Raw genomic sequence first — 230,686 nt, 5'->3', positions numbered from 1 at the left:
TACGGTTAAATGTAATGAGTACTGAAACTCGGTTGTACTTAATTACGAAAAAAAACAGGAAGCACTTCGTTAATAGCGGCGTTCGCGCCGCTATTTCTGATAATGTAGATGTTAGCTTAAACGCCCCTTTATACGTAATAAACATTATATTTTACTTATTGTTTTATTTAATCTTTTTAAAGGGATGCGGAATAAAAAACGGCTCCTTTCGGAGCCGTTTAATGAGTGACTTAGAGGCTTATTTCTTTTTCGCTTTCGCGTTTGGCAGATCGGTGATGCTGCCTTCAAAGATTTCTGCCGCCAGACCAACAGATTCATGCAGCGTTGGGTGAGCATGGATAGTCAATGCGATATCTTCCGCATCGCAGCCCATCTCAATCGCCAGGCCGATTTCGCCCAGCAGCTCGCCGCCGTTAGTCCCGACAACGGCGCCACCAATCACACGGTGCGTTTCTTTGTCGAAAATCAGCTTGGTCATGCCGTCTGCACAGTCAGAAGCGATAGCACGACCTGAAGCAGCCCACGGGAAAGTGGACGTTTCATAGCTAATGCCTTTCTCTTTCGCTTCTTTCTCGGTCAGACCCACCCAGGCAACTTCTGGCTCGGTGTAAGCAATTGATGGAATCACTTTTGGATCAAAGTAGTGCTTCAGACCAGAAATCACTTCAGCGGCAACGTGACCTTCGTGCACGCCTTTGTGCGCCAGCATTGGCTGACCGACGATATCGCCGATAGCGTAGATGTGCGGCACATTGGTACGCATTTGCTTGTCAACGCGGATGAAGCCACGATCGTCCACTTCCACGCCCGCTTTACCCGCATCAAGTCCTTTACCGTTTGGCACACGACCAATCGCAACCAGCACCGCATCATAACGCTGCGCTTCGCCCGGAGCTTTTTTGCCTTCCATAGAAACGTAGATGCCGTCATCTTTCGCTTCAACAGCGGTGACTTTAGTTTCCAGCATCAGGTTGAATTTCTTGCTGATGCGTTTGGTAAAGACTTTCACTACGTCTTTATCGGCAGCCGGGATCACCTGGTCGAACATTTCAACCACATCGATCTCTGAACCCAGCGCTTTATAAACGGTCGCCATTTCCAGACCGATAATACCGCCGCCCATAACCAGCAGACGTTTCGGCACTTCTTTCAGCTCCAGCGCGTCTGTGGAATCCCATACGCGGGGATCTTCATGAGGAATAAATGGCAGTTCAATTGGACGTGAACCCGCAGCGATAATGGCGTTGTCGAAGTTAATGGTGGTTGATCCACCTTCGCCTTCAACCACCAGCGTGTTGGCACCCGTGAATTTGCCGAGGCCAGTAACCACTTTCACTTTACGGCCTTTCGCCATACCCGCGAGGCCACCAGTCAACTGGTTGATAACCTTCTCTTTCCAGGAACGAATTTTGTTGATGTCAGTTTGCGGCTGGCCAAACACGATACCGTGCTCTTCCAGAGCTTTGGCTTCGTCGATCACTTTGGCGACGTGCAGCAGCGCTTTTGACGGGATACAGCCTACGTTCAGACAAACACCACCGAGGGTGCTGTAACGCTCAACGATTACGGTTTCCAGACCTAAATCAGCGCAACGGAAGGCTGCAGAGTAACCTGCAGGACCTGCCCCAAGTACCACGACTTGAGTTTTAATCTCTGTACTCATCATGACCTCTTATTTGATATCCGGCGGGTCAGACGTTCTTATGATGCCCTTGTTCCACCGGGACTTTCACCGCAAGAGTTTACAGAATTGTTAACAAACTGCCAACCGCGGTGCTACGAATGTTACAAGAAGGCCGGCATTTGCCGGCCTTGTTTGTACTTACATCACCAGACGACGAATATCTGCTAACAGGTTGCCAACGATGGTAATGAAACGTGCACCATCAGCACCGTCAATGACACGGTGATCGAAGGAAAGAGAGATTGGCATCATCAGACGCGGCGCAAACTCTTTACCGTTCCATACCGGCTCCATGGCAGACTTGGAGACACCAAGGATAGCCACTTCTGGCGCGTTAACGATCGGCGCGAAGTGAGTCGTACCCAAACCGCCAAGGCTGGAGATCGTAAAGCATCCGCCCTGCATGTCGCCCGCAGTCAGCTTGCCATCGCGCGCTTTCTTCGAGATCGCCATCAACTCACGAGACAGCTCGGTGATGCCTTTCTTGTTCACGTCTTTAAATACCGGAACAACCAGGCCATTTGGTGTATCCACTGCCACACCGATGTTGATGTATTTCTTCAACGTCAGCTTCTGCGCATCTTCGGACAGCGAGCTGTTGAAGCGTGGCATCTGCTCAAGAGCAGCGGCAACCGCTTTCATGATGAACACTACTGGCGTGAATTTCACATCCAGTTTACGTTTCTCAGCTTCAGCGTTCTGCTGCTTACGGAAGGCTTCCAGCTCGGTGATATCTGTTTTATCGAAATGCGTAACGTGAGGGATCATCACCCAGTTACGGCTCAGGTTCGCACCAGAAATTTTCTGAATACGACCCAGTTCGACTTCTTCGATTTCGCCAAACTTGCTGAAGTCGACTTTCGGCCATGGCAACATGCCCGGCAAACCGCCACCGCTGGCTGCAGTCGGTGCTGCTTCCGCACGTTTAACCGCATCTTTCACGTAAGACTGTACGTCTTCTTTCAGGATGCGACCTTTACGGCCGGTGCCTTTCACTTTCGCCAGGTTAACACCGAACTCGCGGGCCAGACGACGGATAACCGGCGTGGCATGTACGTAAGCATCATTCTCTGCAAACTCGCCTTTGGCTTCGGCTTTCGCCGGTGCCGCAGCGGGTTTAGCGTCAGTTTTGGCAGGTGCCGCAGTCTCTTGCTTCGCTGCTGGAGCTGGAGCCGCAGCCGGTGCTGCACCTTCAACTTCGAACTCCATGATCAGTGAACCGGTGCTGACTTTATCGCCCGTCGACACTTTCAGCGCTTTCACGGTGCCGGCGAACGGTGCAGGCACTTCCATCGAAGCCTTATCGCCTTCAACCACAATCAGTGATTGCTCAGCTTCGACTTTGTCGCCGACTTTCACCAGAACTTCGGTCACTTCGACTTCATCGCCGCCGATATCCGGCACGTTGACGTCTTTGGCGCCCGCAGCGGCGGCAGGAGCCGTTGCTGCTGCTTCTTTCACTTCTGGCTTCGCTTCGGCCGCAGGTGCTGCGCCTTCTGCTTCAAACACCATAATGTGAGAACCGGTATTCACTTTGTCACCGGTAGAGATTTTGATCTCTTTCACGGTGCCAGCGAACGGAGCCGGCACTTCCATCGAGGCTTTGTCGCCTTCAACCACAATCAGTGATTGTTCAGCTTCCACTTTGTCACCGACTTTCACCAAAATCTCTGTGACTTCGACTTCATCGCCGCCGATATCCGGGACGTTGACGTCTTTGCTCGAGGTAGCAGTAGCAGCGGCTGGCGCTGGCGCCGCCTCTGATTTTTTCTCTTCCGCTGGCGCTGGCGCAGCTTCTGCTGCACCTTCTGCGTCAAACATCATGATCAAAGAGCCCGTTTCGACTTTATCGCCGGTAGAAATTTTAATCTCTTTAACCACGCCGGCCTGCGGTGAAGGCACTTCCATCGAAGCTTTGTCGCCTTCCACGGTGATCAGCGACTGCTCGGCTTCCACCTTGTCGCCAACTTTGACCAGAATTTCGGTGACTTCAACTTCATCAGACCCGATGTCCGGTACCTTAATTTCGATAGCCATTACTCTTTTACCTCTTAAGCCAGACGCGGGTTAACTTTATCGGCATCGATATTGAACTTGGTAATCGCTTCCGCTACCACTTTCTTATCGATTTCGCCACGTTTAGCCAGCTCGCCCAGTGCCGCAACCACCACATAAGAAGCATCAACTTCGAAGTGATGACGCAGATTTTCACGGCTATCCGAACGACCAAAGCCGTCGGTACCCAACACGCGATAATCGCTAGCAGGGACATAGCTGCGAACCTGCTCGGCAAACAGTTTCATGTAGTCGGTTGACGCCACCGCTGGCGCATCACTCATTACCTGAGCGATGTAAGGAACGCGTGCTTCTTCGGTCGGATGCAGCATGTTCCAGCGCTCACAATCCTGGCCATCACGCGCCAGTTCGGTGAACGAGGTGACGCTGAATACGTCAGAACCGATGCCGTAATCTTTCGCCAGGATCTGCGCAGCTTCACGCACATGACGCAGGATTGAACCTGAACCCAACAGCTGGACTTTACCTTTGCTGCCTTCCACGGTTTCCAGCTTGTAGATACCTTTACGGATACCTTCTTCAACGCCTTGCGGCATCGCTGGCATGCGGTAGTTTTCGTTCAGCGTGGTGATGTAGTAATAAATATTTTCCTGCGCTTCGCCATACATACGTTTCAGGCCATCTTGCATGATGACAGCCACTTCGTAGGCATAAGACGGATCGTAAGAAATACAGTTCGGGATAGTCAGCGACTGAATATGGCTGTGACCATCTTCATGCTGCAGACCTTCGCCGTTCAGCGTGGTACGACCGGAAGTACCGCCGACCAGGAAGCCGCGCGCCTGTTGGTCGCCCGCCAGCCACATCAAATCACCAATACGTTGGAAACCGAACATCGAGTAATAGATGTAGAACGGAATCATTGGCAAGTTGTTGGTGCTGTAAGAGGTCGCCGCCGCCAGCCAGGATGAACCTGCACCCAGCTCGTTGATCCCTTCCTGCAGAATTTGACCTTTCTCGTCTTCTTTATAGTAAGCAACCTGCTCACGGTCCTGCGGGGTATATTGCTGACCGTTCGGGCTGTAAATACCAATCTGACGGAACAGACCTTCCATACCAAAGGTACGCGCTTCGTCAGCAAGGATAGGAACCAGACGATCTTTGATCGACTTGTTCTTCAGCATCACGTTCAGGGCACGCACGAAGGCGATGGTGGTAGAGATCTCTTTGTTCTGCTCTTCCAGCAGCGCACCGAACTCTTCCAACGCAGGCATTTCCAGTTTTTCAGTAAACTGTGGCTGACGTGAAGGCAGATAACCGCCTAACTTCTCGCGCTGAGCGTGCAGATAGGTGTGCTCTTCAGAACCTTCTTCGAAGGTGACGTAAGGCAGCTCTTCAATTTTTTCATCGGCAACAGGCACGTTGAAGCGATCGCGGATATAGCGAACGCCGTCCATGTTCATTTTCTTCACCTGGTGAGCAATGTTCTTGCCTTCCGCGGTGTCGCCCATACCATAACCTTTGATGGTGTGCGCCAGAATCAGAACCGGTTTGCCTTTGGTGTCTTGCGCTTTTTTCAGTGCTGCATAGACTTTCTTCGGATCGTGGCCGCCACGGTTCAATGCCCAGATTTCATCATCGGACAGATCTTTAACCAGCTCAGCTGTTTCCGGATATTTACCAAAGAAATGCTCACGCACGTAAGCGCCGTCACGTGATTTGAAGGTCTGATAATCGCCATCAACGGTTTCGTTCATCAGTTGGATCAGTTTGCCGCTGGTATCTTTACGCAGCAACTCATCCCAACGACCGCCCCAGATCACTTTGATCACTTCCCAGCCTGCGCCAGCGAAGATGCCTTCCAGCTCATTGATGATCTTGCCGTTACCAGTGACCGGACCATCCAGACGCTGCAGGTTACAGTTGATGATGAAGACCAGGTTATCCAGTTTTTCACGGGTGGCGATAGTGATCGCACCTTTGGATTCTGGCTCATCCATCTCACCATCACCCAGGAAGGCGTAAACGGTTTGTGCTGAGGTATCTTTCAGGCCACGGTGTTCCAGATATTTCAGGAATTTAGCCTGATAAATTGCCGTCAATGGACCAAGGCCCATGGAAACGGTCGGGAACTGCCAGAATTCTGGCATCAGTTTCGGGTGCGGATATGATGACAAACCTTTGCCATCCACTTCCTGACGGAAGTTATTCATTTGCTCTTCGGTCAGACGACCTTCGAGGAACGCACGCGCATAGATGCCTGGAGAAATGTGACCCTGGAAATAAACCAGATCGCCGCCATCTTTGTCACTGCGCGCGCGGAAGAAGTGGTTAAAGCACACTTCATAAATGGTTGCAGAAGACTGGAAGGAAGAGAGGTGGCCGCCCAGCTCCAGATCTTTCTTCGATGCACGCAGCACCGACATGACAGCGTTCCAGCGGATTGCGGAACGGATACGACGTTCAAGAGAGGTATTCCCCGGATAATCCGGTTCATCTTCAACGGCAATAGAGTTGATGTAGTTGCTGATTGCAGAGGAACCTGCAGCAACTTTCACGCCGCCTTTGCGGGCTGCACCCAGTACCTGATCAATCAGATACTGCGCACGTTCTACACCTTCTTCACGGATGACCGATTCGATCGCCTGTAGCCAGTCACGAGTTTCGATCGGATCCACGTCATTGTGTAAACGTTCTGACATGGGTGTGTTCCTTATCTGTGTCTAATACGTTGAATAATCGGGAGCCTGTAAAGCTTAAGGGAGACAGGCTCGTCGCACATGTCCGCACGATCTGTGTCGCACGTTATTCCTTACGTTGCTGTAAACGACGTAGGGAGCGTTCTCGACGGCTCTGCTCCCGACTTCTGTCCAGCAAGATTTCCTCTATGAACGCCAGGTGACGATGTGAAGCTTCGCGTGCTTGTTCTGGCTCACGAGCCACAATCGCCTCAAATATACTGGCGCGGTGACCACTCACTTTCGCCAGCATTTCTCGGCGCGAGTAGAGTAATTCGAAATTCTGGCGGACGTTTTTCTCCAGCATCGGCCCCATCGAGCGTAGCAAATGCAATAGCACAACGTTATGGGCCGCTTCTGTGACAGCAATTTGATACTGCATTACTGCGTCCGCTTCGGCGTCTAAATCGCCGCTATCTTGCGCCTGCTGAATCTGAACATGGCAGTCACGAATACGCTGCACATCATCTTCTGTACCACGCAATGCCGCGTAATAGGCGGCGATACCTTCAAGCGCGTGACGCGTTTCCAGCAGGTCAAACTGTGATTCCGGATGGTCGGCGAGAAGCTCAACGAGCGGATCGCTCATGCTTTGCCAGAGATGTTCTTGTACGAACGTTCCGCCGCCTTGACGGCGTAGCAACAATCCTTTGGCTTCTAAGCGCTGGATTGCCTCGCGGAGTGACGGACGTGAGACATCGAATTGTTTGGCGAGTTCGCGCTCTGGGAGCAGCTTCTCTCCCGGACGAAGCGTCCCTTCCATAATCAACGATTCGAGCTGTTGCTCGATTGCGTCGGAGAGCTTGGGTTGGCGAATCTTACTGTAAGCCATCTTCCCTTCTTATTATGCCAATCGTCCGGAGTAAATTGGTAATACCAATTGCAAAATGGTGGCCGTAAAGTAACAAAGTATTCACCTTGTGTCTATATGGCTTCCGTCACATATCAATCCAGTGCTGCCATGGCCTGACGCTAAGTTACCGTTAAAAAAATGAAAAATTAGTGTCACGCCAAATGTTAAATATTTTCACTTTTACCAAACCTTACACGCGGTTAGTGAATTAAGACACGACTTACCATAAGGCAAACTTATTCGTGTTTAGTGTTATTTCGTGGCAGAAATTCTGCTGCATTTTTTATGCAAGAAACGGCGGATTTTAGGCCAACTCCCCGCACGAAAAGCGAAAGCAGGTGCAAAGCGATGCGCTTATCACTATTCTTGTCGCCATGGTAGCAGTGAGCAGCATATCCCGCGCCTGATACTGTAAAAAAATCAATACGTTAATGTAACCACTTCATTACAGCGAACTTGCGCTGCGAGCGAAGAATTCAACATCACGAGGTTTGTATGGAACAACAGCACGGCGAAGCGCTGCAGCGCGGTCTTAAGAACCGCCATATTCAGCTGATCGCGCTGGGTGGTGCGGTGGGGACCGGTCTATTTCTGGGCAGTGCATCGGTCATAAAATCTGCCGGACCGGCCGTTATTCTGGGTTATGCCATCGCTGGCTTTATCGCTTTTCTCATCATGCGTCAGTTGGGCGAAATGGTGGTTGAAGAGCCGGTTGCTGGTAGCTTTAGCCACTTTGCCTATAAATACTGGGGCAACTTTGCAGGTTTCGCTTCGGGCTGGAACTATTGGGTTCTGTATGTCTTAGTGGCCATGGCGGAACTCACTGCGGTAGGCAAATACATTCAGTTCTGGTGGCCAGACTTCCCCACCTGGGCTTCGGCAGCCATCTTCTTCGTGATGATCAACGCCATCAACCTGACCAATGTAAAAGTGTTTGGTGAGATGGAATTCTGGTTCGCCATTATTAAAGTGGTTGCCGTTATTGGTATGATCCTGTTTGGCGGCTGGCTGCTGTTCAGCGGTCACGGCGGCCCGCAAGCCACGGTAAGAAACCTGTGGGAACAAGGCGGATTCTTCCCGAACGGTTTTGGCGGCTTGGTGATGGTGATGGCCATTATCATGTTCTCGTTTGGTGGCCTGGAACTGGTTGGGATCACGGCGGCAGAAGCTGACAATCCAGAAACCAGTATTCCGAAAGCGACTAACCAAGTGCTGTGGCGCATCCTGATCTTCTATATCGGTTCTCTGACCGTATTGCTGTCACTGATGCCGTGGACACGCGTCACCGCTGAAACCAGTCCGTTCGTCTTTATCTTCCACGAATTAGGTGATGCCATGGTGGCTAACGCCCTAAACGTGGTGATCCTGACAGCGGCGTTATCGGTTTATAACAGCTGTGTTTACTGCAACAGCCGTATGCTGTTTGGTCTGGCGCAACAAGGCAATGCGCCAAAAGCACTGCTTAAAGTTGATCGCCGCGGCGTGCCGGTTATGACAATTCTGGTTTCAGCCGTTGCTACCGCGCTGTGTGTGTTGATCAACTACCTGATGCCAGGCGAAGCGTTCGGTCTGCTGATGTCGCTGGTGGTTTCCGCGCTGGTGATCAACTGGGCGATGATCAGCCTTGCTCACCTGAAATTCCGCAGGAAGAAAGATCAGCAAGGCGTGACAACGCGCTTCAAAGCGCTGTTCTACCCAATCGGTAACTGGATTTGCCTGGTGTTTCTGGCCGGTATTTTGGTGCTCATGGCTATCACGCCGGGCATGGCCATTTCTGTCTGGCTGATCCCCGTCTGGTTGGTGATTTTGGGCATTGGTTACATGATTAAAAAGCACACGCAGAAAGCTTAATCTGCTGCCCGCCGACGTTTGTTAAACCTCGGCGGGTTTTCTTTCAAACTTCTGATCTCAGTCACACTTCTCTCTCCACACCTGTTTTGTCCATCTTAGTGACGAATTGTTGCCAGCCATGATATTGATTTAACGATGATAATTCCTGCTCACACCGGATGCGCAGGAGAAGACCATGAAAGGTGCAGCCCTCTCATTTCGAGAAAAGCTTGGATACGGCATGGGCGATGCCGGATGTAACATGATTGGCGGTGCCATCATGCTATTCCTCAACTATTTCTATACCGATGTTTTTGGCCTGGCCCCCGCGCTGGTGGGCACGTTATTGCTTTCAGTTCGCGTACTGGATGCGGTGACCGATCCGATTATGGGTGCCATTGCTGACCGCACTCAAAGCCGTTGGGGACGTTTCCGTCCATGGCTACTCTGGATTTCCGTACCTTATGTGTTGTTCAGCGTCATGATGTTTACTACGCCGGACTGGCGCTACGAATACAAGGTGATCTGGGCTTTCGTCACCTACTTCCTGATGTCGCTAACCTACACCGCGATAAATATCCCTTACTGCTCACTGGGTGGCGTCATTACTAACGATCCCAGCGAACGCGTTTCCTGTCAGTCTTACCGCTTCGTGATGGTGGGAATTGCGACACTGATTTTGTCGCTCTCTTTGCTCCCTATGGCGGAATGGTTTGGTGGAGAGGACAAAGCGCGCGGTTATCAAATGGCGATGGGCGTACTCGCTCTGATTGGGCTGGGCATGTTTCTGTTCTGTTTTGCGAACGTGCGTGAACGCATCCACCCCGCCGTTCCGAGCCATGACGATTTGAAAAAGGATATGCGCGACGTCTGGAAAAACGATCAGTGGGTGCGCATTTTGCTGCTCACGTTCTGCAATGTTTGCCCTGGCTTCATTCGCATGGCCGCAACCATGTATTACGTGACGTGGGTGATGGGACAAAGCACGCATTTCGCTACGATTTTCATCAGTCTGGGTGTGATTGGCATGATGTTGGGCAGCACGCTGGCAAAAGTACTGACCGATCGCTGGTGCAAACTCAAAGTCTTTTTCTGGACCAATATCGCGCTGGCACTGTTTTCCTGCGGCTTTTATTGGATCGATCCGCACGCCACTGTCATGGTGGTGGTCGCCTACTTCCTGCTGAATATCCTGCATCAGATTCCTTCGCCGTTGCACTGGTCATTAATGGCTGACGTTGATGATTACGGTGAATGGAAAACCGGCAAGCGTATTACCGGGATGAGTTTTTCCGGCAATCTGTTCTTTTTGAAAGTAGGCCTGGCGGTCGCAGGCGCGATGGTGGGTTTTCTGTTGTCATTTTATGGCTACGATGCCGGCGCTAAACAGCAATCTCCGCAAGCCGTCAACGGCATCATATTGCTGTTCACTGTGATTCCCGGCGTAGGCTACTTGATTACTGCGGGTGTGGTTCGCCTGATGAAGGTAGACCGCAAAATGATGCAAACCATTCAGGCCGATCTGGCTCTGCGTCGAGAAAACTTCCGTGATTTACAACCGCTTCATCAACGCGACGGCGTCGCCACTCAAACTGGAGAAGTAAAATGAGCACTATCTTGCCGAATCCTTTTATCGAGCAGCGCGCTGATCCTTTCATTTTGCTTCATCAGCAGCACTATTATTTCATCGCGTCGGTGCCGGAATATGATCGTTTAGAGATTCGACGGGCCTCGTCGCTGCAAGGGTTACGTGATGCTGAAGCTGTTGTGGTGTGGCGCAAACCGGAAAGCGGCCCATGCAGCGAACTGATCTGGGCACCTGAACTGCATAATATTAATGGACAATGGGTAATCTATTTCGCCGCAGCCCCAACGCGTGACATCAAAGATGGGCTGTTTCAGCATCGTATGTATGCGCTGGTCTGCGACGACGCCGATCCTCTCAGCGGTCAATGGCAACCGTGCCGTCGCGTTTTCACCCACATTGACAGCTTTTCATTAGATGCCACGCACTTCGTTCATCAGGGAAAAAACTGGTATCTCTGGGCACAAAAAGATCCGACGATTCCCGGTAACTCCAACCTCTATCTCGCTGAATTGCTCAATCCCTGGACGCTGAAAGGCACGCCAGTGATGCTAAGCCGCCCTGAATATGAGTGGGAATGTGCCGGGTTTAGCGTAAACGAAGGACCTGCGGTGATTACCCATGGCCAGCGACTTTTTGTCAGTTATTCTGCTAGCGCAACGGACGAAAATTACTGTATGGGTCTGTTATCGATAGCATTAGATGCACCGCTGTTACAGCCTGAAGCGTGGCACAAATCTGCACGTCCAGTATTTGGTTCAAGCTGGGATAACCATCAATATGGTCCGGGGCATAACTGCTTCACGCAAGATGAGGAAGGCCGGGATGTGCTGGTGTATCACGCACGTAACTACACCGAAATTGAGGGCGACCCGCTGTGGGACCCAAACCGCCACACGCGGCTGAAATACATTGAGTGGCGAGAAGACGGCACACCAGACTTTGGTGTACCGCCTGCCGATTACACTAACGTGCCGTAAATTGTTAGCAACGCCACAACGACAACTAACACCAGCGAAATACGCTTGGCTAACGCCACCGCAACACGTGGCGTTTCAACTTTATCTGTATGCGGATCACGCTCCAGCGAGAACTGCGCCAGGCTGGTTAATACCTGATATTGCGAACGGTGACGATCGGTCAGCGAAGCAAACCAGGCCGGCAAGGCTTTTTCGCCGTGTCCTAGCAGGGCATAAGCGACACCCGCCAGTCGGACCGGGATCCAGTCCACAAGATGCAAAATGCCATCAACACCTGATTGCGCTCGCGCCATCGGTGTTTGATGTTTTGCCAACCAACTTTGCCAGGCACGTAAAAAAGCGTATCCCACCAGCAAAACCGGCCCCCACGCGCCACCTGCCACAAACCAGAACAGCGGAGCGAGGTAGAAACGGAAGTTAATCCAGATCAGCGCATTTTGCAGTTCCCGCAGAAACTCGCGCTCGCTGCATTCAACCGGCACCCCGTGAATAAGTGTTAATTCTGCAGCCATTGCCTGATGCGCAGCGGCATCGTCGTGGCTAGCCGCTTTTAAATAGTTGTGATAATGCAATCGCACCGAGCCTGCGCCAATACACAACAAACCGATCATAATCCAGAACAGCAGTTGCGCCACGCCAAACAGTAGCCCTTTTAGGCTCCACACCACCAGTGCTGTTATCGCCATCGCTAAAACCATCATGAGCAGCGTACGCATCATTGAAAAGTGCTGCCGACGACGAAACAGAGGCTCAAGTCGATGATCGAACTGCCAATGCTCGCCCAGTTTGAACAGGCGCTCCCAGCCTAAAACTAATAACAAGGTAAACAACGTCATACAGACTCCAGGAAAGTCAGAATTTTTATTGCGTTAACAGCTGCTTATAGTATTCCCAGTCAAAAGCAGGACCGGGATCAGTTTTACGTTCTGGCGCGATATCACTGTGCCCGGTAATCCGCGATGGCGTCAGCGGATACGTTTGCATCAGCAACTGCGTTACCTGCTGTAATGATTGATATTGTGCTTCGGTATAAGGCTCAACATCGGTGCCTTCAAGCTCAATACCGATCGAATAATCATTGCAGTTATCGCGCCCTCTAAACTGCGAAACGCCTGCATGCCAGGCGCGCTTATCAAAAGAGACATATTGAACAATTTCGCCATCGCGGCGAATCAAGCAATGTGCCGCAACGCGGAGGTGCGCAATATCGGCAAAATAAGGATGCGCATCCGCAGGCAAGGTGCCGGTAAACAGGCGATCAATCCACGGACCGCCAAATTCGCCCGGCGGTAAGCTGATGTTATGAATCACCAACAATGAAGGCGCTTCCTCTGCAGGACGATCGTTGCAGTGTGGCGAGGGCACCCGACGCGCATGGCTCAGCCAACCTTGTTCAATTTTCATGCCGATTTCCTTATACAAACCTGGCTGAGAATAACATGTATTTTAAGGGATTCTTGCGTCTTAATGCGTCGATTCTGAGGCCAGGACAATATGCAAGTTAAGGATACTAAACAAAACCCTTCTCCTTGCTGGCATGAATATGCCTTTCAGGCTATTGTGAACGCCACATTCATTGACCCTTTTGGAGCAAAACGCTTATGTCTACGCGTCGTTATGATCCAGACAGCCGCCGTCAGGCGCTGATTGAGCGCATCGAAAATGATATCCCCGAAGCCGTTGCACGTGCTTTGCAGGAAGATCTTGGCGGCGATATCGATAGCGAGCGTGATATTACTGCTCAGCTTTTGCCAGCAGATACTCAAGCCCATGCACAAGTAATCACACGGGAAGCCGGTGTTTTCTGTGGTAAACGCTGGGTGGAAGAGGTGTTTAACCAACTGGGTTCACACGTCTCCCTGACCTGGCATATAGAAGATGGTCAGGCGGTGGTGCCTGATCAGCTGCTGTTCGAAATTGAAGGTTCTGCTCGCTTGTTACTGACTGCTGAGCGTACCGCGCTGAATTTCGTCCAAACGCTTTCAGGCGTGGCGAGTGAAGTCAGCCGTTACGTGAAGTTGCTGGAAGGCAGCCAAACACAGCTGCTGGATACACGAAAAACGTTGCCCGGCCTGCGTACTGCGCTGAAATATGCGGTGCTTTGCGGCGGCGGTAATAATCATCGATTGGGTCTGTCGGATGCCTTTTTAATCAAAGAAAATCATATTATTGCCAGCGGCTCAATTCGTCAGGCGGTAGAGAAAGCCTTCTGGCTGCACCCTGATGTGCCGGTAGAAGTCGAAGTTGAATCTATAGACGAATTGAACCAGGCGCTGGACGCCGCAGCCGATATCATCATGCTGGATAATTTCAGCCTTGATGAAATGCGTGAAGCCGTCAAAATTACGCATGGCCGTTCGCTGCTTGAGGTATCGGGCAACGTTACCGAAACCACGCTGCCACAAATCGCCCAAACCGGCGTGGATTATGTTTCTGTCGGCGCATTGACTAAACACGTGCGTGCGCTCGACCTCTCTATGCGTTTTCAACAAAAATAGACCGCGAAGCCGGACGCCTGTTCCGGCTCATTTTGCGGGCTCGCTTCCACCGCTCTGCTCTTTTACCTGCAACATCACTGATTGCCTGCGTAATAACATCCATCCGCTAAAGACACCGCTGTCGCTGACCCTGCGATATTTTTTAGGCTGTCTCCTTCTTATTCAGGAGACATGCAATGAATGCTCAACGTGGTTTTACCTTGGTCGAATTGATGATTGTGGTGGGCATTGTTGCCATCCTCAGCGCCATCGGCCTCCCCGCTTATCAAAACTATCTGCAACGTGCAGCGCTTACCGACATGTTGCAAACCATGGTGCCCTATAAAACGGCGGTAGAACTTTGTGCCATCGAACGTGGAGGGCCAACGCAATGCCAGGCAGGGCAGCGCGGCATTCCTGCTGCCAAAGGCTCGCGCTATGTCTCTTCTTTGAGCGTAACCAATGGCATCATTACGCTGTCAGGCCAGGAAAGCCTGAACGGCTTGAGCGTAGAGATGCTACCGATTTGGGACAGCAATGAAGGAGGCCTTAACTGGCAGCGTAGCTGTACCAGCAGTAATACCAGCCTGCGTGACAATTGCCTGGCGCAATTCCGCTTCGCGGATAAAGGAGCTGGCGATGAAAAAGTCTAAGAATGCAATCACTTCTCTGTGCCAGCGCCATCAGGCGATTGTGTTACACCACGATGCGACACAGCTACGTGTAGCGGTTACCGAATCGGTTCCTTCAGGCTTGGCTGAAGCACTGCATTTTGCCAGCCAGTGTCAGATTGAGATTGAGTGCTGGCCGCAGGCGCGGATGGATCAGTTTCAGCATGCCGAGCAGCCGTTAGTTGCCCGTGAAGCTACGCCAACCGAATCAGCCATTGAAGCCACGCAGCAGATTTTGCGTCAGGCGCTGCAGCGACGCGCTTCAGATATTCATATTGAACCTTTGCAGCATGGTTTAAGGATCAGGTTACGCATTGATGGCGTCCTTCATCCGCTCTCCTCATTGCCAGATACTCAACCTGCAGCGCTGTTAGCGAGGTTGAAAATTTTGGGTGGATTAGATATCGCTGAGCGTCGCTTACCGCAAGATGGGCAATTCAGCATGGAGATCGAAGGCAAACCGGCTTCTTTTCGCTTGTCCACGTTACCCATCAACCGTGGCGAAAAAGCGGTCGTGCGCCTGCTTCAAAGTGAAAATGCCGCTTTGTCGCTGGATAAACTGGGCTTGCCAGCCGCCCAGTTACGCCTTATCACGAGCGCATTAGCACAGCCACAAGGTTTGATTTTGGTTACTGGCCCCACCGGCAGCGGTAAAACTTTTACGCTGTATAGCGGGCTGAGCGCCCTTAATAAGCCAGAGAAAAATGTGTGCAGCGTTGAAGATCCCATTGAGATCCCGCTGCCTGGGATTAATCAGACGCAGATTAACCCCAAGTGTGGCCTTGATTTTAACCGCGTATTGCGTGCCCTGCTGCGTCAGGATCCCGATGTCATTATGGTGGGTGAAATACGTGATGCAGAAACGGCAGAAATCGCCGTTAAGGCGGCACAAACCGGACATTTGGTGTTATCGACGCTTCACACTAATTCCACCGCAGAAACATTGACGCGATTGCGCCAAATGGGGATTCCTGGCTACCTGCTGGGCTCTGCGCTGCGCCTGATTGTTGCGCAGCGCTTAGTCAGGCGCTTATGTCCACACTGCCGCCAGCCTGCGCAGGCAGTCGCGCATTATCCCTCGGAACTTTGGCCTGGCACGCTACAAACCTGGCGAGCACCCGGCTGCGATCACTGTTTTTCCGGCTATTTTGGTCGACTGGCGCTGTTTGAACTGCTGCCTGTTACGGCCAAGCTTCAGAACGCTATTGCCGCTGAAATGCCGCTTGATAGCCTGCTGGCATTGGCAAAACAGCAAGGAATGCGATCGCTGCTAGCGGCAGGACTCGAAGCCGTTAGCCGGGGCGATACCTCGTTAGAGGAAATGCAACGCGTGATAGGACTCGACGATGGCTAATCTGTGTCTGTACAGTTGGCAAGCCGTCGACAGTAAAGGCGAACTGCAAAGTGGCAAAAGCCTGGCGCTTAATAGTGATCGACTGCTTGTGGATCTGACTGAAAACGATCTGCTGCCAATCAACTGGAAGCGAGATAAAGTCTGGTGCCAGCGCGACTGGAAATGGCAGCAGAAAATAGATCTGATTCGTCAACTTGCGACGCTACTAAAAGCAGGATTGCCCCTTTCAGAAGGATTAATACTGCTTGCTGAAGGGCATCCGCATAAAGGCTGGCAAGCCTTGCTTGTAGCGCTTCAGCAACGTGTGTTATCGGGTGAACCTTTTTCGCAGGCATTACGTGACTGGCCGCAGATTTTCCCGCCACTTTTTCCTGCATTGATGGAGGTGGGAGAATTAACCGGCCAGCTGGATATATGTTGCGCGCAATTGGCACACCAGCAGGCTCGGCAGCAACATCTCTGGAGTAAAGTGATCAAGGCGCTACGTTATCCGCTGTTTATTTTAATGGTGGCTATCGCGGTTTCGTGTGGGATGCTGCTTTTCGTGCTGCCTGAATTTGTCTCCGTTTACGCATCCTTTGATGCTCCCCTTCCCGCATTTACCGCAGCAGTCATGCAACTTTCCACCGGCTTGCAGTCATGGGGCTTACCGCTGACATTCCTGTTCATGTTCATTTTGCTGGGTTGGCGAGAGTTACGGCGTCGTTCAAGCGTCTGGCAGCGTTACGAACAGCGTATGCTTTTACGCATTCCAATATTGGCAGGATTGTGGCGTGGCAGCCAACTGACTCAGGTGTACACGATTTTGCAGCTAACCCAACAAGCCGGGCTGACATTGCTGCAAGGGTTGGAGGCTGTGCAGGTTACGCTCTCCTCATTGCTCTGGCGCGAAGCCATTGAGAGGCTGCAACAGCATATTTCGCAAGGAAAGCCACTGCATCAGGCACTCGATAATCATCCCTTGTTTACCGCACTGTGTGGCCAATTGGTGCGTGTTGGCGAAGAGGCTGGTGCATTAGATGTCATGCTGGCGCGTCTGGCTGAATGGCATGAAGATCAAACATTGAGCCGCGCAGATAGCCTCGCAGCCTCACTGGAACCAATGATGATGGTCATTATTGGGGGAATTGTCGGCACGCTGGTCATTGCCATGTACTTACCGGTTTTTGGTCTGGGCGATGCTATGCATTAGGGCGCGCTGGAGAACGCGCCCCGTTACATCAACGATTAAATACGCGATTTTCTTGCTCAGCAACACGAATGAAGGTGGTGCGTTTAGTCAGCTCTTTCAACCGTTCGGCACCGACATAGGTGCAGGCTGAACGTAAACCACCCAGAATATCGCGTGCGGTTTCTTCAACTGGCCCGCGCAGCGGTAATTTCACGGTTTTACCTTCAGCGGCACGGTAACCCGCTACACCGCCAACATGACGTTTCATAGCAGATTCAGAACTCATGCCATAAAACAGCATGAATTTTTCACCGTTCTCTTCTATAACGCTGCCTTCACATTCATCATGCGCAGCAAGCATGCCGCCTAACATGACGAAGTCTGCTCCGCCGCCAAACGCTTTAGCAACGTCGCCCGGCACAGCGCAACCCCCATCACTAACAATTTGTCCACTCAAGCCGTGCGCGGCGTCAGCACATTCAATCACTGCAGAAAGCTGCGGGTAGCCCACGCCAGTTTTCATACGAGTGGTACAAACAGAACCGGGGCCAATACCGACTTTAACGATATCAGCACCAGAAAGTATCAACTCTTCAACCATTTCACCTGTTACCACGTTCCCGGCACAAATCGTTTTGCCCGGAAAGGTTTCACGCGCACGTTTCAAGAATTCGACAAAGTGTTCCGAATAACCGTTCGCGACATCAATACAGATGAATTGCAGATCATCTGAAAGTGCCATGATCGCAACAAGCTTGTTGAGGTCGGCATCAGAGGTGCCGGTTGAAACCATGATGTGATTCAAAATTGAGACTGGCACACGTTGAACGAAGGCACGCCAATCATCAACGCTATAGTGTTTATGAACGGCGGTAAGAATATTGAAACTGGCCAGTGCCTCTGCCATCAGGAAAGTCCCTACGGTATCCATGTTGGCTGCGATAATTGGTACACCGCTCCAGCTCAAGCCTGAATGCTTGAAGGTGAAGTTGCGTTCCAGTTCAACCTGAGAACGACTCTTCAACGTAGAACGTTTGGGACGAATCAATACATCTTTAAAGCCCAGTTTCAAATCTTCTTCGATACGCATAAATAATGTCCTGGTTAGTGGCAACGAACCGCAGTTCGCGAAGCAAGCACGGCTCCAGTGAAATGATGATACGCGCTAATCATCCTGCTGCAAGACTGCGAATTTCACTTTATTTAAGCTACAATCCGATAAATTTAGCTGAAAAACATGAAAGTGATCTGCCGCGCATTTTTGCGTTTTAGAGAAAGAACTTAACGATGATTCAGCGTCTACCAGCGTGATTGAGAGAACCTTATGCCTTATACCGTAGCGCTGACCGGTGGTATCGGTAGCGGAAAAAGCACCATTGCTAATGGCTTTGCGGCGCTGGGCGTAACAATTATTGATGCCGATGTGATCGCCCGTGAGGTGGTTGAGCCAGGCTCACCTGCTTTGCAGGCCATAGTTGAACGCCATGGCAAATCGCTGCTAACTGAGCAAGGCACTCTTTTTCGCGCACATTTACGCGAAATCATTTTTCAGTCACCAGAAGAGAAGCATTGGCTTAACAGTCTCTTACACCCATTGATCAATGCCCGAACGCAGCAGCTTAAGGCTCAAGCCCGCTCGCCTTACGTTTTATGGGTGGTGCCGCTACTGGTAGAAAATCAGTTGCAGCATCAAGCTAACCGCATTTTAGTCGTTGATGTTGATGAAGCGACGCAGCTCCAACGCACCCAACTGCGCGATAATATTTCCTTAGAGCAGGCAAAAAATATTCTTGCAGCACAGGCCACGCGCCAACAGCGCCTCGCCTGTGCTGACGACATCATTGATAATAGCGGCGCACCGGAAGATGCGCTGCCGCAAGTTGCCGAACTCCATCAACGCTATCTGGCGTTAGCGGCAACGCAACAGGATTAACATCATGAGTACAGTCGTTCTTTTTGAACACCCACTGAATGAAAAAATGCGCACCTGGCTACGCGTTGAATTCCTTATTAATCAACTATTAGAAAGCGTGCCGCTCAGCAATACCACCAGCGCGCTAAATTTCTTTCGCCTGATTGGCGAACTGCTGGATATATTTGAACGCGGTGATATGCGTACAGAACTGTTGAAAGAGCTGGAGCGGCAGCAACTGAAATTACGGGCATGGGCTGATGTACCGGGCGTCGATATGACGCTGGTAGACTCATTACGCGATACGCTGAAAATGCAATCAACTCAGCTTATGCATGCGCCACGCATGGGGCAACAGCTGCGTGAAAATCGTCTGATTGGACTGGTTCGCCAGCGCCTGAGTATTCCTGGCGGTTGTTGCAGCTTCGACCTGCCCAGCTTACATATCTGGTTGCATCAGCCGCAGGAAATACGCAATTCCCAGGTTGATGACTGGCTTGAAACGCTGGTGCCATTGCGTAGCAGCCTGGCGATGATCCTTGATTTGATTCGCCAGTCAGGTGCATTTCGCCATCAAACCAGCCTAAATGGTTTTTATCAGGATAATGCCGAAGGCGCAGATTTACTGCGTCTACAGCTGCTGCTGGAAGATTCGCTTTATCCGCAAGTTTCCGGCCATAAAAGCCGTTATGCCATCCGTTTTATGCCATTTGATGCCGAACGAGGTGAAGTGCCCGCTCGACTCGATTTTCAACTGGCCTGTTGTTAGAGGTGAACATGCAAGAAGAAATTATGACCGTGGGATGCCCACAATGTGGCAAAGATGTTATTTGGGACGAGCTGAGCCCGTGGCGGCCCTTTTGCAGCAAGCGCTGCCAGCTCATTGATCTAGGGGAATGGGCCGCAGAAGAGAAACGCATTCCCAGTAACGGCGATTTGAACGACAGTGATAACTGGAGCGAAGAAGAGCATTAACGTTAAGTGGGGCATAATGCCCCACTTTTAGAATTCACCCGCAATCAGGCGTGCGATCAACTGATGATTGGCCGCTGGAAACTCATCAGCCACCAGCGCATGCTGTTCAACCCAGCGTTGCGGTTGCCCTTCTCGTCCCCACGGCTCACCTTTCCAGCCTTCCACTAAGAAAAAGTGTAGCGTGACGCGAAGATCTTCATAGGTATGATCCGCTTCACCAATAGCTTGAGCTTCAGTCACTTCAATACCGGTTTCTTCTAGTAACTCACGGATCAATCCTTGTTCAGCACTCTCCCCAGCCTCAATTTTGCCACCGGGGAATTCCCACTTGTTGGCCATATATGAGGTCGCTGCACGCTGGGCCAGGAAAATTTGTTTGTCGGCGTTGCGAATAATACCTACCGCGACCTGCAGGTGTTTCATGAATGATATCCCAGAGTTTTAGCTGAATGAGCCGTGATTTTAAAACATGGCTTAAAGGAAGTTAAACGCTTTAGGCACTGTAATGAAATCAAACAAGACAGGTCGCAATGACGTTGCTCCAGATGTTTAGCAATACTCGCACTTACCTATTGTTTCACTAGACTGCGCAACGGTTAATCCCATGCTTACATACATTGCCCACAACACCGCCAGAGAGATACATTCCGCCCGGCAGGTGATTTTTCATGACATTCTGACCCTCGACAGTGTCCATAATCAGCTGACATGGCATCCCGGCAACATTGTCATCCCGTTAAACGATGCCCAAAAACGTTTCTTTAACTGCCTGCTTATGAAAGTCACTTCTAAACAACAAATCATCTCAATTGTCTGGAATGAGCGCGCTTACGGTATTAGCGATAATAATTATCACCAATTATTGTTTCAAAGCCGCGCCCTGCTAAAACGCCACAAATTACCGGATGGCCTGCTGGTCACTATCCCTTATCATGGCGTCAGGCTTAATGAAGACCTGCTGTTATCCAGCGCCAAGGCATACAGTTAGTTGCAGAAATAGGGATAAAAAAAAGGAGCCATTGGCTCCTTTTTCTTTTAGTGCTTATTAGGCCAGACGCCCATGACACTGTTTGTATTTTTTGCCCGAGCCGCATGGACAGGGATCGTTACGTCCAACTTTGCGTTCACCGCTCTCTTGCGCCAGCTCTTCTTTCGCTAAGATTTCATCGTCAACATGGCTAAGCTGCTGCTGCTGTGCCAAACGTTCAGCTTCTTCACGACGCTGCTGCTCCATCGCTTCAACTTCTTCTGGCATGCGAACTTGTACTTTGCTCAGCGTACTAATCACTTCATATTTCAGTGATTCCAGCATTGCTGCGAACATAGCAAAGGATTCGCGTTTATATTCTTGCTTAGGATCTTTCTGCGCGTAACCACGTAGATGAATACCTTGACGCAGATAATCCATGGCTGCCAGATGCTCTTTCCACAGTGAATCCAGCGTCTGTAACATTACTCCTTTTTCGAAGCTACGCATTGTCTCAGCGCCAACCACTTCTTCTTTCGCAGCGTAGTTTTCCATAGCATGCGTCATGATACGTTCGCGCAGCGTTTCTTCATGCAGATCGGGTTCTTTATCTAACCATTCAGCGATAGGAAGTTCCAGATCGAAATCAGTGCGTAAACGCTCTTCCAGACCAGGGACATCCCACATTTCTTCCAGCGACTGCGGTGGAATGTAGGTGTCGATGGTGGTTTTATACACATCCTGACGAATGCTGTTGATGGTTTCACTCACATCAGAAACATCAAGCAGTTCATTACGTTGGCTGTAAATTGCGCGGCGCTGATCGTTAGCAACATCATCATATTCCAACAGTTGCTTACGAATATCGAAGTTGCGGCTTTCTACCTTGCGCTGTGCATTAGCAATCGCTTTTGTTACCCATGGATGTTCAATCGCTTCGCCAGGCTTCATGCCTAATTTACGCATCATGTTTGACACGCGATCCGAGGCAAAAATACGCATCAGCGCATCTTCCATCGACAGATAGAAGCGTGATGAACCCGCATCACCCTGACGACCCGCACGCCCACGCAGCTGGTTGTCGATACGGCGAGATTCGTGACGCTCTGTACCTACGATGTGCAAACCGCCTGAGGTCAGCACTGCATCGTGGCGAATCTGCCATGCGGCTTTAATCTCTTCGATCTGCGCTTCTGTTGGATCCTGAAGCTCAGCGACTTCAGCATGCCAGCTACCACCCAGCATAATGTCTGTACCACGACCCGCCATGTTAGTGGCGATCGTTACCGCGCCTGGCTGGCCCGCTTGCGCCACGATTTCTGCTTCGCGGGCGTGGAATTTGGCGTTCAACACGTTGTGTTTAATGCCTGCGCGCGTCAGTTCATTAGAAACAACTTCAGATTTTTCAATGGAGATGGTACCCACCAATACAGGCTGTCCGTTTGCGGTACGCTCACGGATATCCTCAATGATTGCATCAATCTTCTCTTTCTCAGTCATGTAGACCAGATCAGCCAGATCTTTACGCACCATTGGGCGGTTGGTTGGTACGACAATGGTATCCAGTTTGTATATTGAGCTAAATTCGAATGCTTCGGTATCTGCTGTACCGGTCATACCAGCCAGTTTTTCATAGATACGGAAGTAGTTCTGGAAAGTGATTGAGGCCAGCGTCTGGTTCTCGTTCTGAATATCAACACCTTCTTTCGCTTCGATAGCCTGATGCAGGCCGTCGGACCAGCGGCGTCCCTGCATGGTACGCCCGGTGTGCTCATCGACGATAACTACTTCGCCATCTTTCACAATGTAATCTACATCACGGGTAAACAGCGCGTGGGCACGAAGCGCAGCGGTAACGTGGTGCATCAGCATGATATTGGTTGGCGAATACAGAGACTCGCCCTCATCCATGATGCCTTGGCTAACCAAAAGCTCTTCCACTTTGACTAAACCACGTTCAGACATGTGCGCCTGTCGCGCCTTTTCATCCACCCAGAAATCACCTTCGCCCTGGAAGTTTTCAGTGTCTTCTTTATCCTGACGAACCAGGTGCGGAATGATTTTATTAACTTTGGTGTAGAGCTCAGAGCTGTCTTCGGCAGGGCCAGAAATAATTAACGGCGTACGCGCTTCATCGATCAAGATGGAGTCCACTTCATCTACCAGCGCATAATTCAGTTTACGCTGTACGCGCTCTTCCGGGCTGAACGCCATGTTATCGCGCAGATAATCGAAGCCATATTCGTTGTTGGTGCCGTAAGTAATGTCAGCCGCATACGCTTCGCGTTTAGCATGAGCCGGCAAGCCTGACATGTTAATACCGACGGACAAGCCAAGGAATTCGAACAGCGGACGGTTATTTTCGGCATCACGCTGCGCCAGATAGTCATTCACCGTGACCACGTGAACGCCTTTACCGGTTAACGCATTCAGATAAGCTGGCAAGGTTGCCGTCAACGTTTTACCTTCACCGGTACGCATTTCCGCGATACAGCGGTCATTCAACACCATGCCGCCAATCAGCTGGACATCAAAGTGACGCATACCGAATACGCGCTTACTCGCTTCACGTACTGTGGCAAAGGCTTCAGGAATTAAGCTTTCCAGCGTTTCGCCTTTTGCCAGACGCTCACGGAATAATACAGTTTTAGCTTTCAATTCATCATCAGAGAGCTTTTCAAAATCTGGCTCCATCTTGTTGATGACATCAACAGCCTTACGCATACGGCGTAAAGTACGATCATTGCTGCTACCAAAAACCTTGGTCAACATTTTGATTAACATAATAAATATTTTCTCAATTCAGCCGTGTAATCACGGGCTGCGAAATCTAAAAGTGTGAAACAACCAAAAAGATTAGCAGAACAATGAGGAAGGTCCGGCGCGAATGCCGTTTACTTTAGCGTGCCACTCAACATACGTATGAGGCTGGGCAGCAGAGTGCGGTTTAGAACGGTCTATCTGCGGCGCGGTATGCAGCGCAGTTTGTGAAGTCAGTAACGCGTGAAGCGAATCCAGTAACGCCAGCTTTTGCGCTGCCAGCGGTAGCGCACCCTGCTCTTCAGCCTGCGTCTGCGGCGTCAACGTAAACGAGAGATGGCGTATCACGGTGCGGATAGCATGTTGATGCCAATAATCCACAGTGAAGTTTGGGCGTCTCGCCGCTTCTTGTAGGCGAATAAGATGATCGAATCGGGCAGCGTTGCCGATAAACAAACTGCTGGCAGGTGATTCTGATGATGCGTTGAGTTCTGAACTTTGTGCACACGCTGGCAAGCCAAGACTGGCCGCCACCATCCCCAACAGGAGATGAGGCCAGAAATAGCGTCTGCCTAATTGTCGCCAGCGTAAAAGAAGTTCGATCACAACCTTTCCATTGCACAAGAGTCGATTTGCGCATCAATTTTTTGATCACCAACCGCGTAATGCAGTGGCGTTAAGCCGATAAAAGCGCCTGAGATAGTATCACTAATGTGGGACGTCCACACCTGGGATTAAAGTCGCTCTGGGAGAAAACACGCTTGATTGTTCAGCAATTCAGCAACTAAGAGATTTACTTGCGAGCGGCATCGCACTTCAGGAGAGAACAGCGAGACAATAAAAAACGGCTGACGCCGCTGACCGGAGAGGGTGTCAGCATTGCCAGCCGCTTTAGATGTTCTGAGGTAATTAAGCCAGAACCAAATTGGGTGCTTTGAATGCCAGCGGCAGTTCAGCTTCGTCTTCGAAAGTTGCCCATTCCCAGGCTTCTTGCTTAGCTAAAACGGCTTGCAGCAACTTGTTATTCAATGCATGGCCTGATTTGAACGCGGTAAATGCGCCAATGATGTTGTGGCCGCACATAAACAAATCACCAATCGCATCAAGCATTTTGTGACGAACGAATTCATCTTCAAAGCGCAGACCGTCTTCATTCAAGACGCGGAAATCATCCAGACCTATCGCACAATCTAAACTACCGCCCAGGCACAGGCCTTTAGACTGCAGATATTCGATCTCACGCATAAAGCCAAATGTACGCGCGCGACTGATTTGGCGAACAAACGCTTCAGCAGAAAAGTTCATCTGATAACGCTGAGAGCTGGAGTCGATTGCCGGATGTTTAAAGTCGATGGTGAAGTCCAGCGAGAAGCCATTAAACGGCTTAATCTCGGCCCATTTGTCACCATCTTCAACACGCACGGTTTGCTTAACGCGCACGAATTTTTTCGCGCTGTTCAGCTGTTCGATACCTGCATCCATCAGCAAATAGATGAACGGTGCTGCGCTGCCGTCCATGATCGGGATTTCTGGCGCATCGACTTCAACAATAATGTTATCGATACCCAATCCCGCCAAGGCGGCGTTTAAATGTTCAACCGTCGAAATACGTACGCCTTCATCATTCACCAGGCATGTACTCAGCATGGTGTCGCGCACGTATTTTGCATCAGCCGGGAAATCAACCGGTGGATTCAAGTCAGTGCGACGATAGATGACCCCGGTATTAGCCGACGCAGGGCGCAATGTCAGTGTGACTTTCTTGCCGGTATGCAAACCGACACCAGTCGCCTGAACAATACGTTTTAATGTCCTTTGTTTGATCATCGTATTATCTCGCAATATTACCTTTCCAACCGCCAGTATACTTTACCAGCGGGCGGACACTTTAGCACAAAGAGCGGAGATTCCCAATTATAGGGATATTCTTAATCAGCCTGCTTACGTAAAAACGCAGGAATATCAAGGTAGTCAGGCTCTTTATTAGATTGCGCAGTCTGGTCATTAACCACTTTCGCAGCCGGTTTTTGCTCTTGCGGCAGCGGCGACATGCCGTGCTGCTGATAGCGATGATCCATAACCGGTTGGCTGGCAGGCTTATTCGTTACCAGCGTGATTTCAGGACGTTTGTCCATGCCGATACCGGTTGCTACCACGGTGACGCGCAGTTCGTCATTCATTTCTGGATCTAATGACGTACCAATCACGACGGTTGCGTTGTCAGAGGCGAAGGCGCGGATGGTGTTACCCACGGTTTCGAACTCATCCAGACGCAGGTCAAAGCCAGCGGTAATGTTAACCAGGACGCCACGAGCGCCAGAAAGGTCGATATCTTCCAGCAGAGGACTGGAAATCGCCATTTCAGCGGCTTCTTCAGCACGATCTTCGCCACACGCTACACCTGAGCCCATCATGGCATAACCCATTTCAGACATGACGGTGCGTACGTCAGCAAAGTCGACGTTCATCAGACCCGGACGTGTAATCAGTTCTGCAATACCCTGAACCGCGCCTTTTAACACATCGTTTGCTGCGCCAAAAGCATCCAGCAATGAAATGCCGCGACCTAATACTTTCAACAACTTGTCGTTAGGAATAGTAATCAGTGAGTCGACATGTTTTGAAAGCTCAGCAATACCCTGCTCGGCAAATGCCATGCGCTTTTTGCCTTCAAAATTGAAGGGTTTAGTCACCACAGCAACCGTCAGGATACCTAAATCTTTGGCCACTTCAGCCACAACTGGCGCAGCACCGGTACCGGTGCCGCCGCCCATACCGGCAGCGATAAACACCATGTCTGCCCCTTCCAGCGCAGCACGCAATGCTTCGCGATCTTCCTCTGCGGAGTTGCGGCCCACTTCCGGGTTCGCGCCCGCGCCCAGACCTTTGGTAATGTTATTACCGATCTGGATGGTCTGGCCGACTGCTGTTTTACGCAACGCTTGCGCGTCGGTGTTAACAGCGAAGAATTCTACACCTTCGATACGCTCGCGTACCATGTGTTCTACGGCGTTGCCGCCGCCACCGCCGACGCCGATGACTTTAATCACCGCGTCGTTGGTTAATTCCATAGGTTCAAACATGATTTCTCTCCGTTATGTGCCTGTCGCCTGGAGATCACTAAAAAAACCAGCATGATCTCCTTTATCAAAAATTAAAACTCTTTTTTCAACCAACTATTGATGCGCTTGAACCAATTTCCCACCGATGCACGTTTTTCTGTCTCTGCATCGCCATTCATGTGCGACTCTTTGCCGTAATGCAGCAGTCCCACTGCGGTTGAGTAATATGATTCCTGCGCATAGTCAGTCAAACCAGTGATATTCAGTGGCTGACCAATACGTACCTGCGTATGGAATACGCGTTGCGCACAGGCCGCCAGTCCTTCAATTTGCGCGGCACCACCTGTTAACACAATACCGGCTGCCAGATGATGTTTCACGCCCTGCTGACGTAATTGTTCCTGTAATTGCAGAATCTCGTCATTGACCAGATTCAAAAGCTCGGTGTAGCGCGGTTCAATCACCTCGGCCAGCGTTTGGCGCTGCAGACTGCGAGGAGGACGACCACCCACACTGGGTACTTCAACATTCTCATCTTTACCTACGATAGAACCCAGCGCACAACCATGCCGGACTTTAATCGCCTCAGCGTCAGTTGGCGGAGTACCAAAGGCATAGGCGATATCGCTGGTCACTACATTCCCTGCATAAGGGATGACTTTGGTATGACGCAACGCGCCACCGGTGTACACCGCGATATCCATTGTACCGCCACCGATATCGACAACACAGACCCCTAGCTCACGTTCGTCTTCAGTTAATACTGCAAAACTGGATGCCAATCCGGCAAAAATCAATTGGTCAACTTTCAGGCCACAACGTTCAACGGCTTTGACAATATTTTTTGCCATGTCGTTATGGCAGGTAATCAGGTGTACTTTTGCCTGCATACGTACACCAGAAAGTCCAACCGGATTTTTAATGCCTTCCTGATAATCGATAGCATATTCCTGAGGAATAACGTGCAGGATGCGATGCTCGTCGCGTACGCGAACCGATTTAGCGGTATGCACCACATTTTCTACATCATCCTGAGTCACTTCCTCTTCGGAAATCGGAACCATCCCGATTTCGTTCTGGCAGCTGATATGTTTGCCCGATAATGCAAGATAGACGGAGGAGATCTGGCAATCTGCCATCAACTCAGCCTGATCAATGGCGCGCTGAACGCATTTCACCACTGATTCAAGGTCGTTTACGCCACCTTTATCCATGCCGCGGGACGGGCAACTGCCGACCCCAATAATATTGACCATACCATCGGGCAGAATTTCTCCAACCAGGGCGGCAACCTTTGCGGTGCCAATTTCGAGTCCAACTACCAGTTTTCTGTCCGTTGCCTTGATCATTGTTGTTTAGCCTGTGCCTGGTTCTGTTGCTGATTACTGTCCTGTGGCTCCATCACTACCGGCGTCCATCCCACAGAAGCGCCAGAGTCGTATCGCAGATCGACATAGCTGATACGTTTGCTTTCATTCTGACCTTGCTGCAGTAGCACCGGGTAGAGCTCAATAAAGCGGTTCAGACGTTTCATGGTGTCGCTGCGTCCCAGTTCAATGCGCACATCATCACTGGTAACCAATTGCCACGAACGCCGCGCCGTCATCGACGCTACCTTCAGGGTAAACTTCCGGGCTTTCAGCACATCGTCCATGCTGTGGTAGCCCGCCAGCACCTCTTTTTCGCTGCCTTCTGGCCCGTACAACATCGGCATTGTTTCTTTTCCGATGTGATTCGCCGGTACGCTGAAGGAGACGCCATCCGCGTCTACCATATGTAAATCATTCCAGCGTGCTACCGGCGTGTACTCAGTCAAATGAATCTTCAGTTCATCTGGCCACTGTTTACGCACGCTTACCTGCTTAATCCACGGTAGTCGCTCGATTTGCTGCTGCAAGATGTCCACATCCTGCGACATAAACGTGCCGGGCGCGCCAAGTGATAAAATTGCCTGGCGAATATCATCGTGGGTGGTGTAATGCGTTTGACCGGTCACCACCAGCTTCGACAGCGGCAAGCGTGATGAATCATTCATCCACTTCAGTACCACTAGCCCGCCAGAAACCATAATGCCCACAACGATTAGCAAAAATATGATGCCAAAAAGTCGGGCTCCGTTACTGCGTCCAGAGCGTACACGCTCTTGCGGTTCACGTTCACGGTTACGTGCATTCATCGCCGCCTGTGACATATCAGTCGGCCAACTCCACAATACGAGCAACCAGCTGCGAGAAGGTCATTCCTGCCTGCTTCGCTGCCATTGGCACGAGACTGTGGCTTGTCATACCTGGTGAGGTGTTAATTTCCAATAGATGGAAACGACCTTCACCATCAGCCATTACATCCACGCGTCCCCAGCCGCTACAGCCCAAAGCACGCCAGGCCGCTAACACTAATTGCTGCAGTTCTGCTTCACGATCAGCACTTAAACCACTCGGGCAGAAGTATTCAGTATCGTCAGAAATGTATTTAGCTTCATAGTCATAGAACTCGCTGGCAGCTTTTATTTGTATCGAAGGCAAAACGTGCTCGCCCACAATACCTACGGTGTATTCACCGCCGCTCAAAAAAGCCTCAACTAATACATCATTGTCATGTCGAAACGCTTCTTCTAACGCTGCTGGCAGCGCGCTTAATTCGTTTACGCGACTGATGCCGACGCTCGATCCTTCGCAGCTTGGTTTAACAAATACCGGCAAGCCCAACGCCGCGATCGCCGCATGGGTATCTGCGTCAAGACCTGCATCCATTTGCTGACGGGTCAGCCAGACGAAGCGGCCAGAAGGTAAACCTCGGCCCTGCCACAGCAGCTTGGTGCGCAATTTGTCCATGGTGATAGCGGATGCCATCACGCCGCTGCCGGTGTAAGGCAGGCCAATAAATTCCAGCACGGCTTGCAGCGTGCCGTCTTCACCACCACGACCATGTAGCGCAATAAACGCTTTGGCGAAGCCCTGATCTTTCAGGTTTAATACCGACACATCACGCGTATCAACAGCGTGCGCATCAATGCCCGCTTCACGTAGCCCGGCTAAAACGGCATTGCCTGACATCAGCGAGACTTCACGCTCTGCTGAAGTCCCCCCCATTAATACAGCAACTTTCTCAGCCATGACGGTCCTCCGCTTTGCGTTCCGGTTGCAGTTTGCAGTCCGCTAATTTACGTGCGACTTTGCCCACATTACCTGCGCCTTGTACCAAGATCAGATCGTTACCTGAAAGCAACGGTGCCAGCATTTCCGGCAGTACATCGTGATCTGGCACTAAAATCGGATCGACTTTGCCACGACCGCGAATGGTCCGACACAGCGCGCGGCTGTCAGCACCGGGAATCGGCGTTTCGCCTGCTGCATAAACGTCCAGCATGAGCAAAACATCCACTTGTGACAATACGTTAGCGAAATCGTCGAACAAGTCGCGAGTACGCGTGTAACGATGTGGCTGAAAAATCATGACCAGTTTTTTATCTGGCCAGCCTGCACGCGCAGCCTTGATCGTGGCATCAACTTCAGTGGGATGATGACCATAATCGTCCACCAGCATGGCGCTGCCCGCGTGACCGTTGACCGGCTCAGTGGAGTACTCGCCTAATAAATCAAAGCGACGACCGGTACCCTGAAAACTTTCCAGCGCAGCCAGAATAGCGTTGTCTTCAACGCCCTCTTCACTTGCAACCGCCACAGCTGCGGCTGCGTTGAGCGCATTATGACGACCCGGTGCATTCAACGTGATTTGCAAGCGCGGCTTGTCCTGGCGTACTAAGGTGAAATGCCCTTGTGCTCCACGTTGTTCATAATTCTCAATACGAAAATCAGCATCATCACTGAACCCGTAGGTCGTAATTTGACGTCCTACACGGGGTAACAGGTCGCGAATAACGACGTCATCAATACACATCACTGCACGACCGTAAAACGGCAGGTTATGCAGAAAATTAATAAAAGTTTGTTTCAAGTTCTCGAAGTCGCCCTGATAGGTATCCATATGATCGGCTTCGATATTGGTCACAATGGCAACCATGGGTTGCAGATGTAAAAACGACGCATCGCTTTCATCTGCTTCTGCAATCAAGTAACGGCTGCTACCCAAACGCGCATGCGTTCCGGCTGCTTTAACTAATCCGCCATTGACGAAAGTAGGATCCAATCCGCCTTCGGCATAAATGCTTGATACCATTGCTGTGGTTGTGGTTTTGCCGTGCGTACCCGCTACAGCAATGCCATGACGAAAACGCATCAGTTCAGCCAGCATTTCAGCACGGCGAATCACGGGGATGCGCTGTTCACGGGCAGCAATCAGCTCTGGATTATCCTGAGATACCGCGCTGGAGACCACGACGACGCTGGCATCAGTCACGTTTTCCGGGCGATGATTAAAATAGATGGTTGCACCCAGCGCAGCCAGATTCTGCGTAACCGGGTTCGGCGCCAGATCAGAACCGCTGATATGGTAGCCTTCATTTGCTAACACTTCGGCAATACCGCCCATGCCAGCACCGCCGATGCCGACAAAATGGATGTGCCGGACGCGACGCATCTCGGGCACTATAGAACGCAGTTTTGCCAATTGTTGTGTATTCATCGCTCTCAATTACCTGCTATTTCAGTTTGTGCTCAGCATGAGCACAGGTCAGCCGAGCTGACCGGATTCATTACTTTGCGGCGCGAGCCACTTCACGCGCGACCCGATCGGTCGCATCGGGAATCGCCACCTGACGCGCTTTTTCAGCCATCGTCAGCAATGTTTGGCGATCCCAGTGGCGCAGCGTGTCCGCTACAGCATCCGCAGTAAATTGCGGCTGCTCAAAAATTTTCGCCGCGCCCGCTTTTTCTAGCGGTAACGCGTTCCAGTATTGCTGGCGATCTTTATGCTGAAACGGCACAAAGATGGCGGGCAATCCTGCCGCTGCTATTTCGCTAACGGTTAAAGCACCAGAACGACAGACCACCACATCAGCCCACGCATAGGCGGCAGCCATATCATCAATAAACTCGGTGACCTTGTGCTGCGTTTGCCCCACTTTTACGTAGGCTTGTTGTACGTCAGGCAAACCACCTTTACCGGTTTGATGCCAAATTGTAATCTGCTCGCCCAGTTCGGCAGCCACTTCTGGCATTGTCTGGTTCAAAATACGTGCGCCCTGACTGCCACCAATCACTAAAACGCGAATCGGGCCGTTACGATTGGCTAAACGTGCAATCGGTAAAGGCAAAGCCAATACATCGGTGCGCACCGGATTCCCCACCACGTCCGCTTTAGGGAATGCACCCGGAAAAGCCTGCATCACTTTGGTGGCGATTTTTGCCAACCATTTATTGGTCAATCCAGCGATGCCATTTTGCTCATGCAATACCACCGGGATTCCGCAACTCCACGCCGCTAAACCGCCAGGCCCAGAGACGTAACCGCCCATCCCGAGTACTACATCCGGCTGCCAGGCTTTAATAATGGCCCGCGCCTGGCGCCATGCATTGAAAATACGCATTGGTGCCAGCAACTGAGCTTTAATGCCCTTACCACGCAATCCGCTAATCTGGATAAAATCAATTTCGATGCCATGCTTCGGCACTAAATCGGCTTCCATGCGATCCGCGGTACCTAACCAACGCACCTGCCAACCCTGCTCCATCAGATGATGGGCGACAGCCAGACCGGGGAATACATGCCCGCCAGTCCCGCCTGCCATCACCATCAATCGTTTACCACTCATCGACCACCTCGGGTAAACGCCTGCGCTTTCGCCAGACGCGTTTCATAATCTATGCGCAACAAGAAGACGATGGCCGTTGACATGATGATCAAACTGGAGCCGCCGTAACTGATCAGCGGTAAGGTCAAGCCTTTGGTAGGCAACATGCCCGCTGCAGCACCGACATTTACCAAAGCCTGAAAGCTAAACCACACGCCAATTGAACAGGCTAAAAAGCCGGAAAAGCGTTGATCAAGCTCCAGAGCGCGGCGTCCGATCGACATTGCGCGAAAAGCGACGAAGAATACCATTAACAATGCTAAAACCACACCGATGTAGCCGAGTTCTTCACCGATAATCGAGAAAATAAAGTCGGTATGGGCTTCGGGCAAATACTCCAGTTTTTGCACTGAATTTCCCAAGCCTTGCCCCCAGAACTCACCGCGACCAAATGCCATCAGCGACTGGGTTAACTGGTATCCGCTACCGAACGGATCTTCCCACGGATCCCAGAAAGAGGTCACACGCCGCATACGGTAAGGTTCGGCAATGACCAACAGCACCACGGCGAAAATGCCGGAACCGATAATCGCCAGGAACTGCCACAGTTTGGCTCCCGCCAGAAACAGCATTGCCAGCGTCGTTACAAACAATACAACCACCGTTCCGAGGTCAGGCTGCGCCAAAAGCAAGACGGCCAAAATCACCATCACACCCATCGGCTTACAGAAACCCCAAAAGTTGTTACGTACTTCTTCAACTTTTCGCACCAGATAGCTGGCGAGGTAGCAGAACAGCGTCAACTTAGATAACTCAGCTGGCTGAATACGCAGCGGGCCTAGAGCAATCCAGCGCGATGCACCGTTTACCGAGCTACCGACGACTAATACGATCAGCAGCATCGCTACTGATGTCATTAACATGATGTTGCTGTAGCGCTGCCAAAAATCCATCGGCACGCGCAACGTCACCAAGGCGATACCCAAAGCCAATAAGATGTAAAACGCGTCGCGCTTCGCGAAGTAAAACGGGTCTTCATTGAGGCGCTGGCCCACCGGCATTGATGCCGATGTCACCATGACAAAGCCGATAACCGCCAAACCAAAAGTCAGCCACAGCAAGGTACGGTCATACAACACCAGCGAAGTGTCGTCGCTTTCGCGCGATCCCATCACCCAATCTTTCAAGCGGCTTGAGAAGTAACTGGCCAAACCTGCGCCTGGAATATTCATCAGCTCAGCTCCTTCGCCAGTTGTGCAAACGCATCACCGCGTTGCTCAAAATTGCGAAACTGATCGAGGCTGGCGCATGCTGGCGATAGCAGTACCATGTCACCAGGCTGAACCTGCGCAGCAATTTGCGTCATCGCCTGCTGCATGGTTTCAGTGCGTACCGACACGTCAGGGCGCAACGCGGCTAACGCATCGCCATCGCGACCAAAGCAGAACAGCCGTAAATTGTCGCCTTGTAGATAACGTGCCAGCGGCGTGAAATCTGCCGACTTGCCATCACCGCCCAGCAACAGCCACAAGCGCCCGGTCACTATCAACCCTTTTAACGCCGCTTCGGTGCTACCAACGTTGGTGGCTTTAGAATCGTTAATCCAGCGTACGCCGTTATGTTCATGCACCAGCTGGAAGCGATGCGCTAACCCGCTATAAGCGGTCAGAGCCGCCAGGCTGGTGGCGCGTGGTAGACCTACGGCATCCGCCAGCGCCAGTGCAGCCAGCGCGTTGGTGTAGTTATGCTGACCCACCAGTTTCATTTCATCGGTATTCAGTACTTTTTCGCCTTTCACCCGCAACCAGATGCTGCCCTGCTGCTTGTTCAGGTGATAATCCCCAATATCGATACCAAAACTGACGCAGCGTGTATCTGCACCGCGCACCGGCATGGTTAATCCATCATCTGCATTCACCACACATACCTGCGCATTCTCATAGATACGCAGCTTGGCGGCGCGGTATTGCTGCATGCCCAACGGATAACGATCCATATGATCTTCCGTCACGTTGAGAATGGTTGCGGCTGCCGCTTTCAGGCTGTGCGTGGTTTCCAGCTGGAAGCTGGAGAGTTCCAGCACATAAAGTTGTGCAGGTGATTTCAACAAACTCAGCGCAGGCAAACCGATATTGCCGCCAACGCCAACCTGCCAACCGGCGGCTTTCGCCATTTCACCGACCAGCGTAGTGACGGTACTTTTGCCGTTAGAACCGGTGATCGCCACAATAGGTGCCTGCGCTTCTCGGCAGAACAGTTCAATGTCACCCACGATTTCGATACCCGCATCAGCAGCTTCGCTTAAAGCAGGATGCGCCAATGCAATACCGGGGCTGGCAACAATCAGATCGGCCGCGAGCAGCCAATCGATATTGATGCCGCCGACATAGCGCTCGACCTGTGCTGGAACCTGGTTGAGGCCGGGCGGCGATATACGGGTATCCATCACGCGTGGTGTAACACCCTGTGTTAAAAAGAAATCAACACAAGAAAGCCCGGTCAGGCCTAACCCGATAATGACGACTTTCCTGCCCCGATAGTCAGCCATAATTAACGTACCTTCAGCGTGGCCAGGCCAATCAGCACCAGCATCAGCGAAATAATCCAGAAGCGCACGATAACGCGCGGCTCCGGCCACCCTTTCAATTCATAGTGATGATGGATCGGCGCCATGCGAAAAATACGCTGGCCGCGCAGCTTGAACGATCCCACCTGCAGAATTACCGACAGCGTTTCAACCACAAACACGCCGCCCATGATCACCAGCAAGAACTCCTGACGCAGCAGCACCGCAATCGTGCCCAGCGCACCGCCCAAAGCCAGTGAACCGACATCGCCCATAAAGACCTGTGCCGGATAAGTGTTGAACCATAAAAAGCCCAACCCAGCGCCGACAATCGCCGTGCAGACAATCACCAGTTCGCCTGCGTGGCGAAGATAAGGAATATGCAAATACTCAGCAAACTTCACGTTACCGGTCGCCCAAGCTACCAACGCGAAACCGGCAGCAACAAAGACGGTTGGCATAATCGCCAGGCCATCCAGACCATCGGTTAAATTCACTGCATTGCCGGTTCCGACAATCACGAAATACGCCAGCAGGATATAAAACAAGCCCAACTGCGGCATGATGTCTTTGAAGAACGGCACCACCAGTTGCGTCGCTGGCGTATCTTTACCCGCCAAAAACAGGGCGAAGGCGACGCCCAGTGAGATCACCGACATCCAAAAATACTTCCAGCGAGCAATCAGACCTTTAGTATCTTTGCGTACCACTTTGCGGTAATCATCAACAAAGCCGATGACGCCGAACCCTACCAGCACCACCAATACGCACCAGACATAAGGATTGGATGGATACGCCCACATCAACACTGAAATAGTGATGGACGTAAGAATCATGATCCCGCCCATCGTGGGCGTGCCGCGCTTGCTGAAATGCGACTCAGGACCATCGTTGCGAACGACCTGACCAATCTGCAATTTTTGTAGCCAGGCAATCAGACGCGGCCCCATATAAAGAGAGATAAACAAGGCGGTCAGCAGGCTGACAATGGCGCGAAACGTCAAGTACGAAAAGACGTTAAAGCCGGAATAAAATGCGACCAAATGCTCGGCCAGCCAAACTAACATGTTCCTTTCTCCTGTAAGCTCTGTACTACCTGCTCCATGGCGGCACTACGCGAACCTTTAATCAAGACCGTAATTTCTGTGTGTTCGGACAACAGCGAGCATAAACGTTCAGTCAACGCGGCTTTATCGCTGAAATGTTCGCCAACTTCGCTGCTTTCACTAATGAGGTGACTGATTTTTCCGGTGCTTAATACGCGGTCAATTCCTGCAGCTTTAGCCGCATGTCCGACTTCACGGTGGCACTGTTCTGCTTCGTGACCCAGTTCCGCCATATCACCCACCACCATCACGCGATAACCCGGCATTTCACCCAGTACCTGCGCAGCAGCAGTCATTGAGCCGACGTTCGCGTTGTAGCTGTCATCCAGCAATAACTTGCTTGGTGATAAGCGGATCGGGAACAGGCGCCCAGGAACAGACTGAAGTGTTTTAAGGCCGAGCTGAATTGCGCTTAGCGGCGCGTCTACTGAAAGAGTCAGCGCAGCGGCTGCCAGCGCGTTAGCAATATTGTGGCGGCCAGGCAGCGGCAGCGTGATGGCGATATTGCCACGCGGCGTATGCATAGTGAAGTGCGTGCCATCTTGTCCTACAGTGATATCGCTGGCAGAGAAATCACACTCTTTGGCTTGAGGCGAAAAACGCCAAACCGTTTTACCGTGCAGGTGTTGTTGCCAGTGCGGCCAGTCGTTGCTGTCGGCGTTGAGAATGGCGGTACCGTGGGCAGGTAAGCCTAAGAAAATTTCACCTTTGGCTTTAGCGACCCCATCCAAAGATCCAAACCCTTCGAGATGCGCAGCGGCAAGGTTATTGACCAAAGCCGTTTCAGGGCGAACCAGCTCGGTAGTGTAAGCAATCTCACCCTGATGGTTAGCACCTAATTCAATCACCGCATATTGATGTTCAGCGGTCAGGCGCAGCAGCGTCATCGGCACGCCGAAATCATTATTCAGATTGCCTGCGGTATAAAGTGTTTCACCACACTGACGCAAAATAGCCGCGGTCATCTCTTTGACTGAGGTTTTACCGGAAGAGCCGGTTAACGCGACAACGCGCGCTTTCGCCTGTTGACGCACCCACGCGGCTAACTTGCCAAACGCCAAACGTGTGTCATCAACCACCACTTGCGGTACAGCGACGGGTAAATGTTTGCTCACCAATAAAGCCAGCGCGCCGCTAGCAATTGCCTCACCGACAAAGTCATGCGCATCAAAGCGTTCGCCGACGATGGCAATAAACAGACAGCCTGCCGTGACTTTGCGGGTATCGGTGGTCACCTCATTCAGCGTTAAATCGCTGCCATACAGCGTACCACCCGAGATCTCTGCCAAAGTGCTTAAGGAAACCGGGATCATGCCGCGCCTCCTAATAAAGCCGCAACAGTCGCGCGATCAGAGTAATCAAGGCGGCGATTGCCAACGATTTGATAATCTTCATGCCCTTTACCCGCCACCAACACGATGTCGTCTGGCTGAGCCTGCATGATGGCATTGGTCACGGCTTGTGCACGACCTGCAACCACGCGTGCACGCGTTGGATCCAGCAGGCCGGCTAAAATATCCTTCACAATGGCTTGTGGATCTTCGCTACGAGGATTGTCATCAGTGATCACCACGACATCCGCATATTGCTCAGCAATCGCGCCCATCAGTGGGCGTTTGCCTTTGTCGCGATCGCCACCACAGCCAAACAGGCACCAAAGCTGACCTTGGCAGTGCAGACGCGCCGCTTCAAGCGCTTTTTCCAGCGCGTCTGGCGTGTGGGCATAATCGACGACGACAGTCGGCTTGCCTGCGGCGCTAAAGACTTCCATACGACCATTTACCGGCTGCAGTTGCGGCGCAACGCGCACTAACTCATCCAGTGAATAATCGAGCGCCAACAGTGTCGCCAGCGCCAGCAATAGGTTGCTGACGTTGAAGGCACCCATCAGGCGGCTATTGATTTCACCTTCGCCCCAACTCGAGCTGAAGCGGATATGCGCACCATCATCGTGATAGGTCACATTGTCCGCCTTCAACCAACGGCCATAGCAGCCTGTCTGCAGATTATTTTCCATAGTGACCGCTACGGCATCAGGAAGGTTGGCCAACCAACGGCGCCCTACCTCATCATCAGCGTTCAGAATCGCTTCGCCTACCTGATGCTCAGAGAACAAGAGCCATTTCGCAGATTCGTAGCTCTGCATATCGCCATGATAATCGAGGTGGTCACGGCTGAGATTGGTGAATACCGCAGCGGCAAAAGGCAAAGCCGCCACGCGGTGCTGCACCAAGCCGTGTGAGGAAATTTCCATCGCCGTCAGGGTGGCACCCTTCGCGGTAAGATCATGCAGGATATGTTGTACATCGACTGCAGATCCGGTGGTATTTTCAGTGGGCACGAGTTGACCGAAAAGGCCGTTGCCGACCGTGCCCATTACCGCGCTGGTTTCACCTAAGAGTTTCGCCCACTGCGCTAAAAGCTGCGTGGTAGTGGTTTTACCGTTGGTGCCAGTAACACCAACCAGCTGCTGTTTTTCACCGGGCTGTTGATAGAAGCGCCCGGCTAAAGCAGATAAACGCTGATGCAGTTGCGCCAGATAAACCACCGGTACGCCGTGCATTTCACGAATTTCGCCGTCAATGGCCTCGCCTTCTGCTTCAGCAATCACAGCCGAAACGCCTTGAGCAATAGCCTGCGGAATAAAACGCCGTCCATCGGCGTGGTGGCCTGCAACAGCCACAAACAGATCGCCCGATGCCGCAATGCGGCTATCCAGCGTCATGTCACGAAGCTGACGTGCCGGCGCGTCTGGCACCCATGGGCCAAGTAAGTCGCGCAGGTTACGATCTGTCACTTGATTCCTCACTTCTGTTAGTCACTAACTCGTTCTTGTCATTGACCGGCAACGCATCCGGCTCGATGTTCATGGTGCGTAAAACGCCGCCCATGATGGCACCAAACACCGGCGCAGAAACCGCACCGCCATAATATTTGCCGGCCTGGGGATCGTTGATCACCACCACCAGCGCAAAACGAGGGTGACTGGCAGGCGCAACGCCTGCAGTGTAAGCAATGTATTTATTGACGTAGCGCCCATCCGGTCCGACTTTTTTTGCCGTACCCGTTTTGATCGCGATGCGGTATCCCTTGATGGCGGCTTTAACACCACCTCCACCCGGCAGCGCGACGCTTTCCATCATATGCACCACGGTTTTCACCAGTGACTCATCGAAAACGCGTTCACCGGCAACCGGTGGATCAACCTTGGTGATCGACAGCGGGCGATTAATGCCGTAGCTGCCAATCGTTGCATAGACTCGCGCTAACTGTAACGGCGTTACCATTAGCCCGTAGCCGAAAGAGAAGGTGGCCCTCTCTATGTCAGACCACCGTTGTTTTTGAGGGTATAAGCCACTACTTTCCCCGACCAGCCCCAAATTGGTCGGTTTACCCAGTCCAAAGCGTGCGTAAGTATCTACGAGCGCTGAGGAGGGCATCGCTAACGCCAAACGTGAAACACCGACGTTACTCGACTTCTGCAAAACCCCTGTCAGGGTCAATTCGTTATAACGCGCCACATCTTTGATCTCATGACCATTTACACGATAAGGCACGGTATTCAATACGCTGTTTTCTTTGACCACGTTGCGTTGCAGCGCCGTCATCACCACCATCGGTTTCACCGTGGAGCCTGGCTCAAAAATGTCTGTGATAGCGCGGTTACGCATCATCTCTTTGGGCGTATTGCTGAGATTATTCGGGTTGTAAGCTGGGCTGTTTGCCATCGCTAACACTTCACCGGTGCTGACATCAACCAGCACGGCGGTTCCAGACTCCGCTTTGTTGAAGGCAACCGCGTTATTCAATTCACGGTAAACCAGCGCCTGTAAGCGCTCATCAATGCTTAGTGTCAGGTTATGTGCGGCACGGCTGTCTACTGAAGAGATATCTTCAATTACACGGCCAAAGCGATCTTTACGTACCGTACGTTCGCCTGGCGCACCGGTAAGCCATTTATCAAAGCTCTTCTCGACCCCTTCAATGCCTTGACCATCAATGTTGGTGAAGCCGATTAGATGGGATGTCACCTGCCCTGCCGGGTAATAACGACGAGACTCTTCGCGGAGATGAATACCGGGAAGCTTAAGTTTTTTAACGTATTCACCAATAGCTGGATTGACCTGGCGCGCCAGATAGACAAAACGTCCTTTTGGATTGGCGTTGACGCGAGCGGCGAGCTGATCAAGAGGAATGGAGAGTGCATCAGACAGCGCTTTCCAGCGGCTGTCTAATGTCACGCCACCGCCATCGTGCAGCTCTTTAGGATCGGCCCAAATAGCATTGACCGGTACACTAACCGCCAATGGGCGCCCTGCGCGATCGCTGATCATGCCACGTGCCGTTGGCACCGCCTGCACGCGCAGCGAGCGCAAATCGCCCTCTTTAACCAGTTTGTCTGGGTTAATAACCTGTAACCAGGCGACACGGGAGAGAAGGCCGCCTAATGCCAGCAAAATACAGCCGCACAGCAACGCAAAACGCCAGCTTACAAAGCTGGCTTTATCTTCCGGTTTCTTCAACTTCAGCGTTCTGCCTGCGCCGCTCATTCGCTGTTTGAGGTCCTTATTTCTGCACCACAATATTTTCTTGTGAAGGATCAACATGCTGCAGCTGCAGCTTCTCGGTCGCGATCCGCTCTACCCTGCTGTGATCGCCCAAGGCGTTTTCTTCCAAAATCAGGTTGCGCCATTCAATATCAAGCGCATCACGTTCCAGTACTAATTGTTCACGCTGTGCCGTTAACAAACGCGTTTTATGCGTTGTGGTGACAACGAATACCGCTGAAACCATCACGGCGATTAACAGCAATACCGGAACTTTGCCCTTACGCAGCAGATCGCCGCCAATGACGCCGGGCAGGCTGTGGCGCTCATTGCCGATCATGCTTACGTTCTCTCCGCAATACGCAACACCGAACTGCGCGCGCGTGGGTTTTCTGATACTTCACGATCGCCCGGCACCAACTTGCCGTGCAGTTTCAGTTCTCGTCCACCTAACTCTCTTAACTGGTACTCAGTCATCGGGATTCCAGGTGGAACTTGCGGACCACGACTTTGATCGCGCATAAAACGTTTAACCAAGCGATCTTCTAACGAGTGAAAACTGATAACGGATAAGCGACCTTCAGTTGCCAGCACCTCAACGGCCCCTTTCAGCGCGATGTCGATCTCTTCCAGTTCACTGTTAATCCAGATACGAATCGCCTGGAAACTGCGTGTCGCAGGATGTTTAAACTTGTCTTTTATCGGCGTTGCCGCTGCGATAACGTCAGCCAATTCTTTTGTACGCGTCATTGGCTGTTCACGATTGCGCTCGACAATGGCACGTGCAATGCGCTTAGCAAAACGTTCTTCACCGTAAGTTTTCAGCACAAAAGCGATATCAGCTTCATCAGCATGGAGCAGCCAATCCGCGGCAGAATGTCCTCGCGTGGGATCCATACGCATATCGAGCGGCCCATCACGCATGAAAGAGAAGCCACGCTCGGCGTCATCTAACTGCGGAGAAGAGACGCCAAGATCCAGCAAAATGCCGTCGATCTTGCCAACCAGATCACGCTCGTTGACATATTCTGCCAGCGCAGAAAAAGGGCCATGAATAATTGTAAAACGTGGATCATCAATCTCAGCGGCCGCGGCAATAGCTTGCGGGTCACGATCGATGGCGATGAGCTTCCCGTTCGCACCAAGTTGCGAAAGAATTAAGCGTGAATGACCGCCACGACCAAAAGTGCCGTCGATGTAGATCCCGTCTTCCTTGATGTTGAGGCCGTTAACAGCCTCATCCAACAGCACGGTGGTATGTTTAAAATTTTCCTGCATAGCTATAGCGACAAGTCCTGCAATCGATCAGATAAAGGTTCCTGAGCCGACTGTTCTGCGTCAATATCATCCTTAACTTGTTGATACCAGGTCTGTTCATCCCACAGCTCAAACTTATTGAACTGTCCAACCAGCATCACTTCTTTTGATAATTTGGCATGCTGACGAAGCGTGTTCGCCAGCAGCAAGCGGCCTGCATTGTCCATCTGACACTCACTGGCATGCCCCAACAGCAAGCGCTGCACGCGGCGCTCAAGCGGGTTCATACTGGATAAGCGAGCAAGCTTCTTTTCAATGATTTCCCATTCAGGCAAGGTATAAAGCAACAGGCAGGGCTGATGAAGATCGATGGTGCAAACCATTTGACCTTGAGACTCACTGTTCAACAAATCGCGATAGCGCATTGGTACGGCCAGTCGTCCTTTGCTGTCAAGATTGACTAACGTTGCTCCACGGAACATGCCAGCCTTTCCCCTCAGTTACCCATTTCCGCCACTTTATCCCACTTTTTACCACGAAACGAGTTTAAGGACCCGATGAAATCCTTGTCAAGCCGGAGCGGTAAGTGAATATCACTATTTCATGCTGACTAAAATTGAATTACAGAGCATCAACTCTGCTAAAAAAATCAAAATGGAAATTAACTTGATGAATAACTGAATAAAATTGAAGCACGTAAAAAAAGCGGTGGAAAATAGAACAATTATTGAGACGGCATATTTATCGTGGATTCTGAGACAGCGGCGGCATTTTAGGGGATTTCCTAAAGGATGAGTTAGCGCATCAGGCGGGGCGTGGCTTGGCTGAATGATGAAGATCTAAACAAATAAAGAAATACCTCTCCAATAATGTGTTAGTTAACGTGTGCAGAATTTACTCTTTTTTACGCCTTGGCGATTTTTTAAGCTGAATTAATTACCACGGTAATTATTGGGGGCAGCATAATTGCCGCCCCGCGTTTATTTTGATTTGCGGCTTAATTGTCCGCGTCGGAATAAATTACGGCGAATACGCGTAAGTCCTGGTTTGGGCTTTCTTGGCTCATCCAGTGAGGCAAGAACCAGTTCAAGTACTCGCTCCGCAACATCACGATGTCGCTGACCTACCGCTAAAACCGGACACTCTAAAAAGTCCAGTAATTCGTGGTCGCCAAAAGTCGCAATAGCCAGCTCAGTTGGTAAACGTCCGTCACGTTTCAGCACCACATCCATCACACCTTGCAGTAAACCAAATGAGGTGGTGAAAAGTGCTTCTGGCATCGCATGGTCTTCGAGATATTTTTCAAACATTGCTGCGGCAGCGGTACGTTCAAAGCTGTTGCAATAAAGGTAATCGATGGGTCGATCATCCTCTTTCCATGCATCACGGAAACCCGTTTCTCGCAGAAAACTCACTGAAAGCTCTGGCAAAGCGCCCAGGAACAGCACGTTTTTTACTTCAAGCTGACGCAATTCAGCCGCCAGCATAAAGGCATCGTCCTGATCTGCACCCACCACGCTGGTAAAATGCTCACGATCAAGCGCACGGTCCAATGCAATAATCGGCAGCGAATCGTGGATCCAGCGTTGATAAAAAGGATGCTCGGGTGGCAAAGAGGTTGAAACGATGATGGCATCAACCTGGCGTTGCAGCAGATGCTCAATGCAGCGCATTTCATTATCGGGCTGATCTTCCGAACAGGCGATCAACAGCTGATATCCACGCTGACGTGCTTGCCGTTCAAGATAATTAGCGATACGCGTATAACTGGTGTTTTCCAAATCAGGAATAACTAAACCAATCGAACGCGTGCGCCCCGCACGTAGCCCTGCGGCCACCGCATTGGGGTGATAATTATGTTCACGCACCACCGCCATGACTTTCTCGACGGTTTTGTCGCTGACACGATACTGCCGCGCTTTGCCATTAATGACGTAACTGGCCGTGGTGCGCGACACGCCTGCCAGGCGCGCAATTTCATCCAGTTTCACGATAACCCCACAATCAAGCACGCTTCTGCAGCGTAAATAGCCGCAGTTACGCTAAGGACAACTCATTTATCACATCTAACAGCAGAAAAGTGTGTGGGGCAACCGCTTTTATGACGGTAGGCGGCATAGCGCATAAAAAATAAAAAAACCCGGCATTTCGCCGGGTTAGCACACAGTTGTTTGATTCCGCTACGTTATTACCGCATGATGCGATCGCCACGTGAGACACCAACGATGCCCGAACGTGCAACTTCAACAATTTCCGCTACATCACGCACGGTATTCAAAAAAGCATCCAGCTTGTCGCTGGTGCCTGCAAGCTGAACCGTGTAAAGCGTTGGCGTCACATCGATAATCTGACCACGGAAGATTTCGGCATTACGTTTAACTTCTTCGCGTCCATATCCGCTGGCTTGGATCTTCACCAACATGATTTCACGTTCAACGTAGGCACCCTGCCCCAATTCGGTTACGCGCAATACATCAACCAGTTTGTGCAGTTGCTTCTCGATCTGCTCCAATACTTTTTGATCGCCAACCGTTTGGATCGTCATACGCGAGAGTGTCGGATCATCGGTTGGCGCAACGGTAAGGCTTTCAATGTTGTAGCCGCGTTGTGAAAACAAGCCGACAACGCGAGACAATGCGCCGGATTCGTTTTCCAGCAAAACTGATAAAATGCGACGCATAATTAAGTCCTCTCCGTTTTGCTCAACCACATCTCGTCCATACTGCCACCGCGAATATGCATCGGGTAAACGTGCTCGCTGCCATCAACCGTAACATCAACAAATACCAGACGACCTTTCGCTAGCGTATCCAGCGCCAAGGCTAATTTCTCTTCCAGCTCGGCAGGGTGTTGAATCGCAATTCCAACGTGTCCATATGCTTCTGCCAGACGAACAAAATCAGGCAGCGATTCCATATAGGATTGTGAATGGCGCCCTGAATAGATCATGTCCTGCCACTGCTTCACCATGCCGAGAACGCGGTTGTTTAGGTTTAGCACCAGCACCGGCAAGTCATATTGCAGTGCAGTTGAAAGCTCCTGAATGTTCATCTGGATGCTGCCATCACCGGTTACGCAAATCACCGTCTCATCTGGCAGCGCCATTTTCACACCCAGCGCTGCTGGCAGTCCAAAGCCCATCGTTCCCAGTCCGCCGGAGTTAATCCAGCGACGCGGCTTATCAAACTGATAATAAAGCGCGGCGAACATCTGATGCTGGCCGACATCAGAGGTGACGTAAGCATCACCCTGAGTCAGGCGATAAATAGTTTCAATGACCGCCTGCGGTTTGATCTTGTCGCTGGTGCGATCAAATTCAAGACACTTGCGGCTACGCCAGCCATCAATCGTTTGCCACCAATCGCGTAGACTATCGAGCTGCTGCTTGCTTTCGTTTTGCGCCAGCAGTTCCAGCATCTGCTGCAGAACCTGTTTAGCATCGCCGACAATAGGAATGTCTGCGGCAACGGTTTTAGAAATCGAGGTAGGATCGATATCAATGTGCATCACCGTGGCATTAGGACAATATTTTGCCAAGTTATTGGTGGTGCGATCGTCAAAACGTACGCCAATACCAAAAATCAAATCGGCATTGTGCATCGTCATGTTCGCTTCGTAAGTCCCGTGCATGCCTAACATGCCAAGGCATTGGCGATGCGTACCAGGGAAAGCGCCTAATCCCATTAATGAGTTTGTGACCGGGATATTCAGGCTTTCAGCCAACTGAAGCACTTCAGCTTCACATGCAGAGGTAATCGCGCCGCCACCGACATACATTACAGGCTTATGCGCTGCTAACAGCGTTTGCAAAGCGCGCTTGATCTGGCCTTTATGTCCTTGAACGGTTGGATTGTATGAGCGCATGCTCACCGAATCCGGCCACATATAAGGCAACTTGTGGGCAGGATTTAGAATATCTTTCGGCAAATCAATGACGACCGGACCGGGACGGCCACTTGCTGCCAGCCAAAAGGCTTTTTTCAAAACGCCAGGAATTTCTTCGGTGCTTTTCACTAAGAAGCTGTGTTTCACCACCGGGCGGGAAATCCCCACCATGTCGCACTCCTGGAAAGCATCGTAACCAATCAGTGAAGACGGTACTTGCCCCGATAGAATAACGAGCGGAATGGAATCCATGTATGCCGTAGCAATACCGGTAATTGCGTTGGTTGCACCGGGACCCGAAGTCACCAGCACCACACCCACTTCGCCAGTGGCGCGCGCAAGACCATCAGCCATATGCACTGCGCCCTGTTCATGGCGAACTAATATGTGATCAATACCACCCACCGTTTGCAGAGCGTCATAGATATCAAGCACCGCTCCGCCCGGATAACCGAATACCTGCTTTACGCCCTGATCGATTAACGAACGGACGACCATTTCGGCTCCTGACAACATCTCCATTTTCTGCCTCCAGGCTAAAGGAACTGAATTCACTGACGAATGCTTTCCAGCATGTCACTTGCATCCTGCTCCCTGTTCGCCAATTAAGATCAAAACCTTATGTTTATGCGTAGACAGCGGAAATCATTTCCGCTGTCCAGATACAGAGAAATCTGCTGATTTAATTCTTTTGATAGTAGGTCGATTACCATAACCGTAGAAAACCTGGCAGGCAAACTTCAAACTTGAGTTAGGCAATCGATTAGGCTTTAAAGGCTCTGCTCGATAAGATTTGGCTACGATGATTAAACTAATTACGTGAGCTAACAGCAGACGAAAATGCTAGTCATGATATTAATTGCAGCGTGATCTAAGAAATAGCAAAAAGTTATTGGAGGAAGCGTTAGCCCACAATTTCCTGAGACAATTCATTTCTGGCGTTATTAACCTTAAAACAGTGCATTCACATGAGATTCTGCTGCATCAAACGCTCACCAACCGTAATCATTACGGCAAAATAATAAAAATTTAACATTATAATTCAATGGGATATAATAATTTATTTTATTGAATCCTTATGTTTTCATCCTCAGGTGATATCTCTGCTTTTATGCTGCTGCGCATAACTCTGCAACGACGTAAAACCACAGAATATTTTTCTTAGCGACCTAATAAAATAACCCTTCACCTATGGTTGACATCCCTTAGGGATTCCAGTACCAATATGTGCAGCAAAAAAATTTACGAGGTTTGAATCCATGTTTCGTTCTACTCGCCTACTAGGTCTACTACTAAACGCAGCCAATTTGCGCGGTAGACTTGTGGGCGGAATCAAACACTGATTCAAACCTGCTGAAAGTTAAAAACCCGCGCCGATGCGCGGGTTTTTTTATGCTCGTTGCAAAGCGAAGTTAATGCATAAGGATGAATACGATGAGCCAACAAGTCATTATTTTCGATACCACTCTGCGCGACGGTGAGCAGGCATTACAGGCCAGCCTGAGTGTGAAAGAAAAACTGCAGATTGCTTTAGCGCTGGAGCGCATGGGCGTCGATGTAATGGAAGTCGGTTTCCCGGTTTCCTCACCCGGTGATTTTGAATCGGTACAAACCATTGCGCGCACTATTAAAAACAGCCGCGTCTGTGGTCTGGCGCGTTGTGTAGAGAAAGATATCGACGCCGCATACGAAGCACTGCGCGTTGCCGAAGCGTTTCGCATTCACACTTTTATCGCCACCTCGCCGATGCACATCGCTACTAAGCTGCGCAGCACCTTGCCAGAAGTGATTGAGCGTGCCGTTCACATGGTGAAACGCGCCCGTAATTACACCAATGATGTTGAATTTTCTTGTGAAGATGGCGGTCGTACGCCGATTGATGATCTGTGCCGCATGGTTGAAGCCGCGATTAACGCAGGCGCGACAACCATTAACATTCCCGACACCGTGGGTTATACCTTGCCGGGTGAATACGCAGACATCATCAGTCAGTTGGTCAACCGCGTACCTAACATCGATAAAGCCATTCTGTCCGTTCATACCCACGACGACTTAGGTATGGCTACCGGCAACGCGATTGCTGCGGTTCAGGCGGGTGCGCGCCAGGTCGAAGGCACAATGAATGGTCTGGGTGAACGTGCAGGTAACTGTGCGCTGGAAGAAGTGATCATGGCGATTAAAACCCGTCAGCAAATCATGAACGTCCATACCAATATTCAGCATCAGGAAATTTACCGCACCAGCCAAATGGTCAGCCAGATCTGCAACATGCCGATTCCCGCTAACAAAGCGGTGGTCGGTTCTAACGCCTTTGCTCACTCTTCCGGCATCCATCAGGATGGCGTGCTGAAAAATCGTGAAAACTACGAAATATTAACGCCAGAATCGATCGGCCTGCACAAAATCCAGCTGAATCTGACGTCACGCTCAGGCCGTGCCGCGGTAAAACATCGCATGGAAGAGATGGGCTACAAAGAGAGCGATTACAACCTGGACAAACTGTATGACGCTTTCCTGAAACTGGCCGACAAAAAAGGTCAGGTATTCGATTATGACCTGGAAGCGCTGGCGTTCATTAACAAGCAAAACGAAGAGCCGGAATATTTCCAGCTGAACGATTTTAATGTGCAGTCGGGTTCAAGCATCAACGCAACCGCATCGGTGAATCTGGGTTGTGGTGAAGAAACAAAATCTGAAGCGGCAACCGGTAACGGCCCGGTCGATGCGGTCTATCAAGCGATCAATCGCATCACCCAGTTTGATGCCGAGCTGGTGAACTACAAGCTGACGGCGAAAGGCCACGGCGAAAACGCCTTGGGTCAGGTTGATATTGTGGTGAGCTACAACGGCCGTAAATTTCATGGTGTCGGCCTGGCGACGGATATCGTCGAGTCTTCCGCCAAAGCGATGGTCAACGCCCTGAACAATATCTGGCGTGCCAAACAGGTTGAAAAAGAATTGCAGCGCAAATTTAAAGATCAGAAGGAAACGGTGTAACTATGTCTACGTCTTCACATATCGCAGTTTTACCGGGCGACGGTATTGGTCCAGAAGTCATGGCGCAGGCCATCAAAGTGTTAGATGCGATTCGTCAACGCTTCGATATGCGTATCACCACCAGCGAATATGATGTTGGCGGCATCGCGATTGATCGTCACGGTGAACCTCTTCCACCGGCAACAGTAGCCGGTTGTGAACAAGCCGATGCAATTCTGTTTGGTTCGGTAGGCGGCCCAAAATGGGAGCATTTGCCTCCCGCTTCCCAACCTGAACGTGGCGCGCTGTTGCCGCTGCGTAAGCACTTTAAACTGTTTAGCAATTTGCGCCCTGCTGCGCTCTACAGCGGCCTGGAAGCATTTTGTCCGCTGCGTAGCGACATCGCTGCAAAGGGCTTCGATATTCTTTGCGTGCGTGAGTTAACTGGCGGCATCTACTTCGGTCAGCCAAAAGGCCGCGAAGGCAGCGGCCCACATGAGCGTGCGTTTGATACCGAGGTCTATCACCGTTTCGAGATTGAACGTATTGCGCGCATTGCTTTTGAATCTGCTCGTAAACGCCGTAATAAAGTTACGTCAGTGGATAAAGCCAACGTGCTGCAAACCTCCGTAATGTGGCGCGAAATCGTTAACGAGATCGCTAAAGAATATCCTGACGTGCAGTTGAGCCACATCTATATCGACAACGCCACCATGCAGTTGATCAAAGATCCTTCACAGTTTGATGTGCTGCTGTGTTCTAACCTGTTTGGTGACATTCTTTCTGACGAATGCGCCATGATCACCGGTTCAATGGGCATGCTGCCTTCCGCCAGCCTGAATGAAGAAGGGTTTGGTCTTTACGAACCGGCAGGCGGTTCTGCGCCTGACATCGCGGGGCAAAATATCGCTAACCCCGTTGCGCAGATCCTCTCCTTATCTCTGCTGCTGCGCTACAGCCTGAATGCTGATGACGCTGCAGACAGCATTGAGCGCGCGATCAGTCGTGCGCTGGAAGAAGGTTATCGTACCAAAGATTTAGCCGGTGATGGCCCAGCAGTCAGCACAGATGAGATGGGCAGTATCATTGCCCGCTTTATCGCCGAGGAAAAATAAAATAATGAAAACCTTATACCAGAAGTTATTTGATGCACATGTCGTTAATGAAACGCCAAATGAAACCCCATTGCTCTATATCGATCGTCATCTGATCCATGAAGTGACATCACCGCAGGCCTTTGATGGCCTGCGTGCTCACGGTCGTAAAGTCCGTCAGCCGTCTAAAACCTTCGCGACCATGGATCATAACGTCTCCACGCAGACCAAAGACATCAATGCGTCGGGCGAGATGGCACGTATCCAGATGCAAGAATTGATGAAGAACTGTGCCGAGTTTGGCGTGCAGTTGTATGACCTGAATCACCCGTTTCAAGGCATTGTGCACGTAATTGGTCCAGAGCAAGGTATGACTTTGCCCGGCATGACTATTGTTTGCGGTGATTCACATACTGCAACGCACGGCGCTTTTGGTTCGCTGGCATTTGGTATCGGTACTTCAGAAGTTGAGCATGTGTTTGCCACGCAAACCCTGAAACAGGGCCGTGCCAAAACCATGAAAATCGAAGTGCTGGGTGAAGCGGCTACCGGCATCACTGCCAAAGATATTGTGCTGGCGATCATCGGTAAAACCGGTAGCGCAGGCGGCACCGGCCATGTAGTCGAATTCTGTGGCCCAGCCATTGAAGCGCTGAGCATGGAAGGTCGTATGACGCTATGCAACATGGCCATTGAGATGGGTGCCAAAGCGGGTTTAGTGGCACCGGATGACACCACCTTTACTTACCTGAAAGGTCGTCAGTTTTCACCCGACGGTGAGAAATGGGAACAAGCCGTCGAGTATTGGCGCACCCTGAAGTCAGATGAAGGCGCAAAATTTGATGCGGTTGTTACCCTGCATGCCGAAGAGATCGCGCCTCAGGTAACTTGGGGAACGAATCCAGGCCAGGTCATTGCCGTTGATCAAGCGATCCCGAATCCAGCCTCTTTTGCCGATCCCGTTGAACGCGCCTCCGCAGAGAAAGCGCTGGCGTATATGGATCTGCAGCCAGGCATCAAGCTGACTGACGTTAGCATCGACAAAGTCTTTATCGGTTCTTGTACTAACTCACGTATTGAAGATTTACGCGCTGCTGCTGCGATTGCTAAAGGCCGCAAAGTCGCGCCAGGCGTAATGGCGATGGTGGTGCCAGGCTCGGGTCCGGTAAAAGCGCAGGCGGAAGCGGAAGGTCTGGATAAGATTTTCCTCGAAGCGGGTTTTGAATGGCGCTTGCCGGGTTGCTCAATGTGCCTGGCCATGAACAACGATCGCCTGAATCCGGGTGAGCGTTGCGCCTCTACCAGCAACCGTAACTTTGAAGGACGTCAAGGACGTGGCGGCCGTACGCATCTGGTTAGCCCGGCCATGGCAGCTGCGGCTGCGGTAACTGGTCATTTTGCTGACATCCGTGAACTGACGACAGGAGCATAAGTCATGGCGAATAAATTTACCCAACACACCGGGATTGTTGCGCCGCTGGATGCGGCAAACGTCGATACCGACGCGATCATCCCTAAGCAGTTTTTGCAAAAAGTTACGCGTACCGGTTTTGGTCAGCACCTGTTTCACGATTGGCGCTTTGAAGATGATGCCGGCACCGTACCGACTGCCAGCTTTGTGTTGAACAAGCCCGAATTCAAAGGCACCAGTATTTTACTGGCGCGTGAAAACTTTGGCTGTGGATCGTCACGTGAGCACGCACCTTGGGCGCTAACAGATTTCGGTTTTCACGTGGTGATTGCACCCAGTTTTGCCGATATCTTTTACGGCAATAGCTTCAACAATCAGCTGCTGCCGGTAAAGCTCAGCGATGAAGAAGTCGATGAGATGTTTAAACTGGTCGCTGCACAGCCAGGCATCCGTTTCACCGTTGATCTTGAAGCGCAAACCGTGACCGCAGGCGATAAAACGTATCCGTTTGAGCTCGACAGTTTCCGTCGTCACTGCATGATCAATGGTCTCGACAGCATTGGCCTGACGCTTCAGCATGAAGCCTCGATCTCTGATTATGAGCAGAAGCAGCCCGCTTTCCTGCGTTAATCATTAAGGGCGACGATTTAGTCGCCCTTTTCTTATACGTTGCGTACCCGCGCCGACATGGCAAAAGAGGCAATAGCCAGCCCTAACGCCAGCCAATATATTGAGATATGTCCAAAGCGTTCGCTCAAGGTTCCCTGAATCAATCCCGCCAAAATCATGCCGGTGGAAATAGAATTAGTGAACATAGTGGTGGCTGCGCCCGGTCGTCCTGGCATTAAATCCTGAAACCACAGCATGCCTATTCCGGCAATGATGCCGATAAATACTGCATTAAACAGCTGCAAAATCAGCAACGCTTGGCGCGAACTGAACAATACCAGTCCGAGATAGAACAGAATACCTGCCGCTACCGCGATCAGCATCAGGTTGCGTTTACCGACGCGTTTAGCGCAATAGCCAGCCAGTAACATCACTGGAATCTCCAGTGCTGCCGCCATTCCCATCAATAACCCCGCCAGCTTTTCCGGTAAGCCCAGCGTGCTGCTGATATAGAGCGGCATATCGATAATGTACATGGTATTGCAGGTCCACATTGTCACGGAGGCGATAAACAGCAGCCTGACATCGCGGTTGCGCCAACCGCTGATCGGCATGCCGCCGCTGTGCATCAGCGAATCAGCGCGTGGCACCGAAGGCAAGGTAAACCAAATAAGGAGGATGCAGATAAAGAACAGCGCTGCCGCCACCATGAACAGCGTGACAAAGCCATAGTTGAGCGCCAGTGCAAACGACAGCGGCGGCCCAATCACCCAAGCCAGCGATATCTGCGCACGCATTACCGAACTGAACATCGCTGCTTCGCGCGCGGAATGGTCAATATATTCTCGCGCCAGCGCAAAAATCTGTGGCATGGAGACGCTGGCCAGCGCTGACAGCAGCACGCCCAGCGTAATCAATGTGAAATAATGACGCGTAAAGGCAAACAAAATGGCATTACACAGCGCCATCAGACAACAAAACAGAATGATGTGACGGCGATCACCGACGCTGTCTGAGCGCTTGGCCACCAGCATGCTCACCACAATCCCGGCCACGGCATTAATGGTAAAAAACAGCCCAACCCAAAACGGCCGCGCCTGCACTTCACGCGTCAAAAACAAGCTGAGCGTGGGTGCTTGTAATGCACCGGCTACGCCAATCATGAACGATGCCACCATAAACGCGAGATAAACCGGATTGATGCGACGCTGCGACTTCATGCCGAAATCCCTAACAGAATGAAAAAACCGAGGAAAAAAACAAGGGTAGACGATACAGCGCAACACGAAAAAAGCCAGCAGATAAAATCCTGCTGGCGGTGTAATTGCACCCTACTCAGAAAGGATCCCGCATCGCTGCGCGATCATGGTTGAGCGCCATTCATTGCTGAATGCCTCCCGCTCTTCCAATGAGGTTCAGTTTGCCTCTAATATGAGGCAGGAAAAACAGAGCGCTTTTTACAGGGAGTTCCTCTTTTATGTCCTCATCACGCCTTAAGCAGCAATTCATTCGCCTGTGGCAAAGTTGCCAGGGCCAGACGCAAGAAACCACGCTGAGTGAACTGGCGGATTTACTGCATTGCTCTCGCCGTCATATGCGTAATTTACTTAACGCTATGCAAGATGCTGGATGGCTAACCTGGCAAGCTGAAGCCGGGCGCGGTAAGCGTTCACAGCTGACTTTTTGTTATACCGGACTCGCGCTACAGCAGCAGAGGGCAGAAGATTTGCTGGAGCAGGATCGTATCGATCAACTGGTGCAACTGGTCGGCGATAAAAATCAGGTGCGACAGATGATCAGCGCGCATCTGGGCCGCAGTTTCCGCCAGGGCAAACATATTCTTCGCGTGCTTTATTACCGCCCGTTACTCAACCTGCTGCCTGGATCGCCGCTGCGCCGCTCAGAGACGCATTTGGCACGACAAATCTTTAGTGGGCTGACGCGAATAAATGAGGAAAACGGGGAAATCGAGGCGGATATTGCGCACCACTGGCAACAAACATCGCCGCTGCACTGGCGCTTTTTTTTACGCCCGGCTATCCGCTTTCACCACGGTCGCGAATTAGAAATGGCTGATGTCATCGGCAGTCTCGAACGCCTGCGTGATCAGCCGCTGTTTTCACATTTCCAACTCATCACCTCGCCCGCCCCCTGGACGCTGGATATCACGCTAAGCCAGCCCGACGACTGGTTACCTTGGTTACTTGGCAGCGTGAGCGCCATGATTCTGCCGCGTGAATGGCCCGAGCAGCGTGATTTCGCTCGCCAGCCCAAGGGGACTGGCCCTTACAGCGTGGTGCGCAATCAGCAAAGCCAGCTGAAAATCGAAGCGTTTGATGACTACTTTGGCTTTCGCGCCCTGATCGATGACGTCTCAATTTGGGTATTGCCTGAGATCAGCGACGAACTGGTTTATTCAGGCGTACGTTTGCAGGGCGACACCGTTGATGAAAAGCAGGAAGAGAGTCGGCTCGAAGAGGGATGTTATTATTTGCTATTTGATCAGCGCTCAGAAAAAGGCCGCAACGAGGCGATTCGCCGCTGGGTCAGCTATTTATTTAATCCTATTGCCCTGCTCAATCATGCGAGCGCTGGCTATCAGCGCTACTGGTTTCCCGCTTACGGTTTGCTGCCGCGCTGGCACCATCGCCGTGACTTAACGCCCGTTGAGAAACCCGCTGGGCTGAAAAGCCTGACGCTCACCTGGTATAGCCAACACGTTGAGCACGAAGGCATCGCTAATGCGCTACGCCCTTTATTAGCGCAACATGGCGTAACGCTTGAAACGCGTGAAGTCAGCTATGAAAGCTGGCATCAGGGCGAGGCTGAAAGCGATATCTGGCTGGGCAGCGTCAATTTCACCCTGCCGCTGGAATATTCACTGTTTGCTCAGCTCTATGAGGTGCCGTTGCTGCATCATTGCCTGCCCATTGACTGGCACATCGATGCCGCACGCTGGCGTGAAAAAGCGCTGCCGCTTGCCGAATGGAGCAAGCGTTTGGTCGAGGAAGGCGGGTTGCATCCGCTGTTTCATCACTGGCTGTTGCTGGAAGGAGAACGCAGTATGCGTGGCGTGCGCATGAATACGCTGGGCTGGTTTGATTTTAAATCCGCCTGGTTCGCGCCGCCGGAGCTGTGATCCTTTCGCCCCGGCGACGAAATGACTAGAATGACTCGTTCTCAACGGGGTGCCGCTTGCGATTGTCGCAATGAGCTGAGATATACCCGTCGAACCTGATTCGGTTAATACCGACGTAGGGATTTGAGAGGCCAACGTGCTCAGATCCTTTGCGACTCATATAACAATTCTCCTTAAGGAGCGCAAAGTGTTAAAAAAATGTCTGTCTCTGCTGCTGCTGCTGTCAGCGCCCGTCTTTGCTGCCAAACCGACCTTAACCGTTTATACCTACGATTCATTCTCAGCCGATTGGGGCCCTGGCCCAGCGGTGAAAAAAGCCTTTGAAGCGCAGTGCAATTGCGAACTGAAATTCGTCGCGCTGGAAGATGGCGTGTCGCTGCTGAATCGCGTGCGCATGGAAGGCAAGAACAGCAAAGCCGACGTGGTATTAGGGCTGGATAACAATTTGGTGCAGGCGGCACAAAAAACGGGTCTGTTTGCGCCCAGCGACGTTGACACCAGCAGGCTACAGTTACCCGATGGCTGGCAAGATAAAACCTTTGTGCCCTTCGATTACGGCTACTTCGCCTTTGTCTATGACAAAAATAAACTCAAAAATCCGCCTAAAAGCCTGAAAGAACTGGTTGATAGTCCAGAGAAGTGGCGCGTCATTTATGAAGACCCGCGTACCAGCACGCCGGGTTTAGGCTTGCTGCTGTGGATGCAAAAAGTGTATGGCGATCAGGCACCGCAGGCCTGGCAGAAGCTGGCGCAGAAAACCGTTACTGTCACCAAAGGTTGGAGCGAAGCTTACGGTCTGTTCCTGAAAGGTGAAGGTGATCTGGTGTTGAGTTACACCACCTCGCCTGCTTACCACATCATCGAAGAGAAAAAAGAGAATTACGCCGCTGCGTCGTTTGCCGAAGGCCATTATTTGCAGGTTGAAGTTGCGGCTCAGCTTGCCAGCAGCAAACAACCCAAACTGGCTCAACAGTTCATGCAGTTCATGGTGTCGCCTGCCTTCCAGAACGCGATTCCAACCGGTAACTGGATGTATCCCGTAATCAAAACTGATTTGCCGGCAGGATTTTCATCGTTGAGCGTGCCAAATACTGCGCTGCAATTCTCATCGCAAGATGTCGCCGATCACCGCTCAGAATGGATTAATGCATGGCAACGCGCCGTCAGCCGTTAATTCCGCTCTGGCTGATTCCCGGTTCGCTCGCCACGCTGCTGCTGTGCAGTGTGGCGCTGCTGGCGTTTTCCTCGCTGTGGATCGCTGCGCCTGATACGGATTGGCGCAGCGTATTGCAGGACGACTATCTCCATCACGTTATCGGCTTCTCCTTTGGTCAGGCGCTGCTTTCTGCGCTGTTGTCGCTCCTGCCTGCGATTGCGCTCGCACGCGCACTTTACCGGCGGCGCTTTCCTGGACGCCAATTATTGCTGCGGCTGTGCGCCATGACGCTGGTTCTGCCGGTTTTGGTCGCGGTATTTGGCTTGCTTACGGTCTATGGTCGCGTCGGCTGGTTGGCGCAGTTGTGCCAGTTTTTCAATATCGATTACGCTTTTTCACCGTACGGCCTGCAAGGTATTCTGCTGGCACATGTGTTTTTCAATTTGCCGCTGGCAACGCGTTTGATGTTGCAGGCGTTAGAAAGCATTCCGGCCGAGCAGCGACAACTGGCCGCGCAGCTTAATTTGCGCGGCTGGCACCATTTTCGCCTGCTGGAATGGCCGTGGCTGCGCCGTCAGTTGCTGCCGACCGGCGCGCTGATATTTATGCTCTGCTTTGCCAGCTTTGCTACCGTGTTGTCGCTGGGCGGCGGGCCGCAAGCCACCACCATTGAACTCGCCATTTTTCAGGCGCTGAGTTATGACTACGATCCGGGGCGCGCAGCATTGCTGGCACTGATACAGCTCACCTGCTGCCTGACTTTAGTTTTGCTCAGCCAGCGTTTTAGCAAGGCCATTCCCGCTGGCATCAGTCAACTGCGCGGCTGGCGCGATCCGCAAGATTCCCTGCTTGCTCGCGTGAGTGATTTTGCCTTGATTGTGTTGGCGCTGCTGCTGCTGTTACCGCCGCTGCTGGCAGTCATCGTGGATGGATTGCATGGCGGCCTGCGCGGGGCGTTGGCACAACCGGCGCTGTGGCAGGCCACATTCACTTCGCTGCGTATCGCGCTGGGTGCTGGCCTGCTTTGCGTGCTGCTGACTATGATGCTGCTGTGGAGCAGCCGCGAATTACGTATGCGCCAACGCAACGTGGCTGCACAGATCATAGATACCAGCGGCATGTTGATTTTGGCAATGCCCGGTATCGTGCTGGCGACCGGCTTTTTCCTGCTGTTCAACGCCACCATTGGCTTGCCCACTTCCGCTGACGGTTTAGTGATATTCACTAACGCACTGATTTCCATTCCCTACGCCCTGAAAGTGTTGGAAAACCCCATGCGCGATATCGCTGAGCGCTACGCAAACCTGTGCAATTCGTTGGGTATCCAGGGCTGGAATCGACTACGTCTGATTGAAATGCGCGCCCTGAAGCGACCTTTAGCTCAGGCACTGGCCTTTGCCTGCGTGTTATCGATCGGAGATTTTGGCGTGGTTGCGCTGTTTGGTAGCGCAGATTTCCGCACCTTACCGTTCTACCTGTATCAACAAATTGGTTCTTATCGTGGCGCAGACGGAGCAGTTACCGCCCTGCTGCTGCTGTTACTTTGCCTGTTGCTGTTTACTCTGATGGAAAAATTACCGGGCCACCATGCTGACTCTGAATAACCTCACTTACCTGTATCACCACTTGCCGATGCGTTTCAGCCTGACTGCGCAACGTGGCGAACGTCTGGCGATTCTTGGCCCCAGCGGCGCAGGTAAAAGTACGTTGCTGAGCCTGATTGCCGGATTTTTACCGGTCAGTCAGGGAATGCTGGAGATTGATGGCAAAGATCACACGCGCAGCGTGCCCGCAAAGCGTCCGGTTTCGATGCTGTTTCAGGAGAACAACCTGTTTCCACACCTCAACGTACAGCAGAACATGGCGCTGGGGCTGAATCCAGGCTTGAAGCTAAATGCCACCCAACAACAACAACTGGCGGCTATTGCAACACAGGTTGGGTTAAGCGATCTGCTTACGCGCTTGCCGGGCCAGCTTTCCGGTGGGCAACGTCAGCGTGTTGCGCTGGCACGTTGCTTACTGCGCGATCGCCCGGTTCTGCTGCTGGATGAGCCCTTTTCAGCCCTCGATCCCGCCTTGCGCGGAGAGATGCTGCAACTGGTGAGTTCAGTGTGTGAGACACGCAACATTACCTTACTTATGGTGTCGCACAGCCTGGAAGATGCGCAGCAAATTGCGCCGCGCAGCGTGGTCATTGTGGATGGTCGGGTTTACTGGGATGGCGCAACGCAGCAGTTGCTGTCGGGAGAAACACGGGAAGCCGATGTGCTCGGCATCCCGCGCCGTTAATTAAAGAAAACTTGCCCTAACAAGTGCAGGAAAATGGGCATCATGGGGTGGAACTGAATCGCCACCAATGCGCCTACCGCGATAACAAATCCAAGCGGTGCTAACCAACGCAAGCGTTGTGGCGGCAGATACGCTGTTGCCCAATCCTGACTTTTACCGCTGCGCCACCAGCGCCAGCAGAGCCAAAATCCCAGCCACGCGACAATCGCCACTAACAGCAGCAGCCACTTAAAGTTACCGCCCTGCGCCGCTTTCGGCACGTCAATGGCCACGCCTGCTAAAATACCTGGCAGCAAGTACAGCGGCGGCCACAAAATACAGCCAATGAGATTGGGCGGCAGGAACTTGCGCACCGGCAACTCCAGCATGCCTGCGGCAAGCGGAATCAGCGGACGCGTTGGCCCAACAAAGCGCCCCACCAGAATGGTGAACATACTGTGCTGATGCAGCGCATGCTCGGTTTTATCCAGCAATCCTTTGTATTTTTGAATATATTTCCAGCGATGCAGCGGCCCCTGAAATTTCCAGCCAATGCCATAGGAAACCCAATCACCAATCAAGCATCCAGCAAAACCCGCCGCCCAGGCAGGATAGAGACCAATTTGTCCGCTACCCACCAACGCGCCGAGGCTGGCCATCAAAACCGTACCCGGCAGTAATAATCCCACAAACGCCAGTGATTCAAGAAACGTCACCATTGCAACGGCAAACAGCGCCCATTCCAGCGACTGTGTAAAAAGGTGTTGAACCCAGGCTTCCATAACCTTCCTTAAAAAAAGCACAAGGCTGGATTGTCCTGAGCCTGCATCAAAGCGTCAAGGCAAGAATTGTACGCTGATATTGACAAAAGCCAGCCGCGAGAACTGTATAAATATCCATGTTATACTCTGCTCACTGCCCATCCCGAATCCGGCTTTCTGGAGAGAGTGTGAATATGCCACGCGCAGGTTTCCTGCTCACCCGACACTGGCGCGACAGCGCACAAGGCACCGAAATCATTTTCTGGCTGGCAACCGATGACGGTCCACAGCGCGTTGTACTGCCGGTGCAAGAGTCGGTCGCCTTTATCCCTTGCGATTATCAGGCGCAGGTTGAAGCGCTGTTAAAGGATGAACGACACGTACGCATTCAGCCGCTGGAATTGAAAGACTTCCGCCGTCGCCCAGTGTTTGGCCTCTATTGTCGGCAGAATCGCCAGTTACAGTGGATTGAGAAAAAGCTGCGGGAAAACGGCATTCCAATTTACGAAGCGGATATTCGCCCGCCAGAGCGCTTTCTGATGGAGCGCTTTATCACCGCGCCCGTCTGGTTCAGCGGTGATCAGCAAGGTGAAAGCGTCGTGAACACGCGCCTGAAGCCGCACCCCGATTATCGTCCTCCGCTGAAATGGGTCTCGCTGGATATTGAAACCACTCAGCATGGTGAACTTTACTGCATTGGACTCGAAGGCTGCGGACAGCGTCAGGTTTACATGCTTGGGCCGCCCAACGGCGATGCCAGCCAACTCGACTTTGAGCTGATCTATCTGAAAAGCCGCCCACAACTGCTGGAAGCGCTTAATCATTGGTTTGCACAACATGACCCCGATGTAATTATTGGTTGGAACGTGGTGCAATTTGACCTGCGTATGCTGCAAAAACATGCCGATCGTTACGGCATTCCGCTGCGCCTTGGGCGTCAACAAGCCCTGCTGGAATGGCGCGAACATGGCTTTAAGCCTGGCGTTTTTTTCGCTCAGGCAACTGGCCGCCTGATTATTGATGGCATCGACGCGCTGAAATCCGCCTTCTGGGACTTTCCTTCATTTAGCCTGGAATCTGTCTCACAACAGCTATTGGGCGAAGGGAAAGCGATCAACAATCCCTGGCAGCGCATGGAAGAGATTAACTGGCGTTTTGCCAACGATAAACCGGCGCTGGCGCGTTACAACCTGAAAGATTGTGAACTGGTGACACGCATCTTCCACAAAACAGAGATCATGCCGTTTCTGCTGGAACGAGCGGCGGTAAACGGTTTGGCGGTGGATCGTCACGGCGGATCGGTGGCAGCATTTGGTCATCTTTATATTCCGCGCATGCACCGTGCGGGCTTTGTCGCGCCAAACTTAGGCGACGTAGCCCCCGAAGCCAGCCCTGGCGGCTACGTGATGGATTCGCGTCCCGGCTTGTATGACTCAGTATTGGTGCTCGACTATAAAAGCCTTTATCCCTCGATTATTCGCACCTTCCTGATCGATCCGGTCGGGTTGGTGGAAGGATTAGCGCATCCAAACGATACCGATTCGGTTGCTGGTTTCCGCGAAGCACGTTTTTCACGCCAGACGCACTGTTTACCGGCAATCGTTGAGCAGATCTGGCAAGGACGCGAAGCGGCTAAAAAACAGGGCAACAAGCCGCTGTCGCAGGCGCTGAAAATCATCATGAATGCGTTCTACGGCGTACTCGGCACCAGCGCCTGCCGCTTCTTTGATCCTCGTCTGGCCTCATCGATTACGCTACGCGGGCACGCCATCATGCAGCAAACGCGTGAATTGATTGAGGCTGAAGGTTACGACGTTATTTACGGCGATACCGATTCCACCTTCGTCTGGTTGAAGACAGCGCACAGCGAAGAGCAGGCGGCCGCGATTGGCCGACAGCTGACAGAAAAGGTTAATATCTGGTGGCGCGAGCATCTGCAAAGCGAATATGGGCTTAACAGCGCATTAGAGCTGGAGTACGAGAGTCATTTTTGCCGCTTTTTGATGCCCACCATTCGCGGTGCCGAGCAAGGCAGTAAAAAACGCTACGCGGGATTGATCCGCGAAGGCGCTAGCGAGCGCATGGTATTTAAAGGTCTGGAATCAGTGCGCACCGACTGGACGCCGCTGGCGCAGCAGTTTCAGCAAGCGTTATACAGCCGCATCTTTCGTCGCGAACCCTGGCAGGATTATATTCGTGAAACAGTGGCGCAACTGCTGGCGGGTGAGCTGGACGCTCAGCTGATTTACAAAAAACGCCTGCGTCGTCCGTTAAAAGAGTATGAACGTAACGTGCCGCCGCATGTACGCGCTGCGCGCATCGCTGATGAAGAGAATCGCAAGCTGGGACGACCTTTACAGTACCAAAATGGCGGGCGCATTCGCTACGTGATTGCCACTGCAGGCCCGGAGCCGCTGGAGGCGCGGATTACGCCACTCGACTACGATCATTATGTTAGCAAGCAGTTACAACCGGTGGCTGATGGCATTTTACCTTTCGTCGACGGCGACTTTGCTACACTTATAAACGGTCAGTTGGGACTTTTTTGACAGGTGACGAATGCCCTGCCATCCAGTACCATAGCGCCCTTCCCAAAACTCACCGCTCTGACACGTTCACCAGACCTTATCGTTTGGATGACATGCTATTGCCCTGGAGTTGGGAACACCTTCAAAAACGTTAAAAAATTCGAGCTAAAAAATATATGGTTTTTACATTAGGTCAGCGCTGGATCAGTGATACGGAAAGTGAACTGGGTTTGGGAACGATCGTCGCGATCGATACGCGCATGATTACGCTGCTTTTCCCGGCCACAGGCGAAAACCGCCTCTACGCCCGCAACGATTCGCCGGTTACTCGCGTCATCTTTAATCCGGGCGATACCATCACCAGCCATGAAGGCTGGCAGATGCGAGTGGATGAAGTCCGCAACGAAAATGACCTGATGACCTATATCGGCATGCGCCTCGATACTGAAGAGGCCGACGTGATGCTGCGTGAAGTGTTTCTCGACAGCAAGCTGGTGTTCAGTAAACCCCAGGATCGCCTGTTCGCCGGACAACTCGATCGCATGGATCGCTTTGCCCTGCGCTTCCGCGCCCGTAAATACCACAGCGAGCAATATCGCCTGCCGACCAGCGGACTGCGCGGTATGCGTACTAACCTGATTCCGCATCAGCTGCACATTGCTCACGATGTCGGTCGTCGTCATGCACCGCGCGTGCTGCTGGCTGATGAAGTTGGCTTGGGTAAAACCATTGAAGCCGGGATGATCATTCAGCAGCAACTGCTGGCTGGTCGCGCTGAACGCGTGTTGATTGTGGTACCGGAAACCCTGCAACACCAATGGCTGGTTGAGATGCTGCGCCGCTTTAACCTGCGTTTTGCGCTGTTTGATGATGATCGCTACACCGAAGCGCAGCATGACAGCGATAATGCTTTTGAAACCGAGCAGCTCATTATCTGCTCACTCGACTTTGTTCGCCGCAATAAACAGCGTCTTGAGCTGCTGTCTGAGGCTGAGTGGGATCTACTGGTAGTGGACGAAGCGCACCATCTGGCGTGGTCCGAAGGTGAGCCAAGCCGTGAATATCAGGTGATTGAGCAGTTAGCCGAAAAAACGCCGGGCGTGTTGCTGTTAACCGCGACGCCAGAGCAGTTGGGAATGGAAAGCCACTTTGCGCGCCTTCGCCTGCTCGATCCGGATCGCTTCCATGACTTCGCTCTGTTTGTTGAAGAGCAACAGCATTTCCGCCCGGTGGCCGATGCGGTTTCCTCATTGCTGGCAGATCAGTCCATTTCTCAAGAGCAGATGAACAGCATCAGCGATCTGGTCGGCGAGCAGGATATCGAACCGCTGCTGCAGGTGGCTAACAGCGACCGCGACGGCAAACAAGATGCACGCAAAGAACTGATTTCAATGTTGATGGATCGCCACGGCACCAGCCGCGTGCTGTTCCGTAACACGCGTAATGGCGTAAAAGGCTTCCCGAAACGCGAACTGCATCAAATTCGCCTGCCGCTGCCTGCGCAGTATCAAACAGCGATCAAAGTTTCCAGCATCATGGGAACCCGTAAAAGTGCCGAAGAGCGCGCCCGTGACCTGCTTTATCCTGAACAGATTTATCAGGAGTTTGAAGGCGACAGCGGTACCTGGTGGAACTTCGACCCCCGCGTAGAATGGCTGATGGGTTATCTCACCAGCAACCGCAAAGAAAAAGTGCTGGTGATTTGTGCTAAAGCCGCCACCGCGCTGCAACTGGAGCAGGTTCTGCGTGAACGCGAAGGCATCCGCGCTGCGGTATTCCACGAAGGTTTGTCAATCATTGAACGTGACCGCGCAGCGGCCTGGTTCGCCTCTGAAGAGAATGGTGCGCAGGTGCTGCTGTGTTCGGAAATCGGTTCTGAAGGCCGTAACTTCCAGTTCGCCAACCGTTTAGTGATGTTCGATCTGCCCTCAAATCCCGATTTGCTGGAGCAGCGTATTGGTCGTCTGGATCGTATTGGTCAGATGCATGACATCCAGATTCTGGTGCCGTGGCTGGAAAAAACCGCGCAGGCGGTGTTATTGCGCTGGTATCACGAAGGGCTGGATGCGTTTGAGCACACTTGCCCCACCGGTCGTACCATTTACGATAGCGTGCATTCGCAGCTGGTTAACTACCTTGCGGCACCAGAGAACAACGAAGGGTTCGACGAATTTATCGTTGAATGCCGCAAGCAGCATGACGCCTTGAAATCACAGCTGGAACAGGGTCGCGACCGCTTGCTGGAGCTGAATTCCAACGGTGGTGAATCTGCGCAGGCGCTGGCGAATGCGATTGCTGAACAGGACAACGACACCGATCTGGTGAGCTTTGCGCTTAACCTGTTTGATATCGTCGGTATTAATCAGGAAGATCGCAGCGACAACCTGATCGTGCTGACACCATCCGATCACATGCTGGTGCCCGATTTCCCAGGCTTGCCAGAAGATGGCTGCACCATCACCTTTAACCGCGACCAGGCGTTGTCCCGCGAAGATACGCAGTTCATTACCTGGGAACATCCACTGATCCGCAACGGCCTTGATTTGATTCTTTCCGGTGATACCGGCAGCAGCGCCATCTCTTTACTGAAGAACAAAGCGCTGCCGGTCGGCACTTTGCTGGTTGAGATGATTTATGTGGTCGAAGCGCAGGCGCCCAAAAACCTCCAGCTGACTCGCTTCCTGCCGCCAACGCCACTCCGTTTGCTGCTGGATCGCAACGGCACCAACCTGGCGGGCAAAGTTGAGTTTGAAAGCTTTAACCGTCAGCTAAATGCCGTTAATCGTCATACCGGCAGCAAGCTGGTGAACGCGGTACAGCAGGATGTACACGAAATTCTGACGCAGGCCGAAGAGAAAGTAGTGAGTGAAGCGCGCGCGGTAATTGATGCTGCCCGTCGTGAAGCTGACGAAAAACTGGGCTCAGAGTTGTCACGTCTTGAAGCACTAAAAGCGGTTAACCCCAATATTCGTGAAGATGAGATTGAGGCGCTGGAAAGCAATCGTCAGCAAGTGCTGGAGCATCTTGATCAGGCCAACTGGCGCCTGGATGCGCTGCGCTTAATTGTCGTTACCCACCAATAAAATTCAGGGGCCGCGCGGCCCCTTTTTTTGGAAAATAGCATGGAACCTTACAATCCACCGCTTGAGCCGTGGCTGCACATCCTTTATCAGGATGATCACATTATGGTGGTGAATAAACCCAGCGGCCTGCTTTCCGTGCCCGGTCGGCTGGAAGAGCACAAAGACAGCGTAATGACGCGCATTCAGCGTGACTTCCCGCAGGCAGAATCGGTACATCGTCTCGACATGGCCACCAGCGGCGTGATTGTGGTGGCCTTGACCAAAGCGGCTGAACGCGAATTGAAGCGTCAGTTTCGCGAACGCGAGCCGTCGAAAACCTATGTAGCTTGCGTGTGGGGACATCCAACGGAAGAGAAAGGTTTAGTGGATTTGCCGCTGATTTGCGACTGGCCTAATCGTCCGAAGCAGAAGGTCTGTTTTGAAACCGGCAAATCTGCGCAAACCGAATATCAGGTGGTGGAGTATTTCGCTAACAACAGCGCGCGCGTTTCGCTGAAGCCGATTACCGGACGTTCGCACCAGCTGCGTGTACATATGCTGGCGCTGGGACATCCGATTCTGGGGGATAACTTCTATGCGCACCCGGAAGCCAAAGCGATGGCACCAAGACTGCTGCTGCATGCAGAATCACTGACCATTACGCATCCAAAATTTGGTAACGCAATGACGTTTCGCCAGCCGGCGGATTTTTAACCTTTTGCGCGCTGTGTTGGCCTCTGCGCGCTGTGTTGGCCTCTGCGCGCTGTGTTGGCCTCTGCGCTGTCCCCCATCCCAACCTTCCCCCGCAAGCGGGGGAAGGAAATGCTGCCACATGCAGCTGTAATACTCACATAAAGCAGCATCTTCCTCCCCCACGTGTGGGGGAGGATTGAGGTGGGGGACAAATTACCTCGCACTTAAGAGAATTAAGGCGAGAAAACAACGACTATTTAAAACCCTTTTCCTTACGAATCAAATCATAAGCCGCCTGGATTTCCTGCGCTTTCTGCTTCGCCATCTCCATCATTTCTGGCGGTAAACCTTTCGCCACCAGTTTGTCAGGATGGTGTTCACTCATTAACTTGCGATAGGCACGCTTGATGATGGTGATATCATCACTGCTCTTAACGCCTAACACACTGCACGCATCTTCCAGAGTCGGGCCGCGCTGCTGCTGAAAACCGCCGTATGAAGAGCCTTGCCCACCACCAAATTGCTGACCGCCTTCCATCATACGAAGGAACTGATCAAACTGAGTGCGGGAAATACCCAGCTCTTCCGCAATGACATACAGCACCTGGCGCTCGTTGGGATGCAACGAACCATCAGCAAACGCCGCCTGAATTTGTATTTCCAGAAACATCCGAATCAGATCGAAGCGGCCAAAACAGGCGCTGCGGAATTCACGCAGCTTACTGCGCAGCGGATAGTCGCCCTGCTTGCCCTCGCGAAAGGCGCGTTGCGCTGCGGTACGCGATTCGCCATGAAGCTGCATGCGCTCCATTAATAAAGAAGCAATCTGAATATCGGCTTCGGTCACGCGCCCTTTTGACTTGGTTAAATGGCCCATTACCTGAAAAGTGGTACTGAAGAACAGCGTTTGACGCGTTTGATTATTTGAGAAGTAAGCCTTGCCCTGAGCACCGCGAACTTTGTCTATCATGTGGCCAATGATCAATCCGATCACAATGCCCCAAAAGCCTGCACCGGAAATCAATCCTAATAGCAGACCCACAACTTTTCCCCAGTAGCGCATAAACTCCTCAATTCGCCATGCTTGCGGCTGAAAATTGCATTATCATACCTGTCATTTATCTCAGCGCCTAACGGCAACGCGGGCAGACACGGATTAACACTGGCGCAACGCCGGGCAGTAAGTTAGTCTCTGACCGGATTGTCGGCATGATGCCAGTTTTCATGGAATTCTCGATACCGCGTATGAAAAAACGTATACCTACCCTGCTGGCCACCTTGATTGGTGCAGCCCTTACCAGTCAGCATGCCCTCGCCGACGATTTGATGTCGCAGTGTATGTTAGGCGTGCCGAGCTATAACCGTCCTTTGGTGACAGGCACCACCAATGAGCTGCCTGTGACCATCAAGTCGGATTCTGCCAAGGGTAATTATCCTGACGACGCGGTATTCACTGGCAATGTGAACATTGAACAAGGCAATGGCCGACTGCAATCGGATGAAGTGCAACTTCATCAACGCCAGCAAGATGGACAAACCACACCGGTGCGTACCGTCGATGCCTTGGGTAATGTGCACTACGACGATAATCAGGTCATCCTGAAAGGTCCGAAAGCTTGGTCGAATCTGAACAGCAAAGACACCAATGTCTGGAATGGCGACTACCAAATGGTGGGACGTCAGGGCCGCGGCACCGCCGATCAAATGAAACTGCGCGGTAATAACCGTTACACCATTTTAGAAAATGGCAGCTTTACCTCTTGCTTGCCTGGCTCAAACAGCTGGAGCGTGGTCGGTTCTGAAGTGATTCAGGACCGTGAAGAAGAAGTGGCTGAGATTTGGAATGCCCGCTTTAAGCTGGGTTCCGTGCCGGTTTTCTACAGCCCTTATTTGCAATTGCCGATTGGCGATCGTCGCCGCTCCGGCTTCCTGATCCCTAACGCAAAATATGGCAGCAGCAACGGCTTTGAATTTATTCTGCCTTATTACTGGAACATCGCGCCGCAAGCGGATGCCACCATCACGCCGCACTATATGAGCAAGCGCGGCCTGCAATTGCAGAACGAATTCCGTTATTTGACGCAGGCGGGCGCAGGCTTGGTTGAGTTTGATTATCTGGCTTCAGACGATCAATACAATAACGACAAAGCGGTACGCGGCATCGCGCAAAATGACAGTTCAGACCGCTGGCTGTTCTACTGGCGTCATTCTGGTGTTTACGATCAGCATTGGCGCTTCAATGCCAACTACACCAAAGTCAGCGATCAGTACTACTTCAACGATCTCGACTCGACGTACTACAGCTCAACCGACGGTTACGCCACGCAAAAATTCAGTGCGGGTTATGCGGATACCAACTGGGATGCGACGCTGTCGACCAAAGACTTCCAGGTCTTCGGTAACACCAACAGCAACAACGTTTACCGCGCAATGCCGCAGTTGGACCTCAATTTCTATCAAAATGATATGGGTCCGTTTGATGGACGTATTTATGCGCAAGCGGTGAAGTTTACCAACGTCAGCGATCGCTATCCCGAAGCTACGCGCCTGCATATTGAGCCGACGCTGGATCTGCCGCTGTCTAATGGTTGGGCAAGTCTTGATACTGAAGCGAAATTCCTTGCGACGCACTATCAGCAGAAAGATGTCGATTACTACAACAACTCGATTGATACCACTCGCGTCAATCAGTTGAAAGAATCCGTCAACCGCACCATGCCACAATTGAAAGTCGATGGTCGTCTGGTGTTTGACCGCGATATGAATTGGGCGGAAGGCTATACCCAAACGCTGGAACCGCGCGTTCAGTACCTTTATATCCCTTACCGCGACCAAAGCGATATCTATCCGTACGACTCCACGCTGCTACAAACCGACTATACCGGTTTGTTCCGCGACCGCACTTACAGCGGCCTGGATCGCATCGCTTCAGCCAATGAAGTAGCAACCGGTGTGACGACGCGTATTTATGATAACGATCTGGTTGAACGTTTTAACGCTTCCGTAGGTCAAATCTACTCGTTTACCCCTTCACGCACTGGCGTTAATCAAACCAGTGAAGAAGATGACACCGGCAGCCTGATTTGGGCAGGTGATACATACTGGAAGGTTAGCGATCGTTGGGGCGTTCGCGGCGGGGTGCAATATGATACTCGCCTGGATAACGTCTCTCAGGGGAATGCGGTGCTGGAATATCGCCGTGATGCCGATCGTATGGTGCAGCTGAGCTACCGCTACAGCAGCCCGGAATACGTCGCAAGCGCGTTGAACAATGCCAACCTGATTACCAACCCGATCTACAAAAACGGGATTTCTCAGGTCGGTGCAACCGGCAGTTGGCCGATTGCTGATGCATGGTCTGTGGTAGGTGCTTATTACTACGACACGCGCAACAGTAAACCGGCATCACAGCTGGTTGGCCTGCAATACAGCTCATGCTGTTATGCTATTCGCCTGGGTTACGAGCGCAAAATCAACGGTTGGGAAAACAACGACAGCAAGTACGACAACCAAATCTCATTCAACATAGAGCTGCGTGGTTTGAGTTCCAACTATGGCTTAGGAACCAACCAAATGTTGCGTCAGGGCATCATCCCTTACCAGCGCGCTTTTTGATGTTGTGATGTTTGACAGGCAATCCCGCAGTGCGGAAACAACAATGGATAAAGTATGAAGAACTGGAGAATGCTGATTCTTGGTGTGGCGATAACTGCCAACACCGCGTTCGCAGCACCACAAGTGGTTGATAAAGTTGCAGCCGTGGTCAATAACGGCGTAGTTCTTGAGAGTGACGTGGATAGCATGATGAGCACGGTCAAATCTCAGGCGCAGCAGGCGAGTCAGCAATTGCCAGACGATAAAACGTTGCGCCATCAGATTCTTGAGCGTCAGATCATGGACAACATTCTGCTGCAAATGGGTGAAAAAGCTGGCCTGCAGATCACCGATCAGCAGTTGGATCAGGCGATTCAAAATATTGCCAGTCAGAACAAGATGAGTGTCGATCAGCTGCGTAGCCGCCTGGCTTATGATGGTATGAACTACAACACTTACCGTGCGCAAATCCGCAAAGAGATGCTGATCACCGAAGTGCGTAACAATGAAGTGCGCCGTCGCGTAACGATTTTGCCTCAGGAAGTGGACACGCTGTCGACGCAAATCGCCTCGCAAAACACCCAAGGCACCGAGCTGAACGTCAGCCATATTTTGCTGCCATTATCAGAAAACCCGACGCAGCAGCAGGTTGATGATCAAGAAACGCTGGCGAAACAGCTGGTGGGCGAGCTGAAAAGCGGTGCTGACTTCGGCAAAATGGCAGTAACCTACTCCGCAGATTCACAGGCGCTGAAAGGCGGCAACATGGGTTGGGGTAAAATCGAAGAGTTACCGACCCTGTTTGCGCAGGCGCTGGCTACCGCCAAGAAAGGCGATATCGTGGGTCCGATTCGTTCCGGTGTGGGCTTCCATATCCTGAAAGTGAATGACCTGCGTGGCGAGAGCAAAAATATCTCTGTGACGGAAGTGCATGCACGCCACATCCTGCTGAAACCGTCTCCGATCCTCACAGAGGATCAAGCACGCGCCAAGCTGCAACAGATTGCTTCCGATATCAGCAGTGGTAAAACCACTTTTGCTGCTGCAGCGAAACAGTTCTCTGACGATCCGGGTTCTGCGAACCAGGGCGGCGACTTGGGCTGGAGTTCGCCAGAAGCGTTCGATCCTGCGTTCCGCGATGCGTTGCTGCGCCTGCAAAAAGGCCAGACCAGCCAACCGGTTCACTCCTCGTTCGGATGGCACTTGATTCAGTTGCTGGACACGCGACAGGTTGATAAAACCGATGCGGCCCAGAAAGAGCGTGCTTACCGTCTGCTGTTCAACCGTAAATTTGCTGAAGAAGCACAAACCTGGATGCAGGAACAACGCGCCGGTGCTTACGTGAAGATTTTGGACAACAATGCTCAGTAATTTCCGTGTAGCGATCACCCCCGGCGAACCCGCCGGGATTGGTCCTGACCTCACCATTCAACTGGCCCAGCAAAACTGGCCGGTTGAATTGGTGGTGTGCGCCTCGCCCGATTTACTGCGTCAGCGTGCCGCCCAGCTTGGGCTGCCGCTGACCTTGCGTGATTACCAGCCTGGCGTTGCGGCACAACCGCAGCAGGCCGGCACGCTAACCGTGCTACCGATTGAAACGCCACAGCCGGTTAAACCCGGCGAGTTATGTGTTGCCAATAGCGAATATGTACTGGCTACGCTGGCGCGCGCTTGCGATGGGTGTCTGAAGGGTGAGTTTGCCGCGTTGATCACTGGCCCGGTGCACAAAGGCGTGATTAACGACGCTGGTATTGCTTTTACCGGTCACACCGAATTCTTCGCCGATCGCGCGGGGAGTCATCGCGTTGTAATGATGTTAGCGACGGAAGAGTTACGCGTTGCCTTAGCCACCACGCATTTGCCGCTAAAAGATGTCTCAGCTGCCATTACCCGTGACAGCCTGCACGAAGTCATCACCATTTTGCATCACGATTTGCAGCAAAAATTTGCGATTGCCCAGCCGCATATTTTCGTCTGTGGCCTTAACCCGCATGCGGGCGAAGGAGGCCATATGGGACGGGAAGAGATCGATACGATCATTCCTGCTCTCAACGAATTACGCCAGCGGGGCATGCAGCTTACCGGTCCTCTGCCCGCAGATACCTTGTTCCAGCCAAAATATCTGCAAAATGCGGATGCGGTGCTGGCGATGTATCACGATCAAGGTCTACCGGTGCTAAAATTTCAGGGGTTTGGTCGTGCGGTGAATATCACTCTCGGTTTGCCCTTTATCCGGACTTCAGTCGATCACGGCACCGCGCTAGAGTTAGCCGGGCTGGGACAGGCAGAACCGGGCAGCTTCATCACGGCGCTTAACCTCGCCATCACTATGATCAAGAGCAGTAATGAATAATCGCGTCCATCAGGGGCACTTCGCCCGTAAACGTTTCGGGCAGAACTTCCTGAACGATCAGTACATTATCGAGAGCATTGTCTCCGCTATTCATCCGCAGCGCGATCAGGCGCTGGTGGAAATCGGCCCCGGCTTGGGTGCATTAACCGAGCCAGTAGGCGAACGTCTCGATAGCTTGACGGTTGTGGAGTTGGATCGCGATCTGGCTGCACGTCTGCAGACTCATCCCTTTCTTGGGCCGAAGCTGACCATTTTTCAGCAAGATGCCATGAAATTCGACTTTGCCGCGCTGGCAGAAGAAAGAGGTCAGCCGCTGCGCGTGTTTGGCAACTTGCCGTACAATATTTCGACTCCGCTGATGTTTCACCTTTTCAGCTATACTGGTTCGATTAAAGACATGCACTTCATGTTGCAAAAAGAAGTGGTGAACCGTTTAGTCGCGGGTCCGGGCAGTAAAGCGTATGGTCGCCTGAGCGTTATGGCGCAATATTATTGCCAGATCATTCCAGTACTTGAAGTGCCGCCAGAATCGTTTACGCCGGCGCCTAAAGTGGATTCTGCCGTCGTGCGTTTAGTTCCGTATACTGAGCCGCAGCATCCGGTTAGTGACGTGCGTTTACTGAGCCGCATTACTACCGAAGCGTTTGGTAAGCGCCGTAAGACGCTGCGTAATAGCCTCAATCATATGGTGGCGGCGGGTGCACTAGAAGAACTCTCTATCGACCCGACATTGCGTGCTGAAAACGTTTCGGTCGCGCAGTATTGCCAGTTAGCAAACTGGCTGGCGAAACATCAGGATGAAGCGCAGGAGTAGTCATGAGTGAAACGGCCCGCGTGCATGTCCATGTGCAAAGCCTGTATGTAGAATCGCAATCTTCCCCGGATGATGAGCGTTACGTCTTTGCTTACACGGTTACCATCCGCAATATGGGCCGTTCTTCCGTACAATTGCTGGGTCGTTATTGGTTAATCACCAATGGTAATGGTCGTGAAACCGAAGTTCAGGGTGAAGGCGTGATTGGCGAACAGCCACACATTGCACCGGGCGGTGAATATCAATACACCAGCGGCGCGGTGCTGGAAACGTCGATGGGCACCATGCAGGGCCATTACGTGATGGTCGACGAACAGGGCGATGCGTTTCACGTTGACATCCCGGTATTCCGCCTCGCGATTCAAACTCACATTCATTGATATGCTTTCACTTCGCCCGGTTCTACCGGGCGAATGATTTTATTTCGGATAAAACTCTATGAGCACTTACCTGATTGGCGACGTCCACGGTTGTTACGACGAGTTACGTGCACTGCTGAAGCAGGTCGATTTCAATCCTGAGCAAGATACCTTGTGGTTGACCGGTGATTTAGTTGCGCGCGGCCCTGGCTCACTCGATGTCCTCCGTTACGTCAAGTCGCTGGGTGATTGCGTACGGTTAGTGTTGGGTAATCACGATCTCCATCTGTTGGCGGTCTATGCGGGAATCAGCCGCAATAAGCCTAAAGATCGCCTCACTCCCCTGCTTGAAGCTGACGACGCTGATACCTTGATCAACTGGTTGCGCCGCCAGCCAATGCTGCAAGTTGATGAAGAAAAAAAGTTGGTCATGGGCCATGCAGGCATCACGCCGCAATGGGACATCGAAACCGCAAAGAAATGCGCGCGTGAAGTGGAAGCGGTGCTCGCCAGCGACAGTTATCCGCTGTTTCTGGACGCGATGTATGGCGACATGCCTAACAACTGGAGCGAAGAGCTTACTGGACTGGCGAGACTACGTTTTAGCACCAATGCACTAACCCGTATGCGCTACTGTTTTCCGAATGGTCAGCTGGATATGATCTGCAAAGATTCGCCAGAATCTGCCCTACCGCCGCTGAAGCCGTGGTTTAACATTCAAGGCCCGGTTGCCCGTGATTACACCATTGTGTTCGGCCATTGGGCATCGCTGGAAGGTAAAGGCACACCCGAAGGGGTTATTGGATTAGATACAGGCTGCTGCTGGGGTGGCAATCTCACTCTGCTGCACTGGGAAGAACAGCGTTATTACGTTCAAGCCTCGAATCGAAAGGATGCGCTACCTGAAACGGCCTCTTCACAACAGTCAGCAAGCTAACTTTCTGCCGTTAAAACGGGCATAAAAAAACGCCTTGTCTTCACCGCCAAGGCGTTTTTTTTCAAGAGAAATTAACGACGACGATCGAGAATCTCAAAGCAGTAGCTGTGTGAGTTCTGCTCGTCAGCATCATGGAATTCGCTGAACGTAGATTGCCATTCGTCCGGCTCGTAATCCGGGAACTGCGTGTCACCTTCAACTTCAGCGTCGATATGGGTCAGGTAAAGACGATCGGCACGGTTCAGCATCTGCTCGTATACACGACCGCCACCAATCACCATGATCTCTTCTGCATCACCGGCAGCCTGAACCGCTTCCTCCAGAGATGTTACCCACGTCACGCCTTCTGCGTCACCCGGCTTGCTGCTCACAACGATATTCAAACGTCCCGGTAACGGTCGGCCAATAGACTCAAACGTCAGGCGACCCATAATAACCGGCTTTTTCAAGGTATTACGCTTAAACCAAGCCAAATCCGCAGGCAGGTCCCACGGCATGGCGTTTTCCATACCGATAATGCGATCAGCTGCTAATGCCGCGATAAGACTAATCATGTTAAAAGACTCACTGGAAAAAATTGGCGCCATCATACGTAAAGGCGAAACTTTCGTCGATAGCGATAAGGGTCTATTTGCGTAAAGCTTTTTTGCCGCCGCATTTTTGTTACTGGACAGAATTTTAAACCGTGTTTTTGCGTTCTTTTGAATCAAGCCGCCAGTTAAGATCCGTTAGCGAGTACAAGGAGAAGGTTACAGCTTCTGGCCGTGACGTCGGAGAGAGAGCTGCATAGAATACACTTGGATTTACCTTACCAGGTCGCACCTACTGATCACGCAAAATAAGGAAATATGCTGTGAATGAATATCTCTCTGCGTTAAATCAGTATGGCGTAATACAGGGTCGCTGCCGCCGCAAAACTTACTGGCTGTTTGTGTTAGTGAACATTCTCGTTTCAGTGGTTTTAACCGTGCTTGATACAGTTTTAGGCTTCAATATTTGGCTTGATGAAGGGTTACTCTCAACGCTCTACTCTTTGGCGATATTGATTCCTTCCATCACGGTTTCAATTCGCCGCCTTCACGATCTTGACCGATCCGGCTGGTGGTTGCTGCTAATACTTTTACCTTTCATCGGTACGCTGTTACTGCTGATTTACTTCTGCTTCAAAGGTAGCGAAGGGCCAAATCGCTTTGGCGACGATCCGTTGCGCGCGCCCTCTCATTCTTAAAAAAAACGGCTCCCAAAGGAGCCGTTACGTTTTGATTTTTTTCGCTTAGAAATCGTAGCGTAAACGTACCAGGTTCATATCACCCAGATTGTCCGTGCTTGAGGTAAATACGTGTTCGTAGTCAACACGGAAGCCGTAGTCGAGGAACAGCGTTACGCCCAGGCCATTATCGATACGCTGATAGTCACGACCATTCACGTACTCGAGACGATCGCCCATCACGTAAGGCTGCACAGCTTTCAGGCCATATTGCTTAACCGGGATCTTGTAACCGGCAAAGTATTCGATGCCCCACGCATCATCAGCAAAATAGTTGTTCACATTACTTTGCTTGGTCGGGATGAAGTTTTCGTACCAGCCGCCGCCGGCAGAGAATGTCCAGTTACCTGGCGTCCAGCTCAACGCGGTACCGAAGATATTCTGGTCGTAATCTTTGCTGTCGCCCGTCTCTGCGTTACGCATCGTTGCATGCGTGTAGTTCCACGCGGTGCCCCAAGTCAGATCGTCAGTGATGTGGTAATCAACACCCAACGAACCGCCGCCTTTACGCTTGTAGCGCAGGCTGTTACCCGGTAAATACTCGTTATCATTAAACAGATAAGAAGCATAAACATCGAGTGCGCCGAAGGTATTTTTATACTTCAACTGCTTGCGGGAACGGTAAGAGCCGTCATAGTCGCCGCTAATGCCGTTGCCTGGCGCCTGAGCGAGCATATCGTAATCCCAGATGTCAGTTTTAGCGCCAACCACATCGTAATAAACGCTGTTTTGCTGACCAAAGGTCAACTGGCCCCACGTTTTGCTTTTCAGGCCGGTATAGAGCTGGCGGCGAGTGGTGTTGTTTGCACCGTCAGCGTAGTGATCGTCCCAGTCAAACAGCTTAGGAATGTTCACACCCAGCTCGTAATAACTGACCCAGCTCACATCATCGAACAGGTAATAATCTGCACCAAAACGGAAGCGCGTACCGCCGTCGAAGCCGTCGCGTTTGTAAGATGAGTCGTTAACGCCAGTCTGGTGATTGACCTGAGCACGGATGCTGCCGCCCACGGCAAAATTCAGGCGGCTCAGCGGATCGCCTGCCTGTACATCTTGTTTCAGAATCGTGATTTCTGCCTGGCTGGCAAACGGTAAAAAGGTCATCAGTGCAGCCACTGCACTCAGTGAAAATTTATGCATTTTCATTTTTTATTAATATCTCTGTTAACGCTCCAATAATGAGCGAACGAAATATTACATTGTGAATTATTTAGACAGCTAGCTTTTGCTTTATAGATTTGTGCGGAGTAGGATAATTCGCATTATTCGCTAAAAATTAAGTCAAATCAGATACTTTTATAATCAAAGCTTAGAACATATTTTTCTTTATTGTTATATTTCAAACAACAAATACGCTGTCTGCATTCGAATAATTTAAAATAAATCGAAATATTTAAGTAAAAAAAACGGCCCCCGAAGGAGCCGTTTTTTACACGTGATGCTTATTTAATTTGCGCGTGCATTTCCTGCACGGAAATCACTTGCTCAGTCGGATCGGCATTCAACGACATTGCGGTAGCAAAACCACCGTTCAGCGTAGTGTCGTAATGCACTTTGTACTGCAGTGCACTGCGGCGGATTAACTTGGAATCTTCAATCGCCTGGCGACCTTCCGTGGTATTCACGATGTAGGTGTATTCGCCATTCTTTAAACGATCCTGAATGTGCGGACGACCTTCATGCACCTTGTTTACCAGACGTGGATTGATACCCGCTTCACCCAACACCACGGCAGTGCCGTGAGTTGCATCCAGTTCAAAACCAAACTTCTGCAGCTTCGCGGCCAGGTCGACGATACGTTTTTTATCACCTTCACGCACCGACAGTAGTGCACGACCGGTTTTCTTCATGTTGCTCTGCGCACCCAGCATCGCTTTAGAGAAAGCTTCAGCAAAAGTACGGCCCACACCCATGACTTCACCGGTTGAGCGCATTTCTGGACCGAGAATCGGGTCAACGCCCTGAAACTTGTTGAACGGCAACACCACTTCTTTCACTGAATAGTACGGTGGAATCACTTCTTTGGTGACGCCCTGCTCAGCCAGCGTTTTGCCTGCCATCACGCGTGCAGCCACTTTCGCCAGCGGTACGCCGGTCGCTTTTGACACGAACGGTACAGTACGTGCGGCACGTGGGTTCACTTCAATCAGATAGACTTCGTTGTCTTTCACGGCAAACTGGACGTTCATCAAACCACGTACTTTCAGTTCAAAGGCCAGCTTTTCGACCTGCTGACGCATCACGTTTTGAATCTCTTGATTCAGCGTATAGGCTGGCAGTGAGCACGCGGAGTCACCAGAGTGAACGCCCGCCTGCTCGATGTGCTCCATGATGCCGCCAATGAACACGCGTTCGCCGTCGCAAATCGCATCAACGTCAACTTCTACCGCATCATCAAGGAAGCGATCCAGCAATACAGGCGCGTCGTTAGAGACCGATACCGCCGTCTGGAAATAACGCTTCAGGTCAGCTTCGTCATAGACGATTTCCATTGCGCGACCACCCAAAACATAGGATGGACGGACGACCAGCGGATAACCGATGCCAGCTGCTTTCTCGACAGCCTGCTCCAGCGTTGCCACGGTGGCGTTAGCCGGTTGTTTCAGGTTCAAACGTTCTACTGCTTGCTGGAAACGTTCGCGGTCTTCTGCGCGGTCAATGGCGTCTGGACTGGTACCAATTACCGGTACGCCAGCCGCTTCCAGCGCACGCGCCAGTTTCAGTGGAGTTTGACCACCATATTGCACGATTACGCCTTTCGGCTTCTCGATGCGAACAATTTCCAGCACGTCTTCCAGCGTGACCGGCTCGAAGTACAAGCGGTCTGAGGTGTCATAATCCGTTGATACGGTTTCAGGGTTACAGTTCACCATGATGGTTTCGTAACCATCTTCACGCAGCGCTAAAGAGGCGTGGACGCAGCAGTAGTCGAACTCAATACCTTGACCGATACGGTTTGGACCACCGCCCAGCACCATGATTTTCTCACGATCCTGATTTGGATTGGCTTCGCACTCTTCCTCGTAAGTTGAGTACATATAAGCGGTATCAGTTGAGAATTCTGCGGCGCAGGTATCAACGCGCTTGTAAACCGGATGTAAGTTGAACTGCTCACGCAGTTTACGGATTTCGCTTTCTGCCACGCCCGCTAACGTCGCCAGACGTGCATCGGCAAAGCCTTTACGCTTCAGAGCACGCAGGAACGTTTCATCAAGACTGTTTACCCCTTCGCGTGCAACCTGCTCTTCCAGACGGACTAACTCTTCAATCTGCACCAGGAACCAGCGGTCAACATTGGTCAGGTTGAAAACGCCATCCACTGACATACCTGCACGGAATGCATCAGCGATGTACCAGATACGATCTGAACCGGCGTCTTTTAATTCACGACGGATGCGGGTTAACGCTTCTGTATCATCAAGGCTGACTTTTGGATCGAAACCGTTAACACCGACTTCCAAACCACGCAGCGCTTTCTGCATTGATTCCTGGAAAGTACGGCCAATTGCCATCACTTCACCGACCGATTTCATCTGCGTGGTCAGGCGATCGTTAGCACCGGCAAATTTCTCAAAATTGAAGCGAGGAATTTTGGTCACAACGTAGTCGATAGAAGGTTCGAATGACGCAGGTGTTAAGCCACCGGTGATGTCATTCATCAGTTCATCAAGGGTGTAACCGACAGCCAGTTTGGCGGCAACTTTCGCAATCGGGAAGCCGGTAGCTTTCGATGCCAGCGCCGATGAACGTGACACGCGCGGGTTCATTTCGATGATGATTAAACGGCCATTCTTCGGGTTTACCGAGAACTGTACATTCGAGCCACCGGTTTCTACGCCAATCTCACGCAGTACCGCCATCGAGGCGTTACGCATGATTTGATATTCTTTATCGGTCAGCGTCTGGGCAGGTGCGACGGTGATGGAGTCACCGGTGTGAATGCCCATTGCGTCGAAGTTTTCGATGGAGCAGACGATGATGCAGTTGTCGTTTTTATCACGCACCACTTCCATCTCATACTCTTTCCAACCAATCAGCGATTCATCAATCAACAGCTCATTGGTGGGTGAAAGATCGAGACCGCGTTCGCAAATTTCTTCGAACTCTTCACGATTGTAAGCGATACCGCCACCGGTGCCGCCCATGGTAAAGGAAGGACGAATAATGCAAGGGAAACCGACATCGGCAGCCACTGCCAACGCTTCTTCCATGTTGTGAGCGATGCCGGAACGCGCGGTTTCCAGTCCAATACTCTTCATCGCCACGTCAAAACGACGGCGGTCTTCAGCTTTATCGATGGCGTCGGCAGTCGCACCAATCATGGTGACACCGAACTCTTCCAGTACGCCATGACGCTCCAGTTCAAGCGCGCAATTCAGCGCTGTCTGACCACCCATGGTGGGCAGCACGGCATCCGGGCGCTCTTTTTCAATGATTTTGCGTACCACTTCCCAATGAATCGGCTCAATGTAAGTCGCATCAGCCATTTCCGGGTCAGTCATGATGGTAGCCGGGTTGGAGTTCACCAGAATGACGCGGTAACCCTCTTCGCGCAGCGCTTTACACGCCTGCGCACCGGAATAGTCAAATTCGCAGGCCTGGCCAATCACAATAGGACCGGCGCCAAGAATCAGGATGGATTTTATGTCTGTACGTTTTGGCATGATTAGCTCCTGATTACTTCGCTTTAGAACGGAATGCGTCAATCAATTCAATAAAGTGGTCAAACAGTGGTGCTGCATCACCCGGACCCGGGCTGGCTTCTGGGTGCCCCTGGAAGCTGAACGCAGGCTTGTCGGTGCGATGGATGCCCTGCACGGTTTTATCAAACAGCGAGATGTGCGTAACACGTAAGTTGGCAGGCAGGTCAGCTTCATCAACAGCAAAACCGTGGTTCTGCGCAGTGATCATCACGGTATTATTATCGAAATCTTTAACAGGATGGTTGCCGCCATGGTGACCAAGCTTCATCTTCACCGTTTTAGCACCGCTCGCCAGCGCCAACAGTTGATGGCCAAGACAGATACCGAAAACTGGAATTTCCGTTTGCAGGAAGGACTGAATCGCCTTGATGGCATAGTCACAAGGTTCTGGATCGCCAGGACCGTTCGAGAGGAAGACGCCATCTGGATTCAGTTTCAATACGTCTTCTGCTGAAGTCTGCGCAGGCACCACTGTCAGACGGCAGCCGCGATCTACGAGCATGCGCAAAATGTTGCGCTTTACACCGTAATCATAGGCAACAACGTGATAAGGCAGCTCTTCTGCTTTTGTTTGTTCTGGCAGGCCGCCTTCTAACGCCCAGCTTCCCTGTTGCCAGGCGTAGCTTTCGGTGGTCGAGACTTCTTTCGCCAAATCCATGCCTTTCAAACCCGGGAACGCCTGCGCCTTTTGTAATGCGAGTGCTGCATCCGGGTTATCGCCCGCGATGATACAGCCGTTCTGCGCACCTTTTTCACGCAGCAAACGAGTCAGTTTGCGGGTATCGATATCGGCAATTCCAACAATGTTATTGCGCTGCAGATAAGCGGATAGGCTTTCTTCACTACGGAAGTTGCTGGTAATCAGCGGCAGATCGCGAATAACAAGGCCTTGAGCGTGGATTTGACTGGATTCTTCATCGGCGGCATTAACACCAACATTGCCGATATGGGGATAAGTGAGGGTAACGATTTGGCGGGAATAGGAAGGATCAGTGAGGATTTCTTGATAACCAGTCATTGACGTGTTGAAAACGACTTCCCCCACTGCCGACCCCGTTGCCCCGATGGCCCGACCGTGGAATTGGGTTCCGTCTTCCAGAACCAAGAGCGCTGACTTAATCAAAACATCCTCCAGGGAATAAACAGTCACAATATCTGCATATTAATTCATAATAGCTGCCTGAATCAATGCAAAAACCGCCTGAATTATCGATTTTTGGCAAATTGCGCGCATTCTAATGATCGCCCTGAAGCTTGTCTACCCTATGAACGTATTTTTTTGCCCTTTTCAGGCTTCTGGATGTTAAAACGGGGATAAGCAGTAAAAAGAGGGGAAAACTCGGATAATTAAACGATTGCCAGAGCATGAAAATTACAAAACGGAGCCGCCATACTATTATTTTTGACCATTTGGTCAAAATTGGCATTTTTAGCGGTTTTTCCTAAGTCAAAATCCAAAAAAAAAGCATTTCGAAGTGATTATTAAACCAAGCTCTTATTTTTTATAAAATAAAGGGCAGCAAAAAAGCTGCCCTACTTCAATCAATAAGTTACCGATTGAAACAACCACATCACGATGGTTCACAACACTCACAACATCGACAAATCCAGCACATCACGCATGTCATAAAGGCCACATTTATTGCCCTTCAACCAAAATGCCGCTTTAACAGCGCCATTTGCAAAGGTCATACGGCTTGAAGCCTTGTGCGTTATCTCTACACGCTCGCCAATATCCGCAAACATTGCCGTATGCTCACCGACAATATCGCCTGCCCGCACCGTGGCGAAACCAATGGTTTGCGGTTTGCGTTCGCCGGTATGGCCTTCACGCGCATACACGGCATGTTCATCCAGATTCCAGCTCATCGCATCAGCAATGGCTTCGCCCATCGCTAACGCTGTTCCAGAAGGCGCATCAACTTTGTGACGATGGTGCGCTTCCACAATTTCGATATCCGCATAATCGCCCATGACCTTCGCTGCTTTTTCAAGCAGCTTCAACACCAGGTTGACGCCAACGCTGAAATTGGCTGCGAACACGATCCCAATCTCTTCTGCGGCAGTGCGGATTGCCGCTTTGCCCGCTTCGTCGAAACCGGTAGTACCAATCACCATCGCCTTTTTATGCTCACGACAAATTGCCATATAAGCCAGCGTTGCTTCTGGGCGGGTAAAGTCGATCAGTACGTCAAAATCATCGATGACACTAAGAAGATCGTCGGTGATAAGCACCCCTGTTTTACCTACGCCAGCTAATTCTCCAGCGTCGCTGCCAATCAAAGATGACCCCGAGCGGGCCAATGCAGCACCCAGTTCAACGTCTTCCGCCTGCTGAGTTGCCTGAATCAGGTTACGCCCCATACGACCCGGCGCGCCGACGATGGCAATGCGGATATTTTTCATATTTATTCATTCCTAAGACAAAACTATGCATGCAAAGCGTAATCAGGTTAACGATGAGTTAACAACCACGCCACTATTAATCCAGGATAATAAGAATTTTATGCCAGCCGTGATCGATTATCAGTAAAAGCAATCTCATTGAGTGGAACCGCCGTTTTTTCAATCGGATAAAAACAAAAAAGGCCGAACTCAGTCGGCCTTTTTATCTTTTTCAGCATTATCGCTTTACTGAACGTTTCTTACATCAACACGCAGCTCTTTTGGCACTTCAAACACGATATTCTCTTCACGGCCAATCAACTCGATCGCCGCTTCCCCGCCCAGCTCACGCAGGCGCTGAATAACTTGCTGTACCAGAATATCGGGTGCCGATGCACCCGCCGTCACGCCAATGCAGTCAACGCCTTTCACCCACTCTTCCTGAATATCATCAGCGGAGTCGATCAGTTTCGCTAACTTTCCTGCGCGTTGCGCCAGTTCTGCGAGACGATTCGAGTTAGAGGAGTTTTTCGATCCCACCACCAACACCACAGCAGCATCGCGAGCCAACGTACGCACCGCTTCCTGACGATTAGTGGTGGCGTAGCAGATATCATCTTTACGTGGGCCGATGATCGCGGGGAAGCGTTGGCGCAGCGCATCAATGATGTCAGACGTATCATCCACTGACAGCGTGGTTTGCGTCATAAAGCTCAAATTGCTTTCATCTTTGACTGACAATTTGAACACGTCTTCTGGCGACTCGACCAGATACATGCCGCCATTGGGATTACTGTATTGGCCCATGGTGCCTTCAACTTCAGGATGGCCTGCATGTCCAATCAGAATCGCTTCTACGCCTTTACGGCTGGCACGTGCCACTTCCATATGCACTTTGGTAACCAATGGACAGGTCGCGTCAAACAGCATGGTCAGGTTACGTGCTTTCGCTTCAGCGCGAACAGCTTGTGAAACGCCGTGCGCTGAAAAAATCAGAATTGCGTTATCAGGCACTTCACTGATTTCTTCAATGAAGATCGCGCCGCGCTCGCGCAAGCTATTAACCACGTAGCGGTTATGTACCACTTCGTGGCGTACATAGATTGGCGCCCCGTACATTTCTAATGCACGCTCAACAATACTGATTGCCCGATCAACCCCAGCGCAGAAGCCGCGCGGATTAGCCAACAGAATTTGCATCGTTCGCCTCCAGTACCGGATCAATCTCCAGCACTTCTACATCAAACTGAACGCGATGGCCTGCCAGCGGATGGTTGAAATCAACGGTGATAGAATCGCCGGAAACCTCACGTATCACGCCTGGCATTTCGCTTCCGCCCATGCCGCTAAACAGCATGATAGCGCCGACTTCAGGTTCACCTGCGTCGATAAAATCGCGACGCGAGAAATACTGGATGAGATCGGGACTGATGCTGCCAAATGCGTCTTCGGGCGCCAACGTGAAGTTGCGCTTCTCGCCCACTTTTGATCCCAGCAACGCCTGTTCCAGCGCAGCGGAAAGGCTGCTATCGCCCAGACGAAACAGCGCTGGTTTGCCGTTTGCACGGGTCGATTCCGCCGTAGAGCCATCTTCCAGCTTCAGCGTAAAATGCACCAACACCGCGCTTTCGCGCTGTACAGACTCAGTCATGACTTACCCTTTCTGTTTTGCCTGTTTGCTGGTTGGGCTGAAAAAGCCCTCCAGCACCACCAACGCAGCACCAATACAGATGCCGCAATCAGCAATATTAAACGTAGCGAAATGCCAGTTGCCGACGTAGAAGTCGATAAAATCGACCACAAAGCCGTGATACGAACGATCAAACAGATTGCCCACCGCGCCACCCACAATCAGTGCGTAAGCGATGTTCGCGATTTTTTGGCTGGCGCGATTGCGATACATCATCACTAACAGCGACACGACGATTGCAATCGCAATACCGGCAAAGAACCAGCGTTGCCAGCCGCCTTTATCGGCTAAAAAGCTAAACGCCGCACCGTAATTGTGGGCGTAAAACAGGTTAAAGAACGGCATCAGTGGCTGCGTCTCGTGCAGCATCATGTTGTTCATCACCCATTGCTTACTGGCAAAGTCGACAACGATGACGATCAGCACCAGCCATAGCCAGCGCAGTCCGGTAGAGAAAATAGGTTTACTCATCAGGCAAACTTACGCTCTTCACCGTTACCGGCTACGTTGGTGAAACAGCGACCACAAACTTCTGCGTGCTCTGGATTTTGACCAACGTCGGTCGTGTAGTGCCAGCAGCGTGGGCATTTCTCGCCTTCCGCTTTATGCAGTGCCACTTTCAAACCTTTCAACAGCTCACTTTGCTGCGCTTCGTCACTCGCCAAGGCGTAATCTGCAACCTTCGCCCCAGACGTTAGCAGTACAAAACGCAATTCGTCGCCCAATGCTTGCAGCTTAGCCGCTAGCTCAGGGTCCGCATACAGCGTAACCGTGGCTTCCAGCGCACCGCCGATGCGTTTATCGCCACGCGCCTGTTCGATCACCTTGTTGACTTCGCCGCGCACTTTCAGCAGCTCGCTCCAGTAGGCATCGTTCAATGCTTCGTTTTCTGCCAGACCAAACAGGCCCTCATACCACTCTTCAGTGAAGACATACTGTGCACGATCGCCCGGCAGGTAACCCCAAATTTCGTCAGCGGTGAAGGACATGATAGGTGCCATCCAGCGCACCAACGCCTCAACAATATGCCACAGCGCGGTCTGGCAGCTGCGACGCGCCAGGCTATCGCCTTTGGCGGTATACTGACGATCTTTGATGATATCGAGATAGAAGGAACCCATTTCTACTGAGCAGAACTGCATCAGGCGCTGAATCACTTCATGGAAGTCATAATTTTCGTAAGAGGCAACGATATCAGCCTGCGCGGCTTGCGCACGACCAACAGCCCAGCGATCGACCACCACCATATCTTCTGGTTTTACCAAATCGGTGGCGGGATTAAAGCCACTCAGGTTCGCCAGCAGGAAACGCGAGGTGTTACGAATACGACGGTAAGCATCAGCTGAACGCTTAAGGATTTCGTCAGAAACGGCCATCTCGCCAGAGTAGTCAGTAGAAGCGACCCATAAACGCAGGATATCAGCGCCCAGTTTGTTCATCACATCTTGCGGCGATACGGTGTTACCGATGGATTTCGACATTTTGCGGCCTTGGCCGTCAACGGTGAAACCATGGGTAAGAACCTGACGATAAGGCGCTTTGCCTTTCATTGCCGTGGAGATCATCAAGGATGACATAAACCAGCCGCGATGCTGGTCTGAGCCTTCCAGGTAGAGATCCGGCGTATGCCCCTCAAATTCTGAACGCGCATCAACCACGGAATAGCTGGTTGAACCGGAGTCAAACCAGACATCAAGTGTATCTGGCACTTTACGATAGTGATCGGCGTCATCGCCCATCAGCTCACGCGGATCGAGATCCCACCATGCCTGGATGCCATCTTGCTCAACGCGTTTGGCGACTTTTTCCATCAGCTCAAGCGTATCGGGGTGCAACTGCTCAGATTCATTATGAACGAACAGCGCCATCGGCACACCCCACGTACGCTGACGTGAAATACACCAGTCAGGACGGTTAGCGACCATTGATTCAATGCGCGCCTGGCCCCAGTCTGGGATCCACTGCACACCTTTGATCTCTTTCAGCGACTGCGCACGCAGGCCTTTTTGATCCATGCTGATAAACCACTGCGGCGTCGCACGGAAGATAATCGGCGTCTTGTGGCGCCAGCAGTGCGGATAGCTGTGCAGCAGTTTTTCAACGTGCAGCAGCGCCCCTTTCTCTTTCAGCAGCTCAACGATCACATCATTGGCTTTAAAGACGTTGATACCATCCAGCGTTGGATAAGTACCTGGCAGGAAAGCGCCATCTGGCCCAACTGGGTTAGCGACTTCGATGCCATATTTCTGGCCGATGACATAGTCATCCGGGCCGTGGCCTGGCGCAGTGTGAACGGCACCCGTACCTGCTTCGAGCGTAACGTGCTCGCCTAAAACCACCAAGGATTGGATATCAAGGAAAGGATGCTGGAATTTTTGCAGCTCAAGGGCTGCACCTTTGCATTCGCCCAGCACAGTCCACTCGCTGACACCTGCACGCTTGAGCACGCTTTCGACCAACTCTTTGGCAAGGATCAGCGCACGGCCTTCGATCTGTACCAGTTGATATTCGAATTCAGGGTGCAATGAGATGGCACGGTTAGCCGGCATGGTCCAAGGCGTGGTCGTCCAGATCACTAAAGAAATGGGGCCGTTAACCTGTGATACGCCGAAAGCACTGCGCACCGCATCCGTATCGATGGCGTTAAACATCACATCAATAGATGGCGAGGTTTTGTCGTAATACTCAACTTCCGCTTCCGCTAATGCTGAGCGGCAATCCATACACCAATGCACCGGCTTAGCGCCTTTGTGTAGGTGACCATTGCCGATAATTTTGCTCAGCGCGCGAATGATATTGGCTTCGGTCTGGAAATTCATCGTCAGATATGGACGATCCCAGTCACCTAATACGCCTAAGCGGATAAAGTCAGCTTTCTGTCCTTCTACCTGCTCGGCAGCATATTTACGGCAGGCTTCACGAAATTCAGCCGCAGTGACTTTCTCACCCGGCTTACCAATCATCTGCTCGACTTTATGCTCGATAGGCAAACCGTGGCAGTCCCAGCCTGGAACGTAAGGCGAATCATAGCCCGCCATGCCTTTCGACTTAACGATAATGTCTTTCAGAATCTTGTTAACTGAGTGACCAATATGAATGCTGCCGTTCGCATAAGGAGGGCCATCGTGCAGGATAAAGGTTTTTTTCCCTTTTTTGGCTGCGCGGATGATGCCGTAAAGGTTGTCATCATACCAACGTTGCAGCATTCCCGGTTCGCGCTTGGCCAGATCGCCACGCATCGGGAACCCCGTTTCCGGCAAATTCAGGGTAGATTTATAGTCACTCATCAGATTCTCGATTCCGTTTTTCGCTCAGGTTAAAGCCCAAAGAACTGCCGGGCCGTTACCACATCTTTCGCAATTTGTTCTTTCAACGCCTCCAGTGAGGCAAAGCGCTGCTCGTTTCGTAATTTTTTCTTCAGCACAACATCAATGTGCTGACCATATAGATTCATATTGATGTCAAGCAGGTGAACTTCAAGCTGCTGGCGCAAACCTTTTACCGTTGGGCGCGTACCAATATTGGCCACACCCGGCAGCGGCTGCGGCGTCAAGCCGTGCACCTCAACCGCAAAAACGCCTTTCACCGGCGAGACAGCGCGGCGTAAAGGAAGGTTCGCGGTGGGAAAACCAAGGGTGCGTCCCAGTGCATCACCGTGCACTACGCGGCCTGAAATACTGAAAGGATGGCCTAACAATGACTGCGCCAGCGCAAAATCATCATCGGCCAGCGCCTGACGCACAGCGGTGCTGCTAATACGCTTACCGCCGTCACAAAAGGTCTGCGTGCTGACTACATCAAAGCCATATTCAGCACCCGCTTTCTGTAATAACAGGAAATCACCCAGACGACCAGCGCCAAAACGGAAATCATCGCCGACCGCGAGAAACTTCACATTGAGCTTTTCGACCAGCAGTTCAGCAATAAAACTCTGGGCTGATAATGCCGCAAAGCGGCGATCAAAACGTACGCAGACCACTTCATCAATACCGGCTTCAGCCAGATACTTCAGCTTTTCGCGCAGACGCGTTAAACGGGCCGGGGCTTTTTCGCCAGCAAACAGCTCCAGCGGCTGTGGCTCAAACAGCATCACCATTACCGGCAGATTACGTTTACGTCCCTCTTCGCGAAGCTGGGACATCAGCGCCTGATGACCGCGGTGCACGCCATCAAAATTACCAATGGTCAGAACGCAGCCGCGATGCTGCTCTTTAATGTTATGAATGCCGCGGATAAACTTCATGGCTGACTCAACGCGATGGAAATCGGCGGATTATACCCTCGAAAGCCGCGAAGGTTAACCCGTCAGCACGCCTTTCCTGCTTTATGGCGGTCATTTCCTGTTGTCAGAGCGATACAGAAGAATTTTGTCGCGAAATACTGTATTCAGCGAGGGGAAGCTGGTAGAATCTTGCGCCATCAAATACGTAACCGAGTGTCGTCCGCGCTGTTGAATGTAAGCGACGCTTATTTGCACAAATCCATTGACAAAATTAGGTTCGAAAGGCATAGTCCTCGGCCTTTGATTTGTCTATATAGAACACATTTGGGAGTTGGACCTTGGCTAATATCAAATCAGCTAAGAAACGCGCCGTAACATCTGAGAAACGCCGTAAGCATAACGCTAGCCGCCGCTCTATGATGCGTACCTTCGTTAAGAAAGTATACGCGGCGATCGCTTCAGGCGACAAAGCTGCTGCGCAGAACGCATTCAACGAAATGCAACCAATCGTGGACCGTCAGGCTGCTAAAGGTCTGATCCACAAAAACAAAGCTGCCCGTTATAAAGCAAACTTAACGGCTCAGATCAACAAACTGGCTTAATCGCCTTTTGTTAATCGCTTTGTTGAAAGAACCGGCGCTAAGCCGGTTTTTTTTCGTCTGCTGATCGTGGCGCAAACAGTTCACTAAAATCGCGATGGCAGATACGCTGCACTGCCGGATGCTGAATCATCCGCTCGGCAAAAATAACGTGATACTCCTCCATCACTGAATCCAGCCTCCCTAGCTCATACATTCCATCGCTTTGATAGATATCTTGCCCGTACAGACTCGGGGCAACAAAAATGGCATTTTGCTGCGTCCCGAAAGATTTCATCAGTGCTGCATCATCAAACTCGCCTAAAATTTCAACCTGCAATCCCTGACTATGAATCCAGTTAAGAATCTTGCGGCCCGGCATTGAACGTCGTCCTGGAATGAGTAATTGACGCGTCTCCAGACACGCAGGGAACGGTAATTCTGGCAGCGGCTGTGTACACCAAAAGCTCAACGGACATTCGCCCAGCTTCACCGAAAACAGCCCTTCCTGCTGCGTGGAATCAATCGAGCAATCCGATACAATCATATCCAACTTATGCTGGCTGAGTTGCTCCAGTAGCATTTCATGGGTCGATTCAAAACAGCGCAGATGAATCTTTTCACCCGATACCACCGCCGCTTCTAATATTTTACTGACGAGCTGTTTAGACAGCGCATCCGCGACCCCGACATCAAACAACAGATGCGATTCTTTGCGGTAATTAACAATATCCAGCATTTCATGACTCAGCATAAACATGCGATCGGCATAGCGGAAAACCAGTTGCCCCAGTTCAGTCGGCACTAATCCCCTTCCCTGCCGCCGGAACAGTTTGCCTTGCAGGCGCTCTTCGAGCGCCTTGATTTGGCCAGTTATGGTTTGCGGTGTCAGAAAGAGTGCTTCTGACGCACCAACGATTGAACCTTCGCGGCACACATGCCAGAAATAATAAAGGTGGTTGTAATTGAGGTGCGGCATACCTACTTTCTCAACCTTTTACGCTGCACGGTTTGCCAGACGACGCCACAGAATGAGATAACCCAAGACAGCAGAGAGTATCGAGCCCATCAGGATGCCAAGCTTCGCGAGCGTAATAAGTTCTGCATTGTGGTCGCCATACGCCAGCGAGGCGATAAAGATCGACATCGTAAAACCGATGCCGCACAGCACACCGACTGCGGCGATGTCTTTCAAATCAGTTTTTTCAGGCAGTTTGGCCAAGCCGGTTTTTACCGCCAGCCAACAGAACAGCGTAATCCCCAAAGGCTTACCGATCAGTAATCCCGCCACGATGCCCAGCGGTAACAGTGAAAACAGGTGCCCGAATGAAACACCGTCTAGCGAGACACCGGCATTAGCAAAAGCAAACAGCGGTAAAATCAACCAACGCACCCAAGGATGCAGCGCATGCTCAAGGTGAATGGCTGGAGAATGCCCATCCTTCTTAGCCAATGGAATCAGGAAGCCGACCACAACACCCGCCAGCGTCGCATGTACCCCTGATTTCAACACTGCAGTCCATAACACGATTCCTACAATCAAATAGAGACCGGTATTACGCACATTCATCAGGTTCATCAGCCCCAATACAACAATGGCTGCAGCGGCAACGCTCAAGGATACCAGGGAAAGATCGGAGGTATAAAACAGAGCAATGATGACTATCGCGCCGAGATCGTCAATGATTGCCAACGCCATCAGGAATATTTTCAACGCGGGCGGCACGCGACTGCCCAATAACGCCAAAATACCCAAAGCAAAAGCGATATCCGTTGCGGTAGGAATGGCCCAGCCGCTGTGTGTGGCTGGATCTGCGCCATTGAAAAGCAAAAACAATATCGCGGGTGCGACCATGCCGCCCAGGGCTGCAATCAGCGGAAAAATGGCTTGTTCACGTTTAGCTAGCGCGCCCATCACTAATTCGCGCTTCACTTCCAGTCCAACCATCAGGAAAAACAGTGCCATCAGCGCATCGTTAATCCATAACAGTAAATTTTTGCTGATATCGAGATCGCCGAAACGGAACTCCACCGGAATAGCGAGGAAGTCGAGATAGCTTTGCTGCGTACCGCTGTTATTTGCTAAAACCATCGCCAACGCCGCAGCGATGATCAGTACGACGCCACCCGTTGCGTCACTATGGAGAAATTTTTTAAGTTGAATGTTCATGAACAAGCATCCTTTTCCAAAGGGAAAATTAAAGGCGTTAGATTACCGCCTATGATAGCTCGAAAAAAGCAGGTTATTCATGAGACATGGCTCGGAAATACCGAACCTTTGAAGATAAGCATAAAAAAGCCAGCGACAGTGCGCTGGCTTTTTCAGAGAGTGAAAACTTATCGGGTCAAGTCATCAAAGAACTTCTTTACGCCATCAAAAAAGCTTTTTGAGCGCGGGCTGTTGTGTTCACCGCTTGGCCCGCCAAAGCTCTCTTCCAGTTCACGCAGCAGCGATTTCTGTTTTTCGTTGAGGCTAACCGGGGTTTCCACCACAACGCGACACAGCAAGTCGCCCACTGCACCACCGCGCACCGACTTCACCCCTTTGCCACGCATACGGAACAGCTTGCCCGTTTGCGTTTCAGTAGGCACTTTCAGCTTCACACGACCATCCAGCGTCGGCACTTCAATTTCGCCGCCCAGCGCTGCCATCGCAAAATTGATCGGCACTTCGCAATAGAGGTTGTTATCTTCACGTTCAAAGATCGGGTGTTTCTTCACCGATACCTGAACATAAAGATCGCCCGCTGGTGCACCGTGCTCACCCGCTTCACCTTCGCCAGTCAGACGAATACGATCGCCGGTATCCACACCCGCAGGGATTTTCACTGACAGCGTTTTCGATTTCTCGACGCGTCCATGACCATGACAGGCGTTGCACGGGTCTTTAATCACCGAGCCACGACCGTGACAGGTTGGACAGGCTTGCTGCACGGTGAAGAAACCTTGACGCATCTGCACCTGGCCTTGGCCATGACAGGTAGAACAGGTTTGCGGTTTGGTGCCGGCTTTCGCGCCGCTGCCGTGGCAAACTTCACACTCTTCCAGCGTTGGAATGCGGATCTCTTTGGTCACGCCGCGTACCGCTTCTTCCAGCGACAGCTCCATGTTGTAGCGTAAATCAGCGCCACGGGATGCGCGCTGACGGCGACCACCACCAAAGATGTCGCCAAATACGTCGCCAAAGATATCGCTGAAATCGGCACCGCCGCCGCCACCGAATCCACCGCCGCCCATACCGCCTTGTTCAAAGGCTGCATGGCCATATTGATCGTAGGCCGCACGCTTCTGCGCGTCGGTCAGGATTTCGTAAGCTTCTTTTATCTCTTTAAACTTGTCTTCGGCCGCTTTATCCCCAGGATTACGGTCCGGGTGAAATTTCATTGCCAGGCGTTTATATGCCTTTTTGATTTCACGCTCGTCTGCGGATTTGGCGACGCCTAAAATCTCGTAGTAATCACTCTTCGCCATATTTATTTAGCCCTTAACATGATCGCACGGGCGTGGAGAAAACTCCTACGCCCGTGCTGGTTTCAACGGCTGTCAGGCCAACCGTCGCGCCCGGTCAGGGGCAATTATTTCTTGTTGTCTTTTACTTCTTCAAATTCAGCGTCAACCACGTCATCTTCTTGCTTCGCTGACGCGTCGCCTGCATCGGCAGCACCCGCCTGAGATTGCTGTGCTGCTTCCATCAGTTTGCTGGATACTTCCATCAGCGCCTGCATTTTAGCTTCGATCTCTGCTTTATCTTCACCTTTCAGCGCTGTTTCCAGCTCAGCCAGGGCTGCTTCGATCGGTGCTTTGTCATCAGCTGACAGTTTGTCGCCCGCTTCTTCCAGCTGCTTGCGCGTGCTGTGGGCAATCTGATCGCCCTGGTTACGCGTTTGAACCAGCTCTTCGAACTTGCGGTCCGACTCAGCGTTCGCTTCTGCATCACGCACCATTTTTTCGATCTCTTCTTCATTCAGACCTGAAGAAGCCTTGATGGTGATTTTCTGCTCTTTGCCGCTGTTTTTGTCTTTTGCAGAAACATGCAAAATACCGTCAGCATCAATGTCAAAGGTCACTTCAACCTGTGGCATACCGCGTGGCGCTGGCTGAATACCGTCGAGGTTAAACTGGCCCAACGATTTGTTATCGCTAGAACGCTTACGCTCACCCTGCAACACGTGAATGGTCACGGCGCTCTGGTTATCTTCAGCTGTTGAGAACACCTGGCTGTGCTTGGTTGGGATCGTGGTGTTCTTGCTGATCAGCGAAGTCATCACGCCACCCATGGTTTCGATACCCAGCGACAGCGGAGTAACGTCCAGCAGCAGGACGTCTTTCACTTCGCCGCCCAGAACACCACCCTGCACTGCAGCACCTACTGCCACTGCTTCGTCCGGGTTCACGTCTTTACGTGGCTCTTTACCGAAGAATTCAGTCACTTTAGCCTGAACCAGCGGCATACGCGTTTGACCACCAACCAGAATCACATCGTTGATTTCTGATACAGACAGGCCAGCATCCTGCAGCGCCACTTTCAGCGGAGCAATCGAACGTGCAACCAGATCTTCAACCAGCGATTCCAGCTTAGAGCGCGTTACTTTGATGTTCAGGTGCTTAGGACCCGTCGCATCTGCAGTGATGTACGGCAGGTTAACGTCAGTCTGCTGCGCAGAAGAGAGTTCGATTTTCGCTTTCTCTGCGGCTTCTTTCAGACGCTGCATTGCCAGCGGATCGTTGTGCAGATCGATGCCCTGATCTTTCTTAAATTCTGCAACCAGGTAGTTGATCAGGCGGCTGTCGAAGTCTTCACCACCCAAGTGGGTATCACCGTTGGTCGCCAGAACTTCAAAGGTTTTTTCGCCATCAACTTCATCAATTTCGATGATGGAGATATCAAAAGTACCACCACCCAGGTCATATACCGCGATAGTGCGGTTACCCTGACCTTTGTCCAAACCATAAGCCAGTGCAGCGGCTGTTGGTTCGTTAATAATACGTTTTACTTCCAGACCCGCGATGCGACCTGCATCTTTGGTCGCCTGACGCTGGGCGTCATTGAAGTAAGCTGGAACGGTAATAACCGCTTCAGTCACTGGCTCACCGAGGTAATCTTCCGCGGTTTTCTTCATTTTTTTCAGCACTTCGGCAGAAATCTGCGGTGGTGCCATTTTCTGGCCTTTCACTTCCAGCCATGCATCGCCGTTATCGGCGTTAGCAATTTTGTACGGCATGATTTTGATATCACGCTGTACTTCTTCATCCTGGAAACGACGGCCAATCAGGCGCTTGATCGCGAACAACGTGTTCTGCGGGTTAGTCACTGCCTGACGTTTAGCCGGCTGACCAACCAGAATTTCGCCATCCTGGGTATAAGCGATAATCGAAGGCGTGGTGCGATCGCCTTCGGCGTTTTCCAACACGCGAGCTTTACCGCCATCCATGATCGCAACACAAGAGTTGGTTGTGCCCAGGTCAATACCAATAATCTTACCCATCTAAACGTCTCCCACTTAAATTCTTTGCCAATTTGGGTTGTGAACCTGTTATGCGGGCGGGTTGTTTACTTTCAACCATCACCACATGCTTTTTTCCAACGTTCACAACGCTCGATGACAAGTAAATGGGGCCGCTTCGAAGCGCATCAAGGGTTAAACCAAAAAAAAATTTCGATCTTCTTTCTACTCAGATCAAAGACGTTGCGTCAGCGCCTCTCTGTGAGCTGCTCCCAGCCATTGCAAACAGGGCTTTCGGGCAAAAAACATCCCCTAAATCCACATTCGAGACATTACAGGAACAATGAGCACCATAACGTTGGCTAACCCCGCTCCACTCGGTTTAATGGGGGTTCGGCATGACCGCCTTTCTGCTCAATATTAATAATGATCTGCCAGATGCAAAACGCGGAGCCAGGCTCCGCGTTTTTATTTTTAAAGCTGCTGCTCGTGATTAAGGCTGCTGCGCAACGGCCTCATGCACCGCATTTTCGTGGCTAATATCACTTCGCAACCAAATTCCCGTCACTAACCCAACCAGCGCTAATGCCAGCACATACCATGAAGGTGCCATCGATGAGACATTCATCAACAAGGTAACAAAAATCGGCGTTAAGCCACCGAAAATTGCGTAGGCGACATTATAAGAGAAGGAGATTCCACTAAAGCGCACCTCGGCTGGAAAAGCGCGCACCATCACAAAAGGCACCACGCCGACAACGCCAACGCTCAGGCCTGCTAACCCGTACAGCAGGAAAAGCTGCTGCGGATACAACGGCGTAAAGTGGTAGAACGCCCAACTGCACGCCGCCAGTAATACACTGCCTGTGATCAACGCTTTACTTGCACCAAAACGGTCTGCCGCTACGCCGGCAACGATGCAGCCTATACAAAGCATAATGGTTGCAAAACTATTGGCCTGTAAGGTTAACGCAGGCGCAAGGCCATGCTGCTTCTGCAACCAGACCGGCGACATCAGAATCACTACCACAATGCATGCTGAGAGCAGCCAGGTCAGCAGCATAGAAATGATCACTGACTTTTTATGGTTCACCACCACCGCTTTCAAAGGCAGTTCATCCGCCAGCGCTTTACGCTTTTGCATGGCAATAAAAACGGGTGTCTCATGCAGCCAACGGCGCAAATACATCGCAGCTAAACCAAACACACCGCCGATAAAAAACGGTAAACGCCAGCCACCTTCGCGAATGGCTTGCGGTGTCATTGACGTATTTATTAGCGTTGCGACCACCGAACCCAACAGAATGCCCACGGTTAGCCCAGCGGTTAACGTGCCGCAGGCAATACCAATTCGCTTGTAAGGCACGTGCTCGGCGACAAATACCCAAGCGCCCGGCACTTCCCCACCAATTGCAGCACCTTGCAACATGCGCATCAACAGCATTAATAAAGGTGCCGCAATCCCGATAGTTTGGTAAGTCGGCAGTGCGCCCATTGCTAGCGTGGGCAGCGCCATCAATAAAATGCTTAGGCTGAACATCTTTTTGCGGCCCACTTTGTCGCCGAAGTGCGCCATGATAATCCCGCCTAGCGGGCGCGCCAGATAACCTGCCGCGAAAATGGCAAAAGTTTGTAGCTGGCGCAGCCATTCAGGAATATCAGGTGGGAAAAAGAGTTCGCCAATCACCGCAGCGAAAAAAACAAAAATGATGAAGTCGTAAAATTCTAAAGCACCGCCGAGGGCAGCGAGTGAAAGGGTTTTATAATCCTGGCCGTTCAGGCGTTGAGTCTGATTCGATTCCATAACATTCCAGAGGCAAAAGAGAAACGGTTGTAAAGCTGAGCTTACTATACCGTCAATCTTTCACCACACCAGCCAGGCTATAGCTTATGCCTGAAAATCGGAATATTTAGTTATTTATCTCACGTATCGCGCTTTTGGGGCGAAAAGCTGCTACGACTTGCGTATGCGTTTCAACGTAGGGCCCTTCCAATAACTGTAAACAATAAGGTACAGAAGCGAAAATCCCCGCAACGCTAACGTTACCCTGCTCATCTTTCAGGCCTTCCAGCGTCTCTTTAATCGATTTGGGCTGACCTGGAAGATTAAGGATTAAAGACTGCTTGCGGATCACGCCGACCTGTCGCGATAAAATGGCAGTCGGCACGAATTGCAGGCTGATTTGACGCATCTGCTCACCAAAACCGGGCATTTCACGATCGGCAACGGCCAGGGTGGCGTCGGGTGTCACATCGCGACGCGCCGGACCGGTTCCGCCTGTGGTTAACACCAAATGGCAAAAGCGTTCATCCACCAGCTCGCAAATCGCCTGTTCAATCATCGGCTGCTCATCCGGCACTAAACGGGTTTCAATCTCAAACGGCGTGCTAATCGCACTGCTCAGCCAACTTTCGAGTGCGGGGATCCCTTGATCCTGATAAATGCCGTTAGCGGCGCGATCGGAAACGGAGATTAACCCAATGCGTAATGTATTCATCGTTTTGGTTCGCTGTGATTTACCGCGTTGCGGTGGAGTAGAAAGGGGGAACAGAGAGAGGATAATACAAAGCGAAAGGTGCGGAAAAGAGAAAACCGTGACGACATCTGCCGCCACGGTGCAAGATTACAGCAGTTCTGCCAGCATCTTCTCAAGTTTGCCTTGGTCAACAGCAAAGTTGCGGATGCCTTCCGCCAGTTTTGCCACCGCCATTGGATCCTGATTGTGCTGCCACAGGAACTCAGATTCAGTCATTTTAGCAGGACGCGCTTTCACATCGCCGCTGTAGCTGAGCTTACGTTCAAGAGTGCCTTCGCTTTCAGCCAGTTCTTTCAGCAGCGCAGGAGAGATGGTCAGTCGATCACAACCTGCCAGTTCAACGATTTCGCCAACGTTACGGAAGCTTGCGCCCATCACCACGGTTTCATAACCGTGCTGCTTGTAGTAGCTGTAGATTTCAGACACGGAAACCACGCCTGGATCTTCATGAGGTGCGTACTCTTTCTTGTCGGTATTCGCTTTGTACCAGTCAAGAATACGACCCACGAAAGGGGAAATCAGGAACACGCCAGCTTCTGCACATGCACGCGCCTGTGCGAAGGAGAACAGCAGCGTGAGGTTACAGTTGATGCCTTCTTTTTCCAGCTGCTCCGCTGCGCGGATGCCCTGCCAGGTTGAAGCCAGTTTGATCAGGATACGATCGTTGCTGATGCCCGCATCGTTATAGAGTTTGATCAGGCTACGCGCCTTAGCGATGCTGCCTTCGGTGTCGTAAGAAAGGCGAGCATCAACTTCAGTTGAAATACGGCCTGGAACCAGTTTCAGAATCTCTAAACCAATGTTGACGGCCAGCTTGTCAGAAACCAACTGCAGCTGCTCTTCTTTGTTGCTGCTCTGCTCACGTGCCCAGCTAATCGCTTCATCGATCAGTTTGCGGTATTCAGGAATTTGCGCGGCGTTGAGAATCAAAGAAGGGTTGGTGGTAGCGTCTTGTGGCTGGTACAGCTTCATGGCTGCGATATCACCGGTGTCAGCAACCACAGTGGTCAGCTGACGCAAGGAGGTAAGTTTGTCCGTCATGTTCTTTTCTCTTAGTTAACTGTCAGGGTGAAAAAAGGCTGTTGCGATAATATCACGCAGCAACAGCGGTGCAAGGTCGAGAAATGCCGTTTACGATAGCGCTAACAAATAGCTGTGATTTGCCGATCTTTGCGGCTTTTTTGTTACACTGCGAGGCTAAATAATCAGCCAATGCCCTGTAAAAATAGGGGTTATATGAGGAAGCGAACATGTTGATGGTGATCTCTCCCGCCAAGACGCTGGACTATGAAAGCCCGCTGGCGACCACGCGCTATACCCAACCTGCGCTGTTAGAAAAGTCACAACAGCTCATTGAGGTAGCGCGCGATCTGTCACCTGCACAAATCGCTTCGTTAATGGGCATCAGCGATAAGCTGGCTCACCTCAACGCCGATCGTTTTAACAGCTGGCAGCCTGAATTCACGCCTGATAATGCGCGTCAGGCGATTCTGGCCTTTAAAGGCGATGTCTACACAGGCTTGCAGGCTGAAACCTTTAGCGACAACGATTTTGACTTTGCCCAACGGCATCTGCGGATGTTGTCTGGCTTATATGGCGTGTTGCGCCCACTGGATTTAATGCAGCCTTATCGGCTGGAAATGGGTATCAAATTCGCCAGTCCGGCAGGCAAAGATCTTTACAGCTTCTGGGGCGAGCTGCTGACAGACACACTCAATGACGCTTTGGCTGAGCAAGGCGATGATGTGTTGATTAATTTGGCATCGGATGAATACTTCAAAGCGATTAAGCCGAAGAAATTGCAGGCGCAGTTAATCAAACCGGTGTTTTTAGATGAGAAGAACGGCAAGTATAAAGTGATCAGCTTCTACGCCAAAAAAGCACGCGGATTAATGAGTCGCTATATCATTCAAAATCAGCTGCAAAAACCGGAGCAGTTGAAGGCGTTTGATGTGGACGGTTATGCGTTTGATGCGGCCAGCAGCAATGACAGCGAGTGGGTATTTAAGCGCTCAGAGCAGGTTTAATTAACTCGATATAAAGAAAAAGGGACGATGATCGTCCCTTTTTTTGTGCTTACGCTTTCAGCAAGAAAGCGCGCAGCGGGGTAAAATCGGCTTTCATCGTATGTGATAGCAGCGGCAGTTCAGCGCGCTCGGCTAATTCAGCCGGCAATGCCAGTTTCTGATCCAGAATCGCTTCCACGCTCTCAATAAATTTCGCCGGATGCGCCGTCCCGAGGAACAGGCCATATTCGCCTTCCTGCAACTGATCGCGCAGCAAGCGCCAGGCAATTGCCGCGTGTGGCTCTGAAATATAACCTATGCCCGCCAGCTCACGCATGGCAGCTTTAGTGGTGTCATCAGTTACCGCGCCATACGCCAGATCGGTCAAGCGCCAGGTTTTACGACGGAATAACTCTTCTACGCGCGGCCAGTTATTGGGCTGGCTCACATCCATCGCGTTCGACAACGTTGCTACAGTAACATTTGGCTGCCATGCGCCGTTGCCCAAGAATCGCGGCACGGTATCGTTAGCATTGGTGGCGGCAATGAATCGTTTGATCGGTAAACCCAGCGATTTTGCCAGCAAACCGGCGGTTAAATCGCCGAAGTTACCGCTTGGCACGGACACCACCAGTTGATTACGTTTCTCCTGCGGAAGCTGTGCCACTGCTTCAAAGTAGTAGCAAATCTGCGCCAGCAAGCGGCTGATATTGATGGAGTTGGCGGAGTTCAGGCCAATGGCCTTTTTCAGCTCTTCATCATCGAACGCCTGTTTCACCAGCGTTTGGCATGCATCAAAATCGCCGTCAATAGCGATGGTTTCGATGTTGCCACCCAGCGTACAGAACAGTTTTTCCTGCAATGGACTGATCTTGCCTTGCGGATAGAGGATCACGACGCGCACGTTTTTCATGCCATAAAATGCGTGCGCGACCGCCGCGCCAGTATCGCCTGACGTCGCAGTTAAAATCGTGATTTGCTCATCGCTGCCGCTGAAATAGGAGAGCATTTGCGCCATGAAGCGACCGCCGAAATCTTTAAATGCCAGCGTCGGGCCGTGGAACAGTTCCAGACAAGCGACATCATCACTGACCTGCTTAACCGGTGCAGGGAAAGCAAAGGCCGCTTTAACACGTTCAGCCAACTGCTGCGCTGGGATTTCGTCGCCGATATAAGCAGAAAGAATCTTGCTGCTGCGGCTAACAAAATCCATTTCCAGCATGGCGTCGATGTCAGTCAGTTCAAACTCAGGCAGCTCCAGCGGAAAAAACAGCCCTTGCTGCGAACCCAGACCTTGTTTCACCGCCTGGGCGAAGCTGACCTGCTCGTTGTGATCCTTAAGATTATAGAGTTTCATGCGTTATCCCAATTTACGTGCGCCAGCCGTATCCAGGCGGCAGATATGGACGAAGCCTTCATCATTTTGCAGATAGTGCTGGCTCAACCAGTCAGCCATCCGCTGGGCCGTTTCCATTTGATTGCAAACGGCGAAAAGTGTTGGACCTGAGCCGGAAATTCCGCAAGCCAGTGCACCGATATCCTGCGCAGCCTGACGCGCTTCGGCAAAGCCTGGTAACAGTTTGGTGCGGTACGGTTCCGCAATCACGTCCTGCATAAGTTTAGCTGCCAGCAACGGCTGACGCGTATGGCAGGCGTGAATGAATCCCGCGAGCAAGCGACCATGCTTGATGCAATCCTGCTTACGGTATTGTGCGGGCAGAATAGCGCGCGCTTCGGCGGTAGAAACTTTGATGCCCGGATACGCCATCACCCAGAGCCAGTCATCAAAACCCGGCACTTCCTGACTGATAATACCGTTCTCTTCCAGCATCAGCTGGATACCACCAAGGAAGCATGGCGCAACGTTATCGTAATGTACGCTGCCTGAAATGCGGCCTTCAAGCTCGCCCATCAGCGTCAGCAGTTCTGTATCGCTGAGCGGTTTGCCGCAAAACTCGTTCATTGCCATCAAACCCGCAACCACAGAACAGGCGCTGGAACCGAGGCCGGAGCCAATCGGCATGTTCTTTTCCAGCGTCATCGCTACCGGCACGGTTTGGCCAATCGCTTCGCAAAAGCGCTGCCAGCATTGATATACGATGTTCTCTTTGGGATCGTCCGGCAATTTGCTGACGAAGCGGCCTGAGTTGGTCAGACTAAACGTGTCTGCGGCTTCGACTGAGACGCAATCGCCCAGTAACGAACCATCCACCGGCGAGACCGCAGCGCCCAGCACATCAAAGCCGACGCTAACGTTACCAATTGAGGCCGGTGCATAAATTTTTACCATTATTAAACTCCCAACTTCCATGACAGCGTACGCAACAAATCGGCAAATACACCGGCCGCAGTTACGTCATTTCCGGCACCGTATCCGCGCAGCACTAACGGAATCGGTTGATAGTAGCGGCTGTAAAACGCCAGCGCGTTTTCGCCATTTTTCACTTTATAGAGCGGATCGTTGCCATCTACGGCATCAATTTTCACTTTGCAACTGCCGCCCTCTTCAATCGCACCAACGAAGCGTAAGACTTTACCCTCATCTCGCGCTTTGGCTACGCGGGCAGCAAAGGCGTTATCCAGTTCCGGCAGACGCTGCATAAACTGTTCAACATCTTTGATTTCAAGCAGGCTTTCCGGCAACAACGGTTCGATCTCAATATCACTTAGCTCAAGCTGGTATCCCGCTTCACGCGCCAGAATCAGTAACTTACGCGCTACGTCGGTGCCAGAGAGATCGTCACGCGGATCCGGCTCGGTGAAGCCCATTTCGCGCGCCATGTGAGTGGCTTGCGACAGCGACACGCCTTCGTCCAGCTTACCGAAAATAAATGAAAGCGAACCTGAGAGAATACCGGAGAACTTGATTAATTCATCACCCGCGTTCAGTAGGTTTTGCAGGTTTTCAATCACCGGCAAGCCTGCGCCCACATTGGTGTCATAGAGGAATTTGCGACGCGATTTCGCTGCCGCCGTACGCATCTGCTGGTAGTAGTTCCACGACGAGGTATTGGCCTTTTTGTTCGGCGTCACCACGTGAAAACCGTCGGCAAGGAAATCGGCATACTGATCGGCAACCGCCTGGCTTGACGTACAGTCAACGATGACGGGATTCAGCAAGTGATACTCTTTCACTAAACGAATCAAACGGCCCAAATTGAACGGCTCTTTGGCTTCGTTCATTTCGGCTTTCCAGTTGCTTAAATCGATGCCGTGCACGTTAGTCAGCAATGCACGTGAATTGGCGATGCCGCAAACGCGTAAATCGATATGCTTCTTCTTAAGCCAGGCCTGCTGACGATGCAGCTGATCCAACAGCGCACCACCTACCCCGCCAACGCCAACCACGAAAACTTCAATAACCTGATCGGTGGCAAACAGCATTTGATGCACGACGCGCACGCCGGTGGTCGCTTCATCGTTATTCACGACTACTGAAATCGAACGCTCTGAAGAGCCCTGCGCAATCGCTACGATATTGATATTGGCACGCGCCAACGCTGAGAAGAACTTGGCGGAGATACCGCGCAGCGTGCGCATACCATCGCCCACTACCGAAATCACCGCCAGATTTTCGAGTACATCCAGCGGATCAAGCAGGCCATCTTTCAGCTCAAGATAGAATTCCTCTTCCAGCACGCGACGCGCGCGTGCCTGCTCGCTCTGCGGTACGCAGAAGCTGATGCTGTATTCAGAAGAAGATTGCGTGATCAACACCACCGAAATACCGGTGCGGGACATTGCGGCAAAGACGCGTGCAGCCATGCCGATCATGCCTTTCATGCCCGGGCCGGAAACGTTGAACATCGCCATATTGTTCAGATTGGTGATGCCTTTGACCGGACTTTCATCCTGATCGCCTTCGCCACCAATCAAGGTGCCGGGCGCTTGCGGGTTGGCGGTGTTTTTGATCAGGCAGGGAATTTGGAACTGGGCAATCGGGGCGATGGTGCGCGGGTGAAGCACTTTGGCCCCGAAATAGGAAAGCTCCATCGCTTCCTGATAAGACATCGATTTCAGCAGGCGAGCATCTGGCACCTGGCGCGGATCACAGGTATAGACGCCGTCAACGTCAGTCCAGATTTCACAGCAGTCGGCACGCAGGCAAGCGGCCAATACCGCAGCAGAATAATCGGAACCGTTGCGGCCCAGCACTACCAGCTCACCGCGCTCGTTACCGGCAGTGAAACCCGCCATCAAAATCATATTCTCTGCTGGGATTTTACTGGCTTCAATACGACGCGTGGACTCAGTGATATCCACGGTGGATTCAAGATAATGTCCAACAGCCAATAACTTCTCGACCGGATCGATGACGCTAACGCCATGACCGCGTGCTAGCAGCAGCGCTTCCATGATAGCGATAGAGAGTTTTTCACCGCGGCAAATAATGGCGGCGTTAACGCTATCTGGGCATTGTCCCAGCAAGCTGATGCCGTGCAGCACCTGCTTCAGCTGAGCAAATTCTAAATCAACGCGAGTTTTCTGACGGTCATAATCAAAACCCGGCTGCGCATCGGCTAAGCCACGCAGCAGGTCAGCAAAAATACGTTCGGCATCACTGATATTCGGTAAAGCATCCTGACCGCTGATGGTTTTCTCAATCATCGCCACCAAGTGATTGGTGATTTTGGCCGGGGCCGAGAGCACGGTTGCAACTTGTCCCTGCTGCGCATTGCTTTCCAAAATGTCGGCTACGCGAAGAAAACGTTCCGCATTTGCCACCGAAGTCCCGCCGAATTTCAGCACTCGCATGATATTCACTCTCCTGAATTTGAGCCGAAAAAAAAGCCCGCACTGGTTAGGTGCGGGCTTTTTTCTATTTTATCCTGTATGCGTCAGCCCGCACCGTTACCTGTAGTAATGGTGGTGGTAATAATTGTGGTAATCAGGCTGAAGTTACGCATTTAGATTTATTTTCTGTCTGTCTTTGGTTGTCCGTCTGCCTTCCAGAAGTAAAGCAAAGGGCACTTTAAGTCAACGAATTTGTCGATTGTGTAAATTCTCAACGCTGCGCACAGTTTCGTCATCTTCTAAGAATCCAGAGTGGATCTTTTGCACTGGCGAATTCTGCTACGATCTGCCGCTAAAAAATCATACTTTTCCGGACGATTTATCTATAAGTTTTTTTTCTATGTCATGCAGCAAACGATGCAGCATCGCACTGTCGCGTTGCTCCAGCACGCCGATACGTTGATCGATCCAGTCCGCGAGTTTTTCATCATTGCTAACGTCCAGCTGAACCAACAGATGCTGGAATCGCTGATGCAGCGCTTTCAATTGCTGGGCATCGGCTATTTGAGGGGCCGGTGCCGCAACCTGATTCAGCGCTGACAGCTGATAGCTATACACCATCACCGCCTGCCCTAGATTTAAGGAGGGATAGTCGTTCGCCATCGGGATTCCGGTCAGCAAGTCGACCAGATCCAGCTCTTCATTCGTCAACCCGTTGTCTTCACGGCCAAACACCAGCGCCATGCTTTTCACCCACTGTCGTTTTTCCAGCAGCTGCGTTTCAACCTGCGTTGGCGTGGCGTAATGGCGGAATTTAGCACGGCTGCGGGCGGTGGTAGCGACTGAAAATTCGATGTCATGTAGCGCATCAGCGAGCGTGTCAAAGGTTTGCAGATTATCGAGTATCTCCCCGGCACCGTGAGCGACACGTCGGGCCGCTGGATCTTGCCACGCGTCGCTGGCAACGATTCGTAATTCACTAAATCCCATGGTTTTCATCGCACGTGCGGCAGCGCCAATATTTTCTGCCCGAGCGGGCGAAACCAGAATGAAAGGGAAACGCATGATTATTCCATCAGTTTATTAACATCGCGCCATATTGTAACACGCACGTTCATGACATCGCGGATCGATAAGAAACAGGAAAATGAAATGTTAACGATGTTAAAACCTATTAAAAAAAGCCACAGAGCAAGATTTCGCCACCAAGCGCGTTAAAACAGAAAGTAAAATAGAAAATCCTTTTATTTCAGCTTAGTGAAACATTAATTCCTGCACATTGCACTTTGTGTATCATGCAGTGAAATTGTAGCGAAAATGCTGCTTTTTGTGAGCTAAGCAGGCAATCTACGAGAAGTTTTTCACAAAAGTGTTAACGTGCTACACTTGCATTTGATATAAGTCAACGAAGCGTTGTTTTTATGCTTATCGGTTGTTGTTGGTGCTGTTAGGTTGCTGTTAATGCAGTTAGGATATGCGCCATCCCGGGGCATGCAAGTTTCATCCTGACTGGCTGAGCTAACACTGTTGTTGACGTTGATAGAGAGTTTATCAAAACATAATTTCGTACAACGGTTCAGCGCGGCACGCCGCTCTCCGTAAGGAGACCGAATAACCGCTGTACGCCCTGATTTCGATTTGTTGGCAAATTTTAGGTAGCGAAATATGCAGACCCCGCACATTCTTATCGTTGAAGACGAACTGGTCACGCGTAACACCCTCAAAAGTATTTTTGAGGCTGAAGGTTATGTGGTGTATGAAGCGACCGACGGTGCTGAGATGCATCAGGTTCTGACCGACAATGACGTCAATCTGGTGATCATGGACATCAACCTTCCCGGCAAAAACGGCTTGCTGTTAGCGCGTGAACTGCGTGAACAAGCCAACGTTGCGCTGATGTTTCTGACCGGTCGTGATAATGAAGTGGATAAAATCCTTGGTCTGGAAATCGGTGCCGATGATTACATCACCAAACCGTTTAATCCACGTGAGTTAACCATCCGCGCACGCAATCTACTGTCACGCACCATGAATTTGGCGCTGCCGAGTGAAGAGCGTCGTCAGGTGGAAGATTATAAATTCAATGGCTGGACGCTGGATATTAATAGCCGCTCGCTGATTAACCCGAACGGTGAACAATATAAGCTGCCACGCAGTGAGTTCCGCGCCATGCTGCACTTCTGTGAGAACCCGGGTAAAATTCAAACCCGTGCCGATCTCCTGAAGAAAATGACTGGCCGCGAGCTGAAGCCACACGATCGTACTGTTGATGTGACAATCCGCCGTATTCGTAAGCACTTTGAATCCACGCCGGATACGCCAGAAATCATCGCCACGATTCATGGCGAAGGTTATCGTTTCTGCGGCGATCTCGAAGACTAAATGAAAAAAACGCCCATTCGGGCGTTTTTTCTTTGCCTTAATGCCACGGCATAATCGGCACTGCGCTCAGCGCATTCTTTGGTGAACCATCCACCACTTTGTCTGAATAGGTTAAATAGACCAAAGCGTTGCGCTTTTTATCAAAGAAGCGTACAACCTGCAGCTTCTTGAAAATCAGTGAAGTGCGCTGGCGAAACACGACTTCACCCTGCGCTTTGCCTTGGACAATTTTATCACTGAGTTCAACAGCACCGATTTGCTGACAAGAAATGGCTGCATCTGATGTATCTTCCGCCAGACCTAATCCGCCCTTAATACCGCCGGTTTTTGCCCGGCTGATATAACAGGTTACATTTTTGACGTCTGGGTCATCAAAGGCTTCAACCACGATCTTATGATCGGGTCCGAACATCTTGAAAACCGTGTCTACTGAGCCAATCTCTTCGGCGAGTAAAGGGCTGGAAAAAGTCACCGTGGCGACTGCGGCGATGAGAAGGCGAGATATTGTCATGGAGTTACCATTGCAAACGTAATAGATGAGAATGTAATGTACTGGCAATTATCCACAAAGACCAAACCATAACGGGTCTAAACCCGCATTGATGTAGCACAATCATCCCAAATGAAACTGCCCACGCCCTTTGAGCAATTAGTGCTATTATTCGTCGACTGCGTTTAGCTGCGCCACCAGAAAGTATGAGGATGTTTTATGGACCAAGCCGGTATCATTCGCGATTTGCTTGTCTGGCTGGAGAGCCACCTGGATCAACCACTTTCACTGGATAATGTTGCCTTGAAAGCGGGTTATTCTAAGTGGCATTTACAACGGATGTTTAAAGACGTCACCGGGCACGCCATTGGCGCCTATATTCGCGCACGCCGCTTATCTAAGGCGGCGGTCGCCCTGCGCCTTACCAGCCGCCCAATCCTGGATATTGCTTTGCAATATCGCTTCGATTCACAGCAGACCTTTACCCGCGCGTTTAAAAAGCAGTTTAATCAAACACCTGCGTGGTATCGCCGTTCATCAGACTGGAATTCATACGGTATTCGTCCGCCGATTCGCCTTGATGACGATAAACAGCCAGAACCGAGTTTCGTCACTTTGCCTGAAACGGTACTGGTAGGGCAAACGCAGAATTACACCTGCACACTGGAACAAATTTCCAGCTATCGCGACGAAATGCGCATCCATTTTTGGAAGCAGTTCCTGCTGGAAACCGATACGGTGCCGCCGGTACTGTATGGCTTGCATCAGGTGCGCGCCAGCCACGATAAAGATGATGAGCAGGAAATTCTCTATACCACCGCCGTGCCAGCCGATAATGCCATCAACATGCATTCGGGCCAGAGCGTAATTCTGGAGGCAGGTGATTACGTCCAGTTCACCTACACCGGACCGCGCGTTGAACTGCAAGAATTTATTCTGCTGCTGTATGGAACCTGCATGCCAACGCTGGGCCTGACGCGTCGCCAGGGTCAGGATATCGAGCGCTTCTTCACCCACGGTGGCAAAAAGCGCAGCGAGCCGCCAACAGAAATTCGTTGCGAATATCTGATTCCTATCCGCCCTCAACAGGCGAGCTAAACAAAAATGCCGTCCTCGCGACGGCATTTTTTATCAACGTTGCTCTTAGCGCTGCAACTCGTCGAGTGCAGGGGCATCCAGATGTGAAATATCCCCCGCCGTTTCAACCACCCAACCTTTGGCCAGCCATGCGCTTTGCTGATGATCGACGCGTGAAATTGAACAGTTACGCAGACGCAGACGACGTTCGGCATAAGCAGGCAATCCGAGGATGGTGCTCACCAAGACACCCAACGCCATACCGTGGCTGACAATAAGTGGGCGGCTGCCTGCAGGCAGATCAAGACAGGTATTCAGCGCATCATGCATACGCTCCGCCATTTCCGTCATTGATTCGCCATCCGGGATACGGCCGCCTTCGGTGCCATTAACCAATCCAGCACGCCATGTTTCCTCTTCTGCCGTCAAACCGTCCAGTGGGCGCTTCTCCAGCACGCCCATGTTCAGCTCACGTAGACGTGGATCCAACGTAACGGCACAACCGCAGGCATCGGCAATGATCTCTGCGGTGCGACGCGTGCGGCCTAAGTCGCTGGAAATGATATGCGTGATGCCCCAATCTTTAACGCGCTCGCCCACTTGATGGGCTTGTTGTTCACCTTTTTCCGTCAGCGGACTGTCGGATTGACCTTGAATGCGTCGCTCCGCATTCCATACCGTTTCACCGTGACGAACAAGATAGACCTGTAACATGCTTAGTTTCCGTTATACTGCGACCAAAATTGCCTTAATCACTCAAGGGTTCAACCAATTATGTACCATGTTGTCGCAGCCACCATCAACCCAGCAAAAATTCGCGCGATTGCACAAGCGTTCAACGACGTTTTCGGCGAAGGATCCTGCCATATTGAAGGGGTCGAGGTCGATAGCGGCGTGGCGGCTCAGCCCTTAACCAATCTGGAAACGCGAACTGGCGCACGTCAGCGCGTGATGAATGCGCGTCAGGTCCGACCAGAAGCGAACTTTTGGGTAGCGATTGAAGCCGGCATTGAAGACGATTGCGCCTTCGCCTGGATGGTAGTGGAGAACCAAAAGCAGCGGGGGGAATCGCGTTCAGCCAGCTTTACCCTGCCGCCGGTGGTAATGGCAGGTTTACGTGAAGGACGTGAACTGGGCGAAGAGATGGCGCGATTAACTGGCGAAGAGAATATTAAACAAAAAGGTGGCGCAATTGGGGCTTTTACCCATGGTTTATTGAGCCGTTCAAGCGTTTATCATCAGGCTTTGATACTGGCGCTGTGCCCGTTTACTCACCCTTTGTATCAGCAGTAATCAGCCGCGCCTCCAGCCAGCGCTTTAGCTCTGGCGGCGCCTCTTTTAAGCTATTTGATCCGCGCGTAATGGTCGCAATGCCCACGCCAAGCTCATTCTTCAGCTCGCGTTGGCTCATTTCTCCCGTCATCAACTCTTCGATAATGCGCAAGCGCGTACCAAAGGCTTCGCGTTCATCTGGCGTCATCATCAACTGCATCAGCGGCAGCGCATGGCCATTAGCGAAAGCTTCTTGCATCAGATCGACAAAGCGCAGCCAATTATTGTCAGCAGAACCGGTGTGGGTCGAAGGGGCAAAAGATTGGGTCATGAAAGGGCTTCCGTACTCGCTAAAGAGTACGGAAGCTTAGCACAGCTAGTAACGGCGATTCCACTCACCATCCGAAAGGATCTTATCCGGCTGGCCCATAAAGTGACGATAGTACGCATCATAAGCCAACACGTTCTTCACATAGCCACGCGTTTCTGAGAACGGAATGGTTTCAATAAACGCGACCGCATCCAGATTTCCTGCGCTGGTTTTCTGCCAACTTCGCACACGGCCTGGGCCAGCATTATAGGCTGCTGAAGCAAAAATGCGGTTCTGCCCAAACTGCTGGAAAACATACTCCAGATACTGTGTACCAATCTGAATATTGGTTTGCGGATCCAGCAACTGGCTGTTATTCACGTAACCGGGAATGTTATACATCTTCACGGTATGGGTAGCCGTACCCGGCATAATTTGCATCAAACCGCTTGCGCCCACCGGTGAACGAGCTTTAGGGTTCCACGCACTTTCCTGACGAGAAATCGCCATCGCATAGCTTTGCGGAATGCCTTTATCGCGGGTGTATTGCTGATAAAGACTTTGCCATGCTAGTGGGAAACGCTCTTTTAAGCTGTCCCACATTTTCGCGGTGATGGTGGCTTGTACACTGAGATCCCACCAATCCTGCTCGTTGGCGTAGCGCGCCAGCATCTGTTGCTGCACGTGCGTTCTGCTCGCCACCAGATTCGCCCACTCGCTACGCGCCAGGTTATCCAGTCCCCAATACATCAGCTCACGCACGCGCGCCAACTCCGCGCCTTGCAGCGTGGTACTGTCGGGTTTCGGAGCGGCATCGACCTGCAACGGATAATCCACGCCTAAACGCTGCGCTGCGACCATCGGATAATAACCACGTTGCTTCATCAGCTTACGCAGGATCTCTTCCGCCTCTTCTTTGCGGTTTTGTGAAAAGAGCAGGTCAGCTTGCCAATATTGCCACTCATCTTTCTCTTTGGCTTCCACCGGCAGGCGGGCAATCCAGGTGTTCAGGCTACGACGATTGTTTTCGCTTAAGGCCAGACGCACGCGACGTTCCACCAGCGCCGTTGATTCGCTGTTCATCACTACCGCATCACGCCAGCGCGCCTGCTCGGAGGTCAGATCGCTGCCCATCATGCGCCACACCACAATCTCTTTCAGCGCCTGTTCGTCGGCCGCTTCCATCTTTTGCGCACGCACTAAGATCGGAATCATGCTGCGGGCATTTTCCATGTCCTCACGCGCTACACGCGTAAAGGCGTAGATCGTGGCCTGGCGGGTAAAATCGGTTGGGCCGACTGCGCTGGCAAAGGTGGTGACCGAAAGCGGATCTTTCTGCAAAGCCAACACGGCATCGGCCATGGTTTGATAATCGGCAGGCAGCATTTTTGCCAGATAACTGACCAGGCTGTCATTGCCCGCTTTCATCGCGAGGCGAATACGCTCCAGAATAGTGATTGGCGAAAGCTGACCGGACGATTGCCATGCCGAGAAAAGCGCGTCGCAGTCATTAGGCAAGGCGGTACCGCGCAGCCAAATCGCTTTCGCGCCCTCAAAGGCGGCTTGCTGCTGCCCGGTTGCCCATTTGGCGTAATACCAGTTACAGCGCGCCTGTACCGGTTTGGGTTCAGTCGGGCTGAAGGTCAACACACCTTGCCAGTCTTGACGATGTGCCAGCACATTGACGAAGCGCGTGCTCAGCGATCTTGCGGGCGGCAAGGTAGGATATTTTTGAATGAAATTCTTTACCGCCAGGCTGGTCTCCTGATCGAGATCCTGCGCCAGCAAACGATATTCCAGATACGGATACAGAGGGTAATCCTGTAGCGTGGGCAACAGTTGATCCACCGTCGCCATCTGATTGCTGTCCCAGGCTTGCTTAATTTCTTGATAACGTTGCCGTTGTTGATCGAGCGAGTCAGCCCATACGCTGCTGGCCGTGCTGACCAGACAAATCCCTATCATCCAGTTACGCCACTTCTCCACGTAAATCTCCTCTGTTTCTGGGCTCCGGCTACGTGCCAGACTTTCTTCATGCTAACCAGGCCATTGCGCTCTTGCCATGTTCTTCACAAAATTTACTCAACGTGAGCCAAACGCACTGCAATTGCGCAAACCCTGCGCTGCGGTTGTGCATTTTATCATCAGTTAAACTTATGACTGGTGAACTTTAACCCTCAGATCATAGCGTTAAAAATCTGGCACAGCCTTTGCTCTGTTGAATTCCATCTTGTATACCAGTTGGAATTCATCGCATGGCTTCGACATTTGGCTTGACCCTTAACGAGTGGCAGCAGCGCTACCAACAGGAACCGCAACAGATCTACACGCTGCTGCAAACGCATCTGGCAGCGCTTAATACCCAAGACAACGCCTGGCTCTATTTGGCGACACCCGCCCAGCTTAACGCCCAGATCGAGCCGCTGCTGGCCAGCTATCTTCGCAACCCTGCGGCGCTTCCGCTGTTCGGTGTGCCTTTCGCCGTGAAAGACAATATTGATGTCGCGGGCTGGCCCACCACCGCCGCCTGCCCCGCTTTCACTTTTACTGCCGAAAAAGATGCCTTTGTTGTCGCGCAACTTAAAGCCGCAGGCGCGATTGTGATCGGTAAAACTAATCTCGATCAATACGCCACGGGTTTGGTCGGCACACGTTCGCCCTTTGGTGCGGTATGCAACACCTTTGATGCCGACTATGTCAGTGGTGGTTCCAGTTCCGGCTCGGCTTCAGTTCTGGCGCGTGGTTTAGTCGCGTTCTCATTAGGCACCGATACCGCCGGTTCAGGTCGCGTTCCCGCCGGATTCAACAATATGGTGGGCTTGAAACCGACCAAAGGCTGGTTTTCTGCCAGCGGCGTTGTTCCGGCCTGCCGCCTGAATGACACCATTTCGGTGTTCGCCTTAACGGTAGAAGATGCCTTCATCGTTGCCAGCGTAGCTGGCGGTTACGACGCTGATGATGCCTATTCACGTCACAATCCTCATACCGCGCCCGCCAGTATGAAAGCGCATCCCGACTTCGCCATTCCGGCTAACCCAGAATTTTTTGACGATGCTGCGGCTGAAGGCGCGTGGGATCAGGCGTTGGAAGCATTATTGGCCAGCGGTGCAACATTGCATCCTATCGATTTCACCCCTTTTGAAAAATTAGCTGAACAGCTCTATTACGGCCCGTGGGTCGCAGAGCGCACCGTGGCCGTCGGGGAGATGATTAATCGCCCGGAAGAGATGGATCCGGTGGTTCACGGTATCGTTTCCAGCGGCCTGAAATACAGCGCGGTTCAGGCTTATGAAGCGGAATATCTGCGCGCTGAATTGACGCGTCAAATTCAGCAAACGCTGGCGCAGTTTGATGCGCTGGTGGTGCCGACTTCACCCACCATTCACACCCAGGAAGAGATGAAGCAGGAGCCGGTGCATTACAACTCGCACTTTGGTTATTACACCAACTTCACCAACCTGGCCGATCTTGCTGCGTTGGCGCTGCCTGCGCCGTTTCGCAATGACGATTTACCGGCAGGCATCACGCTGATTGCACCGGCCTGGCACGATCGTGTACTGGCGGACTTTGGCCTGCGCTGGCAGCAACAAATGGCGCTGCCGCTGGGCGCGACCGGTAGAGCTCAGCCCGCAGTTCACGCCGCTCTGCCCGTTTCAACCGATCACGTGCGCGTCGCTGTGGTGGGTGCGCACCTTACCGGAATGCCGCTCAACTTCCAGCTCACCACACGTCAGGCCGTTTTCGTTGAAGAGACGCAAACCGCCCGCTGTTATCGCCTGTTTGCGCTGCTGGATGGCCCCATCAAAAAGCCAGGCCTGATGCGCGCTGAGCAAGGCTCTGCCATCACCGTCGAGTTGTGGGATATCCCACTGGCGCGCTTCGGTGAATTTGTGGCGGAAATTCCCGCGCCGCTGGGCATTGGCAGCCTGACGCTGGCAAATGGCCGCGTGGTGAAAGGCTTTATTTGTGAAGGTTCCGCGCTGAACAGCGCGCTGGAGATTACCGAATTTGGTGGCTGGCGTAACTGGCTCGCTGCTCAGGGGAGTAACTAAACCATGTTCAGTACCGTGTTGATTGCTAACCGTGGCGAGATCGCCTGTCGCGCCATTCGTACCCTCAAACGCCTCGGCGTAAAAAGCGTCGCGGTCTATTCCGATGCTGACCGCAATGCGCAGCACGTAAAAGATGCGGATGTGGCTATTGCGTTAGGCGGTGACAAAGCCAGCGACAGCTATTTGCGTATCGACAAAATTTTAGCGGCTGCCAAAGAAACCGGTGCGGAAGCTATCTGGCCTGGCTACGGTTTTCTCTCTGAAAGTCTGCCGTTTGCGGATGCCTGCGAGCAGGCCGGTATCGCCTTTGTTGGCCCCACCGCACAGCAGATTGGTGAGTTTGGTTTGAAGCATCGCGCACGTGAACTGGCGGCCAGCGCCGGCGTACCGATGACGCCAGGCACGCCGCTGCTGGCTTCGCTGGACGACGCGCTGAGCGCCGCTGAACAGATTGGTTATCCGGTCATGCTAAAAAGCACTGCCGGCGGCGGTGGCATTGGCCTGACGCGCTGTGCCGATGCCGACGCGCTTCGCAATGGCTGGGAAAGTGTGCGGCGTCTCGGTGAGCAATTTTTTAGCGATGCCGGTGTGTTTCTCGAACGCTGCATCGACCGCGCCCGCCATGTAGAAGTGCAAATCTTCGGCGACGGCAGCGGCAAAGTGGTGGCGTTGGGTGAGCGCGATTGTTCACTGCAACGTCGCAATCAAAAAGTGGTAGAAGAGACCCCTGCTCCGAATTTGCCACACGCTACGCGTGACGCCCTGCTCTCTTCAGCGGTGCGTCTTGGCGAGTTAGTGAATTACCGCAGCGCCGGTACGGTGGAATATATTTACGACGCCGAACAGGATGCTTTTTACTTCCTCGAAGTGAACACGCGTTTGCAGGTAGAACATCCGGTCACTGAATGCGTCACCGGTCTCGATCTGGTGGAATGCATGCTAAAAGTGGCAGCAGGCGAAAGTATCGATTGGGCGCGTCTGCAACAGGCTCCACAAGGTGCATCCATTGAAGTGCGCCTGTATGCCGAAGATCCGTTGAAAAACTTTCAGCCTAGCCCCGGCGTATTAACCGGCGTCAGTTTCCCGGAAGACGTGCGCATTGATGGCTGGATCGACACCGGAACTGAGGTCTCCAGCTTTTACGACCCGATGGTCGCCAAGCTGATCGTTCACGCCGACACACGTGAGGCCGCGCTGGAAAAGCTGCAGACTGCGCTCAACGCCACGCAGTTGCACGGCATTGCCACCAATCTCGACTATCTGCGCCAGATTATTGCAACGGATGCCTTTCGCAGCGGCAAAGTCTGGACGCGCTTCCTCGACAGCTTCACGCCAGCCGCCTCGGTGATTGAAGTGCTGCAACCTGGCACCTTTAGCTCGATTCAGGATTTCCCTGGCCGCCTCGGCTATTGGGATATTGGCGTGCCGCCCTCCGGGCCGATGGATGACTTCGCTTTTCGCCTGGCGAACCGCATCGTCGGCAATCATGAAGCCGCTGCCGGTCTGGAATTTACCTTGCAAGGCCCGACCCTGCGCTTTCACAGCGAGGCAACCATTGCATTAACGGGCGCCGATTGCGCCGCCACGCTGGATGGCGAAGCAGTAAATTACTGGCAACCGCTGACGGTCAAACCGGGACAAACATTGACGTTGGGTCGTGCGCAGAGTGGCTGCCGCAGTTATCTGGCGGTGCGCAACGGTTTTGACGTGCCGGAATATCTCGGCAGCCGATCGACCTTCTCGCTGGGTCAGTTTGGCGGTCACGCCGGTCGTACATTGCGCGTTGCAGACATGCTGGCCATTTCTCAGCCGCAGCTTGCCGCCTGCACCACACCGGCACCGGTTAGCGAACCGCAAGCGCTGGATGACGCGCTGGTGCCGCATTACGGCACGGAATGGCGTATCGGCGTGCTGTATGGCCCACACGGCGCACCCGACTTTTTCACTCAGGCCGCCATTGACGCGTTCTTCGCCAGCGACTGGCAAGTGCATTACAACTCCAACCGCTTAGGCGTGCGCTTAGTGGGCCCGAAACCGAGCTGGACTCGCGCCAACGGCGGCGAAGCTGGCCTGCATCCTTCGAACGTGCATGATTGCGAATACGCTATCGGCGCGGTGAACTTTACTGGCGACTTCCCGGTGATCCTGACGCACGACGGCCCAAGCCTTGGCGGTTTCGTCTGCCCAGTGACCATCGCCAAAGCGGAATTATGGAAAGTCGGCCAGGTGAAACCGGGCGACAAAATTCGTTTCCATCCAATTGGAGCCAGTGAAGCGCTAGCGCTGGAAAAAGCGCAGATGCATGTGGTAGAGACGCTGCGCCCCGAACACGCGCCGAAATTTGATGTGCCTTCGCTGGCAGAAACTGCGTTTGGCTCAGCCACTATTCTGGCTGCTATTGATGCCACCGACCGCACACCAAAAGCGGTTTACCGCCAGGCGGGCGACAAATATGTGCTGATCGAATATGGCGATAACGTATTGGATCTGGCGCTGCGTTTACGGGTCCACTTGTTGATGAATGCGCTGCGCGAACAGGCGGTGCCGGGTGTGGAAGAGCTTTCGCCAGGCGTTCGCTCTTTGCAGGTGCGCTATGACAGCCGCATCCTCAGCCAGTCGCAGCTCATGCACGTGTTGTTAGGGCTGGAAGCCACGCTTGGCGACGTCAGCACGTTGAAAGTGCCGTCACGTATTGTCTGGATGCCGATGGCGTTCGAAGACAGCGCCACCTTAGGCGCGGTCGAGCGCTATCAGGAAACGGTGCGCGCCAGCGCGCCGTGGCTGCCAAATAATGTCGACTTTATCCAACGCATTAACGGCTTAGCCAGCCGCGAAGCGGTGCGCGATACGATTTTCGATGCCAGCTATTTAATTCTCGGCTTGGGCGATGTTTACCTTGGCGCACCTTGCGCGGTGCCGATAGATCCCCGTCATCGCCTGTTGAGCTCCAAATACAGCCCGGCGCGCACCTTTACTGCGGAAGGCACCGTGGGTATCGGCGGCATGTACATGTGCATCTACGGCATGGATTCACCCGGCGGTTATCAGTTGGTAGGCCGTACGCTGCCGATCTGGAACAAATTCCTGAAAAACAGTCAGTTTGCTGCTGACGAACCTTGGCTGCTGCACTTTTTCGATCAGGTACGTTTCTATCCGGTGAGCGAAGCGGAGCTGAATCAGCTACGCGATGACTTCCGTGAAGGCCGCGCCACCCTCCGTATTGAAGAAACGCTGTTCGACTTTGCTGAGCATCAACAATTCCTGGCGAATAACGCCGAATCGATTGCCGACTTCCGTCAGCGTCAGTCGGCCGCTTTCGAACAGGAAGTCACGCTCTGGGCGCAGGAAGAGCAGAGCGCGCCGCTGACCAGCGAAGAGACATTACACGTCATGGAAGAGGACGACAGCGCATTCGCGGTGCAGGCCGATATGAACGGCAACATCTGGAAAGTAGTGGTGCAGCCGGGCGACGACATCGAAGCGGGTCAGACGCTGATCATTGTGGAAGCGATGAAGATGGAGCTGGCGATTGTCGCGCCGCAAGCGGGTCGAGTGAAACGCATTGCCTGTCAGGCGGGCCGTCCGGTCAGTCCCGGCGATACGCTGCTGTGGCTGGAATAAGGAGCGTTGATGTCATCCCCAATGCAACGCGGTAAAGGACGCCCGGAAGCGCTGGCAGAGCGCGTATATCAGGCGTTGAAAAACGATATTTTCGAGTTCCGCCTGATGCCCGGCGATCGTTTTAGTGAGAATGAAATCGCCGAGCGCATGGAAGTGAGCCGCACGCCAGTGCGCCAGGCACTTTTCTGGCTGGAGCGTGAAGGCTACGTCGAGGTCTGGTTTCGCAGCGGCTGGCAGATCAAGAACTTTGACTTCGAATATTTCGAAGAGCTGTACGACCTGCGCACCGTGCTGGAGTGCGAGGCGGTAAAACGCCTGTGCGCCTTGCCATCTGAACAGTGCGCCGCGCTGTTAACTGAACTCAAACAATTTTGGATTCAGGCGGAGCGGCTAGAAGAGGGAAAAACCGTTTCGCAGCACGATGAGGCGTTTCATATGACACTGGTGGCGTCGGCGGGGAACCGTGAAATGGCGCGTATCCACGCGGAGTTAACCGAAAAAATTCGCATTATCCGTCGTCTCGACTTTACCCGTGACGATCGTGTTGATGCGACTTACCAGGAACACGCTCAGATTTTACAGGCGATCTTTCAGCAACGGACCGAGGAGGCGCAGCGCATCCTGACCAACCATATCGCCGTCAGTAAGGCGGAGGTCAGGAAAATCACCTTACACATGTTACAGCAGGCCCGGCTTCAACCCATTGAATAACTCAAAACACATTTAGGGGTTCTAAAACGATGAAAAGACGTTCGTTGCTCAAGGCTTTCGCACTCTCCGCTACGGTTGTCAGCATGGGCCTTTCCTGGGGCGCTCAGGCTGCCGACACCATAAAAGTGGGGATCATGCACTCCCTTTCCGGGACCATGGCGATTTCAGAAACACCGCTGAAAGATGTGGCGCTGATGACCATTGATGAGATCAATACCAAAGGCGGCGTGCTGGGCAAAAAGCTGGAACCGGTGGTGGTCGATCCCGCGTCTAACTGGCCGCTGTTCGCCGAAAAAGCGCGTCAGCTTCTGACACAGGATAAAGCCGCAGTGGTGTTTGGCTGCTGGACGTCGGTATCGCGTAAATCGGTACTGCCAGTATTTGAAGAGCTAAATGGCCTGCTGTTCTATCCGGTGCAGTATGAAGGCGAAGAGATGTCGCCCAATGTCTTTTATACCGGTGCAGCGCCAAACCAGCAGGCGATCCCCGCAGTGGAATACCTGATGAGTGAAGATGGCGGCAGCGCCAAACGCTTCTTTCTGTTAGGCACTGATTACGTTTACCCACGCACCACCAACAAGATTCTGCGATCTTTCCTCCACTCGAAAGGCGTGCAGGATAAAGATATCGAAGAGGTCTACACGCCGTTTGGTTATAGCGATTATCAAACTATCGTCTCTAACATCAAGAAGTTTGCGACGGGCGGCAAAACAGCGGTGGTCTCCACCATCAACGGTGACTCCAACGTGCCGTTCTACAAAGAGCTGGCAAACCAAGGCATCAAAGCTACCGATATTCCGGTTGTGGCTTTCTCGGTGGGCGAAGAGGAACTGCGCGGCATTGACACTAAACCGTTGGTCGGCCAGTTAGCGGCGTGGAACTACTTTGAATCGGTTGATAACCCAACCAACGCGAAGTTTGTGGCGGATTACCGTGCCTATGCCAAGGCGCATAACCTGCCGAATGCTAACTCTGTTGTGACTAACGATCCAATGGAAGCGACCTATGTCGGCATTCATATGTGGGCGCAGGCGGTAGAAAAAGCGGGCACCACCGATGTAGATAAAGTGCGTGCAGCGATGGCGGGCCAAACCTTTAAAGCGCCGGACGGCTTTACGTTGACCATGGATCAGACCAACCACCATCTGCATAAACCGGTGATGATCGGTGAAGTGGAGGAGAATGGTCAATTCAACGTGGTGTGGCAGACCGATCAACCCGTACGTGCGCAGCCGTGGAGCCCGTATATCGCGGGTAATGACAAAAAGCCTGACCATCCGGTGAAAACGACGCAGTAGGTTAGGCGTCTGCTGCCTCCAAACTCTGTAAGAGGTTAGGTGGCTGCTGTCCCCCACCTCGGTCCTCCCCCACCCGTGGGGGAGGAAGACGCTGCTAAATGTTAGCCACTAAGCCGCGTGCAGCACGACCTTCTCCTTCCCCCGCGTGCGGGGGAAGGCTGGGATGGGGGACCGCACGCACAGACTGAAAAGCTGCTCTATGTCAGTGAAAACGCTGCCAGACGTCAGACACTAAGCCGCGTGCAGCAAGATCTTCCCCTTCCCCCGCGTGCGGGGGAAGGATGGGATGGGGGACCGCACGCACCTTACCCGCATTTTTTATCAGACCAACGAGGCCCAATCCTATGAATCTTCGCCTCTGCCTGTTTAGCCTGCTGCTGTGGCTGCCGCTGTTTGCCAACGCCGGACCGGCAGCGGATTTCGCTGCGGCCAGCCGCACCCAGCAGGCAATGCTATTACAACAGTGGGCCGCCGCGCCGGAAGCCAGTCGTTTGCCGCTGCTGCAAGCACTGAAAGCCGAAACCGTGGTCATCGATCAGAAAAAACAGCCTTTCAGTAAAGTCGGCGACGCTCTGCTGCCGTTAGACGCCAGCCCGCAGCCTGACGGCGACGTAAAAAAAGTCTTCATGAATAACCGGTTACGCGTTCTGGTTACGGGTGCACTCGCCGCTCACCAGTTAGTCAGCGACGATGCAAATGTCCGCCTGCGCGCCGCTCAACAACTGCAGAATGACGGCGTCGCTGACCAGCTACCGCTGATTGAACAACGCCTCGCCGCTGAACAAGAGAGCCGCGTTCACGCTGCGCTGGCGATGGCTATCGCTAACCTGCAACTGGCCGATCCTCAACCGTTGGTGCGTCTGAAAGCCGTGAAGCTGCTCGGCGATTCCAGCGATCCTAACACCCAAGCCAGCCTGCAACGTTTAACTCAGGCAGCTAACGAACCTGACGCGACAGTGCGTGACGCCGCTGCCGAAAGCTTGCAGCGAATCCAAAAACGGTTGATGTGGGGCGATCTGCTGGGTCAGGCGTTTAGTGGTCTTTCGCTCGGATCGATTCTGCTGTTAGCTGCGCTGGGCCTGGCGATTACTTACGGCCTGCTCGGCGTGATTAACATGGCCCACGGCGAAATGCTGATGCTGGGCGCTTACGCCACCTGGTTTGTGCAAAACCTGTTTCAGCAGTTTGCACCGCACTATCTGGCCTGGTATCCGCTGCTGGCGCTGCCGGTGGCTTTTTTGGTCACCGCCTGCATCGGCATGGCGCTGGAGCGCACCATCATTCGTCATCTGTATGGTCGCCCGCTGGAAACCTTGCTGGCGACATGGGGCATCAGCCTGATGCTGATCCAACTGGTACGCGTGTTGTTTGGGGCACAAAACCTGGAAGTTGCTAACCCGGAATGGCTGTCGGGCGGCTTGCAGGTGCTGCCAAATCTGGTACTGCCGTGGAACCGCATTGCAGTGATCCTGTTTGTCATTGGGGTGATGGCGCTGACCTGGCTGCTGTTGAATCGCACCCGCCTTGGCATGAATGTGCGCGCAGTAACGCAAAACCGCGCCATGGCAGATTGCTGCGGCGTGCCCACGGGTCGTGTGGATATGCTCGCATTCGGCTTAGGTTCCGGCATTGCCGGTCTTGGCGGCGTGGCGCTGTCGCAGTTGGGCAACGTCGGCCCGGAACTCGGTCAGGGCTACATCATCGACTCGTTTCTGGTGGTGGTGCTGGGCGGCGTCGGCCAACTGGCGGGCACCGTTGTCGCGGCCTTCAGTCTTGGTATTCTTAACAAAGTGCTGGAGCCGCAAATCGGTGCCGTGCTGGGGAAAATATTGATTCTGGTAATTATCGTGTTGTTCATCCAGAAGCGTCCGCAAGGCCTGTTTGCCGTTAAAGGAAGGGTGATTGACTGATGACGCAACCCATAACCTTAACCGTGGCGCGTAGAGCGCCGCGTCTCACGCTCAGCATCGGTATGCTGCTGACCCTCGCGCTGCTGGTGATGCCCTTTCTGGCGCTGCTGCCCGCCGCACATCCGTTAGCCATTTCCACCTACACGCTGACGCTGGTGGGCAAAATCCTCTGTTATGCCGTGGTAGCGGTAGCGCTCGATCTGGTGTGGGGTTACGCCGGATTGTTGTCGCTGGGCCACGGGCTGTTTTTCGCCTTGGGCGGTTACGCCATGGGCATGTACCTGATGCGTCAGGCATCAGGCGATGGCATGCCCGCTTTTATGTCATTCCTCTCGTGGAATGAGATGCCGTGGTTTTGGGCAGGCACCCAACATTTTGCCTGGGCGCTGTGCCTGATTGTGTTGGTGCCCGGTTTGCTGGCGCTGGTGTTCGGCTTCTTCGCCTTCCGCTCAAAAATCAAAGGTGTGTACTTCTCGATCATGACACAGGCGCTGACTTACGCGGGCATGCTGCTGTTTTTCCGCAACGAAACTGGCTTTGGCGGCAACAACGGTTTCACCGGTTTTACCACCCTGCTCGGCTTCAATGTCACCGCCACCAGCACGCGCATTGGGCTGTTTGTCGCCACGGTCTTATTGCTGCTGCTTAGCCTGGCAGTGGGTTTTGCACTGGCACGCAGCAAGTTTGGTCGGGTGTTGACGGCCGTTCGCGATGCCGAAAACCGCCTGATGTTTTGTGGTTACGATCCCCGAGGTTTCAAGCTGTTTGTCTGGACGCTCTCTGCAGTGCTGTGTGGCCTGGCGGGCGCGCTTTACGTGCCGCAGGTTGGCATTATCAACCCCAGCGAAATGTCGCCCACTAATTCAATTGAAGCCGCCATTTGGGTGGCGCTCGGCGGTCGCGGCACGCTGATTGGCCCGCTGTTGGGCGCTGGCATTGTCAATGGTGCCAAAAGCTTCTTCACCGTTGCTTTCCCGGAATACTGGCTGTTTTTCCTCGGCCTGATGTTTATCCTGGTCACGCTGTTTCTGCCGCGTGGCGTAATTGGCCTGCTGCGTCGGAGGAAAGATGACTGAACCTTTACCGCTGTTTACCCAACCGCACCGCGCGGATCGCCACCGTGCGCAAACCGATCCGATCCTGCAACTGGAAAAGATCAACGTCTCGTTTGATGGCTTTCGCGCCCTAACCGATCTTTCCCTGCAGATCGGCGTAGGTGAATTGCGCTGTGTGATCGGCCCCAACGGTGCCGGTAAAACCACGTTGATGGATGTGATCACCGGAAAAACCCGGCCCGATAATGGCCGGGTAATCTACGACCAGAACAGCGATTTCACTCAGCTTTCGCCAGTAGAAATTGCGCGCGCGGGGATTGGCCGCAAGTTTCAAAAACCCACGGTGTTCGAGGCGTTGACAGTATTTGAAAACCTTGAAATCGCCCTGAAAGCGGATAAATCCGTGTGGGCCAGCTTGCGCGCCCGTCTGAGCGGCGAGCAGCAGGATCGTATTGATGAAGTCTTAAAACTGCTGCGTTTGGGCGGTGAGCGCCAGCGCAAAGCGGGTTTGCTGTCACACGGACAAAAGCAGTTTCTGGAGATTGGCATGTTGCTGGTGCAGGAACCGCATCTGCTGCTGCTGGATGAACCGGCGGCGGGCATGACCGATGCCGAAACTGAGTACACCGCCGAACTGTTTCGCAGCCTGGCGGGTAAACATTCGCTGATGGTGGTGGAGCACGACATGGGCTTTGTTGAAACCATCGCCGATCACGTCACGGTATTGCATCAAGGTCAGGTTTTGGCTGAGGGATCGTTGCGCGAAGTACAGGCCAACGAACAGGTAATCGACGTTTATTTGGGACGCTGAGATGCTACAGGTTTCTGAACTGAATCAATATTATGGCGGCAGCCACATTCTGCGCGGCCTCTCTTTTGAGGTGAAGATCGGCGAAGTGACCTGTTTGCTGGGCCGTAACGGCGTAGGCAAAACCACGTTGCTAAAATGCCTGATGGGATTGATTGCCGCGAAGTCAGGGGAAATTCGCTGGCAGGATAAAGTGATTAATTCACGAAAACCGCATCAGCGCGTGCAATCCGGCATCGCTTACGTACCGCAGGGCCGCGAGATTTTCCCCCGTCTGACGGTGGAAGAGAATCTGCTGATGGGACTGTCGCGCTTCTCCGCGTCGCAGGCGAAACAGGTGCCAGATGAGATCTATCAGCTTTTCCCGGTGCTGTTTCAGATGAAATCACGTCGTGGCGGCGATCTTTCTGGCGGTCAGCAGCAGCAATTGGCGATTGGCCGAGCACTGGCGTGTCGCCCGCAGCTGTTGATCCTCGACGAGCCCACAGAAGGGATCCAGCCTTCGGTGATCAAAGAGATCGGCGCGGTGATCCGCCAGCTGGCACAGCGCGGTGATATGGCGATCTTATTAGTCGAGCAGTTCTATGACTTTGCGGCGGAACTGGCAGACAATTATCTGGTGATGTCGCGTGGCGAAATCGTTCAGCGCGGGCGTGGCGATAGCATGGAAGCGGAAGGCGTGCGCGGGTTAGTGGCAATATAGCCGCGATTTAAGGCAGCCTTGCGGCTGCCTCACTGACCTTACAGCAGGCCGGTTTCAACCGAAAAATGCCGCTGCTCGCCCGGCGCCAGTTCGATCAGCGTGCCGGCCTGTTTCGCTGCTAAAAAGCCTTCTGGCCGACAGGTGGCGGGCAGGATATAGGCTGCAACCTGCTGATCGCGATTATGCAGTAACCAGCGCGTGGCATGCGGAAACTGCGCAGTGGAAAAGCGCGTCATCAAGGCGTAATCCTCTTTCGGCGAATGCAGTTCAAACTGTACTTCCTCACCATATTGCGCCAGATCGTCAGCAAAAAAGACGATCTCAGGATCGCACATCTGCGGTTGATCCAACTGCTGTAAAGATTGAGGATCCCGCGCCAACCGATCGGTATATTCCCGCCAGGCTGGCGTAGGCCGCACATGCGCTGGGATGGTGGTGCGCAGCTGGAAAGCATCATCAGGGATCGACTGCTGGAAACGTCCCTGCTCCACCCATGCGCTGTTGAGATGGCACATGTACTGCAGCGGCATTGGCGCACCCGCAAGATTGGTGACTGTCATTTCGATATGCAGTCGCGCGTGATTGGCCTGCAAACGCACCGCCGGTGCCGCCAGATAATGATGACCAAACCCTTTCACATATTCGGTTTCACCTTCCAGTGACACTCTCCCCTCTTCCAGCACGATCCAGGCGCTGTCCATGCGGGCGCACGCCATTTCGCCGTGCAGCGGATGATCATCCTCCGCTGGAGGACAGCCATTCGCCAGCAAACCGGAGTGAAAGGCGAAACAGCCGTAAGTATCAATAATTGAACTGCCCGGCAGCGGCTGCTTAAAGCTGTGGCCCATGGTCAGCGAATGCCCATCAAAGCTTGCTTGCCAGATCATCTGCCCGTAAAAGGGCAGCACGATCACCGTACCACGCCGATTGTGGATGCGTACCGCTTCGATGCCCGCAGGATAGCGAAACAGCTCTACTGTGAAATCTTCATTTTGCAGCAGCACGCCTGGCGTGGCGTGAAACTGCTCACGATGCAACGGTAAACGGGTTTTCATGGCAGCTCCTCCACTAAACGTCCCGTTGCGTTAGCCTGTTTTTTATGACGCAGTTCGCCCCAGAAATAGAAGCCAACCCAGGCAAAACAGAGCAGCGAGACGCCAAACGCCAGCTGCATTGAACCCAGATGATCAGAGACGAAGCCTTGCAGCGCAGGCACAAAAGCCGCGCCAACAATCGCCATGACAATAAACGCCCCCGCCACTTCGGTATATTTATTATCTACCGTAGCGAGCGTCCCGGCGTAGATGGTGGCCCAGCACGGCCCAAACAGCACGCTGACAAACACGGCGGCATAAACTGCCGTGAAGTTAGGCACCAGCATCACATAGGCTAAAGTCAGCACCCCCAGCACCGAATAGGCGATCAAGACTTTTTCCGCCCGGAAGCGTGTCATCAAGAAGTTAGCGACGAATTTACCGATGAAGAAGCAGATAAAGCTGTACATCATAAAGTTGGAGGCGTGACGTTCATTAGTTGCGCCCAATGTTAACGCCAGGCGAATAGTGAACGACCACACCGCAACCTGCATACCAACATAGAGAAACTGCGCCACAATGCCGCGTTTAAAGTGGCGATTATTCGCCAGATAGCGGAACGTTTCGCGCAGGGAAGGCTGCGATTTTTCGCTGCTCTCCGGCTTGCAGCGCGGATAACGCGTGAACATAAACAGCAACATCACGACTACCAGCACCATGACCAAATATTTATAGGGTTCTAAGGTGTGCTCCAGCATGGTCAGGCGAAATGCATGAGCCTGCTCGACGCTCATTCCCGCCATCTGGCTTTCCAGGCTCTCTCCATCCTGAAACACCAGATATTTACCCAGCACAATGCCCATCAGCGCACCAATTGGATAGAACGTCTGGCTGACGTTCAGACGCAACGTGGCGTGATCGCGGTGGCCAATCATCGAGCTGTAAGTATTGGCAGCGGTTTCAAGAAAGCTCAGACCAATGGCGATGGCAAAGATTGCCGCCAGAAACATGGTGTATGTCGCCATGTGCGAGGCGGGATAAAACAGCATGCAGCCGACAATATAGAGCGCTAATCCCATTAAAATCGCCAGTTTGTAGCTGGCTTTACGGATCACCAATGAAGCCGGGATCGCAATCAGAAAGTAGCCGCCGTAAAACGCACTTTGCACCAGCGCGCTGGCGAAGTCGCTCAGGGCAAAGACGCTTTTGAACTGGGTGATAAGAATGTCATTCAGGCTCGCAGCACAGCCCCAAAGCGGGAACAGGCAAGAGAGCAAAATAAACTGGAACAGCGGCGTTTTATTTAGGTAGCCATCAGATTGCTGAACAATATTCTGTGGCGTTGCGTTCTGTTGCATCGTTTTAGTTTGCAGGGTTTTGGGTTGCATAACAGGGCCTCATTGAACGTTCAGAAAACGCTGGAAGCTGTCCGCGTCGGGGTAAGAGCGCTGGGTGCCGCGGCCGGTCACGCTACAGGCGGCATAGGCAGATGCCTGTGACATCGCTTCAGCGATATCACCGGTTTTCACTAGCACGTAAGCAAAGCAGCCAATAAAAGCATCGCCCGCCCCGCTGGTGTCCACTGCCTTGACCGGCGTAGGTGCAACGTGGTGCAGATCATCGCCCGTCATCCACAGCGAGCCGCGACTGCCAAGGGTAATGATCAGGTTTTTCAGCCCACGTTTTAGCAGCGACTGCCCTGCAAGTTGCACCTCTTCATCGGTGCTAACGGGCATACCGGTCAGAATCTCCAGCTCGGTTTCATTCGGCATGAAGAAGTCGCATTTGCAGGCGTACTGAATATCCAGATCCGCGACTGCGGGCGCGGGATTAAGAATCACCTTGATATTGTGCTGGCGGGCAAAATCGATCGCGTAATAGACGGTTTCAAGCGGGATTTCGAGTTGCAGGATCATCAGTTTGCAGGATGTTAGCGCCTCAGCGGCATCATCAATATCTGCCGGTTTAAGCTGCTGATTAGCTCCTTTGATGATCAGGATGCGGTTTTGCGACTGATCGTCGACAAAAATAGGTGCCACGCCGCTGGAGGTGCCCGGTGCAGTGGTGACGTAGCGGGTATCCACGCCTTGTTGTTGCAGATTGGCGACGGTGTTAGGCGCGAACAGATCGTCCCCCACTTTACTGATCATCATCACGTTGCCGCCCAACTTTGCCGCCGCCACGGCCTGATTAGCGCCCTTTCCGCCGCAGCCGATAGCGAAATCGGGCGCTTCAAGGGTTTCGCCCGCTTTCGGCAGGCTGTTGGTATAAGTAATAAGGTCCACCATGTTTGACCCGATAACCGCTATCTGCATTTTTTTCTCCTGGCTCTTTTTTAACCTTAAAATGTTATTAAAATAACAATAACAATTCGCATAAGTTAAATATGTGATAAAAACCACATCCTGAGCGCGTGGCAACAGCCGTCTTAGCGAGCTTTATACATAAATATCGTGTTACTATTTTAACAAAGCAACATCAACCCTCAGACAAAGATAGCGCTCAGGGCTGGGTTAAAGCGTGATTATCTGGCGGAGAAGCGTGCTGATCTCGCGGCGCGGCGCGAAGTTTGCGGGCCGTTTCTATTACGGGTAAGATTGAAAATCCATCTGCAAGATGAGAGGCAACTCATTAAAATTCGGGGGATTTGTCCCGATTGGCAGGCCGAAAGAGTGAAACCTCATGCGGAACATCAGGATACTAATAATACAGAGATGAACATGGAAACCCGGCGCGACGAACGTATCCACAAGCTGGCTCAGGCGCTGAAACGCACTGATAAACTGCACTTGAAAGACGCAGCGCAACTGCTCGGCGTCTCAGAAATGACTATTCGCCGCGATTTAACGGAACCCGCGTCCACAGTAGTGCTGCTGGGCGGTTACATCGTTAGCGATCCCAAAAGCCACGCTGGGCACTATTTCATCTCCGATCAGCATGGGCAAAATGCCGCCAGAAAGCAGCGACTGGCGCAAGCTGCGGCCAGTTTGATTGGTGAAAACGACACCGTGTTTTTTGATTGCGGCACCACGCTGCCGTACATCATCGATGCCATTGCCGACACCTTGCCTTTCACCGCCATTTGCTGCGCCATGAACACTTTTTTGGCATTGAAAGAAAAACCCGCCTGCAATGTGATCTTAAGCGGGGGTGAATTTCATGCGGATAACGCGCTGTTTACGCCGATTGGGGCACATTCGATTCTCGACGATCTCTGCCCTACGCTGGCGTTTATCTCAGCCGCCGGAATCGATAAGGATCAGGGTGCAACCTGCTATAACACCAATGAACTGGCGATGAAGCATCACGCAATGCTGCGTGCCCGCCAGCGTGTGCTGGTGGCGGACAGCAGTAAATATGGCAAAGTGCTGCCGGTGCGAATTGGAGAGCTGCGTGCTTTCGATTTGCTGGTCAGTGACAGCGCACCCGAGCAGGATCTGAATAACTGGCTGGCACAACAAAACATTCCGCTGCGCCTGCCATAGGCCATTATGCCCAGCGGTTGTCCACCGCTTCGCCATCACGTAACCGGCGCAAATTTTCGCAAACGCCTGCTACATTTCCGGCTAAAGAGATATCGGTTACGCCACCAATGTGCGGCGTAGCGATCACGTTGTAGTTAAACACGGCATCGTTGGGATCGGGCGGCTCCTGCCAGAACACATCCAAACCGGCTCCCGCCAGCGTGTTGTTTTCCAGCGCAGCAATAAACGCCTCTTTGTCGATCAAACCGCCCCGTCCCAGATTGATCAGGAAACTGTCAGGCTTCATCTGGCTTAACGCTTTTTCGTCGATGATATGGTGCGTTTGCGCATTATCCGGCAGGCTGAGGATCACAAAATCGGCTTGCTCAAGCAGCTGCGGCAGTTGCGCCATATCACCGACCCAATCCAGACCATACTTTTCTGCAAATGCCGCGTCAGCCTCGCGCTTCACGCCAATCATGCGCATACCAAACGGTGCCAGGCGTTTCGCCAGCGCTTTACCGATGCCGCCCAATCCCACCAGCCCCACGGTTTTTCCCATCAACCCCAACCCCACCGGCTGACCGAGCCGCTGCTGCGCCAGACATTGCGCAATCTCCTGATGACGACGCGCCAGACCAATCATCATCCAGATACCGAGTTCAGCCACGGAATCTGCATTGCCCGACGTATGAGAGGGCACGTTCGCGACCATAATGCCCTGCTGTTTTGCCGCCGCGATATCCACGCTTTCCAGGCCGGTGCCCGCTTGTTGAATCAGCTTTAAGCGGTCAGCGGTGGCTAACAGGCGCGCATCGACTTTGCACATGCCGGGGATCAGGGCGTCAAAGCCCGCCAGGCTTTCTGCCGCATGACCCGCCGAGGCGACAAATTCGACATCCGGCATGGTTTGGCGAATCGACTCAATCAATCCGCCCCAGGCGTTTTCATCCGCTGCGATCAGCACTCTCATCGAACCTCCTCCGTTTTAAGGCAAAAAGGCAGCATAGTCTCGAGGTTGTGCGTAAATCAAACAGTTATCCCAAACTGCGGCACACATCAGAAGAATCCCCGTGCGTTGGCTGTGATTAGACGGTGAAAAAGGCTAAACTTCGACATCATCCAAACGACAAACAGACCCAGAGGCTCAATACAACGTGGCTCAATTCGTCTATAGCATGCATCGCGTCGGCAAAGTGGTTCCGCCGAAGCGACATATCCTTAAGAACATCTCCCTTAGCTTCTTCCCTGGCGCCAAAATCGGTGTGCTCGGCCTGAATGGCTCGGGTAAATCTACGCTGCTGCGCATCATGGCGGGCATCGATAAAGACATTGAAGGGGAAGCGCGCCCGCAGCCAGGGATCAAAATTGGTTATCTGCCGCAGGAACCGCAGCTCAATCTGGAACACACCGTTCGTGAATCGGTGGAAGAAGCGCTGTCAGAAGTGGTTGGCGCGTTAAAACGTCTGGACGAAGTCTATGCGCTTTACGCAGAAGAAGATGCTGACTTTGATAAGCTGGCTGCTGAGCAGGGTCGTCTGGAAGAGATTATCCAGGCGCACGATGGTCACAATCTCAACACGCAGTTAGAGCGTGCCGCTGATGCGCTGCGCCTGCCAGAATGGGATGCAAAAGTCAGCAACCTGTCGGGTGGTGAACGCCGCCGTGTTGCGCTGTGTCGCCTGCTGCTGGAAAAGCCAGACATGCTGCTGCTGGACGAACCCACCAACCACCTGGATGCCGAATCCGTGGCCTGGCTGGAACGCTTCCTGCACGACTTCGAAGGCACCGTTGTGGCGATTACCCACGACCGTTACTTCCTCGACAATGTCGCGGGCTGGATTCTGGAACTGGACCGTGGCGAAGGTATTCCGTGGGAAGGCAATTACTCATCCTGGCTTGAGCAGAAAGATGCACGTCTGGCGCAAGAAGCCTCTTCTGAAGCAGCGCGTCGTAAGTCGATTGAGAAAGAGCTGGAGTGGGTTCGTCAGGGTGCGAAAGGCCGTCAGTCCAAGGGCAAAGCCCGTCTGGCACGCTTTGAAGAGCTGAACAACACCGATTACCAGAAGCGTAACGAAACCAACGAATTGTTCATTCCACCTGGCCCACGTCTGGGCGACAAAGTGGTAGAAGTGACGAATCTGCGCAAATCTTACGGTGACCGCGTCCTGATCGACGATCTGACGTTCTCCGTGCCGAAAGGCGCTATCGTCGGCATTATCGGCCCGAACGGTGCGGGTAAATCCACCCTGTTCCGTATGATGTCTGGTCAGGAACAGCCTGATTCCGGCAGCATCGTGCTCGGTGATACCGTGAAACTGGCTTCTGTCGATCAGTTCCGTGACAGCATGGATAATTCCAAAACCGTGTGGGAAGAAGTCTCCGGCGGCCAGGATATTATGCGTGTCGGCAACACCGAAATGCCAAGCCGTGCCTACGTTGGCCGCTTCAACTTCAAAGGGGTTGATCAGGGTAAACGCGTGGGTGAACTCTCTGGTGGTGAGCGTGGTCGTCTGCACCTCGCCAAGCTGCTGCAGGTTGGCGGCAACATGTTGCTGCTCGATGAACCGACCAACGACCTGGACATCGAAACCCTGCGCGCCCTGGAAAACGCCTTGCTGGAGTTCCCAGGCTGCGCCATGGTTATCTCGCATGACCGTTGGTTCCTTGACCGTATCGCCACGCACATTCTGGATTACCAGGATGAAGGCAATATCGAATTCTTCGAAGGTAACTTCACCGAATACGAAGAGTACAAGAAACGCACGCTCGGCGCAGAAGCGCTGGAGCCGAAGCGCATCAAGTACAAGCGTATGATCAAGTAAGAGAAATGGCGGCAGAAATGCCGCTATTTTTTTGCCCGTTTTAGGGGATAGCGTTAGCGGTAAAACGCCTTAAACACCGTTGATTGCAGCGCAAATTCAATAAACTTTGCCAGCGCAGGCGAATTCAACTTGCGACTCGGATAGACCAGCCACAACTCGTTCCCCTCCATTTCCCACTCTGGCAGCACAGCCACCAAGCGGTCATCCGCCATTGCGCCCTCGGTTAAAAAGCGCGGCAGCTGCGTAATACCTGCATCACCCAATGCGCATTCGCGTGCATACACCAAATTATCAGTCAGATGACCCGGCGGCAGTAACCAACGGTAATACGCATCGTCCTGCTTCAGCACCCACTCATTCCACGCGTGATGGGCGATGCAACGATGCTCCGCCAGCTGCTGCGGATGCGTGATGGGCGCATGCTGCTCAAGATAATGTTTCGACGCCACCAGCGTGCGTTCGCAATAACCGACCCGACGACCAATCAACGACGAATCCTGCGGCTGACCGGTGCGCAGCGCGATGTCGAATCCCTCTTGAACCAGGTCGCGTATGTCATCCGAAACAGAAACATCTAACGTGACATCTGGATAAAGCTGCAAAAACTCAGCATTACAGCGTGCCAGCAACGTCGCGCCGATGCCTGCCGGGCTGGTAATACGCAGCCGTCCGCTGGGGTTTTCACGCAAATTAGCAATGGCCTGATCGGCACGTTCACTGGCCTGCATCATCTCCTGGCAATGCAGCAGATAGCGTTCACCGGCAAACGTGAGATTGAGCTGGCGCGTAGTGCGATTCATTAAACGGATCCCAAGACGCTGTTCCAGTTGGCTAATGCGCTGGCTGACGCTGGATTTAGGCAATCCCACCCGCTCAGCCGCTGCGGTAAAACTGCCACATTCGGCGACTAAGGCAAACAGCGCCATATCCTGCCATTGACGAAATGCCATTGTTCACCTCAGACGAACACGCTATGAAAGATTGTCCATCTTATCATTGGCAAAATGGGGTTCTACACTTAAGTCATCAAAACAGGAGAACCCTATGACTATTCGCGCTATCGCTATCAATCCAGAAAATCCACATACTTTTATTGAAATCACTCCAGAAACGCCAACGCCGGGCGAATATGATCTGCGTGTTGAAGTCAAAGCGGCCTCAGTGAATCCGGTTGATACCAAGGTTCACAAAGGTGCCATTAAGAACGGCTTGCAGGTGCCACGCGTTTTAGGCTGGGATGCCAGCGGCGTAGTATTGGAAGTGGGCAGCAAAGTCAGCAACTTTAAGCCAGGTGATGAAGTGTTCTACGCGGGTGATCTTACTCGCCCCGGCAGCAACAGCAGCGAACAACTGATCGATTCCCGCATTGTTGGTCACAAACCAAAGAGCCTGGATTGGGCAGCGGCAGCGGCAATTCCGCTGACTGCGTTGACCGCCTGGGAAGGATTATTTGAACGTCTTAATCTGCAAAATGCCACAGCCGATCAAACCCTGCTGATCGTGGGCGGTGCAGGCGGCGTAGGATCGCTGGCGATTCCATTCGCGAAAATGCGCAGCAAAGTCAAAGTGATCGCCACCGCGTCGCGTGAAGATTCCGCACAATGGTGCCGTGATCGCGGAGCGGATCTGGTGATCAATTACAAAGACATGATCGGTGAACTGGAAAAGCACGATCTTAAGCAGGTGGATTTCATTTTCTGCCTGAACGACACCGATGGTCATTGGGAAACCATGGCTAAGCTGATTGCGCCGCAGGGCCACATTTGTACCATCGTGGAAAACGAACAGCCGTTGGCGATGGATCAGCTGAAGCTGAAAAGTGCCGCACTGCATTTTGAGTTGATGTACACCCGCAGCATGTTTAACACACCCGATATGGCGCGCCAGGGCGAGATTCTGAATGAAGTGGCTGAACTGCTGGATGCTGGAAAACTGCAAACCACGCTGAATGAGACCTTACAGGGCTTGAGCGTTGAGACATTGCAGGCGGCGCATGCGCGTGTTCTGGAAGGCCATATGCGTGGCAAAGTGGTGATGGTTTACTGATTTTTTGGCGGGATGGGTGTGGGTTGGCGGCGTTTTTAGCGTGTGTGGCTTGTCCCCCATCCCAACCTTCCCCCGCTTGCGGGGGAAGGGGCAGCTCGCACTATTCCGCAAGTGGGGAAACGGGCAGTTCGCGCCATTCCGCCATCAATGCACAGTTCAGCCCCCGCAATGTATCGGCTTTCATCTGAGGCTAAAAACAGCGCAGCAGCGGCCATCTCTTCGGGATTACGGATTATTTTGTTCGCCCAACATCCCTTTCACCAGCTCAATGCAGCGTAGAAAACGCGCGTCGTAATCGTCCTCTTTAACGTGCAAAAATTCGATATTGTTCTCTCTCAGCATGGTGATCAACATCGATTGAAACTCACGCCGATCAACCGAACTGCCCAGGCTGCGTAAGCCGTCCGCCACCCAAGGCACATTGTTTTCAAGCAAAATGACTAAATCGAAGCGATATTCGTCGATCAGGGCCTGAACAAACGGATGTTCGCGCCCTTCGTACTTTAAACAGAACGCCTGCGTGGTGACAAAGTCGGTGTCGATGAAAGCAACTTTGTTGGCGTACTTCACCGCAAAATCAATGTACTGCGCCTGGCCCAACGCGATTTTGTCATAGTCAGAATATTGCAGCGCCATTTCGTCACCGCCAAGATGCGAGAAGACGTAATCGCGACCATATTCCCAGGCGCTGGTGGTGTTGAAAATATTGGCGAGTTTATTAACCAGCGTCGATTTGCCGCTGGATTCACCGCCAAGGATCGCCACGGTACGCACAAAGAACGGCTTCACTTCGGTGGGAATGTATTCCCAGAAGCGGAACGGATCCTGGCGGATCTGCGCGCCGCTAATGCTCATAAACGATCGATTGGGATCAACCACTACCGTTGGTATGCCAAGATGCTGTTCATACATCTCTGCGTCGGGCGCTTCGCTGGTGTAAATACAGTCGGGCGCAATACCCTGTTCACTGAGGAATGATTTTACCCCTTCGCTCCAGACATCCCAGCCATGCGGGTAAGGCTCAATGCCCTCTTCATTAAAGGAGTGAATACGAATATTTTTTTGGTATTTAAAGGTTTGCAATAACCAGCGTAATCGGTCGCTGACGGTAGGCTGCTGCGACATGGCGCTGTTTTCGAACAAACCGCGATCGCGCGGCTCGTCGTAACCCATAATGATGTGCAGTTCATCAACCTGGCTACAGGCGCGCTGAATCAGATAAATATGGCCGGTATGCAGCGGATAGAACTTACCAAATACCACGCCAACCGTTTTATCGCGCCGTGGAAATTCCAGGCCGAGAAAGCGGTGTAACGCTTCTAATTTTTGTGCGCTGGGGCTTTTGATTTTGGCGTTGAGCAGCTGGCTCAAATACCCTTTGGTCATGCCGCTGGCATCGGCGACTTGTTGCAGCGTGTGGCCCTGCTGGCGAATGGCCGTTTTTAGATAATCAAACGACGACATGTCGTGCCTCCTGCGTGAATAATATGTGGCGTAAAGAGAAAAAGCCCTCACGCCAACTTTCGCCTGCAAGCGGAAAAAGCGATAACCCGCTGCGGCCCGGCATGTTAACTTTCATGCCGGATGCTGAATAAACATAGCCCTTTAGCAGAATTGTGCCCTGCTCCCGCCAGCGGAAACAGGGCAGGTAAAGCTTAAAGCTCTTCTAAAATAGCCAGCGCATCGGCCAGTTTTTTCGCACTGTAAACTTTCATGCCATCGATCGGTTTTTTCGGCGCGTTTCCTGCCGGAACAATGGCGCGTTTAAAGCCGTGCTTCGCCGCTTCAGAAATGCGTTCCTGTCCGCTTGGCACCGGGCGAATCTCACCGGCTAATCCTACTTCACCAAAGATCACTAAATCCTGTGGCAAAGGGCGATCGCGTAGGCTGGAAACCATGGCCAGCATCAAGGCTAAATCCGCACTGGTTTCAGTGACCTTAACGCCGCCGACTACGTTGACGAATACATCCTGATCCGCCATCTGTAATCCGCCATGACGATGCAGCACCGCCAGCAATATCGCCAGGCGATTCTGCTCCAACCCCACCGCAACGCGGCGTGGATTGCCCATCATGGAGTGATCCACCAGCGCCTGAATCTCTACCAAGAGTGGACGCGTGCCTTCCCACAGCACCATCACTGAACTGCCGGACGTCACTTCTTCGCCACGTGACAAGAAAATAGCGGAAGGATTACTGACTTCACGCATGCCTTGCTCAGTCATAGCAAACACGCCCAGTTCGTTAACCGCACCAAAACGGTTTTTATGGCTGCGCAGCGTGCGGAAACGCGAATCGGCATCGCCGTCCAGCAATACCGAGCAGTCAATACAGTGTTCCAGGACTTTTGGGCCGGCCAGCGAGCCATCTTTGGTGACGTGACCGACCATGATGATCGCCACATCGCGCGTCTTGGCAAACCGCGTCAGGTAAGCGGCGGTTTCACGCACCTGTGCCACGCTACCCGGCGATGACTGGATATCAGCCATGTGCATCACCTGAATCGAGTCGATAACCATGAGCTGCGGCTTCTCTTGCTCGGCAATCAGGCAGATTTGTTCGATGCTGGTTTCCGACAACATATTCATGTTTTCTGTCGGTAATCCCAGACGATGGGCGCGCATGGCGACCTGTTGCAGCGATTCTTCGCCTGTGACGTACAGGGTTTTCATCCCTCCCGCCAGCTTACACATCACCTGCAACAGCAGCGTTGACTTCCCTGCGCCTGGGCTACCACCAATCAAAATAGCGCTTCCCGGCACCACGCCGCCGCCCAATACGCGGTCAAACTCTTTAAAGGTGGTCGAGAAACGCGGTAGCGCTTCAAGACTAATTTCAGAGAGTTTTTGTACCCGGCTGGGGCCAGCGCTGCCTGCGTAGCCGCTTAAGCGCTCGTTGCGCGCAGCAGTAGGCGAGGCAGCAATACGCACCTCGGTGATAGTATTCCAGGCATGGCAGGCGCTGCATTGCCCCTGCCAACGTGGATAATCTGCGCCGCATTCATTACAGACGAATGCGCGTTTTGCCGCTTTGGCCAAATCAATACCTCTGTTAACGCTCTTCGTGAATCAGACTGCCGCTGAGGATGCAGAAAACACCCATCAAATCGGCGTGGCGAATGGTGACTTGCGTCTGCTCATTCACCTTAGGTTTAGCATGGTAAGCAATGCCCAACGCCGATGCTTTAATCATCAGCAGGTCGTTAGCGCCATCGCCCACCGCCACGGTTTGCTCCGGGGCGATATCAAAACGCTGTGCCAGTTTCTTCAGCGTGTCCGCTTTATATTGTGCATCAACAATCGGGCCGATGACTTCACCGGTCAGCTTGCCGTCACGAATTTCCAGTTCATTGGCGACGATCGCAGCCAGATGCAGCTTATCGCGCAGATATTCAGCATAATAAGTGAACCCACCCGAGGCGATAGCCACCTGCCAGCCCAGCGCTTGCAGCTTCTGCACCAGCGTGGTTAAGCCTGGCATCAACGGCAATTCATCGCGCACCTGTTTCAGAATATTGGCGTCCGCGTCTTTTAATGTCGCTACGCGCTGACGCAGGCTGGCGGTAAAATCGAGTTCACCGCGCATGGCGCGTTCAGTCACTTCGGCAACCAGCTCGCCGCTGCCGGCTAACTTCGCAATTTCATCAATGCATTCGATTTGGATGGCGGTGGAATCCATGTCCATCACCAGCAGACCTGGCGTTTTCAAATGCGGGATTTTGCCCAACGGCGCCACATCCAGCCCGGCGTCATGCGCCAGTTTGCTGGCGAACGGCGTTAGCGAACCCGCCAGGCGAATCACCTGATACTCATCCACGTTCCAGGCGCTGACGATCACCATCGCCGCACCGAGTTTATGCTGATAATCGGTCAGCTGTTGTTTATCCAGTCCGCGACCGTAAAGCAACCAGCCGGTTCGGCCAGCGCGGTAATCCAGCGGCATTACTTCATCACCGCTCAGAGAAAGGGGCAAACCCGGCCAGAGTGAAACATCGGCGGGCAGATCGCACCAGGTAAGACGATTTGGCATTAGAGCTCCTGTAGGCACAACAAAACCACGCAAGAGGCTACCTTGTCTGCGCTGCTTCTGGCAACATAATCTCCAGGCTTTCTGTTGTGACGTGACACGGGTTATCGATGGCTAAAACTGCACTGAAATTTCGCTTACATCGTACGGTGATTGTACTCATCTCGATGGCGCTGTTGGTCGTCCTGATGCAGGGCGCGTCCTGGTTTAGTCTCGGCCATCAAATGGCGCGCTCGGAACAGGTAGAAGAGCTGGCGCACACGTTAACGAATCAGGTGGCTTTCAGCCTGCAACCATTGATGGACAACAGTGAAAATAATCGTAATAAGATTGAGGGCATCCTTGATCAGATGACCTCTAATAGCCGCATTCTTGATGCGTCGGTTTATGATGACGATGGCAGTTTGGTGGCGCACAGCGGCGAAAATATCAATGTTCGCGATCGTTTGGCGCTGGATGGCAAACGCGCTGGCAGCTACTTCAATCATCAAATCGTCCAACAGCTGAGGAACAGCGACGGCCCGCTCGGCTTTCTGCGGGTGACGCTGGATACGCATGTGTTGGTAACAGAATCACGCCAGGTCGATAACACCACCAATATTTTGCGTTTGATGATGCTGCTGGCGTTAGCGATTGGCATCATTCTCACCCGTACTTTGCTGCGCGATCGCCGTACTCGCTGGCAACAATCCCCTTTCCTGCTGACAGCCAGTAAACCCGTAAAAGAAGATCGGGATGAAGAAGAAGCCAAGGCGGAACGCGATGAAAAAACCGAGGAAAAGCGAGTTTAAGCCGTTAACGCTTTTGCTGATTAAGGGAGGACCTGGTTGCGCAAGCAAATTGACAGGGCTGATATGCTCCCCTCGCACGCTATCTGCTTAGCACGGCGGTGATTGACCGAATGATGACATATTCCAATCCGATAACGCGTAAACAAAAAAACCACCCAACGCGATGACAGGTGGTTTTTATAACCCGTTTAATCATTAAAAGCAGCGTTATGCTTTAAGAATGATTTCCAGTTCTGAGAGACGTTTGATTTGCCAGTCAGGCGTGATATGCGCGGGTAACGGGCGCGTGCCATGATCCAGCCAGCAGGTTTTAATGCCTGCATTCATACCACCAAGAATATCGGACTCCGGTGTATCCCCTACCATCATCACGCGATCACGCGGCGGATTTCCCAACAATGAAAGCGCGTGATCGAAGATCTGCGCATCCGGTTTTGGCACGCCAACTTGCTCAGAGATCACTAAGATGTCGAAGTAATCGCGGAAACCGGTACGCTCTAATCGGGTTTGCTGTAACGCGGTGAAGCCGTTGGTGATAATCCCCATCTTAACCTTACCGTGTAGCAGGTTCATCAGGCTGACAGCCCCTTCCAGTGGCGTACAGATCTCAGCCATTGCAGAGAGGAAACCGCTGTTGAGAATTTCAGGTGAGATACTGAGTTTTTCACTCCAGCCGTTAAAGCGACGCGTTTGTAGTTGCAGTGCTGAGATGGCGCCGTTCTGATAATCGACCCAAAGCGGCTTATTAACCGATTGATAGTCAATATAATCCTGATCGGTAAACTGCACATCGTAGCCAGCAAAAAGGCGCTGCAATCCGGCATACGCATCAAAATGGAAAAGGGTGTCATCGGCATCAAACAGGATGCAATCCCAGTTCTCTAACATCAAAGCTCCTTTAAATTCCTTACAGCGTCAGCGCCATGATCAAAGCATCTTCACGTCCGCTAGCGGTGGGATAATAGTTAGGGCGACGGCTTACCTGATTAAATTCGAGCTGTTCATAGAGCGCGATGGCAGGCAGGTTTGAGGCGCGAACTTCCAGCCAAAGCGTCATGACATCACGCTCAATCAGTTGATCGATTAAGTGCTGCAATAACTGGCGACCTAAGCCACGCCGCTGATAAGCGGGGTCGACAGCAATATTGAATAGTGAGGCTTCATCCAATACGACCTGCGTAATAGCGAAGGCAGCCAAATTGCCTTCTACTTCAAGTCGGAGATTTAAAAAACGTTCGCCCTGATTGCTGGCCAAAGTCTGTTCGCTCCAGGGAAAAGCATGGCTACGACGTTCAATGGCAAAAGCCTGCGCCAGATCGTCAGGGGTGAGAAAAGAGATGGCTGTCATGGTTACACATCTGTTGCCAGAGCGCGCGTTTTGCCGCGCCGCTGCTGATCAGTTCATTGAAGGAGGCGCTCGATAACGCGACGCCATTAAAGGGCTGTTCACTTTCAACACCCAGTAGCCAGCCCGCACAATCCAGTTTTTCCGGCAGCATTTCCAGCTGTTCCGGCGTCACCATCATGACTTGTGAGCTTTGCAAATTAAGCGCATGCAGCACGTCGCGAATGATCGGCTCCTGTAAACCGGGCGCTGTTTCAGCCACAATAACTAAGCGTGTCTCCGCTGCCAGCGTGACGGCAATTTCGCCCTGTAGCACGCGCGGTCGGCGCAGTTGGTACTGCGTAATTCCCATTTGCTGTAAAAGCCAGTCGCGCCTGGACGTCATGGTGTTACCTGCTCTGCTGCCTGAATGCGACGCTATGCTAGCAAACCCATCGTACATGCGCCAACAAACCACTATAATCCCCGCTCAGATCTTACAGGAGCCCTACATGTCTGCTTTTACCCCGGCCAGCGAAGTTATTCTGCGCCACAGTGATGAATTTACCGCCCGCCACGTGCTGTTTGCTGGTGATTTGCAGGATGACCTGCCCGCTCAGTTGGAAACCGCTTCATCGCGCGTGCATACCCAGCAATATCATCATTGGCAAAACCTGAGTCGCCGAATGGGCGAGCAGGCGCGTTACGGGATGGTTGCACAAGCAGAAGACGTGCAGGGCTGCGATACGCTGGTTTACTTCTGGACCAAGAACAAGCCGGAAGTGCAGTTTCAGCTGCAAAATCTGCTGTCAATGTTGCCGGTAGGCTGCGATGTGTTTGTGGTGGGTGAAAACCGCAGCGGCGTGCGCAGCGCCGAAGGCATGCTGGAAAAGTATGTAAAACTAGAAAAGATCGACAGCGCACGCCGTTGTGGTCTGTATCACGGTCGTCTGGAGACGCAACCCGAGTTTGATGCCAACGCGTTTGGCAATACTTATCAACTCGATGATTTGACCATTCATACGTTGCCGGGCGTATTCAGCCGTGATGGTCTGGATGCTGGCAGCGCGCTGCTGATGTCAACGCTGACGCCGCACATGAAAGGCAAAGTACTGGATATCGGTTGCGGTGCCGGTGTGATTGCCGCATCCCTGCCGCGTCATTCTCCAAAGGTGCGTCTGTGGCTGTGCGACGTCCATGCCGCCGCAATCGAAGCCAGTAAAGCGACATTGGCAGCGAATGGACTGGAAGGTGAAGTATTCGCCAGTAATGTCTTCTCAGACGTGACCGGCCGTTTTGATCTGATCCTCTCCAACCCGCCTTTCCATGAGGGTGTTCAAACCAGCCTGGACGCCGCACAAACCTTGATTCGCGGTGCGGTAAAACACCTTAACAGCGGCGGAGAGTTACGTATTGTTGCCAATGCATTCCTGCCCTATCCACAGGTGTTAGACGAAACGTTTGGCAACCATGAAGTGCTGGCACAAACCGGCCGTTTCAAAGTTTATCGTGCCGTTTACGGTCGCGGTGCGAAAGCCCGTTAAAAACCTGTTTTTGCGTTAACTTTGCTTTTGCGGTGGTGAAAACGTTGCTTTTTGCAGCGATCGTTTCATCACCGTGAAATATCTATTGACGCAATGGGTAAAATCTCTAAAATGCGCCTCCGTGGTTGTAATACTATCAAGTGTTACGGGTATGCGAAGGTGGCGGAATTGGTAGACGCGCTAGCTTCAGGTGTTAGTGTCTTAACGGACGTGAGGGTTCAAGTCCCTCTCTTCGCACCAAAATCACATATTTCATATCGCACAGCACTGCGCGAAGGTGGCGGAATTGGTAGACGCGCTAGCTTCAGGTGTTAGTGTCTTAACGGACGTGAGGGTTCAAGTCCCTCTCTTCGCACCAATGCGGTGATATGAAAAGACAACGCGATGCGAAGGTGGCGGAATTGGTAGACGCGCTAGCTTCAGGTGTTAGTGTCTTAACGGACGTGAGGGTTCAAGTCCCTCTCTTCGCACCAACGTTGTCCTCCTTTCTGTTGTACTTCCCGCTATTCCCAACGCTAAACAATCATACCGCGTGAAAATTCACTGAAACTGCGGCTAATCCACCGGCTAATGCCAGGCAAGATGGCAACAGCAGGTAATGACGCAGGTGACGATTAAATAACATCACCACTGTCAGCAGTAGCGCTACAATCATTACGATTCGCCATTGGCTAAAGTTCGGTTCCCACAGCGCAAATATTGGCAGCGCTGCGCAGGGCAACAATATTCCCCACGCACTATCCAGTTTTTTCCCCATCATCCAGCTGAATCCCCACAAACCGCAGGCGGCAACCATCGCCATAACCATTGCCCAACCCCTCAAATGATAAGCATTCCCATTATCATATGACAATTATTCTCTTCCTGCAGCCTGTTTTTACTTTGCCTGGCCGGGAAGATGACAGACCAGTTGGAAAATGCTAAATTGCGGCCGATAACTCTCTTTAGAACACAGCAATAATTTGTTTATTGTCCGTCGCAGAATATTTTCTGCCGGCTTGCGCTTTGGTATTTCAGGGCCGTCAAGAGTACTTATAATGAAAATACAATCTTATGATGAATTGAAACACAGCAAATATCGGCTATCGCTGATGCTTTTATTATTTTTAAATATCGCCGTGTCGCTATTTTGTCTGGCACCGATGATAGGCCTGGCGAAAAGTGAAATGACGCTGCCGGTTATCCTCGTTACGCTTTTAAGCGCAGCGTTGTTAGCCCTGTATTTAATCAAGCCAAAACTAAAATTACCGCTATTAAATCCTGTTGCTTTTATTCTTGGCGCCTTGTGGGCCTGGCATATTAACTATCGCTACCATCTGGTTTTTTATTTTGATGGCAGCTTTTTGATCATCAGCTTGTTGAGCGTGTTCTTCATTAGCGCCATCGCCTTGAGTGATTATCTGCTGGCTTTCTGTCTGAATATCACGCCGCCGGTGTTAACCGTGCTGCTGCTGGACAATGGCGAACACCTTGCATTGATTTTATTGACCATCGCCCTGCCGTTGATCGGCTTCTCCTTGCAGCATCTGATGCGACGTCGCACCGATCACTTCACCCTGCGATTGATGCACCAACTTTATGAAGAAAAAGAGAATTTTAGCGATCTCAGCATGCTCGATCCGCTGACGGGTTTGTATAACCGACGCGGGCTAAAAAACCGTTTAGACAATATTCTGGATAATCATGCTGGCAGCCATTATGTGCTGTTACTGGATATCGATCATTTCAAAGCCTACAACGATAATTACGGTCATGCGATGGGCGATCAGGCGCTGGCACGCGTTTCAATAGCGATTCGTGATGCAGTACGCTCGCGTGATGTAGTCACACGCTACGGCGGTGAAGAGTTTTTGGTATTAATGACCAACGTAAATGCCTCGATAGCCATGAAACTGGCTGAAAGAATTCGTCAGTATGTGGTGGATTTAGAAATTCCTCATCGCTTTAACGAACGTGTTTCTACTCACGTTACTATTAGCGCCGGGATTGCGCCTATCTATGATAACGAATTTGATCAGGCTGTTGCGAACGCTGACCGTGCGTTATATGTGGCGAAGAATCAGGGAAGAAATACAATTCTTGCCTGGGAGGATTTACCGAAATCCAATGTCATATCATCCAGTGAAGCACATTAATTAATGCGGCGATGGAGGGCAATAATATTGCTTTATCCATCGCTTGCACTATTCTGCCCTATAAGTTCCTATTAACGACTTAATTAAACGCGACAAATTAAACAGAATATCCAGCACGCTCACTCAGCTTGTAGATAGAATCAATAACGATTATCATTTGCTTTCTTATCTCCACTTTCCGCTGCGAGTTGGCATGGCAACTGTATCTGAACAGCAACATCGTTTTAGCACCCAACCGGTGATTTTCATGCAAAATCATCAGTCGCTGGCGGATGTTTTACATGAGCTGATGCGCACGCAGCGTAGCTACATGCTGGAAGTGATTAAGTTTGGACAGCCCACCACGCCAACGATGACGTTAGCGGAATGGTCCTCTTCCGATGCGTTTATCCTGCTTACCCAGCGTTACAGTGATTATCTCTATCGCAATCATCCTGAGGCCGTTCGTGAAGCCAAGCCGGTGCAATCCCTGTGGGCGCAGTGGTACTTTGGCCTGCTGTTGCCACCGCTGATGCTGGCGCTATTACTTGAACCGCGCGCGCTAGACTGTTCTGTAGAGCACATACGCGTGGCGTTTCATGAAAACGGTTATCCCTGCACCTTTTGGATTGATGTGCAGGAAGATGAAGACGCGCACTATCTCAATGCGCAACAGCGTATTGATCGACTCATTCAGCAACACCTGATTCCTGTGGTGAATGGCATTGCTCAGCACGGTGACATCAACGCAAGGCTCATCTGGAATAACATGGGTTTCTCTTTCTCCTGGTTTCTTGGTGAGTTGAAAACCCAGTTGGAAGAGCATGTGGTGTTACAGCTTGAACAAGCGCTGTTTTTTACCAGCCGCCTGCTGGATGGTAGCGATAATCCGCTCTATCGCACCATGCTGCCGCGTAATGGTCAGATGGTGCGTCGCAGTTGCTGTCAGCGCTACCGCATTCCTGATGTTGAGCAATGTGGTAACTGCACCCTAAATCCAACCTGATTCCTGCGCATTCTGTTACGAATTCTCTCTTTATCTCGTTTACAGCTTTCCTGGCTTATGGCAGTTTTTATGCCTTCGATTAGCCTGGAGAGTAAGATGAGTCTGGAGTCGGTCCGCCAGTTCTTTGCCGAACACGCCCCTGAAATTGACATTATTGAGATGGCAGAAAGCACCGCCACGGTAGATATGGCTGCACGCGCTCATGGCGTTGCGCCAGGGCAAATTGCCAAAACGTTGTCCTTGAAAGTCAAAGGTGAAGTAGTTTTGATTGTTACGTGCGGCGATGCACGGCTTGATAATCGCAAACTGAAAGCGGCGCTAGGCGCTAAAGCACGCATGTTAAGCGTGGATGAAGTGATCAACTGGACCGGGCATCCGGTTGGCGGCGTTTGCCCATTTGGCCTGGAAAACCCGCTCACCGTTTATTGTGATGTGTCGCTGCGCAGCTTCGATGAAGTGCTACCGGCAGCGGGCGCCATCCATAGCGCCGTGCGTATTACGCCACAGCAAATGGCCGATCTTACTGCGGCGAAATGGGTGGACGTGTGCGAAGCACGTTAAGGGGACGCTTTCGCTGGCGCACCTGAAATCTCAATGCCGCGCGTTTCGCGGCCAAATGCCACCAGTACGCAGATCAATATCGCCACCGTACCCGCCACTATCGCCATGCCCAATCCGTAATTGCCGCTGTGCGCTTCGGCAAGACGTGATTGCAGCGTGGCATTTACTGAAGCAATCAAATTACCTAACTGATAAACAAAGCCTGGCAGCACCGCGCGTGCATTAGCGGGAACCAGTTCCGTCAGGTAAGTGGGCACTACGCCCCACGCGCCCTGCACCATGAACTGCATTAAAAACGCACCGGCGCCAATGGCCCATGAACCGCTGGAAAAAGCCCAGAGCGGCAACACGGGTAATGCCAGAAAGGACGCCAGAATAATCGCTTTTTTACGGCCAATACGTTCCGACAACGCACCAAAGCAAATACCGCCTAGCATGGCTGCGATGTTGTAGCTAATGGCGATGATGCTGACCGTATGCGCATCGAACTGATGCTGAACTTTCAGGAAAGTGGGATAAAGATCCTGGGTGCCGTGGCTAAAGAAGTTAAAGCAGGCCATCAACAGCACCATATAAATACACATCTTCCAGTGCTGTCGAATAATGGGCAGCAGCGCCGAGCTCTCTTTACGTTCACGCGCCGCTAACCACACCGGTGATTCAGGCACTTTGAAATAGATAAACGGCAGCAGCAGAATAGGCACCGCGCCAATCAGGAACATGCCGCGCCAACCCACGGTTTCGAAAAACAGGCCGAAAATGATCGATGCCAGCAGGTAGCCGCAAGGATAACCCGCCTGAAAAATACCTGACATCAAGCCGCGCGAGCGGTCTGGAATGGTTTCCAGCGCCAGCGATGACGCCACGCCCCAAATCCCGCCCATCGCCACGCCGTAAATAACACGGAACGCGAGAAAAGCACCGAAGCTAGGCGACCAGGCTGAAAGTAATTCAAACAGTGAAAACAGCACGATATTCAGCATCAAGATCGGTTTTCGACCATATTTTTCCGCTAACCGACCAAACAGCAGCGCACCAATCGGCCGCACCGCCAGCGTCAACATGATCGCTATTGATACATCAGAAACGGAGGTGTGAAAGTATTGCGCGAGGTCGCTCAATACAAACACCAAGATAAAGAAGTCAAAGGCGTCCAGCGTCCAGCTGGCGAAGCTAGCAAACGCCACATTCCGCTGGGTCGAAGTCCAGTTAAACATAGGAGTATCCTGTCTGAGAGGCTTCCGGCTCGTTGGCCGAAATTATTGTGGGCGCAACCCGTTGCCGAGTTACGAGCTTGTTAAGCTTTTGTATATATCATGTCAGAAAGGATTAGCGTGCTAACTAATTGTCAGCCTCTGCTTCAGGCTGTAAATAAGCGTGTCTGGAGATGGGAAAAGGGAAATGGGCGAGATAATCGCCAAAAAATTCAGTTTTTCAGACTGGCAAATGCCTTTTGAATAATCGTCAGCAACACATCATTATCCACGCTGTGGAGCACATGCACCAGCGCGCCGCAGTGAGCAGGAATGCCAACATCAACGCGCAGCGGTTGACGGTACCGCCAGCTTTTACCTCGGGTTGCCCCTTCGCGCAGTTCGATATCGACCCGATAATCGATGCCGCAAGCAACGCGCTGATTGAGTAGCCAGGCGACGACCAGCGCATCGTGGATCCAGCAGCCCGGCAGACGACGCGTACGCATGGAATAGTCAATCCACGGGCGCAACGTTTCACGCACAAACTGCGTCAGTGGATGATCAATATCGGTGAGCCGTGTGAGATCTTGCTGGGTAAGCAGGGTTTGCGTGGTGACATCCATCGGCACCAGCGTCAACGTTGCGCCACTGTGTAATACATAATGCGCGGCTTCGGGATCCACACCAAAATTGGTGTCTTTGATGTAGTCATCTAAGGCAAAGACGCCGCCCATAATAACGATTTCTGCCACGGATTCTGCCATCGCCGGATAGCGCTGCATCGCCAGTGCGACATTGGTCAGCGGCCCAATCGCCACCAGCGTGATCTCACCGGGATTATCACAAATCAGTTTGCCCATCGCCTCGGCTGCATCGTCACCGTCAGCCATGACAGCATCGGGTTGACGCACGCCTTGCCACAGCTTCACAAGCTCCAGCTTTTCAACCCGCTTATCCAGCGTTTCACGCCAGGGTGCGGGATCTTCCTGCAAGGCCTGCGTCGCGCCCTGCACCACGGGAATATCCAACCCGAGCCGGACAATCAGATCTTTTGCTACCTGCGCACCGGTTTCGCAGGGCGTGTTTCCTGCAACGGTAGTAATCAATTCCAGCGATAACAAAGGCGATGCCAGCGCCAGCGCAATCGCCAGCCCATCGTCAGTGTTGGCACCCGCAATGCCGTTTCCCGGATCACAATCAATAATAATTCTTTTCATTTTCTTCTTAGGTTAATGCTGACCTGACAGCCGCAAGATTCACCAATTTCAAGCTGATGCGGAAACTCTTCCAGCTTCGCTTCGCCATCCCAGTTTTTCAGCATGGCAATGGCGCTTCGCGCCATATCACGCAGCGGCTGGCGTACAGTGGTTAAAGTAGGGACATGAAAGGCAGATTGCTCGGTACCGTTAAAACAGACCAACGCCACATCTTCTGGAACCCGAATGCCTTGTTCAGCAAAGGCACGAATACAGCCAATGGCCTGTCCTTCATTACTGGTAAATAAGGCGCGCGGCATCTGATTATTGGCGAGCATTTGCAGGCCGGCATCGTATCCGCCCTGCCGCGAATAGCTGGCGGGAAAAATCAGTGATTCATCCACCGTTAAGCCTTTTTCCTCCATCGCGTCGCGCCAACCCTGGACACGATCTTGCGCGTTCAGCATCTCTTTTGGGCCGCTGATCATGCCGACACGCTGATAACCGTGGCTCAGCAAATGCGCACAAACCTGATACGCCGCCTGACGTTCATTCACCCGCAGCATGCCAACACCCGGCTGCGGTTCAACGCGATCCAGCATCACCAACGGTGTGCCGCTGGCTTTGATCACATCAATATAGGGATGGCGATCGACGCTGTTGTAAAACAGACCGTCAACCTGACGGTTGAGTAAACCCTGAATAAGTTCGAGCTCGCGCTTACGGTCATCGCCTGCGTCGCCAAGCAACATAACGTGACCGTGATTAAGCGACTCTTGCAGCAGCATGTGTGCCATTGAGGCAACGAAAGGATTGCTGATATTGGGCACTACTAAGCCAAAAGTCTTGGTATTGCCAGACGCCAACGCACGCGCAGCTGCGTTAGGCCGATAACCGGTTTGCTTAATGGCATCAAGCACGCGCTGCCGGGTAGCCTCCGCCACCGGGCGCGGCCCGTTATTCACGACATAACTGACCACCGCCACCGACGTGCCTGCGACTTTTGCGACATCACTGCGTGTCACTTTACCTGTCGGCTGTTTAGCCAAGGCGTCTCCTTAAATCAACGTGCGAAGCGCACCAGCACACTCCGCAGCTGAGCAAATATTGCCAGATTAAATCGCATCCTCTGGCAGGTTGAGATCGCGCCCACGCGTTTCGGGCGCAACAAAAGTAGTGAAGAATCCAATCGCCGCCATGGCAGAAAAATAGACGGCAATCGGCCACCAATGTCCGGTATAAGAGAGCATTGCGGCAGCGATCAGGGGCGCCGTACCGCCAGACAAAATTGAGCCAAGCTCTTTGGCTACCGCCATTTTAGTGTAGCGATGATTGACGCCGAACAGCTCCACGCCCCACGCCGCCTGCACGCCAAAGATACCCAGCGACGCCAGCGCCATGCCCACGACAATGACCGGGATCACAATTGCCGTCTCACGCGTATCAAGCAGCGTAAAGGCAGGCCATGCATAGATCATCAACAACAGGCAGAACACCCGGTAAACAATACGGCGACCAAAACGATCGGAGAGCCAACCCGCCAGTGGAATCACCAAAAAACCCAGCAGCGAAGCTAAAAATACCGCCGTTGTTGGCACCGATTTATCCACCATCAACACTTTAGCGACATAGCCCACGATAAAACCTTGAGCAAGATAAGAAGGCCCGTTTTCACCCATGCGCAGCCCCACCATGGTCCAGAAAGCGCGGGTACGCTGCCAGAATGGGCGGCTATCTACATCCTGACGATGCGTGGTTAGGGTTTGCGCTCGTTCAGCTTCAAGCTCCGCCTTTTTGCGCTCGAAAACCGGCGTTTCACGCAGGTTACGGCGGATCCATAGCGCTGCCAGTGCAATCACTACGCTGCTGAGAAAGGGAATACGCCAGCCCCATGCCAGCAAACTCTCCTGATCCATCTGCACCACCAGCAGCCACACCAGTGAAGCCAGCAACGTGCCGCTATTCGACCCCAGCGCAATCACAGAAGAAACCAGGCCGCGACGTTCAACCGGCGCATATTCTCCTAGCATTACCGTACCGCCAGAAAGCTCCGCCCCTGCGCCCAACCCTTGCGTGAAGCGCAGCAGCACCAAACACGCGGGTGCCCACACGCCAATGGCGGCATAGCTGGGAATTAAGCCGATTAAGGTGGTTGAAGCACCCATTAAGATAATGGTAGTGACCATCACGACTTTTCGGCCTTTACGATCGCCAAGCCAGCCGAAAAAAAGGGCACCAATCGGGCGGGCTATAAAGCCAACTGACCAGGTTGCAAAGCTAGAAAGTAATGCCATCGCGGGCGTCGCTTCCGGGAAAAAAACATCCCCAAAGATAATGCCCGCAGCGAGGCCGTAGAGTGCGAAATCTGCATACTCCATTGCCGTGCCTAGCCAACAAGAGAACGTGGCGCGCCAGAAGTCTTTGCGGCCGGAAGAGGTATTAAACCGCGCATCGGCGGCAGAAGTGGAAGACAGTGATGCCTGTTGCTTAACGGAATGTTGTGCTGCCATAACCCTATCCCTGAAAAATGCAGTTGGATAAACGCCCTTCCGTGGGTCAATTCTCTGCTTATCAGCAGAACGGCCCGGCAGAGACGTTCAGTTGGCTAACCATGATGAAAGGTCATTAAAGAATTCCCTGGTGTTGGAATCTTATTTTCCGTCTTTACCGCCGATCTTATGTTAATCGGTCGCGTAAACCAGACGAAAGTAACATCACCATTATTGCGCCTACCGTGCCTCAAGCACCCAGAGCAATCACTGTGGCCACAGTGTATCTACGCGCGTAGATAAATCAAGCAACGTTATCTTAAAATGTTAAAATAATTTCATTATTACAACGCGTCATTTTCTTTTTTTATTGCCAATTCAACCTATTAGTGACGAAATGGCGCAAATAAAAAGATTGAACGCGTCGTTAAAGAGTATTTTTTCTTATCATTAAAGGCAGACGCAGCCTGATGCCTTTCATCGCCTGCTGTTGTCGCACAGCGCTATTACAACGTGATGACAACAGCGGTTTATTCCGAAAATGCGTTAGCTGATTGGCATATGGTGACAATGCATTACCCTAAAAAGGAGATACCGCAGGAGTGTTATGACGATTATTTTGATGCGACACGGCAAACCCGACCATCATGTGGGGGGACGAATCAACGCGCAGGCGCTGGCTGACTGGTGCGAAGCTTACGATCTCGCGTTGGTCAGCGATCTGCCACCTGAACGCAGTATCCATATTGCTCGTCAGGCCGCGGTGGTGGTCTGTAGCCCGCTGCCGCGTGCCCGTTCCTCTCTCGTCCAGCTCGGTTTACATCCACAGGAAATCGATGATCTCTTCAGCGAAGTGGCGATTCCGTTACTGCGATCTGAACGGGTTCATCTGCCTACCCCGGTTTGGCTGACGCTGTTGCGCTTATTGTGGCTGTGTGGCTATGCGGGAGAAACGGAATCCTTGCGGCACGCGCGCCGACGCGCCTCACAAGCGGCTGACAAGCTGATTGAACATTCCCAACGCGGTACCGTGCTGCTGCTCGGGCACGGCATTATGAACAAGATGATTGCCCGTGAATTGCGTAAACGCGGCTGGCAGGCTGAAAAACATGCCAGCAGCCGCCACTGGAGTTCAGCGATCTATCACCGCCCTTTTATCTAATCCAGCTTGAAGTAACTCAGTATTTCGCAGCCCGTGCCCACGCGCGGTGTTGCAATCACTTTTCGCTGGGCTAAATCAATCACACTCAGCGTGCCATCATCTTCGTTGGCTATCAGTAACTGCTGTTTATCGGCGCTGAAGCACCCATCCATCGGTTTATTACCTACCACGATATCGCCCAACGGATTAAGCAGATCGTCAAACAGCGTCACGATCGGTTCACCATCACCTATTGCTACCAGCATTTCGCCATCCGGGCTAAAGCGCACCACCTGACAAGGTTGTTGATGACCCGGCAGCGCCAGCCGCTGACGAATGCGATGGCTTTGTCGATCAATCACATAAAGCGACGGCGCATCGGCAGCACTCGCCACCAGATAGGGATGTTTTGGTGAAGCAGCGATCCCCGCAATCGGGCCAGGCAATAAAATATTGTCAATGACGCGTCCCTCAGCTTCACACAAATCCACCACCGTGATGCTGGCGTCCTCTTCGTTATCGGTAAACAGTTTGCGGCCGCTGGGTGACAGCGTAAGGCGATGCGCATTGTGCGAGGGAATGGGGATGGTTTTTTCCACTTTGTCGGTCGCGGGATCAATCACCGCAACCATCGCGCTGTTTTCACAGCAGAGGTAAACCTTGCCGTCTCGTCCTAACTGGCCGCTGTGTGGCGCACGCAGCGGCGACATATCAATGAAACCGCTGATCTCACGACGCCGTAAATCAATCACCGCCACTTTATGACCAGGATGCGGATTATCGCCGTGAATGCCATCACCGTAGATCGGCACATACGCTTTTTCCCATGGCGTGAGCATCAGTAATTCATGTGGTCTCGGTGGAAAGGCGTTTAACTCTTGCTGCACCGCAAAAGTTTCAGGATTGAGAAACAGTACACGATTGCCTCGTTTATCTACCGCCAGCAAACCGCTCGATTCATGCTGCATATCGTCTCCTTTCTCTGTAAGCCTTCCTTAAGCGTAGACAATCACCGTTACTCGGTGCGAGCCAACCTATAGATGAGCCGCGTTAAAGCACGGAGTTAAGCTCAACTGTCCGACCTGAATGTTTGAAACCCTGCTGTAGCAGGAGAGTGCAGTAAAAAATTAAGAACTTCCTTAATTAAAAAAACGTGCAGCAGTAATAAATCTTATATAAAAGATTAACATTGGCTAACTTAATATAAATTCTTCCTGATCGATTTAATTCCGGTTTTTCCTAAAGTCTGAAAAAGAAATAGCTAATGCGTTAGGAATGTTTTATTAAGAAGGTGCAGTGCAATTTTACACAGCCGTGAGGAAACTATCGCGCGCTTAACACTGCGTCATCATCAGGGAAAACCATAATCTACCCATGCAATTCGCGTTGCAGGCATGCATATGCCGCCAAAAATGTAGCGGGTTTCATCCCTAAATAATTTGAGTTTAATCGAGGCGGCAAGCGTGTTAATACCCTAAAACTTACTGCGGTAAGTCGTTAAGGGAAGCGGGAGCAGAGCAGGCTATTTGCAGCATGAAGGATGAAGATGTTTATTTTCATTAATTCAGGTTGCAGCACGTCGGCAAGCGCGTGAATCTTTGGGCGCTTACATCAGTAAGTGACTGGGACAAAGACCGCATCTGCAGCGTTAATTTAATGGGTATAATGATAATAACAGGTGCACCATGACTCTATTTAGCCAACGTCCTGCGCATAAGTTATGGCGCAACTGGAAAAGAATATCCTTTACCAGCCAAATGCTCTGGAATAAGAAAAAACAGAGCGCAGTCCGTGCGCCTGAATATGATCCCAGGCAGGAACAGAATGTGGTGTTGATGTCGCAGCAAAAATCGTTGCCAGACATCCCTAAAATTGTCTGGATGTATTGGCACGATGACCATCTGCCAAAATCAATGGCGATAAATATTAAGAAATTACGCCAGGATAATCCCGATCACGACGTCAATATTATTACCCGACGCACGCTCTCACAATGGTTACCGGATCTCAGATTTATTTCATCTGATCTGACCCCAGCCCACAAAAGTGACATTATCAGGCTTGAGCTGCTCTATCGTTATGGCGGCATTGGGATTGATTGCAGCACGCTATTATTTGAGGATCTTTCCTGGGTACATAAAGTGCATCAGGAACGTCCAATGGATTTAATTGGATATTATCGTGAAAGCTCAACGATCAATTTCCTTTCGCCAGTGACTGAAGGTTGGTTTCTGGCTGCCGCTCCGCAAAATCCCTTTATGCGTGAATGGTTAAGGCAGCTGGCCCCCGTGAAAAACGTCGGTATCCAGAACTATTTTCAGGAAATGAAAAAGCGCGATGACTTCGCGCTGATTGTGCAGAACATTGATAATCCTTCACGTCAATTGCTGTCGCTGGCACAGCAAGTCGCGATTCGTGAATATCGCCGCATTAACTTTTATCTGCGCAAGGGTGAAGCCAACGCCTTTTTCTATCAGGGTTTGCACGCCGACAACAGCGATGCTTTTGCTCGCTCCGTGTTGTTTCAGCAGCGTCCGCAGACGCCACCGCCCATCATCAAACTGACCGGGAATGAACGTCTGCATCTTGATTTTAACCTGCGGCTTGGCTTGTACAATCGCACCAGCCTGATTGGTGAGATGGTACACGGTGCGGCACCGGCGCCGCTGGCGCTGCCATCAGTAATGAGCAAAGCGCGCGCGTAACCAGTGCGCAAATGTCGTTACTGCACGCGGCACCTGTGCTGCCCATGGGCGCACAATCCATAATTGAGCCGCAAAGGCATCGACAGCTTGCCAGTCCGCCAACACCTGCTGCAATGAGCCGGACTTTAACGCCTCGCTGGCGCTAAAGTCCGGCAGCATTGCGATCCCCAATCCTTGCAGTGCTGCATCCCTAATCGACTCACTGTTATTGGTGGCAAAACAGCCCTGAATACGCACCTGCACGCGTTCGCTGCTGTGCGTAGCAGCAAAGGCCCAGCGAGGTGATTCAACACCACGGGGATAATAGAGGCAGTTATGCTGCGCCAAATCCTCAGGCGTTTTCGGCTGGCCCTGTTGCGCCAAATAACCGGGTGACGCCACCAGCAGCGTACGCGTTTCACACAGCGGCAGCGCGACATGGGTTTCAGGCAGAGTGTCGCTGTGGCGTATCGCTAAATCAAATCCTTCGCTGCTCAGCGAGACGATGCGATCGGTAACATCTAGTTGCAATCGTACTTGCGGAAATTCACGCAAAAAATCCCCAATCAGCGGCACTAAGTGTTGGCGTGCAAATGCAACCGGCGCGGTTACGCGGACTAAACCACGAACGGGTCCGGCGGTATCACGCACGCTGAAAAAACTCTGTTCAATGCGCGCAAAGGGCTCGCGCAAATCCTCAACCAGCTTTTCGCCTGCCGAGGTCAAGCGCACGCTGCGCGTAGTGCGCTGCACCAGCGACACACCCGCCATCGCTTCCAACTCTTTAATCTTTTGGCTCATCGACGCTTTGCTCACGTCCAGCCGTTCAGCCGCGCGGGTAAAACTGCCCTGCTCTGCCAGTATCGTCAGCCAATGAAGATGTTCCCACAGCGCATCCGTCTTCATCTCTTTCATGAGAATTGTTCAATATAGTGAATAATCAATTCAGCGTACGCGCTTTTTCTTTGCAGTGGAAGCAGGCAGCATGAGGTTATCAGCCTTTAGTAAACTTCTCATTAAAAACAGGGGAACCGCCATGCCTTTGCTGCAATTCGATGTTATTCAAGGTCGTTCTGAGTCAGAATTACGCACATTGTTAGACGCTGCTCATCGTGCCGTATTGACCGCTTTTAACGTACCCGAGCGCGATCGTTATCAGATTGTTCAGGAAAATAAGCGCTATCAGATGGTTTTTCAGGATACCGGTTTAGGTTTCAACCGCAGTGACAATCTGGTGATGGTGCGCGTCTATACCAGTCCGCGTAGCCGCGAACAGAAACAGCTGTTTATGGCGGAGCTGGCACGTGAACTGCGTGAAAACTGCGGTGTGCAGGGCAATGATTTAATGATCAGCTTTATCACCAACGACAAAGGCGACTGGAGTTTCGCGGACGGCGAAGCGCAATACCTGACCGGTAAACTGTAACCTCTTCCAGCGCCTCACTGACGGTGTTTTGTGATCGCCGTCAGTGCAAATCACATCAACTTTAAACCGCCGTTAAACCATTTCCTCTTCCACTCCACAATTCTGATCGGATGTGTTGCAGCCGTGTGACAGCCAAGATAGATTGTCGAAAAAACTATTATGAAAATGACCGATTGCGCAAGGCGCTGCGTACTCACCTGAAGAGAGGAATTGACGTTGTCCGAATTAGTGTCAGTCGTGTTGTTTCTGGCCGCTATTGCAATTTATTCCACTAAAGCCGGGCGAAATAAATTTTGGTTCATTGTTGTCCTGTTATTACTTGTTCTGTTTGTGGTGCTCAACGCCACCCTTTATGCCAGCAACTATTTTACCGGCGACGGCATCAATGATGCGGTGCTCTATACGCTGACCAACAGCCTGACCGGCGCCGGTATCAGCAAATATGTCGTGCCCGCTATCGGGCTGATTATTGTACTGTTTTCACTCTTTTGCCTGTTGTCGTGGCTACTGCGTCGTCGTGCACGTCCCCACAACTTCGGCTGGAGCCTATTGGCCTTTATCTGCGCTGTGGGTTCTGTGCAAACCACGCCCGCTTTTCGTCAGGTCGCTTCGCTGATCGCTTCCCATACCCAGCAAGCGAATTCAGATTTTGAAAACTTTTATAAAGTGCCTAAAAACCGTATCGACCATCCTAAACTCAACGTGGTCTATATCTACGGTGAAAGTTTGGAGCGCACCTATTTTGATGAGCAGGCTTTTCCGGCGCTGGCACCAGAACTCAGCCGTGAAAAAGAACAGAGCATCGACTTCAGCAATACCGAACAGCTGCCTGGCACCGATTACACCATCGCAGGCATGGTTTCATCGCAATGCGGCATTCCGCTGTTCGCGCCTTTCGACGGTAACGCGTCAGCTTCGCTTTCCAGCTTTTATCCGCAAAACGTTTGCCTGGGCGACATCCTGAAAAATTCCGGCTACGAAAACTGGTTTATTCAGGGCGCAGATTTACGCTTTGCCGGTAAAGATGTTTTCCTGACATCCCACGGTTTTAGCCCTGCCAATATGTATGGTTCGCAAGAACTTAAAAGCCGCGTTGCCGATCCCACTTATCGTAATAACTGGGGATATTACGATGACACGGTGATGGATGAAGTATTTGAGAAATATGAAGAGCTATCACGTCAACAGAAACGCTTCGCGCTGTTTACGCTGACGGTAGACACACATCATCCCGACGGATTTATTTCGCGTAGCTGCCAACGCAAGAGCTACAGCCTTGACGGGAAACCCAACCAATCTTTCAGTGCCGTTGCTTGCTCACAAGAACATGTAGCGCGCCTGATTGAACGCATCAAAGCGTCACCCTGGTTCAAAAATACGGTGATTGTGGTGACATCTGATCATCTGGCGATGAACAACACCGCGCATCAATATTTGGTAAAACAGCCGCGCCGTGACCTCTACATGATTATTCGCGGCGACCAACCGCAAGCTGAAGTGATCGAGACTAAACGCAGCACCATGGATAACGGCGCGACGCTGCTGGATATATTGGGCGGAGATAACGCTATCGGTTTGGGTCGCAGCAACCTTTCTTCTATCTCTCTTTCAACCCAGTTTGATGATTTGAAGAGCAAAGTACTGAGCTGGAAGCCCGATATCATTCAACTGTGGAATTTTCCTAAGAAAATGGACAGTTTCACCATTGATACCGCGAAAAACTCTTTCAGTTTTTCCGGTACCACCTTCAAATTACCGATTCTGTTTCGCGTAAACGATAAGCACGTTGAGCCGATGCCAGAAGGGGAATATTCAGCACCGCTGCGTTATCAGCTGGCCGATTTTGTCTCAACGGATAAATTTGTTTGGGTCGATCGCTGCTTTAAAATGGCGCGTTTATGGAAACCCGAACTGGCACTCTCCACCGATTATTGTCTGGCGATGGGGCAAATGGGCGGTCAACCCACCGTGACGCGGATTGATAAACCGCAGTGGAAGAGCAAAGTGCAATTTCCAGCAAGCACCACCAGCGATGCACAATATCAACGTAACCTCGCGCAGATTCGCGTGCTGGATAATGATATTCGCTATCAGGCCGATCGCTTTTTATTAACCGTACCGGGTGCACCTAACAGCGTAAAAAGCTTTAGCGGTATCTCGCGTCCGGAAAGCTGGGGACGCTGGTCGAACGCCAATCTCGCGCCGGAAGTGAAAATTGAGTATGTCGATCCACTGCCGCAGAAGTTTGATCTGGTGATCACCGCACGCGCCTTTGGCCCGAACGTACATCGTCCTATTCCCGTGCGTGTCGGCGATCAGCAGCAGCTGCTGACCTTAGGTGAAGAGTTCTCCACCACCACGCTGCATTTTGATAATCCCAACGGCAGTCATAATTTGATTATTGTGCCACCGGAACCGCAATTGAGTAACATCGGCAATATCACCGGCCAGGATCCACGTAAGCTAGGCATCGGTATGGTGGATATCAAAATAGTGCCGCAGGGTTAACCTTAAACTTCTGCATTTTGGGCACAACGCAAAACTGATGTGCCGCAGCTTAAGGTCGATGTCGCTGGGCTGAAAAACGTTAGACGTTGGGTAAAACGGTTACTGATGGTCATGGCCACCCCCCTGGTGATGGCCATGACGTACATTTTTACCTGACAGCATGACGCTCCGTGAAGATGCCCATTAACGGCGCAGCGCCTCCAGCTTCTCGCGCTGCTCTCCTTGCGGCGTAAAGTTTTCGCTATGCAACCAGCGTTCAAAGCCGCTTTTCACCTGCGGCCATTCGCTGTCAATGATCGAGAACCAGCAGGTGTCACGCGTGCGGCCTTTGTAAACAATCGCCTGACGGAATTCCCCTTCATAGCGGAATCCCAACCGCGCCGCCGCACGGCGTGAAGGGGCGTTGCAGCTGTCGCATTTCCATTCATAACGACGATAACCGAGCTGCTCAAAGGCATAGTGCATTAATAGGTAATGCGCTTCGGTTGCCATTCGCGTCTGCTTTAATAACGGTGAAAACGCGACATGGCCCACTTCAATTACGCCATGCTGAGGCTCGATGCGCATCAGTGCCAGGCTGCCGACTGCCCTTTCCGTTTGCAGGTCAATCACCGCGAAATGCAGCGGATCGCGGCTGCTTTCCATCTGCGCTGCACTCTCCAGCCAAGCCTGCTTATGGGTAAATGGGCCGACAAACATGTATGTCCAGTCGCGGCCATCTTCGGCCAGCGAATAGGCTTCAAACAGCGCATCGGCATGCGTTGCCACGCTAAAGGGCTCAAGACGACATGATTGACCGATAAAAATTTCACGCTGCGGATAAGGCCGTTCCTGCCAGTCCAAAGACTGGCCAACGGGTTGACCATATTGATTCGTATGCTGTGACATGCTGCCTCCCGATTGAGATGATGAAAGCAGATTGCCACTTTGCTGGTCGCTTAAAAAGCGCCACAATGGTGGAAAATGATGGATCCACGGAGCGTCTGTTGTCGTCTTATATTTCCTCGTTGCTGTTTGCTCCCCTCACGGCTAAAGATGTCACGCTGCAGCAACAGCTTTATCAGCGGATTAAACAGGCTATTCTCAGTGGTCAGCTTCCTGCTGGCACCCGATTACCGGCCACACGCCAACTGGCCAACGAGCTGCAAGTTTCGCGTAATACGGTGATCAATGTCTGGACACATTTGCAGGCAGAAGGCTATGTGCTGAGCGATCGGCAAGGCAGCCGCGTTAGCCCCATGGTATCGCCTCACATACTCAACTCCGCTGACCTGCCCGCTTCTTTGCCGCTGGCCAATCGCCTGACATCGTTGCATTCCAGCCATCGCATCAACAGCGAAGAATACCCGCTGCGAGCGGGCGTGCCAGCGTTAAGCCATTTTCCATTTCCTGCATGGCGTCGAGCGTTAAACCGCGTGCTAAGCCAAACGCCGCACCGCCTGCTGGGTTATGGCGATCCGCTTGGAGAAAGCGCGCTGCGTGAGGCTTTAGCGCAACATCTGAGTATGACGCGTGGCGTGCGCTGCACGGCGGAGCAGATTGTCATCACCGAAGGCGCGCAGCAGGCTTTATCGCTCTGCGTCACGCTACTGACTAATCCCGGTGAAACCGGCTGGGTTGAAGATCCGGGTTATCGCGGTGCCAAAGCCGCGATGCATGCTGGTGACCTTAATGTCATCCCGATTGCCGTTGATGCACAAGGTCTCGCGCCAGAGGAGCGTCACTGGCAAAACGTTCCGCCACGGCTGATTTACACGTCGCCAACGCATCAATATCCGCTCGGTGTGGTGATGAGTGCGGCACGACGTTTGGCGCTGATTGCTGCTGCGCAACAGCATCAGGCATGGATTATTGAGGATGATTACGATGGCGATTATCACCATCGCGGCGAGCCGATTGCTGCCATGCAAGGCATGAGAGAGAGCGCCCCGGTAATTTATCTCGGCTCGTTCAGCAAAACATTGTTTCCTGCTTTGCGGCTCGGTTTTATGGTGCTACCCGCACATCTGCTTTCACACATCCGGCCTGCGTTGCACGAATTACTGCGGGGCGGCAATCGGCTGGAACAGCAGGCGTTAGCGCGCTTTATAACATGTGGCGACTTCAGCCGTCATTTAAGCAAAATGCGCCGGTTGTATCGTCAACGTCAGGCCAAATTGCGCACCGAATTGCAACGCGTACTGGGCGAAAACGTTGTGTTGTTGGGTGGCGACAGCGGCATGCATTTAGTCCTACAGCTTCAAGAAAATCAAGATGATGTGGCGCTGGCCGCTGCACTCTGGCAGGCAGGTTTTGCCCCGGCTGCGCTCTCGACGTTTTATCTTGCTGACCCCAAACAACAGGGATTGGTATTGGGCTACGGCAATACCAGCGACACGCAGATCGTTGCAGGTGCGCAGCAAGTGGGCCGTTTACTGCGCTGAGTACAGCCAACTGTACTGGCAACGCGGCACGTCTCACATTCTTGTACGCCATTGTTTACCCAAAGCGGTCTGGCGCGATGAATTTGAAATAGCTCACATTTCTCCATTAACGAAAACACAACACTGCTCTCCAGATCCTTAGACTGGAGTCCAGTATGTTGGAAGTGACGCCTGTTCCGGCGCTTACGCGCGCCATCGCTATTCTCAACTTTATTGCGCAACACGGGCCATGCAGCGCTGCCGAGATCATTGAGGCATTGGCGCTGCCAAAAAGCAGCGCTTACCTGCTGTTTGCTGAACTCAAAAAACAGCGCTTGATCACGGTTGATCGTAACGATCATTACTGTTTGTGGACGCGGCTGGTGGAGTTTGCGGGTCATGCGCTTGAGCACATGGATATTCGCGATATTGCCCGTCCGCGCCTGACGCGTTTAATGCAGGAAACCAACCTGCTGTGCCATCTCGGCATCATTGATAGCGGTCACGCCTGTTACATCCTCAAACTTGAATCTGCCGCCACCATCAGCGTGCGTTCGCACGAAGGAAAAAGCCTGTCGCTGTATCGCTCCGGTATTGGCAAGTGCCTGCTGGCCTGGCAACCGGCCGAAGAGCAGGCGCGCATCATTGAATCGCTGCGCTTTGTTGCCGTTACGCCCACCTCCTTACGCAGCGCAGATGCCTTGTATACCGAACTGGCCCGCATTCGCCGTCAGGGTTGGAGCTTTGATAATGGTGAAGATTTTCCTGATGTGCGCTGCGTTGCTGCGCCGATTTTTGACGCCCGTCAGCAGTTGGTCGCCGCGATTTCGTTAGTCGGTACGCGTTTAGAGATTGACGACGACAAGCGCGATTACCTCGCGGGCCTGGCTATTGCCTGCGCTCGCGATATTTCTCGTTTGCTGGGCTGGCGCAGCCCAGCGGAAAAACACGCCTCATAACTCGGAGAACATTATGTCCCTACCTAAAATAAAAACGGTTCGCGCTTATTTTGTTGGCGGAGCAACAGCTGAGAAAGCTGCGGCTGGCGGCGATTATCACGATCAGGGTGCTAACCACTGGATTGACGATCATGTCGCCACGCCAATGAGCAAATACAAACAGTATGAGCAGTCACGCCAGTCGTTTGGCATCAATGTGCTCGGTACGTTAGTGGTGGAAGTGGAAGCGGAGAATGGTCAAACCGGTTTTGCGATCACCACTGGCGGTGAAATGGGCTGTTTCATTGTCGAAAATCACCTGAATCGCTTCATTGAAGGACGCTGCGTCAGCGACATCAAACTGATCCACGATCAGATGATGAACGCGACGATGTACTACGCCGGTTCCGGCGGTGTGGTGATGAATACGATTTCCTGCGTGGATTTAGCGCTGTGGGATCTGTTTGGCAACGTCACCAATCTGCCGGTTTATCAGTTGCTCGGCGGCGCGGTGCGTGATGAGTTGCAATTTTACGCGACCGGCGCACGTCCCGATCTGGCGCAAAAAATGGGGTTCATCGGCGGGAAAATGGCGGTGCAATGGGGACCGCACGACGGCGACGAAGGCATTCGCAAAGAGGTTGCACGCATCGCCCACTATCGCGAAAGCTGCGGTCCTGATTTCTGGCTAATGCTGGATTGCTGGATGAGTCAGGACGTCAATTTCGCCACCAAACTGGCGCACGCCTGCGCGCCCTACAACGTTAAATGGCTGGAAGAGTGTTTACCGCCGCAGCAGTTTGAAGGCTACGCGCAGCTTAAACGCCAGGCACCGCCGGGCATGCTGATTACCAGCGGTGAGCATCACGGCACGCTGCAATCTTTCCGCACGCTAGCGGACACCGGCATTGATATTTTGCAGCCTGATGTTGGCTGGTGTGGTGGCTTGACCACGCTGGTTGAAGTCGCCGCGCTGGCTAAATCGCGTGGACAGCTGGTGGTGCCACACGGATCGTCAGTCTATTCGCATCATGCCGTCATCACGTTTACCAATAGCCCGTTCAGTGAATTCCTGATGACCAGCCCCGATTGCAGCACGCTGCGTCCGCAGTTCGATCCTCTGCTGATCAACGAACCCGTCCCTGAAAACGGTCGGTTGCATAAATCTGCGCTGGATAAACCCGGTTTCGGCGTTGAGCTGAACCGCGATGGCCTGAAGCGCCCTTACCATCATTAATAGCTTCGGCTGCGATCGGCGATCGCAGCCGGGTTCATGAGGATCATTCCGATGAATACACCGGTGCAAAGTGCGTTGAAAAGCGCAGTGAAGAAAAATCGCGCCCGCCTCATTCCGTTCATGTTGATGCTCTACGTGTTGGCGTTTCTCGATCGCGCCAATATCGGCTTTGCTAAAGAGGCGTACCAGCTGGATACCGGCCTGAGCAACGAAGCCTACGCTTTAGGGGCCGGTATTTTCTTTGTGATTTACGCGCTGCTTGGCGTGCCCGCTAATTTGCTGATGCGCCGCTTTGGCGCGCGCAGTTGGATTGGCGGCACCACCTTACTGTGGGGCTTTCTCTCTGCGTCGATGGCTTTTGCCGATACCGAAGCAAAATTTCTGCTGGTGCGTACCTTGCTTGGCGCAGCAGAAGCGGGCTTCTTTCCAGGCATGATCTATCTGACGTCACAGTGGTTTCCACAACAACAGCGCGCCAGCGTGATGGGATTATTTTACATGGGGGCGCCGCTGGCTTTAACGCTGGGGTCGCCGCTCTCCGGTGCGCTGCTTGAAATGCACGGTTTCCTCGGCCATCCCGGCTGGTTCTGGATGTTTATCATTGAAGGTTTGCTGGCGGTCGCGGCGGGTATTTTCACCTTCGGTTATCTCGACAACACGCCTGCCGAAGCACGCTTTCTAAGCACCGCCGAAAAACAGGCTTTGCAGCAGCAACTCATCACTGAAGAGCAGCAAAAACCCACGGCGCACCTGCGCGATGCGCTGCGTAATGGCCGCGTTTGGCAGCTGGCCATCATCTACATGACCATCCAGATCGCAGTATATGGATTGATCTTCTTTCTGCCTTCTCAGGTCGCCGCCCTGCTTGGCACCAAAGTGGGCTTTACAGCCTCACTGGTTGCGGCAATTCCGTGGATCGCCGCATTGTTCGGTACCTGGCTGATTCCCCGTTATTCCGACCGCAGCGGCGAGCGGCGTCGCGTCGCGGCCTTTACCTTGCTGGCCGCGGCATTGGGCATTGGCATTTCAGGTCTGGTTTCGCCGCTGCTGGCGATGATTGCGCTTAGCGTAGCGGCGGTGGGTTTTATCGCCGTACAGCCGGTGTTCTGGACCATGCCAACCCAATTGTTATCGGGTACCGCACTGGCAGCAGGTATCGGCTTCGTCAACCTGTTTGGTGCCGTGGGCGGCTTCCTAGCCCCGCTGATTCGCGTAAATGCGGAAATAGCGTTCAGCAGCAGCAGCGCCGGATTGCTGGCGTTGGCACTGATCGCGGCAATAGGTTCAATGCTGATTCTCAGCCTGAAGGTCGGACGCAGCGCGCCGCAACCTCAGCAGGCAAGTCATTAATACAGGAGGCAACATGCAGGATCCATTACACAATCCCTTTAAAGCCGGGCTGGCCAGGGGTGAAACGCAGATTGGTTTATGGCTCAGCAGCACGTCGTCTTATCTGGCTGAGATCGCTGCCACCAGCGGTTATGACTGGTTATTAGTGGATGGTGAGCACGCGCCCAATACCGTGCAGGACCTTTATCATCAGCTCCAGGCAATTGCGCCCTATCGCAGCCAACCGGTGATTCGCCCGGTGGAGTTTCAAACCGCGCTGATCAAACAGGTTTTAGATATTGGGGCGCGCACCTTGCTGGTACCGATGATCGACACCGCCGAGCAGGCGCGCGCGCTGGTCGCGGCTACGCGTTACCCGCCGCTGGGTACGCGCGGCGTAGGAGCCGGCGTTGCACGTGCGGCGCGCTGGGGCCGGGTGGAGAATTACATGGCGCGTGCCAATGATGAGCTCTGCCTGCTGATTCAGGCTGAGAGCAAAACGGCAATTGAGAATCTGGACGCCCTGCTCGAAGTAGAAGGCGTTGATGGCATCTTTATCGGTCCAGCGGATCTGTCGGCGTCACTGGGTCATCCCGATAATGCCGATCATCCCGAGGTGCAAATGCTCATTGAGCAAAGCATCAGGCGCATACGTCGTGCCGGTAAAGCCGCAGGCTTTCTGGCGGTGAATATTGCGATGGCGGAGCGGGCAATCAGCTGGGGTGCGAATTTTGTCGCCGTCGGCGTCGATACCATGCTCTACACCTCGGCGCTGGACAGTCGCTTAGCGCATTTCAAAAGCGGCACCCCGTCAGCGACTAAATCGAGTTATTAAGCTTTGGCGCGGCAATGGATTGCCGCACCATTAATTCTGCCTCAAAGTGTGGCATCGGTCCGGGCGATTCGCCGCGAATCTCAGCAATCAAGCGCCGTGCCGCTTCGCGTCCCATTTCATACACCGGTTGCGCCACCACCGTCAGCGGCGGTGTCACCACTTCGCTCCACGGGAAGTTATCGTACATCATGAAGGAAACATCCTGTGGGATACGCAGCCCGCGCCGCGTGATTTCTCGCAGCAGCCACATCGCTACCACGCTGTCAGACGCAATCAGTGCGCTGGGCGGCTGCGGTCGCTGCCATAATGCATCAACGATACGCGCAATCTGCTTTTCATCCTGCGCATTCACCTGCACCAATCCCGGATCAAACGGCAATTCCGCTTCAGCAAACGCCTGCATCATGCCGCCCACACGCTGCGCCACCGGTGTTAAACCGAAATCAGCCGATTCCTGATAGTCCCGATCCAGTTCCATACTGGTGACGTAGGCTATTTGCTGATGTCCAACGCTGATCAACTGCTGTGTTGCTTGTCGAGCAACGCCGGTAAATTCGCAGCAAATCGCTTCAACATCTAAACCAATGACAGCACGATCAAACAATTTAAGTGCCCGGCCTTCTGCCAGAACCTGCATTAAATGACTGTTCTTCTGCTGGTCCGAACAGCTAGGCGCAACAATAATGCCGTCCACCTGCTTTTCCAGCATCACACGAACCGCTTCCTGCTCGGCCAGCGATTTTTCATCGCTGTTGCTCAACAGCAGATGGAAGCCCGCCAGACGCGCAACATCGGCCATGCCGCGCAGCGCCAGACCAAAATGCGGGTTTTCGATATCACCCACAATCACGCCAATGGTGTTGGAGCGCCCGGTATTCATGCTGCGCGCCAATTCATTGGGCCGATACCCTAACTGCGACGCCGCGCTGTTGACACGATCCTGAACCTCATCACTGACCGCGCCATAACCGCCAAGCGCCCGCGCTGCCTGCGCTTTTGAAACATTTGCTGCCCGTGCCACATCAGCCACGGTTGGTGCTTTTGAACGCGATTTCAGGTTGGTCATAATTATTTCGAATCACAAGTTGATGACAGGAAGATTGACGTTGAAAAAAGGCTGTGCTTAAACTCATTCTAACCCCTTGAGACCGGTCTCACAACGACAACGTCATCAAGGTGTCACTTATGTTGAGACCGGTCTCAAAAATAAATTTCCGGCTCAACTGTCTCTGATGTTTAACCTGCAAAACGGATGAGCTATGAAATCGCAAATGACTCTGAGCAAACTGCTCTGCACCTCCATCGCCCTGTGTTCGCTTTCGTTCAGCACGCTGGCGGCGTCAACCGCCAATCCTTACGGCTTGATTGAACCCGGCCATCTACGTGTTGCCAGCGTGGGGGATTCCAAGCCTTACACCTTCACCGACGCCAGCGGTCAGTTCACCGGCTTCGACGTCGAATTCTTCAAAAACGTGGCCCATCGCATGGGGATCGATAACGTCGATTTTATTGGTCAGGACTTCTCGGCAATCATGCCAGCCGTGGCTAACGGGCAATATGATGCGGCGGTAGCGGCTATCGGCATTACGCCGGCACGGGAAAAAACCGTGGATTTCTCGACCGGATATCTCGCCGGTTATCTTACGGTGCTCACCCGCAGCGACAGCGGCGTAAAGAACGTGGAGACGTTAGCTAAACGCCGTCTGGGTGTGATTCAAGGCACTTTGCAGGAAAACTACGCGGCACAGCATTTCACCCAAAGCGATCTGGTGCGTTTTCCCGATAACAACGCCGCAATCTCTGCGCTGAACAACGGCACGCTTGATGCCGTATTCCTCGATTACGAAGCGGCCAAAAGCTATGCCGATCGCTTCAAACTGGTTTCTGCCGCCGACATTCCCTCGTTTGATGCGCCCGCTGGCGTCGCCATCGCCAAAGGTAAACCTGAATTCAAAGCCGCGCTGGATAAGGCCATCAAAGCCGCGATGCAGGATGGCACCTGGAAACAGCTTTACCAGAAATGGTTCCCTGGCTCGCCAATGCCAAAACAATATCTACCCGACGGCCAGTCTTAACGCAGACGCTTAGCGTTTTGCGCCAACCTCATCCGTACTGACTGGAGAATGGCGATGGATCTTTTCACAATTCTTTCTCGCACCTTTTTCGATTTTCCTTCGATGATGGAGGTGCTGCCGCAACTGCTGGCGACGGGCCTGGTGAACACGTTGATCATCTCGCTTGCCGCTACGCTGCTCGGCACGCTGTTTGGCTTGCTGCTGGCGCTGATGGGCATTTCGCCCTCACGCTGGCTGCGTATACCCGCTCGTCTTTACACCGATCTGTTTCGCGGCCTGCCCTCCATTCTGACCATTCTGCTGATTGGTCAAGGCCTGGCGCGTTTCAGCTATCAGCTGTTTGGCCCTACGCCCTACCCGCTTGGCATTTTTGCGCTCAGCCTGATTGCCAGCGCTTATATGGGTGAAATTTTCCGTTCCGGTATTCAAAGCGTTGAGCGCGGCCAAATGGAAGCCTGTCGTGCACTGGGCATGAGTTATGGACGCGCGATGCGGCTGGTCGTGATCCCACAAGGGATTCGCCGCGTGCTGCCCGCTATCGTGAACCAGTTCATTGCCATTATTAAAGATTCGTCACTGGTTTATCTGCTGGGTTTGATGACCAACCAGCGCGAGCTGTTCCGCGTGGGCCAGGATGCAGCAGTACTCACCGGCAACCTTTCACCGCTGATGCTGGCTGGCCTGTTTTATCTGGTGATTACCGTGCCGCTTACCCACATGGTGAACTATGTCGATGTGCGCTATCGCACCGGCCGCCGCCGTCTTAGCGCACCGCAAAGTGGGTTAAAAGAGGTGGACGAAGTGCAAAAGCTGCCCAATAACACACTGGCGACCAATCCATTAATCAGCGATCGGGGGCAATGATGAGCCAAACACGTCTCGCCGAGCAGCCTGCTCAGGCCAACTGGCATGGCGCCAGCCTGGAATTGCGTGACCTCACACTGGCTTACGGGCCGATCGACGTCCTGCGCGGTGTCTCGCTGAAGATCGCGCCTGGCACCACCACCTGCATTATTGGACCATCCGGCTCGGGTAAATCGACGCTGCTGCGAGGGATCAACCGGCTGCATGAACCCAAGTCGGGCGATGTATTTCTGGCGGATCGATCAGTGCTGCGTGACAAGCCCGACGCGTTAAGGCTGCGCATCGGCATGGTTTTTCAGCACTTCAATCTGTTCCCGGATCACAGCGCGCTGGAAAACGTGGCGCTGGCACCGTGGAAAGTCAAAGGGCTGCCGAAAGCGCAGGCGTTTGCGATTGCCCGCCAGCGGCTGGAGGAAGTGGGATTAGGCCCGCGCGCCGATCAACACCCCCGCGATCTCTCTGGCGGACAACAGCAGCGTGTAGCGATTGCCCGTGCGTTAGCGATGGATCCTGAAGTCATGCTGTTTGATGAAGCGACCTCGGCGCTTGATCCCGAATTGGTGAAAGGCGTGCTGACATTGATGGCTGATTTATGTCGCCGCGGCATGACGATGGTGGTGGTCACACATGAGATGGGCTTTGCGCGCAAGGTTGCCGATCAGGTGGTGTTTATGGACGAAGGTGAGATTGTCGAAGCCGGTTCGCCCAGCGCTATTTTTGACGCGCCGCAATCGCCGCGTCTGCAACGTTTTCTTTCGGAAGTGCTGTAATCCTTCCCCACTTTTAAACGTAAGGAACTTAACAATGGCGGTAAAAAACGACATGCACGTCTTGGTGCTGGGTGGCGGTGTATTAGGGGTTTCTAGTGCGTTAGAACTGACAAAGCGCGGTGCGAAAGTCACCTTGTTAACAGAAGCCGCGTTGTGTTCTGGGGCTTCGGGACGTTCGCTGTCGTGGCTAAACTCCGCAGGTGAACGATCGAAGCCTTACCACGCCCTGCGTATGGCGGGTATTGATCGCTATCGTACGCTGTTTGCTGCCGATCCTACACGTGACTGGCTGCGTTTTGATGGCGGCCTTTGCTGGCCTGCCAACGATGTGGCGGGAACACAGACGCGCCACGCTTACGAAAAAGCGCACGGCTACGATTCGCATTTGATTACGCCCGCTACCGTGGCGCAGGTCGATAAAGGTGTCGATCCGCAAGCGATGGCAGAGGAAGCGATTTTTAATCCCGGCGAAGGTTGGGTCAGCTTGCCGCATTTGATCGCGCATCTGTCTGGGCAGTTTCGTGCGCTGGGCGGTGAAATTATTGAGCACGCCGGCAAAGCCAGTGTCATTGCCGAACAAGGTCGCGCGAAAGGAATCCGCTATGATAAAGGCGAAATAGCGGCGGATGCCGTGCTGGTTGCCTGCGGTCCCTGGACGCCAGATGTGGTCGCGCCGCTGGGTGTCACCCTTCCCAACGGATCGCCGGTTTCCATGTTGGTGATTACAGAGGCAAGCGATCAACCGCTAAAAACAGTGCTGAATACCCCGCGCGCGGCGGTGCGGCCCAATCCCGGCAAGCGTTACGCGCTGGATCATGACTGGTATGAAAACGACATCAAACTGCAAGCGGATGGCACTTATCAGATCGAAGAAAGCGTAGTGGCACAACTGGCGCAGGAAGCCAGCAAGCTGCTGCGCGCTGGCACACCACTGAAGGCGGAAAGCTGGAAGCTGGGATTAAAACCGATCCCAGGCGATGGCGATCCCGTGTTGGGTGAGCTGGAGAAAGTGCCGGGCTGTTTTGTGGCGTTTACCCATTCGGGCGCAACGTTGGCATTGATCGTCGGAGAACTACTGGCGGATGAGATTGTTACCGGAGAGAAGCATCCTATGCTGGCCGCTTTCCGCGCCGAGCGCTTTGGCTAACAAAAGAGCCGGTCATCTCGACCGGCTCTTTTATTTATCCACGGAAGAAAATATCGCCTGATTTACCCATAACAATTTTACCGGTGTCATTGGTAATCAAAATGTAGTTGGCGTTGATGTAAGCCCAATGGGTATTTTCTTGTGGCGCAGGCAGATTACGTTTTTGCCATTCAGTGATGGTGTACGTTTTTTCGGTGTACTGCTGCGGCACGGTATCGCCCACTTTGTACTCTTTGTAATCGATAATGATGGTGGTGAGATCGTAGTTTGGCGTGCCGGTTGGCGCATTCGCATCAGGCTGCGCTGGCGTAGTCGGCGTAATGCCATCATTAGATTGTGAAGACGGTGCTTGTGGCTGTGGTGTTGTGGCATCTGGCTGCGCGGCATTAGCATCTGGCTGCGCGTTGGGATCGGCCTGCTGAATTTGCGGCGGCGGCGGCACGGTGTCAGTGCCTTCATTGGCGGCCTGAGCAGCGGTAACAAGGCTCAATGAGCCAAACAGTAATCCTACTGAAAGAAAAGCGATGTGAGTCCTGCGCATAATGATTTCCACGTTGAATTAGTATGAGTAACAGTAGACCAAGAGATAGACATTCTGTACAGCAACTCAGTTCCCTGCACTTTTCAGCTAAGTGTAAGGAAACGCGACGCTATTCCCCGGCTAGCGCTGATTAACTCGCGCTTTAGCGGCCAAATCCACCAGCAAGGCAATGCCCAGATAATTGCTCCAGTTAAACGCATTCTGTAATACCACAATGGCATTCCCGTTACGTTTATCGTAGCCAATAAAACTGGAATAACCGCCAATATAACCCACCTGATAAGTAATTTTTTGGCCGTCCAGCTCATCGGTTACCCAGGCGATATTTTGTGCCTGAGTACCATACTGATACCAAGGGCGATTTACCGCCTCGAAAGCCTGATTTAAGGCGGGATTATCCGTTGCCGCTAAATGCGCCTGCAAATAAGTAATCAGATCGCGTGCGTTGCTATAAAGGCTGGCCGCCGCCACCATGTTACCTTTGAAATGCCAATCCGGCGTCAGCGTACCGCGGGCAATAAATTTGGGCTGATCGCCTGCATGGCCCAGCGCACGCCAGGGATAAGCAGCAAGTTGTTCTGGCTTGAAGCTGCTTTGGCACATCTGTAGCGGGGTGAATATCAGGTTTGATGCCAGCGTCTGAATATCCTGGTGAAAACGGTGCTGCAGGATGTAGCCAAGCAGCGCATAACCGAGATTGGAGTAGTGCGGCACCTGCACTGCGGGTGCGGAGAAATCCGCCAGATATTCCAGCAATGCATCGCTATCAAGGCTGCCATAGAAGTTTTCACCGTTCCCCAGATAGCGCATAAACTGGCGCAGCATCGGCAAATCCATATCCTGACGCGGTAAGCCAGACGTGTGTGTTACCAGCTGCAACAGCGTAATTCGCTGTGCATCTGCGCTTAGCTTCACACTATCTGGCAACAACGCTTTTAGCGTGTCATTCCAATGTAGCTGGCCCTGATTCACCAGTTGGATAATGACTTCTGCCGTCACGCCTTTACTTAGCGATCCCAGCGCAAACAGCGTATCAGGGGTGATCGGATAACGGTGCAGATCATCCGTAACGCCAAAAGAATAAAATTGCGCCGGCCCGCCGCGATGGATAATCGCAATGCTGATGCCAGAAACCTGTTTCTCCTGCATGTAATGACGCACGATGTCATCAACGTTTTCATGAAAGGTGTCATGCATGAGATAAACCCGATCGCCTACCGGTGCAGAGGTTTGCGACAGCGTGCCGCAGGCAGAAAGCAGGAACGAGCAAAATATCACCGCGAAAAATCGCAGTAACAGGTCGCCCCACAGCGTATTCTGCGCAGTGAGATAGCGGGCAAAAAAGTGCGTCAAACTGTCCATCCTGGTGAAAGCAAAAATGCCCGTTTATCGTTTTTTGGTGAAGAGGTTAGGCGGTCAATAAAACATCGAATGCGGCGCAAGATACCATAAAGCGCAACAGCGCTGTAGCGCGGTTTTGGCGTTAGTTTGCCTGCTGCAGCAAGGCCAACGTTGGCTGCTGCACCCGCTGCAACAAAGTCATCGCCTGCTGTTCTGAACGAATATTGGTGTAACCAATGATCAGGCCATAGCGTTTCTGCGTCTGCGTGTACCATGCCGACAAAGAAAACACCTGCAACTGCTGCGCCTGCCAGAGTTCTGCTAGCGCGACATCCTGCGTGCCGCGCCGCAAAAACGCGACAATGTGCATGCCACCATCACTCAGTTCATAGCTGAACGTCTCAGGAAACAGCCGGTTAAGCGCGTCCAACATCAGGCGGCGGCGCTGCTGATAAAGCGTTCGCATTTTTTTTATGTGCTTGTAAAAGTGTCCCTCGCTGAGAAATTGCGCCAGGATCTTTTGCGGTAACAGTGACAAGCCCGTTTCTGTGATTTCGCCCAACTCTTTAAAGCGAGAAACGGTCTCTTTTGGCATCACGATATAGCCGATCCGTAGCGCGGGCATCACCGTTTTACTGAAGGTACCGATGTAGATCACCCGATCGTCATGATCGAGGCTTTTCAAAGCCGGGATCACCTTTTTGGTGTAGTGAAATTCGCCGTCGTAATCATCCTCAATGATCCATGATTGATTCTCTTGCGCCCATCCCAGCAACTGATGTTTACGTGGCAATGAGAGCGTGACCGCCAGCGGGCTGTGATGCGTTGGCGTGGTAATCAGGAAACGCGCATCCGCATGATACCGCAGCAGATAATCGACGTTGATCCCCTGACGATCAACCGGCGCATAATGCAGGTTAGGCGCAATACGCTTCAGTAATTTCTGACCAAAAAAATAGCCGGGATCTTCAAATATCACCTTGTCGCTCGGCTGCGCCAGCACCTGCAGAATCAGCCGTAAATTGGCGCGATAACCGCTGGTGATAAACACCTGCTCTGGCTGACAATCGAGACCACGTGAGATGTTTAGATAACCGGCGATGGCTTCGCGCAGCGGTGCGTAACCGGTTACTGGCTGGTTCGTCATCTCTTCCGGGCGCAGGCTGCGCGCCACTTTGCCGGAAATCAGTAACCATTTTTTCAGCGGAAACTCATCCAGCGAGGGAATACCCAGCCGCATTTCCCCAGGATTATCACGCAATCCGGTTAGCTGGTTTAGGCTGCTGTCTGCTAACGGCGCGGGTTCTTCGGCTGGCTCTCGTCGCGAGATCACCAGATCGGGATTCACGCGCGTGCCTTTCGCGCCCTGACTGACCAAATAACCTTCACCGATCAACACGGCGTAGGCCGCTTCAACGGTTTTTCTCGCCACCTTTAACTCTTCAGCCAGCACGCGAATGGCGGGCACTTTGTCGCCCGGCTTCAGCGCGCCCGCCATAATCTGTTGGCGATAGCGCGCGTAGATCTCTTTATAGCCCACGCCTATGTCCTACCTGTTTTCATCAGTTTTGACCCTTTTACCTCAGTCATATCTCGCTAAGATGCCTGCATTCGTTGCGCCATTACCAGCACAACCGTACATCTTGAAGAGGAAAAGTAATGAAACTGCTGCATATCAAAGTCAGTCCTGATCTCGCAGGTTCCGCCTCGCGTACCGCTTCATCTTATTTGGTAGACAAACTCAAGCTGCGCCATCCCGCCTTGGTTGAAACCGTGATTGATCTTTCCCGCGATCCGTTACCGCACCTTGATGCATTCACAATCGGCGCATTCTTTACCCCCGCTGACAGCCGGACCGCAGAACAGTGCGAGGCAATCGCAACATCGGAGCATCTGGTTGATCAACTGCTGGAAACGGATCTGCTGGTGATCGCATCACCGATGTGGAACCTCGGGTTGCCATCGGTCCTTAAAGCCTGGTTTGACCATATCACCCGCGCTGGGCGCACCTTCGCCTTCACGGCCGAAGGCAGCAAGATTGGCTTGGTGAATAACAAACAGGTTTATTGCGTGGTTGCCAGCGGCAGCGTTTTTGCCCAAGGACCTTTCATGCAGGACGATCAGTTCACGCCCTATATTCGCACCGCACTGGCTTATATCGGCATTGACGATGTGAAGTTTATTCGAGTCGACGGCACACACGATCCTGTGAGCCGTCAAACCGCCTTACCTCATGCATTGCAATGCATTGATCATCTGTTTAATTAACTGAGGGCACCATCATGACATCACGTGTAAATCACTTTAAAACGATTCCTGGCTTGGTTAAATCGCTTAGCGACGTCACCCTGGCTTCACATAAAAGCGCCATCGACAGCATGATGAAGCATCTGATTGATATCCGTGCTTCACAGTTAAATGGCTGCACCTTTTGTGTCGATATGCACATCAAACAAGCCAAACTGGACGGCGAACGCGAACTGCGTATTTATCATGTTGCCGTATGGCGTGAATCGCCGTTATTTAGTGCGAAAGAGAAAGCCGCATTGGCATTAACTGAAGCGCTAACGCGTATTAATGCGCATGGGGTTTCGGATGAACTTTATCACGCCGTGAGCGAGCACTTTTCAGAGGTCGAAATCTCAGAATTGGCGATGGCTATTTCCGTCATCAACAGCTGGAACCGCCTGATGGTGCTTTCACAGATGGAGCCTGGCGCGCTGGATAAAGCGTATGGCCTGGATCGCGCTGATTTAAATTAATCGTTTTATACCCGGTATACTTTAAGCTTGGGTGCAGAGGCGACGCGCCTTGCTGCACCCTTAAGTATGGCGGGTATATACCTGACGTTGAGTGGATAGGCGTGTACACTGCTGCGGTTTTTTCTGATTAATGAAATGCCCGGGAGGCAACCGTATGAAAGAAGGCCCACTGTCCGAGAAAGAGCTGGAATGGCTTGAAGAGATGCTGGAAAAACACGGCAGTGAAGCGTCGATACTGGATGTCTCTGAATTGGACGGCCTGTTGACTGCCGTGCTTTCGGGCCCGACAACGGTTGAACCCAGCGAGTGGCTGGTTGCCATGTGGGGCGGCCAAAAGCATATTCCGAAATGGACCAACGAGCGCGAGATGACGCGCTTTATGGAACTCTGCTTTCAGCACATGAACGACATTGCCGATCGCCTTTCGGAGTTCCCAGAGCAGTTTGAACCGGTATTTGGCATCCGCGAGATGGAAGGTCTGGAATTCACCGTCGTGGAAGAGTGGTGCTTTGGCTACATGCGCGGCGTGGCGCTGACTGATTGGTCTGCCCTGCCACAGGAGCTGCAGCCAGCACTGGATGCCATCGCTCTGCATGGATCTGAAGAGAACCTTGAGAAAATTGATGCGCTGTCGCCAGACGAAATGGAAGCCAGCATTGATGCCATCCGCCCTGCTGCACTGGCGCTGCATGATCACTGGATTTCACAGCCAGAAGCGATTCCAATGGTGCAAAAGCCGATCGTGGCAGATAAGTTGCCAGGCAGGAATGATCCCTGCCCATGCGGCAGCGGGAAAAAGTTTAAGCAGTGTTGTTTGCACTGATTGGATTTGAAAAAGGCTGCCGATGGCAGCCTTTTTCAATTTTGGTTTAGCCAACACTGTATTTTGTATGAAGTAAACCTACCCGCAGAAAGCTAAAGTCTTCTTAAATAAGTTTCCGCAACACATTTGTTCTGCCTTGAATGACAAGTTTTGTTTTGCAGTCAGTCTTCATTAATTTGCTAAAAATTTAAGCTTCACATTGATTAAAAATTCAATTTGAAAATACCATTATTACGTGAAAAAATGACATCACATTGCCGATCCTGCGTTAAAAAATAACGTAGCATTAGTTTTTTTGCTCTGGTGGAGGTTGTTATGTCAAGTTTTGACACGGATTATTGTTATTCATTCCCAGCGGTACGAGGGATACAGGCAGGACGCCCATTTTACATTGCAACTTGTCCGATGCGTATCATTCCTAAGATTTTCAGCTTTGATGAATCTGAGGTGCCACCTGAGCTGCGCGCGCAGCGCATCCTCAATAAAAGCCGCATTCCCGATATGGTTCGTTATTTACTAGAAAATCCAAAAGATTACGTTTTTTCTGCTCTTACGGCATCTATAGCAGTCGAAGTCGAATTTGTAGAAAATATGGGATCCGGTAACTTGGGAACTTTAAAAGTACCAATGGACGCGCAGATATTAATAAATGATGGCCAACATCGTCGGAAAGCTATTGAAGAAGCATTGGAGGAACGACCTGAATTGGGTCATGACAACATTCCTGTGCTTTTCTTCGTCGATGAAGGTCTTCGGCGTAGTCAACAAATGTTTGCCGATCTCAATAAGTATGCGGTTAAGCCAAGTCCATCTTTGGCCACGCTTTATGATCACCGTGATGTTGGTTCAGAACTGGCCCGATTTATGGCTGCAAATGTTGAACCTTTCATCGGTCTGACCGAAATGGAAAAATCAAGTATATCAACGCTTTCAAGTAAGCTATTTACCTTGAGCAGTATCAAGCAAGCCACTAGAGCGTTGCTTGGTAAAGGCCCGAAAGACGGTTGTGATGATGATGAAAAAAAAATCGCCATTGAGTATTGGCAAGCAGTTTTCAACGTTATTCCAGACTGGCAAATGGCCGCAAAGAAAGAAGTATCCCCAGCTCAACTTCGGCAAGACTATTTACATGCCCATGGAATCGGCCTACATGCATTAGGTATGTTGGGCAGAAGCCTTTTGACAGAGCATCCGCATGACTGGCATGAAAAATTAAATCAGTTGAAAACCATCGATTGGCGCAAAACCAATCCAGAATGGTTAAAACGAGCAATGCTGCACGGCAAGTTGAGTAAATCAACAACGGCCATTCAGCTCACCTGCAATCTTCTCAAAAATGCCTTGGGCTTACCTCTGACACCAGAGGAAAAGCAGCTTGAAGCACAGGTAGTTACAAAAATATGAGTAACCTAATTAATGTCCATGATTTGGATGATTATGAAGACTTCATCAATTTGGAAGAATTCGCTGGTCGTCCGCTTGCGGAATATGTTTCCGAAGTGCAGAGAATTTATTGCGCCGATAAACGCCCTTGGGTCATTGGCTATAGTGGAGGCAAGGACTCATCAGCAGTCATTACTCTGACGTATTTGGCTTTGTTAGGCCTTCCACCTAAGTTACGAACAAAACCTATTTTTCTGGTCTCTTCAGATACACTAGTCGAAACGCCCGTTGTCGTTGATTTAATTAAAAAAACGATGTTGCAAATTGAAGCTGGTGCTAAGCGCGATAAATTGCCGATTACTCAACATCCCGTTGTGCCGAAAACCCATGAAACTTTTTGGGTAAATCTGCTCGGTAAAGGCTACCCAACACCAACCAGAAGCTTTCGTTGGTGCACCGAGCGCATGAAGATCAACCCCGTAAGCGACTTCATTCGCGAAAAAGTTAGCCAATTCGAAGAAGTGATTGTAGTGCTCGGTTCACGTAGCAGTGAAAGCTCTTCACGCGCCCAAGTCATCGCTAAACATAAAATTGATGGCACACATCTTGCCCGTCATACAACGCTATCAAATGCCTTTATCTATACCCCAATAGATACTTGGGATGTAGAAGACGTTTGGAAATTACTTCGCGGTGCTTTCCGCTATTCGCCAAACGAAGTTGAAGAATGGGAAAGCCCATGGGGAGGGAACAACCGCCCGCTTTGGACATTGTATATGGATTCATCTAACCAAGGAGAATGCCCGCTTGTAATTGATGACAGTACGCCTTCTTGCGGTAATTCACGTTTTGGCTGCTGGACTTGTACAGTTGTAACCAAAGATAAAGCGATGGAGAGCTTAATCCAAAATGGTGAGGACTGGATGCTTCCGTTGCTTAAATTCCGCGACATGCTGGCAGTGACGTCAGATCCAACTCAAAAGGATACTTATCGTAATCATAAAAGAAGAACCGGTAAGGTGAGCTATCAGTATGCCAAAGATGGTGAGGAGCTTAGTGCTGAACGTAAGCATGTTCCTGGCCCTTACTGGCTTTCATACCGTAAAGATTGGCTGAAAAAACTTCTTCAAATTGAAAAAAGCATTAATGACAACGGACATGATCTAACGCTGATTACTCATCCGGAATTACATGCAATTCGTCAGGAATGGTTAAAAGATCCGAATGAACCAGACTGGAATGACTCATTACCGGAAATTTATCGTAGCGTTTACGGAAAGGATCTGAACTGGGTTGTAGATGATCAATCCCGTTTCAATGCAAGCGATGCAGAATTGCTAGCTCACATAACTCAGGATTTTGATGTTGAACCTGAAATGGTGATGAAGCTCATTGAGCTGGAAATCTCAATGGAAGGAATAAGCCGCCGTCAGGGAATTTTCGAAAAAATTGGCACCATTTTGAAACAGGACTGGGGAAGCCTCGAGCAGATCCAAGAAAAGCAATCAGCATTACAGAAGCGTAATCAGCGAGATTTGCATCAGGAAGAAGTAAGCAAGTTAGAAGCGGAGCTACAAAAGTTGCAACGCATGTTAGTTGAGGCAGATGAGCCCTCACATGTTCATCGTGAGGTTGTAGAAAATGATCATTAAACAATTAGTTTTGCGGAATTTTCGTGTTTTCCGTGGGACGCATATTATCGATTTAGCACCAAAAAAACGGGAACGAGAATTACATGACCGTCCTATCGTTCTTTTTGGTGGTCTAAATGGTGCAGGTAAAACATCAATCTTAACGGCAATCCGTTTGGCCCTCTACGGACGACTGGCTTTTGATCAATCCAGCCAACAGCAGGATTACATCAACCAGCTCACATCATTAATTCATAATGGTGTGAGCCAAACACAGCGGCCAGATGATGCTTCTATCGAACTGATTTTTACTTATAACAAAGGTGGCAAAGAGTCTGAATTCACTGTTACTCGCTCTTGGAAAAGAGGTAAGAAAGATAAGTTGTCACTGCTGCAAGATGGTGCGCATCTTGAAGAACTCAACTATGAGCAGTGCCAAGGATTTTTAAATGAACTAATACCTCATGGAATTGCAGATCTCTTCTTTTTTGATGGCGAAAAAATTGCAGAGCTGGCTGAAGATGAAACCGGCAATATACTAAGAACGGCAGTACGGCGCCTGCTCGGATTAGATCTTATATCCAAATTACGTAATGATTTGGCAATCTTTACTAAACGGCAATATGCTAAGCAGCTCAGTACTGAACAGCAAAAAAAGATCAGAGTACTGGAAGAGCAGCAGAACAGTTTAGGTTTCAAGGCAGAAGAGCATATGGCAGCCTTAGATGAGATAAATGCTCAGATTGAATTTCTGACCTTACAAATCATAAAATTTGAAGGGCAACTGAGCGCCCAAGGCGGTGCATTTGCATTAACAAAAACTCAGGAAGAGAAAAAAGTTGATGAGCTTGTAAAAGACAAAGAACGTTTAGAAAAGGCTTTACGTCACGAATGTGATGGTACCCTACCGTTTGCTTTAGCTCCAAAAACACTTTATCAACTTTTAACGAGAATTGAGAACGAAGCTGAAATTAAGCAAACTAAAAGCTTCGAAAAAGAACTTACTTCATTTCTTGAACAGCTCAAAGCTGACATGGCGTTTAGATCAAGAGAAACTAGTATTATTGCTACGGAAGCTATTTCTGACCAGCTTGAAATGTACATGCAAGCGAAACCTAAAGGCGATTTACTGTTTGATATTTCTGAACGTGAAGCTGGGATTATCAAATATGCTATTGAACAAGGAAGTAAAAGTTCATGGCAGCGCTTTGATGATTACCGATCTGAGTTAACAAAAGTCGAAAATATGTTAGAGCAGTCCTCAGCTAACATAGCAAGAGCGCCAGAAGATGATCAGTTATTAGACATTTTTAATAGCTTGAGAAAATTAGACGTTAAGCGCATCGAGCAAAAGAATAACTATAGATTTCATATTGAAGAAGCCAAGAAATTCAAACAACAACAGTTGGATGCCGCTAAGCAAATTCAGAAGTTTCATGATGCTGAGAGAGACCAATATGGATTTGTTAGCTCGCTAAAAAATGCGGAAGAAACGATCGGACTATTGGACTCCTATACAGACGTGCTCACTAAGGCAAGAGTGAAGAAGCTTGAAGCAAATTTCGAAATGGCTTATCGAAAGCTAGCACGTAAGGAAGATCTTAAACTTTCAGCTCATATCAACCCAGCAACATTCGATGTTGAATTGGTTGATGAAAATAACATTGCGATAAACAGAAAGCTTCTCTCTGCTGGTGAAAAACAAATTTATGCCATTGCAATTTTGGAAGCATTAGCCAAAACATCTGGGCGCGAATTACCGGTAATTATCGATACGCCTTTAGGCAGACTTGATTCCTATCATCGCGATAAATTAATTAACCATTATTTCCCATACGCAAGCCATCAAGTTGTATTGCTATCGACAGATACCGAAGTTGATGAAAAATATTTTGTCGACCAATTGAGAGATGATATTTCTCATGCATTTGAAATTAAATTCAATGCATTCACAAAATCTTCATCAATCAGCAAAGGTTACTTCTGGGAACTTACTAAGGAGATCGTGTAATGCTTCCAAATCGTATGCAACTTAGTCGGACCACAGAAGATCAGCTTAAGAAGCTTAAGGCTTATACGGGATTGACCCCTAATGTTACGGCAAGAATCGCATTTTTTCGTTCAGTAGAAAGTGGTTTTCGTTATAAAGGTATGGGTGATACAAAAAAAAATGACGGCTCATTAGTGCTTGATAAAATCACATGGCTAGGTGATACGCTTCATCTCACTGAGCTGACATTAAAAATGCTTTATAATGGAATGGATAATAGAGAATACCTTAAAGCTTGGGCTGCGCATGTTGATGATGGAATTTCTAGCATAAGGAATCATAAAAGCTTAAGCAAATTTGTTAATGCAATATAAAAACTCCCCTCGTTATGAGGGGAGTGTAAATTATTCAAAACCCCAGATAACTTCAGCCAAATCACTCAAATCCTTAGCTCTTTGGCGTATATTATTTTCTCCCCAATGAAAAACCTGTGACACTTCTAAAGTGTGGGAAAACGCAGACGTTTTATAAACCTCAATCTTATCAGAAAAACAAATATCTTTTATTTTCCTATTCTTCCCTTTCTCTAATAAAAGTACATTGCCGACAGAATTAATCCATCGACTATAGGGTTTGGAAAAATGGCTAGTATCGCCAATATTTTCCCATCGAGAAAGATTTTTAGGAAATATATGTTCCAAATCAACTTCGTTAAAATCTGGAATTGATGCCTTGCCGCCCTGATATAATTCAACTTTACATATAATATACTTCAATATTACAGAGCTTTCGGAATCGAATGCGAGAAAACATTCTTTAAACGGTGATTTAACCTTTTCAATTAATGGAAAAAAATTGCTTAAAATTTCATCATCACCTTTACCACATTGCATATCTGCAAGGACTTTTTTAAATAATGAATCAATCTCTCCCACACCATAATCACAAATAGTAACCCACCTAAATAATAAATTTAGGGAAAGCTTAGAGAGCTGAGGTAATATTTTTTCGTTATTATGCAATGCATATAAAAATGTTGGAAGATGAATGGTATAGCCGAGTAAATTCATCTCAGCGACATTAGAGGCCCATTTTTCATGAGTGTTTATTTTAGGCCAATTTAATCTATTTTTATTACGCAGGCGGTCAAACGATTCTGCATTATTAACTAGATTAGAGAGTAGTTCCTGAGTCTTAATTTCATTATTGCCTATTTTTTTTCTAATAGCTTGATATAATGTCGACTTTGTTACGTCAACAGACTCATATGCATTCCAATATATTTTAATAAAATCCACAAAATTAGCCGATGCATTTTGTACTGTTTTTACAAGGTCATCCCAGTCGACAAGAGCATCATCCTGATTACTTACCTTCATGTTACTTAAAATCTTATTTTTGAGTAGATCTGCTACCGATAAATCCATACCTTTAGAATTGAGAGATTCAAAAATCACATAAGCATCAAAATCGTCCTCAACATATATAGTTACGAACTTCAGATTTGTAATAACAAAACGAAAGAAACTCTGAAGTTCAATCAACGAATTTGATCGCCCGAAAAACTGTTTGCTTATTTTATCTTGAAAAAATCTCTTTGCCTTAATAATTCTATTGTCTTTCTTACTAAAATGAGTAAATAGTTCTCGTTTAGAAACGTTAAGCATCTTTTCAAAATGCTTAGAATCCTTATTATTTGCTTTTAAGTAAAAATCGTCTTGCTTTATATGACGGCTTACACTTGAATAAAGCGAATCAGCAACTTCTAATCTATCAGAGTTTATGCAATCTAAATCATTAATTGTTAATTTCCCATCAACAACTAATTTAGCATAGTCTTGTATTACAGATAAAAGAAGCATGAAACTTATAGCTCTTTGCTGACCATCGACAATATCATAATGTGATGAGTTTTTTTCCTTACTAGCAAGAAGCAAGGTCCCCATAAAATACTCTTTAGATTCTACAAAAGAGTGTATAACATCATTCCATAATTCCAAAAGTTCGTCATTAGCCGTCCAAGAGTAATCACGCTGATATTTAGGTATAAAATAGCGTTTTTTCAAACCATAGAAGATTTCTTCTAAGGTGCTAGTGCTTGCTTTAATATCCATACATTACCAATTAATTAACTAATTCCCAAAATGCTTTATCACGCATTTTTACTATATCTTTTGAACCATTAATAAAAATGCTAAAATGTTTTTCTAATTTATTAATAGCCTCCATAACTTTTTCTTGCTCAGACTTATCGTTTATACTGAATATTGCTTTGATATCTTGAGGTTTTAGCTTTGCTACACGATGTATTACCCAAGTCAAAACGTAACTTGAATAATCATTTTCACCTGTCTGAAAATGAGTGATATCTTGAGTGGATAAAATCATACCTACGCCATACTCACGTCCCTCTTTAAGAATCTTACGTAAGCTTGGAAAATTTTGAGACATAAAATTATCAGCCTCGTCTACTAAAATCATTTTAGTAATTTGGCGGAAATCTCCCTGTACTTCGGGTTTGCCTTTTTTTTGCATTTGCGAATAAAATAAATCTAATGTTAAAGCTACTACTAAATTTTGTATTTCTGGAGGATAACCTGCTAATTCAATTATCGTAATGTTATCAACAAGATCATAAAGACTTTGGCATTTTAAATTATTGTCTTCAAAAATCTCTAACTCATATAAGCTTTCCAATGCTGCATAAAGTGAATCTTCATCCGGTTCTGTTCCAATAAACAGATCCCAAACCTCTGAAACCGTAGGCGCAGGCTTATTCCATGTTGTAGGATCGGCCTTATGGATTCCGGCCAACTCATAAGCTTCACCAATAAGTTTCCTAAGCCTTAACTGTTGCTTCTGACCCAAGTTAAAAGCTTTACCCATTGTTTCTGAAAATCCTCGTGCGGTATGTACAGGCAACATTGGGGTATCCCCAAATAAACTTAAAGGATTATAAGGTAATCTATGAAGTTTAAATTTCTCACCACTCGTAGCGGTTAAAAATCTCTCGTCAACATAATCGGACTTGTAATCAAATATCAACACACCAATAGGTGAAGAATTAACGTTATAGCATTGATTGCGAAACAACTGTGTTATAACGGATTTCGTGAATTGAGTTTTTCCAGTTCCCATTGTCCCAATAATGCCAGTATTTGTGTTCATAAATTTGGCAGTGTTAGTAGGTTCCCAATTAAGCGGTGTATTAGTTAAGACGTCGTTACCGAATTGAATGGTTAATGATTGTTCACTGCCTTTAGATTCATTAGCCTGAAAAATATCCGAATGAGTATCTACAAGAACACTATTTTTAGTATCATCCACTGTAAATGACAAAATGCCATCACAATGCTCATGCGTATCATAGTTTTCAAAAATACCTGACTCACCTAAATTAAAAGGTGTAAGTAATTGAGTAGAACTTGGGGACAGAATAAACTTATCAGGAACATGACAAATTTCTGCAATTTTGTCTGATAAGACAAGCTCTTTTAAAGGTTTATCAACTAAATTACGAAGTAATCCGATAGGAAGATCAATCCTTAAAATTCCATTAATAAGTTTATATTCTGGCTCAAAGCAACTAGCTGAATCAAGATGACTGATTACAAATCCCTCAGGATACTCATTAATATTGGATAAATCATAATTTCCTTTTAACCATACTTCTTTTTCTAGAATAATTTTGTTGAAATAATTCCCTGGGAAAACATTATATAATCGATATTTATCGATCTGCATTAATACTTGTCGAATAAATAACGCTCGATGTAACTTCCCTATAAAAGTAAGTTTACCTAAAATATCTTCGAGAAGGTAGCGACGTAGCTCTTTTGCCTGCTGCATTGCTTTATTATAATCTGGAGTTGCACCTGTCTTTACCTCAACAGGCAAAATTACTAACTGCTGCTCTTTAAGACCAACCAGTAATACATCATCAGATATTTCGCCTTTAGAATAGCCATTTACATTCCGTGAGAAGTCGCTATCAGACATTTTTAGACCAATATTTCCTGATACTCTTATCATTTCAGCGACAGACAATGGAACCCAAGTAATATCTGAACCATATACTAAACTTGTTACGAACTTATAAGCACCAATTATACCTTTTTTTTCTTTTATCTCTCGAGCACGATTTTCATCAGTGCTTAGCATTTTTAACAACCAGTCACCATTAAAAGCATTAAATTCATCAAGTTTACCACCATCACCTTGCTTTAATATAGTTTCAAATAAACCGCGTTGCGCAGTAACCGTTATAGCGTCATAACTTGATGAGCTCGTATATTGATCTGAGTAGTGAATAAGAACTACATCTTTATTACTGTGGAAAAAATCTAAGGTGACCTTTGGATCTATTATAGTTGTCCATACTGAACTATCGTAAGATCTTTTGAGCAATTCTTTAAAATCTTCACTTACAGCTAGAGCTATAGCATTTGCACCATGGTACATAGTGTTTTGTTTATTAGCAGGCTGTAATAATGATCCAATATATTTTGCTATTATCAAATGAGCGTGATCTTTATAATCGCTTCCCTTCAAACCAAATCCAGTAAAATATGAACCTGATTTACTCTCCGAAGCTTCACCATTTAAAAATCCGTCGCATGCTATAGCAGATGCCATATCATCAATTGCCACGTCAACACAATCGACCTTATTATTATTCCTAAAGAAGGTTAGATGAGAGTAAGCTTGGCCATTCGAAATGGTTTGGTCATTTGTGAATTTACTATAGGTTAATTTTGTTCGTAAAATATCAATGACTGAATCCGCGTTTTCACGTACTTTACCCTTATTCAGCTCAAGCCATTCCTTTAAATCATCAAAAAGTTCGGCTTCTGAAAACCGATCGAACGCATTAAAGCATAATTCGTCATCATAGATATTTACATGTATTGCTGAAGATTTTTCAAGATTTTTTTTAATGTAATCCACAATCCCTAAGAATATTTCCCCACCATATTCTTGGTTAACAGAATTAATAATAAGGTTCTTTTGATAACCATTAAATAAATGATGATATGATGATTGGAATTCCGAAATTTTTTCGCGAACTAATTTCCTGACAAAAGTTAATGAGCTTTTCTCATGGGGAACACTTTTCAACCAGAACGAATTATCTTTCACTAACTGAGTGTAGGTAAAACCATATTTTGGATGATAAGCATAGGGTAATAAACCTTTTGGGACTAATCTTTCAAAAGTTATGTCTGACATTTCAAGAAAACTATTATCTTGAGTAAGGCTATGACAAAGTGAAGTGTAATAGCTCATAATTAAAGGATGATATGGAGAATAATATTCATCATCTCCTGATTTTATCATACCGACACTTAGCATTGTTTTTTGATCTTTTGTAAGCATGGTTCCTGTTTGGATAGACGAAAAATAATTCACCCATGCTAATACAATGTTATTTGTTATAGTGATAAATTCATTCCCCCATGAAACCAATGAGGGAGTTGTTTTATGTTTTTCTAAATATAAAAATAATTTTAAGTAACCATTATAAATATCATTATCAATACTTTTTATTGAATTAATTGTTAAATTCTCATCTCCTATAACAGCCAGTTTCCTCTCAACTATAAATTCTTCCTCCCATTTAAGGAGCCTAATGCGCGCAGCAGATATAGGAAACTCATTATTTTCTAAACTGACCTTGCTTTTTAAAGTATTTAACTCTCCATTATAATTATCATTAAAAACTTTTTGGGCACGATTACGATTTAGCAATAAGGGAAGGAATAACGAATCTGTACTTCTTTCGCCCTCAACATTAAAATTTAGATGATGCTCACCTGATTTCACTATAAATGTAAGCTCATCAGATTCATTAGCTAATTTAGCAAAATCAATAATACCATACGTAGCATTATCGATAATGTGATTTAAACTGTCCAACTCAAAAGTTTCTTCTAAAATACTGCTTATCTTTAACTTATTTTCGTTAGTCGAAATCGTTATTGTTTTTTTTAGCGGTTCTAAAGTAAAAGAATTTTTAAATGAATCTATATGAAATACTTCTCTACGTATTACCAAGCATCTAAAGTTATAAACTTCTGATTTATTTTCCCTTTTCAAAGCCAAATTAAAAAATAAAGGCATTGATTGAAAATTTACTTTTATAGTAGCCGTAGAGTTTTTTAATCCATTACGCGTAGAAATGTTTTCTTTTATGTGGCTATATTCTTTAGGCGATAATTTAAAATGGTTTTTATCGAGATCATTACTACCTTGAAACGTTAATTTTATTTCAACTTCATTTAATTCATCGTCAACTTCAATGATAAGATGCCTGTCACGTTGTCCACTTTTCGTCTCCGCACGACTACGTGATATTATAGTGGCCCCACTATTTACTTCCTCCTCTACAAGCAAGAGATGTTGTGTGGCATTACGATTTTTTTCATCAAGTAATGACTGGTAATTTAATTGTTGCCAGTGATTCTTTATAATAAAATTATCATTGACGAACTTTTCTCCGAACAACTTTAAGCGCTCATGTAATTGATCACCAAAATGCTCAACCTCAAAAGCTATTTCACTATATAAATTCCTATTCTCTTCTAATCTTTTTTTTATTTGATTCGTATTACCTTCCATTTTAGTTATCAATGGATCTTCAAACATAGCTAATTCATTAAATTTTAAATCGCCGTCTGCAACAGCGTTGTATAATGATTCAAAACCAAACATAGTTGCATTTCTATTATCCTTTATCATTTCAAATTGATCATCCAATAAACAAAGAGAGACGTCTTTCGCGCTACCTTGAATATTAATCAATCCTCGAATTGCTTCCTTTATCTTTTCTGAGCTCCAAATCTGCCCAGGTAATGATAAACTCTCAAAATTATTTGTTAGGCTTTCCAAATTACTATTATGAATCGCAATAAGCGCACAACCCTGCAGCCAGCTCCCTGCATCCGAAACATCATCACGAATCTTTACGATGAAGTTTTCTGTACACCCGATATCATTATTGGGATTGTCCGAATGTAATACAGGTATTACTTTTATATCTTGGCACTGAATAAATGGTAAGACGATACCATCTGGAGAAGTTAAGGATTTTGTACTCCTCTTCATTACAGCCTGAAAAAGCTTTAAGCTATTCTCTTCATTTGGCGAACGAAATTGATATCTATATCCAATTTCTAAGTGCAGAGATGCTGCGTTTACTAATTGTTCGGTTAAAAATTCTTCAAATTGTTTTACGGACATAAATAGCATCTCCACTATCACTCATGCGTTCTACATTACCAATGCGATCATAAAATTTTATTAATTCTTGCTGACTTTGCTTATCAAAATAAACGCCTCTTTGTTGAAAAGAAATAATAAGATCTTGAAATCTAATTCTTTCGTTATTATTCACAGCAAGATTTGTTAGTAAAACAATTTGATCTTGATTTAATATAAGTACTCTTCCTGATCTTCCGCGGCTTTGAAAAAAACCTTTAGCTATAATTTGTTCTATGTCCTTAACATAGCGTTTATTAATATTTACTCTATGTCCTACCTGGAATTGCGCCATTGCTAATTTTATAATTTCCTCTAACCAATGAGTAGCTTGATTAATCGGCTGATTAAACTCAATATTTAATTCCCGTTGAGTTCTGAATGCATGAGCGAAATCCTTAAGGTGCTCGCTAACATCGTTATATTCAGTCTCTTTTATTTTCCTGAGAATAGCCCATAAAGGTGTTTTTTTACTGTTTTTCCCATTATCTGCTTGTAGTAATTCTAACATTGTTAATATTGGGAATATTTTATAGCATGAGTCTTGGAATAATTTATACCCATGGTTACGAATATGCGTGCGCTCATTACTGGCACGCTCATGATCCATAATAAAATAAAGTGGTTTAGATTGAGGTTCTTCGGCAACTTTCCAATCCCCTAATGCTAAACTGATTTGAGCTGTATATGTAAACAAATAAAAGGAAAGAAATTTTTTTATCTCAGATAGAAAATAGTTTGGCCTCGAAGATAGGAAGTTAAGATCTTTTATAAAAACGAATGATAAGTAAGGTAAATAAGCATCTTCAGTTAAACTATCAAATTCATAATTTTTAGTGTTTTTTGTAAAAACTTTTATTATTTCACGCTCAATGAAGTTCACATTTCTTGTGAATTCTTGTATTTTAGTCCCCTTCATTAAGTTTATAAATAAGCTAGCAAAACGATCGTCACTCTGTGCATATTCTCCCTTTTGTGAGTGAAAAAGAAGCATTTCAGGGCTAATATTAAATATATCTTTATTTTCGAAATACATTTCATTTATTGTATTCCAAAATTCTTCCTCACCAAGTTTATTGCCGAATGATAATTGGCAATCTTTTATAAATCTCTCATAGCTGTAATTTTCAATTTTTTTTCTGAGCAATGTTCGAAGTATTATTCCAATAACATTATCCCATTCGAATTCATTACCTTTTGTGCGCATAGGAAAAAAACTATTTAATTTATTTTTTTCCGGAATATCATTCGCAACTCTCGGCAAAGATTTATTTATTACGTTTATAAATCTATCAATTTCCATATTTATACACCACTCACTTCAAAATAATCATTACCCTCATCACTTATCTTAAATTTCTTCTTGCCTTTGATGATAAACAATGTCTTTTTCTTATTTGCAACTTGTACTATTTGTTCTACTATCTCATCCAAAAGCAAAATGACGTTTTTGTCGTGTTTATTGGGTCTGTAGCCTTGGTTAATTTTAACCATAAGCGAGAGTAAATTTACGCTTACAGGTATAGGCTTCAAAATAATGCCATCAACGCTAATTACAGCATTGAAATAGCCAATTTTACCATTTTTCTTTTCCGCTATCCCTTGAAAGTCTGGTCTAACGTCGAGTTCAACTGCCACTTTAAAGCCATTTCGTTCATTAATGAAAAAAACATCTCTTTCCAAGTTTGGTGAATTTCTGTTTCCATAACGATGGATAGCCGTAATAATCAACTCTTTATATATTCTATTTATTTCTTTTTTTATCTGCCCTGAATTTTCAAACTCCTCATGAATTAACCATATATTTGAATATTGCTCAACCATGTCATTTTCGAATTCAGACTTGAACGATTTAACAAAAGAACTTTCTAAAGACCGCTCATTTCCAATGAGATATAAGAGACGTAGATATGTTTCTGCTTTGTTTATTCCATAAATGCCAAATTGATGCATTTTTTCTGTGAAGTCAATAAATTCATCTGAATGGATATTCAAATTAAAATTAATAATGAATTCATCAATTTTTCTAGAATGTAAATTTGCTGGATCAAAAGCTTTAATATTTTCTAATAGCTCATTATCGCCCCCAGAAAAAAGGCTATCAAAAAGGTAAGAATTTGAGTTAAGGACTTGGTAAATAAAATCTAATAATGCTCTTGCTGTAAGGAATTGGTCTTTTATTAATCGCGTTTTTAAAAGCAAATCGACGACTTTATCCTGTACTGATTTAAGACCTAATATAAAAAAGTTTGCAGTAATTATTGAATGGCCTTTACTTTTTAATTCATTTTCGTAAACTGCGAAAAAGGGATTATTTAAATTTCTTTGTGTTATTTTATATATAAAAGATTTAACGAAATCAGATCCATTTCCCTCCTGTGACAGGAAAAATTTTGGGTACTGCTCAAAGTCCATAAATATATATTTTGATGAATGGATATTTCCATCTTTTTTCAAAAATGATTGAATAGCGTTCTTTATATCGCCATGCTCTTTACTCCCTTCTTCAGCATAGTTTCCTAGCATACCAATATTAATTCCAACAATTAAGGGCCTTGTAGATATTTTATTGGCACTAAACCTTGCATCAAGAGCCTGAATTGCTGTTTGATTTGGAGAAAAACTATGAGTTGCATCCAGATGGAAATCATATTTGCTTTTCCATTCAAGATTGTATCTTGTTAGGATTTCTGACTTACCATCACCGCTGCTGCCACAGAGAAAAATGATATCATTCGGTTGTAGTGAAGGTAATTTCTTGGAGAAATCAGTTTCAATTGGTGTCTCTATGTAAATGTAATCTTTGTAACGAGCAAGGATGTCATGTCGCTTTGAGCTCTTTTCAGTGCTTACAGCATATGGAGAGGATTTAGAAAGAATGCTTAGCGCGTGTTTTAGATCCACAATCGCCACCTAGATAATCTGTTATTAATTATTGCATTACCAATTCAACATATTGCTTTAAAAGCAAGTGGTGAAGGAACGCAAATGCGTTATTAATGCTGTTATTTGATTTTATCACTTAAATTTAGTTTATGTAAACAAAGCTACCTTTGAAACCTTTCAGAGTGCTTATATCAATAAACCCAAGAGATGCATGCACTTCCGAGACAGTCAAAAGATAATTTACAGTAATTAACACCATTTTCAATAAGGTAAGGTTAACATTTTATCATTTTATTACGTATTGGCTGAGATTTTTCTTATGTAGTTGAGTTGTTAAGGCTCATATTTTAAAGCGGGCCAAATTCCAGATACAAAAAAAGCCGCTTGTAAGCGACTTAATTTGCATTCTCGATGGTGCGAAGGCCGGACTCGATATCAAATCAAATCACTGATTTAAAATAAAAAAACTCACGCACTCCCCCTTATATGCCCCCGCAATTTTTTTGTCAAAATCTTCATAGCTATCCACTTCCTGAGTTCTTTTTATGCCCGTTTCAAAGAGACAATAGGCTGATGACGACGATTTTTTCTACCCGCAGACGCCCATACACTCATTTTCATTTAAAGAAGATTTTATGACATATCCTTCACACTGCTCACTTAAAACATTTTTGCATTAAAAACAAAAAGTTAATTAAACCCATTCGATATAGAGTGAAATTTAGTCTTCATCAGGGGTTTGCAATTTTTTGGCTTTCATAATCTGGTTCAACATTTCTGCCTTGAAAGTTGCCCCTCTATTACACTGAAGAGTAATTATTCATTTGAGAGGCCATCAGGGATGGATCAGAGTTCTGGCGGTCGACATCGTGCTTTTGATACCGCGATAGTATGGCAGGACCGTAATGATATGGTCAGGCAGGCGCTATTCGTAAGTATTCCCTGGTTCACGTTTGTGAACGTCAGCTTTGCTCTAATCATTTTTTTTCGCAATGTCCTCATCAGCGGTTTTGACCGTTCAATCAGCGACCAGACAGAAATACTTCCTCTCATTAATGGCATTGCGGTTGGCATCATTGCTTTCTCCTTTTTACTGGCATTTTTTATCTATCGTCTTCCAGCCAGATTTACACCAGTAAGTATGGGTTTGTTGCTGATTCTCAGTTTGATGTGGAGCTACTGCAGCTATCATTTTATCGTCTGGTGGCACCTGCCATTTGCCTGGCCCCTCAGTGTGATCCTTATGCTCACCGCGCTGGCTGCGCTTTATTATCACCCACCTGCTCTTATGCTATTCCTGACCCCGTTATGGTTGACCGCTTTGCTGGCAAGTATGCAACTGAATCAGGGCATCAGCGTGCGATTCTTACTGGTCTGGCTCATCCTCACAACCATTCTCATTTATGGCCGCTATATCCTACAGCGCTGGTTTGATGAAGCCTGGCGTCGTTATCAGGAGAACCGGATGCTTATTGCAATGCTTGATGTTATGGCGCATCAGGATGCACTCACCGGGACAGCAAACCGGCGGTCAATGGAAAACTATCTGGATGACGCTATCCGCCAGGCTTTGCCGTTTGCATTGATCATGCTCGATGTGGACTATTTCAAACGCTACAACGACCATTACGGCCATCAGGCCGGGGATGATTGTCTGGCAAAGGTAGCCGGCGTTTTGAAATCGTCGGTTCGCACGCCGGCAGATCTGGTAGCACGCTACGGAGGGGAAGAGTTTGTGGTCGTGCTGCCAACTGCCTCTCTGGACGAAGCTGCTCTGGTTGCAGAGCGTATCCAGGCGAGTCTGCATGCAACAGCGCTACCGCATCTCGCATCAGAAGTCAGCAATAGAGTCACCGTCAGCATGGGCATTGCTCTTTCAGGCAGCAGTGAGAGTGCTGCCGGAATTATTAACCGAGCTGATAACGCGCTCTACCGGGCAAAGCAGCAGGGTCGTAACCAGTGGGCAAAGCAAAACCCTGCTTAATCCCTATCGCGAACGGTCAGAAGCATCCTGGTTCGCAGGAGGCGTAAACCATTTTGATTTTGTCACGATCACCGGCTGCTCAGGCTGACTGATGAAGTTAGGAGACATGATCTGCACGCCGAATTCGTTGAACACATCCTGTATATGGCCGTGGAGAATACTTCTTACCCCAGCCAGTGATTCTCCCACCTGAAGCCGGACCTGGAGTTCATACGCCACATACCAGTCCTGCAGCGCCAGCTGGCGCACCAGCGGGGAAATGCTGCGATTAATCCCCGGTGTGCGACTGGCGGCAAGCTCCAGCATCGCTTCAACCTGCCGCCAGGGCGTGTCATAACCAATGGTGACGCTGGTCGTCATGTTAACGCCGTCGCCTTTCAACGTTGCGCTCAGGTTCACAATTCTGCCGCTGACGACAACCGCGTTGGGAACCGTAACCTCGTAGTTCTCGCGGGTCAGAATTTTAGTTGCCAGCATGCCCACCTCGCTGACGACGCCCTCATGATCGGCAATCCTGATAACTTCGCCTTTTCGCAGTGCGCGAGAATAGGTCAGCACCAACCCGCTCATAGCATGGTTCATCACGCCTGCCGATCCCAACGTCAGCATCAGCCCGAAGAAAACGCTTATCCCTTTGAAGGCGAGCGAGTTAGCCCCGGGTAAAAACGGATAAGCCGCCGACAAGGCGAATAACCAAATGACTACGCTGATCAGTTTACGGGTGACGCCAACGGTATCTGGATGCAGGCCCGACAGGTGTAACTGCCCGGTCTCGACTCGCCTGAGCACCAGTCTGAGCAATCGCGTCACCAGCGCCGTTATGAGGAAGATGACGACAACAATCAGCATGCCTGGCAGAGCGGAAAGTATGGCCATGCCCAGGCGTTGCAACAGCCCTAGCGCATAACCTCCCAGCTCCATGCCCCAAATTCGCGTCCAGGGAAACAGCCGCAACACCCAGCTGACCCAGATGTAAAATGACACGAGGAAAGCCGAGATAAGAACAAGGGCATACAGCCTTACCTCAATGGGACCGAGAAAGGCGCGCAGTGCGCCAGGAATGATACTTTTCCGCTGAGCACGCCTTACGGCATATATCCGCTTCAGCCAGGCGTAGGAGCGCAGGGCAAACAGGATGAATGCGAGCAGTAACAGAGCACCCAAAAAGCTTTTACCCGCTGAGAGCAGCAGGTAACGCGATGAATACTGCTCAGACAATGATTGTCGAAGTGTGTCCAGACGGAGTCTGACGCGTTCCGCCGCCTGCGCAAGCGTCAGATCATCCCCTTCATCCAGGTCATTCTCAGCGAGCAACATAAAAGGTTTGCCGTTGATAGAAAAAAGCACGACTGGCTGTCGGTAGCGCGTCACATTGTGCATCTCTACCGACTGAGCGAGGTCATTATCATTGAGCGAGCGCAATATCGTCACGATTCGCTGGACCCGCTCCTCTGGCGTGGTAAGGCCAAATTTTGCCTGCAGCATCACTACTGGCTGATTAAGCAGATATAACGTACGCGCTTTTTCCTGCGCCGAGGGAGCCTGACGCGGCTCCGCGCCAAGCGCATCTTGTAACGTGAAGAACAACAGACAACCGCATATACACATCACCGCTTTAATCATTTTGCCTCCAGAAGCCGTACTTTGCCTGGCGGTAAATCCATCCGTAAGGCAGCCGTCAATGCGTATTATTGAAATTGCCAGGTATACGAAATCAGAAAGCGTGTATCGGGATCGTCCAGATAGGTGTTGTTGTCCATAACGAACGTCAGAAGGTTTACTGAACTGTGCTCATCAAACCGATAACCTGCACCAAGCCCGCCAAAATAACCCCGGTAATTCTCCCCCTTCTCATTTTTTGATCCATAAGAGCCTGCCGCAAAGCCGATCATCGTAATGTCAGGCGTCAGCGGTCGGAGGGTAAAGGCACCAAGATACCCACTGCTGCCGGAGGTGGTGATCGTGCTGAATCCATACTCAGAAGGAATACCATCGGCGAACTGAGGCGCTTTACAGTCAGCTGCATTTCCGGTGCTGCAACCGGTTATCTCACCGGTGTTGTAGGTGTATCCGGCCATTGGGAATATCTGGAAACCGGCAGGTGCGAAGCCGAAATAGCTGAGTGGGACAAAGGTTCCAATGGAATAGTTAGTCTGCGTTGCACCATTGGTATATTCGTTTTTGCCAAAATTAAAGTTAACGATGCCTACCGGAAACAGCCATGAGCCGCCCACACGCCACTCGCTGGCATCACTGTTAACACGTGCGTTCAGTTTTTTTGCCGGGTCCAGCGCGACCGAGCCTGAGAAAGAGAGATTGCTGTCGTCCATGTCATAGGTGTCTGACCACGAGACACCTACTTTGGTCGTCACCTTGGTCGGATCATCATCAAGCTTGTCGCGATTGTCGTTAACTTCTGCGCCAAGCGCCGCCTGGCTTGAAAATAACAGCCAGAAAGCCCCACTCCATGCATTCCTTACATGACGCAACATAGTTACCCTCCGGCTAGCGTGCATTTATTCGCGTGACAGCATTTTAACCCTGGGCTCTGCTGGTTACTCCGGGCATTTGACCTGACTCAGGAAGGTCTGATAACGCTTTTGATTATTTTCGGTCAACGCTTTTACGGCTGACAGCACGGCAGAATTATCATGGGTGCTGTCCAGAAACCGTCTCTGCAATTGTTCATCGGTTACCGTCGACGGTATCTGGCACTTGTGGCGCAGGTCATCGGTGATTTTTTGCTGCCTCAGCGCAAAGGCCAGGTTTTCATAGGCGGAGTTAGCCAGTGCTGGCGTTTGTGACAACAACATCAATACGATCGGTATCAAGTATTTCATTCTTATCTCCCGGCCCGTTTCGGCCCTCTTAAACCCGAATAAATCATTTATTCACTGCTTTGATCCGCGGCGCATAGCGAAGGGTCAAACACTGTTTTCCACTCTTTCTTCATATCGACGATGACCCAACCCTTTTGGGGCGCCAATCTTAGCCCGCTGATAAGCGTTCCACTGGCGGGCGGATGCGCGTCGTAAGCATATTCACGCGCAGCATCGGTGTGATGAACCAGTAAACCAAAGGTTTTGTAGGTCGGATTGGCGGAGGTGTACTGGAGCATCGGCACATCGCCGTCGCTGTTACCGAACGCACCGACCGGTCGCCGCCCCATAAAGAGATGGATGGCGACCGGCTTCATCGCTTCATCATCATAAAAGGCGCCGTTCATGGTTTTACGCAGCTGCGTACCATTATCTGTCAGAGAGAACTCACTCAGCGAAAAGGAGCCGACAACCTGTTCGGGCGGGATGCCATACATTTTTTCGGCGAGTACGCGCATAAAATCGATGCCTCCTCCAGACACAATCCAGGTTTTGAAACCGTTATCCCGCAGATAATCCAGCAGCTGGCGCATCGGCTGATAGCCTAGCTGGTCATAACGGCAGCCGAAACGCGCATGTCGATGATTATCGACCCAGTTGCTGACGCGTTGGCTAAATTCTTCCGTCGTCATGCCGCTATGCGTGAGAGCCATCAACTGCATCAACCCCTTTTTGCCCGACTGCATCACCACTTTCATATCGTTGTTTATTACCGCCTGCACTAAGGCATCGTTATTCCATTCCGGGTGTTGTGGGGCGAGGCGTTTGATTTCATCAATCACGAACTGCAACTGAAACGTCAGCGGCGCTTCCGGCCACAATGTGCCGTCATTATCAAACACCACATAACGCTGACTGACAGGAATGAAGTCTTTGCTATTCGATGACGTGGTTTCCTTCACCCACGTTTCAATAGCCTGTTTTGCGTGACCGCTATTCCAGGCACTGAGCGGATCGTCTGCCGCAAACGCCGAACCAAGATGAGCCGTAATCAGCAATGCCAGCAGGGGTTTTAATTTCATCATCTTTTCCTTTTGGTCGGAATGAGGTCAGGTAGCGGGACAATCCGCCAGTATTCACGCGTGCGCTGAACCAGCCGTTGCAGGCTCTGGCTAAGGAGGCGTCGGAAAAAGAAGCCCAGCAGCAGCAGCGCCAGCACGATCATCGATCCCACCAGTAACGACTTCCAGTTGGTCGGGGCGCGGGCTTTCAACGCCTGTTCACTGCCAGCCGGACGCGCAGCGGCGATGGCGTAATGCGCACCGGGTAATTCAGCCAGTTGCCACTGATGCTGGCGTGTATCCCACCAACGTAAACGCAACGGTGGGATCACCAGTTCACCGGACTGAGAGGGCAGATAACGCAGCCGTTCTTCACGCTGTGCGCCGACGATCTCATCTCGCCCTTGCGTCAGGTTGCTGTTTACCGGCGGCAAGCGTTGCGCACCGGAACCGGGAATGGCATACAGCAGTTGCGGGATTTGCACGGCAATCACATCGGTCGCGCGCACTATTACAACGCGCTCAATAACGTCACCGACATGTAATTGCTTATCCTCTGAGGCGCGGTAAAGCCGCCATTGCTGCGAGAGTTCAAGCTTGCTGGCTGGCAAGAAACGGTCTGGCTGACGCACATCGGCGGGCCAGCTGACCGACTTCTGCAGCACCGGCAGCGACACCGTTTTCGGCGGCTGATTCGCGGAACGTATCACTACGTCTGTAGCAGGAAAACGCAGCTCGCCCTGATCCCACGCCATCACCTGACGTTCCATGCGGATGCCGCTCCAGCTGATACCGCCGCGATTACGTGTTACCAGTTGGTTGGGCAGCGGCGTGTTAAGCAAGTTACCGTTTTCAATGACCATTTCCGGCCATTGCGGCGGCGGATTAAACCAGCTGTCCGTCCAGAAGGTCACAGCAATCGTTACTGGCTGGCCCGGCACCAGTTGATCAGGAGCAACCAGTTCACGCGTCATGGCCATTTCAGCCCGTACCGGCAGGCTTAGCAGCAACAGCAGACAAACGATAAGTCGCTTCATGGTGCCTCCGCCGGTGTGGAGCGGTAGAGATTTTCCAGCAAACCGCCGGGCGAAAGGGTGAGATTGCTGTACCACTGTTCAGCCGAGGGCGCAGCGCCCGCGATGGGCTTCATATCCAGCTGGTTCACGCCCTGATCGGGTTTGAGATCGTGTTTAATGGCGTCAGGATCTTCATCTTTCTGCTCATGCTGATCGGCCTGGCGGTCGCGTTCTTTTTGCCGCAGCTGCATGATGATATGCGCAATTTTCGCCCGGTTTTGCTGAGCCATTGCCCATTCGGGTCGTAAACTCAGCGCCTGATCGTAGCTGTTCAGCGCCTGCTGCCAGGATTTCTGTTGTGCGTAGCAGTTGCCTATCCACAACAGGCTTTCAGGGGTGGCAGGAACCTGACGAAAAGCCCCCAGCGCCGAGACGTAATCCTGCGCGTAATAGAAGGCAATCCCCCGCCGCAACGGATCCTGAAAGCGTTGGGCGGCTGCTGCATAGTTACCTTGATTAAAGGCAAATTGTCCCTGCACGTCGGGGCGTATCCAGGCGTCCAGAAGTGCCGCTGAACTGGCGGGAGACCAGATCAGTAAGGGCAGCATCACGACAGCCAGGCAGAGCAGCTGCTGTCGCCAGAGCAGTAATAGCATCAGCATTGGGACGACCAACAGATAGCCGCTGTTCTTCCACTGCAAATCTTGCCGGCTGTTCTGCTGCGCCGTCACGCTTTGCTGAATATGTCCGCTGACCGCGCGTAGGTCATCATCTTCGGCAGAGACCAGCGTCACCGGAATGCCGCCATCACGGATTTGCTCAAAGTGCGCGACATTGAGACGCGTATCGATGCCCTGCGACGCCTGCGCTTCCGGCAGTCTGCCGCCGTTTGCCGTGCCTACTACCCAGATCTGGAGAGGCAGATTTTGCTGCCGCAGCCACTCAACGTCCTGCTGTCCTACGTTATCAGCAACCAGTATCAGCGCGCGTGGGGCTTCAGGCGTTGCGGGCAGATTTTTAAGCGCAAGGGCGACCGCCTGACGCAGCCCTGAACCCTCACCCTGCGGCACCAGTGTCGGCTGTTGAGCCGTCAGGAACAGGTTATAAAAATCGGCATCATTGGTCAGCGGCGTGGTAAGCCAGGCATCAGCGCTGTAAACCACTAAACCAAAGTGGCTACCGGGCATTTGCGTCATCAGTGCGGTGATTTTCTGCTGCATGCGCTGATGGCGGTCAGGCGGCACATCCTGCGCCAGCATGCTGAGATCCTGCTGCATGATCACCATCACGTTGTTTTCGGGCGTGAATGCGGCGGGCAAGTCTCGTTGCCAGCTCGGACCGGCTAAAGCCAATACACCCAGGCAAAAGAGCCACGGCAGCACCTGTCGCGCCCGTACACGCTGACCTTTAATCAACGCGGCCGCAAAAGGCTTTTCCATGACACGATGCCAGGCACTTCCTGCATGCTGAGCCAAAAAATAGAGCAGCGGACAGAGCAGCAAACCCAGTAATCGCCAGGGATAGAGGAAATGGAAATCGCTCATGCACGTCGCCTCATCATTGTGCTGCTGATGGCAAACAGCAGTAACACGAGTAGCGCAAGGGCTAACGGCCAGACGAACAGCGGACGATGCCAGGATAAGCCCACTGTTTTAACCTGTTCCGGCGTTTGCGCATCAATTTGCTGCCAGACCTGCGCGAGTGCGTCACGGTTGGTAGCGGCGCGCCAGGCGTTACCGCCGGTTATATGGGCAATGTTATCCAGCAGCGCCGTATCGACTTTATCCTCGCCGCTGCTGTTTACATCGCCAAAGGCGATGGTGTGCACCATAACGTGATGCGCGGCTGCGAGCTGCGCGGCGAGCGTGGGTTGCAGTTGAGAGGCGGTGTCATTGCCATCTGTCAGCAGAATCGCCATTTTTGACGCGTCGGCTTCGAGGCTGTGATCTAGCAGTTTCACCGCCACGCCCAGCGCATCCCCCACCGCAGTTTGCTGACCAATCATGCCCGGTGCCAGCTGGCTGATGCGCGCTTGAAGCGCCTGTTTGTCCTCACTGATCGGCGCAAATGGCCACGCCTGGCTGGCAAAAATCACCAGACCGATGCGATCATTTTTGCGCTGGCTGATAAAAGTGCGCACCGTTTGCTGCACCGCCTGTAAGCGCGTCTGACCATTCTGCCCGTCGTTTTTCTCCATTGAACCGGAAACATCCAAAATCAGCACGATGTTGCGCATGGGTTTTATCACCGTTTTCGGCGGCATCAGGTATTCAGGCCGGGCCAGCGCAGCAATCATTAAAATCCATACTGTCCAGAACAGCAGCCGATGACGCCAACTGGCTTGTGGTGCTGGCGCCGAAAGTTGCAGGGCTTCAGCCAGTTCAGGTAAAAAAGGCACCCTCACCTGTTCACTCGTCGGCTGCTTTGCAGGGATCAGATAATGAGTAATCAGCGGTAAAAACAGCAGCACGCCCACCCATGGCCAGACAAAGTCGATCCGTGATAAAAACTCAGACATGAGGCAGCGTCTCCAGCCAGTGGCGTAACTGCTGTGAGATACGCTGATTGATAGCGCTTTCGAGTTGATTATCTGGCTGACAGTAGCGACGACACATCAGCGCGCGCAGTTCTTCATCCAGCGGGGTCTGCGCCAGAAGTTGTTCCGGCGACTGCCACTGACTGACCTGGGCGCGAGAGTGTTGCACCAGAAGCACCCGCTTAACCCATGTTATCCAGCCATCCACCTGCTGTTGAGCAAGGTGTTTTCGCGCTTCGCGCCGCCAGCGATTACGACGAAAGCGTGCGAGCCATATCAGCAGGGCAATGAACATCGCCAGTAACAGCATCACGCCGAGCACCGCCCAGCCTGCCGGTAACGGAAACCATGAGGCGGCTGCTGGCAGAGCAGGATGCGCCAGTTCCGGTGTGCTAAACCCTTTTGCCAGCATGCGCATCCTCCTGCTGTAGCTGCGGCAGAACTGCATTACCGGTCACGATAGTTTTCACCGTGATCCCCATTCGCTGTAACCGCCGTTGCTGCTGCGACAGACGCTCGGTTACGCTTTGCTGAATGCGATCGCTGAGGTGAGAAGTGAGATTGAGCGCGGTGCTTACGTCATGGTAATACGCCGCAAGTTGACCGTGCGGCGGCAGGCGGCGATGAAGATCATCAAGCGTGACATAGGCGGTAATTTCGCAGCGGCGACGCAGGTGAGCCAACACCGCATCGCAGCGTGTATCCAGATCGTGAAAATCACTGATGATCCCCAGCCAGCTACCGGAGGGCAGCAGGCGGACAATACGTTGCAACGCGTCTGACAGGGAGACGTTTTGTCGATGGTTTTGCGCATAATGCGCGGGAAGCTGAGCATTCATACGCTGAACGTCAGTAAGAATGGGCATCAGGTTGCGTTTCGGCGCACGGCAGGGATGCAGCGCCAGTTCATCATCACCCAATATCGCGCAGCCCAGTCGATCACCGTCATGCCAGCTTCGCCATGCCAGCAATCCGGCAATGTTTCCAGCGGCGACCGATTTCATCTGCAGGCGGGTACCGAAGTACATGTCCAGACGCTGATCCACAAGGATGAATACGGGTCGTTCGCGCTCCTCATTGTAGAGGCGGATCCACGGTGAGCGGAGGCGCGCTGTGGCCTTCCAGTCAATCAGCCTGACATCATCACCCGGCTGATAGCGGCGTAAGCTATCGAAGTTCAGGCCGCGTCCCTGCTGGCGGGACACGCGCTCACCGGTTAATGCGCCGGGTGGGATTTGCCCCGGAGGATTATCCAGTCGCTGTGCATCGACTGCCAGCGCCATCAGGTCAGCCAGTTCAAGCGTCAACGGCTGCGGCATTACGCCACCACTGCGCTAAGAAGCATGGCAATCGCCTGATCGGGCGTGCAGTTGTCAGCGTTTGCCTGATAGCTCAGCAGCAGACGATGGCGCAGCACGGCCGGCGCGATGCGTTGAATATCTTCTGGCAACACCGCATCACGGCCATCCAACCACGCGCAGGCACGACCACAGCGATCCAGGGCAAGCGTGCCGCGCGGGCTGATGCCGAGGCTGATATAACCCGCAAAGGCTTCGCTGACCTGATCGGGATGACGCGTCATTTCCACCAGATTGACGATGTACTGCTCTACGGTTGGCGCCACATAAACCGTGGCGATTTCACGCCAGCATTCGGCGATATCCTGTTGGCTTATCAGCAACGGGTCGGTTTCCGGTACAGGGTTTTCATGCTGAGCAGCCTGATATTTTGCCTGCTGCTCAGCGCGCACCAGCTGCATTACCCGCTGTTCATTCTCTTTCGACGGATAATCGACAATCACCTTCATCAGAAAACGGTCAAGCTGGGCTTCAGGTAAGGGCCAGGTACCTTCCTGATCAACCGGGTTTTGTGTCGCCAGCACCATGAATACCCCCGGCAGCGGCCAGGTTTTGCCTGCGACGGTCACGTGACGCTCTTCCATGGCCTCCAGCAGCGCCGACTGCACGCGAGCTGAGGCGCGGTTGATCTCATCGGCGAGGATGATATTGCCGAACACCGGGCCGGGGCGGAAACGAAACTGATCTTCTTCCCGTGTGGCATTTTGCTGATAGATTTCGCTGCCGGTAATGTCTGAGGGCAGCAGGTCAGGCGTGAACTGAATACGACGGAATTCGCCTTCGATATGGCGAGCCAGTTCGCGCACCGCACGCGTTTTCGCCAAGCCCGGCAAGCCTTCCAGTAGCACATGACCGTCACACAATAAGGCCACGATCAGCATTCGCACCAGCTCCTGCTGTCCAATCACCTGCTTGTTCATACTGGCTTCCAGCGCCAGCAGCTTTTCACGATTATTCATTATGCAGGTTCCACCGTCTGACGTTTCAGCAGCGTCGCAATGCCAACCAGAATCGGCTGCGCATAGTTAAAAAAGGCTTTGATACCGGGACAGAGATAATTCATTCCCAGCTCGCCTTCTTCGCTCCTGACGATGCGGTTTTTCGGGCATTCGCCATAACAGAGTTTCAAGTAAGGGCAGCGTTTGCAGGCAGCAGGTAGCGTATCCCGCTTACCTAAACCAAAGGCTTTTTGTCGCTCGGAAAAGGCCATGTGCGCCAGCTTGGTGCTCTGCACATTGCCTAATTTGTATTCGGGATAGACGTAGTGATCGCAGGAAAAAATGTCGCCATTTTTCTCAATCGCCAGACCTTTGCCGCAAAACTCTGAGGTGATGCAAATCTGCGCGGGCATACCCATGGTTTGCGCCACAGCGGTTTCAAACAGATTGACCTGCACCCGACCTAAATCGTTGTTCACCCACTCCTCGAACACAGCAATCAGAAAGCGCCCCCAGTCATCGGGATCCACTGACCAGTCGGTGACAATGGAGTCAAGGTCTCCGGGGCGCGCGCGACGTGAACCGATGACCGGAATGGTGTCGTCGTGCCAGAACTGCGGTGCGGTTTGCTTGAAATCGACCGGCTCAACGCAGGGATTAAACTGGATGTAAGTAGCACCCAGTTCGCGCGTCAGAAAGCGGTAGACCTCCAGCGGGAAGCGCGCATTGGTGCGGTTGACGGTGACTAAGGCGTTGAAGGGAACATGATGGCGCTTTAACGCGGCAACGCCCGCCATCACTTTTTCAAAAGTAGGTTTGCCGCTGCGCGTCACGCGGTAGCGATCGTGTAATTCAGCCGGCCCATCAATGGAAATGCCGACCAGGAAATTGTGCTGACGTAGAAAGCGCGCCCAGCTGTCATTAATCAGAATGCCGTTGGTCTGCAGATCGTTTTCAATGCGCTGACCCGGTTTTTGATATTTCTTTTGCAGCACCACGATTTTTTCGAAGTACTCCAGCCCCATTAACGTGGGTTCGCCGCCTTGCCACGAGAACACCACCTGTTCGCCATCCTGGCTGTCGATGTACTGCCGGATGAAGGTTTCCAGCACCTCATCGCTCATGCCGCTGTGTCTGTCCTGTTCCAGAAGCTGTTCTTTGTGCAGATAAAAACAGTAGTTGCAGTCGATGTTGCAACGCGATCCAGTAGGTTTCGCCATCACATGAAAACGACGCGTGTAAGCAGGCCCTTTCCCACTGAACTTTTCCGCCGTAGGAAGGGGTTTAACCGGCAGGGTTGTACTGTATTTCATGAACGCCTCCTGAAAACCGGGTGAAAAATTTCACCCGGTGGTGTGGTCAGAGCATCAGTTGGTAGCCGGACTGCCTTCCTCAATAAGTTTCGACACATCAGAAACGGTGAATGAGCCCGGTTTCTGACGTGGCGGGAACTCTTTAAAGCTCTGTAGCATTTCAGTGGCATATTTCTGCGCACCGCCCAGCAGGAACAGACGATCATAGAACCAGTGGTTGTAATCCATGCCATCGGTGCCTTTTTCCAGTGGATCGATTTTCAGGTCAAATATCAGCGGTACACGCAGTTTCACGAATGGGTATTTCCATACGTCCATACCTGAACGTTCCTGAATCATAAAGTGCGCTTTCCAGCGACCATAACGCATCGCCAACAGGTCGCCGTCATCACTCCAGTAGAAGAATTCTTTGCGCGGATCCTCCTGAGTTTTACCGGTGATGAAATCAAGTTGGTTATAACCATCCAGATGCACTTTGTAGGTCATGGCACTGGTTTTATAGCCTTTTAGTAACTGCTGTTTAATGTCCGGCACGCCCGCTGCAGCCACCAGCGTTGGGAACCAGTCATTACTGCCGATGATGTCGTTAATTAGCGTTCCGGGTTTAATATGTCCCGGCCATTTCACCATCGCAGGTACGCGGAAGCCGCCTTCCCAGCCTGTATTTTTCTCACCCCGGAACGGTGTGATACCGGCATCGGGCCAGGTGGCCGTCATCGGGCCGTTATCGGTGGTGTAAACAACAATGGTGTTGTCTTCTATGCCGAGGTCTTTGATTTTCTTCAGCACTTCACCGACGATTTTGTCGTGCTCCACCATCCCGTCGGCATAGTCACCTAAACCGGTCACGCCTTTATCGGACGGTTTAATGTGCGTTTTGTTATGCATACGTGTGGTGTTGTACCAGGTGAAGAACGGCTTGTTGGCTTTGACCTGCCGCTCCATAAAGTCGTTGTTCGCCGCCAGCGTCTCTTCATCAACGGTTTCCATACGCTTGGTATTCAGCGGACCGGTATCCTCAATTTTCCCGTCTGCGCTGGACTTAATGACGCCACGCGGGCCGAATTGCTTCTTATATTCAGGATCTTTCGGGTAATCCGGGTTCTCTGGTTCTTCTTCCGCATTCAGGTGGTACAGGTTGCCCATAAACTCGTCGAAGCCATGTGCGGTAGGCAGAAACTCATTGCGATCGCCGAGGTGGTTTTTACCGAACTGACCGGTGGCATAACCCAACTGCTTGAGAACGCTGGCAATGGTCGGGTCTTCCTTTTGCAGCCCTTGCGGCGCACCAGGCATACCAACCTTACTCATCCCGGTGCGGAATGGCATCTGACCGGTAATGAACGAAGAACGGCCAGCCGTGGAACTCTGTTCCGCGTAATAAGAAGTGAACTTGGCACCTTCGGCCGCAATACTGTCGATATTGGGCGTTTGATAGCCCAGCATTCCCTGATTGTAGGTACTGACGTTCCAGTACCCGATGTCATCACCGAATATCACAACGATATTGGGCTTCTGATTATTTTGCTCCGGCGCCGTCGTGGTATTACTTGCCGGGGCTGCATAAGCGCTGGTCGCACAGCAGGCGACAGATAACATTGAGGCGAGCAGCGATTTGCAAAATGGCACTTTTGACATTTCTGTGCTCCAGATAAGTGGACTCTCGTAGGAAAGGCAAAGGGTTCGCCCGCCCGGTCAGATCGTTCGACATTAAGTTATGTGGTGTGCCTCCTTAGTGATTCGGGTCAGAATGTCCGGCTGTAATTGATGCCAAAAAAGTAGAGAGAAGGATTGTCATAACGCCCTTTAATCAGCGGAGAGGAGACGTGTGAGGAAGCGATGTGCGCGTATTCGAAGGCGCCGCCGATGCTGCTGGCAGGATCAAGTTGGTAACGCGCACCCACGCCCCAGCGCCAGGTATCGCCGGACGGCATCGTCAGAGAGGTATCCTGCTGGCTGCGGTAAAAGCTGCTGTCGAAGGCAACGCCGGTATTCAGTGTCCAGTCAGAAGTGAGTTTGAATTGTGTGCCCAGTGCGAGGTGCCAGGTATCACGTAGACGCCCGTTGTCGCCCACCTGATTGCCTGCCACGGTTATTTCACTGTTGCCGTAATCGCTCCAGTCCTGCCATCCCGCATCACCCATTACAGCCCAACGTTCATTCAGCTGATGGAAAAGGCTGAGCATGATCTGCTGCGGGGTATTGACGGTGGCCGCGATGGGTAATGTCCAGGAAGGGGAATTATTGAGCTGGTCAAGCCGGACAGTGTTGTTAACGTTGAAGTGATAATTTGTCCGGCTGGTATAGGTTAATCCGGCACGCGTCTGCGGGTTAAACTGCCACAGCGCACCCACTTTTCCGTTGAGCGCCCAGTCATGGTCGGACAGTTCATCGCCACGAGCGCGCTTTATTTTTAGCAGGCCATAGTTAATACCCACCCCTGCCCCCAGCGAAAATGCATCGTTGAGTTGCCAGGCCAACGCGGGCATCAGGGTAACCGCCAGGAGCGTGCTGTCCTTGATCAGGTTTTCCCCGGCCCAGTCGCCGAAATGCAGGCCGAGGCCGTAGTTGCCATAAAATCCTAATCCGGCACTCACGGTTGGGCTGATCCGTTGCGTGTAAAAAGCGCTGCCGCCGGGAAACCAGCCAATGACATTGCCGGGGCTGTTGCCGCTGAGTTGTGCATCATCGTCCAAGCGGTAAGGGGCATCGCCATACAGTACCTGCGCACCAACCGTGAGCATTTTATCAGGCAACATTGTCATGCCCGCAGGATTGGTAAAGAGCGTTGAGGCATCCTGCGCACGCGCCGCCTGACCTGCACCGGCCAGACCTATATCATCAGTACCAATTTCATATAGATAAAGTCCACTTGCGCATGCTGATGAGGTATTAAATAAAATGGCCAAAGCTATTATTTTGCGCATGGGACTTTCTCTTAAACAGGGTTAAGAACAGGCGGTCACACTCGTCCAATAATTTTTCAAAAATTCCCAGATCACTAAAGTTAAGACGGATAGTGGTTAGTAGGGAATTTGAATTATCTCTGGCAGCAAAACAAAAAATCATCCAAGTAGAGAAAGGCCCGTGCAGTTTAAGAATTAAACATAACCCGAGGATAAGATTGTTTTATTTACATTTTGATATTTAACTTAGTCACAATTTGAATTTCAGCAACATCAATGTAAGGAATTAGTAAGGCACTTCACAATTCTTTGAATAAAATCAAACTTATGAGCTGACAAGATTCATGAGTACCAAACATCTCTTATTGTTTTGAATTTACAGCATTTATTAATAGGTAATAATTGTTTCATAAATAAAGAGCCGAAATAAAAAAAACTTAAAATCAATCAGTTATAACAAACCGAGTATTTGCTGTTTTTTTCGGAATTTCGCCATTAGGAACATTCTTACTGATGTTAAGAAAATTTGGAGCTGTAAGGGATTTGTAATAAAGAGACAGATCACCTTTAATCCACCATCCATGTATGGTGACATGCTCAGTTAGACTGAATGAATCTCCTACCCCGCAGTAAAAATGCCAGTTGAGTAATAATATTTATTTATTTGCTTTAAACGAAACCTCGGCTAATCATTTCATAGCATTTAAAGATGTCTTTCCTTTCAAATCATAAGGGTGAAATAATGAGAAAAATATCGGTTAGCATGATAGCTCTGGCCTTAACAACTCTGATGTGCTCATCTGCTTTTGCTGCAAAAGAGATCACTAAAGAAGAGGCAAAACAGTATGAGAAAGTGGGTGAAGTCAGCACAACCAAAGAATACACTGCGCCATCAGATGCTATGAAAGATATTTCACAGAAAGCTGATGAGTTGGGTGGGAAGTATTTTGTTATTACTTCAGGTAACGAAGGTGACAAAATTCGCGGCACCGCAACCGTTTATAAATAGAATTTTGTGATGCCCTGGAATACAGGGCATTAATTCTATTGTGAAAAACGTATATATGCATATCATTCATAACGGAAATCATTCCGAGAAAATATCGAGTTCATGCCAGAATCGGGTATATTGAGTATCACAAAGTACGGTTATGAATCCATTATCGCACCTGCCGAGTGGGCAGCTGTTCTATAACATCACTTCCCTACTGCTTACCTTGGCAGCCATTAGATAATTCAAAACCGAATGACTCATAAAGACATCGCGCAGCCATCAGTTTGTTGAACGCCCAAATTGTTGAACGCCCAAAGCTGAACTGCTGAAAATTCTCTTTCATCGCAACGCTTCATAGCTTCGGCAATTAATTTTCTGCCCAATCCACTGTCGCGACAACCGTCATCAAGGATGAACCATGGCAAGTGCGCTTCGTTGTTTCCAAGATCTTCGCCGTCAATTGTCACAGAAGCCAACCAGATTGATCTGCTCCCCATTGATTACCCTAATTCTTTCACTGTCGAGAGAGAGACCTCACATAGATATAAACTGCGGTCAGCTTGATTCAAGAGGTTATTGGGAAACACCTAGCGGGTTTACTTTTATGCGCCAAAAGATAAGAACTCAGGTGAGATTGGTTATTATATATTTGTTTAAGAAATATCTAGCTACTTCTATAAGTGTGCTTATCAATAACATCAAGGAAAAAGATTAAACTCGATTTCAATTAATACAGCCAATAATAGATGTATAAATCTATATGATAGGTTGGAAAAATGACTAACAAACAACGCTTAATTGAGCTTTATGAAGAGACTTTGCTTTTGAGTAGCCACATTGAACTTGATCATCATGCAAAGTATCCGATCACTGTTTTACACCCTAATCAGAAACCAGAAGATCTTACGGAAGAAGAGCTGATCAAACTAATCACAGCATTAGTTACTAATATGACTGGTCAGGTGTGTTAATCGAAGGGGCGAATGCCCCTTCTTTTATGGCTCAGGTACAACTGAAATCACTGAGAAACCAGCAACCCCCGTTACACCAACACCTGGGCTATTAAGCCGGGCTGTATCCTGCAACACTGCTTCATGCACTTCACTTTGCGAAGGCTCACCATCACTTTCTAAAAATACTTCTTCAGAACGGGTTTCATTACCGTCTCTATGTTCATAAGTGATTTTGTATTTAGTGCTCATCTAACATCCTCCTTTTAGTAGGAGATGTAATTTTAGACGATAGGAGCCATAAAGCCCCGTTGGTGGTACAAGCAACAAGCGGCGCGTGGCTGAAACGCTGGCAGAGCCTGCCTATCGTGTGCAGGTACGAATGACCACCATAAACCTGTTTACGTTAGCGTATGCCAACACTTCGGGCTTGAATGCGCCTGTTTAATCGTGTTTGGTATGAGGTTTTGAGACGCTGGCACGCTCTTCTCGCTTCAAAGGTAACTTCTTTACGAGGTTGGGCCTGCAAACTACTCGCCACTATGAGATACCAAAGCCAAGTAACAATCACAGTGGTATTTGTACGGGAAAGAATTTAAGCAATTCCTACATGCAAATGAGAAAGGAAGGTTATCCTAACTCATTGTTTCATAAGAAATGGAAGTGATTGGTGCGAAGGCCGGACCAAATAAAAACACACAACTAATTGAAAAATAATAATTTAACTTAAATAAGATGGTAAAGTGACCTCTAAAATGACCCCTATCAATTTTTCCAGTTGATAGGAGCTCATAAATCAACAATACCTAATGACGGATATAATCCATTCCACAAATTTCCACCAAATATTTTTCAACATTTGCAAGCTTAGTATTAGAATGTTGTTTTTTACCACTTGATATACAGCTTCTTGTTAAAGACTGAGATACTATTATTTCGTCTTTAGCTCTCGTAAAGGCGACGTATAACACACATCTTTCTTCAAAAGAACTGTCAGAATATGACCAAAAAGCATCATCTTCGAATCCTAGCAATAATACAACTTTATATTCCAAACCCTTGCACTTGTGAATATTCATGATTTGAACGGCATCTTTCCCACAAAAAAGAGAAATGATTCCGCATGCAGATTTTGAAATTGGGAAAATCTTCTTCAACTGAGCTGTTAGCTCTTTCCAAGTGAAATCAACAAAATCTTTTGATTTATATTGGGGCCATTTCGCTTTAAAAGCCTTGAAATCCATTTTTTTAATCACTTGATTTATAAATGTAATTATTTCATCAACATTTTTAATATTGACTTCTCTTTTTTTACTTGAGAAAAAATTCACAAAATCGTGTAAGGTTGACTGATCATAGTGTTTACTTAGATCCAAATAATGTAAATCTTGATAAAATTCATTTATCTCCTCCCATGCCTTTGGTGAACGTGAAAGCAAACATTCTAATATCAGACTAAAAATAACCCCAAGCGGCTCACTCAAAGAATCCTGAAAAGCACCATAAACAACATGCTGAATTTCTTTACCTTTCAATCTATCACAAAGCTTTTGAGTGTACTCCAAAGGTTTTTGTTTAGTAATTACGCATATTTCAGAAGGCAATATACCTGATGATATTTTTTCTTCTACAACCGAGGAAAAATAATCTGCCTCCTTTAAATCATCATCAAAAAAATGAAATGAACACCCCCCCGCTGTCAAAACTGGTAAATTATCAAATTTCCCACTCTCAACAAATATCACAAACTTGCTTAAGAAAGACTTTACATTCTCGCTGGCTCTAAAATTATTTACTAACATTTTTTTCTCTGGAGAGAAATCTCTTTCAAATTTATTATAAATTTCAGGGTCTGCGTTAGCCCATCTCATGATGCTTTGATTTAAATCCCCAACACAAATCAATTTAGCTCTTTGGCTAGAGAATAAGATAGAAATAAGTTCATATTGTTCTATAGTCGTATCTTGAAACTCATCCAGAAATATATGAGTATAACTTGCAGTAAAAAGTGTAGATATTTTTCCATTATTCCTTACTATTTTTATAGCTAGTTTTATTATATCGTTTATGTGAACCTTTTGCTTTGTTGACTCCCCCTTAAATATAATATCATATCCTGTATCAGGTCTTTCACCCTCACTCAGAGAAAGTCGAAACTTATCTACAATGCTTTTTGCAAAAGCATGATAAGTTTTGGATGAAAATCTCTCTTTTGTAAGCTCACTTCTTGCAGATACTCGATCCTTCACATTTTTAGCAGCTTCTGTTTTGAAAGTAAGAAAAAGAATTTTCTTCGGCCAGGGGCAAATATTATTCTCAATGAGGAAAACAGATTTTTGCGCAAGCATTTCAGTTTTACCAGCGCCAGGGCCAGCAAGAATTGACAATGAGGAAAGTTCAAAAATTATATCTTTAAGCTCATCAGTTTGAATAATAAAATCATCAGGGTCCCATGTGAAAGCTTTAGCTTTACTCATCGCAAATCTCTCCTGCTCTAATAGCAATTCTTTTCAGAACCGAGGGAATATTTGAAAGAAGATTTTCAGATTGGATTTTGTTTATTAATCTAATATGCGAAGCAGGCTTGCTTTTATTACTCAAAAACCTGTAATTATACCAAATAAATTTGGTAAGATAACTTGCATCTTTTTTATAATGCTCATCACCAACATGACCTTCTTTTAAAACAGCTTTAATTATCTCTTCTTTATTGCCATCAATATCCTTTAGCTTTTGAGGCCCGATTTCACCATATTCTTTATCCGGGGAACAATACACTTCCGGATAACCATTTATCATCAAATAGTCGATATCTAAGGGCGATGAGAAAAATATGCTTTGCCCCTCAAGCAAATCCATGATGTTAAATTCAGCCCCATCATCATATTCGATAATATAATCAAGTGGATTTTCTAAACTATCCCACTTTGGAAGCCCATCAAGTATGCTTTCGTTTATATATTTTATTTCTCTATACTTAATTAATTGTTTAATTGCATTTTCTATTCTACCAAAGCCACCACCATTTCGCCCAAGGTCCAAATCGAGCAGTGTTATATACGGTGTTCTGAGTGATTCGAGCAATCGCCAAAAATGATTGACATGCCTCCCTCCCAATGGAGCAATACTAATATTTTTAGCATCTATGTTATAATCATAACACTCAAACACTCTAGGTAATATTACTTGTTCACTGTCTCCCTCAACCAAAATAACAAGCTTTGAAAAGTATATTTCCGGATAGGCTTTAACAGCTTCATTGATAAATTTAAACTCCTCATCTTTATTTTCTGGTAAATATATCCTGCTAATGAAGCTAGATAATTCCTTATAAGAAAATTGCCTCACTTGGCTCGGTTCTACCCTAGACATTATCGCCGTAGAATGAGTTGACAAAATCATTTGAAATGAGCCTTTGGCTGTGTAAATTGAAAAAGCTTTTAGTATCCTCCCTAAATAGTTAGGTGAAAGATGATTTTCGGGCTCTTCTAGCGAAACTAGGCTAAAAATAGGCATCCTTAATTTTTTAATATCAAAGCCATGGTAGTCATTATCGAACCCTGATTCTTTTATTTTACTTTCGATACAAAAAAGAGCATGAATTATTGCAAGGTATAAAAGGGATCTCTGCCCGTCACTCAATAGCTCAGAGGATATATTACCGCCTTGCTCATTTGGGCTAAGGAAAAGTTGAGTTAGCTTCATTAAATCCTCCACTGAGCTGAATGGAAAATTTAATTCTGCGTTTGCAATAAATTTTTCTTTGTATAGATTGCCCCACCCATCATTAATTGAGTTAGAAATCAAATCAAGAGACTTATTAGACTTAACAATATTTATTAACTCAGCAGCTTTCTCCCTATAATCCCCTCTTATGCCTTGTTCCCACTTGGTTGCTTTTAACAATCTACCTAAGATTGCTGTTGACGAAAAAGCCAACTGTTTTAATGGGTCCCTGCTAGCAGGTACATAATGCACCTGTATCGAATTCCTTATAAGCGGACTTAATTTTACCTTACTTTCTTCTGGAGGAGACTCTTCATTACTCGTAATAATATAAACATTATCATCAATATCCCCTACATCTGAAAACTCGTAATTTAAAGTTGCTTCAAGTCTAACTCTAAATATTACATCTTCATTATCGTCAAGAGTTAACTGTTCTATTATAGTTGGAACAGAAATGTCATCAGCTAAATTTTCAAAACCAAACCATACATCAATATATAATTTTTTCTCTCCGACTTTATCTTCGTCAGGATGAGAGTAGAAATCTGAGCTCTTTAAATTTCTTATAGAAGTATCAACACTAAAAACCTTATTAAGGGCATCTAATACAGCGCTTTTTCCTGAACCATTACTGCCTATCAGAACAGTTTTATCAGGATCAAATTCTATTGTCTGAGGAAGTCGCGGGGAATAACTTCTGAATCCACTAATTATCATTTTTTTCAGAAACATAAAAAATCCTTTAATATGCCAGATGATTGACCCACTTGTTAGGTGTGCCTTACGTGGAAAGAGGTTGAGTAACTGGGACTAATCTATGCTTGACCTGCACAATGATTGTACGATCTTATTCTTTTTTTTATAAGCATTGCTTACATATTATCTGACAACAATGTTTGTTACCTCCGCGCGCAATGCTATCCCCGCCACGCCTGCCCGCTTTATGCATCACTTTTCATGCAGGTGCATGCTACGAGCCAGGCCGCGCCCGGCATGGCCTGAACGGAGATAAACGATACATGGTCTTGCATGCAGATCCATGCACGCTATTCATGCACAGCTCTTTACAAAGCGGCTCGCCAGGAAAAAGCTTCAGAATGACAAAGGGCAAATACAAAAAAGCCGCTGGTTGTGCAGCGGCAGTATGGGGGATTAATGAATCTGGCGGAATGCAGAACCATAACGGCCCAGCGTCTGACGTTCCTTTACCGGTTCCGGTGGTGGTGCCGGTACTTTTTCCGGCTGTGGCGGTGCGGTGATTACCTTTGTAATGCTCTCATTCGTCTTGAAGGTGCAGGAACAGTCTAGGTTAGTACACTGCTGATAACGTTCTTTTACATGTGATCCACTGTTGCTATTTAGATAATCTGCCCACCATTGCACCATAAGACGGCGCTCTTCAAGGTGCTCAGCTTTATGGATATACGCAGCTCGCACACCATTTCTTTCCTGATGGCTCATTTGCCTTTCAACCCCATCGCGTGACCAAAGCCCCGACTCAACTAAAGCGCTACACGACATGGCCCGGAAACCATGGCCGCATATTTCCGTTTTAGTGTCGTAACCCATTACTCGCAAAGCATTATTAATGGTGTTTTCGCTCATGGGCTTTGTCGGACGATGATCACCTGGAAAGATAAGGTCTCTATTGCCGCTCAATTCTTTGATTTCTTCCAATAGCGCCAGAGAGCTTGCTGCGAAAGCGGAACAAGATGGACGGTACGCATCTTAGAGCCTCGATGAGAGTGTTTGACCCCTTCAATAGCTTCACGCTGGGCAGGAATAGTCCAAAGTGCTTTTTTAAAATCAATTTCTCCCCACCGCGCAAATCGAAGTTCACTGGAGCGGATAAATACATACAGGCTGAGTTTCAGCGCCAATCTGGTAAGTAAGCGCCCCTACTGGCTTCAACACGCTGAAGAAATTCAGGCAGGCGTTCCAGTGATAAAGCTGGGCGATGAGTCGCTTTTCTGGTTGCGATTGCTCCAGCAAGGTCTTGAGCTGGATTTCTTTCAATCAAACCGCATTGAACGGCATAACGCATTATGCCCGTAACACGCTGCTGTAGACGCGAGGCCACATCCAACCGACCGCTTTGCTCTACTTCACGCAAGGGGTGCAATAGATCCCGTGTCGTTAAGTCGGCGATGTTCCGCTTTTCGATGGCTGGAAGTATGTTGCGCTCCATATCTCGCCATACTCTCTCTGCATGGCCATCCGACCAGCGTTTGTTACTCGCATGCCAGTCGCGAGCTACCTTCTCAAAAGTGTTAAGCGCAGCCTGCTCTGGTTGTTTAATTTCTTCTTTTTTAGCATTGGGGCTAATGCCATCAGCAAGCAGAAGGCGGATTTCATCGCGTTTTTCGCGTGCTTTAGCCAGCGTGATCAGAGGATGTGCGCCGAGTGCAGCTCTGCTCTCTTTGCCTTCAAAGCGATATTTAAGATACCAGCGTTTAGATCCGCTTGGTTTGATAAGAAGATATAGCCCATGGCCATCCGTGAGTTTGTATTCTTCTTCACGAGGCTTTGCGGTACGTGCCGCAACGTCAGCTATAGGCATGATTTGGGGGTCAAAAGTTTATCGAAGCGAAGTGACCCCTATCTTGACCCCCAACTATGCTGGATGTCAACGGATGTACTCGGACGGATTTAGATCAAAAAAAAAGCCTTTCGGCTTTAATTTTAGGGACTTATGGGCTGTCCCGGACGTTCTCGTATCTCTCGATGGTGCCGAAGGCCGGACTCGAACCGGCACACCTTGCGGCGGTTGATTTTGAATCAACTGCGTCTACCGATTTCGCCACTTCGGCACTGAAGAGGATGCGGAAAACGTTGGGGATTATACCGTTACACGCTCAGCGCGCAAGCCCCTTTAACAGAGATATGCGCTAAGCGGCGAAAAAATCAGCGGAAAGTGCTGTAAATCCACTAAATGCAACAAGGCCAGCCTTCCGGCTGACCTTGTCTGGTGTTGCAAAGCTTAAAACGTAAACCGCTCTAAACCTGCTACTGACGCGAAATCATCTCCGCGACATTTAACTGACTACTTAGTGCGAATGGTCGTAATTACGTTGTTTCAGTTTATCTTCGACCTTGTCTTTCGCTTCGCCAATTTTCTCACCTGCCCTTTCGGTTACGCTGGGCTTGGTATCACGCGTTTGCGCATTCAGTGGTGTATTGCCGGTAGTGTTCACACCATTGGGATTAGTAGCAGCCGCAGCGGGTGACACACCTGCACTGCTTGCCGTTTTTCCGCTATTCGGTGTTAGCGCACCTTCAACCGCTGCGGGTGTCTTCCTGTCGATGTCCACTTCCTGACGACGTACGGTATCGTTCACTGTTTCAGTGCGATCGCTGCCATCTTTCCGCACCACCACTTCCTCTTTCACATTGGTGGTTTTGTTGATCACCGGCTGTTCGTGCGACTCGGCGACTTCTACCGTTTTTTCCGACCAGTCCACCTCACCGGTCAGCGCTGGCTCATTCACAGAGCGACGGAAAATATCAGCATGCTGCTCATGCAGCGAAATATCTTTTGCGACTTCATCGGTCACAGTATAACGGCGTACACGGGTTGAACCTTCGCTAACCAGACGTTTACCCACTTCCAGCTGCTCTTCAGCCAGACGTAGAATATCTTCTTCACTTTCATCGCCAGTGAGAGAAGTTCGCAGTGGTTCAACTTTGCTACGGCTGCGATCATTAGTTTCGCCCGCAAACTCACGGCCTGCAGTAGGATTTACTGCACGTTCGCCCGCATTTTGCTGTGTCGAGTCGGTAAGCGAACTCTTCATACGTGAAGGAACATCAACCGAGTCATGGGAATGAAGGATGGTCATTGCTTTGGCCAGCTTCTCTTCCTCGGTGCGCAACGAAAGGACTACGCCGCCTTTATCCATCGCTTTACTGTAAATGTCCGCCTGATCTTCATCTACTGTATGACCAAACAGACGCTGCCAGATGCTTGGATGTCGAATAGCTTTCCCTTCTGACTGCAAACGTTCACCACTGATTAAACTGATATCTTGATCAGGAAAACCGGCTTTCAGGAGATTTCTTTTCGCGGCATCTGCCTGAATTGCAGAATCGAACAATGTTACGATTTTTTCGTGTGCCATGATTATTCCTCTCTTGTTAGCTATTTATTACCGATCGTCTTCTTTCTCTATGTTTACCTGCTGCTTGCGTCGAGTTACCACTTCCTGAAAAGGCACGGTCTCCTGAACCTTTCGAATGTGGATCTCTTCCTTAAGCACCAGTTTTCTTACTACAACAATTTCTTCCTCAACGACCGGAACGATAAGTACGCCGTTTTCTTCCCTGATTTCTGGCATGGACTCTACGTGTTGCGCTTTAGCCACATGCTCAACCTCAACTTTTTCCTTATTAAGCAACGTATTGATCACTTCGTCATGCTCAGTTGTGGAACGGGTTACACGGACACGACCATCCACAACTTTCTGCTTTGTCAGCTCTATCTGCTCTTCAGCGAGCTTCAGCGTGACGTCAGCTTCTTTATTGTGTTCCGGCTGCCCAGCCATATTCTCTCCCGCATATCTTCTCGATAATTAAATATTCACACAATCTCTATGAGTGAGATGAATATTCGCCGCAACTGCCTGACACAGTGATTAAGCCTAGATGATAAATTTGAGTTTGGAAGAAGAAATAATAATTTTTATTGATCACCATTAAATTAAACCCAAATGTTAAAGCCGTTAAAATCACTATAAAAGCGAAACATCATAAAATATAAAATCAACCTAACTCACTGATGATTAATGAAAATAAGCAACGCCGATTTTTCACACCCAAACTTACCAAAACCCGCACCCTGCCTGGATTCGATCAACTAAACGCAGCGCGAAATTTACATTTCCCAGGACTAAGCGCACTTGTTTATATCTAAGTTTTAATAAATATTAATTAATATTTCAGACCGGGAACTTAAATAATAAAAGGCACGTCCAAGCCACTTTTAAAAATACAAACCAATGCTTATATCGACACTGATTAAAACAACAGCAGATTCATGCAGAATATTCTCAAAAGGAGAAGCGACCTGTATTTAATTGAACTTTTATCGTTCAGACTTCTCTGAATTGGCCAAGGCCAGTGAAGATAATTAAATGACTGAGGTTGAGATGAAAAAGTTACAAAATTTGGGATGGGGTTTAGCCGCGCTTTTCGTAGCAGGTAGCGCATCGGCAGCAAGTTGGCAGGATCAACTCAGCAGCGCAGCGTCGCAGTTGAATCAGCAGAACAACAGCACTTCCACCAGCAATACTCAAAGCGCGCAGAACAGTGGCTTATCGCTGTCATCACTCACCGGTTTACTCAACGGCGGTGACAAAGCAGTTAGCGCCAACAGCATGACCAACGCAGCAGGCGTGATGCAATATTGTGTTGAGCACAATGTGGTGAAAAACAATGTGCAGTCGGTGAAAGATCAGGTACTGAGCAAGCTGGGCCTGAATACCACAACCGCACAAGAGCAGAAAACCGATTACCAGCAAGGCGTGGCCGGTTTGCTGAATACCGGTAACGGTCAGCAGTTGAATCTGCAAACCTTGAGCAACTCAACCATGGGCGAGAAGCTGAAAACCAAAGCGTGTGATGTGGTATTGAAGCAAGGCAAAAACTTCATTTCTTAATCGCATGTTGATCGAATAAATTTAAGCGTATGAACAGGATGTCATGCGCTTATTCCCCCTTTCCCCGCTGTTTCTCCGCAAATTTAGCGCTACGTCTTTTACCCCTTTGAATCGTTTCTCATTTCTTTACGACAACACGTAAAAAATCACCACGGCGAGAACGCTAATTGTTCGCGTAACCTGTGCCGCAGCAAACTGCTGATCCCTGTCGTTTCCTAACGCATCATCCAGCGTTATAGTGAGTTTTTAGAATCACACAGGACTGCACGTATGAAAGGCTTCAACATTGCGATTTACTTCGATCCCGATCTCATAAAAGCCTGCGTACACGACCCGGATGGCAGCTATATCAACAAAAAATTCGAGTACGAAGACGGTGTAATTGAAGAGATATACCAATGGCTTGAACAATACGAACCGAGCAAAACGCATATCTGCCTGATTGAGAATGAAACTGCCGAGTTGCTCGCAGATGAGCTGGTCGATAGCGGCTACCATGTGCATCAGGTCACCATGCATCAGTTGCTGAACTGGTTTGCAGCTGAGCCGCCTTCTACGCCAGATGGCACACCGATGCGCGCCATGCTGCGCTACCTTGAGGAAGAACAGCCGCGCGAATATGAGTCGCGTACGCCGCAAACCGAAGAGCTCATGGAGATGTTTGACGAGCTGGATGCGCTGGAGATGGCGGACGATACCGATGATGAAGACAGCTTGCCCGACGCCATTTTGCGCATTATGAAGAAGCAAAAAGTGAATGCCACTCACGCTGCTCAGCAGTTAATTCCCGACGTGAATGAGCGCATCCGTGAACATTTGATGCAATATCCTGAATTGATGACGCCTGAAATTTTACAAGACTTCTTCCCGGAACTGTTAGAAGCGCTGGAGCGCCCGAAACACTAAAAATGTGCGTCAGCATCCCGCTGACGCTTCATTCATAGAGGGAAACGGCATGCTGGAACTCTTAAAAGCTATCGGATTAGGATTAGTGGTGATCCTACCGCTCGCCAACCCGCTCACTACCGTGGCGCTGTTCTTAGGATTGGCTGGCGACATGAGTTTCAGCGAGCGTAATCATCAGGCCTTTCAGGCTTCAGTTTACGTTTTTGCCATCATGATGGTGGCGTGGTACGCCGGTAACGCGGTGCTGCACACCTTTGGCATCTCGATTCCAGGCTTGCGTATTGCGGGTGGATTGATTGTCGCGTTTATCGGTTTTCGCATGCTGTTTCCGACTAAAGCGGCAGGACAATCGGTTGAAGCTGAACAAAAGCTGGATGAGCTAGAAAAGAAAGAAACGGTGAATATCGCTTTTGTGCCGTTAGCCATGCCGAGTACCGCCGGGCCTGGCACCATTGCGATGATCATCAGTTCAGCCTCTACAGTAAGAAGTGGCGAAGATTTCCCTGACTGGGTCATCACTGTGGCGCCAGTTATTATCTTTTTTTTGGTGAGTCTGATTCTCTGGATTTCGCTGCGCTGTTCAGGCGGCATTATGAAGCTGGTCGGCAAAAGTGGCATTGAAGCCATTTCGCGCTTGATGGGCTTTTTGCTGGTCTGTATGGGCGTGCAGTTTGTCATCAACGGCGTGCTGGAAGTGGTTCACGCGTTTCATTGAGATTCTCGGTCTTCAACTCACTCGAGCAGCCTTTTCACTCTCATCAACAACTCACTCGATCAGTCTCCTCCCCCACGTGTGGGGGAGGATTAAGGTGGGGAGCATTGCGCAGAGGAATATCCTGCCCGCTGTCCCCCATCCTAACCTTCCCCCATAAATGGAGGAAGGGACCGATCGGAGAATGATTAACCTTCCCCCATAACGGTATGGGCGTGCAGTTTGTCATCAACGGCGTGCTGGAATTGGTTCACGCGTTTCATTGAGAGATTCGATCGGTCTTCAACTCACTCGAGCAGCCTTTTCACTCCCATCAACCACTCACTCGATCAGTCTCCTCCCCCATTTATGGGGGAGGATTAAGGTGGGGGGCATTGCGCAGAGGAATATCCTGCCCGCTGTCCCCCATCCTAACCTTCCCCCATAAATGGGGGAAGGGACCGATCGGAGAGTGATTAACCTTCCCCATAAATGAAGGAAGGGACCGATCGGAGAGTGATTAACCTTCCCCATAAATGAAGGAAGGGACCGATCGGAGAGTGATTAACCTTCCCCCATAAATGGAGGAAGGAACCGATCGGAGCAGATTAGTGTTGAAGTGACTTACGTACTTCCGCTACCTGATCTTTGCTCACCGCTGGCGCCTGGTTGCTCCAACCCTGGCGAACGAAGGTGGCGAGCTGCGCCACTTCTTCATCACTCAGGCGACTCCCAAAGCCCGGCATCGCCAGCGTCGACGGTGCTTTCTCTGTTGACGGTTGCTGAGCACCCACCAGAATGGTGTGGATCAAACCGGTTGGATCTTTCGCATTCACGATGGTTGCCTGATCCAATTCCGGGAAGATCCCCGGCGCACCTTTACCGGTGACAAAATGACATGCGCCACAGTTGTCGAGATAAAGACGTTCGCCTTCGCTCAGGTTTTTCGCTGCCGTCAGTTTGGCTTCAGTCGCCTGCTGTGCCTGCACATTACTCGCCTGCAACGCTGGATTACCCCCAATGAACTTCAGGTAAGCCGCAATCGCTTTCAGATCGGCATCGGTCATGTGTGAGCTGCTGTGTTCAATAACAGACTTCATCTCACCGCCCACCGCAGCTTTGTCATTACGTCCAGTTTGCAGGTATTCAACAATCTCCTGCTCACTCCAACGCGGCATACCACGCAGCGAAGGCACATCCCAGTTATTCAGGCTGCCACCCGCCAGGAATTGATCATCCCCGCTGTCGAGCGATTTCTCGTTCATGCCTAAACCACGTGGCGTATGACAGCTGCCGCAATGGCCGAGACTTTCTACGATATAAGCACCGCGGTTGATCTCTTCAGATGCGCCGCCAATGGGCTGGAACGGTTTGTCCGTGGTGAACGCCCAGTTCCAGAAACGCATGCCCCAACGCTGGCTGAACGGGAAGCTCAGCTTTGTTTCAGAAGGCTGTTCAGCACTCGGCTTCACACCCTTCATGAAGTAAACGTACAGCGCGTGCATATCGGTGTCGCTGATCTTGGCGTAGTCCGGGTAAGGCATCGCCGGATAAAGGCGTGAGCCGTCCGGCAGAACGCCTTTACGTACCGCGTCAGAGAACTGCTGCTCGGTGTAATTACCGATACCGTGCTCTTTGTCTGGCGTGATGTTAGTGGAGAAGATGGTGCCAAGATTCGACTCAATCGCCAAACCCCCCGCGTAATCGGGCTTACCCGAAACCGAGTGGCACGCCATGCAATCGCCAAGACGAGATAAATACTCGCCCTGCTTGATCAGTTGAGCGTCATCTTCTGCGTGCGCCTGCACCGCAAATCCGCTGGCAAGCAGCAAGGCGTTGGCGAATAAGAATGATTTTAAATTCAGCTTGTTCATACGCTTACGCCTGTACCAGTGGGCCGGGATTTTTCAAATAGTGATCTTTGATTGCTTGTGCCGCCATCAAGGTAATCGCGCCGATGGTATCGGTCGGGTTAGCCTGGAAGTTCTGCGGGAAAGCGTTACCGCCCGGTACAAAGACGTTATGCACGTCCCAGCTCTGCAAGTACTTGTTCAGTGCTGAAGTTTTCGGGTTGTCGCCCATTACCGCGCCGCCCACGTTGTGGGTGGAAACGTATTTGGTCAGGTCAAAGTCAGCGCCCATTGGCAGGAAGCTCATGCTGGAACTGTCTGGATTCAGCTCTTTCGTGATGTTACCCACGATACCTTTCAGGTGTTGCTGCAACTTCAACTCGTTCTCTTTCCAGTTGAAGGTCATGCGCAGCAGCGGCAAGCCGTGATGATCGTTGTAGTTCGGATCCAAATCCAGATAGATGTCACGGTACGACTGGCACGTCGTGGTGATACTGATCTTCATGGAATGGCCGTACCACTCTTCCAGGCCTTGCTTGTAGCCCATGCCCCAGGTTGGCGTGCCTTTAGGCAGCGCGGTGCTGATTGGCGTACCGGTTGCTTGCGAACTGTGGATCTTCGCGCCGCCAAGGAAGCCAAGTGCAGGACCATCAAAGTTGCCTGGCGAGATGTCATTAAACATCTGGCCGGTTGCGCCTGCAGTCGCATACGGGTTGAAGTTTTTGTCTTTGAAGAACAACGTCGCACCGCCGTTCGACAGGAACGCGTAGTTACGTCCTACCACACCCTCTTCAGTGATTGGGTTGTACGGCTTGCCGATACCGGACAGCAGCATCAAACGCACGTTATAAAGCTGGAAGCTGCTCAGTACCACGATTTTGGCAGGCTGGAAGCATTCGTTGCCCTGCGCATCAATGTAGATCACGCCTTTCGCGGTTTTCTTGTCATCGTTCAGCACCACTTTGATCACTTCGGCGTGCACTTCATAAGAGAAGTTTGGCATGCGCTTCAGTGAATCCATCACGGCAGTTTGCGGTGAGGCTTTGGAGTAGTTCAGGCACGGATATTTACTGCAATAACCGCAGTAGTTACACGGCGCAATCTGGTTGCCGTACGGGTTTTTCCACGCCCGTGATACGCAAGCAGACGGATTCGGGAACGGGTGATAACCCAGTTTGGTCGCCGCTTCTTTGAACATCACGTTGTTAAGCGTGTCATCCAGCGCAGGCAGCGGATAAGGTTCTGAACGCGGTCCTTCAAACGGATCTCCGCCTTCAAGGATTTGGCCGCGCAGGTTGCCGGTGTTGCCAGACTGGCCGCAAATCAGCTCAAACTTATAGTAATAAGGCTCGATCTCATCCCAAGTGAACGGGAAATCCATCACGCGCATATCTTCCTGCAGGATGCCTGGCTTGTACGCCTCATCCACGTAGGTTTTCAGTTTGATATCAGTTGGGGTTGGACGGATCAAAACGGCCGTCCAGTGCATACCTGCGCCACCCACACCGGTGCCCGGTGCAAACGCGCCCCATTTACGGGTCGGCAATGCGGTCTGGCTGGTGTTATAGCGAACCGTTACCGCGACTTCTGCCGGGGTCGCAAACACTTTATTACGCACCGCGTATGCATATTCATCTGCCGGTTTTGGGTAAGCGAATTCGTCGTAATCGCGATCGCCACCGCGCTCCAGCGCGCGCACTTCAAGCCCAGCCAGCGCCAGCTCAATACTCATCAACGAGCCAGCCCAGCCGAGGCCGCAGACAATGACGTCGACTTCTTTTTTAGTAACCTGTGCCATGATAATCCTGTTTCAAATACCTGATGCGGGATGCACGCTTAGGCGCGCTCACCTTTAATACTCACTGGGCCTAGCGGATACGGAACGTTGTGCTGTTTCACCCATTCGGTGAAGCTGGCACGCGCGCCCGGGAAGCCGATAGCAATCCAGGCTTTCATGCCTTTGTTGCCGCCGTACATAGGGTCCGCGAGGTAACCGTGCTTGGTATCGGAAAGCAGCTGGCTAAAGAACTGAGACGCTTTCAGGTTCTCTTCACCCAATGCGGCAAAGTCGATACCGTTTTTGCTGATTTTTGTCAGCACGTCATCTTTCTCTTGCTCAGTAAGCGCATGGAAGGATTTTTGATAAGTGCTCTGCGTCCACTGTTCAACCAACTTAATGCTGGTCTTGTACAGCTGCTGTGGTCGGAATGGGATCTGATATCCCATGGTGGCCGGCGCGTTGATATTGAACGGGCCTTGCATGTAGATTTCGCTGCCAAACTCTTCGCTGTGCAGTTGCTGATCGATAAAGATCGGCACGTTGGTTTCCAGTGCGCCTGGTGCTTTACCGTTGCCGCCAGCCGGAATCAAACGATCGGTCGCCGCAAGAATAAATTGCCACTCATCTGCACTAAAAAATATCGGTTTGTAGTCAGCTAATTCCGGTGCTGCCAATTCCGCAGCTTGCGCTGCAGTTATTCCTTTAAATACCAGCTCACTTAATGGCAATGCCAATAATGAGCCCAGTAAAAATTTACGCCTGGTGGTGGGTTTTTGAAGAAGCATAGCCGCACGACTCTCATTTGCTCTCTACTAAACATTACTCAAGCTATCGCATGGCGGCACGCTCATTAATTCGCCAAAGACTTACTTAAGTAAGTGATGGGAGAACACGAGCGCAACCTACACGCGTATAACTTAAACAAGGCGAAGTAGAAGTAATTATTATGTGAATAACGAAACATATCGGTTAATAACCTGGCAATCTTAGGGATATGGATATGTCTAAATGTAAAAATTGAAATTGAAATGTGTTTTAGTGAAAATTTATCATCGTGTTGCTGAGAGGTTGCCGGCAGGTAACAAAATTTGAGGGAGGAAATTTAGGCTAAAACCGCACAATCATCGGGTAATTGAATCAATATGCTGAATCATTAACCACTATTATTTCCGTAATGTCATCATCACGTAAAATAATCGATAAAAATAAATCATACTTCCATACAAGAGAATTATTCTCATTGGCAACATTATATTTACTTTCCCCCGGTTGCAAACCGATATAGCCGTAATAAGCAGCAAATCAGAATAGGTCGGTTATTTTCCGGGCGGATAAAAAATACGCAACGCTATTTACCGGCGTCGTTCTGTTTCAAATTGTTCATCTGCCTGAAAGCCTGACGCAATATTTATGCAAAGCTCAGAACAAAGCGGCATTTTGACCTTTCTCATTGCCGGATAGAGTAGGTTTATCAATTACTCAGGATAAACCTCATGCGTAAATCGCTACTCGCGTTGCTGGCCACCATGACGCTAGCTACCACCGCTCAGGCGGCAACACCCACAGACACCCTGGTCGTCGCCGTGCCGCTGGATGGCATTATCAGTTTTGATCCCGCCGAAAGTTTTGAGACCGTCAGCAACAGCAGCCTGCGTAACATTTATCAAACACTGCTGGAACCGAATCATCAGGATGCGCAGCAGTTATCGCCGCTCGCCGCCCTAAAATGGCAAGCCGGGAAAACGCCGCACAGCCTGATATTTGATCTTAATCCGCAGGCACGTTTTGCCAGCGGTAATCCGTTAACGGCACAGGATGTCGTGTTCTCGTTAACGCGTGCGGTGAAGCTAAACAAAGCACCCTCTTTTATCCTCGGCGAGTTTGGTTGGACGCCAGAGAACATCGACCAGCAATTTACCGTGATCAACGATCATCAACTTGAACTGCGCTGGCCGGCGCAAATCGGCAACGATCTGGCGCTGCGGTTGTTAACGGCGCCCGTGGCGTCGATTGTTGACAGTAAGCTGGCGCTGCAACACGCCAGCAATGATGATTTCGGCAATGGCTGGCTCAAAGTGCATTCTGCGGGCAGTGGCGCTTATGCTATCAAGCAGTTTATTCCGCTGCAGGCGCTGCTGCTGGACGCCAATGCCAATGCGAGTCCAAAACCGCATCTGAAACGCGTGCTGCTAAAAGGCGTGGCCGATCCCGGTTCGCGGCGTCTTCTGATTCAACAGGGCGATGTTGATGTGGCTTACCAGCTCGGGCCAGATCAAATCGCCGCGTTAAAAACCGACGCGGGTGTACGTATTGATGCCTTCCCGTCTAGCCTGGTTTATTACCTCGGCTTTAACACCAAAAGCGCCCAGCAACCCGCACTGGCGAACCCCGCGCTGTGGCAAGCCGCCCGCTGGTTAGTCGATTACGACAGCGTCGCCAATCAGCTGCTCAAGGGCCAATACCGTATTCATCAGAGCTTTTTGCCGGATGGCTTTGACGGTGCACTGAACAGCACGCCTTTCCATTACGATGTAGATAAAGCCAAAGCGATTCTGCAAAAAGGTGGCATCAAGCCCGGCAGCCATATTGCGTTAACCGTGGTGAATCAGCCGCCTTATATTGACGTCGCGCAGGCGCTGCAAGCCAGCTTTGCCAAGGCGGACGTAAATCTGGATATTCAGCCGGTGGCAGAGTCAGAGTTATGGAGCAAAATGCGCGGTCGCGACTTTGAATCGATCTTTGTTTACTGGGGTGCGGACTATATCGACCCAAACACTAACGCAAGCGCCTTCGCCTATAACGTTCCCAACGGCGGCAAAACGCTGGCATGGCGCGTAGGTTGGGAGATTCCCGATCTCAGCGCAGAAACCCGCACGGCGGCAGGCGAAAGTGATGTCGCGAAGCGCCGCGCGCAATACGCTGATTTACAGACCCGCGTTCAGCAAGATTCACCTTATGTGGTGATGTTACAAGGTGCGACGCAGGTCGCGGTGCGTAACAACATCAGCCACGTGCGTCAGGGCATTGGCGTCTCGCTGCTCAACTTTGAGGAGGTCCAAAAGTAAGGTTTTACGTCCCGCCGAGTTCACGCCTGGCGGGACGCGTCCGTTTTTCGGGTAAATCTTCTCCGCTCTGCCGCGCCCCGCTTGCTATTCTTCAGGCATATCCTATCGCCTGAGAGTGGAAAATGATGACTTCCCCGCTGCTGATTGCCCAAACGTCCGACGTCCAACTCCATCTTTTACCGCAGATGGCCAACCGCCACGGTTTAATTACCGGCGCAACCGGCACCGGTAAAACGGTCACGCTGCAAAAGCTGGCAGAATCTTTTTCCACTATCGGCGTGCCGGTCTTTATGGCTGATGTGAAAGGCGATTTAACCGGCGTCGCGGCGGAAGGCCAAAGCAGTGAAAAATTGCAGCAGCGACTGGCGAAAATCGGCGTCAGCGACTGGCAGCCGCAGCGTAATCCGGTGATGGTGTGGGATATTTTTGGCGAGAAAGGCCATCCAGTGCGCGCCACGGTTTCTGACCTTGGCCCATTAATGCTGGCACGTTTGCTGAATCTTAATGAAGTGCAAAGTGGTGTGTTGCAAATCATCTTCCGGATCGCCGACGATCAAGGCCTGCTGCTGCTGGATTTCAAAGATCTTCGCGCCATGACGCAATACATCGGCGATAACGCCAAATCTTTCCAGACGCAATATGGCAACATTAACAGCGCATCGGTGGGTGCCATTCAGCGCGGCCTGCTGGCGCTGGAAGAGCAAGGCGCGGAACACTTCTTCGGTGAGCCGATGCTGGAGATCGCCGACTGGATGCGTGTCGACAGCGACGGCAAAGGCTATATCAATATCCTTTCCGCCGAGAAGCTCTATCAAATGCCGAAACTCTACGCCACCAGCCTGTTGTGGATGTTGTCAGAGTTATATGAACATCTGCCGGAGGCGGGCGATCTCGATAAACCCAAACTGGTCTTTTTCTTCGATGAAGCGCATCTGCTTTTCAGCGATGCGCCGCCGGTTCTGCTGGAAAAAATTCAGCAAGTGATTCGCCTGATTCGCTCTAAAGGCGTTGGCGTGTGGTTTGTCACACAAAATCCTGCTGACATTCCCGACAGCGTGCTGGGCCAGTTAGGTAACCGCGTCCAGCACGCCCTGCGCGCTTTCACCCCCAAAGATCAGAAAGCGGTAAAAACCGCAGCGGAAACGCTGCGCGCCAATCCAAACTTTAATACTGTCGAGGCGATACAAGCGCTCGGCACCGGCGAAGCGCTGATCTCATTTTTAGATGAGAAAGGCAGCCCATCGGTGGTTGAACGTGCAATGGTGATTGCCCCCGGCTCTCGCATGGGCCCGGTCAATACTGATGAACGTAACGGCCTGATCAACCATTCGCCGCTGGCGGGCAAATATGACACCGAAGTCGATCGCGAATCGGCTTTTGAACGACTGCAACACGGTGTGCAAGCAGCCAGTGAAAGCGCCAATGCGCCAGAAGTCAAAGGCAACAGCGTGGCGGTGGATGGCGGCATTCTGGGCGGCCTGAAGGATATTCTGTTTGGTAGCACCGGCCCGCGCGGCGGGAAAAAAGATGGCGTGGTACAAACCATGGCGAAAAGCGCCACGCGTCAAATCACTCATCAAATCATTCGCGGCGTATTAGGGAGCCTGCTGGGCGGACGCCGACGTTAACGTTGCACCTCTGCTAAGATCATAATATGGATAAAGAATACGAACTGAAACGGACCAAGCGTCTGGCGTTACTGCTGCTGCTGCTGGCAGCTGCCACTTTTATTGTCACCCTTTTTCTGCCGCCCAACTTTTGGGTTAGCGGTGTAAAAGCGATAGCCGAAGCGGCGATGGTCGGGGCGCTGGCGGACTGGTTCGCCGTCGTTGCGCTGTTTCGTCGCGTGCCGGTGCCATTTATCTCACGCCACACGGCCATCATTCCGCGTAACAAAGATCGTATCGGCGATAATCTTGGTCGCTTCGTGCAGGAGAAGTTCCTCGACACAGACTCGCTGCTTAATCTGATCCGTCGCCACGATCCGTCACGCATGTTGGCGGACTGGCTCAATGCGCCCGGTAATGCCGATCGCGTTGGGCGTCACTTGCTGCAGGTGATGCGCGGCTTCCTTGATCTCACTGACGATACGCGAATTCAAAACTTTCTACGCCGAGCGGTGCATCGCGCCATTGATAAAGTCGATCTTAGCCAAACCAGCGCGCTGATGCTTGAGAGCCTGACCAAGAATAATCGCCATCAGGAACTGCTGGACGCCGCAGTGGAACAGCTGTTGCGATTGCTGCACAAGCCCAGCACCCGCGAGTTCATCGCGCTACAAATTGTGCGCTGGCTGAAGCGGGAACATCCGATAAAAGCCAAAATGTTGCCCACGGAATGGCTTGGCGAGCACAGCGCGGAGTTGGTCGCCAACGCGGTTGATACGCTGCTTGATGAGGTTGCGCTGGATCAGGGACATGAGCTGCGCCTGGGTTTTAATCGTGCCGTGGATCGCCTGATTGAGAAGCTGAAAAACGATCCTGAGATGGCCGAACGTGCCGAAGTGATTAAAAGCTGGCTGAAAGAAGATGCGTCGCTGAATCGCTATATCGGCGAATTGTGGAACGATCTGCGTTCGTGGCTGAAAGCCGATCTCAGCAGCGACGATTCTCGCGTTCAGGAAAGGGTACGCCTGGCGGCTTTATGGCTGGGTGAAACGCTGGCCGCTGATGAAGCGCTACGCCGCTCCATGAATCAACATCTTGAAGATGCCGCACGCAGCGTGGCGCCTGAGTTTTCCACTTTCCTGACTCACCACATCAGCGATACGGTGAAAAGTTGGGATGCGCGTGAGATGTCGCAACAGATTGAGCTGAACATTGGTAAAGACCTGCAGTTTATTCGCATTAACGGCACGCTGGTTGGCGGTACGATCGGTTTGATCTTGTATCTGCTTTCACAATTGCCCACCTTGTTTATGCTTTTTCCTCGCTAAATGCACTTATGGGGGCCGTTGTGCCTCACTTTAAAGCAAAAAAAATGGCCGATAAATCGGCCATTTCTCTTCTGTTATCGCCCGGCTTAGCGCCGTTTAATCAACATGAACATACTGATCGCAAAGAAGGCGAAGCTTGGCAGAATCGCCCCCATGACGGGCGGTAATCCATAAACCAGGCTGAGTGGGCCAAAAATCTGATCCAATACATAGAACAGAAAGCCGAAGCTGATGCCGGTAACGACGCGTACGCCCATTGATACGCTACGTAGCGGACCAAAGATAAATGACAGCGCCATCAACATCATTACGGCTACCGAAAGCGGCTGGAAAATCTTGCTCCACATATTGAGCTGATATCGTCCAGATTCCTGACCGCTCTGCTTCAAATACTTGCTGTAATTGTAGAGGCCGCTAATGGATAGCGCATCGGGATCCAGCGCCACCACACCGAGTTTGTCCGGCGTCAGGTTGGTTTTCCATTCACCACCCAGGCTCTGCGAACCGGTAATTTGCTTGGGATCGTTTAAGTCAGATTCATCAACCTGCGACAGCATCCAACGTTTTTTATTCATATCCCAGGTCGCGCTGGCGGCGTAACGCACGCTAAGCAAACGACGCTGATCGTTGAAGTTGTAGATGCTCACACCATCGATTTCATTGTTGCCTTTGATGCGCTCAATATAGATGAAGCTATTGCCATCCTTCGCCCACAAGCCATTTTGCGTGGAAAGCAGCGCGCCGCCGTATAGCTGCTGCGCACGGTAATTACGCGCCATTTGCTCGCCTTGTGGCGCAACAAACTCACCAATTGCCATTGTCAGCAGCACCAGCGGAATAGCAGTTTTCATTACCGACAGCGCGACTTGCGTACGGGTAAAACCCGCCGCCTGCATGACCACCAGCTCGCTACGCTGGGCTAAAGCACCCAAGCCCAGCAGCGCGCCCAGCAATGCCGCCATCGGGAAGAAGATCTCGATATCTTTTGGCACGCTGAGAATCGTGTAGTAACCCGCGTCCAAGGCGGTATAGGCGCCCTGCCCGGTTTTACGCAGCTGATCAACAAACTTGATGATGCCGGAGAGCGACACCAACATGAACAGCGTCAACATGATGGTGTTAAAGATGGTTTTACCGATATAACGGTCAAGAACGCGAAACATCAGACCGACCCTCCGCGAGTAAAGCGGGCGCGTACGCGACGCATCGGCACCGTATCCCACAAGTTAAGCAGCACCGCCAGCAGCAGATAACTCAGATTCACCACCCACATCCAGAGGGCTGGATCGAGGCGGCCTTTGGCACCACTCGATTTCAACGAACTCTGTAACAGGAAGAAAATCAGGTAAAGCAGCATGGCCGGTAACATTGACAGTACGCGACCCTGACGTGGGTTCACCACGCTAAGCGGCACCACCATCAACGCCATGATCAGGACCGAGAACACCAGCGTGATGCGCCAATGCAGCTCAGAGCGAAACTCTGGCGTGTCATTGTGGAACAAGCCGACAAAATCGGACTGCTCAGCATCGTTGGGATCGAGCGTGGCTTCTTTATAGCCAACAAACGCCTGATAATTATTGAAGTCGGTGATGCGGAAATCACGCAGCATTGCCGTGCCTTCAAAGCGCGTGCCTTTATCCAGCGTGACCACCTGCGAGCCGTCATTACGCTGCTCCATGTGGCCGCTGTCTGCCAGCACCACAGAGGGACGCGCGTTGCCTTTCGGCCGCAGCTGCGCCAGGAACACGTTGCCGAACTGGTTGCCTTTCACGTTTTCAATGAACAGCACCGCATTACCATCGCTGGAGGTCTGGAACTGACCTGCCGCCAGCGCCGCTGCGCCAGGGTTAGCTTTGGCGTTTTGCGTCACTTCATCCTGATAACGTGATGACCACGGTCCCAGCCAGGCGACATTTATCGCCGCCACAATCGACGTGAACAGCATCAGCACCATTGCAGCCTTGACCAAAACAGCTTTGCTCAGGCCGCAGGCGTGCATGACGGTAATTTCACTTTCCGTATAGAGCCGCCCAAGGGTCATCAAAATCGCCAGAAACAGACTCAAGGGCAGAATAAGTTGTGCCATTTCAGGCACACCGAGGCCTAACAGTGTCAGAACAAGGTTTGTCGGGATTTCGCCATCCACCGCGGCTCCTAAAATCCTGACTAACTTCTGACAAAAGAAGATTAATAGCAGGATGAAGAGGATAGCCAGCTGGCTTTTGAGCGTTTCACGAACCAGATATCTAATGATGATCACGCTTAGTACGCCTGTGAAAACTTGTCTTTTTGCAGGAAAATCGCTAGTTTCAACGCTTATCAGCCATTTTTCTTCATCAATGGCCGTTATCGCAGCTAAAATTGTATGACAATCGCGTTTGGGTGGTGAAAAAACAACATCTTGTCACCCTGATTCATTATGACCTCCAGTGGCTAAATGTCATGCCGCCACGATGAATAAATGGGTCACGAGCGCGCTACATTCTAGCGACAGCGACGGCCGTTGTCTTTAAGATTCAGGAGAGTGCATGGAGTTCAGTGTAAAAAGCGGAAGCCCGGAAAAACAGCGCAGTGCTTGCATTGTCGTTGGCGTTTTCGAACCGCGCCGTCTGTCACCGATAGCCGAACAGCTGGATAAAATCAGCGATGGCTACATCAGCGCCCTGCTGCGTCGCGGCGAGCTGGAAGGAAAAGTGGGCCAGACGCTACTGCTCCATCATGTGCCGAACATCCTGTCCGAACGTATTTTGCTGATTGGTTGTGGCAAAGAACGTGAGCTGGACGAGCGTCAGTACAAGCAGGTTATCCAAAAAACCATCAATACGCTGAATGACACCGGCTCGATGGAAGCGGTCTGCTTCCTGACAGAACTGCATGTCAAAGGACGTAATACGTACTGGAAAGTTCGTCAGGCGGTGGAAACCTCCAAAGAGGCGCTGTACAACTTCGATCAGCTGAAAAGCAACAAAGCTGAACCGCGCCGTCCGCTACGTAAACTGGTGTTTAACGTGCCAACACGCCGTGAACTCACCAGCGGTGAACGGGCGATTCAGCATGGATTAGCCGTCTCTGCAGGCGTTAAAGCGGCTAAAGATCTTGGCAATATGCCGCCAAATATTTGTAACGCCGCGTATCTGGCATCGCAGGCGCGTCAGTTAGCGGATGCCTTCAGCAAAAATGTTACCACCCGCGTGATTGGCGAGCAGCAGATGAAAGAGCTTGGCATGCACGCCTATTTGGCGGTAGGTGCCGGTTCGCAGAACGAATCATTGATGTCGGTGATTGAATACAAAGGTAATCCCGATCCCGAAGCGCGCCCTATCGTGCTGGTGGGCAAAGGGTTAACGTTCGACTCCGGTGGCATCTCGATCAAACCGGCCGACAGCATGGATGAGATGAAGTATGACATGTGCGGCGCAGCGTCAGTGTATGGTGTGATGCGCATGGTAGCGGAACTTAATCTGCCGCTGAACGTAGTGGGCGTGCTGGCGGGCTGTGAAAATATGCCGGATGGCCGT

The 230,686-nt window shown here is 50.7% G+C and carries 189 protein-coding genes, 4 tRNA genes, 4 pseudogenes, 1 riboswitch and 1 other annotated feature (1 of these 199 cut by a window edge); of the genes and pseudogenes, 84 read left to right on the top strand and 113 right to left on the bottom strand.

Features of this window, described 5'->3' with window-relative positions; translation table 11 throughout:
* Nucleotides 1-238 precede the first annotated feature (238 nt).
* The 4 genes from lpdA to pdhR all read right to left on the bottom strand — a co-directional run bounded on the left by lpdA (nucleotide 239) and on the right by pdhR (nucleotide 7,270).
* Nucleotides 239-1,663 (bottom strand): dihydrolipoyl dehydrogenase, encoded by a 1,425-nt coding sequence (gene lpdA, locus ACF2G4_RS17850; protein ID WP_332625749.1) that lies wholly within the window; start codon nucleotides 1,661-1,663, stop codon nucleotides 239-241.
* Between the two features lie 159 nt (nucleotides 1,664-1,822).
* Complete coding sequence (aceF, locus tag ACF2G4_RS17845) at nucleotides 1,823-3,721, bottom strand: pyruvate dehydrogenase complex dihydrolipoyllysine-residue acetyltransferase (protein WP_243078583.1); 1,899 nt, start codon at nucleotides 3,719-3,721, stop codon at nucleotides 1,823-1,825.
* Between the two features lie 14 nt (nucleotides 3,722-3,735).
* A complete protein-coding gene (gene aceE, locus ACF2G4_RS17840; protein ID WP_243078584.1) occupies nucleotides 3,736-6,402 on the bottom strand; it encodes a pyruvate dehydrogenase (acetyl-transferring), homodimeric type in 2,667 nt (888 codons plus the stop codon).
* 103 nt (nucleotides 6,403-6,505) lie between these two features.
* Entirely contained in the window at nucleotides 6,506-7,270 is a 765-nt protein-coding gene (gene pdhR, locus ACF2G4_RS17835; protein ID WP_215847615.1) for a pyruvate dehydrogenase complex transcriptional repressor PdhR, read from the bottom strand.
* Between the two features lie 516 nt (nucleotides 7,271-7,786).
* On the opposite strand from pdhR, the gene aroP reads away from it, so the two are divergent.
* The 3 genes from aroP to ACF2G4_RS17820 all read left to right on the top strand — a co-directional run bounded on the left by aroP (nucleotide 7,787) and on the right by ACF2G4_RS17820 (nucleotide 11,686).
* Nucleotides 7,787-9,142 (top strand): aromatic amino acid transporter AroP, encoded by a 1,356-nt coding sequence (gene aroP, locus ACF2G4_RS17830; protein WP_243078585.1) that lies wholly within the window; start codon nucleotides 7,787-7,789, stop codon nucleotides 9,140-9,142.
* Nucleotides 9,143-9,317: 175 nt separating this feature from the next.
* Complete coding sequence (locus ACF2G4_RS17825) at nucleotides 9,318-10,730, top strand: glycoside-pentoside-hexuronide (GPH):cation symporter (RefSeq protein ID WP_215847617.1); 1,413 nt, start codon at nucleotides 9,318-9,320, stop codon at nucleotides 10,728-10,730.
* Nucleotides 10,727-11,686 (top strand): family 43 glycosylhydrolase, encoded by a 960-nt coding sequence (locus ACF2G4_RS17820; RefSeq protein WP_243078587.1) that lies wholly within the window; start codon nucleotides 10,727-10,729, stop codon nucleotides 11,684-11,686. The genes ACF2G4_RS17825 and ACF2G4_RS17820 overlap by 4 nt, the downstream gene beginning before the upstream one ends.
* On the opposite strand, the gene ampE is transcribed toward ACF2G4_RS17820, so the two are convergent.
* On the bottom strand, nucleotides 11,668-12,522 hold the full coding sequence (ampE, locus tag ACF2G4_RS17815) for a beta-lactamase regulator AmpE (RefSeq protein WP_215847619.1): 855 nt from the start codon (nucleotides 12,520-12,522) through the stop codon (nucleotides 11,668-11,670). The two genes, ACF2G4_RS17820 and ampE, sit on opposite strands and share 19 nt — an antisense overlap.
* A 25-nt stretch (nucleotides 12,523-12,547) precedes the next feature.
* Nucleotides 12,548-13,090: a 1,6-anhydro-N-acetylmuramyl-L-alanine amidase AmpD gene (gene ampD / locus ACF2G4_RS17810; protein ID WP_243078588.1), complete on the bottom strand. Its 543-nt coding sequence runs from the start codon at nucleotides 13,088-13,090 to the stop codon at nucleotides 12,548-12,550.
* Between the two features lie 197 nt (nucleotides 13,091-13,287).
* On the opposite strand from ampD, the gene nadC reads away from it, so the two are divergent.
* The 4 genes from nadC (at nucleotide 13,288) to hofC (ending at nucleotide 17,380) form a co-directional block, all read left to right on the top strand.
* Complete coding sequence (nadC, locus tag ACF2G4_RS17805; protein WP_332625637.1) at nucleotides 13,288-14,184, top strand: carboxylating nicotinate-nucleotide diphosphorylase; 897 nt, start codon at nucleotides 13,288-13,290, stop codon at nucleotides 14,182-14,184.
* A 176-nt stretch (nucleotides 14,185-14,360) separates the two neighbouring features.
* Nucleotides 14,361-14,816 (top strand): prepilin peptidase-dependent pilin, encoded by a 456-nt coding sequence (gene ppdD / locus ACF2G4_RS17800; RefSeq protein ID WP_409075239.1) that lies wholly within the window; start codon nucleotides 14,361-14,363, stop codon nucleotides 14,814-14,816.
* Nucleotides 14,803-16,188 (top strand): type II secretion system protein GspE, encoded by a 1,386-nt coding sequence (gspE, locus tag ACF2G4_RS17795; protein ID WP_243078591.1) that lies wholly within the window; start codon nucleotides 14,803-14,805, stop codon nucleotides 16,186-16,188. The genes ppdD and gspE overlap by 14 nt, the downstream gene beginning before the upstream one ends.
* Nucleotides 16,181-17,380 carry a protein transport protein HofC gene (gene hofC / locus ACF2G4_RS17790; protein WP_243078592.1) on the top strand — a complete coding sequence of 400 codons (1,200 nt, stop codon included), beginning with the start codon at nucleotides 16,181-16,183 and terminating at the stop codon, nucleotides 17,378-17,380. The genes gspE and hofC overlap by 8 nt, the downstream gene beginning before the upstream one ends.
* 28 nt (nucleotides 17,381-17,408) lie before the next feature.
* On the opposite strand, the gene ACF2G4_RS17785 is transcribed toward hofC, so the two are convergent.
* Nucleotides 17,409-18,449: a GMP reductase gene (locus ACF2G4_RS17785; protein WP_215847625.1), complete on the bottom strand. Its 1,041-nt coding sequence runs from the start codon at nucleotides 18,447-18,449 to the stop codon at nucleotides 17,409-17,411.
* A 234-nt stretch (nucleotides 18,450-18,683) separates the two neighbouring features.
* Between ACF2G4_RS17785 and coaE the strand changes: the two genes are divergently transcribed.
* From coaE to yacG, 3 genes are read left to right on the top strand one after another with little or no spacing between them, the layout of a single operon-like run.
* Nucleotides 18,684-19,292 carry a dephospho-CoA kinase gene (coaE, locus tag ACF2G4_RS17780; protein ID WP_243078594.1) on the top strand — a complete coding sequence of 203 codons (609 nt, stop codon included), beginning with the start codon at nucleotides 18,684-18,686 and terminating at the stop codon, nucleotides 19,290-19,292.
* Between the two features lie 4 nt (nucleotides 19,293-19,296).
* Nucleotides 19,297-20,040 (top strand): cell division protein ZapD, encoded by a 744-nt coding sequence (zapD, locus tag ACF2G4_RS17775; RefSeq protein ID WP_215847626.1) that lies wholly within the window; start codon nucleotides 19,297-19,299, stop codon nucleotides 20,038-20,040.
* A gap of 8 nt (nucleotides 20,041-20,048) precedes the next feature.
* Complete coding sequence (gene yacG / locus ACF2G4_RS17770; RefSeq protein ID WP_243078595.1) at nucleotides 20,049-20,246, top strand: DNA gyrase inhibitor YacG; 198 nt, start codon at nucleotides 20,049-20,051, stop codon at nucleotides 20,244-20,246.
* A gap of 27 nt (nucleotides 20,247-20,273) precedes the next feature.
* On the opposite strand, the gene mutT is transcribed toward yacG, so the two are convergent.
* Nucleotides 20,274-20,669: an 8-oxo-dGTP diphosphatase MutT gene (gene mutT, locus ACF2G4_RS17765; RefSeq protein ID WP_215847628.1), complete on the bottom strand. Its 396-nt coding sequence runs from the start codon at nucleotides 20,667-20,669 to the stop codon at nucleotides 20,274-20,276.
* 181 nt (nucleotides 20,670-20,850) lie between these two features.
* Between mutT and ACF2G4_RS17760 the strand changes: the two genes are divergently transcribed.
* Entirely contained in the window at nucleotides 20,851-21,234 is a 384-nt protein-coding gene (locus tag ACF2G4_RS17760) for a response regulator (RefSeq protein WP_332625645.1), read from the top strand.
* A gap of 57 nt (nucleotides 21,235-21,291) precedes the next feature.
* On the opposite strand, the gene secA is transcribed toward ACF2G4_RS17760, so the two are convergent.
* From secA to ilvI, 21 genes are all read right to left on the bottom strand, one after another.
* Nucleotides 21,292-23,997: a preprotein translocase subunit SecA gene (secA, locus tag ACF2G4_RS17755; RefSeq protein WP_215847630.1), complete on the bottom strand. Its 2,706-nt coding sequence runs from the start codon at nucleotides 23,995-23,997 to the stop codon at nucleotides 21,292-21,294.
* Between the two features lie 72 nt (nucleotides 23,998-24,069).
* The gene (secM, locus tag ACF2G4_RS17750; protein ID WP_409075238.1) at nucleotides 24,070-24,579 is read right to left on the bottom strand and encodes a secA translation cis-regulator SecM; all 510 of its coding nucleotides are present in this window, start codon (nucleotides 24,577-24,579) and stop codon (nucleotides 24,070-24,072) included.
* A 303-nt stretch (nucleotides 24,580-24,882) separates the two neighbouring features.
* A complete protein-coding gene (gene lpxC, locus ACF2G4_RS17745) occupies nucleotides 24,883-25,800 on the bottom strand; it encodes a UDP-3-O-acyl-N-acetylglucosamine deacetylase (RefSeq protein WP_215847632.1) in 918 nt (305 codons plus the stop codon).
* A 101-nt stretch (nucleotides 25,801-25,901) separates the two neighbouring features.
* Nucleotides 25,902-27,056 carry a cell division protein FtsZ gene (gene ftsZ / locus ACF2G4_RS17740; protein WP_215847633.1) on the bottom strand — a complete coding sequence of 385 codons (1,155 nt, stop codon included), beginning with the start codon at nucleotides 27,054-27,056 and terminating at the stop codon, nucleotides 25,902-25,904.
* 71 nt (nucleotides 27,057-27,127) lie between these two features.
* On the bottom strand, nucleotides 27,128-28,384 hold the full coding sequence (gene ftsA / locus ACF2G4_RS17735; protein ID WP_215847634.1) for a cell division protein FtsA: 1,257 nt from the start codon (nucleotides 28,382-28,384) through the stop codon (nucleotides 27,128-27,130).
* The gene (ftsQ, locus tag ACF2G4_RS17730; RefSeq protein WP_215847635.1) at nucleotides 28,381-29,226 is read right to left on the bottom strand and encodes a cell division protein FtsQ; all 846 of its coding nucleotides are present in this window, start codon (nucleotides 29,224-29,226) and stop codon (nucleotides 28,381-28,383) included. Before ftsQ ends, ftsA begins: the two co-directional genes overlap by 4 nt.
* A gap of 1 nt (nucleotide 29,227) precedes the next feature.
* Nucleotides 29,228-30,148, bottom strand: coding sequence for a D-alanine--D-alanine ligase (locus ACF2G4_RS17725; protein ID WP_243078598.1), 921 nt, complete (start codon nucleotides 30,146-30,148; stop codon nucleotides 29,228-29,230).
* On the bottom strand, nucleotides 30,141-31,616 hold the full coding sequence (murC, locus tag ACF2G4_RS17720) for a UDP-N-acetylmuramate--L-alanine ligase (RefSeq protein WP_215847637.1): 1,476 nt from the start codon (nucleotides 31,614-31,616) through the stop codon (nucleotides 30,141-30,143). Before murC ends, ACF2G4_RS17725 begins: the two co-directional genes overlap by 8 nt.
* A 70-nt stretch (nucleotides 31,617-31,686) precedes the next feature.
* Nucleotides 31,687-32,745, bottom strand: a complete 1,059-nt coding sequence (gene murG, locus ACF2G4_RS17715; RefSeq protein WP_332625653.1) for an undecaprenyldiphospho-muramoylpentapeptide beta-N-acetylglucosaminyltransferase — start codon at nucleotides 32,743-32,745, stop codon at nucleotides 31,687-31,689.
* Nucleotides 32,742-33,956: a cell division protein FtsW gene (gene ftsW / locus ACF2G4_RS17710; protein WP_215847639.1), complete on the bottom strand. Its 1,215-nt coding sequence runs from the start codon at nucleotides 33,954-33,956 to the stop codon at nucleotides 32,742-32,744. Before ftsW ends, murG begins: the two co-directional genes overlap by 4 nt.
* The gene (gene murD / locus ACF2G4_RS17705; RefSeq protein ID WP_409075237.1) at nucleotides 33,956-35,272 is read right to left on the bottom strand and encodes a UDP-N-acetylmuramoyl-L-alanine--D-glutamate ligase; all 1,317 of its coding nucleotides are present in this window, start codon (nucleotides 35,270-35,272) and stop codon (nucleotides 33,956-33,958) included. The genes ftsW and murD overlap by 1 nt, the downstream gene beginning before the upstream one ends.
* Before the next feature lie 2 nt (nucleotides 35,273-35,274).
* Complete coding sequence (gene mraY / locus ACF2G4_RS17700) at nucleotides 35,275-36,357, bottom strand: phospho-N-acetylmuramoyl-pentapeptide-transferase (protein WP_215847641.1); 1,083 nt, start codon at nucleotides 36,355-36,357, stop codon at nucleotides 35,275-35,277.
* On the bottom strand, nucleotides 36,351-37,709 hold the full coding sequence (murF, locus tag ACF2G4_RS17695; protein WP_409075236.1) for a UDP-N-acetylmuramoyl-tripeptide--D-alanyl-D-alanine ligase: 1,359 nt from the start codon (nucleotides 37,707-37,709) through the stop codon (nucleotides 36,351-36,353). The genes mraY and murF overlap by 7 nt, the downstream gene beginning before the upstream one ends.
* The gene (gene murE / locus ACF2G4_RS17690; protein WP_409075235.1) at nucleotides 37,706-39,193 is read right to left on the bottom strand and encodes a UDP-N-acetylmuramoyl-L-alanyl-D-glutamate--2,6-diaminopimelate ligase; all 1,488 of its coding nucleotides are present in this window, start codon (nucleotides 39,191-39,193) and stop codon (nucleotides 37,706-37,708) included. Before murE ends, murF begins: the two co-directional genes overlap by 4 nt.
* Nucleotides 39,180-40,946 (bottom strand): peptidoglycan glycosyltransferase FtsI, encoded by a 1,767-nt coding sequence (locus tag ACF2G4_RS17685; RefSeq protein WP_243078603.1) that lies wholly within the window; start codon nucleotides 40,944-40,946, stop codon nucleotides 39,180-39,182. Before ACF2G4_RS17685 ends, murE begins: the two co-directional genes overlap by 14 nt.
* Nucleotides 40,947-40,962: 16 nt before the next feature.
* Nucleotides 40,963-41,283: a cell division protein FtsL gene (gene ftsL, locus ACF2G4_RS17680; RefSeq protein ID WP_215847643.1), complete on the bottom strand. Its 321-nt coding sequence runs from the start codon at nucleotides 41,281-41,283 to the stop codon at nucleotides 40,963-40,965.
* 2 nt (nucleotides 41,284-41,285) lie between these two features.
* On the bottom strand, nucleotides 41,286-42,221 hold the full coding sequence (rsmH, locus tag ACF2G4_RS17675) for a 16S rRNA (cytosine(1402)-N(4))-methyltransferase RsmH (protein ID WP_243078604.1): 936 nt from the start codon (nucleotides 42,219-42,221) through the stop codon (nucleotides 41,286-41,288).
* 2 nt (nucleotides 42,222-42,223) lie between these two features.
* On the bottom strand, nucleotides 42,224-42,682 hold the full coding sequence (gene mraZ / locus ACF2G4_RS17670; protein ID WP_215847645.1) for a division/cell wall cluster transcriptional repressor MraZ: 459 nt from the start codon (nucleotides 42,680-42,682) through the stop codon (nucleotides 42,224-42,226).
* A 498-nt stretch (nucleotides 42,683-43,180) separates the two neighbouring features.
* Nucleotides 43,181-44,191, bottom strand: coding sequence for a catabolite repressor/activator (gene cra / locus ACF2G4_RS17665; RefSeq protein ID WP_243078605.1), 1,011 nt, complete (start codon nucleotides 44,189-44,191; stop codon nucleotides 43,181-43,183).
* Between the two features lie 197 nt (nucleotides 44,192-44,388).
* Nucleotides 44,389-44,880, bottom strand: a complete 492-nt coding sequence (gene ilvN, locus ACF2G4_RS17660; RefSeq protein WP_010253849.1) for an acetolactate synthase small subunit — start codon at nucleotides 44,878-44,880, stop codon at nucleotides 44,389-44,391.
* Nucleotides 44,881-44,882: 2 nt separating this feature from the next.
* Nucleotides 44,883-46,607: an acetolactate synthase 3 large subunit gene (ilvI, locus tag ACF2G4_RS17655; RefSeq protein ID WP_243078606.1), complete on the bottom strand. Its 1,725-nt coding sequence runs from the start codon at nucleotides 46,605-46,607 to the stop codon at nucleotides 44,883-44,885.
* Nucleotides 46,608-47,344: 737 nt separating this feature from the next.
* Here ilvI and leuL point away from each other — a divergent pair.
* The 5 genes from leuL to leuD all read left to right on the top strand — a co-directional run bounded on the left by leuL (nucleotide 47,345) and on the right by leuD (nucleotide 52,196).
* Nucleotides 47,345-47,428, top strand: coding sequence for a leu operon leader peptide (gene leuL / locus ACF2G4_RS17650; protein ID WP_215848340.1), 84 nt, complete (start codon nucleotides 47,345-47,347; stop codon nucleotides 47,426-47,428).
* Nucleotides 47,429-47,519: 91 nt separating this feature from the next.
* Complete coding sequence (gene leuA, locus ACF2G4_RS17645) at nucleotides 47,520-49,082, top strand: 2-isopropylmalate synthase (RefSeq protein WP_243078607.1); 1,563 nt, start codon at nucleotides 47,520-47,522, stop codon at nucleotides 49,080-49,082.
* A gap of 2 nt (nucleotides 49,083-49,084) precedes the next feature.
* A complete protein-coding gene (gene leuB, locus ACF2G4_RS17640) occupies nucleotides 49,085-50,176 on the top strand; it encodes a 3-isopropylmalate dehydrogenase (protein ID WP_332625673.1) in 1,092 nt (363 codons plus the stop codon).
* 4 nt (nucleotides 50,177-50,180) lie between these two features.
* A complete protein-coding gene (gene leuC / locus ACF2G4_RS17635) occupies nucleotides 50,181-51,587 on the top strand; it encodes a 3-isopropylmalate dehydratase large subunit (protein WP_215847649.1) in 1,407 nt (468 codons plus the stop codon).
* Nucleotides 51,588-51,590: 3 nt separating this feature from the next.
* Complete coding sequence (gene leuD / locus ACF2G4_RS17630; protein ID WP_215847650.1) at nucleotides 51,591-52,196, top strand: 3-isopropylmalate dehydratase small subunit; 606 nt, start codon at nucleotides 51,591-51,593, stop codon at nucleotides 52,194-52,196.
* Between the two features lie 32 nt (nucleotides 52,197-52,228).
* On the opposite strand, the gene ACF2G4_RS17625 is transcribed toward leuD, so the two are convergent.
* Entirely contained in the window at nucleotides 52,229-53,395 is a 1,167-nt protein-coding gene (locus ACF2G4_RS17625; RefSeq protein ID WP_409075234.1) for an MFS transporter, read from the bottom strand.
* 257 nt (nucleotides 53,396-53,652) lie between these two features.
* Between ACF2G4_RS17625 and sgrR the strand changes: the two genes are divergently transcribed.
* The 4 genes from sgrR to thiQ all read left to right on the top strand — a co-directional run bounded on the left by sgrR (nucleotide 53,653) and on the right by thiQ (nucleotide 58,759).
* Nucleotides 53,653-55,314, top strand: a complete 1,662-nt coding sequence (gene sgrR / locus ACF2G4_RS17620; protein ID WP_409075233.1) for an HTH-type transcriptional regulator SgrR — start codon at nucleotides 53,653-53,655, stop codon at nucleotides 55,312-55,314.
* Nucleotides 55,315-55,349: 35 nt separating this feature from the next.
* Nucleotides 55,350-55,454: riboswitch (TPP riboswitch) on the top strand.
* Nucleotides 55,455-55,501: 47 nt separating this feature from the next.
* On the top strand, nucleotides 55,502-56,488 hold the full coding sequence (thiB, locus tag ACF2G4_RS17615; protein ID WP_409075232.1) for a thiamine ABC transporter substrate binding subunit: 987 nt from the start codon (nucleotides 55,502-55,504) through the stop codon (nucleotides 56,486-56,488).
* Nucleotides 56,464-58,074, top strand: a complete 1,611-nt coding sequence (gene thiP / locus ACF2G4_RS17610; protein ID WP_409075231.1) for a thiamine/thiamine pyrophosphate ABC transporter permease ThiP — start codon at nucleotides 56,464-56,466, stop codon at nucleotides 58,072-58,074. The genes thiB and thiP overlap by 25 nt, the downstream gene beginning before the upstream one ends.
* Nucleotides 58,058-58,759 (top strand): thiamine ABC transporter ATP-binding protein ThiQ, encoded by a 702-nt coding sequence (gene thiQ, locus ACF2G4_RS17605; protein WP_215847653.1) that lies wholly within the window; start codon nucleotides 58,058-58,060, stop codon nucleotides 58,757-58,759. Before thiP ends, thiQ begins: the two co-directional genes overlap by 17 nt.
* On the opposite strand, the gene ACF2G4_RS17600 is transcribed toward thiQ, so the two are convergent.
* Nucleotides 58,756-59,520, bottom strand: coding sequence for a DedA family protein (locus ACF2G4_RS17600; protein ID WP_243078612.1), 765 nt, complete (start codon nucleotides 59,518-59,520; stop codon nucleotides 58,756-58,758). The two genes, thiQ and ACF2G4_RS17600, sit on opposite strands and share 4 nt — an antisense overlap.
* Before the next feature lie 167 nt (nucleotides 59,521-59,687).
* On the opposite strand from ACF2G4_RS17600, the gene polB reads away from it, so the two are divergent.
* The 3 genes from polB to rluA all read left to right on the top strand — a co-directional run bounded on the left by polB (nucleotide 59,688) and on the right by rluA (nucleotide 65,803).
* On the top strand, nucleotides 59,688-62,048 hold the full coding sequence (gene polB, locus ACF2G4_RS17595; RefSeq protein ID WP_409075230.1) for a DNA polymerase II: 2,361 nt from the start codon (nucleotides 59,688-59,690) through the stop codon (nucleotides 62,046-62,048).
* A 155-nt stretch (nucleotides 62,049-62,203) separates the two neighbouring features.
* Nucleotides 62,204-65,110 carry an RNA polymerase-associated protein RapA gene (rapA, locus tag ACF2G4_RS17590; RefSeq protein WP_243078614.1) on the top strand — a complete coding sequence of 969 codons (2,907 nt, stop codon included), beginning with the start codon at nucleotides 62,204-62,206 and terminating at the stop codon, nucleotides 65,108-65,110.
* 39 nt (nucleotides 65,111-65,149) lie between these two features.
* Complete coding sequence (gene rluA / locus ACF2G4_RS17585) at nucleotides 65,150-65,803, top strand: bifunctional tRNA pseudouridine(32) synthase/23S rRNA pseudouridine(746) synthase RluA (RefSeq protein WP_409075229.1); 654 nt, start codon at nucleotides 65,150-65,152, stop codon at nucleotides 65,801-65,803.
* A gap of 232 nt (nucleotides 65,804-66,035) precedes the next feature.
* Here rluA and djlA read toward each other — a convergent pair whose 3' ends face one another.
* Nucleotides 66,036-66,845: a co-chaperone DjlA gene (djlA, locus tag ACF2G4_RS17580; protein WP_215847655.1), complete on the bottom strand. Its 810-nt coding sequence runs from the start codon at nucleotides 66,843-66,845 to the stop codon at nucleotides 66,036-66,038.
* Nucleotides 66,846-67,027: 182 nt separating this feature from the next.
* On the opposite strand from djlA, the gene lptD reads away from it, so the two are divergent.
* Genes lptD through apaH form a run of 6 tightly spaced genes read left to right on the top strand, consistent with a single transcriptional unit; the run spans nucleotide 67,028 to nucleotide 73,839 of the window.
* Nucleotides 67,028-69,397, top strand: coding sequence for an LPS assembly protein LptD (lptD, locus tag ACF2G4_RS17575; protein WP_409075228.1), 2,370 nt, complete (start codon nucleotides 67,028-67,030; stop codon nucleotides 69,395-69,397).
* 54 nt (nucleotides 69,398-69,451) lie between these two features.
* Nucleotides 69,452-70,747 carry a peptidylprolyl isomerase SurA gene (surA, locus tag ACF2G4_RS17570; RefSeq protein ID WP_243078616.1) on the top strand — a complete coding sequence of 432 codons (1,296 nt, stop codon included), beginning with the start codon at nucleotides 69,452-69,454 and terminating at the stop codon, nucleotides 70,745-70,747.
* Entirely contained in the window at nucleotides 70,737-71,729 is a 993-nt protein-coding gene (gene pdxA / locus ACF2G4_RS17565) for a 4-hydroxythreonine-4-phosphate dehydrogenase PdxA (RefSeq protein WP_215847658.1), read from the top strand. The genes surA and pdxA overlap by 11 nt, the downstream gene beginning before the upstream one ends.
* Complete coding sequence (gene rsmA / locus ACF2G4_RS17560) at nucleotides 71,722-72,543, top strand: 16S rRNA (adenine(1518)-N(6)/adenine(1519)-N(6))-dimethyltransferase RsmA (protein ID WP_243078617.1); 822 nt, start codon at nucleotides 71,722-71,724, stop codon at nucleotides 72,541-72,543. The genes pdxA and rsmA overlap by 8 nt, the downstream gene beginning before the upstream one ends.
* Nucleotides 72,544-72,545: 2 nt before the next feature.
* Nucleotides 72,546-72,923, top strand: a complete 378-nt coding sequence (gene apaG / locus ACF2G4_RS17555) for a Co2+/Mg2+ efflux protein ApaG (RefSeq protein WP_215847660.1) — start codon at nucleotides 72,546-72,548, stop codon at nucleotides 72,921-72,923.
* 58 nt (nucleotides 72,924-72,981) lie between these two features.
* Nucleotides 72,982-73,839 carry a bis(5'-nucleosyl)-tetraphosphatase (symmetrical) ApaH gene (apaH, locus tag ACF2G4_RS17550; RefSeq protein ID WP_332625691.1) on the top strand — a complete coding sequence of 286 codons (858 nt, stop codon included), beginning with the start codon at nucleotides 72,982-72,984 and terminating at the stop codon, nucleotides 73,837-73,839.
* A 71-nt stretch (nucleotides 73,840-73,910) separates the two neighbouring features.
* Here apaH and folA read toward each other — a convergent pair whose 3' ends face one another.
* Nucleotides 73,911-74,393, bottom strand: coding sequence for a type 3 dihydrofolate reductase (gene folA / locus ACF2G4_RS17545; RefSeq protein WP_215847661.1), 483 nt, complete (start codon nucleotides 74,391-74,393; stop codon nucleotides 73,911-73,913).
* 299 nt (nucleotides 74,394-74,692) lie between these two features.
* Between folA and ACF2G4_RS17540 the strand changes: the two genes are divergently transcribed.
* On the top strand, nucleotides 74,693-75,067 hold the full coding sequence (locus ACF2G4_RS17540) for a DUF805 domain-containing protein (protein WP_409075227.1): 375 nt from the start codon (nucleotides 74,693-74,695) through the stop codon (nucleotides 75,065-75,067).
* A gap of 45 nt (nucleotides 75,068-75,112) precedes the next feature.
* Here the strand turns inward: ACF2G4_RS17540 and ACF2G4_RS17535 are convergent, their stop codons facing one another.
* From ACF2G4_RS17535 to ribF, 9 genes are all read right to left on the bottom strand, one after another.
* Nucleotides 75,113-76,252 carry a porin gene (locus tag ACF2G4_RS17535; RefSeq protein ID WP_215847663.1) on the bottom strand — a complete coding sequence of 380 codons (1,140 nt, stop codon included), beginning with the start codon at nucleotides 76,250-76,252 and terminating at the stop codon, nucleotides 75,113-75,115.
* Between the two features lie 296 nt (nucleotides 76,253-76,548).
* Entirely contained in the window at nucleotides 76,549-79,770 is a 3,222-nt protein-coding gene (gene carB, locus ACF2G4_RS17530) for a carbamoyl-phosphate synthase large subunit (RefSeq protein WP_215847664.1), read from the bottom strand.
* A gap of 13 nt (nucleotides 79,771-79,783) precedes the next feature.
* Entirely contained in the window at nucleotides 79,784-80,932 is a 1,149-nt protein-coding gene (carA, locus tag ACF2G4_RS17525) for a glutamine-hydrolyzing carbamoyl-phosphate synthase small subunit (protein WP_243078620.1), read from the bottom strand.
* 467 nt (nucleotides 80,933-81,399) lie between these two features.
* Nucleotides 81,400-82,215 carry a 4-hydroxy-tetrahydrodipicolinate reductase gene (gene dapB / locus ACF2G4_RS17520; protein WP_215847666.1) on the bottom strand — a complete coding sequence of 272 codons (816 nt, stop codon included), beginning with the start codon at nucleotides 82,213-82,215 and terminating at the stop codon, nucleotides 81,400-81,402.
* A gap of 225 nt (nucleotides 82,216-82,440) precedes the next feature.
* The gene (ispH, locus tag ACF2G4_RS17515; RefSeq protein ID WP_215847667.1) at nucleotides 82,441-83,394 is read right to left on the bottom strand and encodes a 4-hydroxy-3-methylbut-2-enyl diphosphate reductase; all 954 of its coding nucleotides are present in this window, start codon (nucleotides 83,392-83,394) and stop codon (nucleotides 82,441-82,443) included.
* Nucleotides 83,375-83,845 carry an FKBP-type peptidyl-prolyl cis-trans isomerase gene (gene fkpB, locus ACF2G4_RS17510; protein WP_215847668.1) on the bottom strand — a complete coding sequence of 157 codons (471 nt, stop codon included), beginning with the start codon at nucleotides 83,843-83,845 and terminating at the stop codon, nucleotides 83,375-83,377. Before fkpB ends, ispH begins: the two co-directional genes overlap by 20 nt.
* Before the next feature lie 3 nt (nucleotides 83,846-83,848).
* A complete protein-coding gene (lspA, locus tag ACF2G4_RS17505) occupies nucleotides 83,849-84,355 on the bottom strand; it encodes a signal peptidase II (RefSeq protein WP_243078622.1) in 507 nt (168 codons plus the stop codon).
* Nucleotides 84,355-87,171 carry an isoleucine--tRNA ligase gene (gene ileS, locus ACF2G4_RS17500; RefSeq protein WP_409075226.1) on the bottom strand — a complete coding sequence of 939 codons (2,817 nt, stop codon included), beginning with the start codon at nucleotides 87,169-87,171 and terminating at the stop codon, nucleotides 84,355-84,357. Before ileS ends, lspA begins: the two co-directional genes overlap by 1 nt.
* 29 nt (nucleotides 87,172-87,200) lie before the next feature.
* Nucleotides 87,201-88,127, bottom strand: coding sequence for a bifunctional riboflavin kinase/FAD synthetase (gene ribF, locus ACF2G4_RS17495; protein WP_215847669.1), 927 nt, complete (start codon nucleotides 88,125-88,127; stop codon nucleotides 87,201-87,203).
* Nucleotides 88,128-88,444: 317 nt separating this feature from the next.
* Here ribF and rpsT point away from each other — a divergent pair, with 317 nt between their 5' ends.
* Complete coding sequence (gene rpsT / locus ACF2G4_RS17490; protein ID WP_006117633.1) at nucleotides 88,445-88,708, top strand: 30S ribosomal protein S20; 264 nt, start codon at nucleotides 88,445-88,447, stop codon at nucleotides 88,706-88,708.
* Nucleotides 88,709-88,745: 37 nt separating this feature from the next.
* On the opposite strand, the gene nhaR is transcribed toward rpsT, so the two are convergent.
* The 7 genes from nhaR to tal all read right to left on the bottom strand — a co-directional run bounded on the left by nhaR (nucleotide 88,746) and on the right by tal (nucleotide 97,706).
* Nucleotides 88,746-89,663 carry a transcriptional activator NhaR gene (nhaR, locus tag ACF2G4_RS17485; protein WP_409075225.1) on the bottom strand — a complete coding sequence of 306 codons (918 nt, stop codon included), beginning with the start codon at nucleotides 89,661-89,663 and terminating at the stop codon, nucleotides 88,746-88,748.
* Between the two features lie 18 nt (nucleotides 89,664-89,681).
* Nucleotides 89,682-90,854, bottom strand: a complete 1,173-nt coding sequence (nhaA, locus tag ACF2G4_RS17480; protein ID WP_243078625.1) for a Na+/H+ antiporter NhaA — start codon at nucleotides 90,852-90,854, stop codon at nucleotides 89,682-89,684.
* A gap of 167 nt (nucleotides 90,855-91,021) precedes the next feature.
* Complete coding sequence (gene dnaJ, locus ACF2G4_RS17475) at nucleotides 91,022-92,155, bottom strand: molecular chaperone DnaJ (RefSeq protein ID WP_215847672.1); 1,134 nt, start codon at nucleotides 92,153-92,155, stop codon at nucleotides 91,022-91,024.
* 104 nt (nucleotides 92,156-92,259) lie between these two features.
* Nucleotides 92,260-94,170, bottom strand: coding sequence for a molecular chaperone DnaK (gene dnaK, locus ACF2G4_RS17470; RefSeq protein WP_243078626.1), 1,911 nt, complete (start codon nucleotides 94,168-94,170; stop codon nucleotides 92,260-92,262).
* 451 nt (nucleotides 94,171-94,621) lie between these two features.
* Nucleotides 94,622-95,932, bottom strand: coding sequence for an MFS transporter (locus ACF2G4_RS17465; RefSeq protein WP_243078627.1), 1,311 nt, complete (start codon nucleotides 95,930-95,932; stop codon nucleotides 94,622-94,624).
* A gap of 106 nt (nucleotides 95,933-96,038) precedes the next feature.
* Nucleotides 96,039-96,626 carry a molybdopterin adenylyltransferase gene (gene mog, locus ACF2G4_RS17460; protein WP_215847673.1) on the bottom strand — a complete coding sequence of 196 codons (588 nt, stop codon included), beginning with the start codon at nucleotides 96,624-96,626 and terminating at the stop codon, nucleotides 96,039-96,041.
* A 126-nt stretch (nucleotides 96,627-96,752) separates the two neighbouring features.
* On the bottom strand, nucleotides 96,753-97,706 hold the full coding sequence (gene tal, locus ACF2G4_RS17455; protein WP_215847674.1) for a transaldolase: 954 nt from the start codon (nucleotides 97,704-97,706) through the stop codon (nucleotides 96,753-96,755).
* Nucleotides 97,707-97,915: 209 nt separating this feature from the next.
* Between tal and yaaA the strand changes: the two genes are divergently transcribed.
* Nucleotides 97,916-98,692 (top strand): peroxide stress protein YaaA, encoded by a 777-nt coding sequence (gene yaaA / locus ACF2G4_RS17450; RefSeq protein WP_332625707.1) that lies wholly within the window; start codon nucleotides 97,916-97,918, stop codon nucleotides 98,690-98,692.
* Between the two features lie 49 nt (nucleotides 98,693-98,741).
* Here the strand turns inward: yaaA and thrC are convergent, their stop codons facing one another.
* The 5 genes from thrC to ACF2G4_RS17425 form a co-directional block, all read right to left on the bottom strand.
* On the bottom strand, nucleotides 98,742-100,028 hold the full coding sequence (gene thrC / locus ACF2G4_RS17445; protein WP_409075224.1) for a threonine synthase: 1,287 nt from the start codon (nucleotides 100,026-100,028) through the stop codon (nucleotides 98,742-98,744).
* 3 nt (nucleotides 100,029-100,031) lie between these two features.
* Complete coding sequence (thrB, locus tag ACF2G4_RS17440; protein WP_215847676.1) at nucleotides 100,032-100,961, bottom strand: homoserine kinase; 930 nt, start codon at nucleotides 100,959-100,961, stop codon at nucleotides 100,032-100,034.
* A 2-nt stretch (nucleotides 100,962-100,963) separates the two neighbouring features.
* Nucleotides 100,964-103,426 (bottom strand): bifunctional aspartate kinase/homoserine dehydrogenase I, encoded by a 2,463-nt coding sequence (thrA, locus tag ACF2G4_RS17435; protein WP_215847677.1) that lies wholly within the window; start codon nucleotides 103,424-103,426, stop codon nucleotides 100,964-100,966.
* Between the two features lie 26 nt (nucleotides 103,427-103,452).
* Nucleotides 103,453-103,571 (bottom strand) — a sequence feature (Thr leader region).
* Complete coding sequence (thrL, locus tag ACF2G4_RS17430; protein WP_215848341.1) at nucleotides 103,510-103,578, bottom strand: thr operon leader peptide; 69 nt, start codon at nucleotides 103,576-103,578, stop codon at nucleotides 103,510-103,512. (Overlaps the previous feature by 62 nt.)
* Before the next feature lie 187 nt (nucleotides 103,579-103,765).
* The gene (locus ACF2G4_RS17425) at nucleotides 103,766-104,470 is read right to left on the bottom strand and encodes a tRNA/rRNA methyltransferase (RefSeq protein WP_243078630.1); all 705 of its coding nucleotides are present in this window, start codon (nucleotides 104,468-104,470) and stop codon (nucleotides 103,766-103,768) included.
* Nucleotides 104,471-105,070: 600 nt separating this feature from the next.
* Between ACF2G4_RS17425 and arcA the strand changes: the two genes are divergently transcribed.
* A complete protein-coding gene (arcA, locus tag ACF2G4_RS17420) occupies nucleotides 105,071-105,787 on the top strand; it encodes a two-component system response regulator ArcA (RefSeq protein ID WP_215847679.1) in 717 nt (238 codons plus the stop codon).
* A 37-nt stretch (nucleotides 105,788-105,824) separates the two neighbouring features.
* Here arcA and creA read toward each other — a convergent pair whose 3' ends face one another.
* Nucleotides 105,825-106,298, bottom strand: a complete 474-nt coding sequence (gene creA / locus ACF2G4_RS17415) for a protein CreA (protein WP_215847680.1) — start codon at nucleotides 106,296-106,298, stop codon at nucleotides 105,825-105,827.
* Nucleotides 106,299-106,496: 198 nt separating this feature from the next.
* On the opposite strand from creA, the gene robA reads away from it, so the two are divergent.
* Entirely contained in the window at nucleotides 106,497-107,375 is an 879-nt protein-coding gene (gene robA / locus ACF2G4_RS17410) for an MDR efflux pump AcrAB transcriptional activator RobA (RefSeq protein ID WP_243078631.1), read from the top strand.
* A gap of 45 nt (nucleotides 107,376-107,420) precedes the next feature.
* Here robA and gpmB read toward each other — a convergent pair whose 3' ends face one another.
* The gene (gene gpmB, locus ACF2G4_RS17405) at nucleotides 107,421-108,068 is read right to left on the bottom strand and encodes a 2,3-diphosphoglycerate-dependent phosphoglycerate mutase GpmB (RefSeq protein ID WP_215847682.1); all 648 of its coding nucleotides are present in this window, start codon (nucleotides 108,066-108,068) and stop codon (nucleotides 107,421-107,423) included.
* Between the two features lie 60 nt (nucleotides 108,069-108,128).
* On the opposite strand from gpmB, the gene yjjX reads away from it, so the two are divergent.
* A complete protein-coding gene (gene yjjX, locus ACF2G4_RS17400) occupies nucleotides 108,129-108,647 on the top strand; it encodes an inosine/xanthosine triphosphatase (RefSeq protein ID WP_243078632.1) in 519 nt (172 codons plus the stop codon).
* Here yjjX and trpR read toward each other — a convergent pair.
* Together trpR and sltY are read right to left on the bottom strand one after the other, a co-directional pair.
* Nucleotides 108,622-108,957 carry a trp operon repressor gene (gene trpR / locus ACF2G4_RS17395; RefSeq protein WP_215847683.1) on the bottom strand — a complete coding sequence of 112 codons (336 nt, stop codon included), beginning with the start codon at nucleotides 108,955-108,957 and terminating at the stop codon, nucleotides 108,622-108,624. The two genes, yjjX and trpR, sit on opposite strands and share 26 nt — an antisense overlap.
* Before the next feature lie 45 nt (nucleotides 108,958-109,002).
* Nucleotides 109,003-110,922: a murein transglycosylase gene (gene sltY, locus ACF2G4_RS17390; RefSeq protein ID WP_332625715.1), complete on the bottom strand. Its 1,920-nt coding sequence runs from the start codon at nucleotides 110,920-110,922 to the stop codon at nucleotides 109,003-109,005.
* A gap of 269 nt (nucleotides 110,923-111,191) precedes the next feature.
* Here sltY and atzF point away from each other — a divergent pair, with 269 nt between their 5' ends.
* The 8 genes from atzF (at nucleotide 111,192) to urtE (ending at nucleotide 123,094) form a co-directional block, all read left to right on the top strand.
* Nucleotides 111,192-112,988 (top strand): allophanate hydrolase, encoded by a 1,797-nt coding sequence (gene atzF / locus ACF2G4_RS17385; protein ID WP_409075223.1) that lies wholly within the window; start codon nucleotides 111,192-111,194, stop codon nucleotides 112,986-112,988.
* Nucleotides 112,989-112,991: 3 nt separating this feature from the next.
* Entirely contained in the window at nucleotides 112,992-116,609 is a 3,618-nt protein-coding gene (uca, locus tag ACF2G4_RS17380; protein ID WP_409075222.1) for an urea carboxylase, read from the top strand.
* A 9-nt stretch (nucleotides 116,610-116,618) separates the two neighbouring features.
* Nucleotides 116,619-117,320, top strand: a complete 702-nt coding sequence (locus ACF2G4_RS17375; protein ID WP_243078635.1) for a GntR family transcriptional regulator — start codon at nucleotides 116,619-116,621, stop codon at nucleotides 117,318-117,320.
* Between the two features lie 29 nt (nucleotides 117,321-117,349).
* Nucleotides 117,350-118,618 carry an urea ABC transporter substrate-binding protein gene (gene urtA / locus ACF2G4_RS17370; RefSeq protein ID WP_409075221.1) on the top strand — a complete coding sequence of 423 codons (1,269 nt, stop codon included), beginning with the start codon at nucleotides 117,350-117,352 and terminating at the stop codon, nucleotides 118,616-118,618.
* A 344-nt stretch (nucleotides 118,619-118,962) separates the two neighbouring features.
* The gene (gene urtB, locus ACF2G4_RS17365) at nucleotides 118,963-120,528 is read left to right on the top strand and encodes an urea ABC transporter permease subunit UrtB (protein WP_332625723.1); all 1,566 of its coding nucleotides are present in this window, start codon (nucleotides 118,963-118,965) and stop codon (nucleotides 120,526-120,528) included.
* Entirely contained in the window at nucleotides 120,528-121,604 is a 1,077-nt protein-coding gene (gene urtC, locus ACF2G4_RS17360) for an urea ABC transporter permease subunit UrtC (protein ID WP_243078637.1), read from the top strand. The genes urtB and urtC overlap by 1 nt, the downstream gene beginning before the upstream one ends.
* Nucleotides 121,597-122,394 carry an urea ABC transporter ATP-binding protein UrtD gene (gene urtD, locus ACF2G4_RS17355; protein ID WP_215847688.1) on the top strand — a complete coding sequence of 266 codons (798 nt, stop codon included), beginning with the start codon at nucleotides 121,597-121,599 and terminating at the stop codon, nucleotides 122,392-122,394. The genes urtC and urtD overlap by 8 nt, the downstream gene beginning before the upstream one ends.
* Before the next feature lies 1 nt (nucleotide 122,395).
* Nucleotides 122,396-123,094 carry an urea ABC transporter ATP-binding subunit UrtE gene (gene urtE / locus ACF2G4_RS17350; protein ID WP_409075220.1) on the top strand — a complete coding sequence of 233 codons (699 nt, stop codon included), beginning with the start codon at nucleotides 122,396-122,398 and terminating at the stop codon, nucleotides 123,092-123,094.
* Nucleotides 123,095-123,132: 38 nt separating this feature from the next.
* Here urtE and ACF2G4_RS17345 read toward each other — a convergent pair whose 3' ends face one another.
* From ACF2G4_RS17345 to rbsK, 3 genes are read right to left on the bottom strand one after another with little or no spacing between them, the layout of a single operon-like run.
* Nucleotides 123,133-124,149 (bottom strand): aldose 1-epimerase family protein, encoded by a 1,017-nt coding sequence (locus tag ACF2G4_RS17345; protein ID WP_409075219.1) that lies wholly within the window; start codon nucleotides 124,147-124,149, stop codon nucleotides 123,133-123,135.
* Nucleotides 124,146-125,516, bottom strand: coding sequence for an L-fucose:H+ symporter permease (gene fucP / locus ACF2G4_RS17340; protein WP_409075218.1), 1,371 nt, complete (start codon nucleotides 125,514-125,516; stop codon nucleotides 124,146-124,148). Before fucP ends, ACF2G4_RS17345 begins: the two co-directional genes overlap by 4 nt.
* 9 nt (nucleotides 125,517-125,525) lie before the next feature.
* On the bottom strand, nucleotides 125,526-126,443 hold the full coding sequence (gene rbsK, locus ACF2G4_RS17335) for a ribokinase (protein WP_215847690.1): 918 nt from the start codon (nucleotides 126,441-126,443) through the stop codon (nucleotides 125,526-125,528).
* Nucleotides 126,444-126,848: 405 nt separating this feature from the next.
* Between rbsK and deoR the strand changes: the two genes are divergently transcribed.
* Complete coding sequence (gene deoR, locus ACF2G4_RS17330) at nucleotides 126,849-127,613, top strand: DNA-binding transcriptional repressor DeoR (RefSeq protein WP_215847691.1); 765 nt, start codon at nucleotides 126,849-126,851, stop codon at nucleotides 127,611-127,613.
* A 4-nt stretch (nucleotides 127,614-127,617) separates the two neighbouring features.
* Here deoR and ACF2G4_RS17325 read toward each other — a convergent pair whose 3' ends face one another.
* Nucleotides 127,618-128,565 carry a 2-hydroxyacid dehydrogenase gene (locus ACF2G4_RS17325; RefSeq protein ID WP_409075217.1) on the bottom strand — a complete coding sequence of 316 codons (948 nt, stop codon included), beginning with the start codon at nucleotides 128,563-128,565 and terminating at the stop codon, nucleotides 127,618-127,620.
* A 184-nt stretch (nucleotides 128,566-128,749) separates the two neighbouring features.
* On the opposite strand from ACF2G4_RS17325, the gene ettA reads away from it, so the two are divergent.
* The gene (gene ettA / locus ACF2G4_RS17320; protein ID WP_215847693.1) at nucleotides 128,750-130,417 is read left to right on the top strand and encodes an energy-dependent translational throttle protein EttA; all 1,668 of its coding nucleotides are present in this window, start codon (nucleotides 128,750-128,752) and stop codon (nucleotides 130,415-130,417) included.
* A 53-nt stretch (nucleotides 130,418-130,470) separates the two neighbouring features.
* On the opposite strand, the gene ACF2G4_RS17315 is transcribed toward ettA, so the two are convergent.
* Nucleotides 130,471-131,367: a LysR family transcriptional regulator gene (locus ACF2G4_RS17315; RefSeq protein ID WP_409075216.1), complete on the bottom strand. Its 897-nt coding sequence runs from the start codon at nucleotides 131,365-131,367 to the stop codon at nucleotides 130,471-130,473.
* A 94-nt stretch (nucleotides 131,368-131,461) separates the two neighbouring features.
* Here ACF2G4_RS17315 and ACF2G4_RS17310 point away from each other — a divergent pair, with 94 nt between their 5' ends.
* Complete coding sequence (locus tag ACF2G4_RS17310; protein WP_243078643.1) at nucleotides 131,462-132,463, top strand: zinc-binding alcohol dehydrogenase family protein; 1,002 nt, start codon at nucleotides 131,462-131,464, stop codon at nucleotides 132,461-132,463.
* 128 nt (nucleotides 132,464-132,591) lie between these two features.
* Here the strand turns inward: ACF2G4_RS17310 and ACF2G4_RS17305 are convergent.
* The 4 genes and pseudogenes from ACF2G4_RS17305 to serB form a co-directional block, all read right to left on the bottom strand.
* A pseudogene (locus ACF2G4_RS17305) lies at nucleotides 132,592-132,687 on the bottom strand (SDR family oxidoreductase); the annotation flags it as partial.
* Between the two features lies 1 nt (nucleotide 132,688).
* Nucleotides 132,689-133,927 (bottom strand): multifunctional transcriptional regulator/nicotinamide-nucleotide adenylyltransferase/ribosylnicotinamide kinase NadR, encoded by a 1,239-nt coding sequence (nadR, locus tag ACF2G4_RS17300; protein ID WP_332625740.1) that lies wholly within the window; start codon nucleotides 133,925-133,927, stop codon nucleotides 132,689-132,691.
* Nucleotides 133,928-134,118: 191 nt separating this feature from the next.
* Nucleotides 134,119-135,501 carry a DNA repair protein RadA gene (gene radA, locus ACF2G4_RS17295; protein ID WP_215847696.1) on the bottom strand — a complete coding sequence of 461 codons (1,383 nt, stop codon included), beginning with the start codon at nucleotides 135,499-135,501 and terminating at the stop codon, nucleotides 134,119-134,121.
* 13 nt (nucleotides 135,502-135,514) lie between these two features.
* On the bottom strand, nucleotides 135,515-136,492 hold the full coding sequence (gene serB / locus ACF2G4_RS17290; RefSeq protein ID WP_215847697.1) for a phosphoserine phosphatase: 978 nt from the start codon (nucleotides 136,490-136,492) through the stop codon (nucleotides 135,515-135,517).
* 107 nt (nucleotides 136,493-136,599) lie between these two features.
* Here serB and ACF2G4_RS17285 point away from each other — a divergent pair, with 107 nt between their 5' ends.
* On the top strand, nucleotides 136,600-137,280 hold the full coding sequence (locus ACF2G4_RS17285; RefSeq protein WP_243078646.1) for a YtjB family periplasmic protein: 681 nt from the start codon (nucleotides 136,600-136,602) through the stop codon (nucleotides 137,278-137,280).
* Between the two features lie 207 nt (nucleotides 137,281-137,487).
* Here the strand turns inward: ACF2G4_RS17285 and yjjG are convergent, their stop codons facing one another.
* The 3 genes from yjjG to ACF2G4_RS17270 are packed head-to-tail and all read right to left on the bottom strand — an operon-like array spanning nucleotide 137,488 to nucleotide 139,010.
* A complete protein-coding gene (gene yjjG / locus ACF2G4_RS17280) occupies nucleotides 137,488-138,168 on the bottom strand; it encodes a pyrimidine 5'-nucleotidase (protein ID WP_215847699.1) in 681 nt (226 codons plus the stop codon).
* 19 nt (nucleotides 138,169-138,187) lie between these two features.
* A complete protein-coding gene (gene rimI / locus ACF2G4_RS17275; RefSeq protein WP_409075215.1) occupies nucleotides 138,188-138,628 on the bottom strand; it encodes a ribosomal protein S18-alanine N-acetyltransferase in 441 nt (146 codons plus the stop codon).
* The gene (locus ACF2G4_RS17270; protein ID WP_215847701.1) at nucleotides 138,600-139,010 is read right to left on the bottom strand and encodes a DNA polymerase III subunit psi; all 411 of its coding nucleotides are present in this window, start codon (nucleotides 139,008-139,010) and stop codon (nucleotides 138,600-138,602) included. The genes rimI and ACF2G4_RS17270 overlap by 29 nt, the downstream gene beginning before the upstream one ends.
* A 106-nt stretch (nucleotides 139,011-139,116) precedes the next feature.
* Between ACF2G4_RS17270 and rsmC the strand changes: the two genes are divergently transcribed.
* The 4 genes from rsmC (at nucleotide 139,117) to ACF2G4_RS17250 (ending at nucleotide 140,621) form a co-directional block, all read left to right on the top strand.
* Nucleotides 139,117-140,148: a 16S rRNA (guanine(1207)-N(2))-methyltransferase RsmC gene (gene rsmC / locus ACF2G4_RS17265; RefSeq protein ID WP_215847702.1), complete on the top strand. Its 1,032-nt coding sequence runs from the start codon at nucleotides 139,117-139,119 to the stop codon at nucleotides 140,146-140,148.
* Between the two features lie 153 nt (nucleotides 140,149-140,301).
* A tRNA-Leu gene (locus ACF2G4_RS17260) sits at nucleotides 140,302-140,388 on the top strand.
* A gap of 31 nt (nucleotides 140,389-140,419) precedes the next feature.
* Nucleotides 140,420-140,506 (top strand) — tRNA-Leu (locus ACF2G4_RS17255).
* Nucleotides 140,507-140,534: 28 nt separating this feature from the next.
* A tRNA-Leu gene (locus ACF2G4_RS17250) sits at nucleotides 140,535-140,621 on the top strand.
* A 50-nt stretch (nucleotides 140,622-140,671) separates the two neighbouring features.
* Here the strand turns inward: ACF2G4_RS17250 and ACF2G4_RS17245 are convergent.
* Nucleotides 140,672-140,956, bottom strand: coding sequence for a DUF1435 domain-containing protein (locus ACF2G4_RS17245; protein WP_409075214.1), 285 nt, complete (start codon nucleotides 140,954-140,956; stop codon nucleotides 140,672-140,674).
* A gap of 229 nt (nucleotides 140,957-141,185) precedes the next feature.
* Here ACF2G4_RS17245 and ACF2G4_RS17240 point away from each other — a divergent pair, with 229 nt between their 5' ends.
* The 3 genes from ACF2G4_RS17240 to ACF2G4_RS17230 all read left to right on the top strand — a co-directional run bounded on the left by ACF2G4_RS17240 (nucleotide 141,186) and on the right by ACF2G4_RS17230 (nucleotide 143,829).
* Nucleotides 141,186-142,283: a GGDEF domain-containing protein gene (locus ACF2G4_RS17240; RefSeq protein ID WP_409075213.1), complete on the top strand. Its 1,098-nt coding sequence runs from the start codon at nucleotides 141,186-141,188 to the stop codon at nucleotides 142,281-142,283.
* Nucleotides 142,284-142,476: 193 nt separating this feature from the next.
* Nucleotides 142,477-143,268, top strand: coding sequence for a siderophore-iron reductase FhuF (gene fhuF, locus ACF2G4_RS17235; protein ID WP_409075212.1), 792 nt, complete (start codon nucleotides 142,477-142,479; stop codon nucleotides 143,266-143,268).
* Between the two features lie 96 nt (nucleotides 143,269-143,364).
* On the top strand, nucleotides 143,365-143,829 hold the full coding sequence (locus ACF2G4_RS17230; protein WP_215847706.1) for a YbaK/EbsC family protein: 465 nt from the start codon (nucleotides 143,365-143,367) through the stop codon (nucleotides 143,827-143,829).
* Here ACF2G4_RS17230 and ACF2G4_RS17225 read toward each other — a convergent pair.
* The 4 genes from ACF2G4_RS17225 to ACF2G4_RS17210 form a co-directional block, all read right to left on the bottom strand.
* On the bottom strand, nucleotides 143,826-145,046 hold the full coding sequence (locus tag ACF2G4_RS17225; RefSeq protein ID WP_409075211.1) for an MFS transporter: 1,221 nt from the start codon (nucleotides 145,044-145,046) through the stop codon (nucleotides 143,826-143,828). The two genes, ACF2G4_RS17230 and ACF2G4_RS17225, sit on opposite strands and share 4 nt — an antisense overlap.
* Before the next feature lie 209 nt (nucleotides 145,047-145,255).
* A complete protein-coding gene (locus ACF2G4_RS17220; protein ID WP_409075210.1) occupies nucleotides 145,256-146,242 on the bottom strand; it encodes a nucleoside hydrolase in 987 nt (328 codons plus the stop codon).
* The gene (locus ACF2G4_RS17215; RefSeq protein ID WP_243078650.1) at nucleotides 146,239-147,270 is read right to left on the bottom strand and encodes a LacI family DNA-binding transcriptional regulator; all 1,032 of its coding nucleotides are present in this window, start codon (nucleotides 147,268-147,270) and stop codon (nucleotides 146,239-146,241) included. The genes ACF2G4_RS17220 and ACF2G4_RS17215 overlap by 4 nt, the downstream gene beginning before the upstream one ends.
* Before the next feature lie 66 nt (nucleotides 147,271-147,336).
* Nucleotides 147,337-148,731: an MFS transporter gene (locus tag ACF2G4_RS17210; protein ID WP_243078651.1), complete on the bottom strand. Its 1,395-nt coding sequence runs from the start codon at nucleotides 148,729-148,731 to the stop codon at nucleotides 147,337-147,339.
* 586 nt (nucleotides 148,732-149,317) lie between these two features.
* Between ACF2G4_RS17210 and ACF2G4_RS17205 the strand changes: the two genes are divergently transcribed.
* On the top strand, nucleotides 149,318-149,872 hold the full coding sequence (locus ACF2G4_RS17205; RefSeq protein WP_215847709.1) for a histidine phosphatase family protein: 555 nt from the start codon (nucleotides 149,318-149,320) through the stop codon (nucleotides 149,870-149,872).
* On the opposite strand, the gene ACF2G4_RS17200 is transcribed toward ACF2G4_RS17205, so the two are convergent.
* Entirely contained in the window at nucleotides 149,869-150,819 is a 951-nt protein-coding gene (locus tag ACF2G4_RS17200) for a WD40 repeat domain-containing protein (protein WP_243078652.1), read from the bottom strand. The two genes, ACF2G4_RS17205 and ACF2G4_RS17200, sit on opposite strands and share 4 nt — an antisense overlap.
* A 717-nt stretch (nucleotides 150,820-151,536) precedes the next feature.
* On the opposite strand from ACF2G4_RS17200, the gene ACF2G4_RS17195 reads away from it, so the two are divergent.
* Complete coding sequence (locus tag ACF2G4_RS17195; protein WP_215847710.1) at nucleotides 151,537-152,556, top strand: glycosyltransferase family 32 protein; 1,020 nt, start codon at nucleotides 151,537-151,539, stop codon at nucleotides 152,554-152,556.
* On the opposite strand, the gene ACF2G4_RS17190 is transcribed toward ACF2G4_RS17195, so the two are convergent.
* Nucleotides 152,530-153,450: a LysR family transcriptional regulator gene (locus ACF2G4_RS17190; RefSeq protein ID WP_243078653.1), complete on the bottom strand. Its 921-nt coding sequence runs from the start codon at nucleotides 153,448-153,450 to the stop codon at nucleotides 152,530-152,532. The genes ACF2G4_RS17195 and ACF2G4_RS17190 overlap by 27 nt on opposite strands.
* A gap of 121 nt (nucleotides 153,451-153,571) precedes the next feature.
* Here ACF2G4_RS17190 and ACF2G4_RS17185 point away from each other — a divergent pair, with 121 nt between their 5' ends.
* Both ACF2G4_RS17185 and opgB read left to right on the top strand, forming a co-directional pair.
* On the top strand, nucleotides 153,572-153,961 hold the full coding sequence (locus ACF2G4_RS17185; protein ID WP_215847712.1) for a tautomerase family protein: 390 nt from the start codon (nucleotides 153,572-153,574) through the stop codon (nucleotides 153,959-153,961).
* Nucleotides 153,962-154,177: 216 nt separating this feature from the next.
* Nucleotides 154,178-156,469, top strand: coding sequence for a phosphatidylglycerol--membrane-oligosaccharide glycerophosphotransferase (opgB, locus tag ACF2G4_RS17180; RefSeq protein ID WP_409075209.1), 2,292 nt, complete (start codon nucleotides 154,178-154,180; stop codon nucleotides 156,467-156,469).
* 183 nt (nucleotides 156,470-156,652) lie between these two features.
* Here opgB and ACF2G4_RS17175 read toward each other — a convergent pair whose 3' ends face one another.
* Entirely contained in the window at nucleotides 156,653-157,357 is a 705-nt protein-coding gene (locus ACF2G4_RS17175) for a GNAT family N-acetyltransferase (RefSeq protein ID WP_409075208.1), read from the bottom strand.
* A gap of 98 nt (nucleotides 157,358-157,455) precedes the next feature.
* Between ACF2G4_RS17175 and ACF2G4_RS17170 the strand changes: the two genes are divergently transcribed.
* From ACF2G4_RS17170 to yfaU, 5 genes are all read left to right on the top strand, one after another.
* The gene (locus ACF2G4_RS17170) at nucleotides 157,456-158,892 is read left to right on the top strand and encodes a PLP-dependent aminotransferase family protein (protein ID WP_409075207.1); all 1,437 of its coding nucleotides are present in this window, start codon (nucleotides 157,456-157,458) and stop codon (nucleotides 158,890-158,892) included.
* 155 nt (nucleotides 158,893-159,047) lie between these two features.
* Complete coding sequence (locus tag ACF2G4_RS17165; RefSeq protein WP_243078656.1) at nucleotides 159,048-159,830, top strand: IclR family transcriptional regulator; 783 nt, start codon at nucleotides 159,048-159,050, stop codon at nucleotides 159,828-159,830.
* A 13-nt stretch (nucleotides 159,831-159,843) separates the two neighbouring features.
* The gene (gene rhmD / locus ACF2G4_RS17160; protein ID WP_215847716.1) at nucleotides 159,844-161,046 is read left to right on the top strand and encodes an L-rhamnonate dehydratase; all 1,203 of its coding nucleotides are present in this window, start codon (nucleotides 159,844-159,846) and stop codon (nucleotides 161,044-161,046) included.
* Between the two features lie 51 nt (nucleotides 161,047-161,097).
* The gene (locus ACF2G4_RS17155) at nucleotides 161,098-162,396 is read left to right on the top strand and encodes an MFS transporter (protein ID WP_215847717.1); all 1,299 of its coding nucleotides are present in this window, start codon (nucleotides 161,098-161,100) and stop codon (nucleotides 162,394-162,396) included.
* Between the two features lie 13 nt (nucleotides 162,397-162,409).
* Nucleotides 162,410-163,210 (top strand): 2-keto-3-deoxy-L-rhamnonate aldolase, encoded by an 801-nt coding sequence (gene yfaU, locus ACF2G4_RS17150; protein ID WP_215847718.1) that lies wholly within the window; start codon nucleotides 162,410-162,412, stop codon nucleotides 163,208-163,210.
* On the opposite strand, the gene ACF2G4_RS17145 is transcribed toward yfaU, so the two are convergent.
* Complete coding sequence (locus ACF2G4_RS17145; protein WP_409075206.1) at nucleotides 163,194-164,276, bottom strand: LacI family DNA-binding transcriptional regulator; 1,083 nt, start codon at nucleotides 164,274-164,276, stop codon at nucleotides 163,194-163,196. The two genes, yfaU and ACF2G4_RS17145, sit on opposite strands and share 17 nt — an antisense overlap.
* 193 nt (nucleotides 164,277-164,469) lie before the next feature.
* On the opposite strand from ACF2G4_RS17145, the gene ACF2G4_RS17140 reads away from it, so the two are divergent.
* From ACF2G4_RS17140 to ACF2G4_RS17125, 4 genes are read left to right on the top strand one after another with little or no spacing between them, the layout of a single operon-like run.
* Nucleotides 164,470-165,285, top strand: a complete 816-nt coding sequence (locus tag ACF2G4_RS17140; protein ID WP_332626756.1) for an ABC transporter substrate-binding protein — start codon at nucleotides 164,470-164,472, stop codon at nucleotides 165,283-165,285.
* Nucleotides 165,286-165,339: 54 nt separating this feature from the next.
* On the top strand, nucleotides 165,340-166,149 hold the full coding sequence (locus ACF2G4_RS17135) for an amino acid ABC transporter permease (protein ID WP_215847720.1): 810 nt from the start codon (nucleotides 165,340-165,342) through the stop codon (nucleotides 166,147-166,149).
* Nucleotides 166,146-166,919 (top strand): amino acid ABC transporter ATP-binding protein, encoded by a 774-nt coding sequence (locus ACF2G4_RS17130; RefSeq protein WP_332626753.1) that lies wholly within the window; start codon nucleotides 166,146-166,148, stop codon nucleotides 166,917-166,919. The genes ACF2G4_RS17135 and ACF2G4_RS17130 overlap by 4 nt, the downstream gene beginning before the upstream one ends.
* 34 nt (nucleotides 166,920-166,953) lie before the next feature.
* Nucleotides 166,954-168,066 carry an NAD(P)/FAD-dependent oxidoreductase gene (locus ACF2G4_RS17125; protein WP_409075205.1) on the top strand — a complete coding sequence of 371 codons (1,113 nt, stop codon included), beginning with the start codon at nucleotides 166,954-166,956 and terminating at the stop codon, nucleotides 168,064-168,066.
* A 34-nt stretch (nucleotides 168,067-168,100) separates the two neighbouring features.
* Here ACF2G4_RS17125 and ACF2G4_RS17120 read toward each other — a convergent pair whose 3' ends face one another.
* The 3 genes from ACF2G4_RS17120 to ACF2G4_RS17110 all read right to left on the bottom strand — a co-directional run bounded on the left by ACF2G4_RS17120 (nucleotide 168,101) and on the right by ACF2G4_RS17110 (nucleotide 171,488).
* Nucleotides 168,101-168,607: an RcnB family protein gene (locus ACF2G4_RS17120; RefSeq protein ID WP_243078661.1), complete on the bottom strand. Its 507-nt coding sequence runs from the start codon at nucleotides 168,605-168,607 to the stop codon at nucleotides 168,101-168,103.
* A gap of 120 nt (nucleotides 168,608-168,727) precedes the next feature.
* Complete coding sequence (locus ACF2G4_RS17115) at nucleotides 168,728-169,918, bottom strand: serine hydrolase domain-containing protein (protein ID WP_409075987.1); 1,191 nt, start codon at nucleotides 169,916-169,918, stop codon at nucleotides 168,728-168,730.
* Nucleotides 169,919-170,090: 172 nt separating this feature from the next.
* A complete protein-coding gene (locus tag ACF2G4_RS17110; protein WP_409075204.1) occupies nucleotides 170,091-171,488 on the bottom strand; it encodes a PLP-dependent aminotransferase family protein in 1,398 nt (465 codons plus the stop codon).
* A gap of 119 nt (nucleotides 171,489-171,607) precedes the next feature.
* On the opposite strand from ACF2G4_RS17110, the gene ACF2G4_RS17105 reads away from it, so the two are divergent.
* From ACF2G4_RS17105 to dndE, 7 genes are all read left to right on the top strand, one after another.
* Nucleotides 171,608-172,216, top strand: coding sequence for an FMN-dependent NADH-azoreductase (locus ACF2G4_RS17105; protein WP_215847724.1), 609 nt, complete (start codon nucleotides 171,608-171,610; stop codon nucleotides 172,214-172,216).
* A gap of 14 nt (nucleotides 172,217-172,230) precedes the next feature.
* Nucleotides 172,231-172,710 (top strand): carboxymuconolactone decarboxylase family protein, encoded by a 480-nt coding sequence (locus ACF2G4_RS17100; protein ID WP_215847725.1) that lies wholly within the window; start codon nucleotides 172,231-172,233, stop codon nucleotides 172,708-172,710.
* 154 nt (nucleotides 172,711-172,864) lie between these two features.
* Nucleotides 172,865-173,533 carry a YecA family protein gene (locus tag ACF2G4_RS17095; RefSeq protein ID WP_215847726.1) on the top strand — a complete coding sequence of 223 codons (669 nt, stop codon included), beginning with the start codon at nucleotides 172,865-172,867 and terminating at the stop codon, nucleotides 173,531-173,533.
* Nucleotides 173,534-173,848: 315 nt separating this feature from the next.
* Nucleotides 173,849-174,937, top strand: coding sequence for a DNA sulfur modification protein DndB (gene dndB / locus ACF2G4_RS17090; protein ID WP_409075203.1), 1,089 nt, complete (start codon nucleotides 173,849-173,851; stop codon nucleotides 174,935-174,937).
* The gene (dndC, locus tag ACF2G4_RS17085) at nucleotides 174,934-176,568 is read left to right on the top strand and encodes a DNA phosphorothioation system sulfurtransferase DndC (RefSeq protein WP_409075202.1); all 1,635 of its coding nucleotides are present in this window, start codon (nucleotides 174,934-174,936) and stop codon (nucleotides 176,566-176,568) included. The genes dndB and dndC overlap by 4 nt, the downstream gene beginning before the upstream one ends.
* Entirely contained in the window at nucleotides 176,558-178,558 is a 2,001-nt protein-coding gene (gene dndD / locus ACF2G4_RS17080; RefSeq protein ID WP_409075201.1) for a DNA sulfur modification protein DndD, read from the top strand. Before dndC ends, dndD begins: the two co-directional genes overlap by 11 nt.
* Nucleotides 178,558-178,911 (top strand): DNA sulfur modification protein DndE, encoded by a 354-nt coding sequence (gene dndE / locus ACF2G4_RS17075; protein WP_409075200.1) that lies wholly within the window; start codon nucleotides 178,558-178,560, stop codon nucleotides 178,909-178,911. Before dndD ends, dndE begins: the two co-directional genes overlap by 1 nt.
* A gap of 30 nt (nucleotides 178,912-178,941) precedes the next feature.
* Here the strand turns inward: dndE and ACF2G4_RS17070 are convergent, their stop codons facing one another.
* Genes ACF2G4_RS17070 through dptF form a run of 4 tightly spaced genes read right to left on the bottom strand, consistent with a single transcriptional unit; the run spans nucleotide 178,942 to nucleotide 188,707 of the window.
* A complete protein-coding gene (locus ACF2G4_RS17070; RefSeq protein WP_409075199.1) occupies nucleotides 178,942-180,651 on the bottom strand; it encodes a DUF262 domain-containing protein in 1,710 nt (569 codons plus the stop codon).
* 10 nt (nucleotides 180,652-180,661) lie between these two features.
* Nucleotides 180,662-185,776 (bottom strand): DNA phosphorothioation-dependent restriction protein DptH, encoded by a 5,115-nt coding sequence (gene dptH, locus ACF2G4_RS17065; RefSeq protein ID WP_409075198.1) that lies wholly within the window; start codon nucleotides 185,774-185,776, stop codon nucleotides 180,662-180,664.
* A complete protein-coding gene (gene dptG / locus ACF2G4_RS17060) occupies nucleotides 185,757-187,097 on the bottom strand; it encodes a DNA phosphorothioation-dependent restriction protein DptG (protein WP_409075197.1) in 1,341 nt (446 codons plus the stop codon). The genes dptH and dptG overlap by 20 nt, the downstream gene beginning before the upstream one ends.
* A gap of 2 nt (nucleotides 187,098-187,099) precedes the next feature.
* On the bottom strand, nucleotides 187,100-188,707 hold the full coding sequence (gene dptF, locus ACF2G4_RS17055; RefSeq protein WP_409075196.1) for a DNA phosphorothioation-dependent restriction protein DptF: 1,608 nt from the start codon (nucleotides 188,705-188,707) through the stop codon (nucleotides 187,100-187,102).
* 814 nt (nucleotides 188,708-189,521) lie between these two features.
* On the opposite strand from dptF, the gene ACF2G4_RS17050 reads away from it, so the two are divergent.
* Nucleotides 189,522-190,664, top strand: a complete 1,143-nt coding sequence (locus tag ACF2G4_RS17050) for a membrane-associated sensor domain-containing protein (RefSeq protein ID WP_409075195.1) — start codon at nucleotides 189,522-189,524, stop codon at nucleotides 190,662-190,664.
* 3 nt (nucleotides 190,665-190,667) lie between these two features.
* On the opposite strand, the gene ACF2G4_RS17045 is transcribed toward ACF2G4_RS17050, so the two are convergent.
* The 13 genes from ACF2G4_RS17045 to ACF2G4_RS16985 form a co-directional block, all read right to left on the bottom strand.
* Nucleotides 190,668-192,287: a mechanosensitive ion channel family protein gene (locus tag ACF2G4_RS17045; RefSeq protein ID WP_409075194.1), complete on the bottom strand. Its 1,620-nt coding sequence runs from the start codon at nucleotides 192,285-192,287 to the stop codon at nucleotides 190,668-190,670.
* A 65-nt stretch (nucleotides 192,288-192,352) separates the two neighbouring features.
* A complete protein-coding gene (locus ACF2G4_RS17040; protein ID WP_409075193.1) occupies nucleotides 192,353-193,156 on the bottom strand; it encodes a hypothetical protein in 804 nt (267 codons plus the stop codon).
* A gap of 63 nt (nucleotides 193,157-193,219) precedes the next feature.
* Nucleotides 193,220-193,504, bottom strand: a complete 285-nt coding sequence (locus tag ACF2G4_RS17035; protein ID WP_243078668.1) for a YicS family protein — start codon at nucleotides 193,502-193,504, stop codon at nucleotides 193,220-193,222.
* A 47-nt stretch (nucleotides 193,505-193,551) separates the two neighbouring features.
* Complete coding sequence (locus ACF2G4_RS17030; protein ID WP_409075986.1) at nucleotides 193,552-194,565, bottom strand: HAD family hydrolase; 1,014 nt, start codon at nucleotides 194,563-194,565, stop codon at nucleotides 193,552-193,554.
* Nucleotides 194,565-195,581: an oxygen tolerance domain protein gene (locus ACF2G4_RS17025; protein ID WP_409075192.1), complete on the bottom strand. Its 1,017-nt coding sequence runs from the start codon at nucleotides 195,579-195,581 to the stop codon at nucleotides 194,565-194,567. Before ACF2G4_RS17025 ends, ACF2G4_RS17030 begins: the two co-directional genes overlap by 1 nt.
* Entirely contained in the window at nucleotides 195,578-197,104 is a 1,527-nt protein-coding gene (locus ACF2G4_RS17020; RefSeq protein WP_409075191.1) for a vWA domain-containing protein, read from the bottom strand. The genes ACF2G4_RS17025 and ACF2G4_RS17020 overlap by 4 nt, the downstream gene beginning before the upstream one ends.
* Nucleotides 197,101-198,078 (bottom strand): VWA domain-containing protein, encoded by a 978-nt coding sequence (locus ACF2G4_RS17015; RefSeq protein WP_243078672.1) that lies wholly within the window; start codon nucleotides 198,076-198,078, stop codon nucleotides 197,101-197,103. The genes ACF2G4_RS17020 and ACF2G4_RS17015 overlap by 4 nt, the downstream gene beginning before the upstream one ends.
* A complete protein-coding gene (locus ACF2G4_RS17010; protein WP_243078673.1) occupies nucleotides 198,071-198,508 on the bottom strand; it encodes a DUF4381 family protein in 438 nt (145 codons plus the stop codon). The genes ACF2G4_RS17015 and ACF2G4_RS17010 overlap by 8 nt, the downstream gene beginning before the upstream one ends.
* Nucleotides 198,489-199,415 carry a DUF58 domain-containing protein gene (locus ACF2G4_RS17005; RefSeq protein WP_409075190.1) on the bottom strand — a complete coding sequence of 309 codons (927 nt, stop codon included), beginning with the start codon at nucleotides 199,413-199,415 and terminating at the stop codon, nucleotides 198,489-198,491. Before ACF2G4_RS17005 ends, ACF2G4_RS17010 begins: the two co-directional genes overlap by 20 nt.
* Complete coding sequence (locus tag ACF2G4_RS17000) at nucleotides 199,415-200,413, bottom strand: MoxR family ATPase (RefSeq protein ID WP_243078675.1); 999 nt, start codon at nucleotides 200,411-200,413, stop codon at nucleotides 199,415-199,417. The genes ACF2G4_RS17005 and ACF2G4_RS17000 overlap by 1 nt, the downstream gene beginning before the upstream one ends.
* Entirely contained in the window at nucleotides 200,413-201,705 is a 1,293-nt protein-coding gene (locus tag ACF2G4_RS16995) for an anaerobic sulfatase maturase (RefSeq protein ID WP_409075189.1), read from the bottom strand. The genes ACF2G4_RS17000 and ACF2G4_RS16995 overlap by 1 nt, the downstream gene beginning before the upstream one ends.
* A gap of 54 nt (nucleotides 201,706-201,759) precedes the next feature.
* Nucleotides 201,760-203,343 carry an arylsulfatase gene (locus tag ACF2G4_RS16990; RefSeq protein ID WP_215847737.1) on the bottom strand — a complete coding sequence of 528 codons (1,584 nt, stop codon included), beginning with the start codon at nucleotides 203,341-203,343 and terminating at the stop codon, nucleotides 201,760-201,762.
* Nucleotides 203,344-203,450: 107 nt separating this feature from the next.
* Nucleotides 203,451-204,632, bottom strand: coding sequence for an OmpP1/FadL family transporter (locus tag ACF2G4_RS16985; RefSeq protein WP_409075188.1), 1,182 nt, complete (start codon nucleotides 204,630-204,632; stop codon nucleotides 203,451-203,453).
* A 721-nt stretch (nucleotides 204,633-205,353) separates the two neighbouring features.
* Between ACF2G4_RS16985 and ACF2G4_RS16980 the strand changes: the two genes are divergently transcribed.
* Complete coding sequence (locus tag ACF2G4_RS16980; protein ID WP_215847739.1) at nucleotides 205,354-205,620, top strand: YdgH/BhsA/McbA-like domain containing protein; 267 nt, start codon at nucleotides 205,354-205,356, stop codon at nucleotides 205,618-205,620.
* A gap of 196 nt (nucleotides 205,621-205,816) precedes the next feature.
* Here the strand turns inward: ACF2G4_RS16980 and ACF2G4_RS16975 are convergent.
* Nucleotides 205,817-206,087 (bottom strand): annotated as a pseudogene (locus ACF2G4_RS16975) (GNAT family N-acetyltransferase); the annotation flags it as partial.
* Nucleotides 206,088-206,381: 294 nt separating this feature from the next.
* On the opposite strand from ACF2G4_RS16975, the gene ACF2G4_RS16970 reads away from it, so the two are divergent.
* On the top strand, nucleotides 206,382-206,576 hold the full coding sequence (locus tag ACF2G4_RS16970; protein WP_409075187.1) for a hypothetical protein: 195 nt from the start codon (nucleotides 206,382-206,384) through the stop codon (nucleotides 206,574-206,576).
* A 24-nt stretch (nucleotides 206,577-206,600) separates the two neighbouring features.
* Here the strand turns inward: ACF2G4_RS16970 and ACF2G4_RS16965 are convergent, their stop codons facing one another.
* The 8 genes and pseudogenes from ACF2G4_RS16965 to ACF2G4_RS16930 form a co-directional block, all read right to left on the bottom strand.
* Nucleotides 206,601-206,807, bottom strand: coding sequence for a hypothetical protein (locus ACF2G4_RS16965; protein WP_332626710.1), 207 nt, complete (start codon nucleotides 206,805-206,807; stop codon nucleotides 206,601-206,603).
* A 554-nt stretch (nucleotides 206,808-207,361) separates the two neighbouring features.
* A complete protein-coding gene (locus tag ACF2G4_RS16960) occupies nucleotides 207,362-209,032 on the bottom strand; it encodes a UvrD-helicase domain-containing protein (RefSeq protein WP_409075186.1) in 1,671 nt (556 codons plus the stop codon).
* Nucleotides 209,025-211,016: an ATP-dependent nuclease gene (locus ACF2G4_RS16955; RefSeq protein ID WP_409075185.1), complete on the bottom strand. Its 1,992-nt coding sequence runs from the start codon at nucleotides 211,014-211,016 to the stop codon at nucleotides 209,025-209,027. Before ACF2G4_RS16955 ends, ACF2G4_RS16960 begins: the two co-directional genes overlap by 8 nt.
* A 420-nt stretch (nucleotides 211,017-211,436) precedes the next feature.
* Nucleotides 211,437-211,586: pseudogene (locus ACF2G4_RS16950) on the bottom strand (transcriptional regulator); the annotation flags it as partial.
* Nucleotides 211,587-211,634: 48 nt separating this feature from the next.
* A pseudogene (locus tag ACF2G4_RS16945) lies at nucleotides 211,635-212,844 on the bottom strand (tyrosine-type recombinase/integrase); the annotation flags it as partial.
* Between the two features lie 165 nt (nucleotides 212,845-213,009).
* Nucleotides 213,010-213,094 (bottom strand) — tRNA-Leu (locus tag ACF2G4_RS16940).
* A 237-nt stretch (nucleotides 213,095-213,331) separates the two neighbouring features.
* Complete coding sequence (locus ACF2G4_RS16935) at nucleotides 213,332-214,402, bottom strand: YsnF/AvaK domain-containing protein (protein WP_409075184.1); 1,071 nt, start codon at nucleotides 214,400-214,402, stop codon at nucleotides 213,332-213,334.
* Between the two features lie 27 nt (nucleotides 214,403-214,429).
* Nucleotides 214,430-214,825, bottom strand: a complete 396-nt coding sequence (locus tag ACF2G4_RS16930; RefSeq protein WP_215847758.1) for a DUF2382 domain-containing protein — start codon at nucleotides 214,823-214,825, stop codon at nucleotides 214,430-214,432.
* A 603-nt stretch (nucleotides 214,826-215,428) separates the two neighbouring features.
* On the opposite strand from ACF2G4_RS16930, the gene ACF2G4_RS16925 reads away from it, so the two are divergent.
* From ACF2G4_RS16925 to ACF2G4_RS16915, 3 genes are all read left to right on the top strand, one after another.
* The gene (locus ACF2G4_RS16925; RefSeq protein WP_215847759.1) at nucleotides 215,429-215,938 is read left to right on the top strand and encodes a DUF2501 domain-containing protein; all 510 of its coding nucleotides are present in this window, start codon (nucleotides 215,429-215,431) and stop codon (nucleotides 215,936-215,938) included.
* 270 nt (nucleotides 215,939-216,208) lie between these two features.
* Entirely contained in the window at nucleotides 216,209-216,844 is a 636-nt protein-coding gene (locus ACF2G4_RS16920) for a hypothetical protein (protein WP_243078681.1), read from the top strand.
* A 49-nt stretch (nucleotides 216,845-216,893) separates the two neighbouring features.
* Nucleotides 216,894-217,559, top strand: a complete 666-nt coding sequence (locus tag ACF2G4_RS16915) for a MarC family NAAT transporter (RefSeq protein WP_243078682.1) — start codon at nucleotides 216,894-216,896, stop codon at nucleotides 217,557-217,559.
* A 584-nt stretch (nucleotides 217,560-218,143) separates the two neighbouring features.
* Here the strand turns inward: ACF2G4_RS16915 and ACF2G4_RS16910 are convergent.
* From ACF2G4_RS16910 to ACF2G4_RS16900, 3 genes are read right to left on the bottom strand one after another with little or no spacing between them, the layout of a single operon-like run.
* On the bottom strand, nucleotides 218,144-219,409 hold the full coding sequence (locus tag ACF2G4_RS16910; protein WP_243078683.1) for a cytochrome c: 1,266 nt from the start codon (nucleotides 219,407-219,409) through the stop codon (nucleotides 218,144-218,146).
* Between the two features lie 4 nt (nucleotides 219,410-219,413).
* A complete protein-coding gene (locus ACF2G4_RS16905) occupies nucleotides 219,414-221,183 on the bottom strand; it encodes a GMC family oxidoreductase (RefSeq protein WP_215847761.1) in 1,770 nt (589 codons plus the stop codon).
* A gap of 38 nt (nucleotides 221,184-221,221) precedes the next feature.
* Nucleotides 221,222-221,950, bottom strand: coding sequence for a gluconate 2-dehydrogenase subunit 3 family protein (locus tag ACF2G4_RS16900; protein ID WP_332626691.1), 729 nt, complete (start codon nucleotides 221,948-221,950; stop codon nucleotides 221,222-221,224).
* A gap of 708 nt (nucleotides 221,951-222,658) precedes the next feature.
* Between ACF2G4_RS16900 and ACF2G4_RS16895 the strand changes: the two genes are divergently transcribed.
* From ACF2G4_RS16895 to ACF2G4_RS16885, 3 genes are all read left to right on the top strand, one after another.
* Nucleotides 222,659-224,230, top strand: a complete 1,572-nt coding sequence (locus ACF2G4_RS16895; protein WP_409075183.1) for an ABC transporter substrate-binding protein — start codon at nucleotides 222,659-222,661, stop codon at nucleotides 224,228-224,230.
* A 125-nt stretch (nucleotides 224,231-224,355) separates the two neighbouring features.
* On the top strand, nucleotides 224,356-225,858 hold the full coding sequence (locus tag ACF2G4_RS16890) for a helicase HerA-like C-terminal domain-containing protein (protein ID WP_409075985.1): 1,503 nt from the start codon (nucleotides 224,356-224,358) through the stop codon (nucleotides 225,856-225,858).
* Nucleotides 225,859-225,884: 26 nt separating this feature from the next.
* On the top strand, nucleotides 225,885-227,165 hold the full coding sequence (locus ACF2G4_RS16885) for a DUF445 domain-containing protein (RefSeq protein WP_332626687.1): 1,281 nt from the start codon (nucleotides 225,885-225,887) through the stop codon (nucleotides 227,163-227,165).
* An 86-nt stretch (nucleotides 227,166-227,251) separates the two neighbouring features.
* On the opposite strand, the gene lptG is transcribed toward ACF2G4_RS16885, so the two are convergent.
* Complete coding sequence (lptG, locus tag ACF2G4_RS16880) at nucleotides 227,252-228,328, bottom strand: LPS export ABC transporter permease LptG (protein ID WP_243078687.1); 1,077 nt, start codon at nucleotides 228,326-228,328, stop codon at nucleotides 227,252-227,254.
* Nucleotides 228,328-229,428 carry an LPS export ABC transporter permease LptF gene (gene lptF, locus ACF2G4_RS16875; RefSeq protein ID WP_243078688.1) on the bottom strand — a complete coding sequence of 367 codons (1,101 nt, stop codon included), beginning with the start codon at nucleotides 229,426-229,428 and terminating at the stop codon, nucleotides 228,328-228,330. Before lptF ends, lptG begins: the two co-directional genes overlap by 1 nt.
* 268 nt (nucleotides 229,429-229,696) lie before the next feature.
* Between lptF and pepA the strand changes: the two genes are divergently transcribed.
* Nucleotides 229,697-230,686, top strand: the 5' portion of a protein-coding gene (gene pepA, locus ACF2G4_RS16870) for a leucyl aminopeptidase (RefSeq protein WP_243078689.1). Its footprint extends 522 nt past the window's final position; the window shows 990 of its 1,512 coding nt (coding positions 1-990); the start codon lies at nucleotides 229,697-229,699; its stop codon lies off the right edge, out of view.

This window comes from Pantoea phytostimulans, assembly GCF_046118715.1.
Lineage (GTDB): Bacteria > Pseudomonadota > Gammaproteobacteria > Enterobacterales > Enterobacteriaceae > Pantoea > Pantoea phytostimulans.
Note: the sequence above shows the minus strand (reverse complement) of the source record. Positions and strands in the feature narration are given on the sequence as shown.

Excerpts from the sequence above, each read along its gene's own strand:
- ACF2G4_RS17285 (WP_243078646.1), top strand. The coding sequence starts at position 136,600 with ATGGCTAAAACTGCACTGAAATTTCGCTTACATCGTACGGTGATTGTA.
- ACF2G4_RS17685 (WP_243078603.1), bottom strand. The coding sequence starts at position 40,946 with ATGAGCGGCGCAGGCAGAACGCTGAAGTTGAAGAAACCGGAAGATAAA.
- dptG (WP_409075197.1), bottom strand. The coding sequence starts at position 187,097 with ATGGAAATTGATAGATTTATAAACGTAATAAATAAATCTTTGCCGAGA.
- ACF2G4_RS16905 (WP_215847761.1), bottom strand. The coding sequence starts at position 221,183 with ATGGCACAGGTTACTAAAAAAGAAGTCGACGTCATTGTCTGCGGCCTC.
- ftsA (WP_215847634.1), bottom strand. The coding sequence starts at position 28,384 with ATGATCAAGGCAACGGACAGAAAACTGGTAGTTGGACTCGAAATTGGC.
- aroP (WP_243078585.1), top strand. The coding sequence starts at position 7,787 with ATGGAACAACAGCACGGCGAAGCGCTGCAGCGCGGTCTTAAGAACCGC.
- pdxA (WP_215847658.1), top strand. The coding sequence starts at position 70,737 with ATGCTCAGTAATTTCCGTGTAGCGATCACCCCCGGCGAACCCGCCGGG.
- ACF2G4_RS17070 (WP_409075199.1), bottom strand. The coding sequence starts at position 180,651 with ATGGATATTAAAGCAAGCACTAGCACCTTAGAAGAAATCTTCTATGGT.
- ACF2G4_RS17005 (WP_409075190.1), bottom strand. The coding sequence starts at position 199,415 with ATGCCGCAGCCGTTGACGCTTGAACTGGCTGACCTGATGGCGCTGGCA.
- coaE (WP_243078594.1), top strand. The coding sequence starts at position 18,684 with ATGCCTTATACCGTAGCGCTGACCGGTGGTATCGGTAGCGGAAAAAGC.
- ACF2G4_RS17040 (WP_409075193.1), bottom strand. The coding sequence starts at position 193,156 with ATGTTGCGTCATGTAAGGAATGCATGGAGTGGGGCTTTCTGGCTGTTA.
- apaG (WP_215847660.1), top strand. The coding sequence starts at position 72,546 with ATGAGTGAAACGGCCCGCGTGCATGTCCATGTGCAAAGCCTGTATGTA.
- ACF2G4_RS17145 (WP_409075206.1), bottom strand. The coding sequence starts at position 164,276 with ATGACCAACCTGAAATCGCGTTCAAAAGCACCAACCGTGGCTGATGTG.
- ACF2G4_RS17050 (WP_409075195.1), top strand. The coding sequence starts at position 189,522 with ATGGATCAGAGTTCTGGCGGTCGACATCGTGCTTTTGATACCGCGATA.
- ACF2G4_RS17000 (WP_243078675.1), bottom strand. The coding sequence starts at position 200,413 with ATGAATAATCGTGAAAAGCTGCTGGCGCTGGAAGCCAGTATGAACAAG.
- ACF2G4_RS16890 (WP_409075985.1), top strand. The coding sequence starts at position 224,356 with ATGACTTCCCCGCTGCTGATTGCCCAAACGTCCGACGTCCAACTCCAT.
- urtD (WP_215847688.1), top strand. The coding sequence starts at position 121,597 with ATGACTGAACCTTTACCGCTGTTTACCCAACCGCACCGCGCGGATCGC.
- ilvN (WP_010253849.1), bottom strand. The coding sequence starts at position 44,880 with ATGCGTCGCATTTTATCAGTTTTGCTGGAAAACGAATCCGGCGCATTG.
- ACF2G4_RS17760 (WP_332625645.1), top strand. The coding sequence starts at position 20,851 with ATGCTTACATACATTGCCCACAACACCGCCAGAGAGATACATTCCGCC.
- murC (WP_215847637.1), bottom strand. The coding sequence starts at position 31,616 with ATGAATACACAACAATTGGCAAAACTGCGTTCTATAGTGCCCGAGATG.
- dapB (WP_215847666.1), bottom strand. The coding sequence starts at position 82,215 with ATGAAAAATATCCGCATTGCCATCGTCGGCGCGCCGGGTCGTATGGGG.
- leuL (WP_215848340.1), top strand. The coding sequence starts at position 47,345 with ATGTTTCGTTCTACTCGCCTACTAGGTCTACTACTAAACGCAGCCAAT.
- ACF2G4_RS17130 (WP_332626753.1), top strand. The coding sequence starts at position 166,146 with ATGATGAGCCAAACACGTCTCGCCGAGCAGCCTGCTCAGGCCAACTGG.
- urtB (WP_332625723.1), top strand. The coding sequence starts at position 118,963 with ATGAATCTTCGCCTCTGCCTGTTTAGCCTGCTGCTGTGGCTGCCGCTG.
- ftsZ (WP_215847633.1), bottom strand. The coding sequence starts at position 27,056 with ATGTTTGAACCTATGGAATTAACCAACGACGCGGTGATTAAAGTCATC.
- atzF (WP_409075223.1), top strand. The coding sequence starts at position 111,192 with ATGGCTTCGACATTTGGCTTGACCCTTAACGAGTGGCAGCAGCGCTAC.
- ACF2G4_RS17820 (WP_243078587.1), top strand. The coding sequence starts at position 10,727 with ATGAGCACTATCTTGCCGAATCCTTTTATCGAGCAGCGCGCTGATCCT.
- creA (WP_215847680.1), bottom strand. The coding sequence starts at position 106,298 with ATGACAATATCTCGCCTTCTCATCGCCGCAGTCGCCACGGTGACTTTT.
- ACF2G4_RS17825 (WP_215847617.1), top strand. The coding sequence starts at position 9,318 with ATGAAAGGTGCAGCCCTCTCATTTCGAGAAAAGCTTGGATACGGCATG.
- zapD (WP_215847626.1), top strand. The coding sequence starts at position 19,297 with ATGAGTACAGTCGTTCTTTTTGAACACCCACTGAATGAAAAAATGCGC.
- ftsW (WP_215847639.1), bottom strand. The coding sequence starts at position 33,956 with ATGAATATTCCAGGCGCAGGTTTGGCCAGTTACTTCTCAAGCCGCTTG.
- ACF2G4_RS17600 (WP_243078612.1), bottom strand. The coding sequence starts at position 59,520 with ATGGAAGCCTGGGTTCAACACCTTTTTACACAGTCGCTGGAATGGGCG.
- rsmA (WP_243078617.1), top strand. The coding sequence starts at position 71,722 with ATGAATAATCGCGTCCATCAGGGGCACTTCGCCCGTAAACGTTTCGGG.
- ACF2G4_RS17015 (WP_243078672.1), bottom strand. The coding sequence starts at position 198,078 with ATGTCTGAGTTTTTATCACGGATCGACTTTGTCTGGCCATGGGTGGGC.
- nadR (WP_332625740.1), bottom strand. The coding sequence starts at position 133,927 with ATGTCGTCGTTTGATTATCTAAAAACGGCCATTCGCCAGCAGGGCCAC.
- ACF2G4_RS17270 (WP_215847701.1), bottom strand. The coding sequence starts at position 139,010 with ATGACGTCCAGGCGCGACTGGCTTTTACAGCAAATGGGAATTACGCAG.
- lptG (WP_243078687.1), bottom strand. The coding sequence starts at position 228,328 with ATGTTTCGCGTTCTTGACCGTTATATCGGTAAAACCATCTTTAACACC.
- murF (WP_409075236.1), bottom strand. The coding sequence starts at position 37,709 with ATGATCCCGGTTTCCTTAAGCACTTTGGCAGAGATCTCGGGTGGTACG.
- dndE (WP_409075200.1), top strand. The coding sequence starts at position 178,558 with ATGCTTCCAAATCGTATGCAACTTAGTCGGACCACAGAAGATCAGCTT.
- ACF2G4_RS17175 (WP_409075208.1), bottom strand. The coding sequence starts at position 157,357 with ATGTCACAGCATACGAATCAATATGGTCAACCCGTTGGCCAGTCTTTG.
- folA (WP_215847661.1), bottom strand. The coding sequence starts at position 74,393 with ATGATTAGTCTTATCGCGGCATTAGCAGCTGATCGCATTATCGGTATG.
- leuA (WP_243078607.1), top strand. The coding sequence starts at position 47,520 with ATGAGCCAACAAGTCATTATTTTCGATACCACTCTGCGCGACGGTGAG.
- ACF2G4_RS17140 (WP_332626756.1), top strand. The coding sequence starts at position 164,470 with ATGAAATCGCAAATGACTCTGAGCAAACTGCTCTGCACCTCCATCGCC.
- arcA (WP_215847679.1), top strand. The coding sequence starts at position 105,071 with ATGCAGACCCCGCACATTCTTATCGTTGAAGACGAACTGGTCACGCGT.
- ACF2G4_RS17035 (WP_243078668.1), bottom strand. The coding sequence starts at position 193,504 with ATGAAATACTTGATACCGATCGTATTGATGTTGTTGTCACAAACGCCA.
- thiP (WP_409075231.1), top strand. The coding sequence starts at position 56,464 with ATGGCAACGCGCCGTCAGCCGTTAATTCCGCTCTGGCTGATTCCCGGT.
- ampD (WP_243078588.1), bottom strand. The coding sequence starts at position 13,090 with ATGAAAATTGAACAAGGTTGGCTGAGCCATGCGCGTCGGGTGCCCTCG.
- rsmH (WP_243078604.1), bottom strand. The coding sequence starts at position 42,221 with ATGCAGGAAAATTTTAAACATACCACCGTGCTGTTGGATGAGGCTGTT.
- yjjG (WP_215847699.1), bottom strand. The coding sequence starts at position 138,168 with ATGTTAGAGAACTGGGATTGCATCCTGTTTGATGCCGATGACACCCTT.
- ACF2G4_RS16985 (WP_409075188.1), bottom strand. The coding sequence starts at position 204,632 with ATGCGCAAAATAATAGCTTTGGCCATTTTATTTAATACCTCATCAGCA.
- thrC (WP_409075224.1), bottom strand. The coding sequence starts at position 100,028 with ATGAAACTCTATAATCTTAAGGATCACAACGAGCAGGTCAGCTTCGCC.
- robA (WP_243078631.1), top strand. The coding sequence starts at position 106,497 with ATGGACCAAGCCGGTATCATTCGCGATTTGCTTGTCTGGCTGGAGAGC.
- yjjX (WP_243078632.1), top strand. The coding sequence starts at position 108,129 with ATGTACCATGTTGTCGCAGCCACCATCAACCCAGCAAAAATTCGCGCG.
- ACF2G4_RS17345 (WP_409075219.1), bottom strand. The coding sequence starts at position 124,149 with ATGAAAACCCGTTTACCGTTGCATCGTGAGCAGTTTCACGCCACGCCA.
- ACF2G4_RS17425 (WP_243078630.1), bottom strand. The coding sequence starts at position 104,470 with ATGCGTTTCCCTTTCATTCTGGTTTCGCCCGCTCGGGCAGAAAATATT.
- ACF2G4_RS17100 (WP_215847725.1), top strand. The coding sequence starts at position 172,231 with ATGACATCACGTGTAAATCACTTTAAAACGATTCCTGGCTTGGTTAAA.
- ACF2G4_RS17785 (WP_215847625.1), bottom strand. The coding sequence starts at position 18,449 with ATGCGTATCGAAGAAGATTTGAAACTGGGCTTTAAAGATGTATTGATT.
- surA (WP_243078616.1), top strand. The coding sequence starts at position 69,452 with ATGAAGAACTGGAGAATGCTGATTCTTGGTGTGGCGATAACTGCCAAC.
- ACF2G4_RS16915 (WP_243078682.1), top strand. The coding sequence starts at position 216,894 with ATGCTGGAACTCTTAAAAGCTATCGGATTAGGATTAGTGGTGATCCTA.
- mraZ (WP_215847645.1), bottom strand. The coding sequence starts at position 42,682 with ATGTTCCGTGGAGCAACGTTAGTCAATCTTGACAGCAAAGGACGACTG.
- ACF2G4_RS17315 (WP_409075216.1), bottom strand. The coding sequence starts at position 131,367 with ATGGCATTTCGTCAATGGCAGGATATGGCGCTGTTTGCCTTAGTCGCC.
- lpxC (WP_215847632.1), bottom strand. The coding sequence starts at position 25,800 with ATGATCAAACAAAGGACATTAAAACGTATTGTTCAGGCGACTGGTGTC.
- yaaA (WP_332625707.1), top strand. The coding sequence starts at position 97,916 with ATGTTGATGGTGATCTCTCCCGCCAAGACGCTGGACTATGAAAGCCCG.
- nhaR (WP_409075225.1), bottom strand. The coding sequence starts at position 89,663 with ATGCCGCACCTCAATTACAACCACCTTTATTATTTCTGGCATGTGTGC.
- ACF2G4_RS16995 (WP_409075189.1), bottom strand. The coding sequence starts at position 201,705 with ATGAAATACAGTACAACCCTGCCGGTTAAACCCCTTCCTACGGCGGAA.
- carB (WP_215847664.1), bottom strand. The coding sequence starts at position 79,770 with ATGCCAAAACGTACAGACATAAAATCCATCCTGATTCTTGGCGCCGGT.
- ACF2G4_RS17120 (WP_243078661.1), bottom strand. The coding sequence starts at position 168,607 with ATGCGCAGGACTCACATCGCTTTTCTTTCAGTAGGATTACTGTTTGGC.
- ACF2G4_RS17465 (WP_243078627.1), bottom strand. The coding sequence starts at position 95,932 with ATGGAATCGAATCAGACTCAACGCCTGAACGGCCAGGATTATAAAACC.
- hofC (WP_243078592.1), top strand. The coding sequence starts at position 16,181 with ATGGCTAATCTGTGTCTGTACAGTTGGCAAGCCGTCGACAGTAAAGGC.
- ACF2G4_RS17200 (WP_243078652.1), bottom strand. The coding sequence starts at position 150,819 with ATGCAGCATGAATCGAGCGGTTTGCTGGCGGTAGATAAACGAGGCAAT.
- ppdD (WP_409075239.1), top strand. The coding sequence starts at position 14,361 with ATGAATGCTCAACGTGGTTTTACCTTGGTCGAATTGATGATTGTGGTG.
- ACF2G4_RS17095 (WP_215847726.1), top strand. The coding sequence starts at position 172,865 with ATGAAAGAAGGCCCACTGTCCGAGAAAGAGCTGGAATGGCTTGAAGAG.
- uca (WP_409075222.1), top strand. The coding sequence starts at position 112,992 with ATGTTCAGTACCGTGTTGATTGCTAACCGTGGCGAGATCGCCTGTCGC.
- fucP (WP_409075218.1), bottom strand. The coding sequence starts at position 125,516 with ATGCAACCCAAAACCCTGCAAACTAAAACGATGCAACAGAACGCAACG.
- trpR (WP_215847683.1), bottom strand. The coding sequence starts at position 108,957 with ATGACCCAATCTTTTGCCCCTTCGACCCACACCGGTTCTGCTGACAAT.
- rapA (WP_243078614.1), top strand. The coding sequence starts at position 62,204 with ATGGTTTTTACATTAGGTCAGCGCTGGATCAGTGATACGGAAAGTGAA.
- ACF2G4_RS16925 (WP_215847759.1), top strand. The coding sequence starts at position 215,429 with ATGAAAAAGTTACAAAATTTGGGATGGGGTTTAGCCGCGCTTTTCGTA.
- ACF2G4_RS16970 (WP_409075187.1), top strand. The coding sequence starts at position 206,382 with ATGACTAACAAACAACGCTTAATTGAGCTTTATGAAGAGACTTTGCTT.
- fkpB (WP_215847668.1), bottom strand. The coding sequence starts at position 83,845 with ATGACTGAGTCTGTACAGCGCGAAAGCGCGGTGTTGGTGCATTTTACG.
- ACF2G4_RS17125 (WP_409075205.1), top strand. The coding sequence starts at position 166,954 with ATGGCGGTAAAAAACGACATGCACGTCTTGGTGCTGGGTGGCGGTGTA.
- ACF2G4_RS17010 (WP_243078673.1), bottom strand. The coding sequence starts at position 198,508 with ATGCTGGCAAAAGGGTTTAGCACACCGGAACTGGCGCATCCTGCTCTG.
- rbsK (WP_215847690.1), bottom strand. The coding sequence starts at position 126,443 with ATGCAGATAGCGGTTATCGGGTCAAACATGGTGGACCTTATTACTTAT.
- ACF2G4_RS16935 (WP_409075184.1), bottom strand. The coding sequence starts at position 214,402 with ATGGCACACGAAAAAATCGTAACATTGTTCGATTCTGCAATTCAGGCA.
- ACF2G4_RS17375 (WP_243078635.1), top strand. The coding sequence starts at position 116,619 with ATGTCATCCCCAATGCAACGCGGTAAAGGACGCCCGGAAGCGCTGGCA.
- ACF2G4_RS17225 (WP_409075211.1), bottom strand. The coding sequence starts at position 145,046 with ATGTTTAACTGGACTTCGACCCAGCGGAATGTGGCGTTTGCTAGCTTC.
- ACF2G4_RS17020 (WP_409075191.1), bottom strand. The coding sequence starts at position 197,104 with ATGAGCGATTTCCATTTCCTCTATCCCTGGCGATTACTGGGTTTGCTG.
- ftsL (WP_215847643.1), bottom strand. The coding sequence starts at position 41,283 with ATGATCGGCAATGAGCGCCACAGCCTGCCCGGCGTCATTGGCGGCGAT.
- ACF2G4_RS16895 (WP_409075183.1), top strand. The coding sequence starts at position 222,659 with ATGCGTAAATCGCTACTCGCGTTGCTGGCCACCATGACGCTAGCTACC.
- yfaU (WP_215847718.1), top strand. The coding sequence starts at position 162,410 with ATGCAGGATCCATTACACAATCCCTTTAAAGCCGGGCTGGCCAGGGGT.
- dnaJ (WP_215847672.1), bottom strand. The coding sequence starts at position 92,155 with ATGGCGAAGAGTGATTACTACGAGATTTTAGGCGTCGCCAAATCCGCA.
- ACF2G4_RS17030 (WP_409075986.1), bottom strand. The coding sequence starts at position 194,565 with ATGAAATTAAAACCCCTGCTGGCATTGCTGATTACGGCTCATCTTGGT.
- ACF2G4_RS17190 (WP_243078653.1), bottom strand. The coding sequence starts at position 153,450 with ATGAAAGAGATGAAGACGGATGCGCTGTGGGAACATCTTCATTGGCTG.
- rluA (WP_409075229.1), top strand. The coding sequence starts at position 65,150 with ATGGAACCTTACAATCCACCGCTTGAGCCGTGGCTGCACATCCTTTAT.
- leuB (WP_332625673.1), top strand. The coding sequence starts at position 49,085 with ATGTCTACGTCTTCACATATCGCAGTTTTACCGGGCGACGGTATTGGT.
- ACF2G4_RS17205 (WP_215847709.1), top strand. The coding sequence starts at position 149,318 with ATGACGATTATTTTGATGCGACACGGCAAACCCGACCATCATGTGGGG.
- lptD (WP_409075228.1), top strand. The coding sequence starts at position 67,028 with ATGAAAAAACGTATACCTACCCTGCTGGCCACCTTGATTGGTGCAGCC.
- murG (WP_332625653.1), bottom strand. The coding sequence starts at position 32,745 with ATGAGTGGTAAACGATTGATGGTGATGGCAGGCGGGACTGGCGGGCAT.
- ftsQ (WP_215847635.1), bottom strand. The coding sequence starts at position 29,226 with ATGTCACAGGCGGCGATGAATGCACGTAACCGTGAACGTGAACCGCAA.
- ACF2G4_RS16960 (WP_409075186.1), bottom strand. The coding sequence starts at position 209,032 with ATGAGTAAAGCTAAAGCTTTCACATGGGACCCTGATGATTTTATTATT.
- dndD (WP_409075201.1), top strand. The coding sequence starts at position 176,558 with ATGATCATTAAACAATTAGTTTTGCGGAATTTTCGTGTTTTCCGTGGG.
- ACF2G4_RS17210 (WP_243078651.1), bottom strand. The coding sequence starts at position 148,731 with ATGGCAGCACAACATTCCGTTAAGCAACAGGCATCACTGTCTTCCACT.
- ACF2G4_RS16930 (WP_215847758.1), bottom strand. The coding sequence starts at position 214,825 with ATGGCTGGGCAGCCGGAACACAATAAAGAAGCTGACGTCACGCTGAAG.
- thrB (WP_215847676.1), bottom strand. The coding sequence starts at position 100,961 with ATGGTAAAAATTTATGCACCGGCCTCAATTGGTAACGTTAGCGTCGGC.
- gspE (WP_243078591.1), top strand. The coding sequence starts at position 14,803 with ATGAAAAAGTCTAAGAATGCAATCACTTCTCTGTGCCAGCGCCATCAG.
- nhaA (WP_243078625.1), bottom strand. The coding sequence starts at position 90,854 with ATGAACATTCAACTTAAAAAATTTCTCCATAGTGACGCAACGGGTGGC.
- ACF2G4_RS17230 (WP_215847706.1), top strand. The coding sequence starts at position 143,365 with ATGAGTCTGGAGTCGGTCCGCCAGTTCTTTGCCGAACACGCCCCTGAA.
- pdhR (WP_215847615.1), bottom strand. The coding sequence starts at position 7,270 with ATGGCTTACAGTAAGATTCGCCAACCCAAGCTCTCCGACGCAATCGAG.
- ACF2G4_RS16910 (WP_243078683.1), bottom strand. The coding sequence starts at position 219,409 with ATGAACAAGCTGAATTTAAAATCATTCTTATTCGCCAACGCCTTGCTG.
- mraY (WP_215847641.1), bottom strand. The coding sequence starts at position 36,357 with ATGTTAGTTTGGCTGGCCGAGCATTTGGTCGCATTTTATTCCGGCTTT.
- ACF2G4_RS17155 (WP_215847717.1), top strand. The coding sequence starts at position 161,098 with ATGAATACACCGGTGCAAAGTGCGTTGAAAAGCGCAGTGAAGAAAAAT.
- nadC (WP_332625637.1), top strand. The coding sequence starts at position 13,288 with ATGTCTACGCGTCGTTATGATCCAGACAGCCGCCGTCAGGCGCTGATT.
- ACF2G4_RS17185 (WP_215847712.1), top strand. The coding sequence starts at position 153,572 with ATGCCTTTGCTGCAATTCGATGTTATTCAAGGTCGTTCTGAGTCAGAA.
- mog (WP_215847673.1), bottom strand. The coding sequence starts at position 96,626 with ATGAATACATTACGCATTGGGTTAATCTCCGTTTCCGATCGCGCCGCT.
- yacG (WP_243078595.1), top strand. The coding sequence starts at position 20,049 with ATGCAAGAAGAAATTATGACCGTGGGATGCCCACAATGTGGCAAAGAT.
- ACF2G4_RS17105 (WP_215847724.1), top strand. The coding sequence starts at position 171,608 with ATGAAACTGCTGCATATCAAAGTCAGTCCTGATCTCGCAGGTTCCGCC.
- murD (WP_409075237.1), bottom strand. The coding sequence starts at position 35,272 with ATGGCTGACTATCGGGGCAGGAAAGTCGTCATTATCGGGTTAGGCCTG.
- djlA (WP_215847655.1), bottom strand. The coding sequence starts at position 66,845 with ATGCGCTACTGGGGAAAAGTTGTGGGTCTGCTATTAGGATTGATTTCC.
- ACF2G4_RS16955 (WP_409075185.1), bottom strand. The coding sequence starts at position 211,016 with ATGTTTCTGAAAAAAATGATAATTAGTGGATTCAGAAGTTATTCCCCG.
- ribF (WP_215847669.1), bottom strand. The coding sequence starts at position 88,127 with ATGAAGTTTATCCGCGGCATTCATAACATTAAAGAGCAGCATCGCGGC.
- urtE (WP_409075220.1), top strand. The coding sequence starts at position 122,396 with ATGCTACAGGTTTCTGAACTGAATCAATATTATGGCGGCAGCCACATT.
- ampE (WP_215847619.1), bottom strand. The coding sequence starts at position 12,522 with ATGACGTTGTTTACCTTGTTATTAGTTTTAGGCTGGGAGCGCCTGTTC.
- ACF2G4_RS16980 (WP_215847739.1), top strand. The coding sequence starts at position 205,354 with ATGAGAAAAATATCGGTTAGCATGATAGCTCTGGCCTTAACAACTCTG.
- aceF (WP_243078583.1), bottom strand. The coding sequence starts at position 3,721 with ATGGCTATCGAAATTAAGGTACCGGACATCGGGTCTGATGAAGTTGAA.
- aceE (WP_243078584.1), bottom strand. The coding sequence starts at position 6,402 with ATGTCAGAACGTTTACACAATGACGTGGATCCGATCGAAACTCGTGAC.
- ACF2G4_RS16885 (WP_332626687.1), top strand. The coding sequence starts at position 225,885 with ATGGATAAAGAATACGAACTGAAACGGACCAAGCGTCTGGCGTTACTG.
- secA (WP_215847630.1), bottom strand. The coding sequence starts at position 23,997 with ATGTTAATCAAAATGTTGACCAAGGTTTTTGGTAGCAGCAATGATCGT.
- tal (WP_215847674.1), bottom strand. The coding sequence starts at position 97,706 with ATGACGGACAAACTTACCTCCTTGCGTCAGCTGACCACTGTGGTTGCT.
- ACF2G4_RS17240 (WP_409075213.1), top strand. The coding sequence starts at position 141,186 with ATGAAAATACAATCTTATGATGAATTGAAACACAGCAAATATCGGCTA.
- deoR (WP_215847691.1), top strand. The coding sequence starts at position 126,849 with ATGGAAACCCGGCGCGACGAACGTATCCACAAGCTGGCTCAGGCGCTG.
- dndC (WP_409075202.1), top strand. The coding sequence starts at position 174,934 with ATGAGTAACCTAATTAATGTCCATGATTTGGATGATTATGAAGACTTC.
- dnaK (WP_243078626.1), bottom strand. The coding sequence starts at position 94,170 with ATGGGTAAGATTATTGGTATTGACCTGGGCACAACCAACTCTTGTGTT.
- rhmD (WP_215847716.1), top strand. The coding sequence starts at position 159,844 with ATGTCCCTACCTAAAATAAAAACGGTTCGCGCTTATTTTGTTGGCGGA.
- gpmB (WP_215847682.1), bottom strand. The coding sequence starts at position 108,068 with ATGTTACAGGTCTATCTTGTTCGTCACGGTGAAACGGTATGGAATGCG.
- ACF2G4_RS16965 (WP_332626710.1), bottom strand. The coding sequence starts at position 206,807 with ATGAGCACTAAATACAAAATCACTTATGAACATAGAGACGGTAATGAA.
- rsmC (WP_215847702.1), top strand. The coding sequence starts at position 139,117 with ATGTCTGCTTTTACCCCGGCCAGCGAAGTTATTCTGCGCCACAGTGAT.
- ACF2G4_RS17165 (WP_243078656.1), top strand. The coding sequence starts at position 159,048 with ATGTTGGAAGTGACGCCTGTTCCGGCGCTTACGCGCGCCATCGCTATT.
- ilvI (WP_243078606.1), bottom strand. The coding sequence starts at position 46,607 with ATGGAGATGTTGTCAGGAGCCGAAATGGTCGTCCGTTCGTTAATCGAT.
- thiQ (WP_215847653.1), top strand. The coding sequence starts at position 58,058 with ATGCTGACTCTGAATAACCTCACTTACCTGTATCACCACTTGCCGATG.
- ACF2G4_RS16900 (WP_332626691.1), bottom strand. The coding sequence starts at position 221,950 with ATGCTTCTTCAAAAACCCACCACCAGGCGTAAATTTTTACTGGGCTCA.
- ACF2G4_RS17135 (WP_215847720.1), top strand. The coding sequence starts at position 165,340 with ATGGATCTTTTCACAATTCTTTCTCGCACCTTTTTCGATTTTCCTTCG.
- dndB (WP_409075203.1), top strand. The coding sequence starts at position 173,849 with ATGTCAAGTTTTGACACGGATTATTGTTATTCATTCCCAGCGGTACGA.
- ACF2G4_RS17025 (WP_409075192.1), bottom strand. The coding sequence starts at position 195,581 with ATGAAGCGACTTATCGTTTGTCTGCTGTTGCTGCTAAGCCTGCCGGTA.
- urtA (WP_409075221.1), top strand. The coding sequence starts at position 117,350 with ATGAAAAGACGTTCGTTGCTCAAGGCTTTCGCACTCTCCGCTACGGTT.
- urtC (WP_243078637.1), top strand. The coding sequence starts at position 120,528 with ATGACGCAACCCATAACCTTAACCGTGGCGCGTAGAGCGCCGCGTCTC.
- serB (WP_215847697.1), bottom strand. The coding sequence starts at position 136,492 with ATGCCAAATCGTCTTACCTGGTGCGATCTGCCCGCCGATGTTTCACTC.
- dptH (WP_409075198.1), bottom strand. The coding sequence starts at position 185,776 with ATGTCCGTAAAACAATTTGAAGAATTTTTAACCGAACAATTAGTAAAC.
- leuC (WP_215847649.1), top strand. The coding sequence starts at position 50,181 with ATGAAAACCTTATACCAGAAGTTATTTGATGCACATGTCGTTAATGAA.
- sgrR (WP_409075233.1), top strand. The coding sequence starts at position 53,653 with ATGTCCTCATCACGCCTTAAGCAGCAATTCATTCGCCTGTGGCAAAGT.
- ACF2G4_RS17535 (WP_215847663.1), bottom strand. The coding sequence starts at position 76,252 with ATGAAAATGCATAAATTTTCACTGAGTGCAGTGGCTGCACTGATGACC.
- apaH (WP_332625691.1), top strand. The coding sequence starts at position 72,982 with ATGAGCACTTACCTGATTGGCGACGTCCACGGTTGTTACGACGAGTTA.
- ACF2G4_RS17245 (WP_409075214.1), bottom strand. The coding sequence starts at position 140,956 with ATGGTTATGGCGATGGTTGCCGCCTGCGGTTTGTGGGGATTCAGCTGG.
- ACF2G4_RS16920 (WP_243078681.1), top strand. The coding sequence starts at position 216,209 with ATGAAAGGCTTCAACATTGCGATTTACTTCGATCCCGATCTCATAAAA.
- lpdA (WP_332625749.1), bottom strand. The coding sequence starts at position 1,663 with ATGAGTACAGAGATTAAAACTCAAGTCGTGGTACTTGGGGCAGGTCCT.
- ACF2G4_RS17325 (WP_409075217.1), bottom strand. The coding sequence starts at position 128,565 with ATGAGAGTGCTGATCGCAGCGGATGAAAACGCCTGGGGCGGATTGATT.
- mutT (WP_215847628.1), bottom strand. The coding sequence starts at position 20,669 with ATGAAACACCTGCAGGTCGCGGTAGGTATTATTCGCAACGCCGACAAA.
- rimI (WP_409075215.1), bottom strand. The coding sequence starts at position 138,628 with ATGACAGCCATCTCTTTTCTCACCCCTGACGATCTGGCGCAGGCTTTT.
- ileS (WP_409075226.1), bottom strand. The coding sequence starts at position 87,171 with ATGAGTGACTATAAATCTACCCTGAATTTGCCGGAAACGGGGTTCCCG.
- ACF2G4_RS17625 (WP_409075234.1), bottom strand. The coding sequence starts at position 53,395 with ATGAAGTCGCAGCGTCGCATCAATCCGGTTTATCTCGCGTTTATGGTG.
- lspA (WP_243078622.1), bottom strand. The coding sequence starts at position 84,355 with ATGAGTAAACCTATTTTCTCTACCGGACTGCGCTGGCTATGGCTGGTG.
- fhuF (WP_409075212.1), top strand. The coding sequence starts at position 142,477 with ATGGCAACTGTATCTGAACAGCAACATCGTTTTAGCACCCAACCGGTG.
- thrA (WP_215847677.1), bottom strand. The coding sequence starts at position 103,426 with ATGCGAGTGCTGAAATTCGGCGGGACTTCGGTGGCAAATGCGGAACGT.
- ACF2G4_RS17045 (WP_409075194.1), bottom strand. The coding sequence starts at position 192,287 with ATGATTAAAGCGGTGATGTGTATATGCGGTTGTCTGTTGTTCTTCACG.
- ACF2G4_RS17310 (WP_243078643.1), top strand. The coding sequence starts at position 131,462 with ATGACTATTCGCGCTATCGCTATCAATCCAGAAAATCCACATACTTTT.
- ispH (WP_215847667.1), bottom strand. The coding sequence starts at position 83,394 with ATGCAAATTCTGTTGGCTAATCCGCGCGGCTTCTGCGCTGGGGTTGAT.
- ACF2G4_RS17725 (WP_243078598.1), bottom strand. The coding sequence starts at position 30,148 with ATGGCTGAGAAAGTTGCTGTATTAATGGGGGGGACTTCAGCAGAGCGT.
- ACF2G4_RS17220 (WP_409075210.1), bottom strand. The coding sequence starts at position 146,242 with ATGAAAAGAATTATTATTGATTGTGATCCGGGAAACGGCATTGCGGGT.
- ACF2G4_RS16990 (WP_215847737.1), bottom strand. The coding sequence starts at position 203,343 with ATGTCAAAAGTGCCATTTTGCAAATCGCTGCTCGCCTCAATGTTATCT.
- ACF2G4_RS17195 (WP_215847710.1), top strand. The coding sequence starts at position 151,537 with ATGACTCTATTTAGCCAACGTCCTGCGCATAAGTTATGGCGCAACTGG.
- leuD (WP_215847650.1), top strand. The coding sequence starts at position 51,591 with ATGGCGAATAAATTTACCCAACACACCGGGATTGTTGCGCCGCTGGAT.